Source organism: Bordetella genomosp. 13, assembly GCF_007679965.1.
GTDB lineage: Bacteria > Pseudomonadota > Gammaproteobacteria > Burkholderiales > Burkholderiaceae_B > Bordetella.
The window spans coordinates 560813-791498 of sequence record NZ_VEHL01000001.1 but is presented as its reverse complement, the minus strand read 5'-3'; the positions used below and the strand labels follow the sequence as shown (position 1 = coordinate 791498).

General features: G+C 68.4%; 198 protein-coding genes, 1 tRNA gene, 3 pseudogenes and 2 riboswitches (1 of these 204 only partly in view). Of the genes and pseudogenes, 75 read left to right on the top strand and 127 right to left on the bottom strand.

What is annotated here, in order from left to right; translation table 11 throughout:
* On the bottom strand, positions 1-617 hold the 5' portion of the coding sequence (locus FS845_RS03650) for a fumarylacetoacetate hydrolase family protein (protein ID WP_144630752.1). It extends 250 nt beyond the left edge of the window; the window shows 617 of its 867 coding nt (coding positions 1-617); its start codon is at positions 615-617; the stop codon falls past the left edge of the window.
* Between the two features lie 268 nt (positions 618-885).
* Between FS845_RS03650 and FS845_RS03645 the strand changes: the two genes are divergently transcribed.
* The 3 genes from FS845_RS03645 to pyrF all read left to right on the top strand — a co-directional run bounded on the left by FS845_RS03645 (position 886) and on the right by pyrF (position 3524).
* Positions 886-1284 (top strand): diacylglycerol kinase, encoded by a 399-nt coding sequence (locus FS845_RS03645; RefSeq protein WP_144630751.1) that lies wholly within the window; start codon positions 886-888, stop codon positions 1282-1284.
* A 94-nt stretch (positions 1285-1378) separates the two neighbouring features.
* Entirely contained in the window at positions 1379-2698 is a 1320-nt protein-coding gene (locus FS845_RS03640; RefSeq protein WP_144630750.1) for an NAD(P)/FAD-dependent oxidoreductase, read from the top strand.
* 7 nt (positions 2699-2705) lie between these two features.
* Positions 2706-3524 carry an orotidine-5'-phosphate decarboxylase gene (gene pyrF, locus FS845_RS03635; RefSeq protein ID WP_144630749.1) on the top strand — a complete coding sequence of 273 codons (819 nt, stop codon included), beginning with the start codon at positions 2706-2708 and terminating at the stop codon, positions 3522-3524.
* A 6-nt stretch (positions 3525-3530) separates the two neighbouring features.
* Here the strand turns inward: pyrF and FS845_RS03630 are convergent, their stop codons facing one another.
* The 6 genes from FS845_RS03630 to ribBA all read right to left on the bottom strand — a co-directional run bounded on the left by FS845_RS03630 (position 3531) and on the right by ribBA (position 7883).
* The gene (locus tag FS845_RS03630) at positions 3531-4097 is read right to left on the bottom strand and encodes a CinA family protein (protein ID WP_144630748.1); all 567 of its coding nucleotides are present in this window, start codon (positions 4095-4097) and stop codon (positions 3531-3533) included.
* Positions 4094-4600: a phosphatidylglycerophosphatase A gene (locus FS845_RS03625; RefSeq protein WP_144631262.1), complete on the bottom strand. Its 507-nt coding sequence runs from the start codon at positions 4598-4600 to the stop codon at positions 4094-4096. Before FS845_RS03625 ends, FS845_RS03630 begins: the two co-directional genes overlap by 4 nt.
* Before the next feature lie 82 nt (positions 4601-4682).
* Positions 4683-5657 carry a thiamine-phosphate kinase gene (thiL, locus tag FS845_RS03620; RefSeq protein ID WP_144630747.1) on the bottom strand — a complete coding sequence of 325 codons (975 nt, stop codon included), beginning with the start codon at positions 5655-5657 and terminating at the stop codon, positions 4683-4685.
* A gap of 28 nt (positions 5658-5685) precedes the next feature.
* Positions 5686-6201, bottom strand: coding sequence for a transcription antitermination factor NusB (gene nusB, locus FS845_RS03615; protein WP_144630746.1), 516 nt, complete (start codon positions 6199-6201; stop codon positions 5686-5688).
* Positions 6170-6688 carry a 6,7-dimethyl-8-ribityllumazine synthase gene (ribH, locus tag FS845_RS03610; protein WP_144630745.1) on the bottom strand — a complete coding sequence of 173 codons (519 nt, stop codon included), beginning with the start codon at positions 6686-6688 and terminating at the stop codon, positions 6170-6172. Before ribH ends, nusB begins: the two co-directional genes overlap by 32 nt.
* 10 nt (positions 6689-6698) lie before the next feature.
* Positions 6699-7883 carry a bifunctional 3,4-dihydroxy-2-butanone-4-phosphate synthase/GTP cyclohydrolase II gene (ribBA, locus tag FS845_RS03605; protein ID WP_144630744.1) on the bottom strand — a complete coding sequence of 395 codons (1185 nt, stop codon included), beginning with the start codon at positions 7881-7883 and terminating at the stop codon, positions 6699-6701.
* Between the two features lie 129 nt (positions 7884-8012).
* On the opposite strand from ribBA, the gene FS845_RS03600 reads away from it, so the two are divergent.
* Positions 8013-8837 (top strand): IclR family transcriptional regulator, encoded by an 825-nt coding sequence (locus FS845_RS03600; RefSeq protein ID WP_144630743.1) that lies wholly within the window; start codon positions 8013-8015, stop codon positions 8835-8837.
* A gap of 192 nt (positions 8838-9029) precedes the next feature.
* On the top strand, positions 9030-10769 hold the full coding sequence (locus FS845_RS03595; protein ID WP_144630742.1) for a CYTH and CHAD domain-containing protein: 1740 nt from the start codon (positions 9030-9032) through the stop codon (positions 10767-10769).
* Between the two features lie 162 nt (positions 10770-10931).
* On the opposite strand, the gene ftsY is transcribed toward FS845_RS03595, so the two are convergent.
* Positions 10932-12221, bottom strand: coding sequence for a signal recognition particle-docking protein FtsY (ftsY, locus tag FS845_RS03590; protein ID WP_409929259.1), 1290 nt, complete (start codon positions 12219-12221; stop codon positions 10932-10934).
* 400 nt (positions 12222-12621) lie between these two features.
* Between ftsY and rsmD the strand changes: the two genes are divergently transcribed.
* The 4 genes from rsmD (at position 12622) to FS845_RS03570 (ending at position 15471) form a co-directional block, all read left to right on the top strand.
* Entirely contained in the window at positions 12622-13248 is a 627-nt protein-coding gene (gene rsmD / locus FS845_RS03585; RefSeq protein ID WP_144631260.1) for a 16S rRNA (guanine(966)-N(2))-methyltransferase RsmD, read from the top strand.
* Complete coding sequence (coaD, locus tag FS845_RS03580) at positions 13245-13748, top strand: pantetheine-phosphate adenylyltransferase (RefSeq protein ID WP_144630740.1); 504 nt, start codon at positions 13245-13247, stop codon at positions 13746-13748. The genes rsmD and coaD overlap by 4 nt, the downstream gene beginning before the upstream one ends.
* Positions 13749-13859: 111 nt before the next feature.
* Positions 13860-14111 (top strand): YfhL family 4Fe-4S dicluster ferredoxin, encoded by a 252-nt coding sequence (locus tag FS845_RS03575; protein WP_144630739.1) that lies wholly within the window; start codon positions 13860-13862, stop codon positions 14109-14111.
* A gap of 211 nt (positions 14112-14322) precedes the next feature.
* Positions 14323-15471 carry a benzoate/H(+) symporter BenE family transporter gene (locus FS845_RS03570; protein ID WP_260986171.1) on the top strand — a complete coding sequence of 383 codons (1149 nt, stop codon included), beginning with the start codon at positions 14323-14325 and terminating at the stop codon, positions 15469-15471.
* Positions 15472-15646: 175 nt separating this feature from the next.
* Here FS845_RS03570 and FS845_RS03565 read toward each other — a convergent pair whose 3' ends face one another.
* The 5 genes from FS845_RS03565 to msrB all read right to left on the bottom strand — a co-directional run bounded on the left by FS845_RS03565 (position 15647) and on the right by msrB (position 22220).
* On the bottom strand, positions 15647-16030 hold the full coding sequence (locus tag FS845_RS03565; protein WP_144630737.1) for an MOSC N-terminal beta barrel domain-containing protein: 384 nt from the start codon (positions 16028-16030) through the stop codon (positions 15647-15649).
* Positions 16027-18513 carry an AsmA family protein gene (locus FS845_RS03560; protein WP_144630736.1) on the bottom strand — a complete coding sequence of 829 codons (2487 nt, stop codon included), beginning with the start codon at positions 18511-18513 and terminating at the stop codon, positions 16027-16029. Before FS845_RS03560 ends, FS845_RS03565 begins: the two co-directional genes overlap by 4 nt.
* A 361-nt stretch (positions 18514-18874) precedes the next feature.
* Positions 18875-19624 carry a peptide-methionine (S)-S-oxide reductase MsrA gene (gene msrA / locus FS845_RS03555; protein ID WP_144630735.1) on the bottom strand — a complete coding sequence of 250 codons (750 nt, stop codon included), beginning with the start codon at positions 19622-19624 and terminating at the stop codon, positions 18875-18877.
* Between the two features lie 84 nt (positions 19625-19708).
* Complete coding sequence (locus FS845_RS03550) at positions 19709-21676, bottom strand: cytochrome c biogenesis protein DipZ (RefSeq protein WP_144630734.1); 1968 nt, start codon at positions 21674-21676, stop codon at positions 19709-19711.
* A 31-nt stretch (positions 21677-21707) separates the two neighbouring features.
* The gene (gene msrB / locus FS845_RS03545; protein ID WP_144630733.1) at positions 21708-22220 is read right to left on the bottom strand and encodes a peptide-methionine (R)-S-oxide reductase MsrB; all 513 of its coding nucleotides are present in this window, start codon (positions 22218-22220) and stop codon (positions 21708-21710) included.
* 145 nt (positions 22221-22365) lie between these two features.
* On the opposite strand from msrB, the gene FS845_RS03540 reads away from it, so the two are divergent.
* The 5 genes from FS845_RS03540 (at position 22366) to FS845_RS26775 (ending at position 27381) form a co-directional block, all read left to right on the top strand.
* A complete protein-coding gene (locus tag FS845_RS03540) occupies positions 22366-23082 on the top strand; it encodes a response regulator transcription factor (protein WP_144630732.1) in 717 nt (238 codons plus the stop codon).
* Complete coding sequence (locus FS845_RS03535) at positions 23082-24557, top strand: sensor histidine kinase (protein WP_144630731.1); 1476 nt, start codon at positions 23082-23084, stop codon at positions 24555-24557. Before FS845_RS03540 ends, FS845_RS03535 begins: the two co-directional genes overlap by 1 nt.
* 213 nt (positions 24558-24770) lie before the next feature.
* Positions 24771-25556: a 2-oxo-tetronate isomerase gene (gene otnI, locus FS845_RS03530; RefSeq protein ID WP_144630730.1), complete on the top strand. Its 786-nt coding sequence runs from the start codon at positions 24771-24773 to the stop codon at positions 25554-25556.
* A 126-nt stretch (positions 25557-25682) separates the two neighbouring features.
* Positions 25683-26585: a DUF4261 domain-containing protein gene (locus tag FS845_RS03525; protein WP_144630729.1), complete on the top strand. Its 903-nt coding sequence runs from the start codon at positions 25683-25685 to the stop codon at positions 26583-26585.
* Position 26586: 1 nt separating this feature from the next.
* Complete coding sequence (locus FS845_RS26775) at positions 26587-27381, top strand: hypothetical protein (RefSeq protein WP_144630728.1); 795 nt, start codon at positions 26587-26589, stop codon at positions 27379-27381.
* Between the two features lie 74 nt (positions 27382-27455).
* Here the strand turns inward: FS845_RS26775 and FS845_RS26770 are convergent.
* Positions 27456-27545: pseudogene (locus tag FS845_RS26770) on the bottom strand (hypothetical protein); the annotation flags it as partial.
* A 23-nt stretch (positions 27546-27568) separates the two neighbouring features.
* The gene (locus tag FS845_RS03515) at positions 27569-27691 is read right to left on the bottom strand and encodes a hypothetical protein (protein WP_313960311.1); all 123 of its coding nucleotides are present in this window, start codon (positions 27689-27691) and stop codon (positions 27569-27571) included.
* A gap of 532 nt (positions 27692-28223) precedes the next feature.
* Here FS845_RS03515 and FS845_RS03510 point away from each other — a divergent pair.
* The 9 genes and pseudogenes from FS845_RS03510 to FS845_RS03470 all read left to right on the top strand — a co-directional run bounded on the left by FS845_RS03510 (position 28224) and on the right by FS845_RS03470 (position 43345).
* Positions 28224-29189, top strand: a complete 966-nt coding sequence (locus FS845_RS03510; protein ID WP_260986129.1) for an STY4528 family pathogenicity island replication protein — start codon at positions 28224-28226, stop codon at positions 29187-29189.
* A gap of 675 nt (positions 29190-29864) precedes the next feature.
* Positions 29865-30727, top strand: a pseudogene (locus FS845_RS26895) (integrase domain-containing protein).
* A 144-nt stretch (positions 30728-30871) separates the two neighbouring features.
* Complete coding sequence (mads1, locus tag FS845_RS03500) at positions 30872-31126, top strand: methylation-associated defense system helix-turn-helix domain-containing protein MAD1 (RefSeq protein ID WP_144631258.1); 255 nt, start codon at positions 30872-30874, stop codon at positions 31124-31126.
* Positions 31126-33858 (top strand): DUF499 domain-containing protein, encoded by a 2733-nt coding sequence (locus tag FS845_RS03495; protein ID WP_144630727.1) that lies wholly within the window; start codon positions 31126-31128, stop codon positions 33856-33858. Before mads1 ends, FS845_RS03495 begins: the two co-directional genes overlap by 1 nt.
* Positions 33858-34847 carry a hypothetical protein gene (locus FS845_RS03490; protein WP_144630726.1) on the top strand — a complete coding sequence of 330 codons (990 nt, stop codon included), beginning with the start codon at positions 33858-33860 and terminating at the stop codon, positions 34845-34847. The genes FS845_RS03495 and FS845_RS03490 overlap by 1 nt, the downstream gene beginning before the upstream one ends.
* Positions 34848-34859: 12 nt before the next feature.
* Positions 34860-38069, top strand: coding sequence for a DUF1156 domain-containing protein (locus FS845_RS03485; protein ID WP_144630725.1), 3210 nt, complete (start codon positions 34860-34862; stop codon positions 38067-38069).
* A complete protein-coding gene (locus FS845_RS03480; protein ID WP_144630724.1) occupies positions 38066-38563 on the top strand; it encodes a hypothetical protein in 498 nt (165 codons plus the stop codon). The genes FS845_RS03485 and FS845_RS03480 overlap by 4 nt, the downstream gene beginning before the upstream one ends.
* Before the next feature lie 11 nt (positions 38564-38574).
* Positions 38575-40566, top strand: coding sequence for an ATP-binding protein (locus FS845_RS03475; RefSeq protein ID WP_186332139.1), 1992 nt, complete (start codon positions 38575-38577; stop codon positions 40564-40566).
* On the top strand, positions 40559-43345 hold the full coding sequence (locus FS845_RS03470; RefSeq protein ID WP_186332138.1) for a DEAD/DEAH box helicase: 2787 nt from the start codon (positions 40559-40561) through the stop codon (positions 43343-43345). Before FS845_RS03475 ends, FS845_RS03470 begins: the two co-directional genes overlap by 8 nt.
* Positions 43346-43783: 438 nt before the next feature.
* Here FS845_RS03470 and FS845_RS03465 read toward each other — a convergent pair whose 3' ends face one another.
* Both FS845_RS03465 and ychF read right to left on the bottom strand, forming a co-directional pair.
* The gene (locus tag FS845_RS03465; protein ID WP_144631254.1) at positions 43784-44911 is read right to left on the bottom strand and encodes a tyrosine-type recombinase/integrase; all 1128 of its coding nucleotides are present in this window, start codon (positions 44909-44911) and stop codon (positions 43784-43786) included.
* A 279-nt stretch (positions 44912-45190) separates the two neighbouring features.
* Positions 45191-46282 carry a redox-regulated ATPase YchF gene (gene ychF, locus FS845_RS03460; RefSeq protein WP_144630722.1) on the bottom strand — a complete coding sequence of 364 codons (1092 nt, stop codon included), beginning with the start codon at positions 46280-46282 and terminating at the stop codon, positions 45191-45193.
* A 339-nt stretch (positions 46283-46621) separates the two neighbouring features.
* Here ychF and FS845_RS03455 point away from each other — a divergent pair, with 339 nt between their 5' ends.
* The 4 genes from FS845_RS03455 to FS845_RS03440 all read left to right on the top strand — a co-directional run bounded on the left by FS845_RS03455 (position 46622) and on the right by FS845_RS03440 (position 51329).
* A complete protein-coding gene (locus FS845_RS03455; RefSeq protein WP_144630721.1) occupies positions 46622-47728 on the top strand; it encodes a hypothetical protein in 1107 nt (368 codons plus the stop codon).
* A gap of 66 nt (positions 47729-47794) precedes the next feature.
* On the top strand, positions 47795-49006 hold the full coding sequence (locus FS845_RS03450) for a toxic anion resistance protein (protein WP_260986126.1): 1212 nt from the start codon (positions 47795-47797) through the stop codon (positions 49004-49006).
* A 25-nt stretch (positions 49007-49031) separates the two neighbouring features.
* Positions 49032-50660, top strand: coding sequence for a vWA domain-containing protein (locus FS845_RS03445; RefSeq protein WP_144630720.1), 1629 nt, complete (start codon positions 49032-49034; stop codon positions 50658-50660).
* A 36-nt stretch (positions 50661-50696) separates the two neighbouring features.
* Positions 50697-51329 (top strand): hypothetical protein, encoded by a 633-nt coding sequence (locus FS845_RS03440; RefSeq protein ID WP_144630719.1) that lies wholly within the window; start codon positions 50697-50699, stop codon positions 51327-51329.
* Between the two features lie 58 nt (positions 51330-51387).
* Here the strand turns inward: FS845_RS03440 and FS845_RS03435 are convergent, their stop codons facing one another.
* The 8 genes from FS845_RS03435 to FS845_RS03400 form a co-directional block, all read right to left on the bottom strand.
* Complete coding sequence (locus FS845_RS03435; protein WP_144630718.1) at positions 51388-52161, bottom strand: type II CAAX prenyl endopeptidase Rce1 family protein; 774 nt, start codon at positions 52159-52161, stop codon at positions 51388-51390.
* 2 nt (positions 52162-52163) lie between these two features.
* The gene (gene pth / locus FS845_RS03430) at positions 52164-52751 is read right to left on the bottom strand and encodes an aminoacyl-tRNA hydrolase (protein WP_144630717.1); all 588 of its coding nucleotides are present in this window, start codon (positions 52749-52751) and stop codon (positions 52164-52166) included.
* Between the two features lie 222 nt (positions 52752-52973).
* Complete coding sequence (locus FS845_RS03425) at positions 52974-53597, bottom strand: 50S ribosomal protein L25/general stress protein Ctc (protein ID WP_144630716.1); 624 nt, start codon at positions 53595-53597, stop codon at positions 52974-52976.
* Positions 53598-53744: 147 nt separating this feature from the next.
* Positions 53745-54695, bottom strand: a complete 951-nt coding sequence (locus FS845_RS03420; protein WP_066128841.1) for a ribose-phosphate pyrophosphokinase — start codon at positions 54693-54695, stop codon at positions 53745-53747.
* 131 nt (positions 54696-54826) lie between these two features.
* Positions 54827-54903 (bottom strand) — tRNA-Gln (locus tag FS845_RS03415).
* 1 nt (position 54904) lies between these two features.
* A complete protein-coding gene (gene ispE, locus FS845_RS03410; protein ID WP_144630715.1) occupies positions 54905-55831 on the bottom strand; it encodes a 4-(cytidine 5'-diphospho)-2-C-methyl-D-erythritol kinase in 927 nt (308 codons plus the stop codon).
* Positions 55832-55918: 87 nt separating this feature from the next.
* Positions 55919-56509 (bottom strand): lipoprotein insertase outer membrane protein LolB, encoded by a 591-nt coding sequence (lolB, locus tag FS845_RS03405; RefSeq protein WP_186332170.1) that lies wholly within the window; start codon positions 56507-56509, stop codon positions 55919-55921.
* 2 nt (positions 56510-56511) lie between these two features.
* Positions 56512-58368: a tetratricopeptide repeat protein gene (locus tag FS845_RS03400; protein WP_144630713.1), complete on the bottom strand. Its 1857-nt coding sequence runs from the start codon at positions 58366-58368 to the stop codon at positions 56512-56514.
* Between the two features lie 30 nt (positions 58369-58398).
* Between FS845_RS03400 and mutM the strand changes: the two genes are divergently transcribed.
* The 4 genes from mutM to FS845_RS03380 all read left to right on the top strand — a co-directional run bounded on the left by mutM (position 58399) and on the right by FS845_RS03380 (position 62357).
* Positions 58399-59226 (top strand): bifunctional DNA-formamidopyrimidine glycosylase/DNA-(apurinic or apyrimidinic site) lyase, encoded by an 828-nt coding sequence (gene mutM, locus FS845_RS03395; RefSeq protein WP_144630712.1) that lies wholly within the window; start codon positions 58399-58401, stop codon positions 59224-59226.
* Between the two features lie 92 nt (positions 59227-59318).
* Complete coding sequence (locus FS845_RS03390; protein WP_144630711.1) at positions 59319-60272, top strand: MBL fold metallo-hydrolase; 954 nt, start codon at positions 59319-59321, stop codon at positions 60270-60272.
* Positions 60273-60473: 201 nt separating this feature from the next.
* Positions 60474-62141 (top strand): FAD-dependent oxidoreductase, encoded by a 1668-nt coding sequence (locus FS845_RS03385; protein WP_144630710.1) that lies wholly within the window; start codon positions 60474-60476, stop codon positions 62139-62141.
* Between the two features lie 21 nt (positions 62142-62162).
* The gene (locus FS845_RS03380; protein WP_144630709.1) at positions 62163-62357 is read left to right on the top strand and encodes a DUF2783 domain-containing protein; all 195 of its coding nucleotides are present in this window, start codon (positions 62163-62165) and stop codon (positions 62355-62357) included.
* Positions 62358-62671: 314 nt separating this feature from the next.
* Here FS845_RS03380 and FS845_RS03370 read toward each other — a convergent pair whose 3' ends face one another.
* A complete protein-coding gene (locus FS845_RS03370; RefSeq protein ID WP_144630707.1) occupies positions 62672-63565 on the bottom strand; it encodes a LysR family transcriptional regulator in 894 nt (297 codons plus the stop codon).
* 189 nt (positions 63566-63754) lie between these two features.
* Between FS845_RS03370 and FS845_RS03365 the strand changes: the two genes are divergently transcribed.
* Together FS845_RS03365 and FS845_RS03360 are read left to right on the top strand one after the other, a co-directional pair.
* Positions 63755-64750 (top strand): Bug family tripartite tricarboxylate transporter substrate binding protein, encoded by a 996-nt coding sequence (locus tag FS845_RS03365; RefSeq protein WP_144630706.1) that lies wholly within the window; start codon positions 63755-63757, stop codon positions 64748-64750.
* Positions 64751-64760: 10 nt separating this feature from the next.
* Positions 64761-65993: an FAD-dependent monooxygenase gene (locus FS845_RS03360; RefSeq protein WP_260986125.1), complete on the top strand. Its 1233-nt coding sequence runs from the start codon at positions 64761-64763 to the stop codon at positions 65991-65993.
* On the opposite strand, the gene FS845_RS03355 is transcribed toward FS845_RS03360, so the two are convergent.
* Positions 65966-66922, bottom strand: coding sequence for a LysR family transcriptional regulator (locus FS845_RS03355; RefSeq protein ID WP_144630705.1), 957 nt, complete (start codon positions 66920-66922; stop codon positions 65966-65968). The two genes, FS845_RS03360 and FS845_RS03355, sit on opposite strands and share 28 nt — an antisense overlap.
* Positions 66923-67066: 144 nt before the next feature.
* Between FS845_RS03355 and hmgA the strand changes: the two genes are divergently transcribed.
* The 3 genes from hmgA to FS845_RS03340 all read left to right on the top strand — a co-directional run bounded on the left by hmgA (position 67067) and on the right by FS845_RS03340 (position 70747).
* Positions 67067-68365: a homogentisate 1,2-dioxygenase gene (gene hmgA / locus FS845_RS03350; protein ID WP_144630704.1), complete on the top strand. Its 1299-nt coding sequence runs from the start codon at positions 67067-67069 to the stop codon at positions 68363-68365.
* A 43-nt stretch (positions 68366-68408) separates the two neighbouring features.
* On the top strand, positions 68409-69722 hold the full coding sequence (fahA, locus tag FS845_RS03345) for a fumarylacetoacetase (protein ID WP_144630703.1): 1314 nt from the start codon (positions 68409-68411) through the stop codon (positions 69720-69722).
* Between the two features lie 128 nt (positions 69723-69850).
* Positions 69851-70747, top strand: a complete 897-nt coding sequence (locus tag FS845_RS03340) for an NAD(P)-dependent oxidoreductase (RefSeq protein WP_144630702.1) — start codon at positions 69851-69853, stop codon at positions 70745-70747.
* A 24-nt stretch (positions 70748-70771) separates the two neighbouring features.
* On the opposite strand, the gene FS845_RS03335 is transcribed toward FS845_RS03340, so the two are convergent.
* The 6 genes from FS845_RS03335 to FS845_RS03310 are packed head-to-tail and all read right to left on the bottom strand — an operon-like array spanning position 70772 to position 77745.
* Positions 70772-71476, bottom strand: a complete 705-nt coding sequence (locus FS845_RS03335; RefSeq protein ID WP_144630701.1) for a nitroreductase — start codon at positions 71474-71476, stop codon at positions 70772-70774.
* Positions 71461-72261: an enoyl-CoA hydratase-related protein gene (locus tag FS845_RS03330; RefSeq protein WP_144630700.1), complete on the bottom strand. Its 801-nt coding sequence runs from the start codon at positions 72259-72261 to the stop codon at positions 71461-71463. Before FS845_RS03330 ends, FS845_RS03335 begins: the two co-directional genes overlap by 16 nt.
* Positions 72262-72273: 12 nt before the next feature.
* Positions 72274-73278, bottom strand: coding sequence for a Bug family tripartite tricarboxylate transporter substrate binding protein (locus tag FS845_RS03325; protein WP_260986124.1), 1005 nt, complete (start codon positions 73276-73278; stop codon positions 72274-72276).
* Positions 73279-73338: 60 nt separating this feature from the next.
* Complete coding sequence (locus FS845_RS03320; RefSeq protein WP_144630699.1) at positions 73339-74505, bottom strand: acyl-CoA dehydrogenase family protein; 1167 nt, start codon at positions 74503-74505, stop codon at positions 73339-73341.
* Complete coding sequence (locus tag FS845_RS03315; protein ID WP_144630698.1) at positions 74495-75886, bottom strand: CaiB/BaiF CoA transferase family protein; 1392 nt, start codon at positions 75884-75886, stop codon at positions 74495-74497. The genes FS845_RS03320 and FS845_RS03315 overlap by 11 nt, the downstream gene beginning before the upstream one ends.
* Positions 75883-77745, bottom strand: a complete 1863-nt coding sequence (locus FS845_RS03310) for an acyclic terpene utilization AtuA family protein (RefSeq protein WP_144630697.1) — start codon at positions 77743-77745, stop codon at positions 75883-75885. Before FS845_RS03310 ends, FS845_RS03315 begins: the two co-directional genes overlap by 4 nt.
* 218 nt (positions 77746-77963) lie before the next feature.
* Between FS845_RS03310 and FS845_RS03305 the strand changes: the two genes are divergently transcribed.
* The gene (locus tag FS845_RS03305) at positions 77964-78725 is read left to right on the top strand and encodes an IclR family transcriptional regulator (protein WP_186332137.1); all 762 of its coding nucleotides are present in this window, start codon (positions 77964-77966) and stop codon (positions 78723-78725) included.
* A 31-nt stretch (positions 78726-78756) separates the two neighbouring features.
* On the opposite strand, the gene FS845_RS03300 is transcribed toward FS845_RS03305, so the two are convergent.
* Together FS845_RS03300 and FS845_RS03295 are read right to left on the bottom strand one after the other, a co-directional pair.
* A complete protein-coding gene (locus tag FS845_RS03300) occupies positions 78757-80661 on the bottom strand; it encodes an LTA synthase family protein (RefSeq protein ID WP_144630695.1) in 1905 nt (634 codons plus the stop codon).
* 315 nt (positions 80662-80976) lie between these two features.
* A complete protein-coding gene (locus tag FS845_RS03295) occupies positions 80977-81708 on the bottom strand; it encodes a FadR/GntR family transcriptional regulator (protein ID WP_144630694.1) in 732 nt (243 codons plus the stop codon).
* Positions 81709-81845: 137 nt separating this feature from the next.
* Between FS845_RS03295 and FS845_RS03290 the strand changes: the two genes are divergently transcribed.
* The gene (locus tag FS845_RS03290; protein ID WP_260986123.1) at positions 81846-82748 is read left to right on the top strand and encodes an SMP-30/gluconolactonase/LRE family protein; all 903 of its coding nucleotides are present in this window, start codon (positions 81846-81848) and stop codon (positions 82746-82748) included.
* A gap of 40 nt (positions 82749-82788) precedes the next feature.
* Here the strand turns inward: FS845_RS03290 and FS845_RS03285 are convergent, their stop codons facing one another.
* The 3 genes from FS845_RS03285 to FS845_RS03275 are packed head-to-tail and all read right to left on the bottom strand — an operon-like array spanning position 82789 to position 86331.
* Positions 82789-84141: a sensor histidine kinase gene (locus FS845_RS03285; RefSeq protein WP_144630693.1), complete on the bottom strand. Its 1353-nt coding sequence runs from the start codon at positions 84139-84141 to the stop codon at positions 82789-82791.
* A gap of 58 nt (positions 84142-84199) precedes the next feature.
* Complete coding sequence (locus FS845_RS03280; RefSeq protein WP_144630692.1) at positions 84200-84907, bottom strand: response regulator transcription factor; 708 nt, start codon at positions 84905-84907, stop codon at positions 84200-84202.
* A gap of 8 nt (positions 84908-84915) precedes the next feature.
* The gene (locus tag FS845_RS03275; protein ID WP_144630691.1) at positions 84916-86331 is read right to left on the bottom strand and encodes an FAD-binding oxidoreductase; all 1416 of its coding nucleotides are present in this window, start codon (positions 86329-86331) and stop codon (positions 84916-84918) included.
* A gap of 251 nt (positions 86332-86582) precedes the next feature.
* On the opposite strand from FS845_RS03275, the gene FS845_RS03270 reads away from it, so the two are divergent.
* Entirely contained in the window at positions 86583-87968 is a 1386-nt protein-coding gene (locus tag FS845_RS03270) for a phosphomannomutase/phosphoglucomutase (RefSeq protein ID WP_144630690.1), read from the top strand.
* A gap of 19 nt (positions 87969-87987) precedes the next feature.
* Positions 87988-89559 carry a glucose-6-phosphate isomerase gene (gene pgi / locus FS845_RS03265; protein WP_144630689.1) on the top strand — a complete coding sequence of 524 codons (1572 nt, stop codon included), beginning with the start codon at positions 87988-87990 and terminating at the stop codon, positions 89557-89559.
* A 45-nt stretch (positions 89560-89604) separates the two neighbouring features.
* Here pgi and FS845_RS03260 read toward each other — a convergent pair whose 3' ends face one another.
* The 11 genes from FS845_RS03260 to coq7 all read right to left on the bottom strand — a co-directional run bounded on the left by FS845_RS03260 (position 89605) and on the right by coq7 (position 103320).
* Positions 89605-90033 (bottom strand): ABZJ_00895 family protein, encoded by a 429-nt coding sequence (locus tag FS845_RS03260; protein ID WP_144630688.1) that lies wholly within the window; start codon positions 90031-90033, stop codon positions 89605-89607.
* Between the two features lie 89 nt (positions 90034-90122).
* Positions 90123-91337 (bottom strand): glycosyltransferase family 4 protein, encoded by a 1215-nt coding sequence (locus tag FS845_RS03255; RefSeq protein WP_144630687.1) that lies wholly within the window; start codon positions 91335-91337, stop codon positions 90123-90125.
* Positions 91334-92497, bottom strand: coding sequence for a glycosyltransferase family 4 protein (locus tag FS845_RS03250; RefSeq protein ID WP_144630686.1), 1164 nt, complete (start codon positions 92495-92497; stop codon positions 91334-91336). Before FS845_RS03250 ends, FS845_RS03255 begins: the two co-directional genes overlap by 4 nt.
* Positions 92494-93648 (bottom strand): glycosyltransferase family 4 protein, encoded by a 1155-nt coding sequence (locus FS845_RS03245; RefSeq protein WP_144630685.1) that lies wholly within the window; start codon positions 93646-93648, stop codon positions 92494-92496. Before FS845_RS03245 ends, FS845_RS03250 begins: the two co-directional genes overlap by 4 nt.
* A complete protein-coding gene (gene asnB, locus FS845_RS03240) occupies positions 93645-95591 on the bottom strand; it encodes an asparagine synthase (glutamine-hydrolyzing) (protein WP_144630684.1) in 1947 nt (648 codons plus the stop codon). The genes FS845_RS03245 and asnB overlap by 4 nt, the downstream gene beginning before the upstream one ends.
* Before the next feature lie 19 nt (positions 95592-95610).
* On the bottom strand, positions 95611-96768 hold the full coding sequence (locus FS845_RS03235; RefSeq protein ID WP_144630683.1) for a glycosyltransferase family 4 protein: 1158 nt from the start codon (positions 96766-96768) through the stop codon (positions 95611-95613).
* Between the two features lie 2 nt (positions 96769-96770).
* Positions 96771-98198 (bottom strand): murein biosynthesis integral membrane protein MurJ, encoded by a 1428-nt coding sequence (gene murJ / locus FS845_RS03230; RefSeq protein ID WP_144630682.1) that lies wholly within the window; start codon positions 98196-98198, stop codon positions 96771-96773.
* Between the two features lie 144 nt (positions 98199-98342).
* Positions 98343-99368 (bottom strand): SDR family oxidoreductase, encoded by a 1026-nt coding sequence (locus FS845_RS03225; RefSeq protein WP_144630681.1) that lies wholly within the window; start codon positions 99366-99368, stop codon positions 98343-98345.
* Between the two features lie 18 nt (positions 99369-99386).
* Positions 99387-100664, bottom strand: coding sequence for a Vi polysaccharide biosynthesis UDP-N-acetylglucosamine C-6 dehydrogenase TviB (gene tviB, locus FS845_RS03220; protein WP_144630680.1), 1278 nt, complete (start codon positions 100662-100664; stop codon positions 99387-99389).
* A gap of 154 nt (positions 100665-100818) precedes the next feature.
* Positions 100819-101922 (bottom strand): MraY family glycosyltransferase, encoded by a 1104-nt coding sequence (locus FS845_RS03215; RefSeq protein WP_144630679.1) that lies wholly within the window; start codon positions 101920-101922, stop codon positions 100819-100821.
* 726 nt (positions 101923-102648) lie between these two features.
* Positions 102649-103320, bottom strand: a complete 672-nt coding sequence (coq7, locus tag FS845_RS03210) for a 2-polyprenyl-3-methyl-6-methoxy-1,4-benzoquinone monooxygenase (RefSeq protein ID WP_144630678.1) — start codon at positions 103318-103320, stop codon at positions 102649-102651.
* A gap of 187 nt (positions 103321-103507) precedes the next feature.
* Between coq7 and FS845_RS03205 the strand changes: the two genes are divergently transcribed.
* From FS845_RS03205 to FS845_RS03160, 11 genes and pseudogenes are all read left to right on the top strand, one after another.
* Entirely contained in the window at positions 103508-103936 is a 429-nt protein-coding gene (locus FS845_RS03205) for an OsmC family protein (protein WP_144630677.1), read from the top strand.
* Between the two features lie 42 nt (positions 103937-103978).
* Positions 103979-104965, top strand: coding sequence for a thymidylate synthase (locus tag FS845_RS03200; protein ID WP_144630676.1), 987 nt, complete (start codon positions 103979-103981; stop codon positions 104963-104965).
* Positions 104966-105005: 40 nt separating this feature from the next.
* Positions 105006-105497 carry a dihydrofolate reductase gene (locus FS845_RS03195; protein WP_144630675.1) on the top strand — a complete coding sequence of 164 codons (492 nt, stop codon included), beginning with the start codon at positions 105006-105008 and terminating at the stop codon, positions 105495-105497.
* Between the two features lie 227 nt (positions 105498-105724).
* Complete coding sequence (locus FS845_RS03190; RefSeq protein ID WP_186332136.1) at positions 105725-107050, top strand: aspartate aminotransferase family protein; 1326 nt, start codon at positions 105725-105727, stop codon at positions 107048-107050.
* A 19-nt stretch (positions 107051-107069) separates the two neighbouring features.
* Positions 107070-108617 carry a CoA-acylating methylmalonate-semialdehyde dehydrogenase gene (gene mmsA / locus FS845_RS03185; RefSeq protein ID WP_144630674.1) on the top strand — a complete coding sequence of 516 codons (1548 nt, stop codon included), beginning with the start codon at positions 107070-107072 and terminating at the stop codon, positions 108615-108617.
* On the top strand, positions 108611-110179 hold the full coding sequence (locus FS845_RS03180; protein WP_144630673.1) for an ABC transporter substrate-binding protein: 1569 nt from the start codon (positions 108611-108613) through the stop codon (positions 110177-110179). Before mmsA ends, FS845_RS03180 begins: the two co-directional genes overlap by 7 nt.
* A gap of 21 nt (positions 110180-110200) precedes the next feature.
* Entirely contained in the window at positions 110201-111142 is a 942-nt protein-coding gene (locus FS845_RS03175; RefSeq protein ID WP_144630672.1) for an ABC transporter permease, read from the top strand.
* A gap of 2 nt (positions 111143-111144) precedes the next feature.
* A pseudogene (locus FS845_RS26755) lies at positions 111145-112011 on the top strand (ABC transporter permease); the annotation flags it as partial.
* 210 nt (positions 112012-112221) lie between these two features.
* Positions 112222-113820, top strand: a complete 1599-nt coding sequence (locus FS845_RS26750; RefSeq protein WP_409929258.1) for a dipeptide ABC transporter ATP-binding protein — start codon at positions 112222-112224, stop codon at positions 113818-113820.
* Between the two features lie 87 nt (positions 113821-113907).
* Positions 113908-115383 (top strand): M81 family metallopeptidase, encoded by a 1476-nt coding sequence (locus FS845_RS03165; RefSeq protein WP_144630670.1) that lies wholly within the window; start codon positions 113908-113910, stop codon positions 115381-115383.
* Positions 115384-115551: 168 nt separating this feature from the next.
* Positions 115552-117504, top strand: a complete 1953-nt coding sequence (locus FS845_RS03160) for a DUF945 family protein (RefSeq protein WP_186332135.1) — start codon at positions 115552-115554, stop codon at positions 117502-117504.
* Positions 117505-117635: 131 nt separating this feature from the next.
* Here FS845_RS03160 and gcvP read toward each other — a convergent pair whose 3' ends face one another.
* The 6 genes from gcvP to FS845_RS03130 all read right to left on the bottom strand — a co-directional run bounded on the left by gcvP (position 117636) and on the right by FS845_RS03130 (position 126207).
* Positions 117636-120512: an aminomethyl-transferring glycine dehydrogenase gene (gcvP, locus tag FS845_RS03155; RefSeq protein WP_144630668.1), complete on the bottom strand. Its 2877-nt coding sequence runs from the start codon at positions 120510-120512 to the stop codon at positions 117636-117638.
* Positions 120513-120599: 87 nt separating this feature from the next.
* Positions 120600-120974 (bottom strand): glycine cleavage system protein GcvH, encoded by a 375-nt coding sequence (gene gcvH, locus FS845_RS03150; protein WP_144630667.1) that lies wholly within the window; start codon positions 120972-120974, stop codon positions 120600-120602.
* A gap of 77 nt (positions 120975-121051) precedes the next feature.
* Positions 121052-122224 carry a glycine cleavage system aminomethyltransferase GcvT gene (gene gcvT / locus FS845_RS03145; protein ID WP_144630666.1) on the bottom strand — a complete coding sequence of 391 codons (1173 nt, stop codon included), beginning with the start codon at positions 122222-122224 and terminating at the stop codon, positions 121052-121054.
* An 84-nt stretch (positions 122225-122308) separates the two neighbouring features.
* Positions 122309-122433, bottom strand: a riboswitch (glycine riboswitch).
* Between the two features lie 26 nt (positions 122434-122459).
* A riboswitch (glycine riboswitch) is annotated at positions 122460-122548 on the bottom strand.
* A gap of 85 nt (positions 122549-122633) precedes the next feature.
* Complete coding sequence (locus FS845_RS03140) at positions 122634-123527, bottom strand: ZIP family metal transporter (protein WP_144630665.1); 894 nt, start codon at positions 123525-123527, stop codon at positions 122634-122636.
* Positions 123528-123865: 338 nt separating this feature from the next.
* Positions 123866-125029, bottom strand: a complete 1164-nt coding sequence (locus tag FS845_RS03135; RefSeq protein ID WP_144630664.1) for a mandelate racemase/muconate lactonizing enzyme family protein — start codon at positions 125027-125029, stop codon at positions 123866-123868.
* 68 nt (positions 125030-125097) lie between these two features.
* Positions 125098-126207 carry a Bug family tripartite tricarboxylate transporter substrate binding protein gene (locus tag FS845_RS03130; protein WP_144630663.1) on the bottom strand — a complete coding sequence of 370 codons (1110 nt, stop codon included), beginning with the start codon at positions 126205-126207 and terminating at the stop codon, positions 125098-125100.
* A gap of 143 nt (positions 126208-126350) precedes the next feature.
* Here FS845_RS03130 and FS845_RS03125 point away from each other — a divergent pair, with 143 nt between their 5' ends.
* A complete protein-coding gene (locus FS845_RS03125; RefSeq protein ID WP_144631239.1) occupies positions 126351-127295 on the top strand; it encodes a LysR family transcriptional regulator in 945 nt (314 codons plus the stop codon).
* Between the two features lie 159 nt (positions 127296-127454).
* Here FS845_RS03125 and FS845_RS03120 read toward each other — a convergent pair whose 3' ends face one another.
* From FS845_RS03120 to FS845_RS03110, 3 genes are all read right to left on the bottom strand, one after another.
* Positions 127455-128069 (bottom strand): superoxide dismutase, encoded by a 615-nt coding sequence (locus FS845_RS03120; RefSeq protein WP_144630662.1) that lies wholly within the window; start codon positions 128067-128069, stop codon positions 127455-127457.
* Positions 128070-128238: 169 nt separating this feature from the next.
* Positions 128239-129438 (bottom strand): NAD(P)/FAD-dependent oxidoreductase, encoded by a 1200-nt coding sequence (locus tag FS845_RS03115; protein ID WP_144630661.1) that lies wholly within the window; start codon positions 129436-129438, stop codon positions 128239-128241.
* Positions 129439-129571: 133 nt separating this feature from the next.
* Positions 129572-130645: a helix-turn-helix domain-containing protein gene (locus FS845_RS03110; RefSeq protein WP_144630660.1), complete on the bottom strand. Its 1074-nt coding sequence runs from the start codon at positions 130643-130645 to the stop codon at positions 129572-129574.
* Here FS845_RS03110 and FS845_RS03105 point away from each other — a divergent pair.
* Both FS845_RS03105 and bla read left to right on the top strand, forming a co-directional pair.
* Positions 130644-131558, top strand: coding sequence for a DMT family transporter (locus tag FS845_RS03105; RefSeq protein ID WP_144630659.1), 915 nt, complete (start codon positions 130644-130646; stop codon positions 131556-131558). The two genes, FS845_RS03110 and FS845_RS03105, sit on opposite strands and share 2 nt — an antisense overlap.
* A 276-nt stretch (positions 131559-131834) precedes the next feature.
* Complete coding sequence (bla, locus tag FS845_RS03100) at positions 131835-132731, top strand: class A beta-lactamase (protein ID WP_222129950.1); 897 nt, start codon at positions 131835-131837, stop codon at positions 132729-132731.
* Between the two features lie 154 nt (positions 132732-132885).
* On the opposite strand, the gene FS845_RS03095 is transcribed toward bla, so the two are convergent.
* Positions 132886-135147: an arginine/lysine/ornithine decarboxylase gene (locus FS845_RS03095; protein WP_144630657.1), complete on the bottom strand. Its 2262-nt coding sequence runs from the start codon at positions 135145-135147 to the stop codon at positions 132886-132888.
* 187 nt (positions 135148-135334) lie between these two features.
* Positions 135335-135793, bottom strand: coding sequence for a hypothetical protein (locus tag FS845_RS03090; protein WP_144630656.1), 459 nt, complete (start codon positions 135791-135793; stop codon positions 135335-135337).
* 241 nt (positions 135794-136034) lie between these two features.
* Between FS845_RS03090 and FS845_RS03085 the strand changes: the two genes are divergently transcribed.
* The 3 genes from FS845_RS03085 to FS845_RS03075 are packed head-to-tail and all read left to right on the top strand — an operon-like array spanning position 136035 to position 137354.
* Positions 136035-136445, top strand: a complete 411-nt coding sequence (locus FS845_RS03085) for a VOC family protein (RefSeq protein ID WP_144630655.1) — start codon at positions 136035-136037, stop codon at positions 136443-136445.
* Between the two features lie 22 nt (positions 136446-136467).
* Complete coding sequence (locus FS845_RS03080; RefSeq protein ID WP_144630653.1) at positions 136468-136893, top strand: VOC family protein; 426 nt, start codon at positions 136468-136470, stop codon at positions 136891-136893.
* Positions 136894-136895: 2 nt separating this feature from the next.
* Positions 136896-137354 carry a GNAT family N-acetyltransferase gene (locus FS845_RS03075; protein ID WP_144630652.1) on the top strand — a complete coding sequence of 153 codons (459 nt, stop codon included), beginning with the start codon at positions 136896-136898 and terminating at the stop codon, positions 137352-137354.
* Between the two features lie 105 nt (positions 137355-137459).
* On the opposite strand, the gene FS845_RS03070 is transcribed toward FS845_RS03075, so the two are convergent.
* The 3 genes from FS845_RS03070 to FS845_RS03060 all read right to left on the bottom strand — a co-directional run bounded on the left by FS845_RS03070 (position 137460) and on the right by FS845_RS03060 (position 140218).
* Positions 137460-138140: an SDR family NAD(P)-dependent oxidoreductase gene (locus tag FS845_RS03070; RefSeq protein ID WP_144631237.1), complete on the bottom strand. Its 681-nt coding sequence runs from the start codon at positions 138138-138140 to the stop codon at positions 137460-137462.
* Positions 138141-138228: 88 nt separating this feature from the next.
* The gene (locus tag FS845_RS03065; protein ID WP_144630651.1) at positions 138229-139191 is read right to left on the bottom strand and encodes a tripartite tricarboxylate transporter substrate binding protein; all 963 of its coding nucleotides are present in this window, start codon (positions 139189-139191) and stop codon (positions 138229-138231) included.
* Positions 139192-139279: 88 nt separating this feature from the next.
* The gene (locus FS845_RS03060; protein WP_144630650.1) at positions 139280-140218 is read right to left on the bottom strand and encodes a dihydrodipicolinate synthase family protein; all 939 of its coding nucleotides are present in this window, start codon (positions 140216-140218) and stop codon (positions 139280-139282) included.
* Positions 140219-140325: 107 nt separating this feature from the next.
* Here FS845_RS03060 and FS845_RS03055 point away from each other — a divergent pair, with 107 nt between their 5' ends.
* Positions 140326-141261, top strand: coding sequence for a LysR family transcriptional regulator (locus tag FS845_RS03055; protein WP_144630649.1), 936 nt, complete (start codon positions 140326-140328; stop codon positions 141259-141261).
* A 40-nt stretch (positions 141262-141301) separates the two neighbouring features.
* Here FS845_RS03055 and dcd read toward each other — a convergent pair whose 3' ends face one another.
* Genes dcd through apbC form a run of 4 tightly spaced genes read right to left on the bottom strand, consistent with a single transcriptional unit; the run spans position 141302 to position 149002 of the window.
* A complete protein-coding gene (dcd, locus tag FS845_RS03050; RefSeq protein ID WP_144630648.1) occupies positions 141302-141865 on the bottom strand; it encodes a dCTP deaminase in 564 nt (187 codons plus the stop codon).
* Between the two features lie 58 nt (positions 141866-141923).
* Entirely contained in the window at positions 141924-146024 is a 4101-nt protein-coding gene (locus tag FS845_RS03045) for a translocation/assembly module TamB domain-containing protein (protein ID WP_409929246.1), read from the bottom strand.
* Positions 146021-147877 carry an autotransporter assembly complex protein TamA gene (locus FS845_RS03040; RefSeq protein ID WP_260986121.1) on the bottom strand — a complete coding sequence of 619 codons (1857 nt, stop codon included), beginning with the start codon at positions 147875-147877 and terminating at the stop codon, positions 146021-146023. Before FS845_RS03040 ends, FS845_RS03045 begins: the two co-directional genes overlap by 4 nt.
* Positions 147878-147913: 36 nt before the next feature.
* Positions 147914-149002 (bottom strand): iron-sulfur cluster carrier protein ApbC, encoded by a 1089-nt coding sequence (gene apbC, locus FS845_RS03035; RefSeq protein ID WP_144630646.1) that lies wholly within the window; start codon positions 149000-149002, stop codon positions 147914-147916.
* 101 nt (positions 149003-149103) lie between these two features.
* Between apbC and FS845_RS03030 the strand changes: the two genes are divergently transcribed.
* Both FS845_RS03030 and metG read left to right on the top strand, forming a co-directional pair.
* Positions 149104-149376 (top strand): hypothetical protein, encoded by a 273-nt coding sequence (locus tag FS845_RS03030; protein ID WP_144630645.1) that lies wholly within the window; start codon positions 149104-149106, stop codon positions 149374-149376.
* Between the two features lie 90 nt (positions 149377-149466).
* A complete protein-coding gene (gene metG / locus FS845_RS03025) occupies positions 149467-151560 on the top strand; it encodes a methionine--tRNA ligase (RefSeq protein WP_144630644.1) in 2094 nt (697 codons plus the stop codon).
* Positions 151561-151605: 45 nt separating this feature from the next.
* Here metG and FS845_RS03020 read toward each other — a convergent pair whose 3' ends face one another.
* From FS845_RS03020 to FS845_RS03000, 5 genes are all read right to left on the bottom strand, one after another.
* Positions 151606-152379: a sulfurtransferase gene (locus FS845_RS03020; protein WP_260986120.1), complete on the bottom strand. Its 774-nt coding sequence runs from the start codon at positions 152377-152379 to the stop codon at positions 151606-151608.
* An 11-nt stretch (positions 152380-152390) separates the two neighbouring features.
* The gene (locus FS845_RS03015) at positions 152391-152915 is read right to left on the bottom strand and encodes an META domain-containing protein (protein WP_144630643.1); all 525 of its coding nucleotides are present in this window, start codon (positions 152913-152915) and stop codon (positions 152391-152393) included.
* 220 nt (positions 152916-153135) lie between these two features.
* Positions 153136-153699 carry an META domain-containing protein gene (locus FS845_RS03010; RefSeq protein WP_144630642.1) on the bottom strand — a complete coding sequence of 188 codons (564 nt, stop codon included), beginning with the start codon at positions 153697-153699 and terminating at the stop codon, positions 153136-153138.
* A 41-nt stretch (positions 153700-153740) separates the two neighbouring features.
* On the bottom strand, positions 153741-155321 hold the full coding sequence (locus FS845_RS03005; protein WP_144630641.1) for a sensor domain-containing diguanylate cyclase: 1581 nt from the start codon (positions 155319-155321) through the stop codon (positions 153741-153743).
* Between the two features lie 42 nt (positions 155322-155363).
* On the bottom strand, positions 155364-157532 hold the full coding sequence (locus FS845_RS03000; RefSeq protein ID WP_144630640.1) for an ATP-binding protein: 2169 nt from the start codon (positions 157530-157532) through the stop codon (positions 155364-155366).
* 178 nt (positions 157533-157710) lie between these two features.
* Here FS845_RS03000 and FS845_RS02995 point away from each other — a divergent pair, with 178 nt between their 5' ends.
* From FS845_RS02995 to FS845_RS02990, 3 genes are all read left to right on the top strand, one after another.
* Positions 157711-158298, top strand: coding sequence for an excisionase family DNA-binding protein (locus tag FS845_RS02995; protein WP_144630639.1), 588 nt, complete (start codon positions 157711-157713; stop codon positions 158296-158298).
* A 169-nt stretch (positions 158299-158467) separates the two neighbouring features.
* Positions 158468-159010 (top strand): hypothetical protein, encoded by a 543-nt coding sequence (locus FS845_RS26420; RefSeq protein WP_186332134.1) that lies wholly within the window; start codon positions 158468-158470, stop codon positions 159008-159010.
* A complete protein-coding gene (locus FS845_RS02990; protein WP_186332133.1) occupies positions 159007-159870 on the top strand; it encodes a Kiwa anti-phage protein KwaB-like domain-containing protein in 864 nt (287 codons plus the stop codon). The genes FS845_RS26420 and FS845_RS02990 overlap by 4 nt, the downstream gene beginning before the upstream one ends.
* Before the next feature lie 120 nt (positions 159871-159990).
* Here the strand turns inward: FS845_RS02990 and FS845_RS02985 are convergent, their stop codons facing one another.
* The 6 genes from FS845_RS02985 to tssJ all read right to left on the bottom strand — a co-directional run bounded on the left by FS845_RS02985 (position 159991) and on the right by tssJ (position 169682).
* A complete protein-coding gene (locus FS845_RS02985) occupies positions 159991-162042 on the bottom strand; it encodes a hypothetical protein (protein WP_144630637.1) in 2052 nt (683 codons plus the stop codon).
* Between the two features lie 22 nt (positions 162043-162064).
* The gene (gene tagF / locus FS845_RS02980; protein ID WP_260986119.1) at positions 162065-162823 is read right to left on the bottom strand and encodes a type VI secretion system-associated protein TagF; all 759 of its coding nucleotides are present in this window, start codon (positions 162821-162823) and stop codon (positions 162065-162067) included.
* 14 nt (positions 162824-162837) lie between these two features.
* Complete coding sequence (gene tssM, locus FS845_RS02975) at positions 162838-166449, bottom strand: type VI secretion system membrane subunit TssM (protein WP_144630636.1); 3612 nt, start codon at positions 166447-166449, stop codon at positions 162838-162840.
* On the bottom strand, positions 166446-167729 hold the full coding sequence (locus tag FS845_RS02970; protein ID WP_144630635.1) for a DotU family type VI secretion system protein: 1284 nt from the start codon (positions 167727-167729) through the stop codon (positions 166446-166448). Before FS845_RS02970 ends, tssM begins: the two co-directional genes overlap by 4 nt.
* Before the next feature lie 15 nt (positions 167730-167744).
* Positions 167745-169079 carry a type VI secretion system baseplate subunit TssK gene (gene tssK, locus FS845_RS02965; protein ID WP_144630634.1) on the bottom strand — a complete coding sequence of 445 codons (1335 nt, stop codon included), beginning with the start codon at positions 169077-169079 and terminating at the stop codon, positions 167745-167747.
* An 87-nt stretch (positions 169080-169166) separates the two neighbouring features.
* Positions 169167-169682 (bottom strand): type VI secretion system lipoprotein TssJ, encoded by a 516-nt coding sequence (gene tssJ / locus FS845_RS02960; RefSeq protein ID WP_186332169.1) that lies wholly within the window; start codon positions 169680-169682, stop codon positions 169167-169169.
* 293 nt (positions 169683-169975) lie between these two features.
* Between tssJ and FS845_RS02955 the strand changes: the two genes are divergently transcribed.
* Both FS845_RS02955 and FS845_RS02950 read left to right on the top strand, forming a co-directional pair.
* Positions 169976-170377 (top strand): TssQ family T6SS-associated lipoprotein, encoded by a 402-nt coding sequence (locus FS845_RS02955; protein WP_144630632.1) that lies wholly within the window; start codon positions 169976-169978, stop codon positions 170375-170377.
* 66 nt (positions 170378-170443) lie between these two features.
* Positions 170444-171787: an FHA domain-containing protein gene (locus FS845_RS02950; protein ID WP_144630631.1), complete on the top strand. Its 1344-nt coding sequence runs from the start codon at positions 170444-170446 to the stop codon at positions 171785-171787.
* Between the two features lie 111 nt (positions 171788-171898).
* On the opposite strand, the gene tssH is transcribed toward FS845_RS02950, so the two are convergent.
* From tssH to rocF, 13 genes are all read right to left on the bottom strand, one after another.
* On the bottom strand, positions 171899-174622 hold the full coding sequence (tssH, locus tag FS845_RS02945) for a type VI secretion system ATPase TssH (protein WP_144630630.1): 2724 nt from the start codon (positions 174620-174622) through the stop codon (positions 171899-171901).
* A 75-nt stretch (positions 174623-174697) separates the two neighbouring features.
* Positions 174698-175099 carry a DUF2195 family protein gene (locus tag FS845_RS02940; RefSeq protein WP_260986118.1) on the bottom strand — a complete coding sequence of 134 codons (402 nt, stop codon included), beginning with the start codon at positions 175097-175099 and terminating at the stop codon, positions 174698-174700.
* 1 nt (position 175100) lies between these two features.
* Entirely contained in the window at positions 175101-175625 is a 525-nt protein-coding gene (locus FS845_RS02935) for a tlde1 domain-containing protein (RefSeq protein ID WP_144630629.1), read from the bottom strand.
* Positions 175622-176722 carry a type VI secretion system baseplate subunit TssG gene (gene tssG / locus FS845_RS02930; protein WP_186332168.1) on the bottom strand — a complete coding sequence of 367 codons (1101 nt, stop codon included), beginning with the start codon at positions 176720-176722 and terminating at the stop codon, positions 175622-175624. The genes FS845_RS02935 and tssG overlap by 4 nt, the downstream gene beginning before the upstream one ends.
* 77 nt (positions 176723-176799) lie before the next feature.
* A complete protein-coding gene (locus FS845_RS02925) occupies positions 176800-177453 on the bottom strand; it encodes a DUF3540 domain-containing protein (protein WP_144630628.1) in 654 nt (217 codons plus the stop codon).
* Positions 177454-177481: 28 nt separating this feature from the next.
* Positions 177482-179395: a type VI secretion system baseplate subunit TssF gene (gene tssF / locus FS845_RS02920; RefSeq protein WP_144630627.1), complete on the bottom strand. Its 1914-nt coding sequence runs from the start codon at positions 179393-179395 to the stop codon at positions 177482-177484.
* Positions 179395-179955, bottom strand: a complete 561-nt coding sequence (tssE, locus tag FS845_RS02915) for a type VI secretion system baseplate subunit TssE (protein WP_144630626.1) — start codon at positions 179953-179955, stop codon at positions 179395-179397. Before tssE ends, tssF begins: the two co-directional genes overlap by 1 nt.
* On the bottom strand, positions 179955-180779 hold the full coding sequence (locus FS845_RS02910) for a type VI secretion system accessory protein TagJ (RefSeq protein ID WP_144630625.1): 825 nt from the start codon (positions 180777-180779) through the stop codon (positions 179955-179957). Before FS845_RS02910 ends, tssE begins: the two co-directional genes overlap by 1 nt.
* Positions 180780-180915: 136 nt before the next feature.
* Positions 180916-181383, bottom strand: coding sequence for an Hcp family type VI secretion system effector (locus tag FS845_RS02905; RefSeq protein WP_144630624.1), 468 nt, complete (start codon positions 181381-181383; stop codon positions 180916-180918).
* Positions 181384-181463: 80 nt separating this feature from the next.
* Entirely contained in the window at positions 181464-182969 is a 1506-nt protein-coding gene (gene tssC, locus FS845_RS02900) for a type VI secretion system contractile sheath large subunit (protein WP_144630623.1), read from the bottom strand.
* 23 nt (positions 182970-182992) lie between these two features.
* On the bottom strand, positions 182993-183553 hold the full coding sequence (tssB, locus tag FS845_RS02895) for a type VI secretion system contractile sheath small subunit (protein ID WP_144630622.1): 561 nt from the start codon (positions 183551-183553) through the stop codon (positions 182993-182995).
* A gap of 39 nt (positions 183554-183592) precedes the next feature.
* Positions 183593-184672, bottom strand: a complete 1080-nt coding sequence (tssA, locus tag FS845_RS02890; protein WP_144630621.1) for a type VI secretion system protein TssA — start codon at positions 184670-184672, stop codon at positions 183593-183595.
* A gap of 259 nt (positions 184673-184931) precedes the next feature.
* The gene (gene rocF, locus FS845_RS02885) at positions 184932-185864 is read right to left on the bottom strand and encodes an arginase (RefSeq protein WP_409929245.1); all 933 of its coding nucleotides are present in this window, start codon (positions 185862-185864) and stop codon (positions 184932-184934) included.
* A gap of 317 nt (positions 185865-186181) precedes the next feature.
* On the opposite strand from rocF, the gene FS845_RS02880 reads away from it, so the two are divergent.
* From FS845_RS02880 to FS845_RS02870, 3 genes are all read left to right on the top strand, one after another.
* Positions 186182-186484: a DUF4148 domain-containing protein gene (locus FS845_RS02880; protein WP_144630619.1), complete on the top strand. Its 303-nt coding sequence runs from the start codon at positions 186182-186184 to the stop codon at positions 186482-186484.
* 82 nt (positions 186485-186566) lie between these two features.
* Positions 186567-186887, top strand: a complete 321-nt coding sequence (locus tag FS845_RS02875) for a DUF4148 domain-containing protein (protein WP_144630618.1) — start codon at positions 186567-186569, stop codon at positions 186885-186887.
* 167 nt (positions 186888-187054) lie between these two features.
* Positions 187055-187618 carry a TetR/AcrR family transcriptional regulator gene (locus FS845_RS02870; RefSeq protein WP_144630617.1) on the top strand — a complete coding sequence of 188 codons (564 nt, stop codon included), beginning with the start codon at positions 187055-187057 and terminating at the stop codon, positions 187616-187618.
* Positions 187619-187679: 61 nt separating this feature from the next.
* Here FS845_RS02870 and FS845_RS02865 read toward each other — a convergent pair whose 3' ends face one another.
* The gene (locus FS845_RS02865) at positions 187680-188297 is read right to left on the bottom strand and encodes a TetR/AcrR family transcriptional regulator (RefSeq protein ID WP_144630616.1); all 618 of its coding nucleotides are present in this window, start codon (positions 188295-188297) and stop codon (positions 187680-187682) included.
* Between the two features lie 260 nt (positions 188298-188557).
* On the opposite strand from FS845_RS02865, the gene FS845_RS02860 reads away from it, so the two are divergent.
* Complete coding sequence (locus FS845_RS02860; protein WP_409929257.1) at positions 188558-190645, top strand: TonB-dependent receptor family protein; 2088 nt, start codon at positions 188558-188560, stop codon at positions 190643-190645.
* 15 nt (positions 190646-190660) lie between these two features.
* Here FS845_RS02860 and FS845_RS02855 read toward each other — a convergent pair whose 3' ends face one another.
* The 15 genes from FS845_RS02855 to FS845_RS02790 all read right to left on the bottom strand — a co-directional run bounded on the left by FS845_RS02855 (position 190661) and on the right by FS845_RS02790 (position 204995).
* Positions 190661-191281 (bottom strand): suppressor of fused domain protein, encoded by a 621-nt coding sequence (locus tag FS845_RS02855; RefSeq protein ID WP_260986116.1) that lies wholly within the window; start codon positions 191279-191281, stop codon positions 190661-190663.
* A 115-nt stretch (positions 191282-191396) separates the two neighbouring features.
* Positions 191397-191987: a hypothetical protein gene (locus tag FS845_RS02850; protein WP_144630614.1), complete on the bottom strand. Its 591-nt coding sequence runs from the start codon at positions 191985-191987 to the stop codon at positions 191397-191399.
* A gap of 99 nt (positions 191988-192086) precedes the next feature.
* Positions 192087-192485 (bottom strand): hypothetical protein, encoded by a 399-nt coding sequence (locus tag FS845_RS02845; protein ID WP_144630613.1) that lies wholly within the window; start codon positions 192483-192485, stop codon positions 192087-192089.
* Between the two features lie 53 nt (positions 192486-192538).
* Positions 192539-193054 carry a hypothetical protein gene (locus tag FS845_RS02840; RefSeq protein WP_144630612.1) on the bottom strand — a complete coding sequence of 172 codons (516 nt, stop codon included), beginning with the start codon at positions 193052-193054 and terminating at the stop codon, positions 192539-192541.
* Positions 193055-193057: 3 nt separating this feature from the next.
* Positions 193058-193222: a hypothetical protein gene (locus FS845_RS26415; protein ID WP_186332132.1), complete on the bottom strand. Its 165-nt coding sequence runs from the start codon at positions 193220-193222 to the stop codon at positions 193058-193060.
* 117 nt (positions 193223-193339) lie between these two features.
* Complete coding sequence (locus FS845_RS02835; protein WP_144630611.1) at positions 193340-193741, bottom strand: SMI1/KNR4 family protein; 402 nt, start codon at positions 193739-193741, stop codon at positions 193340-193342.
* A gap of 83 nt (positions 193742-193824) precedes the next feature.
* Positions 193825-194136, bottom strand: coding sequence for a hypothetical protein (locus FS845_RS02830; protein ID WP_144630610.1), 312 nt, complete (start codon positions 194134-194136; stop codon positions 193825-193827).
* Positions 194137-194188: 52 nt separating this feature from the next.
* Entirely contained in the window at positions 194189-194536 is a 348-nt protein-coding gene (locus FS845_RS02825) for a hypothetical protein (RefSeq protein WP_144630609.1), read from the bottom strand.
* Positions 194537-194594: 58 nt separating this feature from the next.
* Positions 194595-195047, bottom strand: coding sequence for an SMI1/KNR4 family protein (locus FS845_RS02820; RefSeq protein ID WP_144630608.1), 453 nt, complete (start codon positions 195045-195047; stop codon positions 194595-194597).
* Positions 195038-195223, bottom strand: a complete 186-nt coding sequence (locus FS845_RS26935; protein ID WP_409929244.1) for an HNH/ENDO VII family nuclease — start codon at positions 195221-195223, stop codon at positions 195038-195040. Before FS845_RS26935 ends, FS845_RS02820 begins: the two co-directional genes overlap by 10 nt.
* A gap of 229 nt (positions 195224-195452) precedes the next feature.
* Positions 195453-195989 carry a hypothetical protein gene (locus tag FS845_RS02810; protein WP_144630607.1) on the bottom strand — a complete coding sequence of 179 codons (537 nt, stop codon included), beginning with the start codon at positions 195987-195989 and terminating at the stop codon, positions 195453-195455.
* A gap of 2 nt (positions 195990-195991) precedes the next feature.
* On the bottom strand, positions 195992-200818 hold the full coding sequence (locus tag FS845_RS02805) for an RHS repeat-associated core domain-containing protein (RefSeq protein ID WP_144630606.1): 4827 nt from the start codon (positions 200816-200818) through the stop codon (positions 195992-195994).
* Positions 200815-201996: a DUF2169 domain-containing protein gene (locus tag FS845_RS02800; RefSeq protein ID WP_144630605.1), complete on the bottom strand. Its 1182-nt coding sequence runs from the start codon at positions 201994-201996 to the stop codon at positions 200815-200817. Before FS845_RS02800 ends, FS845_RS02805 begins: the two co-directional genes overlap by 4 nt.
* 3 nt (positions 201997-201999) lie before the next feature.
* A complete protein-coding gene (locus FS845_RS02795) occupies positions 202000-204288 on the bottom strand; it encodes a type VI secretion system Vgr family protein (protein WP_144630604.1) in 2289 nt (762 codons plus the stop codon).
* 371 nt (positions 204289-204659) lie between these two features.
* Positions 204660-204995, bottom strand: coding sequence for an STAS domain-containing protein (locus tag FS845_RS02790; RefSeq protein WP_144630603.1), 336 nt, complete (start codon positions 204993-204995; stop codon positions 204660-204662).
* A gap of 187 nt (positions 204996-205182) precedes the next feature.
* Here FS845_RS02790 and FS845_RS02785 point away from each other — a divergent pair, with 187 nt between their 5' ends.
* Together FS845_RS02785 and alr are read left to right on the top strand one after the other, a co-directional pair.
* The gene (locus FS845_RS02785) at positions 205183-205611 is read left to right on the top strand and encodes an ATP-binding protein (protein ID WP_144630602.1); all 429 of its coding nucleotides are present in this window, start codon (positions 205183-205185) and stop codon (positions 205609-205611) included.
* Positions 205612-205801: 190 nt separating this feature from the next.
* Positions 205802-206935, top strand: coding sequence for an alanine racemase (gene alr / locus FS845_RS02780; protein WP_144630601.1), 1134 nt, complete (start codon positions 205802-205804; stop codon positions 206933-206935).
* An 87-nt stretch (positions 206936-207022) separates the two neighbouring features.
* On the opposite strand, the gene FS845_RS02775 is transcribed toward alr, so the two are convergent.
* Positions 207023-209521, bottom strand: coding sequence for an MFS transporter (locus FS845_RS02775; protein ID WP_186332131.1), 2499 nt, complete (start codon positions 209519-209521; stop codon positions 207023-207025).
* Positions 209522-209662: 141 nt separating this feature from the next.
* Here FS845_RS02775 and FS845_RS02770 point away from each other — a divergent pair, with 141 nt between their 5' ends.
* Both FS845_RS02770 and FS845_RS02765 read left to right on the top strand, forming a co-directional pair.
* The gene (locus tag FS845_RS02770; RefSeq protein ID WP_144630600.1) at positions 209663-211666 is read left to right on the top strand and encodes a SpoIIE family protein phosphatase; all 2004 of its coding nucleotides are present in this window, start codon (positions 209663-209665) and stop codon (positions 211664-211666) included.
* Entirely contained in the window at positions 211663-212853 is a 1191-nt protein-coding gene (locus tag FS845_RS02765; RefSeq protein WP_144630599.1) for an ABC transporter substrate-binding protein, read from the top strand. The genes FS845_RS02770 and FS845_RS02765 overlap by 4 nt, the downstream gene beginning before the upstream one ends.
* Before the next feature lie 61 nt (positions 212854-212914).
* Here the strand turns inward: FS845_RS02765 and FS845_RS02760 are convergent, their stop codons facing one another.
* The gene (locus FS845_RS02760; protein WP_144631219.1) at positions 212915-214357 is read right to left on the bottom strand and encodes a glutamate-cysteine ligase family protein; all 1443 of its coding nucleotides are present in this window, start codon (positions 214355-214357) and stop codon (positions 212915-212917) included.
* A 209-nt stretch (positions 214358-214566) separates the two neighbouring features.
* On the opposite strand from FS845_RS02760, the gene FS845_RS02755 reads away from it, so the two are divergent.
* Both FS845_RS02755 and FS845_RS02750 read left to right on the top strand, forming a co-directional pair.
* Entirely contained in the window at positions 214567-215148 is a 582-nt protein-coding gene (locus tag FS845_RS02755) for a hypothetical protein (protein WP_144630598.1), read from the top strand.
* 150 nt (positions 215149-215298) lie between these two features.
* Positions 215299-215901: an RNA polymerase sigma factor gene (locus FS845_RS02750; protein ID WP_144630597.1), complete on the top strand. Its 603-nt coding sequence runs from the start codon at positions 215299-215301 to the stop codon at positions 215899-215901.
* Between the two features lie 17 nt (positions 215902-215918).
* Here the strand turns inward: FS845_RS02750 and sctC are convergent, their stop codons facing one another.
* The 18 genes from sctC to sctB form a co-directional block, all read right to left on the bottom strand.
* Positions 215919-217877, bottom strand: coding sequence for a type III secretion system outer membrane ring subunit SctC (sctC, locus tag FS845_RS02745; protein ID WP_144630596.1), 1959 nt, complete (start codon positions 217875-217877; stop codon positions 215919-215921).
* A gap of 27 nt (positions 217878-217904) precedes the next feature.
* Complete coding sequence (locus FS845_RS02740) at positions 217905-218303, bottom strand: CesT family type III secretion system chaperone (RefSeq protein WP_144630595.1); 399 nt, start codon at positions 218301-218303, stop codon at positions 217905-217907.
* A 5-nt stretch (positions 218304-218308) separates the two neighbouring features.
* Entirely contained in the window at positions 218309-219358 is a 1050-nt protein-coding gene (gene sctU / locus FS845_RS02735; RefSeq protein ID WP_186332130.1) for a type III secretion system export apparatus subunit SctU, read from the bottom strand.
* Positions 219355-220155, bottom strand: a complete 801-nt coding sequence (gene sctT, locus FS845_RS02730; RefSeq protein WP_144630593.1) for a type III secretion system export apparatus subunit SctT — start codon at positions 220153-220155, stop codon at positions 219355-219357. The genes sctU and sctT overlap by 4 nt, the downstream gene beginning before the upstream one ends.
* A gap of 17 nt (positions 220156-220172) precedes the next feature.
* Positions 220173-220439, bottom strand: coding sequence for a type III secretion system export apparatus subunit SctS (gene sctS, locus FS845_RS02725; RefSeq protein ID WP_144630592.1), 267 nt, complete (start codon positions 220437-220439; stop codon positions 220173-220175).
* A gap of 10 nt (positions 220440-220449) precedes the next feature.
* Complete coding sequence (sctR, locus tag FS845_RS02720) at positions 220450-221130, bottom strand: type III secretion system export apparatus subunit SctR (RefSeq protein ID WP_144630591.1); 681 nt, start codon at positions 221128-221130, stop codon at positions 220450-220452.
* Positions 221131-221164: 34 nt separating this feature from the next.
* Positions 221165-222247 (bottom strand): type III secretion system cytoplasmic ring protein SctQ, encoded by a 1083-nt coding sequence (gene sctQ, locus FS845_RS02715; protein ID WP_260986115.1) that lies wholly within the window; start codon positions 222245-222247, stop codon positions 221165-221167.
* Positions 222248-222272: 25 nt separating this feature from the next.
* Entirely contained in the window at positions 222273-222908 is a 636-nt protein-coding gene (locus tag FS845_RS02710; RefSeq protein WP_144630589.1) for a hypothetical protein, read from the bottom strand.
* 55 nt (positions 222909-222963) lie between these two features.
* Positions 222964-223470 carry a type III secretion system stalk subunit SctO gene (sctO, locus tag FS845_RS02705; RefSeq protein WP_144630588.1) on the bottom strand — a complete coding sequence of 169 codons (507 nt, stop codon included), beginning with the start codon at positions 223468-223470 and terminating at the stop codon, positions 222964-222966.
* Positions 223471-223567: 97 nt separating this feature from the next.
* Complete coding sequence (gene sctN, locus FS845_RS02700) at positions 223568-224899, bottom strand: type III secretion system ATPase SctN (RefSeq protein ID WP_144630587.1); 1332 nt, start codon at positions 224897-224899, stop codon at positions 223568-223570.
* Between the two features lie 17 nt (positions 224900-224916).
* The gene (locus tag FS845_RS02695) at positions 224917-225555 is read right to left on the bottom strand and encodes an HrpE/YscL family type III secretion apparatus protein (RefSeq protein WP_144630586.1); all 639 of its coding nucleotides are present in this window, start codon (positions 225553-225555) and stop codon (positions 224917-224919) included.
* Positions 225525-226172, bottom strand: a complete 648-nt coding sequence (locus FS845_RS02690) for a SctK family type III secretion system sorting platform protein (RefSeq protein WP_144630585.1) — start codon at positions 226170-226172, stop codon at positions 225525-225527. The genes FS845_RS02695 and FS845_RS02690 overlap by 31 nt, the downstream gene beginning before the upstream one ends.
* Positions 226169-227029 carry a type III secretion system inner membrane ring lipoprotein SctJ gene (gene sctJ / locus FS845_RS02685; protein WP_144630584.1) on the bottom strand — a complete coding sequence of 287 codons (861 nt, stop codon included), beginning with the start codon at positions 227027-227029 and terminating at the stop codon, positions 226169-226171. The genes FS845_RS02690 and sctJ overlap by 4 nt, the downstream gene beginning before the upstream one ends.
* Positions 227029-227451, bottom strand: a complete 423-nt coding sequence (gene sctI, locus FS845_RS02680; RefSeq protein ID WP_144630583.1) for a type III secretion system inner rod subunit SctI — start codon at positions 227449-227451, stop codon at positions 227029-227031. Before sctI ends, sctJ begins: the two co-directional genes overlap by 1 nt.
* A gap of 61 nt (positions 227452-227512) precedes the next feature.
* The gene (locus tag FS845_RS02675; protein WP_260986114.1) at positions 227513-227875 is read right to left on the bottom strand and encodes a hypothetical protein; all 363 of its coding nucleotides are present in this window, start codon (positions 227873-227875) and stop codon (positions 227513-227515) included.
* A gap of 78 nt (positions 227876-227953) precedes the next feature.
* Positions 227954-228430 (bottom strand): SycD/LcrH family type III secretion system chaperone, encoded by a 477-nt coding sequence (locus FS845_RS02670; RefSeq protein WP_260986113.1) that lies wholly within the window; start codon positions 228428-228430, stop codon positions 227954-227956.
* Between the two features lie 23 nt (positions 228431-228453).
* A complete protein-coding gene (sctE, locus tag FS845_RS02665) occupies positions 228454-229668 on the bottom strand; it encodes a type III secretion system translocon subunit SctE (RefSeq protein ID WP_144630582.1) in 1215 nt (404 codons plus the stop codon).
* A 20-nt stretch (positions 229669-229688) separates the two neighbouring features.
* Positions 229689-230630 carry a type III secretion system translocon subunit SctB gene (gene sctB, locus FS845_RS02660; RefSeq protein ID WP_144630581.1) on the bottom strand — a complete coding sequence of 314 codons (942 nt, stop codon included), beginning with the start codon at positions 230628-230630 and terminating at the stop codon, positions 229689-229691.
* Between the last annotated feature and the right edge of the window lie 56 nt (positions 230631-230686).

The following is a 230686-nucleotide window of genomic DNA, read 5'->3' as shown; positions in this document are numbered from 1 at the left end:
TGGCCGTTGACGTCCAGCCACAGATCCAGGTCTTGCGGATCGGGCACCTCGTCGGCCGTCACCAGCCACGGGCCCACGGGGCCGAAGGTGTCGCAGCCCTTGCCCTTGTCCCAGGTGCCGCCTCGCTCGATCTGGTATTCGCGTTCGGACACGTCGTTGACCACGCAGTAGCCGGCCACGTGCGACAGCGCGTCGGCCTCGGACACGTAGCGCGCCTTGGTGCCGATGACCACGCCCAGTTCCACTTCCCAATCGCCTTTCAGCGAGTCCTGGGGCAGCACGACCGGGTCGTTGCAGCCCACCACGCACGACTGGGGCTTCATGAAGATGATGGGCTCGGTGGGCAGGGGCAGGTTGGCTTCGGCGGCGTGGTCGGCGTAGTTCAGGCCGATGCAGATGAACTTGCCCATGCCGCTCCAGGGCGGCGCCAGGCGGCCGGGCTGCGGCACCAGCGGCAGCTTGGACGCGTCCAGCTCGCGCAGTTGCTGCAGGGCCCGCGGTTCGAGGGTCTGGGCAGAGATGTCCGGCAGCACGTCCGACAGGTCGCGCACGCGGCCCTGGGCGTCGATCAGGGCGGGCTTCTCCGCGCCCTTGGCGCCATGGCGCAGCAGTTTCATGGTGGCAATTCCTTCAATGGGATCGTTGCGTGCGGGGGCTGCCCCGCAATCGGGGCCGTCGTCCATCTCAAAGATACACGGAGAACGCGCCTGTGGATAACCACGAACCCGGGCTCCCTGCCGGCCGTGCACTGCGGGGATTGCGCCTTCCGTGGGCCGGCCGCGACACCTAGGGTAAGTCCGGCGCGGGTTTGCCCCTGACGCCATCCGGTTTACACGCATATCTGGTAAAAACCGGGCTCGGCCGCACTTTTCCCCCCGGAGCGTCATGTCGCCCAACACCCCGCAGCAATCGCCTTACAAAAGCACCGGCGGCCTGCGCCGCATCATCAATGCGCTGCGCTACTCATTCCAGGGCCTGAAGGCCGCGATCAAGTACGAGGCCGCGTTCCGCCAGGAACTGGCCCTGGCCATCCTGCTGGTGCCCGCGGCCTTCTTCCTGGGCCGCACGACGGACGAGGTCTTCATCCTGATCGCCGCCGTCATCCTGGTGCTGGTGGTCGAGCTGTTGAACTCCGCCGTCGAGGCGCTGGCCGACGCGCTGTCGGTCGAGACGCACCCGCTGCTGGGCCGCGCCAAGGACCTGGGCAGCGCCGCGGTGATGCTGATGCTGTTCTTCACGGTGGCCGTCTGGGTCGCCGTGGCCGTCAGCCGGTTTCTGATGTAGCCGCGCACGCGGGCCGTCCTGGGGCGATAACGTCCCTTCGGGTGCGGCAAGCGGTCATCTACCCGGACGCCGGGCCGGCCTCTATACTGGCCTCATGGCGCACATCTCTACATCCGAACCCTCCCGGCGTATCGTGATCGTCGGCGGCGGAGCGGGCGGCCTGGAACTGGCGGCCCAGCTGGGCCGCATCCATGGCCGCGATCGCATCACCCTGGTCGACAGCCGCCCCTTCCACATCTGGAAGCCTTCGCTGCACGAAGCAGCGGCCGGTACGCTCGACATCCACCAGGAAGGCCTGTCCTACCTGATGCTGGCGCATCTGTGCGGTTTCGCGTTCGCGCAAGGCGAACTGCTGGAAGTGGACCGCGAACGCCGCATGATCCGCATCGGCGCCGTGAACGACGCCGACGGCCAGGCCGTGCTGCCCGAACGCGACATGCACTACGACACGCTGGTGCTGGCCATCGGCAGCATCTCGCACTTCTTCGGCACGCCCGGCGCGGCCGAGCACGCCGTCACGCTGGACACCACGGAGGGCGCCGAACAGTTCCGCCTGACCATGCTCAAGGCCATGGCGCAGGTCGACCAGGCCAAGGTGCGCGACCCGGCCGCGCGGCTGGACCTGGTCATCGTGGGCGGCGGGGCCACGGGCGTCGAACTGGCGGTCGAGCTGATCGAGGCCGGCCACGTGGTCAGCGCCTACGGCCTGCCCAATTTCCGCGCCGACCGCGACCTGGCGATCACGCTGGTCGAGGGCGCGCCGCGCATCCTCTCCGCCCTGCCCGAGAAGCTGTCGCGCGCCGCGCATGCGCGCCTGATCGAGCTGGGCGTGCGCGTGGAGACGGGCTGCCGGGTATCGCAGGTGACGGAGAACTCCGTGCGCACCGAGGATGGCCGCGAGTTCGCCGCCAACCTGTGCATGTGGGCCGCCGGCATCAAGGGCCCGGCCGTGCTGGCCTCGCTGGACCTGCCGCTGAACCGCATGGGCCAGCTGCAATTGAACGAGCGCCTGGAGAGCCCCGATCCGCACATCCTGGCGCTGGGCGACTGCAGCGCGGTGCCCTGGACCGAGGGCCGCAACGTGCCGGCGCGCGCGCAGGCCGCGCACCAGCAGGCCGACTACCTGACGCAGAAGATCACCGCCCGCATCCGCGACAATCCCGAGCCCACCGAGCCCTACCACTACAAGGACCATGGCTCGCTGGTGTCGCTGGGCCAGGACGCCGGCGTGGGCAGCCTGATGGGCAAGCTGGCCGGACGCGGCCTGTTCGTAAGCGGTACACTGGCGCGCCTGATGTACATGAGCCTGCACCTGATGCACCACCGCGCGGTGCTGGGCATCTCGCGCACCGCCTCGCTGGCGCTTGCGCGCCTGTTGATGCGGCGCACCCGCCCCCGCGTCAAACTGCACTGACCCCGCCATGACCTTCCTGAACCGACTCGAAAACGCCTGGGCCGCCAGCGGCTCGCTGCTGCAGGTGGGCCTGGACCCCGATCCGCAGCGCTTTCCGCGCGAACTGCAGGGCCAGCCCGACGCGATCTTCCAGTTCTGCCGCGCCATCGTCGACGCCACGGCCGAATTCGCGTGCAGCTTCAAGCCGCAGATCGCCTACTTCGCCGCGCATCGCGCCGAGGACCAGCTCGAGGCGCTGTGCCGCCACATCCGCGAGAACCATCCCGACCGGCCCATCGTGCTGGACGCCAAGCGCGGCGACATCGGCTCCACCGCCGAGAACTATGCGCGCGAAGCCTTCGAGCGCTACCAGGCCGACGCGCTGACGGTCAGCCCGTACATGGGCCTGGACTCCATCGAGCCGTATCTGGCCTGGAGCGACCGCGGCGTGATCGTGCTGTGCCGCACGTCCAACCCCGGCGGGTCCGACCTGCAGTTCCTGAAGATGGAAGACGGCCAGCCGCTGTACCTGCACGTGGCCGGCCTGGTGGCCGACAAGTGGAACAGCGCCGGCCAGTGCGGCCTGGTGGTGGGCGCAACTTTTCCGAATGAACTGGCCGCGGTGCGCGAACGCATCGGCGACGCGGTGCCGCTGCTGGTGCCGGGCATCGGCGCGCAAGGCGGCGATGTCACGGCCACCGTGCGCGCGGGTACCAACCAGGCGGGCGCGGGCATGATGATCAACTCGTCGCGCGCCATCCTGTATGCCAGCGGCGGCGACGATTGGCGCGACGCGGCGGCCACCGCCGCGCGTGGATTGCGCGACGAGATCAACGCGGTGCGTTGATTCTCCTCAGTATCGGTTGACCGACGCCCCCACCATCTCGAGCAAGCCCCGCAGCGCGAACTCGACCGCGCCCTGGCGCACCTGGTCGCGCTCGCCTGGAAATACGTGGGTGGCCGAGCGCGTGGCGATGCCCTCGCCCGCCCGGATGGCGAATCCGAAGCACACCATGCCCACGGGCTTGCCGGCCGTGGCGCCGTCCGGTCCAGCGATGCCGGTGGTGGACACGGCCACGTAGGTATCGGGCGACGCGAGCAGCACGCCGCTGGCCATTTCCTGGGCGGTGGGCTCGCTGACGGCGCCGTGGTGGTCGAGCGTGTCGGGCGACACGCCCAGTTCGCTCATCTTTGCGGTGTTGCTGTAGGTGACGTAGCCGCGCTCGAACCACTGGCTGGAACCCGGAATGGCGGTGATCGCCCCCGCCAGCAGGCCGCCGGTGCAGGACTCGGCCGTGCCCATCATCCATTCCTTGTCCATCAACGCCTGGCCCACCATCTCGGCCAGGCCGCGTATCGTGGCTTCGGTCAGCAAAGCCGGCGCCAAGCCCACCCCGTGTTGCATATCGTGCGCGTTCATCCTATGACTCCTGTGCGTACGGCAATCGCCATGACCAACAAAGTGTAGGCCGCTGCAAGAATGTCGTCCCACATCACGCCGAAACCGCCTTTCAGGTGCGCGTCGAAATAACGGATCGGCGGCGGCTTGACGGTATCGAAGATGCGGAACAGCACGAACGCCAGCGCCTGCGCGGTCAGCGTCTGGGGTGTCAGCCACAGCACCAGCCAGAACGCCACCATCTCGTCCCAGACCATGCCCACGTGATCGTCCACGCCCAGCTCGCGTCCCACGCGGGAGCAGGCCCAGCAGCCGTACGCGAAGGCCAGAGCAAGGAATATGCCCAAGGCCAGATCGGGCACCATCGGCGCCGTGGCGGCCCAGATGGGCCAGGCCAGCAGCGTGCCCCAGGTGCCCGAGCCGGGCCGCAGCAGGCCGCTGCCGAAACCGAACACCAACAGGCGGCCCGGATCGCCGCGCACCCAGCGCCAACTGGGAAACGCGACGCGCGCACGGGCGCGCATGGAACGGTCGGGATCGTGTGCGGGATCGGTCATGAGGCGCGGCGCCAGGAGGGATTGCGGAATACGGCGGCCGCGCGACGCATCAGGGCTGCGCGGACGTGGGGAAGTGGTCGAAGCCGACGGGCAGGTCGGCCATGGGCTGGCCCGCGGCGTCCAGTACCGCCAGGCCCGGCGCGGCGCACACGCGGCCCACGCGCGTGACGCGCACGCCGGCCTGCCCGGCGGCTTGCAGGACGCGGTCGCGGTCCGACGCGGCCGCCGTAAAGCACAGTTCGTAGACGTCGCCGCCGCCCAGCACGGCGCGGCGGCGCACCGCCTCGTCCAGGCCGTCGAGCGACGCGGCCACGGGCAGGTCCGCATAGCGCAGTTCGGCGCCGGCGCGGCTGGCGGCCAGGATGTGGCCCAGGTCTTGCAGCAGGCCGTCGGAGATGTCGATGGCCGCGTGCGCCAGGCCCGCCAACGCCAGCCCCAGGCCGACGCGCGGCTGGGGCCATTCGAGCGCGCGGCGCGTGGCGGCCAGGCGCGCGGGCTCGGCGGGCAACTGGCCATCGAGCAGGCGATAGGCCACGTCGGCCGCGCCCAATTCACCGGAGACCCAGATGTCGTCGTCGGGCTGGGCGGCATCGCGCCGCAAGGCCTGGCTGGCCTGCACGGCGCCGAACACGGTGACGCTGATGGCCAGGCCGAGGCGGCTGCCCGTGGTGTCGCCGCCGATGAGCGGGCATTGCCAGGCATCGCCCAACGCGTGCCAGCCTTGCGAGAACGGCGCCAGCCACGCGTCGTCGGCGCGCGGCATGGCCAGGCCCAGCACGCAGCCCAGCGGGCGCGCGCCCATGGCAGCAAGGTCGGACAGGTTGACGGCCAGCGACTTGTGGCCCAGCGCGGCGGGATCGACGTCGGGATAGAAATGACGCCCCTCGACCAGCAGGTCGGTGCTGGTGGCCACGTGGTGGCCCGCCGGCACGGGAAACAGGGCGCAATCGTCGCCCACGCCAAGCAGGCCGGGCGATACCGGCCTGCGGAAGTAGCGTGCGATGAGTTCGAACTCGGACGGCATGGCGTCGTGGGAAGCGGCCGTCCGGGGGTCAGCCGCCGCGGCGCTGCTGCGCGGCCTGGACCTCGACCGAGCGCACGTCGGCCGCGAGCTTGTCGAGCACGCCGTTGACGAACTTGAAGCCGTCGGTGCCGCCGAACGACTTGGCCAGTTCGACCGCCTCGTTGATGGCGACCTTGTACGGCACCTCGACGTGATGCACCAGCTCGTAGCTGCCGATCAGCAGGATGCCGTGCTCGACGGGCGACAGCTCGGCCAGCGGGCGGTCGACGTAGGGCGTGAAGCGCTCGCGCAGGCCGGGCGCCTCGCGCAGCACGCCGTGCAGCAAGGTCTTGAACCACTGCGCGTCGGCTTCGGAGAAATCCTCGGCATCGCGCAGGTGGGCATCGATCTCGCCCGCATCCTGCGTGCCCTCGCCGCCGCGCAGCAGCCAGGCGTAGACGCCCTGCAGCGCGAATTCGCGCGCACGGCGGCGCGCACTGCGCGCGTTGGCGCGGGCCTGGACGGCGCCGCTATCAGCGTCCGTCGTCGTCTTCTTCGTCGTCAAAATCTTCGTCCTCGTCGTCGTCTTCCTCGGGCTCCAGCGCGGCCACCAGATTGGCCATTTCCACGGCCACCTGGGCGCAGTCGCGGCCCTTGCCGGCGGCACGCGCCTGGGCCTGCTCGTCGGTGTCGACCGTGAGCACGCCATTGGCGACCGGGATGCCGGTCTCCAGGGAGATACGGGAAATTGCGGTGGCCATCTCGTTGCTGACCACTTCAAAGTGATAGGTTTCGCCGCGGATGACCGCGCCCAGGGCGATCAGCGCGTCGAATTCGAAACTCTCGGCCATGTGGGACAGGGCGACGCCGAGTTCCAGCGCGCCGGGCACGGTGGCGACCATGACGTCGCGTTCGTCCACGCCGAGATTGGCCAGCTCTTCCAGGCAGGCCTGCAGCTCGGCCTGGCCGATCTCTTCGTTGAAACGGGCACGCACGATGCCGATGTGCAGCCCTTCGCCGTTCAGGTCGGGGGTGAGGATGTAGGGATTCATGAATCTGCCTTTAGGGGGTGGCGGGAGAATCAGGGGGAGCGCAATCGTAACCCGTAATGGTCAGGGCAAATCCTGCCATGCTGGGCATCTTGCGCGGCTTGGCCAGCAGCTTCATCTGGCCCACGTGCAGGTCGCGCAGGATCTGCGCGCCGATGCCGTAAGTGCGCAGGCCGAAGCGGTCGGCATTCTGCGCGGCGCCGGCCTGGGCCGCGGCCGGTTCCGTCCAGCCCTCGACCTGGCCGAAGATGTGCTCGACGGACGACTGGCAGTTCATCAGCACCAGCACGCCGGCGGGCGACGCGGCGATGGCACGCAGCGCCTGGCCGACCGACCAGCTGTGCGGGCTGGAACCGGTGTCCAGCACGTCCAGCAGCGAGGCCGGCTCGTGCACGCGCACCAGGGTCTCGCGTTCGGGGTCGATCGTGCCGTGCACCAGCGCGATGTGCGGCGAACCGGTGGCGTCGTCGCGATAGACGATGCTCTGGAACTCGCCCCACGGCGTGCGCATGCGGCGCTCGCCCACGCGCTGGATGATGGATTCGTGTTCGCTGCGGTACTGGATGAGGTCGGCGATGGTGCCGATCTTCAGGCCGTGCTCGCGCGCGAACGTGACCAGGTCGGGCAGGCGCGCCATGGTGCCGTCGGGCTTGAGGATCTCGCAGATGACGGCGGCGGGCGTCAGGCCGGCCATGTCGGTCAGGTCGCAGCCTGCTTCGGTATGACCGGCGCGCACCAGCACGCCGCCGGGCACCGCGCGCACCGGGAAGATGTGGCCGGGCTGCACCAGGTCGGACGGCTTGGCGTCGCGCGCCACCGCAACCTGGATGGTGCGGGCGCGGTCGGCGGCCGAGATGCCGGTCTCGACGCCTTCGGCGGCTTCGATGGACTGCGTGAAGTTGGTCCCGTAGCGCGTGCCGTTGCGGCTGGCCATCAGCGGCAGGTCGAGCTGGCGGCAGCGCTCTTCGGTCAGTGTCAGGCAGACCAGGCCGCGGCCGTGGGTGACCATGAAGTTGATGGCCTCGGGCGTGACGAATTCGGCGGCCATGACCAGGTCGCCTTCGTTCTCGCGGTCTTCTTCGTCGACCAGGATGACGATGCGGCCGGCGCGCAGCTCGGCGATGATCTCGGGCACCGGGGCGATGTCGAAGGCCTCCGGCTCGGTGCCGGACGCGACAGGGGAAATCTGGGCGGACATTGGGATGGGCAGCCGTGGCTGCAGGCGGGGAAAGTGGGGATTTTACCGCCCCTGGCGCGGCAATGCCGGCGTACACTGCGCGCTGAGCCCGCCCCCGGATTTTTACAGAACAGAGGATCCCGCGACCCCATGCCCGCGACCAAGACGGCCAGCCCCTCGGCGCCCACCAACGACGGCCGCCGCAGCATCCAGTCGGTCGAGGTCGGCTTCCCGTTGCTGGCCGCGCTGGTGGACGCCGCGCGCCCACTGACGCTGCGGGACCTGGCCACCGCCGCCGGCATGACGTCGGCCAAGGCGCACCCCTACCTGGTCAGCTTCACCCGCGTGGGCCTGGTGCAGCAGGACGCGGCCACCGGCCAGTACGAGCTGGGACCCTTCGCCCTGCAGATGGGGCTGGTCAGCCTGCAGCGGCTGGACCCGGTGCGCGTGGCGCTGCCCGAACTGGCCCTGCTGCAATCCGAGATCGGCCACACGGTGGGCGTGGCGGTGCTGGGCTCGCACGGCCCCACCATGATCCACATCACCGAGGCCAGCTATCCGGTGCACGTGAACATGCGCAAGGGCACGGTGATGTCCATGCTGCACACGGCCACCGGCCTGGTGTTCGCGGCATGGCTGCCGCCCAAGGTGGCCGAGCACTACATCGCGCGCGAGGAAGGCGACGCCGCCGTGGTCGCCACGCTGGCCGGGGCGCGCAAGACCGGCCCGGTAGCGCACCTGGACACCCTGCTGGCCGACGTGCGCGTGCACGGCATGGCCCGAGCGCTGGGCAACCCGCTGCCCGGCGTGGACGCGCTGTCGGTGCCGGTTTTCGACCATACCGGCGCCATCGTGCTGGCCTTGACGGCATTGGGCCCCAACGGGCTGTTCGACACCGCCTGGGACGGCGCCATCGCCAAACCGCTGCAGGCCCGCGCGCAGGAGATCTCGCGCAAGCTGGGCTATCGCGCCTGACGCATTTCAACTGAAACGGCGCGTATCTTTCACGAAACCGCAGCATTCGCAGGCTTACTATCGATTGCTGCAACGCAACGTGCTTATGCGTCCACGCACTGCGATCGGCCTGATGACCGAAAGATGACTCGTCATCAAAAGTCCCGCATCGATCCACTAAGATAGCCGCCTTTCCGTTCTCGCCGCAGGGTCATGTCAGAACAAGAATTGAAGTTGCACGTTCCGCCGACCGTCGGCTCCGCCATCGAGCAAGAGTTGCGCAAGCGCGCCGCCACACGCGTGCGCCTGCATGCCCTCTATTTCGACACTCCCGACCGTGAGCTGGCCCGCGCCCGCGTCGCCCTGCGGCTGCGCCGCGAAGGCAGCGACTGGGTGCAGACGCTGAAGATGCCGGGCGGGGACGCGATCACGCGCATGGAACTGAACCATCCGCGCCCGGGCCCCGTGCTGGACCTGTCCGTCTATGCCGGCACGCCGGCCGAGGACGCCCTGGCGAGCCTGCGCGGCGAACTGGGCCTGCGTTACGAGACCGACGTGCAACGCGTACTGTGCAAGGTGCGCAGCCGCTTCGGTTCGGTGGAAATCGCCTACGACACCGGCATCCTGCGCGCCGGCGACCTGGAACTGCCGATTTCCGAGGTCGAGTTCGAACTGATGTCCGGCCGCGTCGCCGCGATCTTCGCCGTGGCGCGCACCTGGCAGCAACGCCATGGCCTCATCCTGGACACGCGCAGCAAGTCGCATCGCGGCGACGCGCTGGCCGCGCTGGCCGTGCGCCTGGCCGACAAGCCGGAAGACGGAACCGAGGCCACCGCCGAAGCGCGCCGCAAGCTCATCGCCGGCTTCTGGGGCACGCGCGGCGCCAGCAACGTCAAGCTGGCCGAGGACATGGACGCGCCCCGCGCGCTTGGCGCCATTGCCGCCGAGTGCCTGGAACAGGTCATCCACAACGCCGCGATGCTGGCCGAAGTGGACACCGCCGGCATCTACAAGGCCGGCCATTCCGAGCACGTGCACCAGTTGCGCGTCGGCATCCGCCGCCTGCGTTCCGCCTGGCGCCTGTTCGACGGCTGGACCGCGCCCGTGCCCGAGGCATTGTTGGACGGCGTGCGCACGCACTTCGCGGCGTTCGGCGCCAATCGCGACCAGGACGTGCTGGACGAGACCGTCGCGCCGATGCTGCAACGCGCAGGCATGCCGGTGATTCCGCACAAGCCCGCCGCGCCCGACGAGGACTCGTACGCCATCGCGTCCGGCCGCGCCTTCCAAGGCTGGCTGCTGGACATGCTGGAATGGAGCCTGGACATCCGCCCCGCTCCCCTGCCCGCGGTGCCCGCCACGCCGCTGGTGCAGTCCGCGCTGGCCACGACGCTGCCCGACGCGGCCGCTGCCGCGCAGTCGGCAGACAACGGCGCGACGGACGGAACGACCGCGCAGGGCATCGACTCGGCCGCGGCCGGCACGCAACCCGCCGACGAACCGTCCGCCCCCATCATTCCCACCATCATCCCGCTGCGCCAGCCCGAACCGCCGCAGGCCCCGCCCGCGCTGCGCACGCTGCTGTCCGACCGCCTGCATCGTTGGCACAAGAAGGTGGTGAACGAAGGCAAGCGCTTCACCGAGCTGGAGATCGAGGCGCGCCACGACCTGCGCAAGCGCGCCAAGCGGCTGCGCTACGGCCTGTCGTTCGCCGAATCGCTGCTGCCGGCTGCCCGCCTGCAGGGTTATCGCAAGCTGCTCGCGCAGGTGCAGGATCTGCTTGGCGAATTCAACGACCTGGCCGTCGCGCGCGAGCATTACGAGAACTGTGTGAACGAGCATCCGCAGGCCTGGTTCGCGCTGGGCTGGATCGGCGCGCGCCTGGACGCGCTGGCCAAGGAAGCGCAGGACGCGTTCGACCAGCTGGCGCACGCCAAGGCATTCTGGAAGTGAGACCGCCGCCGCATTTTTGGCAGCGGGACGGCTTGTTTTTCAGCCGCTAAAAAAGCGAAGGCGCCAAGTGATTGGCGCTTTCGTTTTTCGTGGGGTCATCATTCGAGGCCTCGAGTGCCGGGCCTGACCCGCGAGCACGCTGCCCGGCGCATCACGGCTCGGTCAATCGGCCAGCAGCGCCCCCGCGAACTCTTCGGCCACGAAGGGCTGCAGGTCTTCCATGCCTTCGCCCACGCCGATCCAGTACACCGGGATCGGCCGCACGCCCTGGCTGCCCGCGGCCACGGCGGCCAGCGTGCCGCCCTTGGCCGTGCCGTCCAGCTTGGTGACGACCAGGCCCGTGAGATTGACGGCGGCATCGAAGGTGCGGATCTGCGCCAGCGCATTCTGGCCGGTGTTGCCGTCGACCACCAGCAGCACTTCGTGCGGCGCGCTGGCGTCGGCCTTGCCGATGACGCGGCGGATCTTCTTCAGTTCTTCCATCAGGTGCAGCTGCGTGGGCAGGCGGCCGGCGGTGTCCACCATGACCACGCCCACGCCGCGCGCGCGGCCCGCGTTGACGGCATCGAACGCCACCGCGGCCGGGTCGCCGCCATCCTGCGCGATGACCTGCACGTTGTTGCGGCTGCCCCACTCCACCAGTTGCTCGCGCGCGGCGGCGCGGAAGGTGTCGCCAGCGGCCAGCAGCACGCTGGCGCCCTGGCGCTGGAAGGTGTGCGCCAGCTTGCCGATGGAGGTGGTCTTGCCGGCGCCGTTCACGCCCGCGATCATCACCACCAGCGGCTTGGCATGGTCGAGATCGAAGCGGCGCTCCAGCGGGCGCAGGTGATCGGCCAGCAGCTCGCGCAGCGCGGCCTTGACCTGCGCCGGGTCTTCGATGCGCTGCTTCTTCACGCGCGCGCGCAGCGCCGTGATCAGGATGTCGGTGGCCTCGATGCCCGCGTCGGCCATGATGAGGGCCGATTCCAGATCGTCGAACAGGTTCTCGTCGACCTTCACGCCTATGAACAGGCCGCCCAGGCTCTGGCCGGTACGCGACAGGCCCTGCTTCAGTCGGCTGAGCCAGGACGCCTTGCGCGCGGGCGGCTCGGGCGCGGGGGCCGGGGGCGGCACGACGGGGACCACGGCCGGCGCGGCCACGGGCGCGGCCGGCACGGCGGGTACGGGCTGCGCGGGCTTTACGGTCGGCGCGGGAGAGGCGGCAAAGCCCGGTGATACGGCGGGGGCGTCGGTTGCTGTGGTTGCGGTTGCTGGGGCTGTCGCGGTTGCCGCAGTCGCTGCAGTTGCTACAGGCGCCGATACCGGTGCGGGGGGAACGGCCGGTGCGGGCGATGTGGCAAAAGCCGACGGCGCAGGCGAAACGGCCTGCGGCGACGATGCGGCGGATACAGGCGACGCGGCGGGTCCACGCGTCAACGATATGCCCGTGGCAGGCCGCGCGGCTGCGGGGATCGGCCGCTCGGGCACGGGCGCGGCGGCGGGCGCAATCGCCTCGGCGGGCACGGCCAGATCGGCGGCGGCCGGGGCGGCGGGCGTCTGAGGACGCGCCGCGGGCTCAGGGGATGCGGACGTGGCTTCGGGCGCCAGGACCGGCGCAGGCGACGACGCCGGTGCGGACGCAGGCACGGGCGCGGAAACTGGCGTGGGCGGTACGGCCGGCGCAGGCATGGAGGCCGGTGCGGGCGCTGCGGCCGCTGCAGGCGCAGAGGCCGGCGCGGGCGCTGCGGCCGGAACAGGCGCGGACGCGGCGCGGTCTTCGGCCGGCGCGGGGACCTCCGGCGGCTGCGGCGCAGGCGTCGCGGGCGGTTTTTTCTTGAAGAAGCGGAACATGGGCGGAAGTATATTCGCATCTATGGGTACCTCTTCCATCCGTATCGTCGCCGGCCAGTACCGGCGCACCCCGATTGCCGTGCCCGATGTCGCCGGCTTGCGACCCACGCCCGACCGGGTGCGGGAGACCCTGTTCAACTGGCTGACCCATCTGTGGGGCGGCGAATTCGGCGACAAGCGCGTGCTGGACCTGTTCGCAGGCAGCGGCGCGCTGGGCTTCGAGTCCGCGTCGCGCGGCGTGGCGCAGGTGCAGATGGTCGAGCGCGACCGCGGCGCCGTGTCCGCGCTACGGACGCTGCGCGACAAGCTGCGCGCCGATTGCGTCCGCATCCACGCGGGGGACGCGCTGGAGGTGCTGCAACGCATGGACGCCTCGCGCTTCGACCTGGTCCTGCTGGATCCGCCCTTCAACCAGGGCTGGCTGCCGCGCCTGTGGCCGCTCTTGCCCGCCATCCTGGCCGAGGACGGCCTGGTGTACGTCGAATCCGAAACCCCTTGCGAGCCGCCTGCCGGTTTCGACCTGCTGCGCGAGGGCAAGGCAGGCGCGGTGCACTATCGCCTGATGCAGTTTGCTGCATTGCGGAAAACGATCAATAATCCGGGTTCGGAGGATGGTGCAAGCCACAAACAACATACGGAGCCCGCATGATCACAGCTGTCTACCCCGGCACATTCGACCCGCTGACGCGCGGCCACGAAGATCTGGTGCGTCGAGCCGCCGCGCTCTTCGACAACGTCGTGGTCGGCGTGGCGCACAGCCGCAACAAGAAGCCGTTCTTCACCATCGACGAACGCGTGGACATCGCCCGCGAGGTGCTGGGCCACTATCCCAACGTGAAGGTGCTCAGTTTCGGCGGCCTGCTGAAAGATTTCGTGCGCGAGCAGAACGCCACGGTCATCGTGCGCGGCCTGCGCGCCGTGTCCGATTTCGAATACGAATTCCAGATGGCCGGCATGAACCGCCACCTGCTGCCCGACGTCGAGACGCTGTTCATGACCCCGTCCGACCAGTACCAGTTCATCTCGGGCACCATCGTGCGCGAGATCGCCCAGCTGGGCGGCGACGTCAGCAAGTTCGTGTTCCCGTCGGTCGAGCGCTGGCTGCAGGAAAAGGCCCGCGAACGGCGCGAGCAGTCCTGGCCGGGCTGACTTGAAGCCAGCGCCGGCCGGCATCTGACCTAGACCTCGCCTTGGGCGTGGTCTATCCGACCGGACTCGGGGGCGGCGCTACAATGGCCCATTGCCCTGCTTCAAGCCCCCATGGCCCTCCTCATCACCGACGAATGCATCAATTGCGACGTTTGCGAGCCCCAGTGCCCGAACGACGCGATTTCCATGGGTGACGAGTTCTACGTCATCGATCCCGACCGCTGCACCGAATGCGTGGGCCACCACGAAGAGCCGCAGTGCAAGGTGGTCTGCCCGGTGGAGTGCATCGAACTGCATCCCCAATGGCAAGAAGGCCAGGAAGCACTGATGGCGAAGTACCGTCGCCTGACCGGCCGGGCATGAGCTCGCCAAGCCGCCTCAAGGGCGAATGCCGAAGTGCGGAGCGCGAAGGTAGTTCCATAAGCCCGCCGGGCCGCCTCAACGCGGACACCGGAGTGCGGCGCACGAAGGTATCTCCATGAGCCCGGACGGCCAGGCCTATCGCGATACCGCCAAGGCGCCGGCCACCCTCGACGCGCCTGAACCGCTTTCCCCTCGATCCCGCGACCTGTCGCTGTCGGCCATCGTGGCCGGCCTGGTGGCCGTGCTGGTCAGCTTCGGCGGCACCGCGGTGCTGATGGTGCAGGCCGGCCATGCCGCAGGCCTGGACGCCGCTCACATCGGCTCGTGGCTGGGCTCCATCTGCCTGGCCCTGGGACTGGGTGGCGCGGCCATCAGCCTGCGTAGCCGCGTGCCGGTGGTCATGGCCTGGTCCACCCCCGGCGCGGCGCTGCTGATCACCAGCCTGGTGGGCGTGCCCTTCGACCAGGCCGTCGGCGCCTTCGTGCTGGCCGCCGCGCTGACGCTGCTGTGCGGCGTGTTCGGCTGGATCGATCCCATCGTGCGCCGCATTCCCGCCGAGATCGCCGGGGCCATGCTGGCCGGCGTGCTGCTGAACTTCGGCATGGGCATCTTCCGCGGCATCGGCGCGCAGCCGGCGCTGGTGCTGGCCATGTGCATCGCCTACCTGCTGGGCAGACGCTGGGCGCCGCGCTACGCCGTGCTGGCGGTGCTGGCCGTGGGCCTCATCCTGGGGGCGCTCACGGGCCTGGTGCGCCTGGACGGCGTGGACTGGCGCCTGACCGAATTCGTATGGACCACGCCGGCCTTCACGCTGCAGGCGGCCATCAGCCTGGGCGTGCCCCTGTTCGTGGTGGCGATGGCCTCGCAGAACCTGCCCGGCCTGGCCATCCTGCAGGCCGCGGGCTACCGCCCCCCGGCCTCGCGGCTGGTGGCGGCCACGGGGCTGCTGGGCCTGCTGTCGGCGCCCTTCGGCGCGCACAGCGTCACGCTGGGCGCCATCATCGCCGCCATCTGCGCGGGCCCGGAGGCGCATGCCGATCCGGCCCGGCGCTACGTGGCGGCCGCCACCTACGGCCTCACGTACGTGCTGCTCAGCGTGGTGGCGGGCGCCGTGGCGGTGTTCTTCCAGGCCATGCCGCCCGCGCTGATCGCGGCGCTGGCCGGCCTGGCGCTGCTGGGCCCCATCATGGGTGGCATGGCCTCGGCCATGGCCAACGCACAGCGCCGCGAGGCCGCGCTGGTCACGCTGCTGGCCACGGCATCGGGCGCCAGTTTCTGGGGGATCGGGTCGGCGTTCTGGGGATTGGTCGCGGGCTTGGCCACGCATGCCGCGCTGGAGTTCCGGCGCAAGCCGGCCTGACCGCCCCGGCGACCCGAATCGGCGTCGGCAACGCAGGCCCGGAATCGGCGAACGCCGCATCGGCGCCGCGCCGCAGGACGCACCACCACATCCCGCCGCGTACCGCGGGGCCTCGGACATCGGCACAGGCCGGTGGACCGGGCAGACCGACCGGCCGGCTACCGCAGCCGCGCCATCAGTCCCAGTTCACCTCGGCCACGTCCGGATGCACCTTCATCACCCGGCACGGGAAGCCGACCACGTTGGAGATCCACGCGGCGGCCAGTTCGCCTTCGTCGATGACGTCGACTTCCTGCCCGCCCAGCCGGATCTGGTAGCGCACGCTGTCGTCGTCCTCGATCACGTCCAGCGGAATATCGAGCCGCAACATGCCTGGCGCCTTCAGCACCAGGTAGCCCAGGCGCAGCTCGACCGCGACGTCGGCCAGGCGCGGGCACAATGCGCGGTTCATCCACTGTCCGGCGTCGTTGACCACCAGCCAGCGCCGCTGGTAAGCCGCGGCATCGGACTGGCCGGTGTGGCCACATTCGGCCAATGGTTGGAAGACGGCGTCGTTCATTTTCCGATCAGACCCTTCAATGCCTTGTTCACGGCATCGGCCGGGGTACCCTGGCCGCCCAGCGCGTCCTTCAGGCGCTGCGCCACGCCCTGCTTGAGCAGGTCCGCGGCGATGCTCTGCCACATCAGCGTGTAGACCGGCTTGTCGAACGGCCCGGTGATGTGCACCGGCACCGAGACGCCCTTCAGGAAGTCCAGTTGCTTGCCTTCCTCGGTCGGATTGGCGTTGACGCGCGCGCGCGCCACGAAATCCAGGGTGCTGCGTGGGAAGTCGATGTTGGCCGGATCGCCCTGCGTGATGCGCACCAGGGGCGAGTTCAGGTCCAGGCGGGTGGCCTTGGCCACACCCTTGGCCAGGGCCAGGTCGGCGTCCAGCGTGGTGAAGTCGGTCTGGCGCGAGGCATCGGATTCCAGCGGCGCATTCTGGATCTCGCCCTCGAACAGGCTGCGGGCCTCGCGCAGCACCTGGGCCACGTTGATGCCCTTGATGGCGCCGTCGCGCAGGCGCACCTGCGCCGTGCCGCCCAGATTGTTGACCAGGGCATAGGTGTTGGCGCCGGCGGTCTTCAGGTCTAGCGTGACGCCGCCCTTGCCGCTGAGCGCATCGCGGCCGGCCACGTCGACCAGCAGCGGCTGCACCGACACGTCGGCCAGCGTGACCTTGGCGCTCATCTGGTTGCCGTTGGCCGCGTCCACCGTCATCCGGCCACCCAGCTTGCCGTCATACAGCGCGGCCACCATGGAGGTGATGTCGAGCTTGCCCTTGTTCAATTCGAGCGCGACGGCCACGTCGGACGCCTTGACCTTGCGCACCACCAGCTGGCCGACCTTGATCGTGCCGACGGCCGACGGACCGACCAGCGCGGACAGGTCGACGCTGCCGTCGTCGGCGGGCTTGGCCGCGGGGCCCGGGGCGGGCGGCTTGGAGGCCTCCTGCTTGCCGTCGCCGGCCGGCGCCGCGGGCTTGGGCGGCGGGGCCGGGGGCACCAGCTTGTCCAGGTCCAGCGTGTCCACCGCCAGCGCGAATTTCACGTTGGGCAGCTGCGTCAGGTGGGTGACGTCGGCGCTCAGGTCGAACTTGCCGCCTTCCAGCACCGCGTTGATGCGGGCGCCGGCCTGGTCCTTGGACAGGTCCGCCGACAGGCTGCCGATGACCGGAATCTGCAGGCTGCCCTTGGGCAGGCCCGGGTCGGTGATGTTGACCTCGCCCTTGACGGCCGACAGCGCGCCCGAGCGCTGCAGCAGGTTCAGCGACACCGGCGAGGTGAACGCCGCCTTGACCACGCGGTCGGCCTGTTTGAGCGTGCCGTCGATCTTGGCCTGGTCGATGTCCAGCTCGCGGGCATTGCCGCTGATGCCGGTCAGGCCGAAGCTGGTGTCCAGCGCCTGCGTACGCACGCGGCCGGTCAGGCCCTGGCCGGTGGCGGCGTCAGGCTTGATGTTCAGTGTGGGGGCATCCAGCGCCAGCTCCAGCGGACCGCCGTCGCGCGTGCCCTTCACGCGCAGGGCCATGCGCTCCAGCAGCAGCTGGCTCTTGTTGGGATCGGCGGCCAGCTTGGGCACCGCCACGCTGGCCTCGACGCCGGTCATGGCCATCGAGGGTTCGGTGATGTCGCCCGCGAAGACGACCTCCAGCCCCGAGACGTCCAGCGCCGAGGCGCGCCGGTCGACGGCCATGTTGCCGCGCACCGCCAGGTTCTTGGCCTGCGCGCCGGGCAGGATGCCGTTCATGCGCACGTCCAGCCGTTGCGCGGCAAGGCGGCCGCCGGCCGGGTCCAGCGTGATCTGCGCCTGGCCGGTCAGGCCGGCGTCCACGCGCGGATTGCCGCCTTCGACCCGGGCCGACATCGACACGTCGAAGGGCTGGTTGAAGGTCATGCGGCCTGTGGTGGCGTTGAGCTGGGTGACCGCGACGGCCATGCCGGTGATGGCATCCTGCAATTGCAGCTCGCCCGATTGCAGGTCCAGGCCCGCGATGTCGATCTGCATGCTGCTGGGCGCGACGGGCGCGCCGCTGACCAGCGCCTGCGCGGCGCCGCCGATGACGCCGGCCGCGGCCTGGCCCGCGTTGGCGGGCACGGCGTCGTTGCGCATCAGGTCGGAGAAGTTGAGATTGCCCTGCTTGTCGCGCACCACGCGCGCCTTGAAGCCGTTGATGGTGACGTGATCGACCACGAAGCTGTTGGACAACAGCGGCCATACCGCCACCGCCAGGCGCATGCTGTCGATGGATGCGAAGGTGTCGTCGCTGTTGGGTTCGGACAGCGACACGCCCTGCACCGCCAGCCCGATGCGCGGGAACAGCGACAGCTCGATGTCGCCATCGATGGCCAGGCTGCGGTGATAGCGCTCCTGGACCAGCTCTTCAAGCTTGTACTTGTAGGCGTTCGGGTCGAACGTCAGCAGGAAGATGGCCAGGCCGACCACCGCCACGACGACGACGACGACCAGGCCGATCAGGATGCGTTTCAACCACGTCTTCATTGATGCACCGTCACTACCTCGGCTGCGAGAGTTACTGCGTGTACAGGGGCGGCCACCAGCGGGCGCGCAACGATCGGCCGCACCGCGCGTACGCCATTGGAAGGAGTCCGCCGCGGCCAAGCCTGCGGCAGCCCTGAGCCATCAAAGGGCAGACCTTCGAAACAATGGGAAGTTCGTCTCGCGCGAGAACAGCCTGTGAAGCCCTATCGTAACAAATCAACCGGGCGCGGTTCTGTAGCAATAGGTGTTGTCGCCGCACGGGTCATGACAGCGGCACCGGCCTTGCGTGGCCAGTGCCTCCATCCCGCATGGCTGCGGCCCGCGCGGTGACGGTCGACGCGGGCCGGATGCGGCAGCCTGGTCAGCGCGCGGACGCCTGGCGCACCAGCACGGGCTTGTCCTGGTAGCGCGTGGGGAACAGGCGCTTCAACTCGCCGATCTTGGGCAGGTCGTTGATGACGATGTAGGGATTGGAGGGATGTTCGGTCAGGAAGTCCTGGTGGTAGTCCTCGGCCGGGTAGAAATGGGCGTGGTCTTCGATGCGCGTGACGATGGGGCGGGCAAAGGAATGCGCGCCGTCCAGTTGGGCGATGTAGGCCTGCGCGACCTGCTTCTGCTGGGCATCGGCGGGAAAGATGGCGGAACGGTACTGCGTGCCGACGTCCGGCCCCTGGCGGTTCCGTTCGGTCGGATTGTGCGCCACCGAGAAGAAGATCTGCAGCAGCGCGCCGTACGACACCTGCGAGGGATCGTAGGTGACCTGCACCGCCTCGGCGTGCCCGGTGGTGCCGGAGCCGACCATCTCGTACTGCGCCGTGTCGGCCGCGCCGCCGGCGTAGCCCGACAGCACGCGCGTCACGCCCTGCACGTGCTGGAACACGCCCTGCACGCCCCAGAAGCAGCCCCCTGCGAAGACCGCGGTCTCGGTGCGCGCCGTGCCGGCGGGCAGGTCCTGCGCGGGCGCGGCGATGGCCACGGCGGGCTCGCCCATGCCGAAGGACCAAGCCGGGCCCTGCCAGGCGAAGAGGCCCGCGGCCAGTGCAGCGCCGCCCGCCAGCGCGGACAGCAGCGCGCGGCGGCGCGGACGGGAAGAGGAATGCTGTGTCGTCATGGTGCAAGACTCCTGCGAGAGCGCGATGAAGAAAGAATACGTCGTGTACGGCATCCGGGGCGCCTGCCCCGGGTGTCCCGGATCTCAACCAAACGTGAAGGCATAGGCCGACACGTCCGGGTCGAGGAATTCGATGCTGAAGGTGCGGTCGGCGATGGCGCCGGGCTGGCGCACCAGCTGGTACAGTCGCTGCTCGGTCACCGTGCCCGTGCCGTCGGCCGCCACGTCGGCGCCGTGCGCGTCGCGCGGCGCCTGGCCATCCACCGTGACCCTGAAGCGCACCGGCTTGCCGTCCGGGCCGGGCCCCAGCACCAGGTGCAGGTCGCGGGCGTGGAAGCGATACACGATGCGCCCGGACGGCCCCTCCAGCCGGGCCTGCTCGGCGCCGATGATCCAGCGGCCGTCCAGGCCCCAGGCGTTGAGGCCCGGCTGCGCGGGCGCCGTGTAGCGGCCGGCCTGGTCGCGCACGGCCTCGCCCGAGGCGAAGTTCTCCGCCCGGTCGTAGCCCAGATAGGTCTCGGGCGACTGCACCTGGTTCATGTCGGCGGCCATCTGGTCCGCCTGCGCCTGTGCCGACACCATCGAAGCATCGCCCGCCACCTGCGCGCCGGCTTCGCGCAGCAGGTCCTGGATGACGCGTTCCGATTGCTCGTAATCGCCCTCGCCGAAATGATGGTGGCGGACGCGGCCCTGCGCGTCGATGAAGTAATGCGCCGGCCAGTACTGGTTGTCGAAGGCGCGCCAGATCGCGTAGTTGTTGTCGACGGCCACGGGATAGTCGAGCTGGTAGCGCTTGACGGCCTTGGCCACGTTGCCGACGTCGCGTTCGAAGGCGAACTCGGGCGCGTGCACGCCGATTACCACCAGGCCCTGGTCGCGGTACTTGTCCGCCCAGGCCTTCACATAGGGCAGCGCGCGCAGGCAGTTGATGCAGGAATAGGTCCAGAAATCGATCAGCACGACCTTGCCGCGCAGGGCTTCGGCGGTCAGGGGCGGCGAGTTCAGCCATTGCACGGCGCCGTCCAGCGGAGGCAGCGTGCCTTCGATGGGCAACGACGAGGTGAAACCGGTGCCAGCCGCGCGCATCGCGCCGCCGGCGGCCATCATGGCGGGGCCGGTGGCCTGCATGGCCATGGCGGGAGCGCCTTGCTGGCGCATGGCGGGTCGGGCTTGCATGGCCGCGGGGTTGGAGCTCTCCATGGCCGCGCCGTTCACATCCTGCATGCCCATGCTGTTGGAGCCTTGCATCGCCATGCTGCCGCCCTGCGCCGATCCCACCTTCGCGCCTGCCGGCCCGCCGCGCGAGCCGCCCAGGGTGTCCACCAGGCGCTGCTCCAGCCCGCCCGTGGATGCCGTCGACACCTGCGCCAGCACGCCGGTATCCAGGCCCAGGGCGATCGCGCCCACGCCGGCCAGCATCGCCACGCCCATGCCGCGGCGTAACCACTCGCCCGCGCCCAGCGAGCGCTTCATCGCGGCATAGACCTTGCCGCCGACCAGCAGGGCCACGGCCAGCGACGTGGCGGCCCCGGCCGCATAGGCCAGCAGCAACAGCGACGTGCCCAGGCTGGCGCCCTGCAGCGCCGCGCCCGTCAGCACCAGGCCCAGGATCGGGCCGGCGCACGGCGCCCACAGCAGCCCCGTGGCGATGCCCAGCAGGAAGGACGCGCCCGGCTTGGGGCCGCCCGACTGGGCGGCCCCCGGCTGCGGGCCACCGGCCTGCGCTCTTTCGGTCAGCCGGTTGCCCGCGGACACCAGCGGGTGCGCCAGGCGTTCGGCCAGGCGCGGCCACAGCAGCGCCACGGCGAACAGCGCCACCAGGGCCAAGGCCAGCCAGCGCCCGTACTGGTTGGCGGCGACCACCCAGCCGCCGCCCACCGCGGCCAGCGACGCCACCAGCGCGAAGGTCAGCACCATGCCGGCGAGCAGCGGCAGCGCGCCGCGCGTGAACGACTGGCCGGCGCTGGAAAACACGAAGGGCAGCACCGGCAGGATGCACGGGCTGAGGATGGTCAGGACACCGCCGAGATAGGCGAGCACGAGCAGCAGCATGAGGATCAATCCTGGAAAAGGCTCGTCGGCCTTAGGCCGGTTGCGCGGCGAAGGTCATGGCCACGCCGTTCATGCAGTAGCGCTGGCCCGTGGGCGCGGGGCCGTCGTCGAACACGTGGCCGAGATGGCCGCCGCAACGCCGGCAGTGCACGGCCACGCGCAGCATGCCGAACGTCCGGTCGCGCGTCGTGCCGACGGCATCGGCCAGCGGCTCCCAGAAGCTGGGCCAGCCGGTATGGCTTTCGAACTTGGTCTTCGACGAGAACAGCGGCAGGGCGCAGCCCGCGCAGGCGAAGGTGCCGGCGCGATGCTCGTCGTTCAGCGGACTGCTGTACGGGCGTTCCGTGCCCTCCTGGCGCAGCACGCCGTACTGCGCGGGCGTCAGGCGGCTGCGCCATTCCTCGTCGGTGTGCGTCACTTCGAAGGCACCTTGCCCCGCCTCGGCCGGCGCGGCGACGGCCCGCGTGTCGAACAGCCGGGGCAGCACGCCGGCCGCCAGCGCGGCCACGCCGCCCGCATACAGGAATTGTCGTCTGGTCGCCATGGAGTCCTCCGAAAGCGGGGTTCGATGGACGCAGCGTAGTTCCGCCGTCCTCCCGGAGTCCTCACGTAAACTTAAACAAATCGTGATCACTTCGCGGCCGGATTGCGCCCACAATGGCACGCTCCGTTTTATCTATTCCCCGCCGATGGACCAACCCAGACGCGTCCTCGTGGTCGAGGACGACAGCCACATCGCCGACCTGCTCGCGCTGAACCTGCGCGACGAAGGCTTCGACGTGACGCACGCCGCCACCGGCGACGAGGGCATGCGCCAGCTCGAACAAGGCAGCTGGGACGCGCTCATCCTCGACCTGATGCTGCCCGGCATCGATGGCCTGGAGATCTGCCGCCGCGCCCGGGCCATGACGCGCTACACGCCCATCATCATCCTCAGCGCGCGCGCCAGCGAGGTGCACCGCATCCTGGGCCTGGAGCTGGGCGCGGACGACTACCTGGCCAAGCCGTTCTCGGTGCTGGAACTGGTGGCGCGCGTGAAGGCGCTGCTGCGGCGCGTGGACGCGCTGGCCCGCAACGCCCGCATGGACGCGGGCAGCCTCTCGTCGGGCGGCCTGTTCATCGATCCGCTGGCGCGCGAGGCCACGCTGGACGGCAAGGCCCTGGACCTGACGCCGCGCGAATTCGACCTGCTGTATTTCTTCGCGCGCCAGCCCGGCAAGGTGTTCTCGCGCATGGACCTGCTGAACGCCGTGTGGGGCTATCGCCACGAGGGCTACGAGCACACCGTCAACACCCACATCAACCGCCTGCGCACCAAGATCGAGGCCGATCCCGCGCAGCCCGAGCGCATCCTCACAGTATGGGGACGCGGCTACAAGTTCGCCGCCGCGGAGGGCCAAGGTTGATGCGGCTCTGGCGACGCCTGACGCTCAGCCAGCGCCTGTCGCTGGTGTTCGCCGTGCTGCTGCTGATCTGCAGCAGCACGTCCGCATGGATGCAGATCCGCTCCAGCCGCATGCACGAACTCGAGGTGGTGCAGGGCCTGTCGCGCGACCTGGCCGAGCACATCGCACGCAACGGGCAGCTGATGGACGCCCGCGGCTTCAAACCCGAGGCGGTGCGCACGCTGTTCGACCAGTTGATGGGCGTGAATCCCAGCGTCGAGGTCTACCTGCTGGACAAGGAGGGCCGCATCACGGGCCACGCGGCGCCTGCAGACCGCCTGAAGCGCGAGCGCATCGACCTGGCGCCGGTGCGCACCCTGCTGGGCGGCGCGCGCTTGCCCGTGCTGGGCGACGATCCGCGCAGCGCCGATGCGCGCAAGGTCTTCAGCGCCGCGCCGCTGCGCATGGGGGACCGCGACGTGGGCTACGTCTACGTCGTGCTGCTGGGCGAGGCGCACGACCGCCTGGCCGCGCGCGACGCCACCAGCACCGCGCTGGACATCGGCCTCTGGTCCATCGGCCTGATGGCACTGCTGTGCCTGGTAGCGGGCCTGACGGCCTTCGCGCTGATCACGCGGCCGCTGCGCCGCCTGACCGACACCGTGCGCCGCTTCGACGTCAATGGCTCTCCCGCCTCGCTGCCCCCGCCCGACGCGGCCACCGCCACGGCCGGCGACGAGATCGCCGTGCTGGACGGCGCCTTCCGCCAGATGGCCGCGCGCCTGGGCGAGCAATGGCGCACGCTGACGCGCCAGGACCAGGAGCGGCGCGAGCTGATCGCCAACATCTCGCACGACCTGCGCACGCCGCTGGCCTCGTTGCACGGTTATCTGGAAACGCTGTCGCTGAAGGACGAATCGCTGCAACCGGCCGAGCGGCGACGCTACCTGGGCATCGCGCTGGACCAGAGCCGCAAGGTCGGCGCGCTGTCGCAATCGCTGTTCGAGCTGGCGCGGCTGGAGTACGGCTTCGTGCAGCCCGAGACCGAGCCCTTCGCGCTGGCCGACCTGGTGCAGGACGTATTCCAGAAATTCGAGCTGGCGGCCGAAGCGCGCCAGGTGGCCCTGCGCGCCCGCTTCGACGCGCCGCCTCCGCCCGTGCGCGCCGACCTGGGCCTGATCGAGCGCGTGCTGAGCAACCTGCTGGACAACGCGCTGCGCCACGTGCCCGCGGCCGGCGACATCGAGATCGCCATGACGCCGCGGCCGGACGCGGTGGAGATCACCGTCAGCGACAGCGGCCCGGGCATTGCCGCGGAACTGCGCGAGGCCCTGTTCCAAAGGCCGTTCGACGTGGGTGGCGCGCGGCGCGGCGGGGGATTGGGGCTGCGCATCGTGTACCGGATACTGCAGCTGCATGGACTGGAGATCGTGCTGCTGGATCTGCCTGGGCGCGGGGCGGCGTTTCGGTTTTCGTTGCCGGTGGCGGGGCGTTGACCGGTGGATCGGCGCGCCGGCCGTGTGCGAAACATGGCCGTATCGCTGCGCCGTTCCACTGACGGGCCCCCGGCGACCGCCCCGATGCCACGGCTTCGACGAATCGCGCCAGCCTGACTACACTGCTGCAACCCGCCACGCGCGACGTGGCCCGGCTTCGATCATGCCGTGGACCTGTCGCCCCAATGGCCGCTTCTTTCCGGATGCCGTCCCATGTCATTGCGATTCGCCGCGAACCTCAGTTTTCTCTACCAGGACCTGCCCTTCCTGGACCGCATCGACGCCGCCGCGCGCGATGGTTTCAAGGCCGTGGAGTACGTCTCGCCGCTGGACTTCCCCGCCGAAGAAATCCGCCGGCGCCTGGACGACCACGGCATGCGGCAGGTGCTGTTCAACACTGCCGTGGGCGACTGGGCGGCGCGCGAACGCGGCATCGGCGCCCTGCCCGGCCGCCAGGCCGATTTTCGCGATGCCGTCGGCCGCGCGCTGGATTACACGGACGTGCTGGGCAACCGGCTGCTGCACGTGATGGCGGGCCTCGTGCCCGCGGGCGCCGACCGCGCGGCCTATGCCGCGGCCTTCCAGGAGAACCTGGCCTGGGCCGCGCAGCAGGCCGCCGCGCAGGGCGTGACCCTGCTGCTGGAACCCATCAACCAGCGCGACATGCCGGGCTACTTCCTGAGCTACCAGCGCGATGCGCTGGACCTGATCGATGCCATCGGCGCGCCCAACCTGGGGCTGCAGTTCGACTGCTATCACTGCCAGGTCATGGAAGGCGACGTCGTCACCCGCCTGCGCGCGACGCAGGATCGCATCGGCCACATCCAGATCGCCAGCGCGCCGGGCCGGCACGAACCCGATGGCGAGGAGCTGAACTATCCGTTCGTGTTCGAGACCTTGCGGCAGATCGGCTACGACGGCTGGATCGGCTGCGAGTACAAGCCGCGCGCGGGCACGTCGGAAGGGTTGGGGTGGCTGCGGGACGCCCTGCGAACGTGAACGCGGCAGGCCGGAGCCGGCCGGCAACAGTCCAGCTAGCCGATTGAATCAAGTCTTGCACAATGAAACACCGGCCTGCTCAGACGCTGGCAAAAATACGCCTCCCACGAAACAAGAGGATTTGCCATGAGCATCGGCAGCGTCTGGTCGCGATTCTTCGGCCGCAATGATGAGCCCGTCGACACCATCGCCCTGATGGCCAACGACGACATCGAGAACCCGCCGTCCTTGTCGGTGCTCTTCCCGGGCCCCGTGAAGATCGACGCGACGGCGCTCGGCCAGCGCCTGCGCAAGTACCATCCGTCGATGCGCTCGGCGCGCGCCGACCTGGCTGCGGACGCGCCGCAGGTCTTCGGCCTGGTCGGTTGGGGCAAGCACGTGGTGCAGTTGGTGAGCTTCGATGCGCCCTATCCGTCCGAATCGCTGGAGCGCTGCGTGGCGCCTGCGCACTACTCGCAAGAGATCAAGCAGCAGGTGCGGCAGCACCAGAGCAACGTCATCCTGTACTACGCGGGCTTCGACGAAGACCCGCTGGAGCGCTACGTGGCCCTGGCCGCCGTGGCCGGATGCCTGGCCGATGAAGCCGGCGGCGTGGCGGTACTGAACGAGCATGCCCATACGTCGCTGCCGTCGGGCATCTTCTCGGCCGAAGAACTCGGCGAGGAAAGCCTGGAAGTGCTGCGCACCCTGCCGCTGACCATGCTGTACTGCGGCTTCGTCAAGTACGACGTCGAAGGCACGCAGGGCGTATGGATGCGCACCTACGGCGCCGACGTATTCGGCCTGCCCGACTTCGCCGTGCTGGCCGAGGGCCATCACCAGGGCCAGCAGTACTCGGGCATGTTCGACAACATCCTCAACTACCTGCGCGAAAGCGGCGCCGAGATGGGCGCGGGCCACACCATGCAGATCGGCGAGACGAGCTACATGCGGCTGCGCGATCCGAAGCCGGAGGAATACTTCCTGGACGGGCCCGGCAAGGTGTACGTGGCGGAAATCATCGGGGCGGACGAGATCAATCAAGGCTGACATGTCGACCCTCGACCCGAAAGCCATCCGCAAACTGCTGGACGACCAGGACTGGGACGAGCCCGCCAGCCCCGAACTGCTGGCCACCGGCCTGGCTACGGAAACCAGGACCCTGACGCACGACGAGGCGCTGCAATGGCTGCTGACCGAGCGCGACAAGGCCGACAAATCCCAAGTCGTCGCCAATTTCCTGGTGGGCGTGGAGCGCAACCATGCCTACTTGCGCGCCGCGCTGTCCGCCTATGCATGCACCACGCACATGCCGCCGCACCCATTCACCGAGGTCCATCCCCAGCAGTACAGCTGCAACGTGTGCGCGTTCAGCCGCACTAACGAGGTGTCATTCATCGGCCTGAATGCGTTCCGCTTCGGCTGCGGTGCGGTCATGAGCGGCGACGTCGCGCAGAGCGCGTTCCTGCTGCAGGAACACAATGCGTCGACCAAGCTGCGGCCGGGCAGCCTGGACTTGATGTTGAAGATCCTGGACCTGATACGCAACGTGCCTGCCGAGACCAAGCCCAAGGACCTGCTAAAGCGGCTGCGCAAGCTGCCCGGGGTGAAGATGGACGAGGAGGAAGGCCGCTTCTTCCTCGGCCTGCTGGGCCACTGCGGCATCCTGCAGACGGCCAAGCATCCGGCGCCGTTCTACGAGTACATCAACCTGGGATTGGCGCCGGGCAGTTCGCGCTCGTCGGATTGGGAGTATCCGGTGGATTTCTGGCGCGGTTCGGATGGGGTCGATGCGGACGCGATGGCGTATTGGTTTGGGGAGTATCCGGACTTGCTGGCGGCGTAACCTGCGACCGGGATTGGCTTGGCAAGATCAGGCCAAAGCGTCGGGGTTGGGTTCGTACGAGGGCCTTCGATCTGTTTGTCCAGCTCGTCGCGGTCGGTCACCACCAGCACCCGCGCATGCGGATCATGCTCCGGCAACCACTTGGCCAGCAACACCCTCAGGATGCTCTTGCCGCTGGGTTATCGCATCATTCCTCGGAGCCATCATCCATAGGCTTGCCCAGCTCCCGCTCGATCTGTTCGATTGTCGGCAGGCCGGTTTGCAGCTCTTGCGGCAGGGATTCCACCAGTTTGTATTCGGCAATGCCCATGGGCTGCGACCTGTCACCCAGAGCGTATATCGCGAGCAGAATTACCCCATGACTTCCATATTGATTACCTACTTCCAGCCCCCGGATTAGTAGCATTGTCGAGATAGAAATCTCGGACACACTTAGCGATTCGTGCGATCTTGATGTCCTATGGGCGCTAGCCTTGTAGCAGGCCAACTGGAAGTAAAAAGCCCCGACAACCTTCTTAGCTTGTCGGGGCTTACGCCATGCCTATCCGCGTCGGTCAGACGTTGATCACACGGTTAAACGTTGATCGGTCGGCAAAGGCCTGTGAACGCTAGGTTTCGCGGGGAAATCGGGCCACGGGCTTTGCGGGAATCGCTGGAAGTACCCCCAGTTGTACCCCCATAGGGGTATCGGGATGATAAATCAGTCTGGATGCCGGTGCCAGCGCTGCACCTGCCGGATAAAACGGGTATGGCGCAGACCGCATTGTTGGATGACGCATGGAACGGTACGCGATGAGATGCAGGGGAACGGGCCGCTGTGGCCCATACCTTGGAGAGCGCTCATGGCAGACCACCACACCCACCACAACCCGCCTGGGCAAGACGCCCTGTTCGCCACGCCGGCATCGCTCATGCTCGACGCCCGCCTCACGCCACTGGAGCGCAATGGCTGGCAGGTGCTGCGCATGCTGCGCTCTGCCGAGGGCATCAGTCCGCTTGCAAACCTGGGGCAGTTGCGCCGCTATCTCACCTCTACCCCGCTGGGGCAGCGAGCCGGGTACGAGACGGCCCGGCGCGTTCTCGTCGTGCTTCGGCTGACGGGGTGGATCAGTCTGGTGGGCCAGCAACGCGATCCCCTTACCGGCCATGTGCTCAGCGAGCTGTATCAGGTTCACGAAAGCACCCTGGACTTCCAACAAGCCTGCGCGCTCGATGCCAGCCTGCCCGCGCTTCTACAATCTTCCATCGGCCACGAAAACAACCAGGTGGATCGGGTGGCCGTCCACATTCAGGCAACGCTGGCGCAAGCGCCGGAAGCTGCTTCCATTGCGGCCCACGATCAGTTCCGCGATGACGATGATTTACCCCCTACTCCGCCGTCGCAGGCGGGCGAGGCAGCCGACCCACTGCCATTGTCTGGCGATTCCGCTGGCAGCACGCTTGTTCCGCAACAGACCGAACACGCTCGCCACATGACGGCTGAGCAGGGCAGTACGTATAAGACGTATATGTATAAAAAAGAACGTACATACCGCGCGCGCGAAGGCGACGGCGATCCGGCATCACAGTCGGTGAGCTTGCCGCCGTGCCTGAGCAATGCCCAGGCAGACCAGCAAAAGGACGTGCAGGCCGCCTTGCGGGGGCTGCCGCCGCAGCATCGCCAGGAAGTACTCGACGAGTTGCAGGCACGCAGCCAGAGTGGCACCGTGCGCAATGTCGTGGCCTACTTCTTCGCCTTGGTGAAGCGCGTCTTTGCGGGCGAGTTCCGCTTGTGGGCAGGTCGTAAGGAGATGTCTGCAAGATCATGAACACCTCGACGAATGCTGGGGACATCGCAGCGCAGGCAATGCAGGCCAGGGGATGGCAGCCGCATCCTGCTTAGTAAATGCTGCCGCGAAACGGGGCGTCACTGCACGCCGCAGTGACGGCCCCGCACACTCTAGCAACAATGCGAGCGAACGCTAGATCCTATTGTGTGCGGCATACATGATGATGGCCGCCCTACAATGACCGAACAGTTGCCAAGACCGATGGGCTTCGTACATCGGCAACCCCAACAGCGCAGGTTTCTCTAAGCGCTGGCCCGTCAAGGCGGAACCACCCCAGGTATGCCCAGGCTCCGACCGCATACTGGCCCTACCCAGGGTTGAGCCTTCTTCGTCTGTTTGAACTCATCCCTACCGCGCCGCCTGGCTCACTGTCCTTTGCGGCAATTGCCTGTGCGCAATGCACAGGGCTCCCGCTGCTTTTCTCATCCCACTCAGTTCATAGGAGGACTCGTCCACGTTCGCATCACTTTCGTCTTGTAGTTCCTCCGTCCAGGCTTCCAGCAGGGAGCAGGACGGACGCCTCATTCGAGGCTCTGGTGTCTCCTGAACACCATGCCCTTGCCCTCACGGGATCTCGCCTTGGCGAGCTGGCACCAACACTAACCATTGAGTTTCAGGACTACGCGGTACTGGGCTTTGCTTGGAGGCCAGACGATGGACGACTTGACCTACACCCTGCGACAGCTATGTCAGCGCAACCGCGACGGCAGTTACACCACACAGGCCGACCGGATGCGTTCGCTGTCGCTGGCCGCGCGGCAACTGCGGGAGGCCGGTTTCCGGAAAATGAAAGCCTCGTCGCTCAAGGGAAAGCACGTCCAGGCGCTGCTAGAACGCTGGCAGGGAGAATGCTTGTCGTCCGGCACTATCAAGAATCGGCTTTCTCACCTGCGCTGGTGGGCCGAGAAGATCAGCAAGTCTGGCATCTTGCCGGCGAACAACATGCAGCTTGGCGTGGCCGAGCGCCGCTATGTGACCAACGTCAGCAAGGCCCGTGAGCTGGGATCCGCACTTGATCAGATCACCGATGTCCATTGCGCATGAGCCTGCAACTGCAGGCCGCGTTTGGCCTGCGCCGAGAAGAATCCATCAAGTTCCAGCCCAGTTATGCGGATCGGGGTGACCACATTGCCCTCAAAGGATCGTGGACGAAGGGCGGGCGTGAGCGCATGGTGCCCATCACCACGACAGAGCAACGCGACGCGCTCCACGCAGCACACCACTTGGCGGGCACAGGATCACTGATCCCGGCAGACAAGACCTACATCCAGCAGCGGCACGTCTACGATGGGCAATGCAAGGCGGCGGGTCTGAGTCATATGCATGGCCTTCGCCATCAGTACGCGCAAAGCCGTTATGAGGCTCTGATGGGGTGGCCTCCACCAGCAGCGGGTGGACCACCCGTCAGGACGCTGAACGATACACAACGAACCCAGGATACCGCAGCACGGCAGGTAATCAGCCGTGAATTGGGCCACGAACGCCTGCAGATTACGGCCGTCTACCTCGGAAGATAGTCGCTGGTTTATTTCCGTTGAGGAACGGTCATAAACATTCTTGTTAGCCAGCCTTCCTAAAAAACACATGCAATACGCAATCCTCGTTCGAACTGGAAAATTTTGTACTATCCTTCCGTTGTTTGACCTCGAATGGCCACCACCATGCCCACACACAGTAGCGAAGGCGAAATTCTTACCGTCAAGCAGGTCGCTGACTACCTGAAGGTCACTGAGCGGACGATCTACAGGCTGGCCGGGGCCAAGAAGATCCCAGCCTTCAAAGTTGGCGGGACGTGGCGGTTCTCGCGTGTAGACATTGACAACTGGATCAAGCAGCAGTCGGTGGAAGGGCTCGACGCCGCGCGCGGGGGTGACGACACGGCCAATGGCCAAACGAACGATGGAGTGCGGAAGTAATGCTGGGCCTGACACTACGAGAAGAGTTCCGGGGCAAGCGCCTCAAGGGCACGGCCATTGAGCTGTCCAACGACCAGCACACGGGCGCAACCCAGATCGCAGCCCAGCAGTTTCTGGAGATCACCTATCCGACGCACGATTTGCTGAAAGGCATCGAGGCCGTCGGCCCCAGCCAAGGTCGCCCCGTGGTTGTGATCGGCGAACGGGGCCTCGGCAAGTCGCACTTGATGGCCGCGCTCTACCACGCGGTGACTGACCCCGCCTCGACCAGCTCATGGCTCAACGCATGGTCCACCACGCTGGCCGATGCCAACATCGGCAAGATCGCCCTGCGCGACGGGATGCACGTCATCGGCGAGAGCCTGCATCGCCACCGCTACAAATTCCTGTGGGATGTGCTGTTCGAGAACCACCCTCACGGCACCTACATCAAAGGCAAATGGGAAGGTCAAGGCACATCCAAGACGGAAATCCCGTCCGACAAGCTCATAATTGAACTGCTGGAAAACAAGCCGACGATGTTGCTGCTGGATGAGTTCCAGACTTGGTACGACGGCCTGACCAACACCAAGCAGTACCCGTGGAAGAACTGGGCGTTCAACTTCATCCAGATTCTTTCGGAGATCGCCAAGGAGCGGCCCGACCTGCTGGTGCTGGTGATCTCGGTGCGCAACGGCGGCAGCGACGCCTATCAGCAGGTGCATCGCGTTAACCCGGTCGCCATCGACTTCAAGGCAGGTGGCAGCGCCGAGCGCATCCAGCAGGATCGTCGCCGAATGCTGCTGCACCGTCTGTTCGACAACCGCTTACAGATCGCCAGCGGCACCATCGAATCGCTGGTCGCGCAACACGTCGCCGAATCCTTCCGGCTGCTCGATGTGCCTTCCGCCGAACAGGAGCGCAAGCGCCGTGAATTCACCGAATCGTGGCCCTACGCGCCGCACCTGCTGCGCCTGCTCGAAGAACAGGTGCTCATCGCCACCGACGCGCAGGAAACGCGCGACCTGATCCGCATCCTCGCCAACCTCTACAAGAGCCGTGGCGAGGCCGTACCGGTGCTCACTGCCGCAGACTTCCGGCTGGACGATGACACCTCAGGTATCGGCGCGCTGCTCGAAGCGGTCGCCAACCAGCACCACCGCACGCTGCGCGAAAAGGCACAACAGAACATCATCTCGGTGCAGGAGGCTCGGCATGACCACGCCAGCATCGCGCCACACCTGCAAGAAATCATCAGCGCGCTGTGGCTGCGCTCGATTGCCGTCGGCAACCTCGCCGGAGCAGAACCTGCCACGCTGCAACTGGACATCACCCGTGACAAGCCGGTGGATGACAACGCCTTCCAGGTCGAGCTGGCCACCATCGTCGAGAACAGCTTCAACATCCATCAGGATGGCACCAAACTGCTGTTCCGCGAGGAGGAGAACCCGCGCGCCAAGCTCATGGCCTACGCCCGCAACGACAAACTGTTCGCCGACAGCGGGGATCAGGCACAGCTCGCCAAGCAGGTGCGCTACGTCATCGGCGGCAGCGACGAAGTTGTCAAAACCTTCCGCGTGATCGCCCTGCCGAAGTCGTGGGTCAACGATCCGTGGACGGCACTCGACGAAGCCGAGCAACCCGACAAGTGGGATGACCGCCTGCCCATCCTCGTGCTGCCCGAGGAGGCCGACAAGCTCGACGCCACGCTGGGCCGCTGGCTCAAAGACCAGTTGCAGAAGCGTCGCAACACCGTGCGCTTCCTGCTGCCGCGTGCGGGCAGCACCAACTCCTTCATGGATCGTGACTTGCTCATCCTCGCCCGCGCCGAAATGAAGGCCCAGGAATGGGGCGGGCAGAACCCCGAATACAAGAGGCTGCACAAGGAGTTCGAGAACACCCTGCGCGACAACCTCAAGAAGCGCTTCGACCGCTTTGCCGTGCTGCAACGCTGGAACTTCGCCGACCCCGCGCAATGCAAGTTCAGCGTCGAACGTCTCGACAAGCAGGGTTCGCAAATTCCCGAAGCCATCGAGGAGGCGTTGACCGGCGACCTGTTCGTGCCGGAGGATTTCGAGGATCTAGTGTTCGAATACGCCAGCAACAACGAATCGGTCGGCAAGCTGCTGCGTGAATTGCAAGAGCCACGCCCTTCCGGGCAGGACTGCATCCCGTGGCTGGGCGAAACGGCGATGAAGGAACGCTTGCTACGCTTGTGTGCCAAGGGCAAGGTCGCTATCAACGTGCGCGGCATGGAGTATCTGCAAACGAACCCGGGCGAGGACGAGAACGCCGCGTGGCGGCGCCTGCGCCCCAAGCTTTCGCTCACGGGCCGCCACCTCGACGACGTGTTCGTGATGCTGCCCTCGGCCGTGCCCGCAACGGGTGGCACCACGCCACCCGCGCCGCCGCCGGCTGACGCATATCCGACCGGTAGCGCTGCCCCCGCGCCAGGCGTGTCCGAACCCACACCGGGTGGTTCGCCCGCTCCCACGCCTGGCGGCATCTTCGGTGGCGATGGCACCACCACCAAGCCGCGCACGCCGCTGTCGAACCCGGCCACATCGCCGCTCAACCTGATCGGCAAGATCGAAGGCTGGGGCATTGGCCCCGCCACCAAGGTCGCGGAGGTATCCATCAAGGTGTCCACCGCCCAAGGCCCACAGATCACGGGCGCGCAGCTCAAGGAACTGCTCAAAAAGCTGCCTGAAGGCATGAGCTTCGAGCTGAACCTTGAGAAGGAGGACGACTGATGACACTGACCGCCAGCGCCTTGCAGGCCCTGACCCAAGGCTCCGACGCCGATGCTTGGCGCGTCATCGTTGAGCAAGCCGTCGAAATAGCTCGTAAACCACTGGCCGCAGGCAATGCGCCCAGCGAGGTCGTCCGGCGTGACCGCGAGATCAGCGCACTGGATTTATTCCTCTCCTCCAGCGGCTGGGATTTGTGGCAAGCCTTCGGTGACAGCGTCGAACGCACCTCGGATCGCTTGGTGCGCTGGTGGGCCGAGCCCTTCAGCGCCAAGGCGGTGTTGATCCTCGACGGCCTGTCTTTGCGCGAATTGCCGTGGCTGTTGCAGGGCGCTAAGGAACATGGCTTCACCACGCACGAGGTCGCCGCCTGCGCATCCGAACTGCCCGGCGAAACTGATGAGTTTGCCCGCGCGCTCGGCTTCAGTAGCCGCAGCAGGCTTCAGAACAACGGTGGCGGCCTCGCGCATAAACTGCAAGCCGCCAACACCGAAACCGTGGACTTGCCGTGGAAGGACTGCCAAGCCCTGATCGGCAGCGCGCCGAACCAGATCTTCTGGCACCACTGGCCCGACGCCAAGCTGCACGACATCGCGGGCCAAGGCCAAGGGCTGGAACCGCTGACAAAGGACGTTGCCGAGCAACTGAGCAGCGACGACTTCTGGAGTTTCGTCGAACGTCTCGCCACCAGGCGGCGGTTGGTCATCACCTCTGACCACGGCTACGCGGCCACCGGCTACTTTCCCGATGCGGATGGCGAGGTGGGCCAGTTCCTGAAGCAGGCGTTCGGAAGCTCGCGCAGCAAGATGGGCACAGGCGATACCGGCCCCTTCGTGCCGCCCGTGGCATTGCAGATCAACAGCCCCCACGGCGCGCACCTGTTGGCCTTGGGCCGCAGGAAGTGGCGCAGCCAAGGCGGCTATCCAACGCTCACTCATGGCGGCTTGTCGCTGCTGGAAGTGCTGTCGCCTTTCGTCGAGCTGACCAAGTAAGGATTGTGGCTGATGGCCGCCAAGAAAGAACTACTCGCACAAGAAGTCGCCAAGGCCGTGGGCGCGGGCAAGGCCGTCGCGCTGGAAACGGTGGACTTCAACGACCCCAACCGCCCCAAGACCTGTCTGGAGGTGGATTTCCCCATCCTGCCGGTCAATCAGGTGGCGATCATTGAAGGCAATGCGGGCAAGCCCATCTACCAGATGTCCAAATGGTGGGCGCGGCGGCGTTCCAGCGTGTTCCGCTCGATGCTGATCGCGGCGGCGACCAAAGCGCCGGACGACCCTTCGCACGCGGCCAAGTTGGTGTGGGACAACTACTACGCCAACCATCAGAAGAAAGGCGCATTCAAGCACCTGAAGGTGGCGGACATCTTCATGGGCGGCGGCACCACGTTGGTGGAAGGCTCGCGCCTCGGCATGCAGATGATCGGCAACGACCTCAACCCGGTCGCATGGTTCGTGGTCAGGCAGGAACTCGCCAATGTCGATCTGGAGGAAGTGAAGAAGCTCCTTGCTGACATCGAAGCCGAGGTCAAGCCGCAGATCATGCCGTACTACTACTGCGACGGCCCGCAGGGCGAAAAAGGCAAGTGGACGCATCTGCCTACGAACAAGGCGATGCCCGCCGACTTCGATCCGCTCGCCATCCCGCGCGACGAGCGCAAGGACTACCGCTACGAAGGCCCGGAGATCATCTACACCTTCTGGGCCAAGCACGGCCCTTGTCAGGTGACAGGCTGCGGTCATCGCACGCCGATCATGACCAGCCCGGTGATGGCGGTGAAGACGCTGACGGTGAAATCGTGGCAGCACACCTGCGGCAAGTGCGGCGAGGCGTTCGATGTGGAGGAAGAAGCCGCGCGCATGGCACCCGATGCGCCGTTCTACGTTGCGCCCACCGAACCGCCGTATTCCGTGCTCGACCGCAAGAAGGGCGTGATCTGCCCGCACTGCGGCTACACGGCGATGGCTAATCTCGGCAAGGGCAAAAACAAAAAGGTGGAACTGAGCCTGCTGGTGCATCCGCAATGGTTGGCGGGCGAAGCCAAGCAGGACGCGAACGGCCAGCCCTACGGCGGTTCGGCGCAGGACGACGTGGCGGCGACCACGCGATGGGACGCGGCACGCGCTGCGAATATTCGCTTGTTGGAAGTGCGCGGCGTGTTGCCGGATGAAGTGACCGACCCGGAAATGGGCGTCACATTTGCGCCGGAGAAAGGCACCGTTCCAAAGCCTGCAAACTTCGCGTGCGCGGCTTGTGGCACTGTGCAGCCTATCGTCGCCGCCATTGAAGCAACTAAGAAGACGGCACCATCAAACATTTACGCAGTCCAGGGTTATGCACCCAAGCGCGATGCCGAAGGAAAACCCTATGGAGGCCGCTTCTTTTCTGCTGCCGATAGTGCCTTCGCTAAGCAGTACGACACAGCTCTCAAGGAATGGGAGGAGCGTAAGGACTCCGATTTGAAGGACTACTGGCCTCGTAGCGCAATTCCGTTTGGACACATGACGCACCAGCGCCAACCGCTTCCGCAGCACGGCTATTTGAACTGGTCAGATATGTTCAACGCACGCCAGATGCTGGTGCATGCCCAGTTGCTCAAGGCAATCGTGAATGTAGGCGCTTATGACTGGGCCACTAGGGAATATGTTCTCGGAGCATTCCAGAACCACCTACGAAATCAGAACATGTTTTCGTTCTGGCACATCAAACTGGACAAGTTGGCTCCTGCCCTTTCAAACAACAACTTTCATCCGAAGAGCAACGTCATTGAAGTTGGCGTCTTCCCTCCGATGGGCTATGGCCCGTGGTTGTCAACTATCGAAGTATTGAGAAAAGGCGCGGAGTGGAGTGCAGAGCCTTGGGAGGCTGTCAACGCAGAGAGTCTGCGACGAACGTATCCCGCTCTGGGGGGGCAAATTACAGGAAAGAGCGAGAAGGTCCGCACGGGAGACCCTGTATTGGGAGCGGATGTGCTTTGTGCATCATCGACAGACCTTCACAGTCTCGGCGATGAAACCGTTGACCTGGTGATTACTGACCCTCCGTTTGGTGACCTGCTGCACTACTCAGAGCTGGCGGATTTCTTCTACGTTTGGCTGCGCCTCGCGCTGAAGGACAAGTACCCCGACTACTTCCGCGCCGATTACACGCCCAAGTCGCTGGAGGCGGTTGCCAACCGCGCACGTGAACCGGAAGACCCGGATAGCTTCTACCAGCGCCTGCTCACGCAGTGCTGGCGCGAAGCGCATCGCGTGCTCAAACCCAGCGGCATTCTGGCCTTCACTTTCCACCACAGCGAAGATGAGCCGTGGGTGGCGGTGCTGGAGTCGCTGTTCGACGCGGGCTACTACCTTGAAGCGACGTATCCCATCCGCTCCGACGAAACCAAGGGCGAAGGCGAGTTCGGTTCAAAGACCATCGAGTACGACATCATCCACGTCTGCCGCAAACGCACCGAAGAACCCAAGCCGGTGAGCTGGGGCCGCATGCGCCGCGAGGTGATGGCCGACGTTCGCCAGTTGCAGGCGACGTTGGAAAACCACGCCAAGGAAGGCTTGCCCGCCGCTGACATTCAGGTCATCCGGCGCGGCAAGGCGCTGGAATACTTCTCGCGCCACTACGGCAAGGTGTATGTGGATGAAGGCCGTACCATCTCAGTCCGCGAAGCCCTGATCGGTATCAATCAGTTGATCGACGAGGATGCCAACAAGAGTGCGGAACCGCCGCCGGTCAACGCCGAACCCATGACGCGCCAATTCCTGCGCACGTTCGGCGCGGCCACTGAGCTGAAGCGCGACCAGTTGCAGAAGTTCCTGCGCGGCAGCATCACCACGCCGGATGACTTCGTGCAGCGCGGCTGGTGCAGCGAGGTGAAGAAAGTCTTCACACGCACTGCGCCGCTGGACTTCGCCCGTGAATGGCAAGGCAGGCACAAGCGCAAGCTCACCTCCGATTTCGATCAAGCGCTGGTGCTGATCGGGGCTTGCGTGGATGGCAGTGGTATTAATGCTTCGGACACGCTAAAGAATGAAAACTTCAAGCCACATGTCGCGCTCAAGCCGCTGCTGGAGTGGCTGCAAAAGAACGGCCCGGATCAAACCACCCGCAACGCAGCCTCGCGCGCGGTGACGATTTTCACTACTTGGCAAGCCAGCCAAGCTCCGAGGCCCCAACAGGCTTCGCTGTTCGATGACGATTGGGAGTACGGGCAATGAGACAACTGCGCGACTCGGTCTGGCAGGTGCGCGGCACCAGTTGGGTATGGGACGAAGAGGCCCGCAACCAGATCTGCGTGGCCAGCGAGGTGTGGAGCCTGCGCCAGTTTTTGCGCGCCACAGGGCAATGGCCCGACGACCTGCCGAGCAATGGAGGCAGAACGCTGGTGGTCGCCGGACTGGATGGCAGCCTCGATCTACTGACGCCAACGGATGCCGAAACGTGGCTGGCTGACACCATCAAGCCTGCCGTGCTGTCGTTTCAGGACGAATGGGGAAGCGATGGCGCGTTGGTGTTCTGGCTGCCCGGTGGCCACAACCGCATCAGGGCGAATGCCGCCACCGATGAGGTGAGCTGGCTATGCCACACGCCCCACGGGCACCAGATCGACCTTGGACGCATTCTGTGGGGCCAAGCCAATGAGTACCCGCAGGAAATTCTGCTGCGCGACGGAGGCAGGCCTGCGGGTCTTTTCCATCTACGAATTACATGAAGGATGACGCTATGTCTTCCATACTCCCCATCAACGTCGATGATTTATTGCGCCTGCAAGGCGTCGAATCCGCTCGCGTTGAGTTCAAGGCATCCTGGGACGAAAGGACCACAGGCTCCCAAGTCATTCGGACGATCTGTGCATTTGCCAACGATTTTCAGAATTTGAACGGTGGTTACATCGTCATTGGTGTTGCTGAACAGGCTGGCGCGGCAATTTTGCCGGCCGAAGGTCTTTCAGAAAAAGAAATTGAAGATGCTCAGAAATGGATACGAGGGCGCTGCAACGTCATTGATCCTGTATATCAACCGGTCCTCTCGCCAGAAACTCATGGAGGGCAGCGGATTTTGGCGATTTGGGCACCCGGCAGCCAAGCACGACCACATCAAGCGCCGGAGTCTGTCGAGAAAGGTGCATCCAGAAAGTTCTACATCCGTCTGGGATCGGAAACAGTAGATGCGGAAAGGCAACCGGAACTGAAAATCCAGCTCATGCAGTTGACGGCGCGAGTGCCTTTCGATGACCGGCGTGCGTTGCAAGCTAGCGTGCTTGATATTCGTGAAACCAAGGTGCGCGAGTTTTTGAATGACATCGGTAGCGGTTTGGTGGATGAACCCGATACTAAGGCGCTTTACCGAGCGCTGCGCATTGCAGACCCGGTGAATGGGCACGATGCCCCGCGCAATGTCGGGCTGCTATTTTTCAGCCAGAATCCTGAACAGTGGTTTCCTGGTGCGCGGATAGAGGTCGTGCAGTTCGCAGGGGATTCCAGTGGCAACGTGCTGGAAGAAAAAGTATTCAACAAGCGCCCCGTGCAGGAGCAGCTTCGGGAATGCCTTGCCTATCTGGAGGGACTGTCTGTTCGTATGATCCAGAAGCTGCCTGGGCGAACCCAGGCGGGTCATTGGGTTAGTTACCCCTCATTGGCCTTGCGCGAAGCCCTGGTGAATGCAGTCTATCACCGTTCGTATGAGGGCGTCCAAGAGCCGGTGAAGGTCTACCTTTACCCCGACCGGATGGAGATTATCAGCTATCCGGGGCCAGTGCCGGGTGTCGAGATCAAGCATCTGGATGGCTCTGCGCCTTTACCGCCTGTGCCCGCCCGCAATCGCCGCATTGGAGAGCTTTTGAAAGAGCTTAGGCTGGCCGAGGGGCGCGGAACGGGTATTCCCAAGGTCAGAAGAACGATGGAACAGAACGGCTCTCCACCGCCGCGATTCGACTTTGATGAGGCGAGAAGTTATTTCCGCGTCACGCTGCCCGTGCATCCAGAGTATCAAGCGATTCTGGCGCTCCAAGATGTTGCTCATCTGCGGGCGACTGGTGATGCGCAGGGGGCGTTATTGCGCCTGCAAGATGCCTACAAGGCCAATCCCTCCACGCTTGGCGTGGCTGCGGAATTGGCGAAGGAACTGGTGTCCAAGGGAGATATTCATGGAGCAGAAACGATCTATCAGCAGTTTAAAACGAGTAATCCAACAGCAAACGGCGCATCGTTGATAACACTCATTGCCTCCGCTTGGCTCGATGCAGGGAAACAGAAGGAAGCCGTTGCCTGGCTGAATCGTTTGCCAGAACTGGATGCCGTAGCAGATGCCTTTGATGCAGCAATACAAGAGAAGCGTGCCGGACGTTTAAAGAAGGCGCATCGCTATTTTCAGTTGGCGGGAAATGCTGTTCTTCAAGATGCCAAAGCATTGCACGAGTTCGCCCAAGTAAAAATGAAACTTGCAGGAGAGGCACGGCCAGGGCAACGATCCCAAAGCAGCGCTGCCTATAAGAGGCTGCTGGATGAAGCTCGTGAAATGCTGCAGCGCGTGGTGCAGATGGATGCACCGCGCGCGCGCCATGCTTGGGCTTGGTATGACTTGGGACGGGTACTGCGTTGGAACAAAGCAGCTTTGCCGGAAGTTCGCCGCGCTTTCGAGAAAGCTGTCGAGAACGACCCTCATGAGGACAGATTCTCGCGTGCGTTGAAAGAGCTGGATGATCGCAATGGCTGAGATTGAAGCCGAAAGCGCCTTCCGTTCTGGCGAGCGCATCACCCACCACGAGTACGGCCAAGGCGTTGTGCTCGACTCGGCGCGTGATGGCTATTTGCGTGCGTTCTTCGGCGTCGGCGAACGACGCGTGCCGGTGGCGTCGCTACGGCGCGAACTCACGCGCACCGAGCGCATTCTGCGTGCTGTGAATGGCGGCACGGAGCGGTCGCGCAAGGCATGGTTGTCCTACGAGGCGCACGCGCTACCTGTGATGGAAAGCGCCTCGGCGCTGACCTCGGCCAAGATCGACCTGCTGCCGCATCAGGTGGTGCTGACGCACCGCATCGCCACCGCCTCACCCCGGCGCTACCTGATCGCCGACGAGGTGGGCCTTGGCAAAACCATCGAAACCGCGCTGATCCTGCGCGAGCTGGCTAGCCGAGGCGAATTGACCCGCGCGCTGATGGTGGTGCCTGCTGGCCTTGTGAACAACTGGCACCGGGAATTGAACGAGGTGTTCAACCTCGACTTCGAGGTATTTGGCTCCGAGGGCGACATCACCGATCGCAAAACCAATGCCTTCGCCAAGCACGACCGGCTGATCGCCAGCATCGACACCCTGAAGCGTCCAGTGCGCATCAAGCGCCTGCTGGATGCGCCGCACTGGGATCTGGTGGTGTTTGACGAAGCGCATCACCTGACCGCCTACCGCACCGGCGGCAAGGTGCGCAAGACAGAAAACTACAAGCTGGCCGAGGCGCTGAAGGATCATTCCCGCGACCTCGTGCTGCTGTCGGCCACGCCGCATCAGGGCAATCACTTCCAGTTCTGGATGCTGGTGCAATTGCTGAACCCAACGCTGTTCCGCAGCCCCGAGGAGATGCTGGAAGAACGGCACCGGCTTAACACGGTGATGTTCCGCCGCACCAAGGCCGATGCCTGCCAGCCGGATGGCTCGCCGCTGTTCGCACGCCGCTGGGTTCACACCGAATCCTTCGTGATGAACCAAGCCGAGCGGCTGTTTTACGAGAAGCTGCGCGAGTACCTGGAGGATGGCTTCGACCTTGCGCGCCGTCAAGGCAACCAAGGGCGGGCGCTGGGCTTCCTGATGGCGATCTTCCAGAAGATCGCAGCGTCGAGCTTCGCCGCCGTACGCCGCACGCTCAAGCGCCGCCTGCTGATGCTGACGCTGCACGAAGCCTTCCTCCGCGACAAGGAACTAGACATCGAGGGCCGTGAACGCCTGACCGAGGAGGCGCGGGAGCTGATCCACGAGGAATTTGGCCTGGCCCGAGACAGCGTCGGGCGCAGCGAGGTGGATCGTGTGCTGGCCGACCTGAAGTATCGGTTGGTGAAGAAGCTGGACGAAGAGGCGCTGGAGATGGCCTCCGATCCCTACGGCAGCGAGTATTCGGCCACACACGCGGAAGAAGCCGCGTCGGCGGTGGTGAACCTGCATCTACCCGAGGAACGCCTGCGCATTGGCGACTTGTTGCGCCTGTTTCCGGCGGAGCGCGAAACCAAGATGCAGAAGTTGCTCGACGGTTTGGGCACGCTGTGGCGGCAGAACCCCAACGAGAAGATCGTGATCTTCGCCACCTACCTCGGCACGGTGGACATGATCGCCCGCGAGATAGAGCAGACCTTCCCCGGCCAGGGCGTTGCCGTGCTGCGCGGTGGAGACCACGGCGCGAAGGTGGCGGCGGACCGGCGCTTCCGCCTGAAGGATGGCCCGCGCGTACTGGTCTGCACGGCGGCCGGGCGCGAAGGTATCAACCTGCAGTTCGCGCGCGTTTTGTTCAACTTCGACCTGCCATGGAACCCGATGGACATGGAGCAGCGCATCGGGCGCATCCATCGCTACGGTCAGCGCGACACCGCGCAGGTCTATAACCTCGTGCTGTCGGACACCATCGAGGGCCGCATTTTCCTGCTGCTCGACGAGAAGCTGACCGAGATCGCGCGCACGGTCGGCAAGGTGGATGACCAGGGCAACGTGGCCGAAGACCTGCGCGCGCAAATTCTTGGGCAGTTGTCGGAACGGTTGAACTACGACCGCCTCTATCAGGAGGCTCTGTCCGACCCGGAACTGAAGCGCACGCAGGTGGAGCTGGAGGCGGCGCTGTCGAACTCCCGCGAGGCGCGGCAGGTGGTGTTCGACCTGTTCCAAGACCTCGACGGCTTCAGCCTCGACGACTACAAGCCCTTCTCGGATGTGTCGTCCAGTCTGGATCGACTGGTGCGCTTTCTCTCGGCGGCGGTCGCGGATCGCCAGCAGAAACTGGTCAAGGTGGACGATGCGACCTGCGACCTCGTCACGGAGGAAGGCACGTGTCAAGCCCGCTTCACCTTGAGCCGCGAAGCCGCGACCAACCAGGACAATCTGCAACTGATGGGTCTGGATCATCCGTTGGTACAGGAGGAGCTGGGGCGCTGGCGCAGCGTGCCACCGGAAGAAGTCGGCATTGCCGCATCGGGCGACGTGGACGAGCCGGTTCTGCTGTCGCTGTGGATGGTTGAAACATCCGCTGGCAAAGGAGAACGCCGCGTCGTGGTGCAGCCCATTGCCGTCAAGCAGGACGGCACGCGCATTCCGGCAGTCGAGCGCCTGTGCGAAAAATACCTGCAAGCACCGCCAGCCACACCGACATTCCAACCAGAACAGCGGATTGATCTATTCGCCAGAGCAGTTGAGCCGACCTTGCAGCGTGAGCTGAAGCACAAGGGAGCCGCAAATGGCGACGGCAGCTACTCGGCGGAACTGATCGGCTACGTCGAAATCATCGGTCGGGAGACGTGATCCTCGAAATCTGTCGGACTTGGGGCCACTGCGGCCATTTTGCAGCCGCCGACTCCCAGGTCCGACAGCCTCCTAGACAAATACTCCATCGAGCAGCGCGCGACGCAGATTTTCGATGCACATATCCATGTGACTTCCCTAATTTTCGGAAACCTTTGGTTTCATTCAGTCCGCTGAGCAGCTAGCGATGCGGGCTCAGCCGCTCGAAGCGTTTTTGTACCCACTGCCATTCCTGTTGGCTTCCTGCTTTGCCAATCGCAAAAAGGGGTATTAAATGCGTATTTACCCCATTTATTCCCATTGTTTGCCTTATTCTCAGCTCCCAGCCTTCGACAAAGGCAAACGGCAAAGGAACGGCATTCAAGGGACAACGGCCTTATCCAGAAAAGGAAAAGGCCGCCCTGTCCATTCGTTCTGCAACACCCGGCCAAAGCATCCCTATGCCGCGACGCTGACCTCCGCCGCCCCCAGATAGTCCGCCCAGTCCTGCAACAACGTCCTTCTCTGATCCAGCAGCAGCGCCTTGTTGTACGTCGCCCGCACCTTGTTGCTTTCCACGTGGGCAAGTTGCCGTTCAATCGCATCAGGCCGGTATCCGTTCTCATTGGCCCAGGTTGAAAAGGTCGTCCGCCAACAATGCGGCGTCGTACCCCGGCCCAGGTTCATGTCGCGCATCGCGTAAGTCAGCCGGTTAGGCGTAGTAAAGCCCTTGCCGCTCCGGTGCGGGAACAGATAGCGGCCACCGCCCGTGATGCACTGCAAATCCTTCAGCACGGCAATGGCCTGTGCAGACAACGGGCTGACATGGTCACGCCGGGCTTTCATCTTCGCCGCAGGCCGACGCCACAATGCATCCTCAAAGTCGAACTCGTCCCACTCGGCATCCGCCGCCTCCCCTGGACGGCAGGCGGTCAGCGCAATCAGCCGCAAGCACATCGAGGTTTCCGGATAACCCCGGTAGCCGCGCAACTCCTGATAGAACCTCTGGATTTGCTCTCGCGTCATCGCCGCTTTGCTCTCGCTGAACGGCACGCGCAGTAGCCCACGAAGACTGGGAATCGGATTGGCCTCGACCAGCCCCCGCAACACCGCGAACTCAAAGATCGCCGACAGATCGCCTTTGACGTGAATCGCCGCCCAGGCTCCGTGGGACTTGCATTCCTCCAGCAGCGGGCGAATCTGCTTGACGCCAATGTCGCTCATCGGCGTCCCATCGAACTTCGGCGACAGGTACTTCCCGATGCGGGATTCTTTCGTCCGGTAGGAACTGAGCGCAAAGACTGGCTTGATCTCGGCCAGGTACGCCTGCGCCACCTTGGCGAACGAGCTTTCTTTTGCGCGCTTGCGTTCCTCCAGCGCTTCGAGGTTGCGCTGCTTGACCTGCTGCCGCTCATGGGCAGGATGGATGCCTTGCTTGACCAATGCGCGCGCCTTCTCGCGGGCCGCGCGCGCCTCCGCAAGGCTTACTTGAGGAAAGCCGCCGATGGCAAAGAGGTTCTCCTTGCCTTGCAGGCGGTACTTCCACCGCCAGAGCTTGCCGCCGGTGGGCTTGACCAGCAGGAACAAGCCCCCCCGTCTGAAAGTTTCCAATCTCGATCAGTCGATTTGGCCGACCTGACCTTGAGGTCGGTGAGTAGGTTTTCGGGCATCGTTGGACTTCACTGCGGGGAAAAGTACCCCCACGGTTGAACACGAGTACCCCCAACGCTACCCCCGAATTTTTCAGACCTCGATGAACAATAGGAACGCTCAGTAGACCGTATTGTTTATGCAACCCGTTGACTTACAAAGGGCCAATCTGTCCACCAAGCGCTACTGAGCGCCACCGAGATACGGCAAAAATCGTCAGACGTTGAACAAAAAGTTCATCACGTCCCCATCCTGCACCACATACTCCTTCCCTTCCGCGCGCATCTTCCCGGCTTCCTTCGCACCCTGCTCGCCCTTGTAGGCGATGTAGTCGTCATACGCGATCGTCTGCGCGCGAATGAACCCACGCTCGAAGTCGGTGTGGATCACGCCGGCCGCCTGCGGCCCGGTCGCACCAATGCGAATCGTCCACGCCCGCACTTCCTTCACGCCCGCCGTGAAGTACGTCTGCAGGCCCAGCAGCTTGAACGCAGCACGGATCAAGCGATTCAACCCCGGCTCTTCCATGCCCATGTCGGCCAGGAACACTTCCCGGTCTTCGTCCGGCAAATCGGCGATCTCGGCCTCGATGGCGGCGCAGATGGCCACCACCGGCGCGTTGCGCTTGTTGGCGAACTCGACCAGGCGGTCCAGCAGCGGGTTGTCGGTGAAGCCGGTGTCGCTGACGTTGCCCACGTACATGGCGGGCTTGGCGGTGATGAAGCACAGCGGCGCGATCAGCGCACGCTCTTCGTCGGACAGGTCGACCGAACGCACCGGCTTGGCCTCGTTCAGCACGGCTACGCACTTCTCCAGCACGGCCACCAGGCGCTGCGCTTCCTTGTCGCCGGAACGCGCGGTCTTGGTGTTGCGCTGCAGGGCCTTCTCGGCGGTCTGCAGGTCGGCCAGCGCCAGCTCGGTCTCGATGACCTCGATGTCGGCGATGGGGTCGACCTTGTTGGCCACGTGGATCACGTTGGGATCCTCGAAGCAGCGCACCACGTTGACGATGGCGTCGGTCTCGCGGATGTGCGAGAGGAACTGGTTGCCCAGGCCTTCGCCCTGGCTGGCGCCGGCCACCAGGCCGGCGATGTCCACGAACTCGACGGTGGCCGGCAGGATGCGCTCGGGCTTGACGATCTCGGCCAGCTTCTGCAGACGCGAATCCGGCACTTCGACCACGCCCACGTTGGGTTCGATGGTGCAGAACGGGTAGTTCTCGGCGGCGATGCCCGCCTTGGTCAGCGCGTTGAAGAGGGTCGATTTACCCACGTTGGGCAGGCCGACGATGCCGCATTGCAGAGCCATGGAAATCCTATAAATATCAATGCACTACCGGCACTAAACAAAACATGGCCGAGGGTGCCCGATCCGCATGCCGGGATCGCGTGAGCCGTGGACGCGGGGCGCACCAACATGGGAATCGTCTGACGATCCAACCAGGCGCGGCGGGTCCGGGAAAGCGCGAATTTTAACCGGTCCGCGCCACTCGCCCGGCAAGGCGCCGCAAAGCTTCATAAATATGACATTTCATGCACTTATCTTCTGGTAACGGGCTTTGACCTGGCCGCGCTGCCTACATACGATTCTTGCGCGGACGGCGGGGGTACGTCCCCTAAAGCCCCCTCAAACAAGAGACCAGAGCTTATGCAACTACGCAAGATCCTGGCGCCGATTCTGGCAGTGGCCCTGCTGGTCGGCATCGGCGGCGCCATCTACGTATCCTCCACCCGCAAGCTCGAGAATGACGCCGCGCAGGCCGCCGCGAAAGCGGTCGTCCAGGTCCGCGGCATGATCGGGTCCGAGAAGGAAACCTACTTCCTGGACCCGCGCGTGCAGGCGCGCCTGAAGCAGCTGGGCTTCACCGTCACGGTGGACAAGGTCGGCTCGCGCGAGATCAGCGCGCGCAAGCTGGACGGCTACGACTTCGGCTTTCCCGCCGGCGCGCCCGCGGCCATCACGCTGCAGAAGGCCGCCAACGCGCGCCAGGTCTACCAGCCCTTCTTCACGCCCATGGCCATCGCCTCGTGGAAGACGCTGGTGCCGGTGCTGGAGCACGCCGGCCTGGTGCGCACCGAGAACGGCACGCACTACATCATCGACATGGACCGCCTGATGCGCCTGATCGCGCAGGGCAAGCGCTGGAACGATCTGCCGGACAACACGGTGTTCAACACCAGCAAGTCCATCCTGGTCAGCTCCACCGACGTGCGCAAGTCCAACAGCGGGGCCATGTACCTGGCGCTGGCCAGCTATGTGCTGAACGACAGCAACATCGTGAACACGCAGGCCGACGCCGACCGGCTGCTGCCCGCGCTGTCGGGCCTGTTCCTACGGCAGGGCCTGCAGGAATCCAGCTCGGCCGGTCCCTTCGAGGACTACACCACCATGGGCATCGGCAAGGCGCCGATGGTGATGATCTACGAGAGCCAATTCCTCGAATACCAGTCCAAGCGCGCCACGCCCAACACGGACATGGTGCTGCTCTACCCGCGTCCCACGCTGTACACCAAGCACACGCTGGTGCCCTTCACCGAGGCGGGCCAGCGGCTGGGCGAGGCATTGGCGCAAGACCCCGAACTGCAGGCGCTGGCCGTGCAGTTCGGCTACCGCACCGCGGACAACGGCAAGTTCACCTCGTTCCTCGCCGACAGGAAGCTCAGCGCGCCCGACGTGCTGGTCGACGTCGTGGACCCGCCCAGCTACGAGACGCTGGAGTACCTGATCCAAGGCATCGAACGGCAATTCAACTAGGCACGCGCCCGGCCTGTCTCTGCACGAGCAACACGGATCCCGCATCCGACATCGGACATGAAGAACATGGAACAGCAACCCCAAACCCTGACGCCTCCCGACCTGGTGCTGACCCCGCCCGAGGTGGTCCAGCCCGTCGAACAGAAGAAGGCCACCGACATGGTGGCGCTGCCCGACGAGACCGCCTCCGCCATCGACAAGCAGGTCGCTTCCGTGGTGGACACGCTGTTCATGGACGACGTGCACAGCGACACGTTCAAGAGCCGCGTCGACGCGCTCTTCCACCTGGGCCGCAACGAGATTTCCAACGCCGCCGAGCTGATGACGGGCCGCTTCATGGAGCGCAACTTCGTGGGCATCGAGGACTCGGCGGCCTTCAAGGCGATCCAGTCGATGCGCACGCAGCTGGACGAGCTGAACCCCGGCCGCGAAGGCGACCTGCTGTCGCCGAAGAAGCTGTTGGGCCTGATCCCGTTCGGCAACAAGCTGCAGGACTACTTCCGCAAGTTCCAGGACGCCGGCGACCATCTGAAGGCCATCATGGCCGATCTGCACCGCGCCCGCGACGACATGCAGCGCGACTCGGCCGAGATCGACGTCACCATGGCCAAGCTGTGGGACGCCATGCAGAAGCTCAAGGGCGCCATCACCTTCGCCGAGAGGCTCGATGCGCAGGTGTCCAGCCGCGTGGACGCCCTGAAGGCCACCGATCCGGACCGCGCCCGCGCGCTGGAGCAGGAGGTGCTGTTCTACGTGCGCCAGAACTACCAGGACATGCAGACGCAGATGGCCGTCAACGTGAACGGCTACCTGTCGATGACGGTGCTGAAGAAGACCGCGCGCGAGATGGTCAACGGCTGCAACCGCGTGGCCACCACGGGCATGTCGGCCCTGGCCACCGCGCAGACCGTGGCGCGCGCCACGGGCAACCAGATCCAGGTAATGGAGATGCTGCAGGGCGTGTCCAACACCATCGGCGACCTCGTCACCGAGACCTCGCGCCAGCTGGGCCAGCACGTGCAGCGCACGGGCGAGTTCTCGGCCGACCCGCTGATCGGCGTACAGCGCATCCAGGAGATGATGGACAACACCTTCAAGGCGATGGACGCGATGGACACGTTCCGCTCGCAGGCCATCGACACGATGGGCAAGAACAACGCGCTGATGAAGGCGCAGATCGCGCGCAGCGAGCAGTACCTGGACCGTTCGCGCCAACAGGCCGCCTCCGAGGCCGTGCGGCAGGCGCCCGCGCTGCCCGACGGGCCGGTGCAGGTCTGAGAATCCCTTCCACGCGAAACCGACCATGCTCAGAAAAATGCTTACCCGCCTGGCGCTGATCGCCGGGCTGGGACTCGCGCTGGCCGCCTGCGACAAGGCCGCACCGCCCTCTTCGGCCGATGCCGGCCGCGCCAGCGCCTCGGGCGGCTCCTCCGAGGCCGTCACGCTGACCGTGCTGGCCGGCTCGGAACTGAAGGACATCGAGCCGATGCTGGACGACGTCCGGCGCGAGACCGGCGTGCAGCTGAAGATGAAGTACGTCGGCACGCTGGACGGCGTGGAGCGCCTGCAGTCGGGCGAGGCCACCGACCTGGCCTGGTTCGCCAGCAACCGCTACGCCATGCTGGTGCCCGACGCTAAAAAGCGCATCGTCGCCTCGGAACGCACCATGCTGACGCCGGTGGTGCTGGGCCTGAAGTCGGGCAAGGCGAAGGCGCTGGGCTGGGACGACGGCAGCGGCAGCTACACGGGCGCCACGTGGAAGGACATCTCGCAGGCCGCCGAAGCCGGCAAGTTCACCTTCGGCATGACCAGCCCGGCGTCGTCCAACACGGGTTTCTCGGCCCTGCTGGGCCTGGCCGCCGCGCTGTCGGGCAAAGGCGACGCGCTGGAGGTGGCCGACATCGACAGCAAGTCGCTGGGCGCGTTCTTCAAGGCCCAGAAGATGACGGCGGGCAGCTCGGGCTGGCTGGCCGATGCCTTCCTGAAGAACCAGGACCAGGTGGACGGCATCATCAACTATTCGTCGGTGCTGCTGACGCTGAACCGCGACCCGGCGCTGCGCGAGAGGCTGACGCTGATCTATCCCAAGGACGGCCTGACCACGTCGGACTATCCCGTCATGCTGGTCAACGCGGACAAGCGCGCGGCCTACGACAAGCTGGTGGCCTACCTGCGCGGCGCGCCCTTCCAGAAGGCCATGGCGCAACGCACGCTGCGCCAGGCGATCAATCCCGAGGTGGCGCAGCCGAATCCGGCGGCCGCCATCGGCGAACTGGCCTTTCCGGCGAAGCAGGAGGTGGTCGACGCCATCCTGCTGACCTTCGACAACCAGCTGCGCACGCCGCCCGACAGCACGTTCGTGCTGGACACCAGCGGTTCGATGGATGGCGACAACCTGGACCAGCTCAAGAGCACCATGCTGGGCCTGTCCGGCGCGGACGCCAGCATCAGCGGCCGCTTCGCGCGCTTTCGCAACCGCGAGCAGATCCACATCAAGCCCTTCAACGACATGATCGGCGCCACCGAGTCGTTCGACATGGGCGGCAGCGAGGCGCAGTCGAAGAAGACGCTGCAGGCCATCTCGTCGTACGTGCGCCGGCTGTACGCCACCGGCGGCACGGCCATCTACGACGCCACGCGCGCGGCCTACGAAGAGGCGCTGGAGCGCCGCGAGCAACATCCCGACCGCTTCTACAGCATCGTGGTGATGACCGACGGCGCCAACATGTCCGGCATGTCGCTGCGCTCGTTCCTGCGCTGGTACGATGCCCTGCCCGCGCAGAAGAAGGGCATCCGCGTCTTCACCATCTATTTCGCCGGCGGCGAATCGGCGGAGATGACGCAGCTAGCCGAAGCCACCGGCGGACGCGCGTTCGACGGCAACAAGGGCGGCCTGCAAGCCATCTTCAAGGAAGTGCGGGGATACCAGTAAGGTGTATTTCGACGGATCGACAGCCGGAAAAGCGAGATGGCAGGAATGTCCCTGAAGACCCGCGTGCTGCTTGCCTTCTACAGCACGCGCAACGTCGTGGGGTGCGCGCTGGCCCTGGTCGGGCTGGCGCTGTTCTTCGGCGGCATCATCGAAGACTGGTGGCTACCCATCGTGCTGGGCCTGTATGCGGCCGGCTGGCTGATCGCCCCGGGCCGCGGCGCGGCCATCGAGGCCGACATCAAGGAAGCCGCCAGCAAGGAGGCGCTGATCGAGGCCATGGAATCGCTGTTCCAGCGCTCGCGCAAGAAGCTGCCCAAAGAGGCCGTGGTCAAGCTGGAACACATCCTGCGGATGGTGCGCGAGCTGGCGCCCAAGCTGTTCAGCGGCGAGGTGCCGCTGACGCAGGCCCTGTCGCTGTCCGGCACGATCACGCGCGACCTGCCGGAAACCATCAACCACTACCTGAAGTTGCCGCCCTTCTTCGCGGCGATGACGGTGGTGCACGACGGCAAGACGCCCAAGCAGCTGTTCTTCCACCAGCTGGAACTGCTGGACGGGCAACTGGTGAAGATCGCCGAAAGCATCTATCGCCAGGATGCCGACGCGGTGGTCGCCAACGGCAAATTCCTGGAAGAAAAATTCAAGCCGATGGCGTATACGGATTTCTAGAGCGCGGCGGCGGCGCGGCGGCGGCGCGGCGCCTGTGGCCGCCGACGCACGCCGGCCGTCACTTCGCCGCCGGCAGGTCCACCGGCAACGTCCCCACCAGCGACGTCAGCACCAGGATGACCAGCACCGGTCCGCCGTTGAACACGCCGTGCAGCAGCATGGTCGCGCCGAACCCGCGGCGGGTGCGCATCCAGCCCAGCACCATGCCGGTGGCCCATTGCGGCAGCACCAGCAGCGGCATCAGGTACAGCGGCATGCCCTGCAGCGTGAAGTTGTTCAGGTGCACGGCCGCGAAGGTCAGCGACACCAGGTGGAACACCAGGCCGTAGCGGCGCACGTAGTCGCGGCGCCAGCCCAACTTTTTGCCTTGCATGGTGACGCGACCGTAGCGCAGCGGCAGGCTGACGGCCAGTATCACGCAGGCCAGCCAGGCGGCCGTCCAACCCTGCGGGCCGAACAGCAGTGGCACCAGCATCAACGGACACAGCCACAGGGCCTGCAAGGGACGCCGCAGCCCGTAGCGGAACAGCAGTTCCTCGACGATGGGCGCCCACAGGATGGCGGTCAGCCAGGGGATGTTCTGCGGGTTGAGCCGGTGCACCGCCCCGCCCGAGCCCGCCGCCATCACGGCGATGGGTCCCAGTGCGAACAGGTTGATGGCCCACAGCACGCCCGCCCAGGCCATCAGGCGGCCAAAGGTGATGTTGGGCATCCAGTCGCCCGCCAACCCGCCATGCACCGCGCGCCGCACCGGCAGGCGGCGCAGCGTGGGCCGCATCAGGAATCGCCAGAAGTCGGCGAATTCTTCGCTGAACCGCAGGTGGCTGGCCATGGTCAGGCGTTGTGCAATTGGCGCGTGGCCTTGGGAAAATCGCCGTCCAGCATCGCGGGAACCGCGACACGGCAGCGGTCCAGCACGGTCTCGATGGGAGGCATTTCCTCGCGGCGCGGCGGATGCAGCACGAAATCGGCCACCTGCTGCGCCAGGTTGAGCGTGCGCGGATGGCCGATGCCGATGCGGATGCGCCAGAAGTTGGGGCTGCCCAGCGCGGCCTGGATGTCCTTCAGGCCGTTGTGGCCGGCGTGGCCACCCCCCTGCTTCAGCTTGACCTGCCCGGGCAGCAGGTCCAGCTCGTCGTGCAGCACCAGTACCTGCTCGGGCGCCAGCTTGTAGAAGCGCGCCAGCGCGCCCACGGCCTGGCCGGAGCGGTTCATGTAGGTGGCGGGCTTGAGCAGCAGGACGTTCTCGCCGTCCTTGCGCGTCTTGGCGACGTCGCCGAAGAACGCTTTCTCGTACGAGAACGAGGTGCGCAGGTCGCCCGCCAACTGGTCGGCAAGCCAGAAGCCGGCGTTGTGGCGGGTGGTCTCGTACTCGGGGCCGGGATTTCCCAGTCCCACGATCAGGCGGATGGGCTCAGTCATGATGGCAAGAAAAGCGTAGGATCAGCGCGACATTGTGCCTGAAGGCGGCGGCCCGGCGCGGCGCTTGTCGGGTGCCGCCGTTCGGGGCGCGAGGTGCGCGCGTGGAAAACTGCGCACGGGGTCGGGCGCGCGGCAACGGACGGGCAATAAAAAAACTCCGCGGTGCGGCGCACACGCGGAGTTCTTCGCAGAGGGCGCCGGAATGATCCGGCGCAAGTCTCATCAGGCGGCAGGCGTTTCTTCGCCGGCTTCGGCTTCCGGCTCGTCGCCAGCCGAACCGCCACCCTTGACCAGGGCCGAGGCCAGGACCGGGTTGGCATCGCCGCCGTGGGCGACGTAGGTCACGCCCTTGGGCAGCTTGACGTCGGCCAGGTGGATCGAGGCGCCGGCCAGCAGGTTGGCCAGGTCGACTTCGATGAACTGGGGCAGAGCGGCCGGCAGGCAGGTCACTTCCAGTTCGGTCACCACGTGGGTAATGACGGCGCTGTTGATCTTCACGGCGGGCGAGATCTCGGCGTTCAGGAAGTGCAGCGGCACCTTGGTGTGCAGGGCTTGCTTAGCATCGACGCGCTGGAAGTCGATGTGCATGACTTGCTGCTTGTAGGGGTGCCATTGCACGGCACGCAGCAGGACTTGCTCGGCCTTGCCGCCGTCCACTTCCATCTGCAGGATGGAAGCGTGGAACTCTTCCTTGCGCAGGGCGTGGTAGATGTCGTTGTGGTCGACTTCGATGTTCAGCGGGGCGGCCGTACCACCATAAACGATGGCAGGAACGCGACCCGCGTGGCGCAGGCGGCGGCTCGCACTCGAACCCTGGACGCTACGCGTAGTGGCAGTGAATTTCATGGAAAAACTCCGGAACGATGAATACGGCGCGGTGTTGCGTGACTGCGTGCGCCGGTGGAAATTTGCCAGGCGCGACATGCGCCTGGCATTGTTGCGAGCCGCCGCGACCAGCGGCACGCAAGACATTCGGGGTACTGGCTGCCGAGCTCAGTCGGCGAACAGCGAGCTGACCGATTCCGCGTTGGAAATGCGCAGGATGGTCTCGCCCAGCAGCGCCGCGCAGGACAGCTGGCGGATCTTGCCGCAGGACTGGCCTTGCTCGGACAGCGGGATGGTGTCGGTGACGACCAGTTCGTCCAGCTCGGAGGCTTCGATGCGCTCGATGGCGCCACCGGACAGCACCGGGTGGGTACAGTAGGCGTAGACGGCGCCGGCGCCGCGTTCCTTCAGGGCCTGGGCGGCCTTGCACAGCGTGCCGGCGGTGTCGACCATGTCGTCCATGATGATGCAGGTGCGGCCGTCGACCTCACCGATGATGTTCATCACTTCGGACACGTTGGCGCGCGGACGGCGCTTGTCGATGATGGCCAGGTCGGCTTCCAGCTGCTTGGCCAGCGCACGGGCGCGGACCACGCCGCCGATGTCGGGCGACACCACCACCAGGTTCTGGAAATTGCGGCGCCAGATGTCGCCCAGCAGGATCGGACCGGCGTAGATGTTGTCGACCGGGATGTCGAAGAAGCCCTGGATCTGGTCGGCGTGCAGGTCCATGGTGAGGACGCGGTCGACGCCGGCGACCTGCAGCATGTTGGCGACGATCTTGGCCGAGATGGCCACGCGCGCCGAGCGCGGACGGCGATCCTGGCGAGCATAGCCGAAGTACGGCATGGCGGCGGTGATGCGGCCAGCCGAGGCACGGCGCAGGGCATCGACCATCACCATGATTTCCATCAGGTTGTCGTTGGTCGGCGCGCACGTGGGCTGCAGCACGAAGACGTCCTTGCCGCGCACGTTCTCGTTGATCTCGACCATCACTTCACCATCCGAGAAGCGGCCGACGGTCATCTTGCCGAGGGACATGTCGAGATGGTTGACTACGTCCACGGCCAGCCGGGTGTTGGCCGTGCCCGTGAAAATCATGAAGCTGTCGTTTGCCATGACCATGATGCGGAATGCTTGTGTTTGTTTCGGGACGCGGACGATCGCGCGTGCGCAAAACGGATAAAACAAAAAAGCCGCTGAACCGTAGGTCGGAGCCCGAGTTCAACAGCTTTTTTATGTAATTTGGTTGGCTGGGGAGGAAGGATTCGAACCTTCGCATGCCGGAATCAAAATCCGGTGCCTTAACCAGCTTGGCGACTCCCCAACTATCTTGCAATCCAGTCCCGCAACGGATGTTCGACTAGACCGGCCGAGGCCTTGATCAACCGAAACTCCGGATGCGCTGGGCCGGTTGTTTTGCCAGCGACGCGCATTGTAGCGGTAATTTCCTTCTCTGCCAAAACGGCCTGTTGCAGCTGCGAAAACTCGGCATAGAGACAGGCGCCCGACCCTGACATGCGCACGTTGGCACACACCCGATCCTGCAACTGCACCTTCAACCGACCTTTCAACCAGTCGACACTTTCTTCGATTCGAGGATAGCGTCGAAAGACCGCGGGTTCCAGATCGTTCCTGCCGAAGGCAGAAGTTGGATCAAGAAGGAAGTCCGCCATTCTGATCGAACTTGAATCGCGTGTCAAATCGGGGGCGCGAAAAATATCGACCGTGGGCACGCTGGCGTCGGGTTGGGCCAACAGATACGCGGCCGGCGGCAGCGCCACGGCGCTGAGATCCTCGCCCACGCCCTGCGCGAAAGCGGACTGGCCGAACACGAACACGGGCACGTCGGCGCCCAGCGGCAAGGCCAGCGCCATCAGTTCGGCGCGCGACAGGCCGGTGTTCCAGAGGCGGTTCAGCGCGATCAGCGTGGTGGCGGCATCGCTGGAGCCGCCTCCCAGGCCGCCGCCCTGCGGGATGCGCTTCTGCAGGCCGATCTGCGCCCCCGCGCGCGTGCCGGTGGCCTGCTGCAGGGCTCGCGCGGCGCGCACGATCAGGTCTTGCTCCGGGGCTACGCCGGGCAGGTCGTAGGCGCGGGTGATCTGGCCATCGGCACGCAGGTCGAAATGCAGGGTGTCGCACAGATCGACGAAGCGGAACACCGTCTGCAGCAGGTGATAGCCGTCGGCGCGACGGCCGACGACGTGCAGGAACAGGTTGAGCTTGGCCGGCGCGGGAACGTCGTAGAGGGTCACGGGATGCGGGCCCGGGGCGGGGCCAGGTTAACGGATCGGATGCGCAACGGGCCGCCCGCGCGGGCGCGCAGGGCGCCCCGCGCGGCCTCAGGGCTGGTCGACCACCAGCCGCACGACGATGCGGCGCGTGTCTTCCAGGCGCTCGAGCACCAGCAGCTGCGGGCCTTGCGCGTCGTAGCGCGACAGGCGGGCCTGCCAGCCGCGCTGCGTGAAGGACGTGGGACGGCCCTGCGCGTCGCTTTCCAGCGCCTGCGGCGCGGGCTCGCCTGGTTGGCCGCGCAGCCAGTCGCGCAGGCCGCTGACCGGCACGGGACTGCCCAGCGCGTCTTCGGCCAGCGAATCGGGATCGGCCGCCTGCAGGCGCGTGCCGTTGGACCGCGTGAGCGTCGCGGCGCCAGGCTGGCCTTCCACGCGAGCCTCGGTGGAACCCAGCGGCGTGGTCAGGTCCAGCTGATAGCGGCTGCCGTCGTCGCGCCAGATGAAGCCACCTTGCACCGCCTGCTGCGTGCCGTCGGAGGTTTCCGTGGCCGTGATGGCGAAGCGCCCTGCGCGCGCGAACGCGTCCGCGGCGGGCTGGCCGGTGGGCTCGGGCACGGTGGCGCAGGCCGCAAGCGCCAGCAGCGCCACGCCGCCCGCCAGGCGCCGCCACGCGCGCCCGGCGATGACTGCCGCCGCCAGCCTCAAGGATGGACTCCCAGGCGCTTCAGGGTATCGAGCACCGTGGTGTTCTTGGCGTCCTTGCGATAGGCCGCGCGCAGCAGCTCGGTGGCGCGGTCCTGCTTGCCCTGCGCCCACAGCACCTCGGCCAGGTGCGCGGCGATGTCGGCCTCGGGGCGCGCGGCGTAGGCGCGCGACAGGTACTTCACGGCCTCGTCGGACTTGCCCTGGCGGAATTTGAGCCAGCCCATGCTGTCCAGGATGAATGGATCCTCGGGGGACAGCGACAGCGCCTTCTCTATGAGTTCCTGCGCCTCGGGCAGGCGCTGGTTGCGGTCGGCCAGCGTATAGCCCAGCGCGTTGTAGGCGTGGGCATGCTCGGGATCGAGTTCGATGACCTCGCGCAGCAGGCGCTCGAGTTCGTCGACGCGGCCCTGGCGCTCGTTCAGCATGGCCAGTTCGTACTTGATCTCGACCGTGTCGGGCAGCTCCTTGTCGGCCGCCTGCAGCGCCGCGATGGCCTGTTCGGGACGGTCGGCGTCGCGCAGGATCTGCGCGCGGGCCAGCACGCCCTGCATGCGTTCTTCGTCGTCCTGAGGATCGGCGGCGTCGATCATCGCCAGCGCGTCGTCGACGCGGCCCTGCTTGGCGCGCAGCGCGGCCTGGCGCATGTGCGCGGCATAACGCATGGTGGGATCGTCGATGCCGGACAGTTCGTTGATGGCGTCGTCGTAGCGGCCCTGGTCCTCGGCGATGCGCGACAGCAGCACGTGCGCGTCGGTGGCCGCCGCGCCGGCATCGGTGGCGCCGGGCGCGGTGGCCTGTTGGCGCTGGTCCTGCACCTCGAGGTATTGCTGCAGCAGCGTGCGGGCCTGGTCGAGGTGGCCGGCGCGATAGGACAGCTGCGCCTGCATGAACAGCAGGTCGAAGTCTTCCGGCGAGCGGCGCGACATGGTCTGCAGCTCGGCCAGCGCGGCGTCGTATTCGCCGCGGTCGGCCAGCAGGCCGGCCAGCAGCAGGCGCAGCTTGCGGGCGTCGGGATTGCGCTGGATGAAGGCCCGCGCGTCGGCCTCGGCACGCACCGGATCGGCCTTGGCGCCGTATTCCAGCACGCGCTGCGCCGCGGGTTCGGATTTGGGATCGGCAGCCAGCGCGGCGCGCGCCTCGGTGGCGGCGCGGACGTCGTCGCCGGCGGCGTGCGCCACGTCGGCCAGCGCCAGGTGCGCGGTGGGCAGCTTGCGGACCTTTTCGCTGAATGCGTCGTCCAGGATGCGCAGCGCCAGGCGGCGGTCGGTCAGGCGGCCCAGGATGCCCATTGCCTGGGCGATGGCGGCGGTCTTGTCGCTGGCATTGTCGATGCGCTGGCGCAGCGCCTGCGACAGGCCCTGCGTCTGGCCATTGGCGGCCGCCAGCGCGAGCTCGGTCGAGGTGGCCTCGGTATCGTACGGCGCCAGGCGCGACCAGGTGCGGGCCGCTTCCAGCGCGCCCGGCAGGTTGCCGCCGGCCAGCTGGAATTCGAGCGCGCGGTGCGCGATGCGCGGATCGCCCGTCTCGCGCGAGAGGTTCACCAGCGTGGTGGCCGCGGTGCCGAACAGGCCGCGCTGCGCGGCGATTTCGGAGGCCATCAGGCGATAGAGGATGTCCCCCGTGAGCGACACGTAGGGCAACTGGCCCGGCCGCAGGCGGATGACCTCGGTTTCGGGGCCGCGGGGCGGCAACAGCCTGGGTCCGGCGGCGTCCCGGGGACGCACCTCGGCGGCCTGGGCCGGCATGCCTGCCTGCAACCCCGCCAGCGCCAATGCCAGCGCGGCGAATCCGACTTTGATTGGTTTATGCGACAACTTCACGCAGCCTGTCCGGTTGATGGCACAATCGCCCATTACGTTTGCTTGATCTTACCTCACTGGCTCATGCCGGAACTGCCCGAAGTCGAAACCACGCGCCGAGGCATCGACGCCGTCATGACGGGCCAGACGCTGCGCCGCCTGGTCGTGCGCGAACCGCGCATGCGCTGGCCCATCCCCGCCGACCTTCCCGATCTCGTTGCCGGCCGCCCGGTGCTCGAATGCGCGCGCCGCGGCAAGTACCTGCTGCTGCGCTTCGACCATGGCACGCAGATCGTGCACCTGGGCATGTCGGGCTCGCTGCGCCGTGTGCCCGACGGCGAGCCGCCGCGCAAGCACGACCACGTGGAATGGATCTTCGACCACGCCGTGCTGCGGCTGCACGACCCGCGCCGTTTCGGCGCGGTGCTGTGGCATCCCCAGGCCGACGGCCCCATCGAGACCCACCCCCTACTGGCCAACCTGGGCATCGAGCCCTTCGATCCGCGCTTCGACGGGCGCTGGCTGCACGACCAGTTCCGCGGCCGCGGCGTCGCCGTCAAGCAGGCCCTGCTGGCGGGCTCCGCGGTGGTGGGCGTGGGCAACATCTACGCCTCCGAGAGCCTTTTCCGTGCGGGCATTGACCCGCGCACGCCGGCCCAGCGCGTCTCGCGTCCGCGCTGCGAACGCCTGGCGCAGGCGATCCGGGCCACGTTGGCCGACGCCCTGGCCTCGGGCGGCAGCACGTTGCGGGACTACGTGGGCGCGGGCGGCGAACCGGGCAGCTACTTCACCATCCATGCGGCGGTCTACGAACGCGGCGGCCTGCCGTGCCGGGTGTGCGGCACGCCCATCCGCCGCCTGGTGCAGGGCCAGCGCGCCACTTACTTCTGCCCGGTGTGCCAGCGACGCTGATTCGTCAATAGCAAACGTATTGCACAAAAACGAATGCCAAGCTATATTGGCCTCCATCCGCACGTCTATAACTACAGTGGAAGGAGTCAATCATGAGCAAGCAATTCGCGTCGCACGGCGACCTGGAAGACAAGGTCGCTTCGTTCGAGAAGCTGTCGGACAATGCCTATGCCTACACGGCCGAGGGCGATCCCAACACCGGCGTCATCGTCGGCGACGAGGCCGTCATGGTGGTCGACACGCAGGCCACGCCGGCCATGGCGCAGGACGTCATCCGCCGCATCCGCGAAGTCACCGACAAGCCCGTCAAGTACATCCTGCTGTCCCACTACCACGCCGTGCGTGTGTTCGGCGCGTCGGCCTACGGCGCCCAGGAGATCCTGGCCAGCCGCGACACCCGCGACCTGATCGAAGAGCGCGGCGAGCAGGACAAGGCCAGCGAAATCGGCCGTTTCCCCCGCCTGTTCCGCAACGTCGAGACCGTTCCGCCCGGCCTGGTGTGGCCCACCATGACCTTCAAGGGCGAGATGACGGTGAACCTGGGCAACCTGGAAGTGAAGCTGCTGCAAGTCGGCCGCGGCCACACCAAGGGCGACACCATCGCCTGGCTGCCCGAGCAGAAGATCCTGTTCGCGGGCGACCTGGTCGAATACCAGTCCACGCCCTACTGCGGCGATGCGTACTTCCGCCAGTGGCCCGTCACGCTGGACGCGCTGGCCGCCTTCGGCGCCGATAAGATGGTGCCGGGCCGCGGTCCTGCGCTGAAGAGCGCCGAAGAAGTGCGCCAGGGCCTGGCCGGCACGCGTGCCTTCCTGACCGACCTGTATGCCATCGTCAACCGCGGCGTGGCCGACGGCCAGGACCTGAAGACCATCTATCGCCAGGCCTACGATTTCATGAAGCCGCGCTACAGCGAATGGGTGATCTTCGATCACTGCATGCCGTTCAACGTCTCGCGCGCCTACGACGAAGCCACTGGCCACGACGACCCGCGCATCTGGACGGACAAGCGCGACGTCGAGATGTGGAAGCAGTTGGAAGGCTGATTTCCCGGCCCGGCGCGGGTCATCGCACCACGGCTTTGCAGCCCATGCCGATGCGGCGATCCGCCGCGCCGCGCATGAACGCGTGAGCGCATGAGCGCCCGCGTGCCGCCCGCGGCGCGCCGCGGGCGGCGTTCCGGTCGCCAGGCCCGCGCCGGCCATGAGAATCGAACAAGAAACCGCCACCGAGCGGGAGAGAGACACGTGGAAGACATCGATTACCAGGCGATGGAGTTCGCCTATGCGCGCTGTCCGGACCAGGACGGCGGCGCCTTGGCCGCGCATCCCGCGGTGGTGGTGGGCGCGGGCCCGGTCGGCCTGAGCACCGCGCTGGACCTGGCCCGCCAGGGCGTGCGCGTGCTGGTGCTGGACGACGACTGCCGGCTGTCGACGGGTTCGCGCGCCATCTGTTTCTCCAAGCGCACGCTGGAGATCTGGGATCGCCTGGGCACCGGCCAGCGCATGGTCGACAAGGGCGTGTCGTGGAACGTGGGCAAGGTGTTCTTCCGCGACCAGCAGGTGTGGAAGTTCGACCTGCTGCCCGAGGCCGGCCACCAGCGCCCGGCCTTCATCAACCTGCAGCAGTACTACGCCGAGGGCTATCTGCTGGAGCGCGCGCGGGCCGAGCCGCTGATCGAGCTGCGCTGGAAGAACAAGGTGACCGCGGTGGCGCAGGACGACGCGGGCGTGGACCTTACGGTAGAAACGCCCGACGGCCCCTACACGCTGCGCGCGCAATGGCTGGTGGCCTGCGATGGCTCGCGCTCGCCGGTGCGCCGGCAGCTGGGCCTGGAAAGCCGTGGCCGCATCTTCCGCGACCGCTTCCTGATCGCCGACGTGAAGATGACGGCCGACTTCCCCGCCGAACGCTGGTTCTGGTTCGACCCGCCTTTCCATCCCGAGCAGTCGGTGCTGCTGCACATGCAGCCGGACAACGTCTGGCGCATCGACTTCCAGCTGGGCTGGAACGCCGACCCCGTCGAGGCCGTGAAGCCCGAGAACGTGCTGCCGCGCATCCGTGCGCTGCTGGGCCAGGACGCGCAGTTCGAACTGGAATGGGTCAGCGTGTACACCTTCGCATGCGAACGCATGGACCGGTTCCGCCATGGGCGCGTGCTGTTCGCGGGCGATTCGGCGCATCGCGTGTCGCCCTTCGGCGCGCGCGGCGCCAACAGCGGCGTGCAGGACGCCGAGAACCTGGCCTGGAAGCTGAAGCTGGTGCTGGCCGGGCATGCGCCCGCCTCGCTGCTGGACAGCTACTGCCAGGAACGCGAGTACGCGGCGGACGAGAACATCCGCAACTCGTCGCGTTCCACTGATTTCATCACGCCCAAGAGCGAGGCCAGCCGCGTGCTGCGCAACGCCGTGCTGAACCTGGCCAAGGAGCATCCCTTCGCCCGCACGCTGGTCAACAGCGGGCGGCTGTCGGTGCCGGCCACCTATGCCGATTCGCCGTTGAACACGCCGGATACGGTGGACTTCGCCGGCCGCATGCGGCCCGGCGCGGTGGCCGCCGACGCGCCCGTGCGCCATGCCGGCCAGGACGGCTGGTGGCTGCCGCACCTGGGCAACGATTTCGTGCTGGCGCTGTTCTGCGGCGACAGTGGGCCGGACGACGCGACGCGTGCCGCGCTGGACGGACTGGCGCATGCCCCCGTGCCGGTGCGCACGGTGTTGATCGGCTCGAATGCGGACGACGCCGTGCAGGATGCGCAGGGCGTACTGGCGCAGCGCTACGACGCCCAGCCGGGCACCTGCTACCTGATCCGTCCGGACCAGCACGTGGCCGCCCGCTGGCGCGCCTTCGATCCCGCCGTGGTGAGCGACGCCCTGCGGCGCGCCACCGGCATCCCGGCCGGCAAGGCCCACTGACCGCCGCACGGAGCGCATCGCATGCCCCTGATCATCGAACCCAACCTGCCCGCGCCGGACGACTTCTATGAAGTGCTGATCGACGCGCACCGCGACCTGTCGCCCGCGCAAAGCCAGGAAATGAACGCGGCGCTGGTGCTGCTGCTGGCCAATCACATCGGTGATACGGCCGTCGTGACGGAAGCGCTGGAACGGGCGCGCGCGTCGGTGCTGTAGGCGGTGGGAAGAACACCTTACTGATCTACTCGCGGTACATCAGCCGGCATTTGACCGGCTACGTCACGCAACGGAAATTCGGCGAATCGCCCCGCAAGGGCCAGGCAATTCGCTGGCCATTCCTGCAAGGCATTTCTACGTATCAGTCCGGCGATCCAGCGGCTTTTCGACATGCCGCTGGCTCTTGCAGCACCCTCGACCAAGGTACGTGTCGCATCGTCGAGATAAAGCGAAATTCGGGGCATGGGTTTTGCTTTCCAATCGCATATTTGGAACTATATGTGCGACTGGCCCACCGGCGCTAATCGTGCGGGCTAACGGTCATCCCTCATATACCCCACCGCCACCGCCCTGAACTCCTCACGGAACTGAACGATCTGCGCGGGCTCGGGCCGGCCGGCCCGCGTGATGCAGTAGTAGTCCAGCGGGGCCAGCGGCTCGATGGGCACGAGCCGCACGCGCCAGCGGCTGCCCGCCACGGCCGCGAACGAGGGCACCACGGCTTCGCCCAGGCCGGCTTCCACCATGGCGAGCACCGTCTCCAGGTGCGTCACCATCCGCCGCGATCCGGCGTCGGACAGCCCGACGTGGCGATCCACCATTTTCTGGATGGCGTTCTCGGCGGGCAGCGAGATCAGGCGGGCGGGATCGATGTCGCGCCAGCGCGCCCGCTCCCTGCCCTTGCCCTGGCCCTGCGCCACGGCCAGCATCAGCCGGGAAGGGAACACCGAGGTGCGGCGTATACCCGACACGCGCGAGAAAAAGGCGCCGAACCCGGCGTCCAGTTCGCCGCGCTCGACGCACTGCTGGATGACGTTGCGGTCGACGTCGGCGACGTCGACGCGGGTGTCCGGCACGCGCAGCTGGAAGCGGCGCAGGACTTCCGGCATGACGCTGGAGGCGATCAGCGGGGTCACCCCGACCTTGATGCGGTCGGCCGGCGCCGACAGCGTGCCCAGTTCGCCCAGCGTGCGGCCCAGCTCATGCACCGCGCGCTCGGCCACGGGCAGCAGCCGCTGGCCTGCCTCCGTCAGCCGGACGGCGCGCGTGGTGCGCTCGAACAGCCGGCAGTCAGCCTGCTCTTCAAGCTCGCGGATCATCGCGCTGAGCCCGGCCTGGGTGATGTGCATGTGTTCGGCCGCGCGCGTGAAACTGCCCTGGCCGGCCACGGCAAGAAAGGCGCGCAACTGGCGGAAGGAGAAATTCATGGCGTGCCCTGGCATTCCGGATGCCGCCGATATTAACAACGATCTCTTATCAATCCATCAAATACTGTGCTTTCACTTGTTCATCGGGTTTTGGTGAAATGCACGGACGCCCTCGTGCGCATACCAATTCCAAACACACTGACACATCGCCACGGCGTTTGCGCGCCGACGGCGCAGGAGACCACCGCGATGCCTCATTCCCCGTCCCCCCTACGTTCGCGCCTGCGGTTCGCCGCCGGCATGCTGCTGGCCGGCGCCATGCTGGGCGTCAGCGCCGTGGCCGGCGCGCAGGGCTTCCCGACGCGCCCGATCACGCTGGTGGTGCCGTTCCCGCCGGGCGGCCCCACTGACAGCAGCGCCCGTTTGTTCGGCAAGGTCATGGCCGACAAGCTGGGCCAGCCCGTGGTGGTGGAAAACCGCGCCGGCGCGGGCGGCAGCGTGGGCACGGCCTACGTGTCGCGCGCCCAGCCCGACGGCTACACCCTGCTGTGGGGCGGCACCAGCAGCATCGTCGTGGCGCCCGCGCTGTACACCAACCTGCAGTACGACCCGATCAAGTCGTTCACCCCCATCGGCATGGCGGTGCGCGGTCCGCTGATCCTGGTCAGCCGTCCCGAACTGCCCGCCAAGACCCTGGACGCGCTGCTGACCCAGGCGCGCGGCAAGGAAATGACCGTGGCCAGCGCTGGCACCGGCTCGATCGGCCACCTGACCGCCGAACTGCTCAAGAGCACGACCGGCACCCAGCTGCTGCACATCCCGTACCGGGGCGGCGCGCCGGCCCTGGCGGACGTGATGGGTGGCCAAGTGGAACTGCTGTTCGACACCGTGACGCTGCTGTACCCGCAGATCACGGCCGGCAAGCTGCGCGCCTACGCCGTCACCGGCAGCGCGCGCTACCCCCGCCTGCCCGATGTGCCCACGGTGGCCGAGGTCACCGGCAAGCCTTTCGAGGCCTATTCGTGGTTCGGCCTGATGGCGCCCGCCGGCACGCCCGACGAGGCGGTGAAGAAGCTGACCGATGCCCTGGCGGCCGGCGCCCGCGATGGCGGCGTCACCCGGGAAATGGAAACCCTGGGCCTGGAGCCCGTGGGCGGCACCGCGCAGGCCTTCGCGCAGTCCATCCGCACCGACCTGGACAAGTGGACGCAGGTCGTTCGCCAGGCCAACGTCAAACCCGAGTAAGCAACACGTGATGATGAAAGACCCCGCTTCCTCCGCTGGCACGAACCGCTCCAGCAGACCTTCCATCCTGATCGCCGGAGCCGGCCTGGGCGGCCTGACCGCCGCCCTGGCGCTGCTGCGGCGCGGCTATCCGGTTCGCGTGCTGGAACAGGCCGCCGAACTGCGCGAGATCGGCGCCGGCATCCAGCTCAGCGCCAACGCCAACCGCGCGCTTTATCAGCTGGGACTGGGCGATGCCCTGGCGGAGGTGGCGGGCAGCACGTCGGGCAAGCGCATCCGCCTGTGGAGCACCGGCCAGACCTGGCCGCTGTTCGACCTGGGCGGCGAGTCGGTGCAGCGCTACGGCTATCCGTACCACACCATCTACCGCGCCGACCTGCACCGCGTGCTGGCCGACGCGGTGCTGGCGCTGGATCCGCAAGCCATCGTGCTGGGCACGCGCGTGACCTCGCTGGAACAGGATGCCGACGGCGTGACGGTGCGCCTGGCCGACGGCACGCCCTACTGCGCGGACCTGATGATCGGCGCGGACGGCGTGCACTCGTGCGTGCGCAACGCGCTGTTCGGTTCGGACCACGCCACCTTCTCCGGCACGGTGGCCTGGCGGGGCGTCATCCCCGCCGCCAAGCTGCCGGCGCACCTGCGCGAACCCTATGCCGTGAACTGGGTGGGGCCCGGCGCGCACGTCATCCACTACCCGCTGCGACGCGGCGAGCTGGTCAATTTCGTGGGCATCCTGGAACGCGACGACTGGCAGGTCGAATCGTGGACCGAGCGCGGCACCGTGGCCGAATGCCAGGCCGATTTCGCCGGCTGGAACGAGGACGTGCAGACGCTGATCCAGGCGCTGGACGAGCCCTACAAATGGGCCCTGATGCTGCGCGAACCGCTGCCGCAATGGACCGTGGGCCGCGTCACGCTGCTGGGCGACGCCTGCCATCCCACGCTGCCCATGCTGGCGTCGGGCGCGGCCATGGCCATCGAGGACGGCTACGTGCTGGCGCGCGCGCTTGACGAAGTGGCCGATCCGCTGGAGGCCCTGCAGCGCTACGAGGCGGCCCGCAAGGAGCGCACTGCCCGCGTGGTGCGCGGCTCGGCCGAGAACGCCAAGCGCTTCCACAACCCCGCCCTGGCCCATGCCGAAGGCGCGGCGCAGTACGTGGAGCGCGAATGGAGCGAATCGCGCGTGCGCGAACGCTACGAGTGGCTGTTCACCTACAACGTGGACGAAGCGCCCATCTGACGGCGCGCCGCCGGGCCGGCCGGCTCGGCGTACAGATCCACGATCAGCCCGCGCAGCCACAGGCTGCCGCCGTCGCGCTGGAAGCGCCGCTGCCAGTACAGATTGGTCTGCAGCGGCGGCACGCGCAGCGGCGGCGCCAGCATGCGCAGGCCGAAGCGCGGCGCGGCGCTGGCCGCCAGCTTGGCGGGCACGGTGGCCAGCAGGTCTGTGGCGGCCAGGATGTACGGCACCGCCGAGAAATGCGGGACGCTGAAATGTCCCTGCAGCGCGATGCCGGCCGCCTCCAGCGCCTGGTTCACCTGCCCGTAAGGCGCCGCGCGCGACACCGCCAGGTGGCTTTGCGCGCGGAACGCCTTCAGGCTCATGCCCTCGTGCGCATGCGGATGGCCGTCGCGGAACAACGTCATGTAGCCCTGCCGGAACAGCATGCGTTGCACCACGTCGCCGCCCAGGTCGTCGAACGCCCCCACCGCCAGGTCGATGCGGCCGGCCTCCAGTTCGCGCTGCAGCTCGGCGCCGCCCGCGCGTACGGAATCGATGCGTACGCCCGGCGCGCGCTGCGCGCAGGTTTCCATCAGGCGCGGCATGAAATGGATCTCGCCCACATCGGACATCGCGATGCGGAAGCGCCGCACGCTGGCCGAGGGGTCGAACACCTCGTCCGCCTCCAGCATGCGCGTCAGCAGGCCCAGCGCCTCGCCCACGGGGCCGGCCAGCCGCTCGGCCAATGGCGTGGGCAGCATGCCCTGGCCGGTACGCACGAACAGGTCGTCGCCCAGCGATTCGCGCAGGCGGCGCAGCGCATTGCTGACGGCGGGCTGCGTGAGGTCGAGCCGGCGCGCCACGGCGGACAGATTGCGCAGTTCGAGCAGGTGCTGGAACACCACCAGCAGGTTCAGGTCCAGGCGGCGCAGGTCGGCGACGGGCATGGCGTCCACTATTCACAAAATTTATAGCCTGTATTTTTGCATTCCCGTAGCCATATGTCATGGGATTGCCGACAATGGCTGCATAACCATCCCTGCAAAAGGCCGGGCGCCGCGCGCGATCCGCCCTCCCCCGGAGGCAAGACCATGTCCCTGCAATACCAGTCCGGCTTCGGCAACGACTGCGCCACGGAAGCGCTGCCCGGCGCCCTGCCCGAAGGCCGCAATTCGCCGCAGCAGTGTCCGTACGGCCTGTACGCCGAGCAGCTGTCGGGCACGGCCTTCACCGCGCCGCGCGCCGAGAACCGCCGCTCGTGGCTCTACCGCATCCGGCCCGGCGTGACGCACCTGCCGTTCACGCCGTTCGAACACGTCATGCACTGGGTCAGCGACTTCGGCAAGGCGCCGGTGCCGCCCAACCAGATGCGCTGGGGCGCGCTGCCCGAACCCGAAGGCCCCACCGACTTCATCGAAGGCATGCACACCTGGGGCGGCAACGGCTCGCCCGACGAGCAGGGCGGCGTGGGCATCCAGCTGTATGCCGCCAACCGCTCGATGCAGGGCCGCTTCTTCTACGACGCCGACGGCGAGCTGCTGATCGTGCCGCAGCAGGGCCGCCTGCGCCTGGCCACCGAGCTGGGCCTGATCGAGCTGGAGCCGCAGGAAATCGCCGTGATCCCGCGCGGCATACGGTTTCGCGTCGAACTTCCCGACGGCACCGCCCGCGGCTACGTGCTGGAGAACTTCGGCGCCCCGCTGCGCCTGCCCGAGCTGGGCCCGATCGGATCCAACTGCCTGGCCAACGCGCGCGACTTCCTCACGCCGCATGCCTGGTACGAAGACGTGGAAGGCGACTTCGAACTGGTCGCCAAGTTCTCGGGCGGCTTCTGGCGCGCCGCCATCGACCATTCGCCGCTGGACGTGGTGGCCTGGCACGGCACGCATGCGCCGTACAAGTACGACCTGCGCCGCTTCAACGCCGTGGGCTCGATCAGTTTCGACCATCCCGATCCCTCGATCTTCACGGTGCTGACCTCGCCGTCCGACACCCCGGGCACGGCCAACATGGACTTCGCCATCTTCCCGCCGCGCGTGCTGGCGATGGAGAACACGTTCCGTCCGCCCTGGTTCCACCGCAACGTGGCCAGCGAATTCATGGGCCTGATCCACGGCGTGTACGACGCCAAGGCCGAGGGCTTCGTGCCCGGCGGCGCCAGCCTGCACAACTGCATGAGCGGCCACGGCCCCGACGCCGAGACCTTCGAGAAGGCCAGCCACGCGGACACCAGCAAGCCGCATTACATCCGCGATACGATGGCCTTCATGTTCGAGACGCGCCGGGTGATCCGCCCCACCGCGCACGCGCTGGCCGCGCCGCAACTGCAGCACGAGTACTACCGTTGCTGGCAGGACCTGGCCAAGCATTTCAATCCCGCGCAGCGCTGAAGCCAGCGCCGCCGCACACGCCTGACGACGAGACAACGCATCCATGAGCCAGTTGAACGAAACCCACGACCCCGCGCACAAGAGCTGGGTCGCCAGCGCCAACCAGCCCGACAGCGGCTTCCCGCTGCAGAACCTGCCGTATGCGGCCTTCCGCCGCCGCGGCGCGCAGGAAGCGACGCGCCCCGGCGTGGCCATCGGCGACCAGATTCTGGACCTGGCCGCGCTGGCCGCGCTGCGCCCGTTCGACGGCACCGCGGCCGCTGCCCTGGCCGCCTGCACCGGCGAACGCCTGAACGCGCTGATGGCCCTGGACCGCGCCCACTGGAGCGCGCTGCGCCTGGCCCTGTCGCGCGCGCTGCGCGAGGGCTCGCCGCTGCAGGGCAGGATCGAACCGCTGCTGGTGCCGCAGGACCAGGCCGAGTACGTCACGCCGGCCCACATCGGCGACTACACCGACTTCTACATCTCGGTGCACCACGCCACCGCCGTCGGCCGCCAGTTCCGCCCCGACAATCCCCTGCTGCCCAACTACAAGTGGGTGCCCATCGGCTATCACGGCCGAGCCTCCAGCATTGGCGTGGCGCAGCAGTTCCCGCGTCCGGTCGGCCAGCAGCGCCCCGCCGCCGAAGGCGAGGCGCCGCAGTTCGGCCCGTGCAAGCGGCTGGACTACGAGCTGGAGCTGGGCGTGTTCATCGGCCAGGGCAATGCGCAGGGCGAGCGCGTGGCGCTGGCCGACGCCGACGACCACGTGTTCGGCCTGTGCATCCTGAACGACTGGTCCGCACGCGACATCCAGGGCTGGGAATACCAGCCGCTGGGACCCTTCCTGTCCAAGAACTTCGCGTCGACGATCTCGCCATGGGTGGTCACGATGGAAGCGCTCGAGCCCTTCCGCACGGCCTGGAAGCGCGCCGAAAGCGAGCCGCAGCCGCTGCCCTACCTCGACTCGCCGCAGGTGCGCGCCGAAGGCGCCTACGACCTGAAGATGGAAGTGCTGATGACCACCGAGCAGTCGCGCGCGCAGAAGCAGCCGGCCGCCAGGCTGTCGGGCAGCAACTTCCGCGACGCGTACTGGAACATCGCGCAGCTGGTCACGCACCACACCGTCAACGGCTGCAACCTGCAGCCGGGCGACATGCTGGGCACGGGCACGCTGTCGGGACCTAGGCCCGACGAGGCCGGTTCGATGCTGGAACTGAGCGACGGCGGCAAGACCCCGCTGTCGCTGCCCTGGGGCGAGCAGCGCACCTTCCTGCAGGATGGCGACCAGATCATCATCCGCGCGGAATGCGTCAAGCCGGGCTATCCGCGCATCGGCTTCGGCGAATGCGTGGGCACGGTGCTGCCGGCGCGCTGACCGGCCCGTGCCGCGGGCTGCCGCAGCGCGGCGGCCCTGCCCGAATCGCGCCCTGCACCGCAGGGCGTTTTTCATGGCGCCCAGGTCCTGATTTATGCTTCCTCGATCCACCACGAGAGGAGACAAACATGACTGCCACGAGCAAGACCCGGATCGGCATGATAGGCGTGGGCCTGATGGGCCACGGCATCGCCATCAACATCGTGCGCCGCGGCGGCTATCCGCTGACGCTGCTGCGCCACGCCGGCAACCAGCCGGTGGACGACCTGCTGGCCGAGGGCGCACGGCAGGTCGACAGCGCGGCCGAGGTCGCGCGCCGGTCCGACGTCGTCATTCTTTGCGTGACGGGCACGCCGCAGGTCGAGGACGTGCTGTTTCAGGCCGATGGGGTGCTCTCAGGCCTGCAGCCGGGCGCCGTCGTCATCGATTGCTCCACCGCCATCCCAGCCTCCACCCTGAAGGTGGCCGACGCCGTGCACAAGGCCGGCGGGCTGTTCCTGGACGCGCCCATGACGCGCACGCCGAAGGAAGCCGCCGAGGGCCGGCTGAACCTCATCGTGGGCGGCGATCGCGAACTGTTCGAACGCTGCAGGCCCATCCTGCAGAGCTATGCGGAAAACATCGTGCACGCCGGCCCCATCGGCGCGGGCCATCGCCTGAAGCTGCTGCACAACTACGTGTCGCTGGGCTTCTCGGCGGTGCTGGCCGAGGCGGCGGCGTGCGCCGAGCGCGCGCAGGTCGACCCGGCGGTGCTGATCGAGATCCTGGCCAAGGGCGGCGGCGACGGCGTGGTGCTGGGACGCATGCGGCCCTACATCGAATCGGGCGATTCCTCGGGCTTTCGCTTCACGATCTCGAATGCGCTGAAGGACATGGGCTACTACACCCGGATGGCGCAGGACACCGGCGCGCCGCACGAGGCGGCCGACGCCATCCGCCGCACCTACGAATCCGCCAGCAAGGCCGGCATCGACCAGGCGCCGGTGCCCGAGATCATCGAGTTCCTGGCGGGCAAGCGGACGTGAACCCGCACCCTTGGCGGGGCCGCGTCAGGCCGCATCGCCATGGAAGACGGCGAACTCGGACAGCGGCGCCCTCGCGGTGCGGATCCGGTTGATCGGATGATCGACGTCGGCATAGCCCAGCGCCATGCCGGCAAATACCATCCAGTCGGGCGGCAGGTCCAGCAGGCGGCGCAGCGTGTCTGGCCATTGCGCCCAGACTTCCTGTGGACAGGTCGCCAGTCCGCGCTCGGTGGCCAGCAGCATCAGCGTCTGCATGTACATGCCCACGTCCGACCACTGCGGCGCGCCGAAATGCCTCGGCACGCAGAAGAACAGGCCGCACGGCGCGCCGAAGAAGCGCGCGTTGTCTTCCAGCATGCCGCGCAGCGTGGCGGGGTCGCGGTCCCGCGCGCCGAGCGCCGCATAGCGCTGCGCGCCCGCCTCGCGGCGCCGGGCGCGGTAGGGTTCGGCCAGGCCTGCCGGATAGACGGCGTATTCGGCAGGCTCCACGCCGGGTTCGGCCAGCCGCAGCGTCATCGCGCCGGTGAATGCCCGCAAAGCGGCGCCCGTCAGGACGTGCACGCGCCACGGCTGCAGATTGCCTCCGGACGGCGCGCGCGCGGCGAGTTCCAGAAGCTCGCGCAGCAAAGCCGGTTCGACGGCGCGGGCCAGGTAGCGCCGCGCGGCGGCGCGACGCCGCACCGCCTGCGTCACGGACAGCCCGCCTGGCTGCCCTAGCGTCCCGTCCATGCGGCCGCCCGCTTGTCCTGGAACGCTGCCAGGCCCTCGCGGGCGTCCTGCGTGCTGGCCATCGCGGTCACCATCACCTGCGCATACTCCCATCCCTCGTTCAGGCTCATGTCCCGCATGGCATGGAACGCCTGCTTGCCCAGGCGGATGGCGGTGGGCGACTTGTCCACGATGCGGTCCAGCAGCCATTGCATCCGCTCGTCCAGCTCGGCGCGCGGCACGGCGTAGTTCACGATGCCGAGTTCCAGCGCCTGCCCGGCGGTGTACGGCTCGCCGGTGATGCACATCTCCAGCAGCTTGCGCTGCGGCACCACGCGCAGCATGTCGGGCAGGATCATCATGGGGACCAGGCCGATCTTGGTTTCGGGCGTGCCGAACAGGGCGTCGTCCGCGGCCACCGCCATGTCGCAGGCGCACAGCAGCCCGAATCCGCCCGCCATCACGTGCCCGTTGACGCGCGCGACGATGGGCAGGCGGCATTGCTGGAAGATGCGGAACAGCGCCACCAGGTAATGGCGGGGCTGCGCGTAGTCGACCTCGAACGCGAAGCCCTCGGTGTGCCGCGCCAGATCGGCGCCGGCGCAGAAGGCGCGGTCGCCGGCGCCGGTCAGCACGATGGCCCGGCACTCGGGATGCGCCTCGGCCGCGCGGATCGCATCGCCCAGGCGCCGCACCACGCCCGCATTCAGCGCGTTGCGGCGCTCGGGCCGGTTGATGGTGATCCATTGCACGGCCCCGCGCATCTGCACCAGCAGGTCGTCCTCGTCGCGTCGTTGCTCAGACATGTCGTCTTCTCCTCAATCGATCTTGGCGCCGGAGAAGGCCACCACTTCGCCCCACTTCTTGATCTCGGCGGCCATGTACGTGGCGAACTCCTGCGGCGTTCCGCCCAGCGGCTTGTACCCCATGTCCACCAGCTTCGCCTTGAAGGCCGGCGTGGCCAGCGCCTGGTTCACCGCTTCGTTGACCTTGCGCACGATCTCGGCCGGCGTGCCCTTGGGCGCCAGCAGGCCCATCCACGTGGCGGAGGCGAGTTCGGGATAGCCCAGTTCCTTGGTCGTGGGCACGCCCGGCAGCACGCTGGACCGCGCGTCGTCCATGACCGCCAGCGCGCGGACGCGGCCGTCCTGCACCAGCGGCGCGATGGCCGTGGAGCCCGGGAAGGCGACCTGCAGGCGGTTGCCGATCAGGTCGGAGAACACTCCCGACGGCGCCGTGTACGGCACGTGCACCATCGCCACGTCGAAACGCTTCTTGAACATCTCGCCGGACAGATGCCAGGAACTGCCGCTGCCGGTCGAGCCGAAGTTCAGCGTGTTCGGATGCTGCTTCGCGTACTCGCGCAGCGCATTGACATCCTTGGGCGGCAATTGCGCGTTCACGGCGATGACGTTGGGGATGGAGCCCACCAGCACGATGGGTTCGAAGTCCTTCTGCGGATCGAAGGGCTTGGAGTGGTACAGCGTGACCGCCGAGACCAGCGTGCCCGTCCACGAGAACAGCAGCGTGTCGCCGTCGGGCGCCGCCTTGGCGGCCAGGGAGGCGCCGACGTTGCCGTTAGCCCCGGGCCGGTTCTCGACCACGAAGTTGGCGCCCAGGCGCTTGCCGAGTTCTTCGGCCAGCAGGCGCGCCAGGGGATCCGAGCTTCCGCCAGGGCCGGCGGGAATGATGATGCGCACCGGCCGCGACGAAGGCCACTGCGCCGCGGCGGCCGCCGCGGCGTACGCGGATGCGGCCAGCGCAAGCAGCAGGATCCCGGCGCTGCGCAGCGTCCGGGCGGACAGTCTGTGAAAGGCATGCATGGTTGTCTCCTCCGACCTGATCTTTTGTGTGTTTTCAGGATTCGGGATGCGCCAGGTCGTTCAGTATGACTTGGGCTGCCCGAGCACTCGTTCCGCGATGTACGACATGATCATCTCGCGGCTGACGGGCGCGATGCGGGCGATCATGATTTCCCGCAGATAGCGCTCGACGTGATACTCCTTCGCGTAGCCGAAGCCGCCGTGCGTCAGGATGGCCCGCTCGCACGCATGGAATCCCGCCTCGGCCCCCAGGTACTTGGCGGCGTTCGCCTCGGCGCCGCACTCCTTGCCGGCGTCGTAGCGGTGCGCCGCCTTCAACATCATCAGGTTGGCGGCCTCGAGCTCCATCCAGTTCACGGCCAGCGGATGCTGGATGGACTGGTTCTTGCCGATCGGCCTGTCGAACACGACGCGCTCGCGGGCGTACTCGGACGCCCGCTCGAGCGCGGCGCGCCCGATGCCGACCGCCTCGGCGGCAAGCAGGATGCGCTCCGGATTCATGCCGTGCAGGATGTACTTGAAGCCTTCGCCCTCCTGGCCGATGCGATCCTCTTCGGGAATCTCCAGGCCGTCGATGAACAGCTCGTTCGAGTCCACCGCCTTGCGTCCCATCTTCTCGATCAGCCGCACGTCCACCCGGCTGCGGTCGAGGTCGGTGTAGAACAGCGTCAGGCCGTGGCTGTGGCGCTCGCATTCTTCCAAGGGCGTGGTGCGCGCCAGCAGCAGGATCTTCTGCGCCACCTGCGCCGTCGAGATCCAGACCTTCTGGCCATGCACGACGTAGCGGCCGCCTTCCTTGCGGGCGAAGGTCTTGAGCTGCGTGGTATTCAGGCCGGTATTGGGCTCGGTGACGCCGAAGCACGCCTTGACCTCGCCGCGGATCATGGGCGGCAGGATGCGCTGCTTCTGCTCCTCGGTGCCGAACACCACCACGGGCATCAGTCCGAACAGATTGATGTGGAACGAGGCGCAGCCCGACATGCAGGCGCCCGTCTGGGCGACCGCCTGCGTCATCAGCGCCGCCTCGGTGACGCCGAGCCCCGATCCCCCGTACTCCTGCGGAATGGCGATGCCCAGCCAGCCGGCCTGGGCCATCGCCTGGTAGAAATCGTCGGGAAAGCCGCCCTGCGCGTCGCGCTGCAGCCAGTAATGGTCGTCGAAGCGCGAGCACGTGCGGCGCACGGCCTCGATGATGGCCTGCTGGTCGTCGGTCAGTTCAAAGTCCACCTTGGGTCTCCGTGGGTTGCGTGTCGACGGTGTCCCGCAGGACGCCGTCGGCCACCAGGCGATCGATGGCCGCCTCGTCGAATCCGGCTTCGCGCAGAACCTCGCGGCCATGCTGCCCATGCTCGGGCGCGGGCCGGGTGCTGCCGGGCTGCGTGCGCGACCAGCGGCTGCCATGGCGCATGGTGCGCAGCGTGCCCAGCGTGGGATGCCGTTCGGTGCCGAAGAAGCCCGTCGCGGCCAGGTGCGGGTCTTCGAAGATGCTTTGCAGGTCGTGCACCGGCATGGCCGGGATGTCCGCCTGTTCGAACAGCGCCAGCCATTCCTCGGTGCCGCGTTCGGCCAGGACGGCCTCGAGCTCGGCGTACAGGGCATCGACGTGCTCGGTGCGGGTGGCCAGGCTCGCCAGCCGCGGATCGGCCGCCATGTCGGCCTCGCGGCCCAGCATGCGGTAGAAGGCGCGCCAGTGCTTGTCGGTGTAGACCAGCGCGCAGACATAGCCGTCGCGCGTGCGGTACGGACGCCGGCTGCGCGACAGCAGCCGCGAGTAGCCGCCCTGGTCCAGGGCCGGCTCGTACGACAGCCCGGACAGGTGGTCGGACAGCACGAATCCCACCATCGTCTCGAACATCGGCACGTCGATGCGCTGGCCCAGGCCGCTGCGCTGCCGTTCGATCACCGCGGCGAGGATGGCGCTGACGGCGCTGAGCCCAGTGATACGGTCCACCATCGCCAGCGGCACATACCGGGGCGCGCCATCCTGGGCCCGCGCCGTGATGGCCGCAAGCGTCGAGGCGCCCTGTATCAGGTCGTCGTAGGCAGGCTTGGCGGCATAGGGCCCGTCTTGCGCATAGCCGAACACCCCAGCGTAGATGATGCGCGGGTTGACCTCGCGCAGCGTCTCGTAATCGAGGCCCAGCCGCGCCATGGCCTGCGGCCGGATGTTGTAGACCAGCGCGTCGCTGTCGCGCGCCAGGCGCAGCAGCGCCTCGCGGCCCGCGGGCTGCTTCACGTCCAGCGCCACGCTGCGCTTGCTGCGGTTGGTGTTGACGAAGACGGGCCCCATGCCCGCGCGCGGCGCGGGCCCGATCAGGCGCACGATATCGCCGTCGGGCGATTCGATCTTGACCACGTCCGCGCCCATGTCGCCCAGCAGCTGCGTGGCGTAGGGCCCCATCAGGACGGAGGTCATGTCGAGGATGCGCAGGCCTTCCAGCGGGCGGACCGGCGGGCGGGCCTGGTCCCCTGCGTGCTGCGCACTCACTGGTGTACCTTCGTGCTGCGCACTCCGGTATTCGCCCTTGAGGCGGCTCGGCGGGCTCACTGGTGTACCTTCGTGCTGCGCACTCCGGTATTCGCCCTTGAGGCGGCTCGGCGGGCTCATGCCAGCACCTCCTCTTCCGGCACCAGGCCGCTGGCCAGCCATGCCGCGGGTATGCGCATGGGGAAGTCGAGCAGGATCTCCGCGTGAGCCTTGCCCTGCGGGTCGTAGCGCAGCGAAGCCACGCCGCCGCCGCCCAGGGCGCGATGCAGCAGGTAGTTGAACCCGGCCAGTCCCGGCCATTCGTGGCGCGTCACCTCGCCGCCCACCAGGTGGGCCATGTAGTCGCGCACCTGCCGCTCGGTCAGTTGTTGGCGGATCAGATCCAGGAACTCGGGCTTGCGCGCCAGCACGGCGATGTTCGAGATGTCGCCCTTGTCGCCGCTGCGCGCATGCGCCAGGCTGGCCAGGGGCACCATGCGGGTGTCGCCGCCCTCCTGCGGCCCGCCGGCCGCCGCGCTTGCCGCGTCGGCCCGCGTGGCCGACGCGGGGTCGGCTGCGCCATCCGGCACCGCGCCCGCCGCGGCCTGGCCTGTGCCCGGCGCGGCAAGCAGCCGCACCTCGGTTCCCACGACCAGGCTGACGGGCACCGCGTCCAGGGGAACCAGGAAAGAGAACAGCCGCACGACGGGTTGGACCTTGGGCCGCCCGCCGAACACGCCAGCCACGCCCTGCACGGTGCTGGTCGACGTGGGAAAGATCTCTCGCGCGAACACGTCGAGAGCCGCGGCGGTGGCATGCCGGGCCGCCACCTTGAGCACGACCTCGCGGGTGTGCGCGGTGCGCGCATGCGGTCCATAGCCGTCCTCGGCCCCGAGCACTTCGACGGACGTCTCGCTGAAAGGCGCCATGCCCTGCCGCGCCAGCACGGCGGTGGCGCGGCCCAGGATGGCGCGCGCCACCGCGCGCGCCTTGTCCACGGCGTCGCGGCCGCGCACCAGCACCGTGGCCAGGCAGCGGAATCCATCGGCATGGGTCGCGCTGACCTTGTACGTGCCGGACGCGGGACGGCCCCGCGCCCCGCGCACCAGGACCTGGTCCGGGCCTGCCGGGTCGACCCGCACCTCGGACCAGTCGCAACACACGTCCGGCAGGCGGTAGCAACGCGGATCGCCGGTCTCATAGGTGATCTGCTCGGCCACCGATTGGCACGTGACGGCGCCGCCCGTGCCGGGCGGCTTGGTCACCACGAAACTGCCGTCCGCATGGCAGAGGGCCACCGGAAATCCGATGTCGGCCCAGCCCTCTTGCGTGCTGCGCCAGTCGGTGGCGAAGCCGCCCGTGCACTGGGGGCCGCATTCCAGCACGTGGCCGGCCAGCGAGCCCGCGGACAACAGGTCGGCGCGATCACGGGTCCAGCCGAATTCGTGGATCAACGGCCCCAGCGCCAGCGCGCTGTCGACGCAGCGGCCGGTGATGACGATGTCGGCGCCCTCGTCCAGCGCGGCCGCGATGGGAAAGGCGCCGAGGTAGGCGTTGGCGGACAGCAGGGCGTCGGGCAGCGCCTGGCCGCTGAACATCTCGCGCAGTCCCTGCGCGCGCCACTGTGCGGTCTGCGGCAGCACGTCGTCGCCCTGCACGGCAACGACTTTCAGCGCGACGCCCTGGCGCGCCAGTTCCTGCTCGACGGCCTGCTTGCAGGCCAGCGGATTCACGCCGCCGGCGTTGACCACCACCTTGATGCGCCGCTCGGCCAACGCACGGGCGTGCACGGCGATGACCTGCGTGACGAAGTCGGTGGCGTAGCCCGCGGCCGGGTCCCGCGCCTTCATCTTCGCCAGGATGGACATCGTCACCTCGGCCAGGTAGTCGAGGATCAGATAGTCGATTTCGCCATAGGCGACGAGCTGCCGCGCGCCTTCGGGGGTGTCGCCCCAGAAGCCCGCGCCGCAGCCGATGCGCACAACGCTGTTGCTGGACATGTCTACCTCCGTCTGCGTTGCATGGCCGCCGCGTAGCGGCGGTCCGTTCAACGTGTGTTCTTATATCGGAATATGTATTTTTATATAGGAATTCTAGGCGCGCGTGCTAAATTCCGTCAACCCTGTGTTTCACGCATCCCTCACTCGCAATGCCATCGATAGAGCGCCCTGCCGGCGACGACGAACGCGTACCGCCGCCCCGCGCCCCGCTGCGCGTCATGCAGATCGTTAACGAGCTGGCGATCAGCGCCGACGGCCTGTCGCTGGTGCAGTTGAGCGAACGCCTGCAGTTGCCCAAGACCAGCCTGTTCAGCCTGCTGCGCTCGCTGGAGGCCGGCGGCTACGTCGAATCGGCCAATGGCCATCACCGCCTGGGACCGGCGTCCTACGAGATGGCCGCGATCATCCAGGAGCGCAACGGCTTTCCGGCCAACGTGCGCTCTCTGCTCGAGCAACTGCACGGCGCCAGCGAGGAGACGGTCATGCTGGCGGTGCCGCAAAGGGACGGCGCCGAACTGGTGTACGTGGCGGTCATCGAATCGGACAGCTGGCTGCGGTTTCGCGCCAGCGTCGGCGCGCGCAGGCCGCTGCATGCGGCGTCCACGGGGCTGGTGATGCTGGCGTTCTCGACGCCCGCGCAGCAGCAGGCCTATGCGGCCAGGGCCGCGATGGAACCGGTGACCGCGAACTCGCTTACCAGCCGCAAGGCCTTGCTGGACGAGTTGAAGAAGACCCGAGCGCAAGGGTATGTGATGCGGGTCAGCGGCTCCGTGGAAGGCGCCACCGGATTGGGCGCGCCCGTGTTCGGCCGCGACGGCGCGCTGGTGGCCGCCGTCGGCCTGGCGGGCCTGACCGTGCGCCTGGAACGCAACGCGGAACGCCTGCTGTCGCTGATCCTGCAGGCCGGCGAGCAGATGTCGCGCAAGCTGGGCTACGGCGGCGACTACCCGCCCGCCGCGGGGCACGACAAGCCCGCCTGACGCGGCTCGCGCCCTTGCGCGAAAGCCCCGCCTACTTCACGCCTTCCGGCAGCTTGTAGCGCCCTTCCCGATACGCCCAGCTGGGCCACAGCGCATGCGCCAGGGCCTCGTCGGCCAGCGTGGGATCGACGGCGGCGTCGTCCAGGCCGTCCTCCTGGTCGTACGGCCGCCGCGTGTAGCGGTGCTGGTGCGGCGGCTTGCGCGGTTCGATCACCACCAACTGGTCGCCCTTCAGGTAGCCGTAGTTGTCGCCGAACTGCATGATGGCGCGGTTGGGATCGCGCTGCGTCAGGTCGGCGCCCAGCATGGGATTGACGTTGTCCACGCCCATCAGCGACAGCAGCGTGGGCGGCATGTCGATCTGGCTGACGATGCGCTCGTCGCGGCGCGGCGCGACGCTGCCGCCCAGGATCAGCGCGGGAATCTGGAAGTGGCGCACCGGCACCAGGCTGGCGCCCCAGGTGCGGGCGTCGTGGTCGGCGATCACCAGGAAGACGGTGTTGTCCCAGTACGGCGCGTGGCGGGCCTTGTCGAAGAACTGGCCGATGGCCCAGTCCGCGTAGCGCACGGTGTTGTCCACCGAGGCCGGTTCGCCCACGGGCGCGATGCGTCCCGCGGGATACTCCCACGGCGAATGGTTGCTGACCGAGAACGCCAGCGTGTAGGTGGGCTTGTCGCCGTCCATGCGCAGGCGCTTGTCCAGCTCGTTGAACATGTCCTCGTCCGAGGCGCCCCACGAACCGACGAAGGCCGGATTGGCGAACGACGCGCGGTCGACCACTTCGTTGAAGCCGTTGCCCAGGAAGAAGCCGCGCATGTTGTCGAAATGCGCCTCGCCGCCGTAGATGAAGCGGGAGTGGTAGCCGTGCCGCCCCAGCAGTTCGGCCATCGTGAAGAAGCCGGTCTGCGAACGCGGCAGCTTCAGCACGGCCTCGGCCACGGTGGGAAGGAAGCCGGCCGTCACGGCCTCCAGACCGCGCACCGAGCGCGTGCCCGTGGCGTAGGCGCGGCCGAACATCCAGCCCTCTTGCGCCAGGCGGTCGATGTTGGGCGTCAGGCCGCGGCCGCCCAGGCTGCCCACGTACTGCGCGCCCAGGCTTTCCTGCAGGATGATCACCACGTTCAGCGGCTTGTCGCGGCGCACGGTGGCCTGCTGACGGTGCAGGCTGGGATAGCGCGGGTCCAGCGGCGGGTCGGCGAAGCCGGCCGCGGCGCGCACGATGCGGTTGACCTCGTCGTCATCCATCCTGGGATAGACCGCCGCCGACGAGCGCTCGTCGCGCATGCGGTAGGCCGCGTCGAACACGCTGTACAGCGAGTTCAGCGCCAGCGTGTTCACCATGGCGTCGCTGCTGTAGGCCACGGTGGACGGATTGATGGGACGGTGCTGCAGCGTGCCGCGCACGCACAGCACGACCACGGCAAGAATGGCCAGGGTAGACAGCGGCCGCTTCCACCATTTCATGGCGGGGTCTTTCAGCCCCGTGGGAAACAGGCGGGTCGACAGCCAGGCAGCCAGCGCCAGCACGAGGAACGCCGCCAGCAGCACGCCCTTGTACCCTTCCCACAGCATCGCGCCGACTTCGCGCGGATGCACCAGGTATTCGAAGTACAGGCGATTGGGCCGCGTGTCGTATTCGGAGATGAACTGCGGGGTGGAGACCTCCAGCAGCACGATCAGCATCCACCAGGCGCGGAACCACCATGCCGTCAGCCGCGCGCCCCAGGGGCGATGGCCGCTCCAGGACGACAGCACGGCGGGCAGGCCCACGGCCATGGCCGTCAGGCACAGGTCGATGCGCAGGCCGCCCAGCATCAGGGGGCCCAGGCCGCCGGCCGCCTGCACGCGGTCCCACATCCAGACCGCCAGCGCCAGTCGGCTCGCGGTCAGCAGCAGCAGGACCGCAACGACGAAACGCAGGCTCAGGCGGCGCATGCGGCACCCCCGTGAAAATCATCCTGCCCGATTGCCCCTAGCCCTGTCGCGCGATCCGCGCGCGATTGCCCCGCACTGTCGACCATCCGGCCCTTCCCTGACGCAAAGCTGGAAAGGCTAAGCAACGGGGCGTCGAATTTTCGTCAAATTTCTGCCGATCCACCCAAATTTGTAACTATTCGGGTGTAGCGCGGATATCGGCGGTCGACCACGATGCCACGCGGAAGAGGCGAAGCGCCGAGCCTATCGTACGACGTCAGATGTCCAAGCGACCACAGGCGCGCCATAACCGGCGCCAGCGCGGCGTGCCGAGCCTCAGCGCTCGTCGCCCGCGCGGCGCAGCCGCTCGCGGCTGTTGCTCAGGTGCGTGCGCATGGCCGCGCGGGCGCCCTCGGCGTCCTGGCGGCTGATGGCTTCGTAGATGTCCTCGTGCTCGAGGTTGACGCGCGCCAGGTATTGCTCGCGGTTCTCTTGCGCGAAGCGCGCCGAATTGATGCGGGTGCGCGGGATGATGGCCGAGCCCAGGTGCGACATCAGGTCGGCGAAATAGCGGTTCTCGGTAGACTGCGCGATGAGCAGGTGGAACCGGAAATCGGGCGTGATGGCGTCGGTGCCGGCCTGCAGGGCCGTGCGGAATTCGTCGAGCGCGCGCCGCATGTCGGCCAGTTGCTCGGCGCTGCGGCGCTGCGCGGCCAGGCCCGCGGCCTCGCTTTCCAGGCAGATGCGCAGTTCGAGCAGCACCAGCACGTCGCGCACGGTGGCGATGTCGGCGGGGTCGACACGGAAATCGGCGCCGCCGCTGGGTTCCAGCGCATACGAGCCGACGCCGTGGTGCGTCTCGACCAGGCCGCTGGCCTGCAGGCGCGACAGGGCCTCGCGCACCACCGTGCGGCTGACGCCGAATTGGCGCATGATCTCGGATTCGGTGGGCAGTTTCTGGCCCGGCGGAATCTGGCCGCCGCGGATGCGTTCGGAGAAGTCCTCGACCAGGCCCTGGGCGAGATTGCGTGGACGACGCGGCGCAACGGCGGCAGGATCGGAAGTCATTCGAGGGTATCCCGGACGCAAGAAGCGCTTGAGGGGTAGAATTTTGCGGTCATTATACTGTTCGGGGGTTGTACGACGACACACCCCGGACTGATATTTACCCTGAGCTCGGCATCCCTCGTCCCGACGGAGTTCCCATGCGCTCTTCTCCTCCCGCCGGCCTCCACGTCGAGCGTATCGGCGCCATGCGATGCGGCGTCGGCGAAAGCCCGATCTGGCATCCCGAAGAACAGGCGATGTACTGGACCGACATCCCCGGCCGCACACTATGGCGCTGGCGGCCCGTCGATGCCCAGATCGCTCAATGGTCGCTGCCCGAGCAGGCGGGCTGCATCGCCATGCGGCCGGGCGGCTGGCTGCTGGCCATGGAAGACGGCATTCATGAACTGCCGCATCTGACGGCCGGACAGGCGGCTCCCCTGCCGCGCCGCGTCGCCACGATCCGGCATGCGGCGCCCGCGATGCGATTCAACGATGGTCGCTGCGACCGCCAGGGCCGCTTCTGGGCCGGAACGATGGTGCCCGACACGCCGCAGGCGCAGCCGCACGGTCGGCTGTACCGTTATGCCGACGGCCGGCTGGACACGCCCGTGGACCATGGCCTGATGGTGTCCAACGGCATGGCCTTCAGCCCCGGCGGCACGACCATGTACCTGTCCGACTCGCATGGGTCGCGCCAGATGGTATGGGCCTTCGACTATGACCCGGATACGGGGCTGCCAAGCCGCCGCCGCGTGTTCATTGCATCCCTGCCCGCCGGGCGGCCGGACGGCGCGGCCGTGGATGCCGATGGGTGCTATTGGATCTGCGGCAACGAGGCCGGCAAGGTGTACCGCTATACGCCGGACGGCCGCCTGGACCGCACGCTGTCGGTGCCGGTTCCGCGCGTTGCCATGTGCGCCTTCGGAGACAGCGACCTCTCCACGCTGTTCGTCACCAGCATCCGCGCGCCGGGCGCCGCCGACGACGCACCGGACGGCGCGGTCTACGCACTGCGGCCGGGCGTGCGCGGCCTGCCTGAAACCCCTTACGCAGGGTAGGCGGCACGCTGTTGCATCTTGGGAAGACGGCGCCGTCTTGCTACGAGAACCGCACCGTGAAGCACGTGCCGCGGTCGGGGCCGTCCACGGCGGACACCACGTCCAGCTTCCAGCCCTGCATGTCGCAGACCCGCTTGGCGATGGCCAGGCCCAGGCCGCGCGGCATCTCGTCGCCGGACGCGCCGGCCGCGTCGCGCAGCCGGCTGCTGTAGTAGCGCAGGAACACCAGCGGCAGCTCGGCGGACGGGATGCCACGGCCGTTGTCGCGCAGCGTCATGGTGCCTGGTTCGGCCATCGCCGCGCGCAGCGTGGCGGGCGCGGCATGCTCGATGGCGTTGCGCACCAGGTTGCGCAGCACGATCAGCAGCGCGTAGCGGTCCAGGGTGTACGTGGCGCCGGGCGCGATGTCGTTGTACATCGACAGGCCGGCGGCCGCGGCGGCGTCTTCCATGCCGCGCCAGGCGTCGTCCATGCACGAGGCCAGGTTGACCTCTTCCGCGCGGCCGGGCTTGTCGCTTGCCAGCGCGCGTGCGCTCTGCAGCGTGGCCACGATCACGTCGACGTTCTCCATGATGCGCTTGAGGCGCGTGCGCGGATCGTCGCGCAGGTCCTGCGTCAGCAGCACCATTTCGCTGTCGGAGCGGATGGCGGCCAGCGGCGTGCGCACCTCGTGGCTCAGGTTGGACGAAAACTCGCGTTCGCGCGCGATGTAGCGTTCGACCTGGCTCTGCACCCGGTTGAAGGCTTCCATCAGCTGTCCCGGCTCGTCGGTGCGGGCAGCCACGGGCAATTCGGATTCGGCCGGCGCCCATGCGCTCAGCCGGCGCGTGACCTCCAGCAGCGGCCCCACGGCCACGCCGGCCACGCGGCGCGACATGGCATAGGCCGCCACGATGCAGATCGCGCCCACGCCCAGCACGAACAGGCCGAAGTCGCGCACGCGCCCTTCGTTGTCGGTGGCGTCGTACACCACGTACAGCCGGCCCAGGGAGGTGTCGCTGACAGTGACGTGCCAGGTCTCGGGACCCGGCTCGATCAGGTGCAGGCCCGCGTCCAGGGGCCGCAGGGTTTCCGGGAAATCTTCGTCCGCCTCGACCTGCTGCTGCCCGGGACGGCGCAGCCAGGCGCGCATTGCGGCGCCCAGCTCGGTGGGCTGGTAACTGGGCACGTCCTCGTCGTTGGCCGCGATGTGCTGCAGCAGGCGCTGGGTCTCGTTGTTGAGGATGTCGTTGACCAGATCGTCTTCCATCTGGTCGAACGTGAGGTATGAGAGCAGGGCCAGGGCGGTCACGAAGACGGCCACCGTGCCCGTCAGCGCCCACACCACGCGCTGCGTCAGGGATGCGCGGCTCACCAGCGTACCTTCGCGCTTGAGGCGGCTCGGCGGGGTCATTCTGATATACCTCCGCGCTGCGCGCTCCGGTATTCGCCCTTGAGGCGGCTCGGCGGGCTCATGAATCCCGGGGCTCCTCGGTGAGGCGCCAGCCGGTGCCGTGCACGGTCTCGATGCCGTCGAAGCCGGCCTCGGCCAGCGCTCGGCGCAGCAGGTGCATCTGGCTGCGCAGCGCATAGGTGGACGGCGGCTCGTCGCCCCACAGCGCGTCTTCCAGTTCGGTGCGCTGGACCACGCGGCCAGGATCGCGCAGCAGGATCTCGACGATGGCCACCGATTTGCGCGCCAGGTGCACCGGCTTGCCGTGCACGCTGACCACGCGCGTGCGGCCGTCCATCTGCAGCGGGCCGAACTTGCGCACCGCGTTGACCACGCCGCCGCGCGAGCGCTGGATCAGCGCCAGCAGGCGCGCCTCGACCTCGGCCAGCGCGAACGGCTTGGTCAGGTAGTCGTCCACGCCGTGGGCGAAGCCGGCCAGCTTGTCGTCCAGCGTGTCGCGCGCGGTCAGCATCAGCACGGGCACGTCCAGGCGATGCTCGTTGCGCAGCGCATGCAGCACGGCATAGCCGTCCATGGCGGGCAGGCCCACGTCCAGCACCACGGCGTCGAACGGCTGGCGCGTCAGCATGGCCAGCGCGGTGCGGCCGTCGTACGCGGCGTCGCTGACGAAGCCGCGCACCTCCAGGTACGAGAACAGGTTGCCGGCGATGGTGAGATCGTCCTCGACGATCAGCACGCGGTAGCTGCGATTCTGCGGATCGGCCATGGCGGCTCCTAGGATTGCAGGACCTTGCCGGGATTGAACAGGCCATGGGGATCGAGCGCCTGCTTGATGCGCTTCATCAGGGCCAGTTCCACCGCGCTCTTGTAGCGCGGCAACTCGTCGCGCTTGAGCTGCCCCACGCCGTGCTCGGCGCTGATCGAGCCCTGGTGCGCCATCACGCTGGCATGCACCACGTCGTAGATGCGGGGCTGCAGGGCCAGCAGCTCGGCCTCGGTCTGGCCCGGGGCGCGCGCCACGTTGTAGTGCAGGTTGCCGTCGCCCAGGTGGCCGAAGATCACGTTGCGCACCTGGGGGAACTCGGCCTGCAGCAGCGAGTTGGTGGTGGCCACGAAGCCCGCGATGGCCGAGATCGGGATCGACACGTCGTGCTTCACGGCCTTGCCCAGCTCGGCCTCGGCCAGCGGAATGCTCTCGCGCAGGTGCCACAGGGCCTGGCTTTGCGTCAGGTTGGCGGCGATGGCCGCGTCGGTGACCAGTCCGTCCTCGATGGCGGCCGACAGCACGGCCTCGAAGCGTTCGCGCGCGTGGGTCTCGCTTTCGCTGTCGGACAGCTCCAGCAGCGCGAACCACGGCGATTGCGCGGACGCGCCCTCGAACGGCAGGCGCTGCTGGGGAAACAGCCTGACCACGCCCTGCAGGCAATCGCCCGCCATCAGTTCGAAGCCGGTCAGCGAGGCGCCGAAGCCGGCGCGGGCGCGCGACAGCAGCTCGACGGCCTCGGCCACGCCCGCCAGCGTCAACAGCGCGGTGCAGGTGGCGACCGGCCGCGGATACAGCTTGAGGGTGGCGGCGGTGATGATGCCCAGCGTGCCCTCGCTGCCCACGTACAGGTCGCGCAGGTCGTAACCGGTGTTGTCCTTGCGCAGGCCGCGCAGACCATTCCAGATCTCGCCCTCGGCGGTGACCACCTCCAGGCCCAGCGCCAGTTCGCGGGCATTGCCATAGCGCAGCACCTGGGTGCCGCCGGCGTTGGTGGCGAGATTGCCGCCGATGGTGCAGCTGCCCTGCGCGGCCAGGCTGAGCGGGAACAGGCGGCCGGCGCCTTCGGCGGCCTGCTGCACGGCCTGCAGCACGCAGCCGGCCTCGACCGTGATGGTGTCGTTGTCGGTGTCGATGGCCCGCACGCGGTTCAGGCGCGTCGTAGATAGCACCACCGCGCGGCCCGAACCGTCTGGCGTGGCGCCGCCGCACAGGCCGGTATTGCCGCCCTGAGGCACCACCGGCACCCCGTGCCGGGCGCAGGCCCGCACGACCTCGGCCACGGCCTCGGTGCTGCCCGGCCGCACCACGGCCAGCGCGGCGCCCTGGTAGCGGCGCCGCCAGTCCAGCACGTAGGGAGCCGCGTCCTCGCCTTGCAGCACGTGGTCCGGGCCCAGCAGGGTTTGCAGTTCGGATAGCAGCGTCATGGCGGGCACACTCGCAACGGACCCACGGGCCCGGGAATACGGAAATGCGGGCTATTGTAGGTTACGCCGTTTGGTGGAAGATGCCGGGCGGACGGCCCGCCGCCCAGGGAAAAACCTGCGGCCCGGGATACGACTGCAACGCCTGGTAATTTTCGCGCCCTATCCTTCGCTGCCGAATCGTAGATAATCGGTTTTGTAACGGCACCCCACGAGGGTCCGATCCGACTCTTACCCATTGCACGAGGCTTTCCGTGACCGATCAGGCGCAGTTTCCCGCTTCCGTCTTCAAGGCGTACGACATCCGGGGCACCGTTCCCGACCAGATCGATCCGGCATTCGCCCGCGGCCTGGGGCTTGCCCTGGCCGCGCGCGCGCGCCACGCTGGCATCGCCGCGGTGGTGGTCGGCCGGGACGGCCGGCTCAGCAGCCCGTCGCTGTCCGACGCGCTGGTGGACGGCCTGTGCGCCGGCGGCGTCGACACGCTGGACATCGGCCAGGTCCCGACCCCGCTGGTGTACTACGCGGCCTATACGCAGGGCACGGGCACCGGCGTGGCCATCACCGGCAGCCACAACCCGCCCAAGTACAACGGCTTCAAGATGATGCTGGGCGGCAAGGCCCTGTACGGCGACGAAGTGCAGGGCCTGCGCGCCGAGATGCAGCAGGCGCAGCCGGCGGCCCAGCGCGGCGCGCACCGCAAGCTGGACCTGATCCCCGAGTACGTGCAGCGCGTGGTGTCCGACGTCAAGCTGGCGCGCCCCATGAAGATCGCGGTGGACTGCGGCAACGGCGTGGCCGGCGCGGTGGCGCCCCAGCTGCTGCGCCAGCTGGGCTGCGACATCGACGAGCTGTACTGCGAGGTCGACGGCAACTTCCCCAACCATCATCCGGACCCCGCCGATCCGCACAACCTCGAGGCGCTGATCAAGCACGTGGCCGAGAGCGACTGCGAGATCGGCCTGGCCTTCGACGGCGACGGCGACCGCCTCGGCGTGGTCACCAAGTCCGGCCAGATCATCTGGCCCGACCGCCAACTGATCCTGCTGGCGCGCGACGTGCTCACGCGCGTGCCGGGCGGCACGATCATCTACGACGTGAAGTGCAGCCGACACGTTGGCCTGGCCGTCGAGGCCGCCGGCGGCGTGCCGCTCATGTGGCAGACCGGCCACTCGCTGGTCAAGGCCAAGCTGGCCGAGACGGGCGCACCGCTGGCCGGAGAGATGAGCGGCCACATCTTCTTCAAGGAACGCTGGTACGGCTTCGATGACGGCCTGTACACCGCGGCACGCCTGCTGGAGATCGTGTCGCGCAACGCCGATCCCTCGCAGGAACTGGAAGCGCTGCCGCAGGCCCTATCGACGCCCGAACTGAAGATCGAGATGGAGGAAGGCCAGCCGCACGCGCTGATCCGCCAGTTGCAATCGCAAGGCAGCTTCGACGGCACCACGCGCGTGGTCACCATCGACGGCGTGCGCGCCGAGTATCCGGACGGCTTCGGCCTGGCGCGCGCCTCGAACACCACGCCGGTGGTCGTGCTGCGCTTCGAGGCCGACGACCAGGCCGCGCTCAACCGCATCCAGGACAACTTCCGCCGCGAACTGCTCAAGCTCGCGCCGCAGGCCCGTCTCCCCTTCTGACGCCAACTGCTACGCCACGATGTCCACTTCACTGTCCTCGAGCCCGGCCTGGCTGGATTTCGTCCAGGCCGTACGCAGCGCGCCGCTTGACGGACGCCACTTGCGCATCCTGCCCGCCGGCGGCCTGCAGGTCGACCTGACGGCCCAACCGCACTCCCCCGCGCTGGACCAGGCCGGCGCCGCGCTGCTGTCGCAACAAGGCTTCGACGCCGCCCGCACGGGGCTGTTTTCCGGCGCCCACGTCAACTGGACCGAGGACCGCCCCGCCTGGCATACCGCCCTGCGCGCCACCGATCCCCCGGCCGCGGTGGCCGACACCGTGCTGGCTGAACGCCGGCACCTGCGCGAGTTCGTCGCCCAGGCCGACGCGGACCAGGCCTGGCGCCACGTCCTGCACCTGGGCATCGGCGGCAGCGACTGGGGCCCGCGCCTGGCCATCCAGGCGTTGCGCCACGCCGGCCTGAAACGCGACGTGCGCTTCGCGTCCAACGTCGACGCGCATGACGTCTGCTCGACCCTGGCCACGCTGGATCCGCGGCAGACGCTGATCATCATCGCTTCGAAATCCTTCACCACCACCGAACCCCTGGCCAACCTGGCGGTGGCGCTGGACTGGCTGCGCCAGGCCGGCGTGGCCGAGCCCATGAAGCAGGTCGTGGCGATCACCGCCAACGTCGAAGCCGCGCGTGGCGCAGGCATCCTCGACGGCCACATCTTCCCATTCTGGGAATGGGTGGGTGGCCGCTATTCGCTGTGGTCGTCCATCAGCCTGCCGGTGGCGCTGGGCCTGGGCTGCGACGCGGTCGAGCAGCTGCTGGCCGGCGCCGAGGCCATGGACCAGCACTTCCTGACCGCGCCGCCGGCCGAAAACGCGCCGGTGCAGATGGCGCTGGCGGGCCTGGCCAACCGCAACGTGCTGCACTATGGCTCGCTGGCCATCCTGCCGTATGACTCGCGGCTCGCGCACCTGGTGCCGTGGGCGCAGCAGCTGGAGATGGAATCGCTGGGCAAGGCCGTCACCGCCGACGGCTCGCCGGTCGGCGTCGACACCGGCCCGGTCGTGTGGGGCATGACGGGCACCGACTGCCAGCACACGTTCTTCCAGTGGCTGCACCAGGACGCCAAGGGCGCGCCGGTGGATTTCGTGGTGTGCCAGCAGGCCGACCACGAGCACGCGCAGAACCACCGCATCCTGATGGCGAACTGCCTGGCGCAGCGCGCGGCCATGCTCAGCGGCAAGCCGCTGGACGAGGCCCTGCGGGAAACCCAGGCGGCGGCCGGCGATCCGGCCCAGGCCGCCACCCTGGCCCGCCATCGCGTGCATCCCGGCGGCCGGCCGTCCACCCTGATCGTGCTGCCGCGGCTTACGGCACATGCGCTGGGCGCGCTGCTGGCGCTGTACGAGCACAAGGTGTTCACGCAGGGCGTGCTGTGGGGCATCAACCCCTTCGACCAATGGGGCGTCGAGTTCGGCAAGAAACTGGCGCAGCGCATCGTGCGCGAGCTGGACGTCGAAGGGGGCGGCGCGGAAGGCTGGGACGACGTATCCACGCAGCACTGGATCCGCTCGTTGGCGCAGTCGCCGCAGTAGGCACGCGCCTCCGGCGCACGCAGGCGGCCTGCCCCGAGCCCGGGCTCAGGGGGCGGTGCCGCCGATCCTGGCCTGTTCCTTCGCGTGCTGCCTGCCGATGAACCACACGAAGAACAGGATCACCAACACGTCGATCAGCGTGAAGAAGCCGATCACGGCGACGAAGGCGCCGACGTGCAGCGAGCCATCGCCGCCCAGACCCGCCTGCTGGAACGCCAGCAGCGTCGCGCCCAGCTGAAGCACTAGGTCGATCAGCACCATGCCGCCGATGGCCTGCAGCTTTTCCCGGCTGTTGAAATAGCGCCCGTTGTGCTTGGCGAAGCTCTGGCACACGGCCATGGTGGCCGTCAGCAGGGCGACGATGCGCACGGGTGTGGTGCTGGCGATGTGCAGCAGCAACAGCACCACGGTGAGGCCGACCAGCAGCCCGACGTAGATCAGCGCGAAACGCAGAAGCAGCTTGGGTATGGACATGCTGGTCGAGCCCATGGAATGAATGCATTGAACCGCATTGGACGGCCTGGCCGGAGCCAGGGCTGGCATCTGCCATTGGCAGGCAAGCGTCAGCCCCCGTTGCCAGCGCCGCCAGGTCCCGCCCGCTGCCGCTGGCGCGCGCCGCTGGCGCCTTTCACCAGCGCATCGTACACCTCGAGATGGCGCCGGTTCACGTCCTGGACGTCGAACTCCTGCTCGGCCAGTTCGCGCGCGGCGCGGCCCATGGCCAGCCGCAGCGCGTCGTCGGCCGCCAGCCTGGCGATGGCATCGGCCAGCGCGCCGGCATCCTTGGCCGGCACCAGCAGGCCCGTGCGGTCGGGCGTGATCGCGTCCCGGCATCCCGGCACGTCGGTGGTCACCACCGCGCGTCCGCAGGCCGCGGCTTCGAGCAAGGACTTGGGCAGGCCTTCGCGATACGACGGCAGCACCGCGATGTGGCTGGCCGCCAGCAGGCCGGCCACGTCGGCGCGCTCGCCCAGCACTTCGACGGCGCCGTCCTCGCGCCAGCGCGCCACGTCGGCCTCGGTGGCCGATGCCGGGTTGCCCGGATCGATGCCGCCCGCCAGCTGCATGCGCACCTCCAGGCCCTGCGCGCGCAGCCGGCGCGCGGCCTCGACGAACTCGCCCACGCCCTTGTCGCGCAGCAGCCGCGCCACCATCAGCGCAACCACGGGCTTGGGCGGCTCGGGCTCGGCCGGCCATTCGCGCAGGTCGACGCCGGATCCGCGGATCATCACCACCTGGCCCTCGCGCACCGCGCCCAGGCGGCGCAGCGTGTCGCGGTCGGCGGCGTTCTGGAAGATCACCCGGCTGTTGCGATGGCCCAGCGCCAGGCGGTACATCACGCCGACCACGCTGCGCACCAGGCGCGCCTTCGGTCCGGCGGACAGGAAGATGAAGCCCAGCCCCGAGATGGCGGCCACCATGCCGGGCACGCCGGCCAGCCGGGCCGCGATGCCGCCATACAGCACGGGCTTGATGGTGACCAGGTGCACCACGTCGGGCCGCACGCGCCGGAACAGTCGGAACATCGCCAGCATGGAGCCCAGCTCCTGCAGGGGCTGCTTGCCGCTGCGCGTCAACGGGATGACGTGGTGCGTCATGCCGCGCGCCACGATGTCGGCCACGGCGGGACCGTCCATGGTGGCCACGTGCACGTCCCAGCCGGCGGCCTGCGCCGCCAGCGCGGGCCACAGGCGGTGCGACATGAAGAAGGCCGGATTGTTGACCACGAACAGCAGGCGCCGCCGCGAGGCATCCGGATGCGGGCTGGGCGGGTTCATCGTCCTTCTCCTTCTGAAATGCGGCGCCACACCTCGACGTAGGCATCGACCATGCGCTGCAGGTCGAACATCTCGAGCACGCGCTGGCGTCCGGCCAGCCCGACGGCGTCCCGGCCGCGCACGGCAAGCTGGTCCAGCACCGCCTCGATGGCGTCGGCCAGCGCCGCCGGCTGCTCGGGCGGGGCGACAGGCCCCCCATCGCCCAGGATAAAGGCGGCATCGCCCACGTCGGTCACCACGCAGGGCGTGCCGCAGGCCATGGCCTCGGCCACCACGTTGGGAAAGCCTTCGGCGCAGCTGGACAGCACGTGCATGTCCAGCGCGTTCATCACGGCGGGCACGTCGTCGCTGGGGCCGGCCAGCAGCACGCGGCCGCGCAGGCCTTCGGCGTCGATCAAGTCGGCCAGTTCGGCATTGCTGGTGGCCATGCCGCGCCCGATCAGCACGCATTGCAGGCCGTGGTCGCGGCCTTCGCGCACCAGGCGGCCGATGGCCTGCAGCAGGTTGCGATGGTCCTTCAACGGATCCCAACGCGCCACGCAGCCGGCCAGCGGCACCTCGGGCGCCACCCGCCACAGCGCGCGCATGCGCTCGCGCGCCTCGGCATCCGGCGTGAAGCGCGCCAGGTCGTAGCCATTGGAGATCACCACCATGCGGTCGGCGCGGTAACCCAGCTCGCGGTGGCGCTCGGCGGCATCCTGCGCGGCGCATACGATGGCCCTGGGCACGCGGCCAGACAGCAGCGCGCACAGCTTCAGCACCAGCCGGGCCGAGCCGCTGCTGCGTTCGAGATGCGCGCCGGAGTTACGCACGCCCCAGGCCACCGCACGGATGCCGGCCACGCGCGCCACCACGCCACCGATCAGGTCGGCGTGATACATCCAGGTCTGCACGACCTGCGGCTGGATCCGCTTCATCAGCGCATGCAGGGCGCGCAGGCCGGCCAAGGTGACGCGGCTGCGCGGCATGTCCAGGGTATGCACCTCGATGCCCGCCGTGCGCAGGCGCGCGCCGTAGATGCCCTCGTCGGTCAGCGACACCACGATGTGCCGCACCGGCTGCACGGGATGCACCGCGAGACGGAACAGCACGGCCTCGGCGCCGCCCTGCCCCAGGCCGGTGATGACGTGCAGGATGGTGGGGCGGCCGGCAATGGTCATAGTCTGCCCTCCTGCCGCCGCGCGCCTCCCTCGTTCACGGAAGGTTTTCGCACGTCGGCGAACAGGCGGTCCCATTGCGCCAGCACGGCCGGCAAGGCGTAGCGGCCGCGCACCGACTGCGCGGCGCGCGTGCCCAGCTCGACGCGCAGGGCGGGATCGTTCATCAGCGAACGGACCGCATCGCGCAGGCCGGCCCGGTCGCCCAGGGGCACCAGCAGTGCGTCCTGGCCATCGCGGCTGATCTCGCGCGGACCGCTGGGGCAGTCGTAGGTGACGCAGGGCATGCCCAGCGCCATGGCTTCCAGCAGCACGTTGGGAAAGCCTTCCACCGAAGAGCTCATCACGAACGCGTGCGCCAGGCCCAGTTCTTCCCAAGGCGTCTCGGTGCGTCCCGGCATGAAGACCCGATCCTGCAGCCCGGCCGCCCGCACCTGCGCCTGCAGGGCCTCGCGCTGCGGGCCATCGCCCCACAGCCACAGGTCCCAGTCGGGATGCGTGGGCGCCAGCTCGGCGAACGCGGCGATCAGCTGGTCGAACTGCTTCTCGGGCACCATGCGCCCCATGCCGGCCAGGCGCTTGCGGCCGGCGGCCTGGTCCACCGGCACCAGCGGCGCGGCCGCGAGATCGGAAGGCAGCGGATTGGGGATGACGCTCAGGCGGCGGATGCCCGGCACCAGCCGCGCGAAAGGCTCGACGGTGGACTGCGCCTGCACCGTGACCATGTCGGCGCGCGGATACAGCATGCGGCGCAGCGCCGACAAACCGGGGCCCGCCGCGGCGGCCACGACGGGATTGGTGCGCTCGCACACGATGACCGGCACGTCCTGGCCGCGCGTGGCCAGGATGGCCGCGATGTTGACGTTGGTGAGGAAGGACACGACCACGTCCGGCGCGAACTCGCGGATCATGCCTCGCAGGGCCGCCAGGCGCCGCACCGCGGCCAGCGGGCCGCCGTCGCGCGTGCCCGCGCGGTCGGCCAGCCAGTGCAGCTGCACGTCGTCGGACAAGGGATAGAAGCAGGTGCCCTTGGAGGAATACGTGGGCACCAGGATGGCCGTGTCCCCGCGCGCCGCCCATGCGTTGACCAGGGTGGCCGCCACCCGCTCGGCGCCGCCGGCATGCATTGAACTGACCAGCAGCATGATCCTCATCGGGCCAGGGTCTCCTTGAGCTTGTCGGTGGCGGTGGAGGCGCCTTCGCGCCGGTGGCTGTCCAGCCAGGCCTGCATCATCAGCACGCCCCACAGGTGGCTGCTCCAGTTGCGGTGGCCGGACTTGTGTTCGCGCCATTTGCGCAGGATGGGTTCGGGCTCGAACCAGCCGTCCTGCCCCAGGCGCACGGGGTCGAGCAGGGCCTCGGCCCAGTCGCGCAGCGGACCGCGCAGCCACGACGCCAGCGGCACGGCGAAACCGCGCTTGGGCCGGTCGACCAGCGCCTGCGGCACGTGGCGGTACAACAGTTGGCGCAGCGCCCATTTGCCGGTGGCGCCGCGCACCTTGTACTGGAATGGCAGGCGCCACGCGAATTCGTAGACGCGGTGGTCCAGCAACGGCACGCGCGTTTCCAGGCTGACGGCCATGGCCGCGCGATCCACCTTGACCAGGATGTCGTCGGGCAGATAGGTCTGCGTGTCCAGCTTCATCATGGCCTCGAACACCGAGCCTTCCATGGGCTGCTGGAACAGCGAGGGAATCTCGTGGCCGCCCTTGACCACCTGGGCCGGATCGGGCCAGTACGACACGAACTGGCGGTAGAACTCGGCCTGGTAGTCGACGCTGAGCAGTTCGCCCAGCTTGCCGACCTTGCCGCGCCACGCGCCGCGCCCGGGCAGTTTCGTGGACGCGCGCAGCATGCCGCCGGCGGCATGGCGCAGCGGGCCGGGCAGGCGCTGGAATTTCGCGTACAGGTCGCGCACACGGAAATAACGCGAGTAGCCGCCGAACAGCTCGTCGCCGCCATCGCCGGACAGCGCCACCGTGACGTGCTTGCGCGCCATCTGCGTGACCAGGAAGGTGGGCAGCTGCGACGAGTCGGCGAAGGGTTCGTCGTACATGTCCGGCAGGCGCGGCACCACGGCCAGCGCGTCGTCGGGCGTGACGTACAGTTCGGTGTGCTCGGTGCCCAGGTACGCGGCCACGGCCTTGGCGTGCTCGGCCTCGTCGTAGGCCTTGTCGTGGAACCCGATGGAGAACGTGCGCACCGGCTGGGAGCTGCTGGCCTGCATCAGCGCCACGATGGTGGACGAGTCGATGCCGCCCGACAGGAAGGCGCCCAGGCTGACGTCGGACAGCATCTGCCCGCGCACGGCCTGGCCCAGCACCTGTTCCAGCGCGTCGACGGCCTGCGCGTCGGTGTCGAACGACAACGGATCGGCCAGGCCCCGGTCGGCCGCCTCGCGGGCCGACCAGTAGACGCGCGGCTCGGGCAGTTCGCGGCGGCCGGCCATGCCCTCATCGACTTCCAGCCACGTGCCCGGCGGCAGCTTGGCGATGCCCTGGTAGATGGACTGCGGCGCCGGGATGTAGTTGTGCCGCATGAACGAGGCCAGCGCATTGCGGTTCAGCTCGGCGCCGAACCCGGGGATGGGCGTGAGCGCCTTGAGCTCGGACGCGAACACGAGGTTGCCGCCCGAATAGCCGTAGTACAGCGGCTTCTCGCCCATGCGGTCGCGCGCCAGCGTCAGCTTGCGCGACTGGCGGTCCCACAGGGCGATGGCGTACATGCCCACGGCGTCCCGCAGGGTGGCTTCGACGCCCAGCGCGGCGAAACAGGCCAGCACGGTCTCGGTGTCGGAGTGGCCGCGCCAGTCGGGCGCGCGCCCGGCCTGCTCCAGGCTCAGGCGCATGTCGAGGTGGTTATAGATCTCGCCGTTGAGGATCAGCACGTATCGGCCGCACGCCGACACCATGGGCTGGTGCCCGGCCTCGGTCAGGTCCAGGATGGCCAGGCGCACGTGCGCCAGCGCCAGGCCGGCCGAGGCGTCTTCCCAATAGCCATTGCTGTCCGGGCCGCGGTGGCGGATGCGGCGGCAGCTTTCCGCCAGCACATCGCGCTTGTCGGCCAGGGGGCCCCAGATTCCCGCTATTCCGCACATGGTCTTGAACTCGCTTTTTTCATTGTGATGAGGCGCGCGGCGGCTTCCCGGTCGCCAGCGCATCGTCGAAAACCCGCCGCCACATGGCCAGCACGCGCTCGGCCGAAAAACGCTCGCGGGCGTCCACGGCCTGCACGGCCAGCGCCTGCCGCCGCGCCTCGTTGCCCATCAGGGCATCGAGCGCCTGCGCCAGCGCCGCGGTATTGCCGTTGGGCCGCACGAGCACGCCGTCGATGCCCTCGCGCACGATCTCGCGCGGGCCCGTGTCGCAGTCGAAGCTGACCGCGGCCAGGCCGCTGGCCAGCGCCTCGATCAGCGTATTCGACAACCCTTCGAAACGCGAACTGAGCACGTAGAGATCGGACTGCGCGTACCAATCGCCCACGTTGCCCGCGCGGCCCGGCATGGCCACGCGCGTACCCAGCCCGGCGGCGTCGATCTGCCGTTGCAGCGCCTGCCGCTGCTCGCCCTCGCCCAGCAGGACCAGGTCCCACGCGGGATGGCGCGGCGCCACCTGGGCATAGGCCTGCACCAGCAGGTCGAAGCCCTTGTCGGCATGCAGGCGGCCCACGGCCAGCAGGCGTCGCCGCCCGTCGGGCCGCGCCGCATCGAGGCGCGGCTCGCCCTGCGGCAGCGGCCAGCGCACGGCGTTGGGAATGACGGCCAAGCGCGAGCCTGGCACGTGCCGCTCGATCCATTGGGCCGTGCCGTCGGTCAGCGCGACCACCCGCGCCGCGCGCGGATAGGTGTAGCGGCGCAGGCGCTGCCACAGGCCGGACATGGCCTGCGACGGCGGATGCGCATGCTCGGTGGCGATGACGCGGCACGGCAGGCCGCGCGCGGCCAGCACGGCCAGCACGGACGCCGTGGTCATCATGCCCAGCACGATGTCGGGCGCGAACTCGCGCAGCACGGCGCGCAGGGCGCGCACGCGCCGCACGTTGGCCCACAGGCCGCGCAGACCGGCCGTGCCCAGCACGCGCCGCTGCACGCGCGCATCCAGCGCATACACGTCGCCCTCGCTGCCGGTCTGCGTGACCAGCATCACGTCGAGGCCCGCCTGTGCCCAGCCCGCGCTGAGATCGGCTGCCACGCGCTCGGCGCCGCCGCCCTGCAGCGAATGGATGAAGACCAGCACGCGCAAGGGGCGGCCGGCGGTCGCGGCTGTCGGTTTCATGGTCATGCCGTTCCCTTCGATTGCACGGGCGCGGCGGTGTCGGACACCAGCTCGTCCTCGTCCACCTTGCCGCCCTTGCCCGCGGGCGGCGTGGCCGGCGGCTGGCGCAGCGCCACGAAGGTGTAGCAGGCATAGGACAGCAGGTACATCAGACTGGTGGCCAGCATGATGCCCTCGGGCCCCATGCGCGGCGCCAGGTACAGCGTCATGCCGGCCTTCAGCGCGAAATTGGCCACGGCGATGGCCGCCATGATGCGATAGCGGCCCTGGCTGGCCAGCAGCTGCACCAGGATCAGGACGCCGAAATAGAACGGCAGCTGCAGCAGGCCCCAGCGCAGCACGCTGGCCACCGCGGCGGTGTTCTGAGCGGTAAAGGCGCCGCGTTCGAACAGCAGCGCCACGCCCCAGGGCGCCAGCAGCCAGCCTACGACCACGGCGCCCACGCCGGCGCCCACCATCAGCACCGACCACTTCAGCGCCATGGCGCGCGCGCGCACGGTGTCGCCGCGGCTCTGCACGTCGGCCAGCACCGGCAGCGCCGCGCGGCCCACCGAGGCCGCTCCCACGCCCAGCACCAGCGACAGCAGCCGCGTGGCATAGCCCAGCGTGGCGTTGGCGTTGCTGCCCAGGTTGGCGGCGGCATACTGGTCGATGGGACCGACGAAGCTCATGGCCACCTGGCCTATGGTCATCACGCCCAGCGCGGTCAAGAGGCCATGCCAATGCGGCGACGACAGCGACATGCGCGGCACGCCCCACAGCCCGCCGTCCGCGCGCGCGGCCAGCCAGGCCAGCCAGGCCACCTGGATGACGTAGCCGACCAGCGTGCCCCACAGCAGCGGCCCCACATTGTCGGAAGTGGTTGCCGCCAGCATCACCCACGCCAGCGTGGCCACGGCCGGCACGCTGTCCAGCAGCGTGTTCACGTGGCGCTCGTGCGCGCGCAGGCGCGCCGCGCTGATGCCGGCGATCAGCAGCAGCGCCGATACCGGCACGAAGGCGTACAGCAGTTCGTGCGTCATGCCCTCGACCGTGGGCGACAGGCCAGGGCCCAGCCACCGCAGCACCCAGGGCCAGGCCACGGCCGTCAGCACCGCCAGCGCGATGCCGACCAGCAGCGTGATGCCCTGCAACTCCTGGACGAAGCGGTCGCGCTCGTGTGGCGGCGTGCGCCGCAGCTTCACCAGCACGGGGATCAGCACGACCGACAGCGAGCCCACCAGGGTGACCGGCAGCCAGTTGGCCATGGTGAGGGTGAACTGGTAGGCGTCGACGGCGTCGCTGATGCCGTAGCGGTACGCCACGGCCATTTCCTTCAGCGCGCCGGCGGCCTTGCCCAGGATCAGGAAGACCGCCACCCGGAACGCACCCCTGAAGATGCGCTGATGGTCCGGGTGGACATTCTGGAAGCGGCGGATGATCGCTTTCAAATCGAGCCGTTCACGGTGCTGCACGCCCCCGCAGGCGCATGAAAGAACCCGACCCGAGCCAGGGCACCGCGGATCCGGCTTTGCCGGTCCGCCAGTGCCGCCCCCTGGGGGGCGCGCGACAGCGCGTAGGGGGGGGCCTTCATCCTAGCGCAGGAACTGCGTGTACCAGGGCATGGCGGTCTCGAGGCCGCGCAGGATGTCGTAGGCCGGCTGGTAGCCCAGCAGCTTGCCGGCCTTGCCGATGTCGGCCTGCGAATGCCGCACGTCACCCGCCCGGAAGTCGGCGTACTGCGCCGATTTCTCGTAGCGCACGCCCTGCTGGGCCAGCGTCTGCTTCAGGAAGTCGAACAGCTGGTTCAGCGTGGTGCGGCCGCTGTAGGCCACGTTGTACACCTGGTTCACGCCTTCCGGCTGCGCCAGCGAGGCCAGCAGGTTGGCCTGCACCGCGTTCTCGACGAAGCAGAAGTCGCGGCTGGTCTCGCCGTCGCCGTTGATGACGACGTCTTCGTTGCGGATCATCGCGGCGGTCCACTTGGGGATCACCGCGGCATAGGCCCCGTTGGGATCCTGCCGCTTGCCGAACACGTTGAAGTAGCGCAGGCCGATGCTGCCGAAACCGTACGAACGCGCGAACACGTCGGCGTACAGCTCGTTGACGTACTTGGTGACGGCGTACGGCGACAGCGGCTTGCCGATGCGGTCCTCCATCTTCGGCAGGTCGGGATGATCGCCGTAGGTGGAGCTGGACGCGGCGTACACGAAGGACTGCGCCTTCGCGTCGCGCGCGGCCACCAGCATGTTCAGGAAACCCGAGATGTTCACCGCGTTGGTGGTGACCGGGTCCTTCAGCGAACGCGGCACGGAGCCCAGCGCCGCCTGGTGCAGCACGTGCTGCACGCCCTGCGCCGCCTTCTGGCAGGTCTCCGGGTCGCGGATGTCGCCCTCGATGAGGGTGAAGCGCGCCCACTGCTGGGGCGACACGCTGCGCTGCACTTCGTCGAGATTGTGGCGATGGCCGGTGGCGAAGTTGTCGAGGCCGACGACTTCCTGGTCCAGCGCCAGCAGCGTCTCCAGCAGGTTGGAGCCGATGAAGCCCGCGCAGCCGGTTACCAGCCACTTGCGGGGCTGTTGGCGCAGTTGCGCGAGGATCTCTTCGTACCGCTTGCTCATTCGCTCTCCTTGTTATCTTTACAGGCGCAGGTCGGAGTCCTGCGTCGGCAGCACGTACTTCAGGTCGTACAGCACGTGCGCGGACTTGCCCAGCTTGCGGATCGCCTGCGCGCCCATCTCGACGAACTGATGGTGCGACACGGCCAGGATGATGGCATCGTAGGTGCCTTCCTTGGGCTGCGCGATCGGCGTGAAGCCGTACTCGTGCTGCGCCTCGTCGGCATCGACCCACGGATCGTACACGTCGACCGCGACGTCATAGTCGCCCAGTTCCTTCACGATGTCGACCACGCGGGTGTTGCGCAGGTCGGGGCAGTTTTCCTTGAAGGTCAGGCCCATCACCAGCACGCGCGCGCCCTGCACGTGGATGCGCTTCTTGGTCATGCACTTGACCAGCTGCGACACCACGTAGCCGCCCATCGAGTCGTTCAGGCGGCGGCCGGCCAGGATGATCTCCGGGTGGTAGCCGATGGACTGCGCCTTGTGCGTCAGGTAGTACGGGTCCACGCCGATGCAGTGGCCGCCCACCAGGCCCGGACGGAACGGCAGGAAGTTCCACTTGGTGCCGGCAGCCTGCAGCACGGCTTCGGTGTCGATGCCCATCTTGTTGAAGATCAGGGCCAGTTCGTTGATCAGGGCGATGTTGACGTCGCGCTGCGTGTTCTCGATGACCTTGGCGGCCTCGGCCACGCGGATGCTGGACGCCTTGTGCGTGCCGGCGGTGATGATCTCGCCGTATAGCGTGTCGACCAGGTCCGCCACTTCCGGCGTCGAGCCCGAGGTGACCTTCTTGATGGTGCTGACGCGGTGCGCCTTGTCGCCCGGGTTGATGCGCTCGGGGCTGTAGCCGGCGTAGAAGTCCTCGTTGAACTTCAGGCCCGACACGCGTTCGAGCACGGGCACGCAGTCTTCCTCGGTGGCGCCGGGGTAGACGGTGGATTCGTAGATGACGATGTCGCCGCGCTTGAGCACCGCGCCGATGGTTTCGCTGGCCTTGATCAGGGGCGTCAGGTCGGGGCTCTTGTACTCGTCGATGGGCGTGGGCACCGTGACGATGTACACGTTGGCGGCCTTCAGGTCTTCGCGCTGGGCGGTGTACGACAGATGCCTGGCCTCTGCCAGCTCCTGGTCGTCGACCTCCAGCGTGTGGTCGTGGCCGGCCTTCAGCGCGTCGATGCGGCGGGTGTTGATGTCGAAGCCGATCACGGAGCGCTTCTTGCCGAACTCGACGGCCAGCGGCAAACCGACGTAGCCGAGACCGACGATGGCCAGTTTCACATCCTGGATACGCAACATAACTCTTCCTCTTCTGGGTAAATCAGAACCGGATCACGGTTCATAGGAAAGCGTGGGGCCGAGTACCGCGCACGGCGGACCCGCGGGCGGGAAGGTGCCGCCGCGCTGCGGCCGGCAACCGGCCACGTTGACCCCACGTAAGGAAACCACTGCCTCAGGGCGTGCGCAGCACCGACGGCAGCAACAGCCAGCCCGGACGGCGCCAGGACACCAGGCGCATATACAGCCAGGTGTAGACGCTGGCGAACACGACCAGGCTGCCGCACAGGAACCAGGCGTTGTCCCACCAGATGGTGGCGGGCACCAGGCCGATCAGGGCCAGCACCCACATGTACGGGGATGCCATGGCATTGCACAGCGCGGGCACCGCATGGCGGCGGCCCCGGCTGAACGTGACGCGCACCAGGCGGCGGAACACCAGCTGGTGCAAGTGCAGCGCATCCGGCTGGTCGACCGGCACGCCGCGCTTGAAGCGGCGCCGCCAGATCGAGAAGCCAGTCTCGAAGACGGGATAGAACAGGACGGCCAGCGCGTAGAACGGCGACACCGACGGATTGCGCACGACCAGCAGCACGGCCAGTTCAGCCAGCATGAAGCCCAGGAAGTACGCCCCGCCATCGCCCAGGAAGACGCGGCCGAACGGGAAGTTCCATACCAGGAAGCCCAGCGTGGCCGAGGCCAGCGCGGCGGAAATCATGAAGATCGGGGCGTCGCCGACTTGCAGGGCCACCAGGCTGATGGACACCGCCATCAGCGTGGCCACCATGCCGGCCAGGCCGTTCATGCCGTCGACGATGTTCAGGGCGTGCGTGCAGCCGCCCACGGCGAACATGGTGAACAAGAGGGAAACGGGCCAGAACGACAGCACCCAGTCGGCCCAGTAGATGCCGACCTTGCTGACACCGCCCATGAGCCACCAGGCGATGGCGGCCGAGCCGAACGCGGCCAGCAGGCGGCGGCTGGCGCCGATGTCCTTGGTGATGTCTTCGAGCAGGCCGGCCACGAATACGGGCAACGCCGATACGAACAAAGCGGGCCACAGCCAGGTCAGCGTCATGTTGCTGGGGCCGAGCACCAGCAGGCCCGCCAGCGAGCCGGCCAATACGGCCAGCCCGCCGACGCGCGGCGTGGCGCGTGCATGCGAGGCCTGCGGCTTATTGAAGTCGCTGTCGCCCGTGAAAGCGCCGTGCCAGCGCTCGGACGCCACGATGAGTCCCCCCACCATGAACGCGACCACGCAGATATACAGCCAGGTCACTGATTCACCTTTCTCTGGTCTAGCGAGACAGGGCTGCCATTATGGACGGCAGGTGTAACGCGGGTATATGGCGCCACCATAGAAGTGCAAGTCCAGGGTAAACAACGTAACAGAGGCCAAAAGTGCGACCTTTGCCGCAACCCTGAAACATGGGACCGGGCGCCGCGGACGCGGCGGGACCGCGATTGGGCGCATTGTAACGTCGGGGAAAACCAGCAGGGGCAACCCGCAACCCCTGCAATTGGGGACGGATTAAAGAAAGATAAAAAAAAGCCCGAGATCGTGAGATCTCGGGCTAAATCCACCAAAGGAGGAGGGTGGAGGAGACAACCGTGGCATGTCGGGGTTGGGCATTTGCCAGAACCGCTGCAACCGGGGTTTTGCACCGCGCCGTTTGCGTTTCGACATCCGATGTACGAATCTTACCTAATCGATTTGTGCGATGCAAGAATTTTTTTGAGAGCTGCGGCAGAAATGCCGCACGTTGCGAAAACGCATCAGGATTGGACGAAATTTCCGTCCACTGCGACATCCCCTCCTGGGAAATATCCAAATTCCTGTCGGATCGTCCGGCAAATGCCTGGGCTTACCCTTACACGCAAACCCTAGGCACGGCGCGCAATCTCGCGTGCTAGCCCAAAAGCGGCACAGGTGGGGTGGCCCCTTTTTTTGCGCATCGCACCATTCCCTGCCGCCATCAGGGTCTTCATACCCCCATCAAGGTCTTCACACCCAATAGGCGGTGCCGGTCATCACCTTGGACATGGCGCGCATGGCGCCCCGCACCGGGGCGGACAGCGGCACGCCCCCGGCCCGCTCGGCGCTGGCGCGGTGCGCGGCTTCCTCGTCGCGCATCTGGCGCACGATCTGGCGCGAGCGCTGGTCCTGCTCGGGCAGCGTGCGCAGGTGTCTGTCCAGGTGTTCCTCGACCTGGCGCTCGGTCTCGGCCATGAAGCCCAGGTTGCGCGGCGCCCCGGCGGCGCTGGCCAGCACGCCCAGGGCGAACGAGCCGGCGTACCACAGCGGATTCAGCAGGCTGGGCCGGCTGTTCAGTTCCCGCAGGCGGCGATCGCACCAGACCAGGTGGTCGACCTCTTCGGCTGCGGCCGAATGCATCAGGTTGCGCGCCGCCTCGTCGCGGCACGCCACGGCCTGGCCGCGGTACAGCGCCTGCGCGCAGACCTCGCCCACGTGGTTGACCCGCATCAGGCCGGCCGCATGGCGGCGCTGCCGCTCGTCCAGGGTGTCGGCCGTCTCGGGCACGTCGGCGGGATAGGGCCGGCTGGCGGTGGCCGCGCCGGACAGCACGCGCAGTGCGCGGTCGGCCTCGCCCAGCAATGCATCCAGCCGCCCGGCGCGGCGCACGAAAGACGGGGCGGGAACGAAAGGCGCTGGCATAAGGACTCCTTGTACGGTGGCCTGCCCCTGACGGCGGGCAGGACTCTGGTCCCCGGATTGTAAGGGGGCGGTATCATCGGTTTTTGATCTGGATCCAGCCCCGCAACGGGCGTGCCCGGCACGGCCCGGGCGGATACCGGCCTCTCTCTTACATACGCGGCGCAGCGCGCGCCGCCAAGGAACGAAGATGGAATGCACGATCGATTGGGGCGGCCCCTCCGGCATGCTGTTCACGGCCAGCACGGGCAGCGGCCACGTGGCCGTGATGGACGGCGCAGTGGACGGCGGCGGCCACAACCTGGCGCCCCGCCCCATGGAAATGCTGCTGGCCGGCACCGGCGCCTGCACGGCCTACGACGTGGTGCTGATCCTCAAGCGCGGCCGCCACGCCGTCACCGGCTGCAGCGTCAGGCTCGAGGCCGACCGCGCCGAGACCGACCCCAAGGTCTTCACCCGCATCAACTTCGCGTTCACCGTCACCGGGCGCGACCTGCCGCGCGCCGCAGTGGAACGCGCCGTGCAGCTGTCGCACGAGAAGTACTGCTCGGCATCGGCCATGCTGGCCAAGACGGCCGAACTGGGCTTCACCGTCGAGATCGTCGACAGCCAGGCCTGAATATCGCAACACCCGTGCGGCGCACGGCATGAAAGGAACACCATGAAGCAATACCTTGCCCTCGTCCAGGACGTCTTCGACAACGGCACCTGGCAGGAGAACCGCACCGGCATCCGCACGCTCAGCATGCCCGGCGCGATGATGAAGTTCGACCTTCAGCAGGGGTTCCCGGCCGTCACCACCAAGAAACTGGCGTTCAAGTCGGCCATCGGCGAACTGGTGGGCTTCATGCGCGCCAGCCGCAACGCCGCCGAGTTCAACGCGCTGGGCTGCAAGGTCTGGGACCAGAACGCCAACGAGAACGCGGCGTGGCTGGCCAATCCGTACCGGCTGGGCGAAGGCGACCTGGGTCCGGTCTACGGCGTGCAATGGCGCAATTGGCCCGCCTACAAGACCATCTCGCTGGGCCAGCCGCACGGCGAAGCCCAGATCGCCGACGCCCTGGCGCGCGGATACCGCCGCGTCGCGGTGCTGGACGAGGATTCCCGTGAAGCGGCCAGCGTGCTGCTGTACAAGCCCATCGACCAACTGCGCACCTGCCTGGACACCATCATCAGCGACCCGGGCAGCCGCCGCATCCTCTTCCACGGCTGGAACTGGGCGCAACTCGAGGAAATGGCGCTGCCGCCCTGCCACCTGCTCTATCAGTTCCTGGTGAACCCGGCCAAGCGCGAGATCTCGCTGTGCCTGTACATCCGCTCCAACGACCTGGGCCTGGGCACGCCCTTCAACCTGACCGAGGGCGCGGCGCTGCTGCACCTGGTCGGCCGGCTGACGGGCTACACGCCGCGCTGGTTCACGTATTTCATCGGCGACGCGCACATCTACGAAAATCACGTCGACATGCTGCGGGAGCAACTGCGCCGCGAACCCTACGAGGCCCCCAGGCTGGTGCTGTCCGACCGCATTCCCGACTACGCGCAGACCGGCAATTACGAACCCGAGTGGCTCGAACGCATAGAACCGTCGGACTTCCAGCTCGAGGGCTACCGCCACCATCCGCCGCTGACGGCCCCGATGGCCGTCTGAGTCCACGTCTCTTCCATTCCCTGTACGCGCCCCGCTGCCCATGCCGTCCCGTCTTTCCCTCATCGTGGCCTACGCCGACAACCGTGTGATCGGCCGCGACAACGCCCTGCCCTGGAAGCTGCCGGGCGACCTGGCGCACTTCAAGCGCAGCACGCTGGGCCATCCCATCGTCATGGGCCGCAATACCTGGGAATCCCTGGGGCGTCCCCTGCCGGGCCGCACCAACGTCGTCATCACGCGCAATCCAAACTATGCGGCGCAGGGCGCGGTGGTCGTGCCCACGCTGGATGCCGCGCTGGCGGCCTGCCCCGCGGGCGATGAGATCTTCGTGATCGGCGGCGCGCAGATCTACGCGCTGGCGCTGCCGCGCGCCGACCGCATCATCGCCACCGAAGTGCATGCGCGGGTCGAGGGCGATGCCTGGTTTCCAGAACCGCCGGCGGGCCAGTGGCGCGAGGCCGAGCGCCTGCCGCAGCCGGCCGAGAACGGCTACGCGTACGACTTCGTGACGTACGAGCGCGCGCCGGCCTAGACGCGTTCCGGCCGCACGGGCCGCCCCCTTGCCCCGCGCGGCTCGATGCGCGGCGGCCGGCCAGGCCCTCGCCCGGTACGGCCGCCGGCAATGAGGGCCTGCGCGCGGCGGAATCGATTTATAGTCGCAGACGGACCGGACCCGATACGCATCGAGCAACGCCAGCCAGGCGCAGCGCGCACGGCGGCGCCGGCCTGCCGTTCCTTCCCCTTTCAACGGAGTCCGCCATGAACGCCCCCGCCGGCCTGCCCGACCTGTCCCATCTGTGGATGCCCTTCACCGCCAACAAACAGTTCAAGGCCAAGCCCCGGCTGCTGGCCTCGGCCGAAGGCATGTACTACACGTCGGCGGACGGCCGCCGCATCCTGGACGGCACGGCGGGCCTGTGGTGCGTCAACGCCGGGCATGCCCGCGCCGAGATCGTGCAGGCCATCGCGCGCCAGGCGGCGTCGCTGGACTACGCGCCCGGCTTCCAGCTGGCGCACCCGCAGTCCTTCGAGGCGGCCAGCGCCGTCGCCGGCCTGATGCCCGAGGGACTGGACCGCATCTTCTTCACCAACTCGGGCTCCGAATCCGTCGACACGGCGCTGAAGATCGCGCTGGCCTATCACCGCGCGCGCGGCCAGGGCCAGCGCACCCGGCTGATCGGCCGCGAACGCGGCTATCACGGCGTGGGGTTCGGCGGCATCTCGGTGGGCGGCATCTCGCCCAACCGCAAGACCTTCTCGGGCGCGCTGCTGCCCGCGGTGGACCACCTGCCGCATACGCACAACCTGCAGCAGAACGCCTGGTCCAAGGGCCAGCCGGCCTGGGGTGCGCACCTGGCCGAGGACCTGGAGCGCCTGATCGCGCTGCATGACGCCTCGACCATCGCTGCCGTCATCGTCGAGCCGATGGCGGGCTCCACCGGCGTGCTGGTGCCGCCCAAGGGCTATCTGGAAAAGCTGCGCGAGATCACCGCGAAGCACGGCATCCTGCTGATCTTCGACGAGGTCATCACCGCCTATGGCCGCCTGGGCGCGGCCACGGCCAGCGAATTCTTCGGCGTCACGCCCGACCTGATCGCCATGGCCAAGGGCGTCAGCAACGCCGCGGTGCCGGCCGGCGCGGTCGCGGTGCGCCGCGACGTGCACGACGCCATCGTCAACGGCGTCGAAGGCGGCATCGAATTCTTCCACGGCTACACCTATTCGGCGCATCCGCTGGCCACCGCGGCCATCCTGGCCACGCTGGACATCTACCGCCGCGACGGCCTGTTCGAACGCGCGCGCGCACTGTCGCCCGCCTTCGAGGCGGCCGCGCACGCGCTGAAGGGCGCGCCGCACGTGATCGACGTGCGCAACCTGGGCATGGTGGCCGGCATCGAGCTCGCGCCGCGCGACGGCGCCCCGGGCGCACGCGCGGCCGAGGCCTTCCAGATGTGCTTCGACCAGGGCCTGCTGGTGCGCTACACCGGCGACATCCTGGCGATCTCGCCTCCGCTGATCATCGACGAAACGCAGATCGGCGAGATCTTCGACCGCATCGCCAAGGTGCTGAAGGACATCGCCTGACGACGCACGGCGCAGCCGCATGAAGCAACTGGACCACTACATCAACGGCCTGGCCTGCGAAGGCCGCAGCGGCCGCTACGCGGAGGGTTTCGATCCCGCCCTGGGCACGGTCACGCACTCGGTGCCGCTGGCCTCGCCCGCCGAGGTCGACGCGGCGGTGGCCGCGGCGCGCATGGCGTTTCCCGCGTGGGCGGGCACGCCCGCGCAAGCGCGCGCGCGCGTGCTGGACGAGTTCAGGGCGCTGTTGCGGCGGCACCAGGACGAACTGGCCGAGACCATCGTGCGCGAGCAAGGCAAGGCGCACGCCGAGGCACTGGACGAAGTCGCGCGCGGCATCGAGGCGGTGGAGCACGCCTGCGGCACCGCGCTGCGCCTGGACGGCGGGCGCATTGCCCGAGGCGACGATGGCGTCGAGAGCTGGCGCGCGCGTTCGCCGCTGGGCGTGGTGCTGGGCATCACGCCGTCCAGCCTGCCGCTGCTGGCCCCTTGCGCGATGTTCGCCCTGGCGCTGGCCTGCGGCAACACCGTCGTGCTCAAGCCCTCGCAGCGCACGCCCTCGGCTCCGTTGCGGCTGGCTAGGCTGCTGCGGCAGGCCGGCCTGCCGGACGGCGCCTTCAACGTGCTGTATGGCGACAAGCAGGCCGCGGATGCATTGATCGCCCACCGCGGCATCGCGGCGGTGGCCTTCCGGGGCACGGCGCCGGCGGCGCAGGACGTCCTCGCGGAAGGCACGCGGCACGGCAAGCGCGTGCAGGCGCTGGGCAGCGCGAAGCATCATCTCGTGGTCCTGCCCGATGCCGACCTGGACCTGGCGGCCGATGCCCTGATGGACGCGGCCTTCGGGGCCGCCAGCCTGCGCGGCTTGGCCACCGCGGCGGCCGTGGCGGTGGGCGATGCCGGCGATGCGCTGGCGCAACGCCTGGCGCCGCGCGTGCGTGCGCTGGCCGCCGCGCCAGCCGCCGATCTGCCCGCCAACGACGGCGCGCGGCTGGGGCCGCTGGCGACGGCGCAGCATCGCCTGAAAGTGGTCCGCTACATCGAAGACGGCGAGGCCTCGGGCGCCACCTTGCTGGTGGACGGGCGCGGCCTGTCCGTGCCTGGCCGCGAACGCGGGTTCTTCCTGGGAGGCACGCTGTTCGACCACGTGACGCCGCGCATGAACATCTACCGCGAAGAGATCTACGGACCGGTGCTGAGCATCCTGCGCGTGCCCGACCTGGCGGCGGCCATCGCGCTGGTCAACGGCCACGCGTCGGCCGGCGCCGCGTCGTGCTTCACCGCCGACGCGCAGGCGGCGCACGTCTTCGGCCAGGCGGTGCGGGCGGGCACCGTGGGCATCAACCTGGCCGTGCCGGCGGCGCAGACCTGGCAGGCGTTCGGCGGATGGCGGGGCGCGACGCTGGGCGGCGCCCGCTCGCACGGCGACGACGGCATGCGGTTTCTCACGCAGGACAAGAACATCATGCAGCGCTGGCCGGGCGACGCTGCACCGGACAACGAATCGCGGGGCGATGCTTCGCCGCACGGCGCCTCGGCCGCCCACGACACAGGGAACGCACCATGCTGAAACACCTGCGTACGCTCGCGCTGGCAGGCGCCGCGCTGCTGGCCGCCACGGGGGCCGCGCACGCCGAGTCGGTCATCAAGGCCGTGATGAACTCGCCGCTGCGCCTGACCGATCCGCACGCCACCACGGCCTACATCACGACGTGGCACGGCTACATGATCTACGACACGCTGCTGGCCACGGACGCGGACAACCGGATCCAGCCGCAGATGCTGCAGAAATGGGAGGTCTCGGAAGACCGCAAGACCTACACCATGACGCTGCGCCCCGGCCTGAAGTGGCACGACGGCACGCCCGTCACGGCCGAGGACTGCGTCGCGTCCATCAAGCGCTGGGCGTCCGGCGACGGCATGGGCCGCACGCTGCTGAAGTTCACGGACCGCATCGAGGCGGTGGACGACAGGACGTTGCGCATCGTCATGAAGGAACCCACCGACCTGGCGTTGCGCGCCCTGTCCAAGCCCACCGGCACGGCCGCCTTCATGATGCCAAAACGCATCGCGGAAACCCCGCTGGGCAAGCCCATCACCGACATGACGGGCTCGGGTCCCTTCAAGGTGGCCGAGTTCAATCCCGGCGTGCGCACCGTGTACGTGAAGAATGCCGACTACGTGCCGCGCCAGGAACCGCCCAGCGGCATGGCCGGCGGCAAGGTGGTCAGGGTGGACAAGGTCGAGTGGGACGTGATGCCCGATGCGCTGACGGCGGCCAACGCGCTGCTGGGCGGCGAGATCGATTTCGTCGAGCAGTTCCCGTACGACCTGCTGCCCATGGTCGAGGGCAATCCGGACCTGAAGGAAGAGACGGTCAGCCCGGTCAGCTATTACGTGATGTACCGCTTCAACTTCAAGCAGCCGCCGTTCGACGACAAGAGAATTCGCCAGGCCGCCATGTACGCCATCGGCCAGGACGACGTGATGAAGGCGCTGGTGGGCAATTCCAAGTATTGGCGCACCTGCGCGTCGCTGTGGGGCTGCGGCATGCCCTATGAAAGCGATGCCGGCGGCGACGTGGTGGTGCGCGCGAATCCCGAGAAGGCCCGCGCCCTGCTGAAGGAAGCCGGCTACGACAACACGCCGGTGCTGATGATGCAGGCCACCGACCTGGGCACGCTCAGCCCGCAGCCGGTGGTGATGGCCCAGCAGCTGCGCGCGGCGGGCTTCAACGTCACCCTGGCCGCGATGGACTGGCAGACCGTGGCCACGCGCCGGGCCTCCAAAGCCCCCGCGGCGCAGGGCGGCTGGAGCATCCACAACACCAATTGGTACGCCACCGACATCATGGACCCGGTGCGCTCGGCGCCGGCCGCGGCCAATGGCGACAACGCGTGGTTCGGCTGGCCCGACCTGCCGCGGGTCGAGGAGCTGCGTACCCGCTTCGCGCTGAGCGTCGATCCGGCCGAGCAGAAGCGCATCGCCGACGAGCTGCAGCGCATCGGCATCGACGAGGGCCTGTACGTGCCGCTGGGACAGATGGCCGTTCCCACGGTGTATTCGACCAAGCTCAGTGGCCTGGTGCGCGCGCCGGCCTTCGTCTTCTGGAACGTCGGCAAGGCGCCCTGACGCGCCCTGCCCCGCCCCGCCATGCCGCTGTTCATCCTGCGCCGGCTGCTGGCCACCCTGCCCGTGCTGGCGCTGGTGGCCGTGGTGGTGTTCGCCATCCTGCGCCTGGCGCCCGGCGATCCCGCGGTGGTCATGGCGGGCGACGCCGCCACGCCCGAACGCGTGGCGCAGATCCGCCAGGCGATGGGGCTGGACCGGCCGCTGGTCGAACAATTCTTCCTGTGGGGCGGCAACCTGCTGCAAGGCGACGTCGGCGCGTCGCTGATGTCGGGCGCGCCGGTCTCGCAGCTGATAGGCCGCAGGCTCGAGCCCACGCTGGGCCTGGCGGCGCTGACGCTGGTCTTCACGCTGGCCGTGGCGATTCCGCTGGGCGTGCTGGCCGCGTGGCGGCAAGGCCGGCTGCTGGACCGAGTCGTCATGGGCGTGTCGGTGCTGGGCTTCTCGGTGCCCGTGTTCGTCACCGGCTATGCGCTGATCTGGCTGTTCGCCATCAAGCTGGCCTGGCTGCCCATCCAGGGCTATGCGCCGCTGTCCGGCGGGCTGTGGCCCTGGCTGCAGCGCCTGATCCTGCCGGCGCTGGCGCTGTCCACGGTATATGTGGCGCTGATCGCGCGCATCACGCGCATCAGCCTCATCGAGGTCCTGGGCGAGGACTACATCCGCACCGCGCGCGCTAAGGGCCGCGGCGAGACCGGCGTGCTGCTGGGCCATGCGCTGCGCAACGCGGCCGTGCCCATCGCCACGGTGGTGGGCCTGGGCGTGGCGCTGCTGATCAGCGGCGTGGTGGTCACCGAATCGGTCTTCAACATTCCCGGGCTGGGGCGCCTGGTGGTCGAGGCCGTGCTGGCGCGCGACTATCCCGTCATCCAGGGGCTGACGCTGTTCTTCGCGGCGCTGTACGTGCTGGTCAACCTCGTGGTCGATTGCGCCTACGCGGCGTTCGATCCGCGCATCCGGTACTGACGATGGCCCCACCCGACGACTCCACCGCCGCCGTGCTGCCGCTGCACATGTCTCCCGAGGCCGGCGCATGGCAACGCGTGCGTCGCGAACTGTGCAGCGTGCCGGTGTTGCTGGCGCTGGCCGTGCTGGCGTCGATGGCGTCGATGGCGCTGTTCGCGCCGTGGCTGGGCACCGTCGATCCCACCGCCATCGCGCCGGGCTCGCGCCTGAAACCGCCGTTCGGCGATTTCCTGTTCGGCACCGACGCCTTCGGCCGCGACGTGTGGTCGCGTGTGGCCTACGGCGCGCGCGTGTCGCTGGCCGCCGGCCTGGGCGCGGCGCTGGGCAGCACGGCCGTCGGCCTGGTCTTCGGCGTGCTGGCCGGCTGGTTCCGCTGGCTGGACGGCCCCATCATGCGCCTGATGGACGCGCTGATGGCCATTCCCGGCATCCTGCTGGCCATCGCGCTGGTGTCGGTATCCGGCGCCAGCCTGGGCACGGTGCTGTTCGCGATCACCCTGCCCGAGATTCCGCGCGTCGTGCGCCTGGTGCGCGGCCAGATCCTGAGCGTGCGCGGCGAGCCCTACGTGGAAGCCGCGCTGGCGCTGGGCACGCCGCTGCCGCAGCTGGCGTGGCGGCATCTGCTGCCCGGCACGGTGGCGCCGCTGACGGTGCAGGCCACGTACGTGTTCGCCTCGGCCATGCTGACGGAGGCCATTCTGGGCTTCCTGGGCGCGGGCGTGCCGCCGGAGATCGCATCGTGGGGCAACATCATGTCCGAAGGGCGCGTGTTCTTCCGCCTTCTGCCGGGACTGATCCTGTTTCCCGGCCTGTTCCTGTCCCTGACGGTGCTCAGCATCAACGTCCTGGGCGATGCGCTGCGCGACGCCTTCGACCCGCGCGGCACGGCGGGGCACGGCATGCGCGGCCACGTGGGCGCACCGCGGCCGGCCCGCGGCGACGGCGCCGCCGACCCGCGCGCTCCGGTGCTGTCCTTGCGGGGGCTGACGGTGCAGGCGGCCGGCATCGACGGCATGGGCACGCGTGCTGCCTCCGGCGACGCGGCGCGCGGGGCGGGCAGTGGGTCGGCGGACAGCGGCATGGCCGCCCTTGGCAACATCGCCCCGCACGTCGTCCGCAGCTTGAGTCTGGACGTGCACGCGGGCGAGACCGTCTGCGTGGTCGGCGAATCCGGCTCGGGCAAGTCCGTCACCGCGCTGGCCGTGATGGGGCTGCTGACCAGGGGCGCACTGGCGGCGACCGGCGGCGCCATCCTCCTGGAAGGCGAAAACCTGCTGTCGGCCCGCCCGCGGCGCCTGCGCCAGTTGCGCGCCGCCCGCATGGCCATGGTGTTCCAGGAGCCCATGACCGCGCTGAATCCCGTGCACCGCGTCGGCCGCCAGGTCGACGAAGTGCTGCGCCTGCATCGCCGCATGCCGCGTGCGCAGCGGCGCGCACGCGTGCTGGAGATGTTCCGCGCGGTGCACCTGCCCGATCCCGAGCGCGTCTACGATGCCTATCCGCACGAGCTGTCGGGCGGCCAGCGCCAGCGCATCGTCATCGCGATGGCGCTGATCCTGGAACCCGCCCTGCTGATCGCCGACGAGCCCACCACCGCGCTGGACGTGACCACGCAGCGGCAGATCCTGGCGCTGATCCGCGAGCTGCAGCGCAGGCACGGCACGGCGGTGCTGTTCATCACGCACGACTTCGGCGTGGTGGCCGAGATCGCCGACCGCATCGTCGTGATGAACCGCGGCGGGCTGATCGAGACGGGCTCGCGCGACGACATCCTGGCGCGTCCGTCCCATCACTACACGCGCCGGCTGCTGTCCTCCGTACCCGGCCTGGCGCCCGCGCCGCGCGCCCCACTGCAGGAAGGCGATGCCCTGCTGCGGGTGCGCGGCCTGGGCCGCACCTACCGCACGCAGCGCCTGCTGTCGCCTGGCCGGCGCGGCGTGGTCGCGGCCGAGGGCGTCGACCTGACGCTGCGCCACGGCGAGATCCTCGGGCTGGTGGGCGAGTCCGGCTCGGGCAAGTCCACCGTGGCGCGCTGCATCGCCCGCCTCATCGAACCCACGCAGGGCAGCCTGCTGATGGACGGCGTCGACCTGGCCCGCCTGTCCGGCGCGGCGCTGCGGCCCATGCGCAAGCGCGTGCAGATCGTGTTCCAGGATCCGTACCGTTCGCTCAACCCGCGCCGCACGGTGGGCGACTCGCTGATCGAAGGCCTGCTGAATTTCGGCATGCCCCGCGGGCAGGCCCAGTCGCGCGCGGCGGACATGCTGGGCGTGGTGGGGATGGGCCCGGACGCCATGCGCCGCTATCCGCACCAGTTCTCCGGCGGCCAGCGGCAGCGCCTGTGCATCGCGCGCGCGCTGGTGATGGAACCGCAGGTGCTGGTGGCCGACGAGGCCGTGTCCGCGCTGGACGTCTCGGTGCAGGCGCAGGTTCTGGATCTGCTGGAAGCGGTCCGCCAGCGCACCGGCATCAGCGTATTGTTCATCACGCACGACCTGCGCGTGGCGGCGCAGGTGTGCGACACCATCGCGGTGATGCTGCATGGCCGCGTCGTCGAGACCGGTCCGGCCGGCACGGTGCTGGTGTCCCCCCGCCACGAATACACCCGCGCCCTGCTGGACGCCGCGCCAGGGCGCGATTGGGATTTCCGCAATTTCCGGCCGCTGCGCGCCGGCTGAGGACCTCTGCATCGTCCTCGGCCGGCGGCGCCGCGCCTCGCGGACGGGCCCCTGCCCGTCCGCACGTCATTCGACAGGGAGCATGCGATGCGTTGGCTGTTGGCAATGATCAAGCACGAGACGAACACGTTCTCGCCCGTGCCCACGCCGCTGGACCGGTTCTTCCGCGGCAATCCCGAGATTCTGTCCGGCGAGCGCGCCATCCGCGCCTACGAGGGCACCGACAGCGGGCTGGGCGGCTACATCGAGATCGCCCGCCGCGAAGGCGCCGAGATCGTGGTGCCGGTGGCGGCCGAATCCTGGCCCAGCGCGCCCACCGACCGCGGCACGTACGAACGCCTGTGCGGCCTGGTGCTGGACGAAGTGCGGCGCGGCGGCTTCGACGCCATTCTGCTGGACCTGCACGGCGCCATGGTGGCCGACGGCGTCGAGGACGCCGAAGGCACGCTGCTGGCCCGGCTGCGCGACATCGATCCGGACACGCCGGTGGGCGTGACGCTGGACATGCACGCCAACATGTACGACGAGATCGTGCGCCACGCCACGGTCATCACGGGCTTCCACACCTATCCGCACGTGGACATCCGCGAGGCCGCGGTGCGCGCGGCTGATGCCATTGCCCGCACGCTGCGGGGCGAGATCCGCCCGGTGATGGCCTGGGGCAACAAGCCCATGCTGCCGCACATCATGCGCCAGGGCACGCACGCCGATCCGAACCGGTCGCTGCAGGAACGCTGCAGGCAGTTGGAAGCCCAGGGCGTGATCGCCGCCTCGGTGTTCGTCGGCTTTCCCCATGCGGACATCCGCGAGGCCGGGCTGAGCGCCGTGGTCTGTACGGACGCCAACCTGGCCGAGGCCGAGCGCCATCGCGACGAACTGCTGGACACCGCGTGGCGGCACCGGGAAGACTGGGTGTTCCATTCCGAGCCGCTGGCCCCGGCCATCGCGCGCGCCAGGACGCTGGCCGAAGGCCCGGTGATCCTGCTGGACCACTACGACAACACAGGCTCGGGCGGCACCATGGACACCACGGCGGTGCTGGAGGAGATCCTGCGGCAGGAACTGGAGAACGTGGCGTTCTACGCCATCTGCGATCCCCAGGCCGCGCTGCTGGCGGCCGGCGCCGGCGTCAGCCGCTCGATCACCCTGGAGCTGGGCGGCAAGGTGCCCATGCCCGCGCTGCGGCAGCAGAGCCGTCCGCTGACCGTGTCCGGCCGCGTCAAGCTGGTGTTCGACGGCGTGTATCTCAATCGCGGCCCGATGTACCGGGGCGTGCGCAACGACACCGGCCTGACGGTGGTGCTGGATACCGGCCGCGTCGAGATCGTGATCGTGTCGCGCCACCAGGAGCCCTTCGACGTGAACTGCCTGCTGTCGGCCGGCATCGATCCGCTGCAGAAGCGCTACGTGGCATTGAAGAGCCGCGTGCACTGGCGCGCCGGCTTCGCCGACATGGCCACGGAAGTCATCGAATGCACCGGCATGGGCGTGACCACCTCGGACTACGGACAGGTGCAATACCGGCACGTGCGCCGCCCGATCTACCCCCTGGACCCCCTATAGGACGGGCCGCTTGCATTTTGACAATGCTGGTAACGGCGGGGCGATATTCGGCCAAGGGCCCGCCGGTATACTCGCCGCGGGCTCCAAGGCCGCAGGCGGCGCCGGGCGACTCGCCGTCCGCGCCGCCTCATCCGATAACAGAATGGGCGTAAAAAAATGAAGAAAGGTGTGGCGATCGTCGCCGGCGTGATCGTGGTGGGTGGAGTCGCCTGGCTGGGCGCCACCTGGTACACCGGCAAGCGGATCGAGGCCGAGGCGCCCGCCCGCTTGAAGGAAGTCAACGACCAGATGGCGCAGGCGCTGCCGGCCAGCTACAAGGTCGAACTGCGCCAGGTCAGCTACGAGCGGGGCTTCTTCTCCACCAAGGCACGCTACGGCCTGGTGATGTCGGGTCCCACGGCGGCGGGCGAGAAGCCGTTCGCCATCGAGCCGGGCATGCTCGAGTTCGACGCGCTCGTGCAGCATGGCCCCTTCCCCGGCGGCGCGCTGGCACAAGGCCACCTGATGCCCAACGCCGCCTTCGTCCATGCCGAGCTGGCCCAGACCGAACCCCTGAAGCAGCTGTACGCGCTGACCAACGGCAAGACGCCGCTGTGGAGCGACACGGTCGTCCACTACAACGGCGACAGCACCGGCACGGGCGGCCTGGCCGCCATGAAGGCGACCCAGGACGGCTTCACGGTCGAGTTCAGCGGCGCCGCCATGGAGGCCTCGTACAAGCGCGAGAACCAGGCGATCAAGGGCACCTTCAAGTCCGACTCGCTGGTGGCCTCGAACCCGAAGGACGAGCAGGTCGACAAGGTCACCATCAGCGGCGTGGCCATGGACCTGAACACCCACATGGGCAAGTTCGGCCTGTCCGTCGGCGACACCAACATGAAGGTCAAGCGGGTCGAACTGCAGGGCAAGGCCTATCCGATGAGCCTGGACGACCTCGGCTATACGCTGAAGATGGGCGAGGACGACAAGCTGCTGAACGGCGAGGTGACCTACAGCATCGGCAAGTTCAGCCTGGGGACCACCGACATGGGCGGCGGCCAGGCCGTGGTCAAGCTGACCAACCTGGAAGGCAAGGCCGCGCAGAAGCTGGCCAAGACCTACAGCGACCTGGTCAACGCGCTGATGGCCGAGTCCACCGGCGCCCAGGCCGCCCCCAACGCATCCGAAGACCTGATGAAGCGCGTGGCCGCCGACGTGCGCGACCTGCTGGCCGCCAGCCCGACGCTGTCGATCGACCCCATCCAGTGGAAGACCGACAAGGGCGAGGCCCGCGTCACGTACTCGCTGGTGCTGCAGCCGCTGAAGGACACCGACGCGCCGGTGCAGGACATGGTGCGCCAGGCGATCAAGTCGATGCAGGCGCATGCCGTGGTCAACAAGCCGATGGCGCAGGACCTGCTGGCCCGCACGCTCGTGGCCACCCAGGGCGCGACGCCCGAGGACGCCGCCAGCCGCGCCAACGACGAGATCCAGTCGTCGATCGGCATGGCGCAGATGATGAACATCGTGCGCGCCGACGGCGACAACATCGTGGCCGACTTCGTCTATGACGGCACCAAGGCCACGCTGAACGGCCAGGAGATCCCGCTGGACGCCCTGCTGGCCGACGCCGTCGGCGCCGCCGACGACATCCAGGAGCCCGAGATGCCCGACGGCCTGGACACGGACAAGCCGCCCGTCGCGGAAGGCGCGATGCTGCACACGCTGGACCCGGCCACGCTGGGTTCGCTGGTGGAAGCCGCCGGCTATGAATTCGAGACGCGCACCGGCGAATACGGCGAGCCGGAACTGGGCGTCGCCCCCGGTTCCAGCGGCGCGCGCGAGCTGGTCGTGCGCTTCAGCGAATGCGACCCCGACGAGGCCTGCGAGAACGTGATGCTGCAGGCGGTGTACGAGGCCGTCACGCCGCCCCCGTACAAGGCCATCAACAGCTGGAACGAAGGCAACCGCTGGGCACGCGTGTACGTCGACAGCGACAACCGGCCCACGCTGGAGATGGACATCAACGCCTACGGCGGCATCGGCCGCGACGGCGTGGAAGCCTTCGTGCAGACCTTCTTCGACACCGTGCCGCAGCTGGGCGAGGCCATGCGCACGGCCGCCAAGAGCAAGGGCAAGTAGAAGCCGAACGGCCTGTCCGCGTCGCGGGCGGGCCGGTCCCTTTCATCGGCGCGGCACGCGCCGTGCACCATGAAAAAAACGCCGTCTGCGAAGACGGCGTTCCTGTTTGCGGCCCTGCTATCGCCGGTCCGTCAGTTCGCGTACGCCTCGATGGGCAGGCACGAGCACATCAGGTTGCGATCGCCATAGGCGTTGTCCACGCGCGCCACCGGCGGCCAGTACTTGCCGTCGCGCAGCGACGCCAGCGGATAGGCGGCCTGCTGGCGCGGATAGTCGTGGTGCCATTCCTCCGCCAGCAGCATCTGCGCGGTGTGCGGCGCGTTCTTCAGCACGTTGTCCTCGCGGTCGCGTTCGCCGCGCTCGATCTGGGCGATCTCTCCGCGGATGGCGATCATCGCGTCGACGAAGCGGTCCAGCTCGGCGATGCCTTCGGACTCGGTGGGCTCGACCATCAGCGTGCCCGCCACCGGGAAGCTCATGGTGGGCGCGTGGAAGCCGTAGTCCATCAGGCGCTTGGCGATGTCCTCGGCCGACACGCCGCTGGTGTCCTTCAGCGGGCGCACGTCCAGGATGCACTCGTGCGCCACGCGGCCGTTGCGGCCCGCGTACAGCACCTCGTAGTGGCCGCGCAGCCGCGTGGCCACGTAGTTGGCGTTGAGGATGGCGACTTCGGTGGCGCGCTTCAGGCCGTCCGCGCCCATCAGGGCGATGTACACGTACGGAATCGGCAGGATGCCGGCCGAGCCGAAGGGCGCGGCCGACACCGGGCCGACGTGGGCGTCGGCCGCCAGGCGGCCCTGCTCGTTCAGCACGCCCGGCAGGTACGGCGCCAGGTGCGCGCGCACCGCGACCGGGCCGACGCCCGGGCCACCGCCGCCGTGCGGGATGCAGAAGGTCTTGTGCAGGTTCAGGTGCGACACGTCCGAGCCGAACTTGCCCGGCTTGGCCACGCCCACCATGGCGTTCATGTTGGCGCCGTCCAGGTAGACCTGGCCGCCGGCCGCGTGCACGATGTCGCAGATCTCGGTGACGGCCTCTTCGAACACGCCGTGCGTGGACGGATAGGTGATCATCAGCGCGGACAGCTTGTCGCCCACCTGGGCCACCTTGGCGCGCAGGTCGTCGATGTCGACGTTGCCGTTGGCATCGGACGCCACCACCACGACTTCCATGCCGGCCAGCTGGGCCGACGCGGGGTTGGTGCCATGCGCCGACGCGGGGATCAGGCACACGTTGCGCTGCGCCTGGCCATTCGCCTGGTGATAGCCACGGATGGCCAACAGGCCCGCGTACTCGCCCTGCGCGCCCGAATTGGGCTGCAGGCTGATGTTGTCGTAGCCGGTGATCTCGCACAGCGCGGCGGACAGGCGCACGATCAGGTCGTGATAGCCCTCGGCCTGCGCGGGCGGCGCGTAGGGGTGCAGCTGCGCGAACTCGGGCCACGTGATGGGGATCATCTCGGCCGTGGCGTTCAGCTTCATGGTGCACGAGCCCAGCGGGATCATCGTGCGGTCCAGCGCCAGGTCCTTGTCGGCCAGCTTGCGCAGGTAGCGCAGCATGTCGGTCTCGGACCGCACGCTGGAGAAGATGGGGTGCGACAGGATCGGACCCTGGCGGCGCAGTCCCTCGGGGATGCCGTCGGCGGCCTGGGCGTCGAGCGCTTCAATGTCCAACGCGACGTCGTCGTGCTCCAGGCCCGCGGCGAAGACGTTGACCAGCGCCTGCAGGTCGGCGGCGCTGACGGTCTCGTCCAGCGACACGGCCAGGCGCGCGCCGTCGACGCGGCGCAGGTTGATGTGCTCGCACGTGGCGGCCGTGACGATGGCCGGCGTGGCGGGGCCGGTTTCCAGCAGCAGCGTGTCAAAGAAGGTGTCGTTGGACACCTTGATGCCCAGCTTGACCAGTTCGCCGCGCAGGATGGCGGTGTAGCGCTGCACGCGGTTGGCGATGCGGGCGATGCCGGCCGGGCCGTGCCACACGGCGTACATGCCGGCCATCACGGCCAGAAGCACCTGCGCGGTGCAGATGTTGGAGGTGGCCTTCTCGCGGCGGATGTGCTGTTCGCGCGTCTGCAGCGCCAGGCGCAGCGCGGGATTGCCCTGCGCGTCCTTCGACACGCCGACCAGGCGGCCGGCCATGTTGCGCTTGAAGGCGTCCTTGCAGGCCATGAAGCCGGCATGCGGGCCGCCGAAGCCGAACGGCACGCCGAAGCGCTGCGCCGAACCCACGGCGATGTCCGCGCCCCATTGGCCGGGCGCGGCCAGCAGCGCCAGCGCCAGCAGGTCGGTGGCGCATGCCACCACGCCGCCCCGGGCGTGCACCTGTTCGGCCAGCGCGCGGTAGTCCGCCACCGAGCCCAGGCTGTTCGGGTACTGCAGCAGCACGCCGTAGCACTCGGGCAGGCCTTGCGACTCGTCGCCCACCGCCACCTCGATGTCCAGGCCGATGGCGCGCGTGCGCACCACCTCGATGGTCTGCGGATGGCAGTGCTGCGAGACGAAGAACACGTTGCTCCTGGACTTCGCGCCGCGGCGCGCCAGTGTCATGGCTTCGGCGGCGGCGGTGCCCTCGTCCAGCAGCGAGGCGTTGGAGATGTCCAGCCCGGTCAGGTCGGCGACCATGGTCTGATAGTTCAGCAGGGCCTCGAGGCGGCCCTGCGAGATCTCTGGCTGGTACGGCGTGTAGGCCGTGTACCAGGCGGGGTTCTCGAGGATGTTGCGCAGCACGACGTTGGGCGTGTGCGTGCCGTAGTAGCCCTGGCCGATGTAGTTGCGGTAGACCTTGTTGCGGCCGGCGATCTGCTTGAGCTCGGCCAGCACGTCGGTCTCGTCGCGCGAGGCCGGCAGGTCCAGCGGCTGCTTGCTGAGGATGCGCGGCGGCACCACCTCGGCGATCAGGTCGTCCAGGCTGTTGCTGCCGACCACGGCAAGCATCTTGGCCTGGTCGTCATCGGACGGGCCGATGTGGCGGGGAATGAAATCGGTATGGGTATCCAGGGCGCGCGACATGAAGCAATCTCGAGGAACGTGGCGCGCCGCGGCCGCGGCGCGCCGGATGGGCCGCGCGGCGCCTGGGGCGCCCGCGCGGCCGCGGGGTCAGCCGTTGGCGGCTTCGTAGCCGGCGGCGTCCAGCAGGCCGTCGACGTCGGCGGCGTTGGCGGGCTTGATCTTGAAGATCCAGGTGTCGAACGCGGCTTCGTTGATCAGCGCCGGGTTGGCGTCCAGCGCTTCGTTGAAGGCGACGATCTCGCCGTTGACCGGCGCGTAGATGTCGGAGGCGGCCTTGACCGACTCGACCACGCCGGCGGTTTCGCCGGCCTTGAGCGTGGCGCCGACGTTCACGTCGCCCACGAAGACCAGGTCGCCCAGCTGGTCCTGGGCGTTGTCGGTGATGCCGACGGCGAACACGTCGCCTTCGGCTTTGACCCATTCGTGGGACGCGGTGTACTTGCGATCGGTAGGCAGACTCATGAGGACTCCTGGCAGGGTGCTGCGATATACGGAAAGGGATTGCGCGCCTTCCGGCCGCGGGGCCGGAAGCTACGAGTTTACGAGTGTTCGACGGCGCGGCCGTTACGCACGAAAGGCAGCTTGCAGACCTGCGCCGGCACCCACTTGCCGCGGATTTCGACCTCGGCGCCGTCGCCCGGCTGCACGCCGGCCGGCAGGCGGGCAAAGCCCACGGACACGCCCAGCGTGGGCGACATGGTGCCGCTGGTGACCTCGCCCACGCCCTGCGCGGTACGCACGGCCATGTGGGCGCGCATCACGCCGCGCTCCTGCAGCTTCAGGCCCAGAAAGGCGGCGGGGGTGGCGAACTGCTCGATGGCGTCGCGGCCGATGAAGCGGCGGCCGGCGTCCTTCAGGGACACCGTCCAGGTCAGGCCGGCCTGGTTGGGGTGAACCAGTTCGTCCATGTCCTGGCCGTACAGGTTCATGCCGGCTTCCAGGCGCAGCGTGTCGCGAGCCCCCAGGCCGCAGGGCTGTACGCCCTGCGCGATCAGGTCGCGCCACAGCGCGGCCACTTCCGTGGCCGGCAGCACGATCTCGAAGCCGTCCTCGCCGGTGTAGCCGGTGCGGGCCACCAGCGTGTCGCCCAGCAAGGCCGCGGAGAACGGGCCCAGCGGCTCGGAGACGGCCTGCCAGGCCGGACGGGCAGCCCACACCTTGGCGCGGGCCTCGGGGCCCTGCACGGCTACCATGGCCAGGTCGCGCCGCGCGGCAATGGCGACGTCGAAGCTGCCCGCCGCGGCCACGCGGCGCATCCAGGCCAGGTCCTTGTCGGCGGTGCCGGCGTTGACCACCACGCGCCATTTGTCGGCAGGGGAAGACCCCCACGCAGCGCCTTCCGCTTGCTGCCCCCAAAGGGGGCTTTTTTCGGCTTGGGACGGCCCGGCGCCGAAAAAGTAGACGATGAGGTCGTCGATGACCCCGCCCTGCGGATTCAGCATGCAACTGTACAGGGCCTTGCCCGGCACGGTCAGCTTGGCCACGTCGTTGGCGATCAGGCGCTGCAGGAACGCGCGGGCATCGGGGCCGGTGACGTCCACGTTCAGCATGTGCGACACGTCGAACATGCCCGCGGCACGGCGCACGGCATGGTGTTCCTCGAGCTGCGACCCGTAGGACAGCGGCATTTCCCAGCCGCCGAAATCGACCATGCGGGCGTTGGCGGCCAGGTGTTCGTCGAACAGCGGTGTGCGTTGCAGGGGTGCGGACATGCGGAAAGGCTCCAGCGGCAGCAGCGCCGCGAGGGTTGCGCGATGCCGATGCGGAAGCGGAAAGCCCCGGCGATCGGCCGACTCTTCCGCCCCTCTGTCCTTTTGCCTGAGAGTTGCCCCGCGCAATGGCGGGTTTGCACCTTCGGCGCCTGGGTCGGCCTGCCGCGCGCTTGGGCGGGCAGGCACCAGGTCTCTCCAGAGTGCTGTTTCATCCGGCGCGCAGCGCGCGGCGGACGATGCGGTCGCGGTATGGGTTACCTGAGCGATTCCGGGCGAATTGCGCCTTCGGCGGCCGAATGAACGGCTCTCTCCCGCGACCAGCGTGACAGCGCGGCAAGCATACTCCGAAAGCCCGGTACCGCAAAGTGGGGACGCTGCTGGAGCACGACGTTCCAGACGTCCCGCGGTCCTACCCCAGCACCGTATCCAGCATCATCATCAGCACGAACCCCACCATCAGCCCGGCGGTCGCCGGGATCTCATGCCCCTTGCGATGCGACTCGGGAATGATCTCGTGGCTGATCACGAACAGCATGGCACCCGCCGCGAAACCCAGGCCCCACGGCAGCATGGGGGCCGACCAGCCCACCACGGCGGCGCCCACCACCGCGCCCAGGGGTTCGACCAGGCCGGACAGCATGCCGATGGCCACGGCCATGGCGCGGCCATAGCCCGCCGCCATCAACGCCACCGCCACCACCAGCCCTTCGGGCACGTCCTGTATGGCGATGCCGGTGGCCAGCGCCGTGCCCCGCACGGCGTCGTTGCCCACGAAGCCCACGCCGATGGCCAGGCCCTCGGGCAGATTGTGCAGGATGATGGCGAAGACGAAGAGCCAGGTGCGGCGTAGTTTCTGCGCGTCGGCGCCTTCCTTGCCCTTGATGAAATGCTCGTGCGGCAACACGCGGTCCATCAGCATCAGCGCCGCGCCGCCCAGCAGGATGGCCGCGCCGACGATGCCGGACGCCGTCCAGGCGCCATAGCCCAGGGCCTCGCCGGCCGCCACGCCCGGCCCGACCAGCGAGAACGCGCAGGCCGCCAGCATGACGCCGGCGCCGAAGCCGAACATGATGTCCTGGACCTTCTCGGACAGCGTCTGCGAGAACACCACGGGCAGCGTGCCCAGCGCCGTGGCGGCCGCTGCGACCAGGCCACCCGCCAGCGCGTCGGACACCGCCGGCGTACGCACGGCCAGGAAGGCCCACAACTGGTACATGGCCAGGCAGGAAACCAGGACGATCATGGTCCAGATACTGACGCTGGTGGCGGCGGGACGTACGCGATGGCGGCTGTGGGTGTTCACGGAGATTCCTGCGGCACTGCCTCGTTCCAAGGTATACCCGGCTCTCCGGACTTTCAAGAGAGACGGCCGGCGGGACGGGCCTCGTTGCGGTCCGGCGGGCCGGTCGGCCAGCTTGGAAAGCAACAGGACGGCGCGCCCCGTTGTTAATGATATTTATTTTCATTATTAAGCACAACACGGCGCCCCAAATGAAAAACGGGGCGCTCCGAAGAACACCCCGCATGACTCATGCCTGAGACCGGCCACCCCGCCGCAAGCCGCCCGCGGGCGGTCGAGCCGCAACGGCCATCAGTGAAAAAGCGCGCGCCGTCGTCCCGCACGACGCCGCGCTGGCGGCCTCATTGATCGACCACGAACCCGTCCAGGTGCGGCCGCATCGAGATGGGTTTGGACAGCGGAGGACGGATCTTTTGCGCATCCGGCAGCAGCGCCATGCCCAGGCCCGGACGGCTGGGGATGTCCACGAAGCCCTGATGCGGCCGGGGCACCTCGTCAACCACGTCGCTGCCCAGGTGGATGGGGCTGGATTCGAAGATGCCGGCCTCGAAGCCCGTGGCGTATTCCTGGATCGCGAAGTTGGGCACCGCCGCGGCCACCTGCAGGCACGCCGCCAGGCCGATGGGCGACAGCGGGTTGTGCGGCACGATCTGCACGTGATGCGCCTCGGCCATCGCCGCCACCTTGCGCGCGCCCGTGATGCCGCCGCACAGGCACAGGTCGACCCGCGCGAACTCCACCGCGTTGCGCGCCAGCAGCGCCTGGAACTCGTAGATGGTGGCGAAGCGCTCGCCGGTGGCGATGGGCACGTTGATCTTCTCGGCCACCCGAGCCATCGCATCCGGGCCCTCGGGCCGGATGGGATCCTCGACGAACATGGGATGCGTGTGCTCGATGGCGTTGGTGAACGTGATGGCCTCGGGCGGCGTCAGGCGGCGATGCAGCTCGATCAGCAGGTCCACGCGGTCGCCCACCACCTCGCGCATGCGGTGCACGTTGTCGATGGCGTCGCGCATCTTCTTGATGTGGGTCTTGAACCAGACCTGGTCGTTGCCTTCGTCCAGGAACGGGTTCAGGTGCCCGAAGGCGTTGAAGCCCGCCTCCATCTTGGCCTGGCACTCGACCAGGATCTTCTCGATGGAGCTTTCGTAGACGTGGCCGTAGATGCGCGCCTTCCTGCGCACCGCGCCGCCCAGCAGCTCGTAGATCGGCACGCCCAGCGCCTGCCCCTTGATGTCCCACAGCGCGATGTCGATGGCCGAGATGGCGGCGTTGATCGCCAGGCCCTGGAAATAGCTGAAGCGGTGCATCACGTTCCAGTGATGCTCGATGTCGAAGGCGGGCTTGCCTTCCAGGTATTCGGCGAACCGCTCGATGGCCGCGCCCGCGGCCTGCAGGTGGCCCCAGGTGCCCGCCTCGCCGATTCCCACCAGGCCGGAATCGGTCTCGACCCGGGCATACATGAACTGGCCCACGTGCAGCGGGACGATACGCTTGATCTTCATTGCTTTCCTCTGTTGCGGCCATGGATATGGCGTTTGCGAAGGCGCGTTGGCGAACGCGCCGCCCTGCTTTATTGCTTCGCGCCCTGTCCGGCGGCGTTGGCCTGCAGCATCGCGCTCCAGCGCCGGGTCTCCTGCGCCACGCGGTCGCGCGCCGCGCCCGACGTGCCGCCCAGCGGCACCGCGCCGGCCGTCTCCAGGTTGGCGAGGAAGTCGGCGTCCTTCAGCGCCTGGTTCACGCCCTGCGCGATGGCGTCCAGCACGGGGGCAGGCGTGTCCTGCGGCGCGGCCAGGCCGAACCAGTTGCTGATCTCGAAGCCCGGCAGCCCGGCCTCCCTGGCCGTGGGCACCTTGGGCAGGGCCTTGATGCGGTCAGTACGCGCCACTGCCAGCGCGCGCAGGCGGCCTTCGCTGACGAAGGGCGCCACCGTGGGCGCTGCCGTGATCAGCATCTGGATCTGGCCGCCCAGCAGGTCCTGCAGCGCCGGGCCCGAGCCGCGATACGGCACGTGCAGGATGTCGGCGCCCGTCAACTGCTTGAACAGTTCGCCCGCCAGGTGCGGCCCGCTGCCCACGCCGCCCGAGCCGTAGGTGATCTTGCCGGGGTTGGCGCGCGCGTATTCCACGAACTCGGCCAGGTTTTTTGCCGGCACGCTGCTGTTGATCACCAGCACGAACGGCGTCTCGGCCACCAGCACGGCGGGCTGCAGCGACTTGACGGGATCGAAGCTCAGGTTCGGCACCAGCTCCGACACCACGGTCGACGTGATCTCGTTCATGAACAGCGTGTGGCCATCGGGCTTGGCGCGCACCACCGACGACATCGCGATGGTGCCGCTTGCGCCGGGACGGTTCTCGACGATGAACGTGCCCTTCATCGATGCGGTCAGCTTGGTGCTCAGCAGCCGCGCCACCGCATCGGTGGCGCCGCCCGGCGAGTACGGCACGACGATGGATACGGGCCGGTCGCCCGGAAAGGCGGATTGGGCGTGGGCGGCGGGCGCGAGCAGCGCGGCGCCCAGCGCGGCGATGCCCAGCAGGGTGGCGCGCGATGCAGCGACGCCCGGCGTGGCGACGCCCGGCGTAGCGACGCCCGGCGTAACGACGCCCGGCGTAGCGACGCCCGGCGCGATGGTGCCAAGCAGGCCGCGGCAGTGCCGCAGCAGGCGATGCAATGACATGGTGTCTCCTCGTTCGTTTTATGTGTGTCCGGCCTCGACAGGCCGGCGGCCGTGCATTCCGCGGTGGGAATGAGGCACTCTAAGCCCGCTAGAATGGCAACGAACGAGTCCGAAGTTATTCCATCATTTCGATCCGGTTAATGATGAACACGCCACTGGCCCCCTCCGAAATGGCGTTCTTCAGCCTGCTGGCGCGCTGCACCAGCCTGGCCGCGGCGGCGCGCGAGATGGGCGTCAGCCCACCGGCCGTCACCAAGCGGCTGGCGCAGCTGGAGGCGCGGCTGGGCGTGCAGCTGCTGACGCGCACCACGCGCCGCATGCACCTGACCGAGGAGGGCGAGATCTACCTGATGCACGCGCGGCGCATCCTGGCCGACATCGAGGACATGGAACGCCATGTCTCGCGCGCGCGCCAGCAGCCCACCGGATTGCTGCGCGTGAACGCCACGCTGGGCTTCGGGCGCAATCACGTGGCGCCGCTGCTGTCGCGCTTTCGCCAGCGCTATCCCGACGTGGACGTGCAGCTGCAATTGACGGTGGCCCCGCCCCCGCTGACCGACGATGCCTTCGACATCTGCGTGCGCTTCGGCGAGCCGCCCGAGGCGCGCGTCATCGCCCGGCCCATCGCGGCCAACCGCCGCCTGCTGTGCGCGGCACCCGCCTATCTCGAACGGCATGGCGAGCCCCTGCAGCCCGAAGACCTGGCGCGGCATGCCTGCATCGACATCCGCCACGGCAGCGAGACGCACGGGGTGTGGCGCCTGCGCTCGGGCAAGCGCGAGCACGCCATCAAGGTCGGCGTGCACATGAGCACCAACGACGGGGAAATCGCGGTGGATTGGGCGCTGGATGGCCACGGCATCATCCTGCGCGCCGAATGGGACATCGCAGATCACCTGGCCGCGGGACGGCTGCGCCAGGTGCTGGGACGCTATCAGACGCCTCCGGCGGACATCTATGCGGTGTACTCGCCGCAGCACCAGTACGCGGGACGGGTCATCGCGTTCGTGGACTTCCTGCGCGAGGCCTTCGCGGGCACGCGCCAGGCGCTGGACGGGCGGCAGCCCGCAATGCCCGCGCGCGAATAGCGCGAATGGCCAATGGCGGCGGGGACCGGACGCCGCCCTGCCGCTGCGGACACGGGCGGAACGCAAACCGCCCGGCCTTGTCGGGCCGCCTGGCGAACCGTCACGGGAAGGCCTGGCGGATCCGCGGACGCCGCCGGGGCCGCCGCCCAGGTCAACGGATCACGCCAGCGCGGCCTCGTAGCGGCGCGCCACTTCGTTCCAGTCCACCACGTTGTAGAACGCGCCGATGTATTCGGGACGGCGGTTCTGGTACTTCAGGTAGTAGGCGTGCTCCCACACGTCCAGGCCCAGGATGGGCGTGTTGCCGTTCATCAGCGGGCTGTCCTGGTTGGCGGAGCTTTCCACCACCAGCTTGCCTTGCGGGGTCACGCTCAGCCAGGCCCAGCCGCTGCCGAAACGGGACAGGGCGGCCTTGGTGAACGCGTCGCGAAAGGATTCCAGGCCGCCCAGCTCGGCGTCGATGGCCGCGGCCAGCTTGCCGCTGGGCGCACCGCCGCCCTCGGGCGACATCACCGTCCAGAACAGGCTGTGGTTGGCATGGCCGCCGCCGTTGTTGCGCACGGCGCCGCGCACGGCCTCGGGCAGTTTCTCGATATCGGCGACCAGGTCTTCCACCGGACGGTCGGCCGGAATGCCGGCGCCTTCCAGCGCCGCGTTCAGGTTGTTGATGTAGGTCTGATGATGGCGCGTGTAGTGGATTTCCATCGTCAGCGCGTCGATGTGGGGCTCGAGCGCATCGTAGGCATAAGGCAGGGACGGCAGGGTATAGGCCATGGGAGACTCCGGTTGCGGTTGCGGCCCTCCGGCGGAGGGGGACTCCTTCCGGCCACGGCAACGCCCTGGCCGTCGTATTGAACATTAATGATAGTAATTTCTATTCAATACAACAACGGTGCGCGCGGCGGGGGCAACAGGGGCCGTGCCCGCCGTCAGGCCGGGGCCGCTACAGCGCCCGTCCGCAGGCCACGGCGGAAGCCCAGGCCCACTGGAAGTTGTAGCCGCCCAGCCAGCCGGTCACGTCGACGGTCTCGCCGATGAAGTACAGCCCAGGCACGGCGCGCGCCTGCATGGACTTCTGGTCCAGCCCGCGCGTGTCCACGCCGCCGCGCATCACCTCGGCCTTCTTGTAGCCGGCGGTGCCCGTGGGCACCAGCTGCCACTGGTTGATGCGCGTCCCCAGTTCGCGCAGCGCACGGTCGGGCAGGTCGGCCACCCGGCTGGCCGACAGGTCCTGCGTGCCCGGGCCGCTGGCCTGCAGCCAGCGGTCGGCCAGGCGCTTGGGCCACATGCCCCCCAGCACGGTATGCAGCTGCTGGCGGTTGCCGGCCTTCGCGGCCAGCAGTTCCTCGGCCATGTCGCGGCCGGGCGCCAGGTCCAGCGAGATGGGCTCGCCGGGCTTCCAGTAGCTGGATATCTGCAGGATGGCGGGCCCCGACAGGCCGCGATGGGTGAACAGCAGGTCTTCCAGGAACTCGCCGCGCGCCTTGCCCTGCCCGGTTTCCAGTCCGACCTCCAGCGCCACGCCGGACAGCTCGGCGAACGGCTTCCACGCCACGGGGTCGAAGGTCAGCGGCACCAGCGCCGGGCGCGGCTCGACCACCTTCAGCCCGAACTGGCGCGCGATCTTCAGGCCGAAATCGGTGGCGCCCAGCTGAGGAATGGCCATGCCGCCCGTGGCCACCACCAGCTTGGCCGCGCGCACCTCGCCCTGGCTGGTGCGCAGCACGTAGGCCTCGTTCTCGCGGCCGATCTCGTGCACGCTGCACGGCATGCGCCACGCCACCCCGCCCTGCTGGCATTCGGCGCGCAGCATGTCGATGATGGATTCGCTGGAGTCGTCGCAGAACAGCTGGCCGCGATGCTTTTCGTGCCAGGCAATGCGGTGCGCGCGCACCAGGTCCAGGAATTCGCGCGGCGTGTAGCCGGCCAGCGCCGAGCGGCAGAAATGCGGGTTCTCGGACAGGAAGTGGGCGGGCCCCGCGCCGATGTTGGTGAAGTTGCAGCGGCCGCCGCCCGAGATGCGGATCTTCTCCGCCAGCTTGTCGGCATGGTCGATCAGCACCACGCGCAGGCCGCGCTGGCCCGCCACCGCGGCGCACATCATGCCGGCAGCGCCGGCGCCCAGGATTGCTACGTCGTACATGGTTGGATCTGGGGCCTGTTCGGGTCGAAAGGCCTCGCACTGGCCGGGTTCGGCCGGCAGTGTAGTGCAAACAGGCCCGAGGCCCGCCGACGCAGTAAGGCCGTGCACACCGCCGCGACCAGGGACGGTCCGATCACGGCGGCGCGCGCCGCAGCGCCATCCGATAGGCGTTCGGCGTGGCGCCGACGCTGGCGCGGAAGCGGTGGCTGAAATGGCTGACGTTGGCATAGCCGCACTGCGCGGCCACGTCGGCCAGCGGCAGCGCCGTGGCGGACAGCAGCGCCCGGGCGCGGTCCACGCGCGCCTGCGCGATCCAGGCGTGCGGCGGCAGGCCGAACGACACATGGAACATGCGCGCCAAGTGGAATTCCGACAGCGCGGCCACCTCGGCCAGGTCGCCCACGGTCAGCGGCTGGGTCAGGTGGGCGTCGATGTAGTCGCGCAGTCGGCGCCGCACCGCCACCGACAGCCCGCCCTTGGGCGCGACTGCGCCGCGGGTCACGCTCTGGCCGCGCAGCAGGCGGCTGAGCACCTCGTGGGCCGTCTGGTTGGCGCGCAGGCGGCCATCGGGATCGTCCCACGAGAAACAGGCCAGCGAGCGGCACAGCTCGGCCAACTGCCCGTCCTCGAAGTACGTGCGGTCGGCCAGCGTCAGCTCGCGCGGCTCGCGGTCCAGCTCGACCACCGCCCGCCGCGTGAAGTGGCCGGGCAGGAAATACAGGTGCATGAAGTGCATGTAGCCGCGCACCCACCAGCGCGACTCGTGCTCGCCCGGCAGCGCGCACAGCTTGCTGGGCGCGCCGAACTGGCCCGGCAGGCGCTGGCGTTCCGTGCGATAGCCGCCGTCCAGATAGCACGACAGCGTGTGATGCCCGGGCTTCACGTAGACGGTTTCGGTTTCTTCGGTCTGGCGGGTCCAGATGGCCACGGCCAGCTGGTCGCCCAGCCAGGCGAAGCGCTCCAGCCTGGCGTCGGCCGACGCCAGGGTATGGCAGACCGATTGCAGGCCGAAGGGCGGCGGATCCGCGGGCACGGCGATGGAGGCTGGATTCACGGGACTCGGGAAGAGACGGGCGATGCGCACAGTATAGGGACGCCGCGCCCCCGCATGCGGGCCGACCGCGACAAAAGCGCAAGCCTGGACAATGGCGCACGGACGGCGCGCGGCAGGATCCCGGCTTCCACCCTCCCTTGCATGGCCCGCCATGAACCTTGCGCTGTACCTGCTGACCGTCCTGATCTGGGGCACCACCTGGATCGCCATCAAGTGGCAGATCGGCGCGGTGCCCCCGCCGGTGTCCATCGCCTGGCGCTTCGCCATCGCGGCGCTGGTCCTGTTCGCCCTGCTGCGGCTGCTGCGCCGGCCGATGTTGCCGCCCCGCGACGCATGGCGCTTCCTGGTCGCGCAGGGATTGGCACTGTTCTGCCTGAATTTCCTGTGCTTCTATTACTCGGAGCACTACGTGGCCAGTGGCCTGGTCGCCGTGGTGTTCTCGCTGGCGCCGCTGCTGAACGCCGTCAACGGCCGCATCTTCATGGGCAGGCCGCTGCAGCCGCAGGTCATCGCCGGCGCGCTGCTGGGCCTGGCAGGCATCGGCGCGCTATCCATCCAGCAGATGTCGGGCCACCTGGACGACGCGGACACGTGGCTGGGAATGGGCCTGGCAGTGCTGGGCACGCTGTGCTTTTCCACCGGCAACCTGCTGTCCACGCGCATGTCGGCCATGGGGCTGAACCCGCTGACGGCCAATGCGTGGGCCATGCTGATCGGCGCATCGGTGCTGACGCTGGGCAGCCTGGCGGCGGGCCTGCCGATGGGGCTGGACGCGGACGCCCGCTACCTGGGCGCCCTGCTCTATCTGGCCATACCGGGCTCGGTGATCGGCTTCACGGCCTACCTGACGCTGGTCGCGCGCATCGGGCCGGAGCGCGCCGCGTACTGCACGGTGCTGTTTCCGTTCGTGGCGCTGGCGGCCTCGACACTGTTCGAAGGCTACGTGTGGTCGCCGCTGGCGGTGGTGGGCCTGGCTCTGGTGGTGGCGGGCAATCTGGTGGTGTTCGGGGCGGCGGGCAAGGTGATGCGCGTCATGTTCCCGCCGCGCGGCTTATCCAGGCGCTGAAGGCCTGCATTCACTTTGCCAGGAATTTCTTGACTGCTCAGGGGACGATAGCTAGCATCTGCGTCCCGATCGTTCACTTTACGTCTTTTTTTCGTGACGATCGGCTTAGGGCCCCCGCTACGTCGGGGGCTTTTCCATTTGAGGGCGACATGGATTGTCTGGCCATTTTCGTTGATGCCGGATATCTGCTTTCTCAAGCAGCCAGTTGGGCGCATCGTGTGGCCTGATGCTCCAGAGCATCAACGAAACGTATATCGCGTTCACGAGGAGGATGCCTTGATTACGAGACGGAACGTCGCCACCGCCACGTTGCTGGCAGGCCTGCTGCCGGGTTGGGCGTGGAGCCAGATAAACAAGAAAAACCGTTGGCCGCTGGCTCGGCTTGCCGACCTGGGCCAGGTGCTGGCCGACCTTGAGAAACAGAGCCAGGGGCGGCTGGGCGTCGCGCTGACCGACACGGCCACCGGACAGGTCGCCAGCCATCGCGGCGACGAGCGCTTCATGATGCTCAGCTCGTTCAAGACGCTGTCGGCAGCATACATCCTGGCGCGCGCGGACCGCGGCGAGGAACAGCTGGCACGGCGCATCCCCATCGCCCAATCCGATCTGCTCGACCACGCCCCGGTGACGAAACAGCACGTCGGCGCGCGCGGCATGACGCTGGCCGAACTGTGCCATGCCACGATCACCACCAGCGACAACACGGCCGCGAACCTGATGCACCGCAGTTACGGCGGGCCGCAGGCGCTGACCCGCTTCGTGCGCAGCCTGGGCGATCCCATCACCCGCCATGACCGCTACGAGCCCGAGCTGAACGTGCCCCACGTATCGGAGCCGCTCGATACCACCAGTCCGCACGCGATGAACCGGACACTGGGCGCCCTGCTGTTCGGCCAGGCGCTGAAGCCGGAATCGCGCCGGATGCTGCAGTCGTGGCTGGTGGCCAACCAGACGGGCGGCACGCGGCTGCGGGCGGGATTGCCCTCCGATTGGACCGTGGGCGAGAAGACCGGCACCTACTCCAAGGTGGGCGCCAACGACGCCGGCTTCGCGCGGGCGCCCGGCGGCGCGCCCATCGTCGTGTCGGTCTATCTCGAGACCACCGCCATCGATATGCCGGAACGGGACCGCATCATCGCCGAGGTGGGCAGACTGGTCGCGGCATTGTCCTAGCCGGCCGTCGGCACCGCGCCATGATGCCGGCGCGCCCTGCGGCAAGGCATCCCCAGGACGGGACGACACGGCGCGACGCCTCTCGCGCCCCAAAAGAACGAGGTCCCCGATCGGGGGCCTCGCGTCGTCCGTCACGGCATGGCCGCGCCGCGGATCAGTCTTCCTTCAGGCAGTCCACGTAGTAGCGCTTGCTGCCGTCGGGCGCCGCCTCGTCGGCCAGGCCGTGGATGTAGGTCTCGAAGCCGGGGAAGCGCGAGTTGAACTCGCGGGCGAACTGCAGGTACTGGACGATGGTGCGGTTGAAGCGCTCGCCCGGGATCAGCAGCGGGATGCCCGGCGGGTACGGCGTCAGCAGCACGCCGGTGACGCGGCCTTCGAGTTCGTCGATGGCCACGCGCTCGACCTCGCGGTGCGCCATGCGCGCGAAGGCATCCGACGGCTTCAGCGCCGGCACCATGTCGCTCAGGTACATCTCGGTGGTCAGGCGCGCCACGTCGCGTTCGCGATAGGCTTCGTGGATCTGCTGGCACAGGTCGCGCAGGCCCATGCGCTCGTAGCGGCGATGGTCGCGGCAGAACTCGGGCAGGATGCGCCACAGCGGCTGGTTGCGGTCGTAGTCGTCCTTGAACTGCTGCAGCGCGGTCAGCAGCGTGTTCCAGCGGCCCTTGGTGATGCCGATGGTGAACAGGATGAAGAACGAGTAGAGGCCCGTCTTCTCGACCACCACGCCGTGCTCGGTCAAATACTTGGACACCAGCGCGGCCGGAATGCCGGTCTCGCCGAAGCTGCCCGACATGTCCAGGCCCGGGGTGATGACCGTGGCCTTGATCGGGTCCAGCATGTTGAAGCCTTCGGCCATTTCGCCGAAGCCGTGCCAGTGGTCGTTGGCTTCCAGGAACCAGTCGTCGCGATTGCCGATGCCTTCGGACGGCAGGCGGTTCGGGCCCCACACCTTGAACCACCAGTCGTTCTTGCCGAATTCGGATTCCACCTTGCGCATGGCGCGGCGGAAGTCCATGGCTTCGCGGATGCTTTCCTCGACCAGCGCGGTGCCGCCCGGAGGCTCCATCATGGCCGCGGCCACGTCGCACGACGCGATGATCGCGTACTGCGGCGACGTCGAGGTGTGCATCAGGTACGCCTCGTTGAAGATGTTGCGGTCGAGCTTGCGGGTCTCGGACTCCTGCACGATGATCTGCGAGGCCTGCGAAATGCCGGCCAGCAGCTTGTGCGTGGAGTGCGTGGCGAACACCATGCCTTCCTTGCGGCGCGGCCGGTTCTCGCCGATGGCGTGCATGTCCTGGTAGTACTCGTGGAACGATGCGTGCGGCAGCCAGGCCTCGTCGAAGTGCAGCGTGTCGACGTAGTCGCCCAGCTGTTCCTTGATCATCTCGACGTTGTAGATCACGCCGTCGTAGGTGCTCTGCGTCAGCGTCAGGATGCGCGGGTTCTTGTTCACCGCTTCGCGCGCGAAGGGGTTGGCCTCGATCTTCTTGCGGATGTTCTCGGGATCGAACTCTTCCAGCGGGATGGGGCCGATGATGCCCAGGTGGTTGCGGGTGGGCCGCAGGAACACCGGAATGGCGCCCGTCATCGTGATGGCATGCAGGATGGACTTGTGGCAGTTGCGGTCGACCACCACCACGTCGCCCGCGGCCACGTTGGCGTGCCACACGACCTTGTTGGACGTGGACGTGCCGTTGGTGACGAAGAAGCAGTGGTCGGCGTGGAAGATGCGCGCGGCGTTCAGCTCGGACTCGGCCACCGGGCCGGTGTGGTCCAGCAGTTGGCCCAGTTCGTCCACGGCGTTGCACACGTCGGCGCGCAGCATGTTCTCGCCGAAGAACTGGTGGAACATCTGGCCCACGGGGCTCTTCAGGAACGCGACGCCGCCCGAGTGGCCGGGACAGTGCCACGAGTACGAGCCTTCCTGGGCGTATTCGACCAGCTCGCGGAAGAACGGCGGCGCCAGGCCGTCGACGTAGCTGCGGGCCTCGCGGATGATGTGGCGCGCCACGAACTCGGGGGTGTCCTCGAACATGTGGATGAAGCCGTGCAGCTCGCGCAGGATGTCGTTCGGGATGTGCTCCGACGTGCGCGTCTCGCCGTACAGGTAGATCGGGATGTCGGCGTTGCGAAAGCGCAGTTCGCCGATGAACGAGCGCAGGTTCTTGATGGCGCTGGCCACGTCCTCGGGCGAGGAGTCGTCGAATTCCTCATCGTCGATCGACAGGATGAACGCGCTGGCGCGGCTTTGCTGCTGGGCGAACGAACTGAGGTCGCCATAGCTGGTCACGCCGAGCACCTCGACGCCCTCGGCCTCGATGGCCGCCGCCAGTGCGCGAATACCGAGACCCGAGGCGTTCTCGGAACGGTAGTCTTCGTCGATGATGAAAATGGGAAATCGGAATTTCATGCGGGCGCTCCAGGGCAAGGCGTGACGCGAGGGAGGATGGGCCGGCGGCCCGCCGTGCGTAGGCGCGGCAGGCTTGGGTCAAAACGGACGCGAGTGTACTGCGAGATGGGGACGTCCTGTTGACAGGCGAAGGCCGGCGCAGCGACAGGCGCCCGGTCCGGCCAGGACGGCGTGAACGACGCTACGGTCAACGCACCAGCTCGGGGCGGTCGGCCTGGACGGCGTCGACGTAGCGGGCGTAGAGATCCGACAGCGGTTCCGGCTGCTCGCCGGTCAGGTTGCGCTCGACGCGCGAGATGGCGCACAGGCAGATCTCGCACTCGGGATCGCCGGTGACCAGCACGACGGGATCGTCGTCGTCGCACACTTCGTAGATGCCGCCCTGGTGGCGCCGCGCGACTTCGTACAGATAGGCGGCCATGCCGACCCGCTGCAAGGGCGACAGCGTCAGCGCGCCGTCGCGGACCCGGCTGGCCGCGGCATCGAGGCAGCCGACGCTGCCGGGGCTGAAGTCACACGCCGCGCGTTCGGCAGGCTCGAGGGCCTGCAGGAAGTCGTCTGCCGCGGCGCTGACTTTCTGGACGAATTCATCCTGCACCTGCGGGTCGACGTATCGGACTTGGGTCTTGTTGAGGAAACCGAACATCGTTGGCTCCTGCGCGGAACACCACGCGACTCGACGTTTCCCATTATAAGTGCCGGGTAGATGAAGCACACCCCGCAAAGGCCGCAGCGGCCGCGGCCTTGCACGCCGCGCGCCCCTGGGGCCATACTGGGGACGCCCCAGGGGTCGGCCGTGCCTACAAAAAGAAAAACACGCGCGCACCCCGTTGCATGGCGTTGTGCATGAGCAACGCCATACCCATGTGCCTGGATCCGAGGACCGGATGGATATCCTGATCAACGTCGACGTGGATGATCTGCCCCGCGGTGAACGCTTCTATTGCGACGCGTTCGGCCTGGCGCCGCAGCGCCGGTTCGGTGCGGGCGGGGTCGAACTGACGGGCGCGAACGCACGGCTGTACCTGCTGCAGAAGCCCACCGGTACGCGTGCCTGCCGCACGACAGGGCAGACCCGCGACTACGCACGCCACTGGACGCCGGTGCACCTGGATTTCGTGGTGGACGATGTCGATGCCGCAGTGGCGCGCGCCGTGCGTGCCGGCGCCACGCTGGAAGACCCGCCCGCCACGCACGACTGGGGCCGCATCGCCCACCTGTGCGACCCGTTCGGGCACGGCCTGTGCATCCTGCAATTCAGCGCGCGCGGCTATGACGCCGTCGCCACCCCCGCTTGAAGTCCAAGGAAGGAGTAACGCCATGAGCACCATCGTCGCCAGTCCCGCCCGCATCGTCCCGTGCCTGCGCTACCGCAATGCCAGCGCCGCCATCGAATGGCTGGAGCAGGCCTTCGGCTTCTCGGCGCACCTGGTGGTGCCCGGCCCCGCCGACACCATCCTGCATGCGCAACTGGTGCTGGGCAACGGCATGATCATGCTGGGCTCGGTGCTGGACAGCGAATTCGCGCAGCACATGGCGCAACCGGACGAGATCGGCAACCGCGAGACGCAAAGCGCCTACGTCATCGTGGACGATGCCGACGAACTCTATGCGCGCGCCAAGGGCGCGGGCGCGACCATCCTGGTGGAGATCGCCGATGCGGACTACGGCGGGCGCGGCTTCACGTGCAGCGACCCCGAGGGACACGTGTGGAGCTTCGGCACCTACGATCCATGGCAGTCATAGGCATGGATCCATTCGCTTGCGCCGCGGGCACGGCGCAGTTCCAGCCCGTCATCGATGCGGATTTCGACGCCCTGGCCGACCTGCGATCGCTGGCCATGCGGCCCAGCCTGGAACGCCTGGGCCGCTACGATCCCGAGCGCTCGCGCCAGCGGCTGCGCGCGTCGTTCGTGGCCGCGCGCACGCGCTGGATCTGCCTGGACGGCGTGCGCGTGGGGTTCTACGTGCTGACGGACGAGGACGGCGCGCTGCGCCTGAACCACCTGTACCTGCATCCCGATGCGCAGGGCAAGGGCCTGGGCCGCGCGGTGGTGGACATGGCCATCGCGCAGGCCCGCGAAACGGGACAGGTCCTGCGCGTGACCGCGCTGCGCGACAGCGAATCCAATGCGTTCTACGTGCGCTGCGGTTTCGTGCGCACAGGCGAAGAACCGTGGGACATCCACTACGAATATCGCCGCTGACTCGGCGGCCTGTGGATAACGGGAAAGTCGACGGCGCTGATGGACACGCCGCCACGGGGCACGGTCCATGATTCGTGCGCACGTCTGGGCGCGCCTGTGGAAAACTCAATTCGGCAGCGAGGCCCCGCCGCAGATCGCCAGGTCCTGTCCGGTGATCGCGGCCGCCGCATCCGACAGCAGGAACGCCACTGTTGCCGCGATCTCGCCGGGCTGGATCAGGCGCCCGATGGGCGGCAGCCTGGGCGCGCTGGCCGCCCGCGCCGGATCGGCCAGCATGCCGGTCTGCGTGGCGGCGGGCGACACCACGTTGACCGTGACGCCGCTGGCCGCCAGTTCGGCGGCCCAGCTGCGCGCCAGCGCCACCAGCGCCGCCTTCGAGGCCGCGTAGAGACTGCGCCCCGGCATGCCCTGCGCCACGCGGCTGCCCACCAGCACCATCCGGCCTCGACCGCCGGCGGACAGGGCCGGCAGCAGCCCCTGCGCCAGCCGCACGGCGGCGTCCACGTGCAGGGCCCACATGCGCATGCCGTCGGCCGGGTCCAGGTCCTGCAGCGTGCCCACCCGCAGCACGCCGGCCGAATGCACCAGCGCGCGAGCTTCCCGCAGGCCCTGCAGCGCCTGCGCGGTGGAGGCGGCGTCGCACAGGTCCACGGCGATGTGGCGGTAGGAGGGATGCGTCAGCATGGACGCACCCAGGTCCAGCCCTGCCACCCGCCAGCCGTCGGCCAGCAGGCGTTGCGCGATGGCCAGGCCGATGCCGCCGGCCGCGCCGGTGACCACCGCCAGTCCAAGGCCGGCGGGATTGCGATCGGCTGGGCCGCAAACGGCTGGGCCGCAAACGGCCGGGCCGCGATCGCCCCCCGCATCCCCCGGATCATTCAACACGGATGCCCTCCTCGTCGATCAGACGCTTGGCCGCCGCCATGTCCTCACGCTGGAAGCGTGCGAAGTCTTCCACGCTGCCCGGCGTGATCAGCAGGCCCAGCTTGGTGTACTTGGACTGGATGTCGCCGCCCAGCGCCTTGTTGACCTCGGTGTTGAGCTTGTGCACGACGTCGTCCGGCGTGCCCGCGGGCGCCCAGACGCCGTACCAGCTGAAGTATTGATAGCCCGGCAGTGTCTCGCTGACGGTGGGCACGTCGGGCAGGCTGGCCAGCCGCTTGTCCGAGGTGACCGCCAGGATGCGCAGCATGCCGCTGCGGTAGTACTCCATCGCGCCCAGCACCGGGTCGATGAAGCCGTCGATGCGCCCGCCGATCAGGTCCTGGAAGGCCGGCGCCGTGCCTTTGTACGGCACCACCATGTAGTCCAGGCCGCCCTGGCGCTTGAGCAGCGCGGTGGACAAGTGGCCCGCGGAGCCGATCGAGCCGACCGCGAAGGTCAGCTTGCCCGGATTGGCCTTCGCGTACTTCAGCAGCGCCGGCAGGTCGGCCACGGGCAGGTCCTTGCGCACCGACACCGACAGCGGCGCCTTGGCCGCCATGGCCACCGGCACGAAGTCCTTTTCCACCTTGAACGGCACCGACGTCATGGTCATGGGCGCGGTCACGAAGGTCGAGGCGCTGAACAGCAGCGTATAGCCGTCCGCCTTCGAGCGCGCCACCACGTCCGCGCCGATGGTGCCGTTGCCGCCGGCGCGATTCTCCACCACCACGTTCTGGCCGGTCTGGTCGCTCAATTGCTTGGCCAGGTCGCGGCCCAGCGCATCCAGCGTGCCGCCCGGCGGAAAGGGAATCACCATCCGGATCGGGCGCTCGGGATAGCCCGCCGCATGGACAGTCCCCGCGCCCATCAGCGGCAGCGCGCACAACGCGTACGACAGCAATGTCTTCAGCATGATTTGTCTCCTTGTCTGTTCTGGATCGGTCCGGCGTGTCACGCCACGCCGGCCGTCGTTCGCCGCACTCGTACCACCGCTTGCAGGCCTAGCGCGCGAGCATGCCCGCCTGCTTCAACGCGGCCCGCAGGGCCTGCACTTCATGCTCGTCGGGCGACTCGGTGGGCGGCCGCACCGTGGCGTCGTCCAGCACGCCGGCCAGGTACATGCCCATCTTCATGCGCGCATGCGCTTCGCCGGTGGGCTCGCCGCCGCCGTACACCGCGTCCTTCAGCGGGGTAATGACGGCCTGCACCGCCTGCGCGCGGCGCAGGTCGCCTGCCTTGACCGCTTCCCACAGGTCGATGATCAGTTGCGGGATGAAGGTGGCGAAGCCCACCAGCGCGCCGTCCACGCCCTGCACCATCGAGGCCAGCAGGTACTCGTCGTGGCAGGTCAGGATGGCCTTGTCGGGATTCGCCTCACGGATCGCCTGGATGTCGCGGGCGTACTTGTTCATGTCGCGCTGGCCCACCTTGAAGGCCTGCAGGTAGGGCAGCCGCGCCAGGTCGGCCAGCAGCTGCGAGGAATAGGCCGCGCGCGTCCAGGCGGGATACACGTGGCAGACCAGGTCCAGGTCGGGCGCGGCCTGGTGGATGGCCTCGAAGTACTGCAGCGCATGGCCCGAGGTAAAGCCGAAGCGCAGCCAGTGGTGCGGCGGCATCACGTCCAGCGCGGCCGCGCCGGCCTCGCGGGCCATGCGCGCCTGTTCGGCGGCTTCCGCGATGCCTTCGCACACCAGCGACGAGATCACCGGCAGGCGGCCCCGCAGTTCGTCGGCCACGATGCGCGTCACCTGGGCACGTTCGGCGGGGGTCAGCGAGAACACCTCGCCCGTGTGGCCGTTGGTCATCACCGCCACGATGCCCTCGTGGCCCGCCAGCCAGGACGCCAGCTTGCGCAGCGCGGGTTCGTCGATGCGGTGGTCGGGCGTGAAGGGGCACGAAATGGCGGGGATGATGCCGCGATAGTTTGCGATGGAAGCCATGCTTGTCTCCGGGTATGAGGTCGATCTGCGGACTATGATTGCGGAGGACGCCGCAGACCGTCCAATACTCCAATCGCATAGAACTATCTCCGCAACGGAGCACGAGCATGGGCCCTGGAAATCGTCCGCTGGACATGGAGTGGCTGGAGGATTTCTGCGCGCTGGCGGAAACCGGCAGTTTCTCGCGCGCCGCCGAGGCGCGCGCCATCGCGCAGCCGGCCTTCAGCCGGCACATCCGGGCGCTGGAGGAATGGGTGGGGGTCGACCTGTTCGACCGCAGCGCGCATCCCACCGAGCTGACCGCCGCCGGGCGCAAGTTCCGTCCCCTGTTGCAGCAGGTGCTGGCCGACCTGGAGGCCGCCCGCATCAAGGCGCGCGCCGCCCAGGCGCAGTCCGAGGCCAGCCTGCGCTTCGCGGCCACGCACTTCCTGTCGCTGACGTTCTTTCCGCGCTGGCTGGTCAGCCTGGAGGCCCTGTTCGCCATCGGCCCCATCCAGACCATGTCCGACAGCTTCCAGTCCTGCGCCGACCTGATGGCGCAGCGCCGCGTGCAATTCCTGCTGTGCCACCGGCACGCGGGCGTGCCCAACCGCATGGACGAACTGGCCTATCCCGTGGCGCGGCTGGACAGCGACGTGCTGATGCCGGTGAGCGCGCCCGCCGGCGACGGCTCGGGCAAGGCGCAGTACACCGTGGACCACGACGCCCCCGTGCCGCTGCTGTCGTACGGACCCGCGTCGGGCCTGGGCCGCATCGTGGAACATCACCTGAAGCAGGCCGGCAAGACCTCGGACCGGTTTCGCGAAACCTTCGTCGCGCACCACGCCGCCCTGCTGCGCTCGATGGCGCTGCAGGGGCGCGGCATCGCATGGCTGCCGGGCGAGCTGGTGAAAGAGGATCTGGCGCAGCAGCGCCTGTGCCGGGCCGGCGGTCCGCAATGGGACATCCCGGTGGACATCTGCCTGTACCGGCAGCCCAGCGAGCTGGCGCCGGTAGCCGAGAAGCTGTGGGCGGCGGTGGCGGGCAAGGCGCCCGCGGCCTGAAGCCGCCGCCAGGCCGGCGCACGGCGCCGGCCGCGGGCGATTACGTGCGCGGCAGCGTGACGCCGCGCTGGCCCTGGTACTTGCCGCCGCGGTCGCGGTACGAGGTCTCGCAGACCTCGTCGCTTTCCAGGAACAGCATCTGGGCGCAACCCTCGCCGGCGTAGATCTTGGCCGGCAACGGCGTGGTGTTGGAGAACTCCAGCGTGACGTGGCCTTCCCATTCGGGTTCCAGCGGGGTCACGTTGACGATGATGCCGCAGCGCGCGTAGGTGCTCTTGCCCAGGCAGATCGTCAGCACGCTGCGCGGAATGCGGAAGTATTCCACCGTGCGCGCCAGCGCGAACGAGTTGGGCGGGATGATGCAGACGTCGCCCTTGAAGTCGACGAACGACTTCTCGTCGAACGCCTTGGGGTCGACGATGGTGGAGTTGATGTTGGTGAAGATCTTGAATTCGTCGGCGCAGCGCACGTCGTAGCCATAGCTGCTGGTGCCGTAGCTGACGATGCGCTCGCCGTTGGCCGTGCGGACCTGGCCGGCCTCGAAGGGCTCGATCATGCCGGCTTCGGCGGCACGGCGGATCCAGCGGTCGCTTTTGATGCTCATGGTGAAAATCCCGGAAGAATGGGGCCTATTTTATCCGCTCGCGCCGAACCGCCCGGACTCAATCGTCCCACAGCACCCGGTACACCAGCGCCAGCCCGTTGACGCCGCCGCCCTTCAGGTCCAGAGACAACCCGCGCGCCAGCCGGTAACTGACCCGCCCGACGGTCTCGCTGCCCGCCAGGGCCTGCTCGACGCTCAGGGTGATGCCATTGGAGAACCGCTTGCTGCCCACGATGAACTGGGTGGCCAGTTCGCTGTCGCTGTCGCGGTTCACGTCGCCCGCCACCGTACGGTCGGGCAGCAGGCTGCCCGAGCTGCCCAGCGAACCGGTGCGCACGCTGACGTCGTCCAGCCCGAACTGCTTGTAGAACGGCTCGCCGCCGCCCAGCAGCGCGGTGCCGATCGACAACAGCAGCGCCGTGTCGTTGCCGCCCTCGTCGGGGCCACGGCCCAGCACCAGCCACGACAGCTTCTCGACGTCGCTGACATCGGGATAGGACACCAGGTCGATGCGCGGCCGCTGCGCCGTGCCGGAGACCTTCACGCCCGCCTCGACCTGCTCGCCGGTGCGCAGCGCCTCGATGTCCAGCAACGGGTTTTCCAGGCGGCCCTGGAACGTCAGCACGCCGCGGCTCAGGCGCAGTTTCTGCCCGTAGGCCTCGATGCCGCCGCCGCGCGTGCGCAGCGCGCCCATGCCGGTCAGGCGGCCGTCGTTCATCTGCACGCGGATGCTGCCCAGCAGGCCCGCGTCCAGGCCCATGCCGGTGATGTAGAAGCGCGGCCCCATGTCGAATTTCACGTCCATGCCGATCTGCATGGGGCTGCTGGCGGCTTTCTGCTCCTCGCCTGCCCGGACCACGCGCACGTCGTCGTCCAGCGTGGGCACGCCCTGCAGGATCTCCAGGCTGACCCAGCCGGCATCGGCCGTCAGGTCGCCCGTCAGCGTCAGACGCGGCAGCGCGGCGTCCAGGGTCATCGTGCCGGACACCATGCCGTAGCGGTCCGAGCGCTGCAGCACGGGGAAGCGATGCAGCTTGACGTCGACCTTGCCCTGCGACTGGCTCAGCAGCCACTGTCCGCTGGCGTCGATATAGCCGTCTTTCGCATCCGGATTGCTCGACACCCATTCGCGCGTGCGCCACTCGGCCGGCATCACGCGCAGCGAGGCGGGAAAGCGCAGCGAATCCAGGATGACGCGATCGCCGTCCAGGCGCGCGTTCAGCGTGCCGTCGATCAGGCGCACGCCGTCGTCCACCCGAACCACGCGCAGTTTCTGGCCGCGCACCGTGCCCGTGGCGGCCCAGCCGCCGGCCAGCGTGCCCTGGGCCTGCAGGTTGGCATCGATCTCGCCGCCGACCTCCAGCGCGTCGCCCGTGAACAGGCTGACCCAGGCCAGGTCGTCGATGTCGGCGTCCAGGCTGGCGCGGATCGGCTGGCGCTGGTCCAGGCCCAGGCCGGCCAGCACCGCATTGGCCTGGCCGCGGATGGTGCCCATTTTCTCGGTGCGCACGTCCAGCGTGGCATTCAGGCGGCTGGCGGCGCCGCCCGTGGGCGTCGCGGTCAGATCCAGCGCCAACTGGCGCAGGCCTAGCGGGATCGGCGGATCGCCGGGGATGCGCAGGTCGCCGTCGCGGCGCGCGATGTGCACCTTCCCGCCCAATGCGCCGGCAAAGCGCAGGTCCCAGGTGGCGTCCAGCGCGATGCGGCGCGGCCCCTGCGCGGCGGCGTTGACGCGGTTGGCCTCGCGGCGGGCCTCGGCGTCCAGCGCGCCCGGGTCGAGCGCGCGGCTCAGCTGCCGGACCATCTCCGCGGTGATGACCAGATTGTCGACCTGGCCGGTGGTCTCCCAGCGGTTGGCGCCGGCACGCGAGCCGCCATGGGCCAGCACGATGCGCTGCTTGTCCGGAAAGGTGACGGCCAGCACGGTGGCTCCCACCTGCGTCTGCCAGGCCGGCGCGGCGGCGCCGGGCAGGTAGGCGAACGTCATGGGTTTCTCGATGGCGGCGGCGAAGCCGGCGCTGGACGCATCCAGGCGCGCCAGCGTGCCGCGATAGCCGATGAGCGTTGCGCCGCCCTGCGCCGTCGCCGGTCCCGGGCCCCAGCCGCCGTCCAGCGCCAGCCTGGCCTGGGCCGGCGCGCGGCCCAGCAGGCCGGCGCGGCTGTTGGCCGGCGTGTAGGCGGCGTCCAGCGTGGCGCGATGGCGCGCGACGGTACCGTCCACCTTGGCCTGCAGCTTCGCGCCGCCCGGCAGGTCGGGCCAGAACGCCGCCAGGCTGGGCGCCGCGGCGTCCAGCGTCAGCGCGCCATCCTCGGCGCCCATGCTGCCCTTGGCCTGCACGCGATTGGGGCCCAGGCGCAGGTCGACGTCGACGCCGTCGATGCGCCAGCCGGCGGGCAGGCCGGGAGGCTGGGATGCGGCGGCGGACGGTCCCGCGTCGCCGGAAGGCGGCGGATTGCCGGCCGGACCGGGCGAACCGTACGCCGGTTTCGACGCGGGACTCGCCCCGCTGGAAGCGCCCCGAGCAGCGGCCTGCGGCGTGCCGGACGAGGCCGCGCCGGCGGATGATGTCGCCGGGGAAGACGCCGCGTCGCCGCCCGGCGTGGCCTGTGGCATCGTTGCGCCTGGCATGTTCTGCGCGGCCTGCGCCCCCGTCGCGCCCGGCGCAGTTGGCGCCGAGCCCTGCGCCAACTGCGCGGCCATGACCTGTTGGGCCTGCGCATCGACCGCCAGGTGTCCGCTAGCCTTGCCCGACAGCGGCTGGCCGTTCCAGCGGCTGCCCTCTTCGATGTTCAATTCCACATCGGCGCGGCGCACGATCTTCATGTCGGCCACTTCGGCGTCCACGGCGGCGCGCGCGCTGAGCAGCGCGCCCGGCATGCCGGGGCCCAGCAGTCCGCCCAGATCCAGTTTTTCGGCCTGCAGGTGCGCCAGCAGGCGCTGCACGCCAGGCTGGCCGGCCACGGACTGCCAGTCGAGCGTGGCGGCCAGCGTGGGCTTGCCGTCGCGCTGCACGTCGATGGTGGCGTTGCGCACCGGGAAGGCATCGGCGGGCGCCAGCAGCGCCTGGGCGAGCATGGTCAGGCGGCCGCCGCGGGCTTGCAGCACGGCATGGATCTGCTCCAGCGAACCGGAGGCCTCGGCCTGAAGCTGCACCGGGCAGGCGGTGTAGACGGGCCGGGGCGCGGCGGGCTGGCCGGCTTGTGCCGGTATCGCGGCGCTCGATGAAGCGCCGGCCTGCGCCGGATCCGCCTTGGAGATTTCAATCTGACTGCCGGACCCATCGGCCTGGCCCATGCTGGCCGCGGCTGGCGAGGACGCGTTCCTGGCGCCGTCCTTCGACGCCGCCGCCTTGCCGCGCGCATCCTTGGCCGCGGCCTTCGATGCCGATGCGGTCTTGCCGCCCTTGCCCTTCGCGGCGGCCGGCTTCTTCGTCTCATCGGGCGCCCCGCCCATGCCGCTGCGCGTCCACATCGCGTCCACGCACAACGGCGAATCCGGTCCCGCGCCGCGCGCGTCCACATTCAATTGCGCGGTGAACGGCCACGGCGCGGCCAGCCTGGGCAGGTCCGCCGTGCCGTGCACGTCGGCCTGGGCCAGTTCATGCCCCACGCGCAGGCTGGCGATCCGCAGCCGTGCGCCCTCGGCGCCTGCGTTCAGGCTGGCATTCAGGTTGTCCAGCGACACGGGCAGCGCCTGGCCGTCCTGCGTCAACGAGAACGCCCCCAGCGCCAGGCGGTCCACCGTCAGTTCGCCGGGCAGTGCCAGCTGCGTGAAGGGCTCGCCGGGCGGCTCGTCCGCCGCCGGCGGCTGCGTGGTCAACGCCACGCGCGCTGTGGCGGCGGACAGCTCGCGCACGTGCAGCGTGCGCTGCCACAGCGCGGGCCAGTCGATGTCCACGCGCAGGGTGTCCAGCTCGACCTCGGTGCCGGGCAAGGCCACGCGCAGATGCCCGATGCGCAGGTCGTCCAGCACGCTGCCCTCGATGCCCGCCACCTCGCCGTCAAGCTGTTCGATGGCGGTGGACAGCAGCAGGCGCGTGCCGCTGGGCGTGCCCAGCAGCCACAGCGAGAAGCCCAGCGCCACCACCAGCAACATCAGCATGCCCGGCAGCACCCACACCAGGCAAAGGCGCAGGAAGGCGTACAGCCGTCGTTTCAAAACGCGATCCCCAGCGAGAAATGCAGGCGCAGGTCACGCTCGCGCTGGCCGTACGCCACGTCCAGGAACAGCGGTCCGGCGGGGGTCCGCACGCGCGCGCCCACGCCGTAGCCCAACGCGATGTCCATGTCGCCAAACGACTGCGCGGCATCGCCCGCGTCGATGAACACGCCCATGCCGAAGCGTTCGTCGAAGTAGTGGTCGTACTCGATGCTGGCCACCGCCAGCGTGGCCGCGCCGACGACGGCGCCATCGCGGCGTTCGCCGATGCTCTGGTAGCGGTAGCCACGGATCGAGCGCGCGCCGCCCGCACGGAAGCCGAAATCGTCCGGCACGCGCACGTCGGCGTTGGACCAGATCCTGCCCATCTCGCCGCGCAGCGTCAGCACGTCGCGCTCGCCCACCGGCCACCACTTCTGGCCGCGCACGCGCAGGCGCGTGTAGGGCTCGCCGGAATTGAGCACCACGCCCACGCCGCCGCCCACCGCGATCAGGTTGCCCTCGCGCGGATCGTATTTGCTGTCGACGTCGCGCCGCAGCCACTCGGCCGTCAGCGTGGCGGTCGGCAGGTCGTACTTGTCCCCGTCGTCGATCTGGATGTGGTCCTGCGCCAGCAGCGCGCCCCAGCGCGTCTCGTATTCGACGCGGCTGTCGCCCGCGCCCTTGCGCTCCTGCAGGCGCGTGGCGCCCAGCGCGAAGCGCGTGACCTGCAGGCCTTCGATGTCGGATCGGTCGGCCAGCACGCCGATGGAATCCTTGCGGCCGCGCGAATCCGGCGGCAGCAGGAAGTCCGCATAGGCCCGCTGGCGCAGGCGGTCCACGCTGGCGCCGGTTTCCATGGTCAGCGGATGGCCGAATACGACGTTCTGCCGATAGGTACCTTCCACGCGCACGCCGGCCTCGTCGTCCACGCCGATGGAGGCGGCCGCGCGCTTGGCCGGCGCCTCGACCACGCGCACCTGCACGGGCAGCGTGACCTCGCCGTCGGAATCGGGACGCCTGCCGCCTTGCGTGGGCGGCGTCGGTCCGCCCGCCACGGCGGGATCGCCGGCCGGCGCCGCGGCCGCGGCCTTGGTATCGGCCGGACGGCGCAGCTCTTCGGGCGTGGCGTCCAGCGCCACGGTGTCGAGCGACACGAAGGCGCCGCGGAAGAACGCGGTGGACTGCAACTCCTGTTGCCACTGGTCCAGCTGCTCCTGGCGGTACGGCTGGCCTTGCGGGTAATCGACGTAGCGGCCGATCAGCCGCTCGGGCACGCGCTCCAGGCCCTCGATCTTCAGCGCGCCCATGCGCACCAGCGGGCCGCTGTCGATGGAGACCTTCAGGTGCACGCGCGCGGTCTCGGCGTCGACCTCGGCCGACGAATCCGTCAGGCGCGCCAGCAGGAAATCGCGATCCATCACCGATTGCAGCAGGTCGGACTTGGCCTTGTTCCAGTCGGCGTTGATGAAGGGCTTGCCCTGCTGCAGGGTCCAGCCCTTGCGCCAGCCGGCGATACGCTCGGCGTATTCGGGGCGCGTGACGCGGCCGGTGAACTGAAGGTCGACCGTATCGATCGCGGCGCGCGGGCCGGGCTCGATGACGATGTCCCAGGTATCGCCCGCCACGTCGGTGCCGGGCGCCAGCGTGACCTTGGCCGTGAAATACCCCTGCGTGGCCAGCGCGGCCAGCGTGGCGTCGCGCGCGCGGCGGCGCAGCCGGCTGGCCTCGCCGCCATCCTGGTCGGCGGCCAGCCGCTTGATGGCGTCGACGGCGGTGGTAATGCTTTGCAGCGCGGCGGGCGGCACCCCGCCCGGATCGATGACGACTTCAGGCACCGCCGCGTGCGCGGCGCCCGCGGCAAATGCCAACATACCCAGCGCAAGCGAGCGTACAGCCTCGCGCATGCGTCAGGATGGTTGCTGCACGACGATGGAGGGAAATTTGCCCGCCATGTCGCGCGGCAACGCCGCCACGCCGGCGGCCAGTTTGCGCGCGATGCCGCGGTACAGGCCCGCTGCTTCGCTGGTTGGATCGGCCGCCACGGTCGGATTGCCCGCGTCGGTCTGTTCCCGGATGCCGAGGGTCAGCGGCAGGCTGCCCAGCCACGGCACGTCGTACTGGTCCGCCATGCGGCGTCCGCCGCCCTCGCCGAAGATGTGTTCGGTGTGGCCGCATTGCGAGCACACGTGCATGGCCATGTTCTCGACCACGCCCAGCACCGGCACCTCGACCTTCTGGAACATGCGCAGGCCGCGGCGCGCATCCAGCAGCGCGATGTCCTGGGGGGTGGTGACGATGACCGCGCCCACCACCGGCACCTTCTGCGACAGCGTGAGGGCCACGTCGCCTGTGCCGGGAGGCATGTCGACGATCAGGTAGTCGAGGTTGTCCCAGTTGGTCTGGCGCAGCAGCTGTTCCAGCGCCTGCGTGACCATGGGGCCGCGCCAGATGGCCGGCGAATCGGCGTCGATGAGAAAACCGATGGAATTGGCCTGCAGGCCGTGGCCATGCAGCGGATTCATCGACTTGTTGTCGGGACTTTCTGGACGGCCGGTGATGCCCAGCATGGTGGGCACGCTGGGGCCATAGATGTCGGCGTCCAGCACGCCCACGCGCGCCCCGTCGGCGGCCAGCGCCAGGGCCAGGTTGACGGCCGTGGTGCTCTTGCCCACGCCGCCCTTGCCCGAGGCGACTGCGATGATGTTGCGCACGCCCGGCAGCGGCTTCAGGCCCTTCTGCACGGCATGCGTGGCGACGTTCCAGGTGACGTCGACCTGGGCCTGCGCGAATCCGGCGCTGGCCAGCGCGGCCTGCGCCGCCTGACGCACTTCGCCCGCGATGGGCCCGGCGGGGTAGCCCAACTCGACCTTGGCGGCGACGCCGCCTTCCAGGCGGATGTCACGATCTTTTACAAAAGCGCTGAGGTCCTTGCCGGTGATGGGATCGTGCGCCGCGCGCAGGGCGCCGCGTATCTGCTCTATCGTCGCTATACTCATAAGACCAGGGTTCCATGGGCAGCGCGGGAATCCGCCCCGCCGTTGCCCCCAAGGATAGCGGATATGCGGGAACCTTCCGCTGTGTTTTACATCCTATCTACATGAACGATATTCTCTCCCGCTTCGTCCGCGCCGCCCTCTTCGCCGTCCTCGGTCTCATCGGCATGGCCATGGCGCTGGTCTTCATGATCTCCACCGCCGTGGCGGTGGGCATCCTGTACGTCGTGGCCAAGGTGCGCGGCAAGCCCTTCGGCGCCCGCGCCTACTGGAGCCAGCGGCGCGCGGCGCCCGGCCCCTTCCCCGGCGGCCCGGCGCCTTTCGCGCAACCCGCCGGCGGCGACATCATCGACGTCGAGGCCCGCGAAATCCGCTGAGCGGCCCGGCCCGTGCGTGCCCCGCGGATGCTTTCCGCGGGAAAGACCTAAAATAGCCGGCCCCGACTCTCCGTCATACGCCGACCCGCCATGTCACGCACGCTTTTCGTCACCACCGCCCTGCCCTACGCCAACGGTTCGTTCCACATCGGCCACATCATGGAATACATCCAGGCCGACATCTGGGTGCGGGCGATGCGCATGGCGGGCCATACGGTGCACTTCGTGGGCGCCGACGATGCGCACGGCGCGCCGATCATGCTGAAGGCGGAGAAGGAAGGCATCACGCCGCAGCAGCTGGTGGCGCGCTACGCCGCCGAGCGGCCCACCTACCTCAACGGTTTCCACGTCCGTTTCGACCACTGGCACTCCACCGACACGCCCGAGAACGTGGCGCTGTCGCAGGGCATCTACATCGCGCTGCGCGACCAGGGGTTCATCGAGACACGCACCATCGAGCAGTTCTACGACCCGGTCAAGGGCATGTTCCTGGCCGACCGGTACATCAAGGGCGAGTGCCCCAAGTGCCATTCCAAGGACCAGTACGGCGACTCGTGCGAGGTCTGTGGCTCCGCCTACGCGCCCACCGACCTCATCAACCCGTACTCGTCGCTGACCGGCGCCACGCCGGTGATGAAGTCGTCGGACCACTTCTTCTTCAAGCTGTCGGACCCGCGCTGCGTGGAATTCCTGCGCGACTGGACGGCCGGCGCCAACGCTGCCGGCACGCCGCGCCTGCAGTCCGAGATGCTGGCCAAGACGCGCGAATGGCTGGGCGCCGACGACGGCGAGGCCAAGCTGGGCGACTGGGACATCTCGCGCGACGCGCCCTACTTCGGCATTGAAATCCCCGACGCGCCGGGCAAGTACTTCTACGTGTGGCTGGACGCCCCGGTGGGCTACCTGGCCTCGCTGCAGTCGTACTGCCAGGCCAAGGGCCTGGACTTCGACGCGCTGCTGGATCCGGCCGGCTCCACCGAGCAGGTGCACTTCATCGGCAAGGACATCATCTACTTCCACGCGCTGTTCTGGCCCGCCATGCTGAAGTTCGCCGGCCGCAAGACGCCGGACGCGATCAACGTGCACGGCTTCATCACCGTCAGCGGCGAGAAGATGTCCAAGAGCCGCGGCACCGGAATCTCGCCGCTGCGCTACCTGGAACTGGGCATGAACGCCGAGTGGCTGCGCTACTACATGGCCGCCAAGCTGAACGCCCGCGTCGAGGACATGGACTTCAATCCCGAAGACTTCGTGGCGCGCGTCAACAGCGACCTGGTGGGCAAGTACGTCAACATCGCCAGCCGAGCGGCCAACTTCATCACCAAGCATTTCGACGGCGCGCTGGCCTATGCCGGCGACACCGCCGCGCTGTCGGCCGAGTTCGCCGCGCAGGCCGAGTCCATCCGCGCCGCCTTCGAGGCGCGCGAATACAACCGTGCCATCCGCGAGATCATGGCGCACGCCGACCGCATCAACCAGGCGTTCGACAGCGCGCAGCCCTGGGTGCTGGCCAAGGACTGGGCCAATGCCGACGACGCCCGCAAGCTGGCGCTGCAGGACATCTGCTCGCGCGCGCTGGCCGGCTTCAAGGCCCTGTCGGTCATGCTGGCGCCGGTGCTGCCCGCCCTGTCCGACCGCGTCGCGCGCGAACTGTTCGGCGGCACTGACAGCTTCACGTGGGCCGATGCCGGCCAGCTGCCGCAGCGCGTGGCGCCGTTCCAGCACCTGATGCAGCGGGTCGATCCGAAGCTGCTGGACGCCCTGTTCGAACCGCCGGCCGAGGCCGCCGCGCCCGAGGCGCCCGCCGAGCCGGCCGCCGTGCCCGGCGGTGAACCGCTGGCCGACACCATCACCATCGACGACTTCGCCAAGATCGACCTGCGCATCGCCAGGATCGTGAACTGCGAGGAAGTCGAAGGCTCGACCAAGCTGCTGCGCCTGACCCTGGACGTGGGCGAAGGCCGCCACCGCAACGTGTTCTCGGGTATCAAGTCGGCCTACCAGCCCACCGACCTGATCGGCAAGCTGACCGTCATGGTCGCAAACCTGGCGCCGCGCAAGATGAAGTTCGGCGTCTCCGAAGGCATGGTCCTGGCGGGCAGCCACGCCGACGAGAAGGCCAACCCCGGCATCTACGTGCTGGAGCCGTGGCCCGGTGCGCAGCCCGGCATGCGCGTCCGCTGAGAGCGCCCCGCCAAGCCGCGCAGGGAGGGGGTGCCCGCGCGGCGCTCAGGCCTGCGGCGCCAGCGCCGGATCCAGCGCCACGCGTTCGTCGAACACGAAGCAGTGGCCCTTGAAGCCCACCCCGCCGGTCTGTTCGAAGTACTTCAGGATGCCGCCTTCCAGCTGCAGCACGTGCGGCACGCCGGCCTCGGCCATGTAGATGGCGGCCTTCTCGCAGCGGATGCCGCCCGTGCAGAAGCTGACCACGGTCTTGTCGCGCAGTTGGTCCATGTGCGCCTGCACCGCCGCGGGAAACTGCGTGAAGCGGTCGATGCGCCAATCCACCGCGCCCTCGAACGTGCCCACGTCCACCTCGAAGGCATTGCGCGTGTCCAGCAGCAGCAGTTCGCGGCCCGCATCGTCGCGGCCCTGCGCCAGCCAGCGGGCCAGCGTGGGACCGTCCACGCCGGGCGCGCGGCCGGCCTCGGGCCGGATGGCGGGATGGTCCATGCGGATGATCTCGCGCTTGATCTTCACCAGCATCTTGCCGAAGGGCACGTCGCCGGACCAACTGAACTTCGCTTCCAGGTCGGCGAAGCGCGCGTCCGCGCGCAGCCAGGCGAGGAAGCCCTGGATGCCTTCGTCCGTGCCCGCCAGGAACAGGTTGATGCCCTCGGGCGCAAGCAGGACGGTGCCCTTCAGGCCGGCATCGCCGGCGCGCTGCAGCATCTGGCCGCGCAGGGCCGGCAGGTCGTCCAGCGTCACGAATTTGTAGGCCGCGATGTTGGCCACGCGGCCCGCCGGGTCCTGCAGGTCCGCTTCCTTCACGGTCTTTTCCACGCCCGCTGCTTTCACATCCGTCCGCCCGCGACGGGATCCGCGCGGCGGCCGAAATCGAGCACCTCGCCCGTGTCCAGCACCAGCGTCAGCCGGTTGGGCTGCACGTCGCTGTCCAGGCGGCTGGCGGTGATGCGGGTCAGCGCGGCCAGGTAATCCTGCTCGAGGCGGGCGCGCTCGGCGTCCGGGCAGGCCATGCGCGAATTGACCGGCGCGTCGGTCACCACCAGCAGGCCGTTGGCCAGGACGTACTGGCCGGAATAGGTGTTGCAGCCCGAGAAGCCCGACAGGCGCGGCTGGCCCTGCTCGCGGATGAAGCTGATCGTGATGGGCTGCTGGTTGGACCCGGCATGCGGCACGGGCCGCAGCGGGGCGCCGGGACGCGTCCAGCGCGCCAGTTCCCAGGTGGTCTGGACCAGCACGTCGTGCTGGCTGGCCGCCGCATAGGTGGCGGCTCGGCCGGCGGGCGGCTGGGAAGCGCAGGCCGCCAATGCCAGGGGCAGGACGAGCGGCAGCAGGCGTGCGAGGGGTGGGCGCATGGCGGTCTCCGGAAAACCTGCGCCGGCCAGACGGCGGCCGGCGCAGCATGCATTGTAGGCGGGCGGCCGCCCTCGTCGCGCGGCAGGCGGCGCCCAAGCCGCAGGCGGGGAAGACCGGAGCACGCGGAGACTGATGGCAAGAGCCGCGGCAAGGCCGCCCTAGCATGCCCCGGCTCGCACCGGCCCGGCCGCGCATGGCAGTCGGATCGGGACGAAAGCCTTACGGCGTGGGCGGATCCGCGCGGCGCACGAAATCGAGCACTTCGCCGCTTTGCAGGTTGAACGCCAGGCGGCGCGGCGCGCCGCCGCTGTCCAGCGTGAACGTCTTCACCTGCGACAGGGCGCGCAGATAGGCTGTCTCGAAGGCGGCCAGTTCCGGCTGCGCGCAGGCCATGCGCGTGGCGCCGGGCGTCTGGATGGCCAGCGTGCCGCCTTGCAGCAGATACGCGCCGCTGTAGCGGTTGCAGCCCGAGAAGCCCACCACGCGGTACTGGCGGCCCTGAGCCAGGAAGGTCAGGTGCACGGGCTCGCCGGCGGCGCCGCGCGGCGGGACGGCGCGCGTCTGCCCGTCGGGCTGCGCCCAGCGCACCAATTCCCAGGAGGTTTGCGCCAGAGAATCGGCGCTGGTGGCGGCATTGGCCGCGCCGGGCCCCTGCGCGCGGGCCTGCACCTGCGGTTCGGTGGACGCCTGGCCGGGCTTGCCGGCGCAGGCGGACAGCAGCATGGCGGCGCCGCAGGCCAGCAGCGCGGGCGCGGCGGCGCGGGTATACGTGGCGATGGACATGGGCAAGGCTCCTGTTGCGACAGCAGCCTCAACTGTAAACCCTAGGGATTACCGGGCGTTGTCGCGGCAAGACCGGATGTATCCGCCTCTTCCGCAGGCGGTTCGGCGCGCACCTGGTTGCGGCCGCCGGACTTGGCCGCGTAAAGGGCCTGGTCGGCACGCGCCACCAGGTCTTCCGGCCCCACGCCGGACGCGGGCCGCATCGCCGTCACGCCCACGCTGACCGTGACGGTGCCGCCGCCGTTGCGGATGCGCAATTGCTCGACGGCCTGCCGGATGTCCTCGGCGATGCGGCACGCGGGGCGCAGGCCGGTGTCGGGCAGCAGCACCACGAATTCCTCGCCGCCATACCGGGCGACCACGTCGGTCGGGCGACGCGCCGACTTGCGCGCCATCTGGCCCAGCCGGCGCAGCAGGTCGTCGCCGGCCGGATGCCCGTACAGGTCGTTGAAGTTCTTGAAGTTGTCGGCATCGATGAACAGCAGCGACAGCGGGCGATCCAGCAATGCGGCCTCGTCCCAGGCCTTGCGCAGCGCGGCGTCGAAGGCGCGGCGGTTCGACAGGCCGGTCAGCCCGTCGGTCTGCGCCAGCGCGGTCAGCTGCGCGGTTTCCGAACGTCCCTGGCGCAGCACGCCACGGAAGAACATCATCAGCATCAGCACGGCGGCGCAGAACGCCACGGTGGACGGGCCGGTGAACCAGGCGCGATGCCGCCAGGGCAGCATCATGTCGTCCACGGGCGACGAGATGCTGACGATCAGCGGCAGGTCGGCCACGCGCACGTAGCTGTAGTAGCGCTCGACGCCGTCGCTGGCATCCACGAAGCCGCCATGGACGGACGCCTGATAACGCGCCATCAGCGCGGGGGTCACGGTGCTGGCCTGCTGCCCGCAGGGCTCGCCGCAGCGTTGGCGCAGCACCAGGCCATCGTCGCGCAGCAGCGAAATGGTGTCGTTCGGCCCCAGCGCGATCTGGCCGAAGCGCTCGTCGAAATAAGCCAGCCGCAAGGCGCCCATGACCACGCCGGCGAACGAGCCGTCGGCATTCTGCAGGCGCCGGCTGATGGCGATGCTGGGGTCTTCCTTGCGCAGGCGGCTGCGGTACGGATTGCTGATGTACAGCTCGACGTCGGCGCGCTCCTGGTGCACGCGGAAATAATCGCGGTCCGAGAAATTGCCCTTGCGTGCCTGGGGCGAACGCGAGTCGCGCATGATGTTGCCTCGCGTGTCCAGCACCAGGATCGAGCCCAGGTAATCGGCCATGGCGGCGCGGTCGAACAGCAGCCGGTGCGCCATGTCGGGACTGAGCTTGCCCAGCCCCGGCTGCGCCAGGCCCTCGATCACGCCCAGCAGCGACAGGTCGTACACGCGGATGGTGCGCGAGATGTCGGCCTCGAGGATCATCGCCAGGTTGTTGGTGGCGGTGGCCACGCGCTCCCAGGTGGCGCTGCGGTCATAGTGCAGGAAGGCGGCCGTGGCCGAGATGGCCACCAGCAGGATCAGGCCCGTGGCCACGTTCAGGATGCGCTGCATCGTGCGCACGCCCAGCGCGGAATGCACGCCCGAACGGAACAGCCGGCGCGCGGACGAGCCGCCGCCATATCGCATCGATGCCATCGCCATGGACCGCTCCTTGCCTTTCTTTCTTGTCAGCCCGCTGCGTGCCTATCCCAGCGCGGGCATCGAGACGATCACCGTCGTCCCGACACCCAGCCGCGACTCCAGCCGGACCGTGCCAGCGTGCAGCTGGACGATTTCCTTGACCATTGCCAAACCCAATCCCGTGCCCGGGATCGCGCCGTTCTTGTCGACGCGGTAGAACTTGTCGAAGACCCGCGCCTGGTCTTCCTTTCCGATGCCGATACCCTGGTCGGACACCCGGATCTCGGCAATGCCGTCCGCCGCGCGCACGCCCACCGTGATCGGCGTGCCGGCAGCCGAATACTTCACGCAGTTCTCCAGCAGATTGCGCACCACCGATTCGATCCGCTGGAAGTCGCCGCGGATGCGCACGCTCGCATCGCCGCCTTCGCGCAGCAGCCGCTCGCGCAGGCCGGGCAGGCGGTCCGCGGCGCTGTCCACGGCATCCGCGAGGCGGAACTCGGTCATGTTGAAATCCTTGTCGGCGCGCGCCTCGATGCGCGCCAGGTCCAGCAGGTCGGCCACCAGCGTGGACAGCGACTGCGCCTGGTTGCGGATCATCACGTACAGCGACTGCTTGCGCGCCTCGGGCACGCGGTCGGCGGCCAGCAGCTCGGACAGGCCCAGGATGCCCGCGGTGGGCGTGCGCAGCTCGTGCGCGGCCGTGGACACGAACTCGCTTTTCATGCGGTCGACCTGGGTCTGCGCGGTGATGTCGCGCACCAGCGCCACCATGCCCGCGTACGGCGCCTGCAGGGCCTCGATGCGGAATTCGAACACCGAGATGCGCGGCGTGCTGAGCGTGTACACGCGGCGCCGGCTGGCGCCCGGTTCGGCGCCCGCCAGCGCCGCGGCCAGGTCGCGCTGCTTGGCGTCGCGATCTTCCGAGAGGTCGTTGGCGAAAAACAGTTCGGCCAGGCGCTCGGGCGTCCATTGCGCGCGCTCGGCATCGCCCTCGCCCAGCAGCAGGCCCAGGCGCGGATTCACGCTGTCGACCACGCCGTCCGAGAACGCGATGGCGGCGTCCGGAATGGCCTTGAACAGGGCCTGCAGCCTGGCGGCCTTCTCGGCCTGCTGCTCCGTCGCGCCGCGCTCGCGCAGCGCGGAGTCGGCCAGCCGGCGCCACAGCGCGACACGCCGCAGCTCGGACGTCACGATCAGCGCGGTCATGAACAGGCCGGCCAGGATCAGCAGATCGCGGCGGCGGCGGAAGGCCTCGAGATACTCGTCCGTCGCGTAGCCCACCACGACCACCAGCGGGTACGGCGACAGCACCTGGTAGCTGGACAGGCGCTCGACCCCGTCGATGGGACTGGTGGCGCGGAACGTGCCCTGCGACGCATTGGCCACGGCGGCGCGCAGCAGGCTGCCGGCGGCCAGGGCTTCGCCCTGCGCCTCGGCTGACAGCGTGCGGCGCGTGCGCACGACGTAGTCGTCGGTGCCGAAGATCGTGACCATGCCTTGCGGCCCGATGCGCAGCAGCCGGTACAGGCCGGCGAAATAGACCGGGTCCAGCGTCATGGACACCACGCCGACCAGGACGCCGTTCGCATCCGTCACGGCGCGCGACAGCTGGATGGCGGGCGCGGTGCCGGCGGGCTCGGCATCGGGCTTGCCGACGTACAGGCCGTGCGTGCGGCGCGCGGCATCGAGCTGCGCGCGCACGGCGTCGCGGCCCGCCATGCTGGTGCCCACCTGCCCGGCCTGCGTCGAGGCGCGCACTTCGCCCTGCGCATCGGTGATGGCGATGCGCTGCACCACCTCCGGCGCGATCAGGCCCTGCTCGGTCAGCGCGGCCAGGTCCATGGCCGGGCCCTGGCGGCGCACCTCGCGCGCCAGCAGCGCGGACAGCCGGTCGGCCTCGCCCAGCACCTGGCGCGAATGCGCCGCCAGCGTCTCCGTCAGGGTGGTCGCCGCGGCGCGCGCCGCCTGCAACTCGGTGCCCCGGTCCCACGAGATCCACATGGCCAGGCAGGACCACATCGCCGCGATCAGCAGCAGGCCGGGCAGGTAGTCCGGCAACCTGCGCATGGCCATGCGCGTCAGCAGATCCAAATTCCACTCCTTCAGCGGACCGCGCCAGCCGGACGCGCGCACCCCGGCCTGGCGGGCGTGAGCCAGGCTGGCGTGCGGCGCGTGGCCACGTCGATCTTTCAGTTCCAGGAGCTTCATGGTGTTCGTGAAAGTGCGCAAGGGGCGATGTCCTCTGCGCCCACACGCTGTTTCATATTTGCGAATAAATTCTGCAAAAGACGAAAAAATGATAATATGCGCAAATCCTGTACGCAACAGAATTAGCGTAGTCTTCCGTTCCGAAGGCGCTTGGGGTTGCCTTTTCCCGACGCGCACACCCTTAAGGCGGTATCTGTCCGTGAACGAACCGGAATTCCTCACCACCAAAGCCGCCGCGGAGCTCATCGGCGTATCCGTGCGCACGGTCCAGCTGTGGGTCGAAGCCGGCCTGCTGCAGGCCTGGAAAACCGAAGGCGGACACCGGCGCATCGTGCGCACCTCGGTGGACGACCTGCTGCGCCGCCGGGCCGAAGAAGCCGGCCAGCCCGCCCCCGGCGACGGCGGCCCGCTGCGCGTGGTGGTGGTCGAGGACGACGTGCACCTGCAGACCATGTACGAGCTGACGCTGAACAGCCTGCCCTTCCCGCTGGAGCTTAAGATGGCCGGCGACGGGTTCAGCGGCCTGGTGCGCATCGGCCAGTTCCGCCCGCACGTCATCATCGCGGACCTGAACCTGCCCGGCTTGGACGGCTTTCGCATGATCCGCGCGCTGAAGGAAGCGCCCGAGTCGCGCGACGCCGCGCTCTACGTCATCTCGGCGCTGACCCCCGAGGACATCCTCGACCGCGGCGGCCTGCCCGACGGCGTGTCGTCGCTTTCCAAGCCGGTGCCCATGAGCACGCTGGAAGCGCTGATGCAGCAGGCGCACGAGCGGCTGAACGCCTGACGCGCCATTGCGGGCGGGCGGCGCACGCGCCAGCGCTGCGGCGGTCGGCCGCGCGGCGTTGCCAGCGCTCGCGACATGCCGGGCCAACCGCGGCGCGGTAGCATACGGAGTCCCCATTTCCCTGGACGACCCATGCCGCGCGCTTTCCCTCCGCCCGACGGACGGCACCATGCTCAATAGGCTCGTCCGCATTCTGCTGGCGCTGACCGCGGTCGCGCCGCTGTCCATCCCCCTGGCTTATCTGTACGCGCGCCAGCAGCAGTTCCTGTGGGCCGCGCTGGCGCTTGCCGGCTGCCTGGCGCTGGGCGGCCTGGCATGGTCCATCATCGCGCTGGCCAGCAGGCGGCTGGAGCCGCTGCCCATCACCATCGTCAAGGCCAAGAGCGCCGACAAAGAGGTGCTGGCGTTCTTCATCGCCTATGCCCTGCCGCTGATCTTCCGCACCCCGCCCGGCACGGCGCCCAGCCTGGATGGCTGGCTGTTCGCCATGCTGCTGCTGGTGTTCGTTCTGTGGAGCACGCACACGCTGCAGGTCAATCCCGTGCTGGGCCTGCTGGGCTTCCACTTCTACGAGGCCGACGCGCAGGGCGGCATCACGTACCTGCTGATCACGCGGCGGGAGATCACCAACCTGAAGTCCATCGGCCACGTCGTCCAGATCGGCGAATACGGCGTGCTCGAAGCCCGCCGCCCGCCCGGAGCCTCTCCATGAGCCTTTTCGCACTGACCAGCCTGCCCGGGTCGCGCATTCTGCGACTGGTGTTGACGGCGGCCCTGCAGGAAGACATACGCAGGCTGTTCACCGAACAGCTCGCGGCTTTCGAGACGGGCATCGTGGACACGATCCCCTTCGACGGCCGCTACGCGCCGGACGAGGGCGAGCTGCTGTCCATCGACGGCTTTCACGAGGCGGCCGCGCTGCGCGACGCGGTGGCCCATCCGGTGTCGGTCGAGGCCTACGACCCGGCCCGGCACGCGCTGGACGGCGTGCGCGCCCTGTTCAGCGGGGTGGGCGCACGCGGCGCCGAGCGCGTGCTGATCCAGCGTTTCGAGCGCCGCCGGCTGATCTCCAACCGCGGCCTGGCCATTCTCTATTCGGGCAATACGTTCCGCAGGATGGAGCAGGACGGCCTGACGCTGGACACCAAGCTGCTGGCGGTGCTGGACGGCGACACGCTGCGCTTCCAGAGCTTCCATTTCCTGCGGCAGGTGTTCGACCTCAGCGCGCAGTTCAACGAAGCCACCAACGAAGACGTGCAGCGCTTCGCCACGCACGCGAAGATCGCCGTCGAGGATCCGGACGCCTTCCTGGAAGGGGCCGGCACGCTGGTGCGCAAGAAGATCGCCCTGATCCTGCAATCGGGCCTGCTCGAGAACTACAGCACGCAGCAGATCGCCGCGGCGGCGCAGGAGTTCGACCTGACGGTGCAAGTGGATGCGAAAAAGCGCATCGTGCTGCCCGACAACAAGACGGCCTTGCGCCGCCTGCTGCACTTCCTGGACGAGGATTACTACACCTCGCCCATCAGCCGCACGCGCTACGTGTCGAACTCCAAGCGCGTGGCGGACTGAGGGCCACGGGCGCCGGGGACGGCCCGCATAGAAAGGCCGATGCCTCACGCGTCGATCGGTGCGACGAACATCGCATGTTCGGCACGCGGCGGACGATCGATTCGTCCGCCGCTTTTCCAGTCACTCGAACCTGTGCGACACCGAGGCGCTGCGGCCATCGGTCAGGTCCACAGACACCGAATAATCCGACGACGCGGGGTTGCGCACCGTGATGGTGTGCCTGCCGGCCGGCAGCGACAGCGAGCGCAGCGGCGGGCTGACGCCGCGCGAGCGGCCATCCACCAGCACCTCGCCCCACGGCGCGATGTTCAGGTTGACGGTGCCGGTGGCGGGCTTGGGCGGCGTATCGGCCGCCGCGGCCGCCAACGCGTCCGTGGTGGCCGTGGCCACGCCGGACGGATCGGTCGCGCTGCCGTTGGCCGTGCCGGTGGTCGGCTGCACCGTGCCCGGCACACCGCTGGCCGCCGACGGGACGGTGCCCGGTTGGGTCGCGCCGCTGCTGGGCGAGGACAGGGTGCCGTCGACGACGGAAGCGCCGGGAGTGGGGGCTCCCGGAGTGGAGACTCCCGGGTTGATGGCGGCGGTCGCGCCGCTGCCGGAAGAACCCGGCTGCGCCGTCATCGGCGGAACGCCGCCCGTGGCACCGGGCGTGGCCGTCGATGACGGCGGCGGCACCCGGCTGCCCTGCGGCAAGGCAGTCGACCCGTTGGCCGCGTAGGGATCGGCGGGCGTGCCGCCCGTGGGCGCCTGGCCGCCGGCCGACGGCGCCGTCGAGCCGGCCGCGCCGGCCTGGGGCGCAGCGCCGCTGGGCGTGGGTTGCGAAGAGCGCGGTTGCGGAGGCTGCGGCGGCGTGCTGTCGGTCAGCGAGCGCGGGGGATTGCCGGTCTGGACCGGCGCGGAGCTGCCGCCGCCTACACCGGCCCGCAGCGGCGTTTCGCTGCCCTGCATGCGCATCCAGAAGAACACGGCGCAGCCGATGACGACCAGCACCACCAGCACCATCACCCACGACACCCGCGACGGCGGCGACGAGCGCTGGGCCAGCTTGGCCGACTGCGTCCCGCGTGCATCGTGCACATCCTCGGCCTGCGTACGAGGCGCGGCCTCGGCCGCGACGGCAGCGGCCGCCACCGGGGCCGGCTCGGGGATGGGTTCGGGGATCGGCTCGGGAATCGGTTCCGGGATGGGCTCCGGGAACGGCTCGGGCGCGGCGGCCGGCGCCCGGACCGGCGCAGCCGGGATAGGGGCGGGAGCCACGGCCGGGATAGGCGCGGGAGCAACGGGTATCGGCGCGGGCGCGATCACTTCGACCGGCGCCGCGGACACCGGTGCCACGGCCGGAGACGGCGGCACGGGCACGGGCGGCATCGGCACCGGGGCGGGTGGCACGGGCGCCGCGGCGAGCGGCGCGGGCACGGGAGCGGCCGCCGGCGCCGCGACGGGCGCGGCCATCGGCGCGATCGGTGCGGCCGGCACGGGCGTGGCGACCGTGGCAGGAGCCACCGGTGCAACCGGTGCGGCCATCGGCGGCGGCGCCACCGGCGGCATGGCCGGCTCGGCCACGGCGGTCGGCAACGGCGCCACGGGCACGGCCGGCGTGGCTTGCGCACCCAGGCGCTGCAGCAGCGTATCCAGCGTGCCCGGCCGCACGCGGTGATCCATTGCCAGGCCTGCGTCGATGGCCTGCGCGAAGCCCGCCGCGGCGGGGTCCGGCATACGCCGCGCCAGCGGCACGTAGTCGTCGCGCACGCAGCGCTGCAGGGCTGGCGGCGGCGGCTCGCCTGTCGCCAGCGCGTAGCCCAACGCGCTCAGCGCATAGATGTCGGTCCAGGGCCCGCAGGGATGCTGCGGATCGTCCGTGTACTGCTCGAACGCGGCGTAGCCAGGCGCGCGTGCGACGGATTCGGCATTGGCGGCGGGCGTCGCCGGACCGGCCAGCAGATGCGCGCGGCCATCGGCGTCCACGCCCACGGCGTCCAGCGCGATGCCGCCATGCACGCGCCAGCCGGCATGCAGCGGCGACAGCTCGGCGATCAGGTCGGCCAGCACGCGGCCGACGCGTTCGGCCGGCATGCCGCCGCGCGCGAACTCGGGCAGGCTGCGGAGGGGCTGCGGCGCGTTGGCCGCCGTATCGAAGTCGCGCCCGTGGGCGCCGGCTTGGGAAGGATGCATAAGGGCTCCGGGCAAAGGGGCCTCACAGGCGCCACGTCGAGGGCGACGAGAACAGGCGCAGGAACAGGGTGGCATTCAATGCGCCGCCGTGCACGTAGGTCTGCAGGGCCGCGCCATCGGCTTGATTGGTCCACCAGTAGCTGGTGTGCGAACTGGGATTGAAGCAGAAAGGCAGGTCCGGCCAGGCGGCCAGCGCGCGCGTGTCGTAGGCCGGCGCCGCAGGCGCCGCCGGCGCGGCGCTCGGCACACCTGCATTCAGGATGTCCAGGATGTCGCTGCCGGCAGACGAGGCGGCGGAGACCGGCGCGGCGGACGCGGCGGCCAGCTTGCGGGCGGGAATCTCCACGCCCAGCAGCGTGCGGTCCAGATGATCGGCGCTGCAGCCGTTGCGCGTGGCGCTCAGCAAGCCCGCGCCCAGCTGGCGATAGTAGTCGCCGCCCTCTTCCAGATAGGCGGGCTGGAAGGCGTCGGCGGGCAACGCGTACATCGCGCACAACGGATACGAACGGCCCACGCGGTCGCGGCTCGGGGCGATGCTGCCCAACAGCACCGCGCCCGCGCCCGGCCCGGCGGGAATCGCGAAATTCCAGATGGGCGCGGTGAGGTAGGCCCGCTCGGCGCCGTCGTCGATGGAATTGCGCAGCGCGGCCAGGCCGTACTGCAGCCACTTGTCCCACCACGCGATCAGGCCCCGCGGCAGCCGCCGGTGCACGAAATCGCCCGCCGCCGGCATCTTGCCGTACCAGCCCACGCTGTCTCCGTTCTCTCCGTTGCCGCGCATGGTCCGGGCCCCCGTCACGAACGGCCGGGGCACGAGAACCCCTGCATTTCGGGAAGGTGGAAAGGACTCTTCACGCTGCCAGCGCGGATTTCCAGGACGATCTTGCGCCCTCCGATGTTGAAAGTGGCCATGGTGATCTCCGGTGAAGGACCGCGCTGCAGGGATGCCTTGTCCAGCATCCGGTTCAGCGCCCAGGGGCCGCTGCTGACCAGCCCCGCGGTGCCGACTTGCGGCGCCAGTTCGATACGAACCTGATTGGTGCCGCGCGGACCCGGCCACTGCACCGTGGTGGCCACTTGCGGGCCATGGGTGTAGCGGACAGTCTGTCCGTCGACGTCCATCAGGAACTGCGTGATGGCGGGATCCATCTCGACCGGACGGATCGAGACCCGATAGGACGGCGTCGGGCTGCCCGCCATGAAATACGCGTCGCGGATGGCCGCGCCGCGCTGGAAAGAATCCAGCAGCGCCGAGTTCTTGCCGGGCGTGCCATCGATGCCCGGCTTGAAGCGCCAGCGCGAACCCGACACGTCGATCTCGCTGATCAGGTTCTTCTGGAAGAATTCGTCCATCATGCCATTAGGGGCGAACAGGCGCGCCATGTCGTTGGGCGCCACGTCCTTGTCGGAGTTCGACGAGAACGGGTAGCGGCCCGCGATGGCCTGGCGGCAGAACAGCCCGATGGTGGCGTACGAATTCTCGCCCAGGCGCTCGCGCGTCACGCCCGACACCTCGTTGGACGCTCCCGTCGACAGGTCGTCCAGCACCCCGCGCAAGGGCCCCGGCATGCGGCCGGCCTCGGCGCGCATCTTGGTGACCACGTCGGACGCGGGCGCCGGGCTGGCGCTGCGCAGCGCGGCATCGGCGGCCGTCAGGTACGTGTACAGCTCGTTGAGCAGGCTGGTGGTGGCCGCGATGGGCGCCTGCTGGCCCTGCCCTTCGCTGCGGGCCAGGCGGCGCCACGGCTCGAAGTGCTCGTCCACGATGCGTTCCAGCTTGCCTTCGGTGGCGTCGGCGCGGGTGGCGGCATTGGGGCCTGTGGGGCCGAACATCTGCTCCAGGGCATCGCGCGTGCTGCTGACCCGTTCGCGCGCGGCATCGGCCAGCGTGCGCTCGTTGTTGGTGTCGCGCAGCAGCGTGGTCTCGCGCGCCACGCCGTTCACCAGCTGCACCAGCGGCGAGTCCGGCGCGGACAGCGTGCGGGCCAGCTGGATGCTCTGCATCAGCGAGCTGCGCGGCGCCAGCGTCAGGTCGTTCAGGTAGCCGTCCCACTGCGCCACGTAGTCGTTCAGGTACAGGCGCTTGATGTCGACGATCAGCTGTTGCTGCGAGGCCTGGTCCAGCAGGCCCGGCGGCGGAATGTCCAGCACCCAGGCGTCGTCCTTGCGCAGCAGCTCGGCCACGCGCGTCACGCGCGGATTGAACACGTCCCAGTAGCCGCGATAGGTGAACAGCGATGCGATGCCCTGGTTCAGCGGCTTGCCGCTCTTGCGCGTGAACACCGCGTTGGCCTGCGGTCCGCCCAGCGTGACGGCGGTGGTGTCCGGCGCGGTCTCGCCGCCGGCCAGCATGCGGCGCAAGCGGCTGTAGGCGCGCTGCGCCAGCGTGTAGCGCGCCAGCTGTTCGCGCGCCTGCTTGACCAGTTCCTCGTCGCGCGGGAACGGCGAGGACAGCACGCGGCCCTGTACCAGGTTGCGCAGGTGCAGCGACAGCAGGTCGTATTGGCGGCGCGTGTAGCCCTCGGGCAGCGTGTGCTGCATGTCGGACAGCAGCCAGGCGTGCATGAACTCGGCATCGTAGTGGTCGGCCTCGTACAGCATCAGGTAGGCGCGCAGCGCCTCGTAGCTGTATTCCAGGTCGTCCGCCTTGGCCGAGCGCAGCGCGGCCTCGATGCGGCGCGCCACCTGCGGCAGCAGCACCGTGTCCAGCGCGTCGCGATAAACACCCTGCACCGCCGAATTCATCTTCTCGCCCTGGTACAGGCCGAAGCGGTAGCTCCAGGGCGGCGAGTCGATCTCGAAGTTGGCATGGCGCGGCAGATACCACAGGCTGTCCAGGAACGGCATCAGTCCCAGCACGTCCCCCGCCTTGGTGATCTTGATCTCGCGGCCCAGCTTCTCCACCGTCGGCACGCGGCGGTCGACCTCGTCCAGGTAGCGCGAGTTGTTGCCGTAGCTGATCAGCCATCCGGCCGTCAGTCCCACGAAGGCCAGCGCGATGGCAGCATAGCCGGCCCAGTGCAGGCGGCGGTAGCGGCGCTCCCAGCGCAGGTTCCGGCCCGCCAGGCCAGCCTCGCGGAAGATCACGTTCTGCAGCAGGTCCTTCAGGAAGAAGCTGCGGCCCTCTTCGGAGTCGGGCGTGGCCGGCGCCAGTCCGCCCTCGATGCGCAGGTAGCGCTTCAGGTGGCCCGTGACCTGGTCGAAGGTCTCGCCGCCCTGCGTGCCGCTGGTGAAGTACACCCCGCGCGGCATCAGGCGCGCCTCGAAGCGCGAAGTGGCGAACACATCGCTCAGGAAATGGCCCAGCACCGATTGCAGGCCGGCGAACTGCTGTGGCAGCAGATAGGCCAGCGCGCGGCGCGACTCTTCCGTCTCGGCCGCCAGCACTTCGGGCAAGGCGTCGTCCAGGCGCCGCTGCAGCAGGCGGTATTCGGCGTGGAAGGCCTCGTACAGGTCGAAGTCCTGTTCCTGGCTGCGCGCGTAGGGCAGCGTGAAGCCCCACACCTGCTCCAGGTCTTCGCGGCTGAACGACGCGAAGTACTGCTCGAAGCCCTGCAGCAGATCGACCTTGGTGACCAGCACGTAGACCGGGAAGTTGATGCCCAGCTGCTCGCGCAGCTCCTGCAGGCGGCGGCGCAGCACGGCGGCATGCTGCGCGCGTTCGGCCTCGGAGGCGGCCAGCAGGTCTTCGATGCTGATGGTCAGCATCGCGCCGTTGATGGGCTGCCTGCCGCGGAAGCGCGACAGCAGGCCCAGGAAGCCCTTCCACTCTTCCTCGTCGCCGGTGGGATCGCTTTCGTGGGTGGTGTAGCGGCCGGCCGTATCCAGCAGCACCGCGTCGTCGGTGAACCACCAGTCGCAGTTGCGCGTGCCTCCCACGCCGCGCAGCGCGGCCTTGCCGAAGCGGTCGGCCAGCGGGAAGTTCAGGCCCGAGTTGACCAGCGCGGTGGTCTTGCCCGAGCCAGGCGCGCCGATGATCACGTACCAGGGCAGCTGGTACAGGTACTGGCGCGAATAGCGGTCGAACGAAAAGCGGCGCTTCTGTCCGTCGAAACGGGTCTTGCGCAGCAGCTCGACGGCTTCGTCGAAACGGCTTTCCAGCTCGCGGATGTCGGATTGCGGGGCCTCGGCCTCCGTCTCGTCCTTCTTTTTCGACGGGCGGCGCAGCTGGCCCAGCAGTTGCGCGTTCAGGCGTCCCTCGCGCCACTTGCGCCACAGCAGGCGCAGCAGCCAGATGGCGAACAGGATGACGATGACGATGATGCGCGCCGTCTCGCTTTCCAGCGGGCGCTGCGCGCCGATGGCCAGCAGCGGGCCGGCGATCCACACCAGCAGCGCCAGCGCCACGATGCCGAAGAAATTCCACAAGCCACGGCTGAAGAGCCAGCCGAAGATGCGATACATCATTGTCGGGCTCCTTCCGGAGTAGCTTCATGCGGCACGGGCGGCACCATCAGCGTGATCTCCACGCGACGGTTGGCCGAACGGCCGGCCGCCGTGTCGTTGGGCGCGATGGGGTCGGCATCGCCACGGCCCTCGGCACGCACGCGTCCCGCCTGGCCCAGGCGTTCTTCCAGGATGTCCTTGACCACGTCCGCGCGCGCCTGCGAGAGGTGCCAGTTGGACGGATAGCGCGCCGTGCGGATGGGCACGTTGTCGCTGTAGCCGCGGATCAGGATGTTGCCCTGCGTCTGGCGCAGCGCGTCGGCCACGCGCGACAGCACGGGAACGTAGCGGTCGCGCACCACGGCCGCGCCGGATTCGAACAGGCCATCGCCGCGCAGCACGATCACGCTGCGGTCGACCTCGTCGCGCACCGCCACCAGCTGTTCGCGGATCTCGGGTTCGAGGAACACGGCCAGGCGCGGCGACGGCGCCGGACGGCGCACCGCGGGCGGCGCGATCTGCATGGTGGGCGGCTTGAGCTGCCCGATCGCGGCGAACACCACGTCGGACCGGCCGCCCAGGCTCCAGTTCAGGCCCCAGAACACCAGCAGCGCCAGCACCGCGGCCAGCGCGCCGAACACCCACAGCGGCACCGGCAGGCGGCGCAGCGCCTGCTGCGCCGGCGCATCGCGCCAGTGCGGCGACAGCGCGCGGGCGTATTCGCCACGCGCGCTGCGCAGGATGCGCAACAGCCGCTGGCGCAGCGTCTCCAGCTGCGTGCGGCCGTTGTCCACCACGCGGTAGCGGCCCTCGAAGCCCAGCAGCAGGCAGTAGTACAGCAGCTCCAGCAGGTCCAGGTGATGGCCCGGGTTCTGCGACAGCTTGGCCAGTAGCTGGAAAAACTTCTCGCCGCCCCAGGTCTCGTTGTGGAACGTCACCAGCAGGCTGTGCGCCGACCACACGCCGCCGCCGCCCCAGGGCGTCAGCGCGGCCGCTTCGTCCAGGGCCGTGCACAGGCAGTAGCGCGCGCCCAGGATGGTCTCGTTGGGGATGCCCGCCTGTTGCGCGCGCAGTTCGAACTGGCGCACTTCGTCGACCAGGTGCTCGCGCAGCATCGCGGGCGAGGGGTGCGAATGGGTCGCGCGGATCTGCGGGATCAGGTCCAGCAGGGGATTGGCCGCCGCCACCAGCGGATTCGATCCGCTGATGACGTATTCGTGCGGACGCAGCCGGCTGGCCGCGCCGCCGGGCGCGGCGCCTTCGTCCAGCAGGCCGGGAAAGGGAGGATCGGATGCGTGCATGCGTGGAATCTCCTGCTAGTCGCGGACCGCCCAGAACTCCATTGCCAGGCCGGGGAACTCGCCCGCCAGATGCAGGGCCATCGCGCCGGTGCGTTCGAGCTGCTTCCAGAAGTCGCCGTTCTTGTCGAGCTCGAAGTACACGTAGCCCGCGCTGTATGGAATCTGCCGCGGCGCCACCGGCAGGGCGCGGACGGTGACGCCCGGCAGTTGCAGGTGGACCAGGTCGCGGATGCGGTCCACCGGGCCGATCTTGACCTGCGAGGGGAAGCGCGAGCGCATGGTCTCGGCCGGCATGTCGGCGTGCACGGCCAGCACGAAGCCCGCGGTGCGCAGCAGCTCGGCATCGGAGATCTGCGCGGTGCGCACGCCCTGGCCGCGGTCGTGCAGCGGAATCTGGATGGCGTGTTGCTCCAGCACGGCGGACAGCGAGCGGCGCAGCTCGGCCATCAGCGGCTCGAAAGTGGATTGCAGGTCGTCGTGCTCGTAGGCCGGCAGCACCTCGGGACGGCGCTGCGCGCTGGTGTAGGTGGCCAGGTCGCTGGCCAGCATCAGCCAGTCGTGGAACAGCCGCTCGGGGTGCATGTTGGGCACCTGGCGGGCGTGCCACAACGCGCCCACGTAGCGGTTGACGGTTTCGAGCAGCATGAAGTCGGCCACTTCGGACACGCCGCCGCGGCCGGGCTGCGTCAGGCGCTGCGCCAGCACTTCGCTGCGCGCGTCCAGCAGGCCGTAGAGTTCGTTGGTGAACGTGCGCAGGGCGGGCTGCAGCGCGGATTCCAGCCAGGGCGGGATGTAGCGGTCGTCCAGCAGCACGCGGTTGTCGGCGCGGCGCTCGATGACGCGGGCCACGCCCACGCCGATCCACTCGTCGCCCAGGTCCGTCTCCAGCATCAGGCGCAGGCGCAGGCGGCCCATCTGCACCAGCGCGGCCTCCATGCCCACGGCGCCGGAGTCCTCGATCTCGCCCTCGTGCACCTCGAAGCGCGCCAAGCTGTCCTGGCCTTCCTCGTAGATGACCTCGACGGCGCCCGGACGGCGGCGCGGCAGCGCCAGCATCACGCGCACATCGCGCGCGTCGGGGTCGACCTCCAGCGCGGCGGGCGCGTCCTTGGCGCGCTCGAACTCGAACGGCGTGCCGTCGGGCAGCACCCCTGCCGCCTGCATCAGCGCGACCTTGCCCAGCGCCAGCGCGTCGCGGTCGATCTCCAGGCTCGAGAAGCCCCAGAAAAAACCCTGCAAGGCCTGCGTACGCCGGCGCAGCAGCGCCTCGATGTGGCGTTCGAACTGCTGGAAATGCTGCGGCCGCAGGAACATGCCCTCCGACCAGACGACTTTGTTGTCCAGTGCCATATTCGTTTTATGTGATTGACAGAGACCCGGGTCGGCTCAGACCGGGTCGGCGGGTTGCGCTACGCGGCGCCGGGCCGCGGGCCTGCGTCAGAAAGGCCACCAGGAGCTCTCCCGGTCGACGAACTTCAGGCCCTTGCCGTCGACGGAAACGCGCACGGTCTCCTCGTTGGGCGAGAATTGCCAGATCTTGTAGATGTTGGTGTTCTGCGCCTCGGGCAGCGGCACGGTCAGGCGCCACTGGCTGTTTTCCAGGTCGCGGTAGCCGGCCACGATGCCGACCACGCGCGCCTCGACGCTGCCCTGATGCGTCACTTTCTTGGTTTCGCCCGGCTGCAGGATGACCTGGTCGGTCTCCAGCAGGGTCTTGCCCAGCGCCGCCTGCGGGTCGCCCTGCAGCGTGAAGTAGTCGCGCGCCTCGAATTCGCTGGACGAGCGCAGCTCGAATACCGTGACCTGGATCGGCGAGGGCCGGCCATTCTTGTCCAGGTTCACCTTCGGATCGGCGTACAGTTCGATGGCGTACGGCACCGCCCGCTTGCTGGCGGTGGACGAACATCCGACGGTGGCCGCCATAAGGATGACCAGGGGAGCCAGCTTGAGCATTCGCAGCGCCCGTTCCATGAATGATCCTCGTCGCGTCGCCATAGCGCCACCCGCTTCCCTGGTTACGAAAGCCGGTATCTTCAAGGCAGGCATACGGCTTTTTTATGACGAAATGTAGATAGTTACGCCTGTTACGGAGTGGTGAACCTGCTACGCGATTGGTCATATTTGGTTTACCACCCGAATCATTTCCAGGGCAGGCGGCCGCTATCATCGCTGCACGTCCGCGTCTGTAACCGGCCATCCTGGCCGAACGCCGCGGGTTCTCTCACCGTTCGCTCATGACCCTCACTATGAGAATGCAAGTGCGTTCCGGCCTGTTGGCCGCCGTGGTACTGCTGGCGGGCTGCGCCGCCAATAACTCGCCCACCTCCCCGGCTCCGGTCGTCCTCACGCAAGAGGCGCGCGACCAGATGCAGCAGGTGCGCGATGCCTACAACGCTGGCCGCTATGGCGACGTGATCCGCCAGGTGGCGACGTCGGACGTCCTGCATCAATCCACCACCGAGGTCCGCATCGAGGCGCTGAAGCTGCAGTCGTTCAGCTATTGCCTGACCGACTACCGGCAGCTGTGCGAAGACGGATTCCACCGCATTCTGGCCATCGATCCCAGCTTCACGCTGTCGCCCAGCGAGGCGGGCCATCCGCAGTGGGGACCGGTCTTCCGCAAGGCGAAAGGGACGCAGAACGGCTGAGCAGGGCTACCCGGGCGGCGTCCCAGGCGGCGCCGCCGACCGGCCCCGGCAATAAGGAAGACGGCCATGACCCTCACCCTGATCCAACGCAATCCCGATGCCTCGGCCGCCCCACGCCAGGCCGAGTTCCGCGCTCCCGGCGGCACGCTGGGCCGCGATCCCGCCAATCATCTGGTACTGCCGGACGAGTCCGGCAAGCTGTGCCGCGTGCAGGCCGCCCTGCGCGTCGATCCCTACGCCTGCCGCCTGCGCAACCTCAGCTCGATGAGCTTCGTCAGCGTCAACGACGTACCGCTGGCCGCCGGCCAGGAACTGTCCATCGCACCCGGCGACACGCTGCGCATCGGTGCCTACGTGCTGGGCGTGGAAGTGACGCAACCGGCCGTGGCGGCCGCGGCGGGGCCCAGTACGGCGCCGACGCTGGGGCCAGTGGCCGCGGCGGGCTTCGTTGCGGCGCCTCCGGCTGCGCCCACTTCGGTGGCGGCGGCGGCCGTGTCGCCAACACCGGTTTCTCCGGCGGTCGTCTCGACGGCGGGCGTGTCCACGGCGGCCGTCTCCATGGCCGCCCCGGCCGCGGCCCCGCGTGCGCCCGAGCCTCTGTACGCGCCCGAACCCATTCCGGAGCCGCCGCGCGCCCCGGCCGCGGCCCCGCAGCCCGCCGCCGTGGCATCCGAATCGGCCGCACGGGCCCCGGTCGACCGCGACCCGGTCGATCGCGACCCGGTCGACCGCGACCCCATCCCGCCCGCACCGTCCGCGGCGCCTCATCCCATGGCGCCGCCGGACTTCCCCGACCTGTCCGATTTCGACGCCCTGGGCAAGCCGCCCGCCGGCGATCGGGACCCGCTGCTGAGCGCGGCGCCCGCCCCGCTCGCCCCCGAACCCGAACCGCAGCAGCCGCCCGAAGACGTCTTCAGCGGCCTGTTCGGCCCGGGCACGCTGCCGGTGGGCACGGTGTCCGACGTCTCGGCCCATCCGTTCGAGATGGAGTCCGCCCAGAAGCGCAACGCGGCCGATCCGCTGTCGCACCTGCCCCGCGGAGACGCCTCGGTGTCGCGCCCCCAGCGCGATCCCCTGGCGATGTTCGATGCGCCGCATGGCGGCCATGACGTGTTCGCCGACCAGACGCCGTCGACGCTGCCTGCGCACGACCCGCTGACGTCGATGCGTTCCGACCCCGTGCGCGACACGCTGCAGCGTCCGCGCGAGTCCGACGGCCGCATGTCCACGCGCGACAACGCGCCCATGTCGGGCTCGTTCCTGCGCCCAGCCGCGCCGCGCGCGCCCGCCCGGACGGGCAACGAGCGCGGCACCGACCGTAGTCACGGCGACCGTAGTCACGGCGACCGTGTTCACGGCGACCGTGTTCACGGCGACCGCACTCGCGGCGGCCACGACAACGACCATTGACGCACGCGCCGGGCGGCCATCACAGGCCGGCCCGCCGCGACATCTACCGCTGCAAATGACGACGGGCCGGCAATCGCCGGCCCGTCTTGCGTGCGCCCCTGCCCTTCGGGCTCAGGCGTACTCGTAGGCGAACTCGCCGTCCTTGGCCGACAGGCGCAGGCGGGTCCAGCCGTGCCCGTCGCTGCCCAGCGAGGCGCCCAGCAGTTCGCGGCTGATCTTCGGCAGCACGCGGTGCGTCAGGATGGCGTCGACCATGCGGCCGCCCGACTCCACCTCGGTGCAACGTTCCACCACCAGCGCCTCGGCGGACGGGTCCACCTCCAGCGTGATGCCGTGGTTTTCCTGCAGGCGGCTGGCCACGCGGCCGAACTGCAGCGCCACGATGCGCTTGAGCACGTCGTCGGCCAGCGGCAGGTACGGCACCGCCACCAGGCGGCCCAGCAGCGCGGCCGGAAAGACTTCGAGCAGCGGCGCGCGCAGCGCCGTGGCCAGCGCGTCGGGCTCGGGCATCAGCGAGGGATCGGCGCACAGGCGCGCGATCAGGTCCGAGCCCACGTTGGCCGTCAGGATGATGACCGTGTTGCGGAAGTCGATGTAGCGGCCCTCGCCGTCTTCCATCCAGCCCTTGTCGAAGACCTGGAAGAAGATCTCGTGCACGTCGGCATGGGCCTTCTCCACCTCGTCCAGCAGCACCACGCTGTGCGGCCGGCGGCGCACGGCCTCGGTCAGCACGCCGCCCTCGCCGTAGCCCACGTATCCGGGCGGCGCGCCCTTCAGCGTGGAGACGGTGTGCGACTCCTGGAACTCGCTCATGTTGATGGTGATCAGGTTCTGCTCGCCGCCATACAGCGACTCGGCCAGCGCCAGCGCCGTCTCGGTCTTGCCCACGCCGCTGGGGCCGCACAGCAGGAACACGCCCACGGGCTTGCCCGGATCGGTCAGGCGGGCGCGGGCCGTCTGGATGCGCTGCGCGATGGTGTCCAGCGCATGGCGCTGGCCGATCACGCGGCGCTCCAGGGTGTCGGCCAGGTCCAGCACGGCGCGCGCTTCGTCGCGCACCATGCGGCCCACCGGGATGCCGGTCCAGTCGGCCACCACGGCCGCCACGGCGGACGCATCCACCGCGGGATGGATCAGCGGATTCTCGCCCTGGCTGCTGACCAGCTCGGCATTGGCCTGGCGCAGCTCGTCGCGCAGGCCCTGCTCGGCGGCCTCGTCCCGTTCGGCCGGCGCCTGGGCGGCGGCCTCGCTTTCGGCGGACGCAAGGGATTCGCCAGCCTCGGCCTCGGCGGCCGGCGGCGCATCGGCCTGGGGATCCAGCTTCTGGCGAAGGGAGAACACCTGGCGCGCCAATTGCGCCTCGCGGTCCCAGCGCGCGGCCAGCCCGGCTTCTTCCTCACGCACGGCCACCAACTGCGCCTCGATGTCGGAGACGCGATCCGGACCGCCGATGCCCAGGCGCGATTCGCGCTCGGCAATACCCAGTTCGACGTCCAGCGCCTCGATGCGGCGGCGCGCGTCTTCCAGCGCGGCCGGCACGGCCTGCTGGCTGACGGCCACGCGCGCGCACGCCGTATCGAGCAGCGCCACGGCCTTGTCGGGCAGCTGGCGCGCGGGAATGTAGCGATGCGACAGCCGCACCGCGGCCTCGATGGCCTCGTCCAGCAGCAACACGCGGTGGTGCGACTGCAGGGCGGCGGCCAGGCCGCGCAGCATCAGCACCGCGCGCGCCTCGTCGGGCTCGTGGATCTGGATCACCTGGAAACGCCGGGTCAGCGCGGGATCCTTCTCGATGTACTTCTTGTATTCCGACCAAGTGGTGGCGCCGATAGTGCGCAACTGGCCGCGCGCCAGCGCCGGCTTCAGCAGGTTGGCGGCGTCGCCCGTGCCCTGCGCGCCGCCCGCGCCGATCAGCGTGTGGATCTCGTCGATGAACAGCACGATGGGCTTCTCGCTGGACTGCACCTCGTCGATCACCTGGCGCAGGCGCTGCTCGAACTCGCCCTTCACGCCGGCGCCGGCCTGCAGCAGGCCGATGTCCAGCAGGTACAGCGACACGTCGCGCAGCGGTCCCGGCACGTCGCCGGCCGCCAGGCGCAGCGCCAGGCCCTCGACCACGGCGGTCTTGCCCACGCCAGCCTCGCCGGCCAGCAACGGGTTGTTCTGGCGGCGGCGCATCAGTACGTCCACCATCTGGCGGATCTCTTCGTCGCGGCCCGACACCGGATCGAGCTTGCCGGCGCGCGCCTGCGCGGTCAGGTCCACCGCGAAGCGGGCCAGCGCGGAACCGCCCTCGCCCGCCGGGCCGCCGGCGGCGGCGGGGGACCCGCCGTCGGCCAGGGGCGGCGCCTCGGCGTCCTCGGGCGAGCCCTGCACCAGCTCGGCGAAGCGTTCCATCAACACGTCGGGCACGATGCGCTTGAACTGCCCCGACATGCCCGCCAGGACGTTGCGCAGGCTGTAGGTGCGCGCCAGCGCCAGCAGCAGATGGCCGCTGCGGATGCGCGAGGCGCCGTAGCGCAGCGAGGCGAGCACCCACGCCCGCTCGACGGCGCTATCGACGTGTTCGGACAGGTCGGACACCGAACCGGCGCCGCGCGGCAACTGGTCCAGCGCCGTGGCCAGGTCCTGTTGCAGGCGGCCGAAGTCGATCTCGAAGGCGCGCGCGATGCGATGCAGATCGCTGTCCTGCATCTGCGCCAGCGTGTGGACCCAATGCACCAGTTCCACGTAGGGATTGCCGCGCAGCTTGCAGAACGCCGTGGCGCTTTCCAGCGTCTTGTACAGCAGCGGGTCGAGTTTGCCGAACAGGTCGGCACGGCCGATATCGGACATGATGCTCCGTCGAAGGTAGGGGTTATGGCACTGCTTTAGTTGTTCACCGCATCAGTCTTCTTGCACTGCACTTGCTCAATCGGCCGGCGCGCAGCTCAGCGTCACCTCCATCGCGCGGTCGCCGACGACCTGGGGATCGCTGGCAAGGACCAGCGTGCGCTCGCCCGATTTCATGATCGGAAACACGCCCGACTGGGTGAAGCTCTGCGTGCCGCCGTCCAGCTTGACGGTGGCGCGGTACGAGGCCAGGGCCGACTTGCAGCCGCACTGACCGATCGACTTGCCAACCTGCAGCGTCAGTTGCTGCAGCACCAGGTTGTGCTCGGCGCTGCGCACGCCGGGCGCAACCTGCACGCATTCGGCCAGGGCGTTCTTGATGTTCACCGGCCCAGCGGCCTGGCTGGCGGCCGGCGCCAGCGCAAGCAGCGCCGGCAGGCTGGCCGCGGCCAGGCGGACCATCGCGCGTCTGACCGCCATCTCAGCCCCCGACCTTGGTGCCGCCATTGGTGCCGCGGTTGGCCACGTAGTCGACCTTCAGCAGCACGGTGTTGCGGCCGCTGGATTTCGCGAAGCCCAGCAGCAGCGGGAAGATGCGTTGCTCGACCTCGATGCAGCCATGGCTGAAGCCCTTGATCGAGTCGTGCAGGTAGAAGCCGCCGCGCTTGACCGAGCAGCGGTTGGCGGTCGCCGTGTCGGCCGCTTCCATGCGGGCGCGGTAGGTGCCCCAGTTGGCCCAGTACTCTTCGCAGCTGCCGGCGGCCTGGCCACGCGGAATCTGCTGGATCCCCCAGGACGGTGCCAGGTTGCACATCTCGCGGCCATCGTCGCGGGCCGTGCCCTGGTTGGCCAGGAACACCTTGTACAGGCCCGGCGGCACAGGACCGGCGTCCGGCGTGCACGATTCGGTCGGCGTCTGGAAACCAGGCATGCCGCTGGTCGCGCGGAACTTGCCATGGCCGCCCCAGGTCAGCACCTGGCCGTCGTACGTCATGTCAGGGATCATGCTGTCAGCTCCTCTTGCTCGGGTTGCTCTTGCTCGGGTTGTCTGACGCGCGCGCCCCGCTGGCGCTCGCGGCTTTCGTAATCCAGCAGCAGTTCTCCGGCGTCGCCCTGCTGCTCCTGCCGGTTGCCCAGCCAGGATGCCAATCCCAGCGGCGCTGCCTCGCCCAGCCGCACGCCGCGCACCTCGTCGCGGCGCATGATGGGCCGGAAATCCCAGGCGAACTCCACACCCACGTAATGCCGCACCCAGTGCGTGACCTGGCTGGCACGCGTGCCGCCCGGCAGGAACGATACATAGTCGTCGCGGCTCAGCGGCCCCACTTCCAGGCGGAACTTGTGCTGCGCGTCGCGCACGGCCACGCCCAGCAGCGTGTCCCGGCCCAGGCCCGCGCGCCCGCCCAGCCCCAGCCGCTGGCGCGGTTCCAGGCGGATCCATTGCGGCACGTGCTCGCGCACCTTCACGGGCAGCGAGAAGAAGGTCTCCAGGATGTGGCGCAGTCCCTCGGGATTGCGCGTCTGGCGCAGCAGGTGGCCCGCCATGTAGTACTTGGCGTGGTCCATCACGCTGTCGCGGCGCCGCATGGACGGCACGCCCATGTGCATCAGGCTGGCCACGTAACGCGTGAAGCGCTCCTCGCGCCGGTCCAGGCTGACGGTGCTCTGCGCATCGGCCCAGGCGCGGTAGAACAGCAGGATCAGGCGATGATGGAACAGGTCGGCGAAGGCGCTGAGCGTGGGATCGCCGTGGTGGAACATGCGTTCGCGCGCATGTTCCGTCAAGTGCAGCGGCAGCGGGCCGTTGGGGCCGAACAGGCCGAAACTGTAGATGGACAGTTCGGGCGGGCCGTTCTCCGTCGCCAGCCTGGCCGAGGCCAGCGTGGCTGGCGCGAAGGCCATCGACGGCTCCTGCCGCAGGCGCACGGGCTCGTTGCGCGGCGAGGCGTCCCGGCCCAGCGGCGAACGCGCGCCCGCGCGGGCATCGATCCAGCGCAGCACGTGGAACAGGTCGTGCGCGTATGGCGCTCGTTCCAGGTCTTCCCAGAAGCCCTCGGGCAGGTTGCCGCCCCCGCGCACGCCCGCGCCGGGTCCGGCAGGCATCGGCATGGCCGGCGCCGGGTCGGCCCAATCGGAATCGGCCGCGGGCGAGGAATCAACCATGGTCGACGCCGACATGCCTACCCCATGTGGACTTGCTTGGCATCGACCTTGACCAGCGCATCGGCGGTCACCACGGTATAGGGCGCATGCACGCGCGCGCTCTGCTCGGCCTGGTAGTCCATCGTGCCCACGCGCACGTGCTCGACCTCGCTGGCGCTGCGAAAAGCCAGGCGGGACAGGTGCGACAAGCGGTCCACCACGGCCTCGTAGACCTTGCCCACCAGGCGCATGGTGCCCACGGCCCCGTGCACCTCGCCCGCCAGGTAGTTCATGCGCGCGGCGGTGCAGCCCGCTTCCCTGGCCTGCACCTGCAGCGTCTCGGTCTCGACCCGCACGCCCGCGCGGCCGGCGATGCGCACGTCGCCCGCGGCCTGCAGCGCCACGTCGCCGGTGCGCGAACGCAGCACCATGCGCCCTTCCATTTCCACCGTGCCGCTGGCGGGATCGGCCTGCTCGATCACGGCGATCAGGTAGACGCGCGATGCATCGGGGCCGCTGATCATCACCGTGTCGCCCACCTCGGGCGCCAGCAGGCAGCTGGCGGCGCGGCGCGCCAGCCATTCGCGGCCATCGCAGCGCACGGCGTAGTCGCCGTTCTCGCCACGGCGCACCAGGGTGCCGATCAGGTGGACCGGATCGTATTGGGGATAACTGCGCTGGGCGGCTTGCATGATGGGTCTTCCTTGAAAGTCGTTTTTGCTACACGGCGGGCCGGCTGCCCATGCGGGGCTGCCATCGGGCCAGTTCGCCGCGCTGCAGCGTCGACAGGACCAGCTCCGACATCATGTTGATGGACACGTGACGGGCGAAGAATTGCTCGAGCACCGCGCCGAACAGGTACGGGCTGATGCCCGAGAAGGCGGCTTCGTCGACCTGCAGGTCGATGCGCACGCCGCGCCCGTAGAGCATGGGCCCGGGCAGCGGCAGGCGGTGATGCACCGGCGAGGCCTGCACGTGGCGCACCCCCGAGATGTGCTTGCGCACCACCGGGTCGGCCAGGTTGCCGTACAGGTTCAGCAGTTCGCGCAGGGTCTGCGCGCCCTGGTCCGAATCCAGGTCGGTCAGGCTGAGATAGTGCAGGCCCAGGTGGCTGATCAGCTGCCACGACGCGGCGTTGTCCGCCAGCGCCGTCGACGGCCGGGTCGGGCCGTGCAGCACCTTCACGGCCTTCACGGGCGCGGACACGCGCAGCGTGAAATCCGATTCGCCGCCCAACGGCAGCAGCATCGGCAGGTCGCGGTTGGTGCAAAGCGTCTCCAGCGTCAGGTGCCGCAGCGCGCCGGAGAACGGCGCCTCCTGTCGGTCGACCAGCGACAGGAACACTTCGCTGCCGGTATAGCTGGTGCGCGTGCCGTGGCGCCGCGCCGAGTCCGACGACAGCCGCGGCTCGCGCCGCATCGAGTAGTACGCGCCGTAGTCGTCGGTGTCGGCGCCGAACGAACCGTAGAACGGCCGGAACTCCTGTTCGGGCCGCTGCGCGGAGACGTGCCCCAGCACCTTCGTCACGCTGTAGACCTCGAAGTCCATCGGACGCGTGCGGTCCACCACCACGTGGTACTCGTAGGTGCGCGGCGTCACGGCCACGCGGTCGGCCCGGCGCGGGAACAGGTTGATCACTGGCGAGCAGTGCAGCGCCAGATTCTCGGCGCTGATCGTGCCTTCCAGTTCAGGCGCGGCCGCCGACAGCAGCAGTGTCAGGTCGAAGCTGCGCGTCTCGGGCCTGCCCGCGCCCTTGGCGCCGGCCGCGCGCGCCGTGCGCAGGCCGCGCTTCAGGCCGTTCAGGCTGAAGAACAGATAGCGGCGCGGGCAGGCGAAGTATTCCTGCAGCAGGCGGTATCCCTGGAACACGCGCGTCTCGGTCGGCAGCAGCGCCTGGTCGTCCGCGAAGCCTTCGTGGCGCAGCGTGTCCGCAGGCAGGCGGTTGATCCACGCCGTCGGGCGCGCGCTGTCGTGCGCCAGCACGGCCACCGTGTGGCCCATCACCAGCTCCATCAGGCGCTGCATGGGCACGTCCTGGCCGTTCAGGTAGAACACCAGCTGGTCCAGGTCCAGTTCTTCCAGCGTCACGCCGCCGCACACCTCGATGCGGATGCGCAGCGCGCTGACCACGCCGGCGTTGCGTCCGCCCAGGCCCATGCGCGACAGCGGCAGGTCGGGCGGCGGCCCGGTGAACTCGGCCTCGGTCACGCGCAGCGGCCACAGCCGCACTTCGTGCCCGGTCATGAATTCGCAAGGCGTCTGTTCGTTGCGCGCCAGGCGGCCGCGCAGCATCGTGCCGCGCGGCAATGTGAAGCCGCCCGACAGCGAGCCTTCGTTCATGCTGGGCGAGAACTGCACCACGGCCATCGAAGGCGTGGGCGCCAGGTAATGCGGGTGCACCACTTCCAGCAGCCGCTGCGTGAAGCGCGGGAACTCGGCATCCATCTTCAGGTGGATGCGCGCCGCCAGGAAGCTGAAGCCCTCCAGCATGCGCTCGACGTAGGGGTCGGCGACCTCGGTGCCGTGCATGCCCAGGCGGCCCGCCACCTTGGGAAACTGCTTGGCGAACTCCGCGCCCATCTCGCGCATGTAGACGAGTTCGCGGTTGTAGTACTCGAGCAGACGCGCATCCATCAGGCGATACCTCCGACGTCGCGCAGATCCATGTGTCCGCTCTCCAGGTCGATGTCGGTGCGGAACAGGAATTCCATGGGGTACGGCACGCACCAGAGCATGCCGCGGATTTCGAGCGTGAGCACGTTGTGGTGCTCCAGCGTGCCGGTGTCGCTGATGCAGCGCACTTCGACCGACGATTCCAGGATGCGCGGCTCGAAGGTGGCGATGGCGTCGCGGATCGACGTCTCGACGTCGACCCAGTCGATGTCCGACATGCGGCGGCCGGCCATGGCGCGCACGCCGAAGTTCAGGCAGGAGCGCGGTACGCTGTCGTAGGCCGACAGGTCCTGTGTGGTTTCCAGGTTGACGGTGTTCAGCAGCCAGCGCAGGTCGCGCAGCACGGCATTGCGCAGCTCGTTGTGCGTCAGCATCGACGCCTCGGCCGCTTCTCCGCGGCGCTGCGGCTCGTTGTCCATCAGGCGATCCAGCAGCGAAGGCTGCAGGCGGTCGCGCGCGACGCGGCCGTCACGCGTCAGCGGCGGGCGTTCCGGCGGGCCACCGGCGTTGCGGTGGCCCATCAGGCGGCCTCTTGCCGCAGGCCGCGCACGTCCAGCAGCGCGAATTCGCCCGCGTCGGTGATCCACATCTTCTGGCCGGCGCCGGCATAGGTGCCGTCGGCCAGTTCGCGCCACTGCGTCACGCGGCCCAGGCGCAGGTGTTCCTCCTGGTCGGCCATGCGTTCGCCGGGGGCCGCGGGATAGCGCGCCGGGATCAGGCCCGGCAGCGTGCGGCCATCGGCCAGCAGGATCTCGGCACGGGCCCAGACCACGTCGCACAGGCCCTCGGGCGCCAGCAGCGCGATCTCGCTGATGTCCTCGAAGGGCACCCAGCCGTACTGGCCGGCGGTGATCAGTTCGCAGACCGGGCCCAGGCGGCTGTCGCCGTCGCCGATCCACGCATACGGTTCGGGAGCCGCCTCGTCGGCGGCGCCGGTCAGCGCGCCCGCGCTGACCTGTGCGGCCTCGAGCGCCTGCGCACGCAGCCCGGCGGCCTTTTCGGGCTCGGCGGCGTCGGCGTGCAGCGCCTGGACCATCAGGTCGCACCACTCCGGGTGCGACGCGAAGAAAACCGGGGCGCCGTTACCGGCCAGCACCTGCTCGCGCTGCTTTTCGCCCTCGATGGCCTGCGTGTACATCATGGCCATGGGGCGGGACTGCATGCTGAACTGCGAGCACAGCCGCAGTTGGTCGGCGGCGCGCTTCCAGTCGCCCTGCACGGCGGCCAGCTGGAACAGCTGGGCGCGCAGATCGGCGTCGTCGGGAGCGCGGCGGATGCGCGACTCGATGGCCTCGAGGTGCTGCGACAGGCTGCCGTCACGCAAGGACAAGACGGAGTTCTGCATGGATGACATCCCGGTTCGAAGAAGAATTCTTTGAAAACGCCGTTTGAAACGAAATGGCGGGGTCGCGAGGGCCTGCCAGGCCCGATCGCGCCCCGCGTTTGCTACGCTGGAAAGCGGGCTATACGCCGGAGGCGGATCAGCCGACTTCCTTGTTCTGCTTGATGTCCCAGGCGACCAGGCTTTCGGCGCCCTTGCCGCCCGAAGCAGTCTGCTCCCAGTATTGCTGGCGCACGCGCGCAGCCTGGAAAGCGTAGTTCACCAGCACGGCTTCGGAGCCGTTGTCGGCGGCAACCTGCACCGACGTCACCAGCACTTCTTCCAGGGTGACCTTGCTGTACTCGACTTGCTGGCCGCCGGCCTTGCAGATCGACAGTTCGATCTTGCTCAGGTGCTTGCCGCTGGCGCAATGCTTCATGACAGCGGGGGCAGCCTTGTCGATGCGGGCAACCACGTGCAGGTCGTTGAAGCTGGCCTTGCCAGCGCCTTGGCCGCCGCCGGTAGCCAGCGTGGCCGGCTGGGTGGCGCCCCACGAGAAGGACACGATATCGGTCCATTCCTTGTGGTTGGCGTCCTTGGATTCGCCATTGGCGCCTTCGATCTTCATGAACATGTCAACAGCCACTTACTTTCTCCCTTAAAGTCGCATTGAATGCCAGGCGGAATGCCTGGCCCGTGAATGTGCCCTCAACCCTCGTTCTGTTTGAGCGAAGGCAGTTTGGACACCAGTCGCAGCGATACCGTCAGCCCTTCGAGCTGATAGTGCGGCCGCAGGAAAAACTTCGCGGAGTAGTACCCAGGGTTGTCCTCGATCTCCAGGACCTGCACCTCGGCGGCGGCCAGCGGCTTGCGCGCCTTGGTTTCCTGCGAGGAATTGGCCGGATCGCCATCCACGTAATTCATGATCCAGTCGTTCAGCCAGCGTTCCATTTCATCGCGCTCGCGGAACGAACCGATCTTGTCTCGCACGATGCACTTGAGGTAGTGCGCGAAACGGCAGCAGGCGAACAGATACGGCAGACGCGCGGCCAGCTTGGCGTTCGCACTGGCGTCCGCGTCGTGGTACTCCTGCGGCTTTTGCAACGACTGCGCGCCGATGAAGGCCGCGAAGTCGGAGTTCTTGCGATGCACCAATGGCATGAAGCCGTTCTTGGCCAGCTCGGCCTCGCGGCGGTCGCTGATGGCGATTTCGGTGGGGCACTTCATGTCCACGCCGCCGTCGTCGGTCGGGAACGTGTGGCACGGCAGGTTCTCGACCGCGCCGCCCGATTCCACGCCGCGGATCGACGTGCACCAGCCGTACAGCTTGAACGAACGGTTGATGTTGGCCGCCATCGCATAGGCCGAGTTGGCCCAGGTGTAGCGGTCGTGGTTCGCGCCGTCGGTGTCTTCCTCGAAATCGAATTCGTCCACCGGATTCGTGCGCACGCCGTACGGCAGGCGCGCCAGGAAACGCGGCATGGCCAGGCCGATGTAGCGCGCGTCCTCCGACTCGCGCAGGCTGCGCCAGGCGGCGTATTCGGTGTTGGTGAAGATCTTGGTCAGGTCGCGCGGGTTGGCCAGCTCCTGCCACGAATCCATCTGCATCACGTTTGGCGAGGCGCCGGTGATGAAGGGGCAGTGCGCGGCGGCCGAGATGCGCGCCATCTCGCCCAGCAGCTCCACGTCCGGGGGGCTGTGGTCGAAGTGGTAGTCGCCCACCAGGCAGCCGATGGGCTCGCCGCCGAACTGGCCGTACTCTTCCTCGTACACGCGCTTGAAGATCGGACTCTGGTCCCAGCCCACGCCCTTGTAGCGCTTGAGCGTGCGGCCCAGGTCCTTTTTCGACATGCACATGAAGCGGATCTTCAGCAGCTCGTCGGTCTCGGTGTTGGTGACCAGGTAGTGCAGGCCGCGCCACGCACCCTCGAGCTGCTGGAACTCGGCGTTGTGCATGATCAGATTGACCTGCTCGGACATCTTGCGGTCGATCTCGGCGATGATGGCCTGGATCGTGCGATAGGCGTCCGACGACAGGCCCACGCCGCTGTTCTGCAGCGCCTGGTGCGCCAGGGTGCGCACGGCGTGCTCGACGGCCTCGCGGGCCTGCTCGGTCTTGGGCTTGAACTCTTTCTTCAGCAGCGACGAGAGGTCATCGGCTTCGAGCGTCTCGACTGCTTTGTTGGTACTGGCGCGATTGGCCACTGCTGTCATGGCGTTCTCCGTATCCGTCGGGTTCAGTTGGCGTCCTTGGACGCGGTGGCTTCGCCGGATTCGGCGGCGTGCGCAGCGGTGGTATTCGGCGCGGCGGCCAGCGAGTTCAGCAGGGCGGGGTTCTTCAGCACCTTGCCGATCAGTTCCTCGGCGCCGTTCTTGCCGTCCATGTAGGTCAGCAGGTTGGCCAGCTGGGTGCGGGCCTGCAGCAGTTCATCGAGCGGGCCGACCTTGCGCGCCACGTTGGCGGGCGAGAAGTCGTCCAGGCTCTCGAACGTGATGTCGACGTTCAGGCGGCCGTCGCCGGTCAGCGAGTTCTCGACCTGGAAGGCGGCGCGCGGGCGGACCGACTTCATGCGCTCGTCGAAGTTGTCGATGTCGATATCCAGGAACTTGCGCTCGTTCACGTCGGGCTGCGGCGTGTCCGACTTGCCGGCCAGGTCGGCCAGCACGCCCATGACGAACGGCAGCTGGATCTTGCGCTCGGCGCCGTAGATCTCCACGTCGTACTCGATCTGCACGCGCGGGGCACGGTTTCTGGCGATGAATTTCTGTCCGCTGCCTTTCAGAGTGGTATTTGCCATCGTTGTGATCTCCCGAAGAAGTGTTTTTTGCCGGGACGCTTACGAACCGGTGTGGGTACGGTTTTCCGCGTCGCGCGGGATCCAGGCTTCGAACTGATCGAGACCCTGCGGCGCCAGGTTGCGCAGAATCTCGTGGAAACTGAGAGGAATGAGCTGCTGCACGCGGCGGATCAGCACGGGGGCGGGATGGCTGGGCTCGTGCGCCTCGAAATAGGCGCACACCTTGGCCAGCATGGCCGCGGCTTCCTCGCGGCTGGTGATCTGGGCCTCCTGCCAGCGCACGACGTGCTGCACGACCGTGGGGCGCTCGGCGAGCGCCGCGGCCGGCGCGGCGACGACGGCGTCCCCCAGGTCCTGCTCGGTCATCTCGGGCGGCGTCTCGGGCGCCACGCCCGTGCCCGAGTCCATGTCGCTCCAGACGCGCCGCACGGTGTCCAGGCTGCGCAGCACGCCCGAATAATCGGGGCTCCAGGAGCCGCCCAGGCGGCTGGTCGTGTGTTCCTGGATACCGCGCAACGCGGCGGCGGCATCGCTGACGGCCAGCACCGCGGGTTCGGGGCCCAGCCACGCCTGGCGCAGGCTCTCGGTCAGCCGCGGACGGCCGCCGGGGTAATCAGTGTCGGTCTTGCTGCCTTCCAGCAGCGATTCGGCATCGCGCATCGTCAGCTTGCCGTGCACGTCGTCCAGCAGTACCGCCGAACGCACGCTGCGGGCGCAGCCCAGCGGGTCGCCCAGCGACGCCAGCGCGTTCATGCGCGGCATCGGGTCTTCCTCGCCATACACATCCAGCCGCGGATGCACGTCTTCCCAATAGTGTTCCAGCGTGCTGGCCGCGAGGGCCACGCCCTGGGCATAACCGGGCACGCCGCGGATCTCGGTCCATGCCTGGGTCAGGAAGGCGATCACGCGCAGGTCGCGCGTGCGCTCGAGCAACGCCAGGGCCAGCTTCTCGACGTTGCGCCAGTCAGGAGGCTGGGCCGGGATAATCGTCGCGCCGAACTGCTGCTCGCTCTTGCCCACCGTGGCCTGCTGCAACTGAAGGAACTCGGGGTCGTACTCGAGGTCTTCGCCGCAGGGCAGGTTCGGTTCCAGCGTCTTCAGCAAATCGGCGAATTCCATGTTCGTCATCAGGCGCGCAGCGGTAAAAGAACCGGGCTCGCCCGCTGGCGACCCCGTCAGACGTGCGAATTCTATGCACGCCCTTGGAGGCCACCAATGACATCTAACATGTCCTGTCGCTTCTTACCTTTTGATAACACCCCAGCAAAAAATCAAACGTTTCTTTTTATTTACGATGGCACTATTGTCACATTAGTATGTTATAGGCTGTGTCGCGTTTTTCGGTGGCATTCAAGCGGGTTTTCCCTGGACCGCCAGGCTATTTCGGCACCCTCATCAGGGTGGATTTCCCGAACAGGCTTTCCACCAATTCGACTGCTACGGTAGCCGTCTTATTGCGCACGTCCAGGGCCGGGTTCAGTTCGACGACGTCAACCGAAAGCAGCAATCCGGTGTCGGCGATCATCTCCATGCACAGCTGCGCTTCGCGGTATGTCGGCCCCCCAGCAACTGTGGTGCCCACGCCCGGCGCGATTTCCGGATCCAGGAAGTCCACATCGAAACTGACGTGCAGATGCGTGTCCGCATCCAGCCCCGCCAGCGCGGCGTCCATCACCGCGCGCATGCCCACCTCATCCAGATAGCGCATGTCGTAGACCTCCAGCCCGGCCTGGTGCACCAGCGTGCGCTCGCCCTCGTCCACGCTGCGGATGCCGATCTGCCTGATCCAGCCGGGTTCGATGGCCGGCCGCTCTCCCGACAATCCGGTCAGCGCCGGCGGGCCGTTGCCGCACAGGCAGGCCACCGGCATGCCATGCAGATTGCCCGTGGGCGTCAGCAGGTGGGTGTTGAAGTCGGCGTGGGCATCCAGCCACAGCACCCGCAGCTTGCGGCCCACGGCCCGGCAATGCCGCGCCACGGCGCTGATCGAGCCGATGCCCAGGCTGTGGTCGCCGCCCAGCATCATCGGCAGGCAGCCGTCGGCCAGGGCCTGGCCCACGGCATCGCGCACCAGCGTGTTCCAGGCCACCACTTCGTCCAGATGCCGGTAGCCGTCCACGGGAGGCCTCCAGGGATTGGTGGGCCCCTGCAGGTTGCCAGCGTCCTCGACGCGCAGCCCGCGCCGCGCCAGCATGTCCGCGATGCCCGCCACCCGCAGCGCCTCCGGGCCCATGGAGGCGCCCCGCACGCCCGCCCCGATGTCGGTCGGCACGCCGATCAGTCGTACGGCCAGATCTGAAGGAATGTTCACGCGGACCTCCTGCAAGAGCTTGCTGCGGCGCCAGCGCGCCGCCCCGGGAATTAGAGTATCGCGGGGGCAGTCTATTCCCGCCCTCATAGGAGAAAAGGGCGCATGGAAATATCTGCTTGCAATTTAAGAGCGAAATTCCAGGGTTAACCCGAAAATTTCGCTTGCGCACCTATCTAGTAGTAGGTAATATTTGATCCATGGACGACGCAACGACAACGACGCAACGCCCAGACATCCAGACCGGCTTTTTTATTTGACCGCTTACCTACCTATGAATAGATAAGCACCCTGACCAAAGACTTTAAAAGGAAATCATCATGAAGACCATCGCCTCGACCCTGATCCTTGCCGCCAGCCTGATCGGCGCCGCCGCCCACGCCGCTGACAACGTCGAACCCAACGACACCCCGTTCCAGGGCGTCTACGGTCAACAAGAGCACGCCAGCAAGACCCGCGCGCAAGTGCAAGCCGAACTGGCCGCCGCCCGCGCCCAAGGCCAACTGACCTTCGGTGAAGCCGACCAGCCCGCCTACACCGGCGTCACCCCGAACCGTGCGCAAGCGGACATCGCCCCGATCCACGCCGACCGTGCCAACGCCTGGTATCCCGACGGCGCCTGATCTCCGGCCCTAAAAAATTTCGACCTAAACCTACCTACTGCTAGATAACCTTTCCGTACAGACGGAATCCAAGGAGCCAACCATGAAAGCCTTTGCCGCCAGCCTGCTGATCCTGTTCGGTGTGAACGCCTATGCCGCCGACAACGTCGAACCCAACGACACCCCGTTCCAGGGCGTCTACGGGCAACAAGAACAAGGCGCCAAGACGCGCGCCCAGGTGCTCGCCGAACTGGCTGACGCCCGCGCGAACGGACTGACGTTCCAGGCCGAATCCGACGGTCCCGCGTTCGCCGGCCAGGCCGCGTCCAGCACGGTGTCCCGCGCCCAGGTCCGCCAGGAACTGGCCGAGGCCCGCAACGCCGGCCAGGTCAGCTTCGGTGAACTGGATTACCAGGTCAACTGATGACCCGGCACCACGCACCGGACGCCCGACCCTTGTCCACCGGCACGCCCCGCCCGCGACGGCGCGGGGCGGCCGCGGGCAAGCCTGCCGAGCGTCCGTTCCGCTGGCCATTTCCGGCCGCCTCTACAGGAGCCGTCGCACACTGAATCCTCATCCGGAGCTGCATCATGGATACCGAAACCACCCGCAACCAGCTTGTCGCCCACGCCCAGCGCCTGATCCAGGAACGCGGCTACAACGGCTTCAGCTACCGCGACCTCGCTGAGCTGGTGGGCATCAAGACCGCAAGCATCCACTATCACTTCCCCCAGAAGGAAGACCTGCTGCTCGCCGCCGTGGAGGCCTACCATGCGCAATGGCGCACGGCCATACGGACGATCGCGCCGGACCTGCCGGCCGCTGGCAAGCTGCAGCAGTACATCGCCCTGCACACACGAACATTCGGCGGCACCGCCCGCGTCTGCCTGGGCGGCGCCCTGGCGGCCGACCTGGGCTCGCTGCCCGCGCCCGTGCGCCCCGCCCTGCAGGCGTTCTACCGCGCCAATGAAGACTGGCTGGCCGATGTGCTGGCCGAAGGCGCGCGCGACGGCTCGCTGCCGGCGCAGCCCGATTGCAAGGCCGGCGCACGCGCGGTCTTCGCGGCGCTGCAAGGCAGCCTGTGCGCATCGCGCCTGTTTGGCGACAGCGAACGGCTGCGCGACCTCCTGCCGGCGCTGGCGACCGCGGCCTGAACGAAACGTTGGAGTGAAGGATATGTGCCCTGGGATGCCTGCGATGCAGGCCCCCGGGGCATCAGGCCGTCTGGGTTTGGTGCGCGCGTTGCACCGACGCGAACACGTCGTGCACACGGTCGGGCGACTGGAACAGGCGCGAGGCCAGCAGCGCGCCCTGCAGCGCGGAGAACAAGGTGCGAGCGTCGGTCTGAGGATCGCCCGACGACTTCAGCGTGCCGTCGCGCGCGCCCTCGGCAAAGACCTTGGCCAGCCAGTTCTCGTGCTGGCGATAGAAATTCTGCAGCGCGTGGCGCACAGAATCGGGCACCGAGTTGAAGTCGGCGGTCAGCATGCCGCACATGCAGACCTGGTCGCCCGCCTGCCGCGTAAACAGGGCGGCGTACCGCGCCAGGCGCTGCTGGGCCGGCAAGGATTCGTCTACGCCGCGCACCGCCTGCATGGCGCGGCCGGTGTAGTCCTCGACCGCCGCCAGCAGCAGGTCTTCCTTTTGCGGAAAGTGGTAGTGGATGCTGGCCGTCTTCACGCCTACGTGCTCGGCCAGGTCGCGATAGCTGAAACCGTTGTAGCCGCGCTCGCGCATCAAGGTCTGCGCATGGCAGATGAGCTGGTCGCGGGTGCTGCCCGATGCTGCGCCGAGGGACTTGGCGGCGGGTGCGGCTTGGGAGGTTTCGGACATGGCGGCAGGGTCTTGCGGGCGAAATTTGATGCTATCTACTGGTAGGTCGGAAGTCAAGGGAATGTCCAGAAGCCGCTTCGAACCGTAGCCGAGGCGACGCGGCCAGGCTGGTATCCTGCGTAACGGCGCCCGCGAGGCGTCCGCGCGATACCGATTCGTTCTCGCCTGCCCGCGCCAGCCCACCGCCGTTCAGGGCTGCCTCATTCCCTACAGGTTTCCGCATGCGCCCTGCCCTGCCCCGCGCGCTCCGCCCCTTGTCCATGGCGATCGGCCTGGCGCTGACCGGCATGTCCGCATTCGCCACCGCCCAGCAGACGCCCACCACCACGCTGGCGCCCGTGGTGGTCAGCGGCACGCGGGTCGGCACCTCGGTGCTGGACACGCCGGCTTCGGCCGACGTCGTGGAAGGCGCCGCGCTGCGCGCGCGCCAGCCGGGCATCAACCTGTCGGAAGGGCTGGGCGGCGTGCCCGGCCTGCAGATCCAGAACCGCCAGAACTACGCGCAGGACCTGCAGCTGTCGATCCGCGGCTTCGGGGCGCGCTCCACCTTCGGCGTGCGCGGCGTGCGGCTGTACGTGGACGGCGTCCCGGGCACCATGCCCGACGGCCAGGGCCAGACGTCCAACATCGACATCGCGTCCATCGACCGCGTGGAAGTGCTGCGCGGCCCCTATTCCGCGCTGTACGGCAACTCGTCGGGCGGCGTGGTGCAGATATTCACCGAGGACGGGGCGCGGCCGCCCAGCCTGTCGGGCAGCTTTTCGGCGGGCAGCGACCGCACCATCCGCTACGGCGCCAAGGCCAGCGGCGTGACGGGCTCGGGTTCCGCCGTGGGCGAGCTGGACTACGTGGTCAGCGTCAACCGCATGACCACCGACGGCTACCGCGACCACAGCGCCGCGCGCAAGACGCTGGGCAATGCCAAGCTGGGCCTGCAGCTGGACGAGGACAGCCGGCTGACCCTGGTGATGAACAGCGTGAACCTGTCCGCGCAGGACCCGCTGGGCCTGACGCGCGAGCAATTCGAACGCGATCCGCGCGGCGTGGCCGATCCCGCCATTGCCTTCGACACCCGCAAGACGGTGCGGCAGACCCAGGGCGGCCTGGTCTACGACCGCGACCTGGGCGGCGGCGACTCGCTGCGCGCCATGCTGTACTACGGCCAGCGCGATACCGTGCAATACCAATCGATCCCGGTGGCGGTGCAGCAGCCCGCCACGCATGCCGGCGGCGTGATCGACCTGCACCGCGAATACGGCGGCGCCGACCTGCGCTGGACCGGCCGCCGCACCCTGGCAGGCGGCCCGCTGACGCTGGTGGGCGGCCTCTCGTACGACACCATGGAAGAGCGCCGCAAGGGCTACAACAATTACACCAGCCCCACGCAGCTGGGCGTGCGCGGCGCGCTGCGCCGCGACGAGACCAACAACGTCTACAACCTCGATCCCTATGCCCAGGCCTCGTGGCAGTTCCAGCCGCGCTGGACGCTGGATGCCGGCCTGCGCTACAGCACCGTGCGCTTCGATTCCGACGACGACTACATCGTGGCCGGCAACGGCGACGACAGCGGCGGCGCGCGCTACCGCAAGCTGCTGCCGGTGACGGCGCTGCGCTACGCACCCACGCAGGACGCCAGCGTCTACGTGTCGTACGGCCGCGGCTTCGAGACGCCGACCTTCAACGAGCTGTCGTATCGACCCGGCGCGCAGCCGGGCATGAACTTCGGGCTGGCGCCGTCCGTCAGCAACAACGTCGAGGTGGGCGCCAAGCTGCAACTGCCGACCGGCCTGCTGACCGCCGCGGTGTTCCAGACCAGCACCGACGACGAGATCGTGCCGGACACCAGCATCGGCGGGCGCAGCACCTTCCGCAACGCGGGCCGCACGCGCCGCAACGGCGCCGAACTGGAATGGCGCCACGACTTCGCCAGCCATGCGCGCATGCAGCTGGCCTATTCGTGGCTGGACGCGCGCTATCGCGACTCGGTCTCGGACGTCATCCAGGCCGGCAACCGCATTCCCGGCACGGCGCGGCACGCGTTCTACGCGGGGTTGTCATGGCAGCCGCCTGAGGGCTGGCAGGCGGGCGTGGATGCCCGCTACCTGAGCAAAATCTACGCCAACGACGCCAATACCGATGCCGCGCCCAGCTACGTCATCGCGTCGGTCAGCGCGGGCTACGCGTGGCGCGTGGCGGCCTGGCGCATCGACGCCTATGCGCGCGTGGACAATCTGTTCGACCGCCAGTACGCGGGCTCGGTCATCGTGAACGAAGGCAACGGCCGCTACTATGAACCCGCGCCCGGCCGAACGTGGACGGCCGGCGTGGGGGCCTCGTATTCGTTCTGACAGGCTGGCGGTTGACTACCAGAGCGACTTGCGCGTCAGGTCGTAGATGTCGGGGTTGTGTTCCAGCATCTGGTCCTCGAAGGCTTCGCCGCCGTGCTTCTCGACGTAGTCGAGTTCGGCCTGCGAGATCGGGAACACCTGCAGCCAGTTGACCATGAAGTCTTCCAGTTCGATGCGCGGGAACTCGCCGTCGTTCCAGGAGAACGGGGCGCACAGGTACAGGTGCGGCGTGGTGGTCTTCGGATAGTATTCGGACACACAGTCCGGCAGCACGCTGCCCGGGCGCACGGCCTGGCCGCCGCGCATCAGCGCGAAGGCCGCCGTGGCCATCACGTTGGCCCACAGCGCCAGGTCGTCCGGCATGTCGGCGCATAGCTCGATGCGGGTCTTCATGGGCTCGCCGTCGTCGTGCCGCAGCTCGCTGGCGAACAGGCCCAGGGTGCTGAACGAGGTCAGTCCCTCTTCCGGCTGGTCACGCACTTCCAGCAGGTCGATGGACAGGCCGTCGATCTCGTCATGGTGATAGGCGCGCACGACCGGCTTGCCGCCGATGATGGACCACGCGTGGCGGGCCAGCGCCTGATGCTGCGGGGAAGGTGGCGGAGAGGCTTTCGATTCGGGGGCCAAGGCAGTCATCCATTCCAGGGGTCGGGTGGGCCCGCCGGTCCGGTGAACGAGTCGGCGTGAACGGCGGGCCAGCGATGAACCATTGTATGCACCTGCCGTGCGCACTACGACCCGGCCTCGGCCTTCAGCCCTCGACCATCTGCATGAAGACGTCGGCCTGCTCCTGCGGCAGGACCTCGCGGATGCGCGCCTGCAACGCCTGCACGAACCCGGGCCGCAAGGCATAGGTATCGTCGTACACGTCCTGCCCATGCTGGCGCAGGAACAGGTCGCCCCAGGCGTGCAGCGCGGCGGCCAGGTCTTCCATGCGCGCGGCCAGGACCTGGGGCTGCCAGCTGCCCGCCCCGTGCCGCGCGAACATCACCTCGATGTGCGCCAGGGCCAACCGGCCGATGATGGGGTCGCCCAGCGCGTGGCCCAGCACGATCCAGTCGTCCGGCCAGCCTTCCAGCGGCCTGCCGTCGGCATCCATGGCATAGCCGATCTGCGCGGCCTGCAGGGACGTGGGATGGCTGAACAGATAGAGGTCTTCCGCCACCCACGGAATCGACATGTCGGCGTCGCGCAGCGCCTTGCGCCACAGCGTCAGGTCGGGATGGTAGGGCATCCACGCCAGGGCCTCGGCCGAGGGCGCGGGCAGCGTCTCTTCGGCCACGTCGGGCATGCCGCGCAAGTCGGCGAAAAGTTGGTGGATGTCGGTCGTGCGGGGTTCCATGCAGGCGGAGAATACCAAAAACCCCGTATGGGTGCCCGGATGCGTCAGGATGAGGCCTACCGCGCCAGGTGGACGCCTTCCCCAGCGTTTTGCCATGCGTCAGTTACGACGGCTTACGGGCTTCGTGCACCAGAAGATCAGCGCCAGCAGGGCCGCCTGCAGCGGCAGGCGCGCGACCAGCGCCCAGTACGGCACGGACGAAAAATCCGCGGCGTGCTGGAGCATGAAAACGTTTGCCGGCGTCACGGCGATCGTCAGCAGGACCAAGCCCCACCCCGCGGCCCGGCGCGACCGCCGCCACAGCACGCCGAAGGCGCCCAGCAGTTCGAAGACTCCGGTCAGCAGAACGGCCTCGCGCGGCCAGGGCACCCAGGGCGGGACGATGCGCATCTCGATGTCGGTGGCGGCGAAATGGGCGATGCCTCCGATGAAAAACCAGAAGAAGACGAAGGCCAGGGCGAGTTTTCTGCTGGCGCTGGGAGCGGCGTGTTGGTTCAAGGTTATTCCTGCGCATCGTCCAGAAGACCGGCGGGGATGGGCCAGTGACGCTTTCAGAAGAAAACCCTTACGCAAGCATCGATCTGCCCCGTAGGCCTCGCCAGATCCGTGGTCGGCTCGCACACGAACTCGTACCCTGCCCTGACGATTCTTCCTTCCTCCACGCTGCGAAACCCGCGAAAAGTCACGGCATAAATACCGGGAGCCAAGGCCGAGTCGACGCCCGATTCCTCGGGCGGCCAGTTCATCATGCTTTGCAGGTCGAAGAAGGCCGCTCGGGTCTTGACGACCAGGGGGAATACCCCGTTCGTAACGATGACCAGATCCTCCACAGGGCTCGGCTCGCTGGAAAGCCGGCAGATGACCTCATAGACACCGTCGTCGATGGACAGCAACGGCGCCACGGCGCCGTTGTCGACGACGTCGTCTCCGAGATTCGAACTGAAGAATTCGCTCATCAGGTCGCGCGTCTCGCCTGGCGCGGGTGCCCAGCCCAAGACCTCATGCATAACCTCGGGATCCAGAAGCACAATACCGTTGGCCTCCACATCCATTTTTCCAGCGACCATGATTCACCTCTGTTCGTCGCCCCAATGGTCAGCCTCGTTCATTTCATACAGGTCGATAAATGGCTGTGTTCCTCGCTTGCCCGAGAAAGCCACATCGCGGGGAGCCACGCCGATGTCGGGCCTGTTCCCGAAATAGGCTTCGAGCGATTCGCAGATCTCTTCAAGCATGGACTGGCCGATTCCGAACCTTGACGACAGAAGCGCTCGATCCCGCGCTCAGTGCCTGCGTGTAGCGCGATATCAGATCGTGGGCTTGCCTTCGAAAGGCGTCTGTCGTATCCATGGCTACGACGACCGCTCTCCCAGTGTCAGGCCTTCTTTAGCGATCAACAGATCCTCCAGCGAGTGTGCCGACAGCTCCAGGCACTCCGTGCTCATCACGCCCATGCCCACTTCGAAAATGCGACCAGCGTCGTCGATAAGCACGGCCTGGCCGCCGCTGTCGTCGCCAATCATAAAGTACCCCGGCAAGTACGTCGGCACTTCGTAATCGTCGTTTCTTCCGGGCAGCGCCGCTATTTCGTGCAGCGCGAGGCCACCCTGCGAACGCAGGCCATTGCAGATGAGAAGGAAGCCCAGGTAGGCCTTCGGCAATGCGAAGGAGATCCTGGACTGGACCGCTTCGACGTCATGGCGCCGCGCGGGCGGATTCAGCGCGAAACGCGAAGCGAGGCTATCCCTGTCCAACAATGCTCTCCTTGAAGTATCCGCCGGTTGCCAGGTCCAGCCAGTGAATCAGATGTAGCTTCAATCCGCCGGAACCTCCAGCGCTAGCCGATCGCCCATCCCTGCTCGCCGCATAGCTGCCGGGCCCGGCCGAACTCCTCGGCCAGCAGATCGTCGTACTCGGCTTCGCAAGAACGCTGCTCGTCCAGGGCCTGCGCCAGCAACGGCCGCGCCTTCGCGGGGCGCCCCGTCTCGCAGAACAGATCACCCAGGCATACCAGTGCCTGCACCAACGACACCGGGTCGCTTTCCTCCCGTGCCATTTCGATGGTTTTCTTCAACGCGTCCTCGCCACACCCCAGCTTGCCCAGATCGAGCAGGATCAAGGCCTTGCGGAATTGGTCTCCTGCGCTCATCGGTCCACTCCGCCGACGGCGATGGCCACGCGGGCAAAGAGGCGCTGACTGCTCATACCAGATCCAAGAAGTCGTCCTTCTCGGCGTAGTGATTCAAACAATTGATGACTTCCTGCATGGATGCGTCCGGCTTCTGATTGAATGCCAAGTCGACGACGTCCTGAAACTGGTCCGCACTGTAGAAATGGGCGAGGCCGGCAAGCGTCACGATCTCGGGAAGGACCGCGTTGCCCTCCTCGTCCAGATCGCGGGTTTGCCCGGCGAACAACAGCATGCCACTGTATGCCGATTCGGCGCCCGAATGTGCGTAGACTGCGTAAGCGACGTCCCGGTCGGCGCCGGCCCGAACCATGGAGATCAATTCCTCGATGGGATAGAACTTGCCGATCTCCAGTCTCATCCTTCTCTCCGCATATTGTTCTTCGTGCCGGTGAGTCCAACCGACCGGCGCTTGCACATCAGGCGGCCAGGTATACCGCTAGATAGTCTGCCCAGCTCGGTGCCGTCGCGGGGCCATGCTGCTTGCCATCGACGGGACTGACAAGGATGACCGGTGACTCGCCATCGCCATCCGAGCGGCTCGTGTCCAGGCGCAGCCAGAAATCGCCATCCTGAAAATCCAGGGCAATATAGGGCTCCGGCAGGCGATAGTCCTTGCGGGCATACCGGGTAAACGCCACGACATCGCCGTCGTCTCCTACCTCGCCCTCCGCCTGCAATCCGGCGAATGATCGTCCATCGATTTCAATGGCGCCGTACTTCGCCAAAAACTGACGATAGGGCGCCGGGAATTCAGCGCCTGGCAGGGCCTCGGCTTCGATGAGCCTCTGAGTATCCACGCCACCCGAGACAACGACATCCTCGCCGTCGGCGAGATTCTGCGCGATAAGCTGATCAATATCTAACGGCATCTGAAATCCTCCGCTCTCTGTTTCCAATAGTCTCGACGGAATTTGTTGTAACCGTGGTCCAGCACCGGATCGTTCCGGAAGCTCCTGCCGTCTTCGATCAAGCCATGCAACGGCTTGTAGAACTTCTTAGTGGAGTAGTCAAAGCACCAGTATGTCGTACAGATAGATGGGCGCACGAGCAGACACTTCCAACCTCAAACGGAAAATTGCGAAGCATCTGTGCATCCGTCCGGCGAAAAAATCGGCACTTCAATGGATATCTGGTCCCGAGCATTTCCAGACATGTCGAAAACGTATCCCTCTGCCAAGTCGCCATCGGAAATAGTCGCCATCTTCCGCCCCGCAAGGCATTCGGCCAGGGAGGTCCGATACTCCAGGCCCTTCAAGCTCCTGCACCACCAGGCATCAGCCACGCCGTCTGGCCTCTTGGACCTCTTCTGCGGACCAGCTCGACATCCGGCCAACTAGGCTCGCATCGTCCTGCTGCGCCTGTGCCACAGCCTCGTACTCTGCGCCAAAATCGATCTCTTTGACCTGCTCGGGCGTCAGGGTCATCGCGCCGCCACCAACACGGGCAAAGAACGCCTGCGTCGCGATGAACCGCGCCTGTTCGACCTCGCGCTCGACAGGTCCCTCCAGATAGCCGACGCTGCCTTCCGAGAAGAACAGCGACAGCTCGTCGACGGCGTAGAAGAAAAAATTGGAGATGATCTCGGCAGTGTCCGCGTCTTGTTCGTCCACGATGTAATCATCCAGCCCGCCGCTGATCTTGCGGGCGGCAGTCTTCAGTTTCTGGGCCTGATGCAGCGACAGCCAGGCACGATCCACGAAGTCGGTGATCTCAGGATAGGCTCCGCCATCGTAGCCGCGCTTGTGCGTCGCCTCGATCCGGTCCAGCGCTCGCAAGGCTTTCAGCAGGGCCGCTTTTTCATTCGGTTCCATGGCTATCTTCTCAACTTCTTTCTTGGAGACAAGGGATTGGCCCCATGATTGTCGATGCACACCTGGCAAGTAGCGCAGATTGGCCGGCTTGCCGCGATGTCCTTGACCTTCATCTTATTGTCTTCGGCGTACCTGTCGATGATGTTCCGCTCCGCGTGTCCTTCGGCGCCCTTGATGTTGGGCATATCCGCGGGAATGATGCCCTTGTCCGTCAATGCGGCCCGCTGCGCGGGCGTGAACGTTCCTGAGCTGGTGGCCGCGACCGTCACGGTCTTCCCTGCGGAATCCACCAGGGTCGCCACCGCGACCGTGATGCTGTTGAACGATCTTGCACTGCGCTCCGGCTTCAGCACCATACCGTGAATATCATGGGCGGCCTTTTCAAGATCGCTCATGTCGGGCCTAACTGGACAGCGAGGATTCAGGCCGAGGGGATCGACCCAAGCGATGGCGTTGGCTGCATATTGGTACAGGTTCAGCCCGCCAGCAAGGCTGATCGGATCCTGTGACAGAAAGCGTCCCATATGCGGGTCGTAATAGCGGAACCCGTTGTAGTGCAGCCCCGTTTCATCGTCGTAATACTGGCCCTGGAAACGAAGAGGCTGCTCAACCGGCGCCCCCGCCCACTCGCGCTGCTGCTGCATCGTACGCCCATTGGTCAGCTCGATCTCGAGGGCACTGCCCCACGTCTCGTATATCGCGCGCCAGACCAGTTCGCCATTACTGTCGGTCAACTCGCGGGGCGTGCCAATCTGGTCCACGTGATAATGAAACAGGCGACTCTGGACCTGCCCGTCGTCCTCGCGAGACTCGATCTGCGCGACAGGAACGAAAGGCTCCGCGCCGTACAGGTACACCCGAGTCCGGCGCGCCCGGCTTTCGGCCAACAGACTGTCGCCATCCCAGACGAAGCGTGTCATCCCGAAGGCATCCCGCTTGCCCACCCGCCGGCCGAGCCCATCGTAGACATACCGATAGCGCTGCGTGCTGCCTTGCTTCGTGACTTCCGCGGCGATCATTCGGTGCAAAGGGTCGTACTCGAAGCGCATGGATGTATGAGCACCGATCTGCTGCTCCACCAGGTTTCCATGCGCGTCGTACACGTAGCGATGGCCTTCGTAGCACCGCACGCGGTTGTCCCGGATACTGCTCGCCTCGTGCACCGCAACCACCGGCTCGGGGGGCACATCGAATAGGTGCGATCCATTGCCCACGACGGCCGGCCACACCGGTGGCCTGGGGGCAGGCGCGGCAGAAGGGGGAGCCTTCCCCTGCGAAGCGTCAAGGATGTTGGATGCGGGATCGAAGAAAAAACGGGCGTCATTGGCCCGCCGGATCCTGCCGACCGCGTCATAGTCGTACTCCGTCTTGCCGTACCGCGCGTCGTAGGTGGACACCACGTTGCCCGCCAGGTCATAGCGATACACCCGGGCGATGTCGGCCTGGCCGAGGGCCGCGGACTTCATAGCCGCAGAATGGCCTCGCACGACACGGGAACCATCGTCCGGCGAACCAAAGGTTTCAGCGTAGTCCAGGCCCGCGTGCTGGCTCAGCAACCGGCCGCGCGCGTCGTAATTAAAGCGGCTTGCCAGGCGCCCCTGGGTACGCGATACCTCTCGGTGCAACGCGTCATGCTCCATGTCCGTCACGACGTCGCCGTCGATATTGATCTGGTGCAGGTGGCCGCTGCCGTAATACAACCGGTTGACGTCACGCCCGTCGGGCAGCGTCGTCCGAATGCGATTTCCCAGTTCGTCGTAGCCGTGCAAGAGTGCCAGCGGTACGCCGCCCACCGTAGACTTTTCCTCGACCAGCCGGCCGGCCGGATCGTAGCGAAACTCCAGCGTCCCCGATCCATTGGTGCATGACAGAAGTTGCCCGATTGCGTCATAGACATAGCGCGTTCGCACATGATTGCGTGTCTGCGCATGCGTGGCGCACGCCTCGATCACGCGTCCCGCGGCATCGCGCTGATAGCGCGTGCGTATGAGCGGCGCCGTACCGCCGGCCTCGGACAGGCCGGGCTCTTCCAACTCCACGAGATTGCCCGTCGCATCGTAGCGATAATGCATGGCTAGGCCATCAAAGCCTGTCGTGCTCACGACCCGATCGAGTACGTCGTACTCCAGGGAATGCCGAGCCCCGTTCTCGTTGATCAACACGGACATGCGCCGCGCCGCATCGTAGCGATAGTGCAGTACATGGCCCAGCGCATTCACACGAGCGATGGGCTGGCCGTCCGGCGCAAGGTGATAGCGCGTGATGGCATTGTTGGCATCGCTATAAGCGATGAGCCGGCCCAGCCGGTCATAAGCCATGCGCTCAACGGCGCCGTCCGCGTGATGAATGGAAGCCAGGCGCTCACTCGAATTGTAGTGATAGCGCGTCGTCCCTCCCAGAGCATCGGTGATCGAGGAGAGGTTGCCCTGTGCGTCGTAATGAAAGCGAGTCTGCGCACCGGAACAATCGATATGGCTGACCAACTGGCCATCACTGCCGTATGCCAAGTGCTTGCGCCCGCCTCGGGCATCACGCACTTCCACGACTAGGCCACGGCTGTCGCGTCTGTACTCCGTGCGTGCGCCTAACGGATCGATCTCGGCGACCAGACTACCGCGGTCGTCGTATTCGTAGCTATTGGTGTGGCCTTCGGCATTCGTGATGGCGGTCGGCAGCCAGAACAGATCGCGATGGTATTCGACGAAAGTCTGTCCGCCATCCGCCTGCGTCGACAACATCAGCATGCCCTGGCCGTTGCGGACAAAGCGCTGGGTGAGACCTCCCGGTCGCGCCACGCCCAGCACCTTGCCGTCACCATCCAAGTCGAAGCGCGTCTCACCCCCAGCAGGATCCACGAAGGAGACCATCCGCTTGGCATCGTCGTAACGGTATCGGGTGCTGCGGCGCAGATGATCGACCACGCGGGTTTCGCCATCCCTATAAATGAAATGCCATTGGCGGCCCAGGGAATCCCAGTTGCGCACCACCTTGCCGTCAGCCGAATACACGTCGTATTCATAACGGGACTCGATGCCACCGGGCTGGCGGTGCATCACCATGATGTGATTGCGCCATTCGAACTCTCGAACCATATTGCCGGCCCGGTCATGCACCTGAGCCAGGTCTCCTTGCGGCGTGTAGCGATACGAGGCCAGCAGGCGGCGCGTGTCCCGGCCAATGACTTCATAGACCCCGCTGACGCGCGCTCCTGCATTGGTCTGGACGTAGTCCAACTCGATCCTGCGCTGCGCGTCGCTGCTGACGGCGGCCAACTGCCCCGCTTCATTCCAATGGACCAGCAGCATGTTGCTATACCGGTCGCTGATGCTGGTCAGACGCCAGCGCTTCGGTCCGTGAACCGAGAACTTCAGCGACCTGCCGGTCGAATCGGTCAGCAACAGCGTCTCGGCATCCGGTGAGCCGCCGAACAAGGCCTCTTCACCCGCCACCCACTCCAGCTTTCCGGGAATCAGGGCTGGCAGAGGAACCCGCCGGCCCTGCTGGTCGACCAGGGTGTAGCCCGCGGGCTCGTGTTCGATGGCGACGTCATAGGGCAAGGTCCAGCCCTGGCCGAATGCGCCTACCCGCGCAATGTCCGAAAAATAGCAGCGCTGCCAGACGATGGCGGGCAGACCGGGCAGGATGAAGTCCAGATCCAACGAATCCGCCAGATACTTGCACCCGTACATGGGGTTGACCGGATTGCCTTGCCCCCCTTCGCAGAGCACGCGGCATCCTGGATTCTGCGGACGCCCATCGTTACTGCTGCCATCCTTCACATGCGCCCCGCCCTCCGGCTCCGGCCGATGGCGCCGCTGGTGCCGACGCAGCTTCAAGCGCTTGAAGAACGCCGCCAGGCTCTCGCCCTTGCGCATGACGAACGCGCCGGCCTGCTCGGCCATGCGGGCCGCCTGCGTGCCCTTCAGCGCGGCCTGGCCCGCCGCACCAGCGCCGGCCGTGGCGGCCGTCACCGCCACGTTCGCGGCGATCTGGCCCAACAGGTAACCCAGCCCCTCGGCGCCGCCGTTGGGCTTGCTCAGCATCTCCTGCAGCTGGTCCGCCACCGAGCACGCGGTGGCTCCCAGCGCATCCATCAGCGCCTCGGTGATGCCGTCGACGATGTCGTCGATCGTCAGGTCGCCGTTGTACAGCGCCTGGCCGAGATCGTAGGCTTCCTTGGCGCCGCCGGTGAGACTGTTGTAGGCGCCCTTGGCCGACTCCCACGGGTTGGAGACGACGCCCCACGCGCCTTTCAATGCGCCCCACACGCCCTCTGCCATGCCCGCGCCAGCATCCACCGCGCCGCCGCCCATGCCGCTGGCGGTGCTCATCATGAAACTGGTCGGGCTGTTCTGCCACTCCGCCGCGATCTTCTCTTTCAGGTTCGCCAGCTGCAGTTTCAGCTTGGTGAGGCAGACGTCGACCTCGCCGCCGCCCGTGCTGCCGGCGTTCACCACCGCGGTGGTGTTGCCCGCCAATGATCCCGGCGTGGCCGCGTTGATCTGCCCCACGTGCCCGTCGTGCACCTGGTACTCGCCCTGGCTCTTGACGGTGCTGCTGTGTTCCTCGGGATTGAAGGGCCCGCTCTGTCCGCCGCTGCGCACGCCGATGCCGGCGTTGCCCTGGCTCTTGGGCACGTACGAGCCCATGTGGAACACGGGCGTGGCCTGACCATTCGTGGGATTCGGATTGCCCCGCAGGTCGCGGGCCTGGTCGAAGGTGGCGAACGAGATGAACGCGCAGACCGTGTTGCCCACCTTGCACATGTCGGGCTTGTCGGCCACGGCGATGTGGCTGGCCCGCTTTTCCGCGATGAATTCGGTGCTCATGCGCCAGTGCCCTCGCCCTGGTCGCGCGCCAGCGCGGCGCGCCACCGGTCGGCCTGGGTGTCGGCCTCAACGTATGGCTCGGGCTCGCCCTGCGGATACAGCACTTCGGGGATGGCCAGCTCCATGCCGATCCAGTCCGGCCGTTCGACCTCGTCGGCCACGGCCAGGCGCCAGTTCAGGCGCACGGTACGCCGGACCGTATCGATGGCCAGGGTGTCGACGTGCATGTCGGGATAGCGGTTGGCGCCGCCCGAGCGCACCGCGGCGAAGCCCAGCCAGCGCGGCAGCGCGAACTTCACCCGGGGCTCGCCCTCGATCAGGTTGAACAGCTCGACCTCCTGGCCGCGCGCCAGGTACGGGAGCCACTGGTCCGCCGGCGCGGTCTGCCAGTAGGCCGGGTCGAAATCGTCGGGATAGGCCGGACCGTCGCGGCGGATCGCGGCCTCGTCGATGGTGCCCAGGCGCGCGGCGCGCGGCTGCCATTGCATGGGAATGGGACCGAAGCCCGCCACGCGCTGGATGCGGCCGGGTTCGGCCGGGGTCTGGTCGTCGGGGTATTCGATGGACGGCACGGCCAGCGCGCGCACGTCGTCCGGCAGCTTCGCCAGCGCGCCCAGGTAGCCGATGCCCGCGGGGTTTTCCGCGTACGCACTGGTCTGGTCATCGCGGCCAGTGGACACCGTGCCGCCATAGGCATGCTCGTACAGCAGCGGCACGCGGCGGGCGGCCTCGGGCGCGGACAGGCGCCAGTTGCCGCGCCGGTCGCGCTCCCAGTTGCGCGCGCCCGACACCTTCAGCAGCTTGGACCATTCGCCGATGCGCACGCCCACCAGCCAGTTCTGCGCCGCACGTCCGTCGGGCGCGATGGCATCGCCGTCGATCAGCACGTCGGCATGCGGCTTGAACGGCAGCAGCTCGGATTCCACCCGCAGGCTGCTGGCCGCTTCCTGCGCGCGCGCGTCCGAGCCCGGCTTGCCGTTGCCCGGCGCGGCCTGCACGGTGCGGAACTGGTCGGCCATCGCCAGCGGGGGCTGATCCTCGAGCGGTTCCAGCACCCAGCGGCCGGCGCGCTTCTCAAGCGCGTAGGTGGCCTGCAGGATCAGGCAGTGGTGCAGCCGGTTGCCATGGATGTGGTGGCGAAAGCCCAATCCAGGGTACTTCGTCAGGTTCGTGTACATGGGTCAATTGAGATCGATGACCTTGCCGTCCAGGTCGACGATTTCCGACCCCGAAATCTTGATCTTCACGCCGGTGATGGTGATGGTGCCGTCCGACTCCAGCTGGATGCTGGACTTGCCCGTGGAGATCGTGATGGCCTTGCCCGCGCTGATGGACACGCTGGTGCCGGCGTCCATGCTGAACATCTTGCCGACGTTCACCTTCTTCATCATGCCGACGTTCTCGAACATGGTGAAGCCGATGTTGGCGTTCCACGCCGCGCCCACGTTCAGCATGTAGCCCGCGCCGATGGTGGTGACCTCGGCGATGCCCACGTTGTGCATCGAGCCCAGCGCCACGGTCTGCACGCGGTTCGCGCCCACGGTGACGGTCTCGTTCACGCCCACGTTGCGCGTGCGGTTCGAACCCACCTTGTGCTTCTGGTTCACCCCGATCGATACATCCTCGTTCAGGTCCACGCGTTCCTTGCGGTTCTGGTGGATGGTGATGGTCTCGTCCTTGTCCACCGTCTCGGTACGCTGGCCATGCACGGTGATGGTCTCGTTGCGATCCACGGTCTCGGTGCGGTCGCGCTTGACGTTCACGGTCTCGTCGCGGTCGATGGTCTTCTTGCGGTCCTGGCCGACCCAGTGGGTCTCGTCGCGCTCGACCTCGATGTCCTGGTTGCGCTCGGCGTGGATCCACAGCTGCTCGGCGCCCATCTTGTCTTCGAAGCGGATGGCGTTGGCGTTGTTGGGATCGCCCTGCGGCGTGGAGCGCGACATCAGCCCCATCTGCGTGGCATTGCCGGGCAGCTCCCACGGCGGCATGTTCGAGGCGTTGTAGACGCGGCCGGTGATCAGCGGCGCGTCGGGATCGCCGTTCATGAAGTCGACGACCACTTCGTCGCCGATGCGCGGCACCTGGATGCCGCCGAAGCCGGAGCTGGCCCACGGGTTGGACACGCGGATCCAGCACGAGCTGTTCTCGTCGCGCGGCCCGGTGCGGTCCCAGTGGAAATGCACCTTGACGCGGCCGTACTGGTCGGTCCAGATCTCTTCGCCGGCCGGGCCGGTGACCACGGCGGTCTGCGGTCCCAGCGTGCGCGGCTTGCGCGTGACGCGCGGCGGCCGGTAGGCCAGCGTGGCCGGCTGCACGGTCAGGTCGAACTCGCACACGGTGCCCTGCCGCGGGTCGGCGTTGGGCTGCGGCACGGCGCCGTTCAACGAAGCCAGCGACGTGCTCATCACGGCGGGCATGAAGCCCGCGCCCGGCACGCCGCCGGTGTAGTAGCCGCCTTCGCTGACGCGATAGCGCGTACCCACCACGAGGTACTTGCGGTTCTCGCTGTCGCGCGGGCAGTTGCGCAGCGAGAACACGGATGCGGTCTGCAGGCCGCGCACGTTGCTGCGCAGCTCGGACTGCTCGCGCTGCTGGTGCAGCTCTTCCATGCGCACGCGCGCATAGTCCTGGCCGTGATCGGCGTCCTTGTAGTCGCCGGGCCATTGGTAGACCTGGTGCGCGTCCTCGTCGTGCTGCGCGGGCTGACGCTGCGTGGCGGCCAGCGACGCCTTGGGATTCTCGAAGTTGTAGTCGTCGGTGACGTACTCGCCCGACCGCACTTCCTCGGCCACGCGCAGGTCGCTGAGGTACGACTCGTCGGGCATGTTCTGGCGCTCGGCGCCGTAGTACGGCAGCGAGTCGCAGCCGGGCGAGGCCTCGTGCGCCGACATGTCGTCGGCCAGCACCAGCTCGTGCTTGCCGTTGGAATGCTTGAACCAGTAGTAGATGCCTTCGTGCTCGAGCAGGCGGCTGACGAAGTCGAAGTCGCTCTCGCCGTATTGCACGCAGTAGTTCCACGGCCGGTACGACTCGACCAGCTTGCGCTCGATGCTGTGGCCGTAGGGCTTGAGCACTTCCTCGACGATGTCGGGAACGTTCTTCTCCTGGAAGATGCGGAAGTCCTCGCGCCGCGACGCGGACCACAGCCAGGGCCGCACAGTGGCGCGGTACTGGTAGTAGCGCTGCGTGGCGGTCTCCTTGCCCATCAGCGTGAACCGCGTGATCAGGCCGTTGAGATGGCGCGTGCCCGCGCCGGCCTCGTCGGTGTCGATCTCCAGGGTTAGCGACTTCCCCAGGAAACTGCGCAGGTCCAGTCCCATGCCTTCGTACAGGACGTCGACCTGGAATTCGAAGAGCCGCGACAGCTGCTCCTCTCCTTCCATGGCGCGGAAGAGGATGCCGGCGGGCGCGCCGGCGATTTGAACGCGAAGGGTATGAGTGGCGGCCGACGCCGCTGCGGGGATGTCCATGTGCGGGATCTGATTCCAGGAGGAATGGGGCGCCGAAAACGAGCCGCCAGCGTGCGGTGACGATCCTAGAAATCAGATGTGACTGGAGTGCTTCATCCCCATGGCGCGGTAACAGCTTTTCCCCTACGGAGGGCTTACACAATTTGCATGAGCACACAAAATTTCCGCGCATTTCATGTAATAAATACACTACTGAAAATGGCGCCATATCAGCGCGAACATGCGGCGAACGGCGCCCAATTCGTTGCGGATCGGCGGCCCGGCGCGTGTCGAGCAGCGTCTACGCGCAAGACCCGATGAAAAAAACGGCCACGCCGCAATGCCGGCGTGGCCGTTTCGGGAACACTGTGGCGGCGCTTGGCCGCCATGCATCAAGCCAGTTTCTGCAGGGCCTGCTCGCGCGTGTCGGTGACGGTCAGGATGGCCAGGAAGCCGCTGATGTCGAACACTTCGCGCACCTGCGGCTGGATGCTGCACAGCACCAGCGCGCCCGCGCTTTGCTTCAGGCGCTTGGCCAGCACCAGAACCACGCGCAGGCCGGCACTGGAGATGTAGTCGAGGCGGGACAGGTCGAGGACGATCTTCTGAGCGCCCTTCTCGATCTGCGCCACCAGGTCGGCTTCGATGCCGGCGGCGTTGGCGCTGTTGATCTGGCCTTCCGGCGTGACCAGAAGCACCTCTCCGATTTTGTCGGTCGCGAGATTCATGGGTGTGTTCCCAAGTAGGTGGATGGCGGGGATGGACGCGGGAAAACGGGCGTGCCGCGCGCCCGGCGCAACGGCCAGATGATACGCGAGACCGGCCCCGCGCCTATGACGAAAAACTGTTCAGGCGCAAGCCTGCATTCGTGCATACTTGTTACCTGCACTTCGACCCTGCATGCCAAGGCGGTTTATGCCCAATCAGCCCGACACGCTAGCACTGACCCCGGACGCCAACGCGGTGACGCTGGCCGCCCAATGGCTGGAAGGCATCGCCGAGCGGGAGGGCTGGTCGCCCAAGGCCACGTTCGGGCTCACGCTCAGCCTGGACGAAGCGCTGACCAACATCGTCTCGTACGCGTTCAGGCGCGCGCCGGCGGACGGCGCGGCGCCTGCGGTCACGCTGGCCTGCAGGCACGATGGCGGACGCATCCTGCTGGACGTGGCAGACAACGGCGAACCTTACGACCCCACCCAGGCCGAACTGCCCGACCTGGCGGCCTCGCTGGACGACGCCGACATTGGCGGCCACGGCACGCGGCTGATGCGCCACTACCTGCAGGAGCTGGTCTATGCGCGCGACGGCGACTGGAACCGCCTGACCATGGCCGTGCAGGCCTGATTTACTCCACGCGGGACGCCGGGCGATGGAACTTTCCGCCGCCAACTGTCACGTAGTTGCAAATTGGGCGAAATTTGCAATCAATCGACACAGTTACCGGTATGATGGCGACCTCTCTTCCGACCTCCCAAGCCCGCATGCGTCCGCCGCGCAGCTCAGGCCAGCGCGCGCCCGTGCGCCGCGATCCCCGATGAACGCACGCTGGCATCCTCCCCTGGTTGCGGGCGCCCGCGTGCAGGCCAGCGTCGATGCCGACGCCATTGCCCATAACCTGGCGGCGATCCGTGCCCGGGCCAATGCCGTCATGCCCGCCCCGCGCATCTGGGCCACCGCCAAGGCGGATGCCTATGGCCATGGCCTGGCGCTGGTCATGCCCGGCCTGAAGGACGCCGACGGCATCGCGGTGCAGCAGCTGCCCGAGGCCCATGCGTGCCGCGCCGCTGGCTGGCAAGGCCCCATCCTGGTCTACGGCGGCCTGCTGTGCGAGGAAGAGCTGGCGTTGCTCGACCTGTCCGGCCTGCACCTGGTCATCTCGCACGGCGCGCAACTGGACTGGCTGGCGGCCTGCCCGCCGCGGCCCGACGCGCCCGCGATCTGGCTGCGCTACGACGGCGACATCCGGCTGGCCGGCTTCGGCCGCGAGGCCTACGTGCGCGCGTACGAACGCTGCAAGGCCCTGGCGGCGCAGCACCGCGTGGGGGCCATCGGCCATCTCGGCCATTACGCGCGCGCAGAGGACGAGGACGGCGTGGCCGATGCCGACGCCGGTTTCCGGCAGGCCATCGCCGGCCTGCCCGGTCCGGTGTCCACCTGCAATTCGGCCGCGCTGCTGCGCCATCCCGCGCACGTGGCCGCCACCGACTGGATCCGCCCTGGCATCGCGCTGTATGGCGTCAGCCCGCTGGCGGGCGTGGACGGCGCGGGCCTGGGCCTGCGTCCCGCCATGATGCTGACGGCGCGCCTGTTCGCGGTGCAGACCCTGCCCGCCGGCGCCAGCATCGGCTATCGCTCGGCCTTCGTGGCCGCGCACGACATGCGGGTGGGGCTGGTCAGTTGCGGGTATGGCGACGGCTATCCGCGCCATGCCGGCACGGGCACGCCGGTGCTGGCGGGCGGCCGCCTGACCCGGGTGCTGGGCCGCGCGACCATGGACGTGCTGATGATCGACCTGGACGGCCTGGACCATGCCGCGCCGGGCATACCGGTGACGCTGTGGGGCACGCCGGAACTGCCAGTGGAAGCCGTGGCCGCGTCGGCCGGCACCATTGCGGCCGAACTGCTGACGGGGCTGACGGCGCGCGTGCCGATCACGGGCAGGGGCTGAGCCCGGCAGGCCGATAATGAACAAACGCCGCGGCATTGCGCGGCGTTGTTTTCGTATGGCGCCCGCCCGGGCTGCGTCGATTCGGCGCTAACCTGTGACCACCGCCTCCCGCTGCCGCGCCCGCGCGGGCGCGAAGAGCAGGAACAGCAGCGTGGCCACCAGGTAGATGACGCCCGTGATGGCCAGGCCGGCGCCCATGCCGGCCGCGCCGAACATGGCGCCCACCACCAGCGGACCGGCCATCTGGCCCAGCTTGTCGGCGGCGCGCAGCACGCTGGTGGCGCCCGCCGCGCCGTATTGCTGCACGTCGGGCAGGGCCAGCATGTAGGGCGATTGCGAGGCGCCCGAGAAGCAGCTGGCCAGCGCCAGCATCAGCACCGCGCACGAGGCCGCCACCAGGCCGCTGTTGAAGTACAGGCCCAGCATGCCGGCGCTGCCCACGACCCCGCCCACGACGATCCAGTATTTCTTGGCGCTGGTGGACCGATCGACCAGGCGGCCCATGACCGGCCCCAGGTAGATGACGCATACGCCGTAGATCATCAGCACGCGGCCGATGCTGGAGGCGGCCACGCCTTCGGCTTCGAGGTACAGCGGCAGCGCGAAGGACAACAGGCCCACCTGCGCGATGGAAAACGGGATGACGCTGCCCAGCAGCAGCAGGCCGAAGTCGCGCGTGCACAGCAGGCGCAGCGTTTCGGACAGGCGCGCCGCGCCGCGCGGCACGGCGTTGCGCGCGTGGGCCGCGGCATGCGCGGCGGCGCGCCGCATGTAGGGGCGCATCAGCACCAGCACGCCGCCCAGCGGCATCGCCAGCATGACGGCGCCCACGATGAACACCGAGCGGAACCCCACCTGCTCCATCAGCATGGCGCCGACGGCCGCGCCCGACAGATGGCCTGCGAACAGGCCGGCGATCACCCCCGTCATGTTGCGGCCGCGATATTGCGGGGGACTGCTGGTGACGATGAAGCCCTGCAGGCCCATCCACGTCAGGCCATAGCCCAGGCCCACCAGGCCGCGCGCGGCGGCGAACCACGGCAGGCTGGGCGCCACCGAGCAGGCCGCCAGGCCCAGGAACGACACTGCCAGGCCCGCCAGCACCGGCACGTGCCAACCCTTGCGGTCGGTCAGGCCGCCGGCCAGCAGCGCGGTCAGCAGGCCGCAGCCCATTTCCACCGAGATCGGCAGCGCCAGCATCAGGTTGGCGGGCAGGTCGAGGCCGCCCGTGGGCAGGCTGCGCGCGTACAGCGGCAGGAAGCCCAGCGGCAGCGCCCAGGCGAACAGGAAGCCGAACATGACGGGCCGCGCGATGCGGCCCACCTCGGACACGTCGTCGGGCCCGACCGACACGCCCGCCGCGTTGACGCCGCGCGCGGCGAAGGCGCGGTTCATCAGCAGCGACAGCAGCAGCAGCATCTCGATGGCGGCCACCAGGGCCACCGCCACCACGGTGGCGGCGTCGATGACGCGGCTGCGCACGCCGGCGGCGATCACGTCCTCGGACAGATGCATCACCAGGCTGCCGCGTATGGTGGAGCTCTGGAACTTGCCGGACAGCGGCAGCACCAGCGTCAGGTCGTCGGCGGTGTCCGCCGCGGGCGGCAGGCCCTTGACGGGCAGCGCGCCGTTGGCGTCGGCGCGGTTCAGCACGCGGCCGTCCTGCACCAGGTCGATGGTGCTGATGGCGGGGAACGTGCCGGCCAGCCGCGCGAACTGCTTCTCGATGCCACGCATGCGATCCAGCGGGATGCCGTAGCCGATGACGCGGTCGAGGTCGCGCTGCAGGCCCTCGGACAGCGCCAGGATGTTGCCGCGCGCGACTTCGAGCGAGGCGTTGCGGAAGGTGGTGATGGTGTAGCCGGCATAGACGCCCTGCGCCACCATCAACGCCGCCAGCGGCACCAGGAAGCGCGCACGGCCGCCGGTGGCCAGCGTGGTCAGGGGAATGGCGTACTTGAAGGCCGCGGCCAGGCCCAGGCCCACGGCCAGCGTGACCAGCAGCAGCACCTTGATGTTGTCCAGCAGCAACGCGCGGCCCAGGGCCACGTCGCGCGTGACGGACAGCATGACCGAGCCCGCCACGTGGCCCGCGCTGTCGGCCAGCGGCGCGGCCACGGTGACCAGGTCGCCGCTGTGGGCCACCAGCGCCCCGCTGGCACGCCGCGCGACGCCGTCGGGCAACGGCGCGCCGGCCGGGGTGCGCAGCGCGCGCGACAGCAGTTCGGCGGACTCCACGGCCGCGCCGTGGGCGGCCACGGGACGACCGTCGGCAACCACGACCAGGGCGCCCTGCACGTCGCGCGCGGCCGTGGCGCCGTCGCGCAGCAGAGTGGTCAACCCGAAGTACTGGCCCAGGGGCTTGCCCAGGCGCAGGCCGTTCTCGATGTTGCCGGCCACCTGGCGCGCGGCGACTTCGACGCGGTCGGCGGTGGTGTCGGCCACCAGGCGGTTGAGCGCCGACAGGCTCAGCGCGCCGATCAGGGCTTGCGCCAGCAGGAGCACGGCCAGGCACGCCAGTGTGACTTCCAGAACGGGACGGCGCCGCAGGCCTTCCAGCACCATCTGCATCGGTTCTTTACGCATGTTCGGATCTAGACCGCAAGAATTCACACGGAGCGTAGCCGAGATTTTACAATTGATGTAATTTGCTTCCATTTTGCGAATGATTCCGCAGCGCGCCTGCGGCAATCCCGCGACAACCGCGCAACACGCTCCCCCATTTCCATGTTCACGCGCTCCCTACGCGGCAAGATCTTCCTGCTCGTCGTTGCGATCCTGCTGGTGCTGGCGACCTTCGTCATGCTGGTCACCCAGCGCGACGTCACCAATACCGTCGCGGCCGGCGAACAGCATGCCGTGGACAACGTCCTGAACCTGGTGTTGCGCGACACCGACGCGCGCTGGAGCGCGCTGCTGGACGACAAGATCAGCACGGTGCGCACGGGCCGCCGGCAACTGGTGCAGGTGGGCAACACCATCTCCACGGTGCTGGCGGGCTACGCCGACATGGCCGACCGGGGCGTGATGACGCCTGGCGCGGCCAAGGGCATGGCGCGCGCCTGGATCAACCGGCTGAAGCTGGACGACCGGCGCTACGCCTTCGTGTACGACGCCAGTCTCTCGGTGCTGGCGGCCGGCAACGTGGCCATGACCGACCTCGACCTGTCGCCCGCGCGCGACATCAAGGGCCGCGAACTGGCCAAGGCCCTGTACGAGGAAAGCCGCCGCACGGGCTACGGTTTCGCCATCTACCGCTGGCCGTTGCCCGGCGCCACCGGCGAGCCCGAGACCCGCTACGCCTATTTCGGTTATTTCCGGCAATGGGACTGGGTGTTCGCCGTCACCGACAGCGCACAGGACATCATCGAGCAGGTGCAGGGCCGCCGCGCGCAGATGGAGACGGCGATGCGCAGCACGCTGTCGCAACTGACGCTGGCGCACTCCGGCTTCGTGTTCATCGTGGACGACCAGGGCCGCATGGTCGTGCCGCCGCCCGCCCACCAGGCCGGCCTGCTGGACGCGGTGGGCGACACGTCACGCCGGCCGCTGCGCGAGCTGCTGGCGCGATCAAACCCGTCTGCGCCGCAGACCCTGCGCGTCATCAACGGCAAGGCGCCCTGGCAGATCAAGGCGGTGCACAACAAGCCGCTGGGCTGGACGGTGGTGGCGGCGGTGCCCGAAAGCGACCTGACCGCGCCCGCCACGCAGTTGATGAACCGCCTGGCGGTCATCTTCGCCATCACGCTGCTGCTGGCGCTGGTGGCCGCATGGCTCATCGCCACCCGCATGGCGCGGCCGCTGGACACGCTCACGCAGTACGCGCGCCAGCTGCCCGAGCAGGATCTCACCGTGGCCACGCCGGTGCCCGAGCACATCGCGGCGCTGCCGCAGCACCATCGCGACGAGGTCGGCCGCCTGGCCGCATCGTTCCTGTTCATGCAGCGCAAGCTGACCGAGAACGTGCAGCGCCTGATGCACGAGACCTCGACGCGCGAGCGTTTCGAAAGCGAACTGAACATCGCACGCGCCATCCAGCTGGGTCTGCTGCCCGTGCCGCTGGGGTCCGACGTGCGCGCCCACGTCGACCTGCACGCCACCATGCTGCCCGCCAAGCAGGTGGGCGGCGACCTGTACGACTACTTCATGATGCCCGACGGCAGGCTGTGCCTGGCCATCGGCGACGTGTCCGACAAGGGCGTGCCGGCGGCGCTGTTCATGGCCGTCACGCGCACGCTGATCCGCGCCACGGCCGAGGACGAGACCGATCCGGCGCAGATCATGCAGAAGATCAACAACCGGCTGTCCGAGAACAACCCGAACATGATGTTCGTCACGCTGCTGCTGGGCGTGCTCGACCTGGTCACCGGCGAACTGGCATGGGCCAACGCCGGCCACCTCAAGCCCATCGTGATCGCGGCCGACGGCACCCTGCGCACGCTGGAGGGCCGCAGCGGCCCGGCGTGCGGCGTGCAGGAAGACCTGGTCTACCAGCCCCTGCACGCGCATCTCGCGTCCGGCGAGGTGCTGGTCGGCTACACCGACGGCGTCACCGAGGCCATCAACCGCAGCAACGACCAATACGGCGACCCCCGCATGCTCAGCGTGCTGGCGGCGCCCCCCTCCAGCGCCACCGCCATCGGCCAGCGCCTGCTCGAAGACGTGCAGGCATTCGCGGCGGGCGCCGAACAATCCGATGACATCACGCTGATCGTGGTGCGACGCGCATGACCAAACTGCTTCCTACCCTGCTTCTGTCGTTCGCCCTGCTGGCCCCGGCCGCGCGGGCCCAGCAAGACCCGCCCGCGGCCGCCACAGCCCCGACGGCCGATTCCACGGCCGTGTTTCCCACCACGCCGGCGGCCAAGCCGGGCGGCGGCAAGTGGCGCCTGGGCTATCTCGAAAGCGGCGACTACAGCGAGTACCCCCGCACGCTGCGCGTCATCGTGGCCGGCCTGCAGCAGCTGGGCTGGGTCAGCGTGCCCGCCATCCCCAACGGCCTGAACGGCCGCCAGATGTGGAGCTTCCTGGCGCAGAACGCCAAGAGCGACACGCTGCAGTTCGTCGAGGACGCCTGGTGGCAACCCGGCAACTTCGACGCACAGCGCCGTCCCGCGGTACGCCAGGCCATCACCGACCGGCTGTCCAAGCGGCACGACGTCGACCTGATCATCGCGATGGGCACGCTGGCCGGGCAGGACATGGCCATGCTGGGCGCCCCCGTGGCCACGGTGGTGGCCTCGACCAGCGACGCGGTCGGCGCGCGCATCGTCAAGAGCGTGGAAGACAGCGGCCTGGACAACCTGCATGCCCGCGTGCAGCCCGAGCGCTACCAGCGCCAGGTGCGCCTGTTCCACGAGATCGTGCCGTTCAAGACGCTGGGCCTGGTCTACGAGGACAGCCCCGAGGGCCGCACCTACGCGGCCGTGCCGGCGGTCGAGCAGGTGGCGAAGGAACTGGGCTTCCAGGTGAAGTCGTGCGACGCGGCCTCCAACGGCATCCCGGTGGAAGACGCCACGCGCAACGCGGTCGATTGCTACCGCAAGCTCAGCAACCAGGTGGATGCGATGTACGTCACGGTGCACCGCGGCATCACGCCCGAATCGGTGGGCCAGGTGGCCGAGGTGCTGCGCACGGCGCAGGTGCCCAGCTTCGCCATGCTGGGTTCCGAACAGGTTCGCGACGGACTGCTGATGAGCCTGGCGCAGGCTGACTACTCGTACGTGGGCCTGTTCCATGCCGAGACCATCGCCCGCATCTTCAACGGCGCAAAGCCGCGCCAGCTCAGCCAGATCTGGATCGACCCGGCCAAGATCGCGCTGAACCTGGACACCGCGCGCGGCATCGGCTTCGATCCGCCCGTTGACATCCTGCTGGCGGCCGACGAAGTGTACGAAGGCAAGAAGCCGGCGCAGTGACGCGGCGCACGGCGCCGGCCATCAGTGCCGAAGCGGGCATCACGCCCGCCCCACCCTGCCGTCAATCCAGCACTTCGCGCCGCGCGCTCACGCAGGCCAGCTTCTCGGCTCGCCCGCCCGGCGCGGCATTCCACAATTCCAGCAAGCGGTCCGCCCCGGTGCGGCGCGTCTGCAGCACGTAGTCGGCGTAGCCCAGCCAGCGGCGCTCGCCCTCGGGCAGGCCCTGGCGCGCCACGTCCAGCACGTCGCGCGCCAGGGCGTGCACGGCATCGTCGTCCAGCGCATCGCGCATCGCCGCCGCGCGCATGCCGCGCAGGCGCAGCCAGCCCCAGTCGCGCCACAGCCGTTCGGCGGCATCCAGGTTGCGCATCAGGCCCAGTTGCAGCGCGGACGGCGACAGCGGCGCGGTGGCGGCCAGCGCGGCGCCGGCCTCGTCGCGCAACTGCGCATCGGCGAACACGGCGCCGCAGGCGCGGCCTTCGATGTAGCCATCCGCTGCGTGCCGGCCGTGCAGTTCCTCGATGCCGCCGGGCCGCCGCCACGCGGCCAGCAGTTCGTCCAGCGGCGCCGGACTGGCCAGGCGGTAGCGCCAGCGCGCGTCCAGGAAATGCGCGAACTGCGAGTATTCGAAATAACCGCTGTGCGGACGCAGCATCACGAGTTCGCCCGTGTCCGCGCGCCGGCCGGGCCACTGCGCCGACTCTAGGAAGCGCCGCAACGGCGGATCGCCCGCCAGGTACACCGACGCGGCCGACTTGTAGCCCTGGCTGGGCACCATCGACAGCGCCCGGCTGGCCGTGCCGGCGCCGAACATCCACCGAAAGTAGTCGCCCAGATCGTCGAAAGGCCGCTCGGGCAACTGCTGCAGCGCGTGGTCGCCGGCGAAGCGCGCATGGCGGAACATGCGGTCCCACAGCATCAGCCGGTTCTCTTTCAGGCCGGTGACGCGGCCCGCCTGCAGCGGGCTGTTGGCGAAGAGCGCGATGCAGGCGGGGGCCAGCGCCAGCACCGCGTTCAGCGCCCGCGCGGCCTGGTCGATGCCGACCGAGGTGCACGGGCCGTTCTGCGCCTTGGCGTCGATGCCGACCCGATGCAGCCAGCCGCGATAACCGACCAGCTCACGGTAGATCGGGCGGTCGGCGCGCACCGCCGCGTACCAGCCTGGGTCCAGCGCACAGTCGGGGTGCTCCGACACGTTCAGCAGCATGGCGCCTTCCCGCGCCAGCGCCTGGCGCGCGTCGCACAGTTCGCGCGCCACCTTGGCGGCCAGGCGGTCCAGGCCGCCCTCGCCGCCTTGCACGGGCGAGAATGCCGTCTCCAGCAGGTTGTAGCCGTTGTCGACGCCGCTGTCGCCATCCGGGCCCGCCACGCCGCCCGCGCGGCTTCCCAGCGCATAGACCGAGGCGTCCTCGCCACGCGATCGCTTGAGGACAGCCAGCGCCTCGAAGTAGCCGCCGACGGCATGGCTGCGGCCGCTGCCGCGCGCGGCCACGGCCATCTCCATTTCCAGGCCCAGCTTGCGGCCCGCCTCGCTTGCGCTCACGATTGCTTGCTCCTTGGCCGAGACGCGCTTCCGGCCGGATGATCTAATATGCCAAACGATTTTCCGCGGCTGACGAAATCCTGGAACCAATCCGGTTCCGTTGTTACGTACCCGGACAAGCGTCCTACCCGACGCGGATTTCCATCAAGGCCGCAGGACACAACTGCCGCATGACAATCGATTCCGTTTCCCGTCCCGTACCCGGTTTCCCCCAGATCGACGCCTTCACGCAGGCGGCACAGGGGGGCGGCGACGTCTACATCTCCGTAGCGGGCGCGCAATTGCAGGTGCTGGGCACGGGCGCCACGCCAGGCGGCCGCAGCGTGGCCTGGGTGGCGCCGGACACGGACACGGTCTCGATGTTTTCCCAGGCGCTGGCCAACACGTACGGCAACGGCATCGCCAGCGCGGTCTCGCGCGAGCTCGGCCTGGCGGCCAGCCCCGGCAGGCCCCTGGCGGCGCGCACCATCGAACTGGCGGTCGACATGGCGCAGACCTCGCGCCAGGCGCTCGACGGCGTCGACTTCGCCACCCGCCTGGCGTGTTCCGCCAGCACCGGCTCCTCCGTGTTCATGTCGGCCTGCTCCCAGGCCGGCATCAATCCCGCCTCCCTGGACGTCCAGCAGCGCCACACCCTGGACGCCGCGATGCAGCAGCGCTTCGACCAGGCCGCCGCGTCGGGCCACAGCCCCGTCTCGCTGGACACCGCCCGCACCTGGCTGGCCCAGTTGCTGGTCGCCGCGCCCCGCTGAGTCCGCGATTCCGGGGCGCTCCGCCCCCAAATATGACAGGTCACACGCTGTTGGGCGCTTACGTCTACGGTGGTCGTAATCATTGCGAATTACACAATTCATGTAGTACTTTGTAGCCGCTTTGCGCCTAATCCTTACGGTTTGCTCACAATGCCCGACTCCCTGGACCTCGCCGACGCTTCGCAAGAAGCCACACCGCAGCCCGACTGCGGCGGTCCGTCCTGGAGCTCGCAAGACGATCGCCTGCTGCGCGACCTGATCCGCGAACACAGCGGACGGCTGCAGCGCTTCATCATCAAGCACATCGGCAACACCAGCGAGGCCGAAGACCTGGCGCAGCAGGCCTTCGTCGAGGCCGCCCGCTCGTACCAGAGCTTTCGCGGCGAATCGCAGCTGTCCACGTGGCTGTACGGCATCGCGCTGAATCTGGTGCGCAACTACCTGTCGCGCGCGCCCGAGCGCCGCTACGACTTCGTCGGCGAGGACAACCTTGCCACGCACGCGACGTCCGATTCCACGCCGGAACAGGCGCTGGAGCAGGCGCAGACTGTCCGGCTGATGCAGGAAGCGCTGGACGAGCTGCCCGACAGCATGCGGGACATCCTGCTGATGATCGGCCTGGACAACATGTCCTATGAAGAGGCGGCCGCGCTGCTCACCGTGCCCATCGGCACCGTGCGCAGCCGCCTGTCGCGCGCGCGCAGCGCCCTGCGCGACAAGCTTCTGCAGAAAGGCCTGCCGCTCAACGACTGAGCGGCCCGCCGTTTCCATCACGGTTCGCCGCGGCCCGTGCCGGGCACGTCCAGCGTTTCCACGCGCAACACCGAACCGCCGGGCTGCATCGCGGGCTGCGCCTGGCCCGGCCCCAGCGGCACAGACTCGATGTAGCTGCCCGATGGGCGCACCGGCCCCTGCGGCGACCCGACCCGCACGGCCTCGAACTGCACGCGCGTCTGCTGCCCCTGCATCAGGTCCAGGTACTGGCCCGCGGTCAGCTTCTCGCCCGCCTTGGCCCACGTGGCATCCACGGCGCGGCCGGCGCGCGACTGGCCGCGCGGCGCGGACACGATCTCGCCGTTGATGGCCACCACGCGCGGACGCAGCAGGAACAGGCGCTCGCGGCGCTGCACGGTCTTGCTGCGGCTGGAGAACAGCGCGCCCAGTCCCGGGATGTCGCCCAGGAAGGGCACCTTGTCGACCTGCTCGGTGTCCTGCGTGGCGTTGTAGCCGCCCACCAGCAGGGTCTGATCGTCGCCGACCACCGCCAGCGTGCTGATGGTGCTGCGGCGTACCGTCGGCAGGTCGCCCACCGGACGCTCGTCCTGGATGCGGCCGTCCTCGATGTCGACGGTCAGCTCCACCTCGCGGCGCGACTTGCCTTCGATGTAGCGCGGCGTCACGCGCAGCGACGTGCCCACGGTGATGGGCGTGACGGTGGCCACGCGCTCGCCCGTGGTCTGGATGTAGAACGTGTCGGAGATGTCGATCAGCGAACCCATGTTGTCGGCCGTCAGGATCGAGGGCTGCGACAGGACGTTGGCCTGGCCGCGCGTCTGCAGCGCGCGCACGCGCGCCGCCAGCGAGTTGCCGATGCTGATGCCGATGGTGCCTGGGGACAGCGGCGCGCTGGCATCCAGCGGCAGGCCGCCGCTGGTGGACAGGCCCAGGTTGCCGTAGCCGGCCGAGGTGCTGCCTGCGCGCGCGCCCCACTGCACGCCCAGTTCGTTGACCAGGTCGGAGTTGACGTCGACGATCATCGCCTCGATCTCGATCAGCGTGCTGGCCACGTCCAGCTGGTCGATCAGCTGCTTGTAGATGGGAATGCGGTCGGGAATGTCCTGCACGATGATCGCGTTCAGGCGCGGATCGGCCTGCACGGTGGGCTCGCGCAGGCGCAGGCCCGCGCCGCGGCGGCCACGCTGCGCCTCGCCCGCCGAGGCACCCGTGCCGGCCGCCGCGGCGGCGGGACCTCCCACGATGGCGCCGCCCGGGCCTTCCTGCGCGGCCACGCCGGGAAAGGCCGGCGGGTTGTCGCGCAGGGGCGCGGCGATGGCAGACAGCGTCTCGTTGTTGTTGCCGCCTCCATTGCCGAGGATCAGGTTGCGCAGCACGGTGGCCATGCCGGGCGTGATCACCGCCTGGTCGCGGTAGCTGACCGTGCGGTCGTTGACGGTGGCGTGCTTCAGGCGGAACACCGCCACCTGCTGGCCGCCCGCGCCCAGCGGCAGGGCCGCCACGGTACGCTCGATCAGGCTGACGTAGGCCGGCGGACCGGATACCAGCGCAATGCCCTGGTCCGGCAGCTCGCCCCAGCCGAAGCGTGGATCCAGCACCCCCAGCTGCAGCAGCGCATCGCGCAGCGCGCTGATGGAGCTGCCCATGGCGCTGACGGCGCGCGTGCTCATGTCACTGGTGCGGCTGACGAACAGCGTGCCCGAATACACGAACCAGTTGAAGCCGTACACGCCGCCCAGCCGGTCCATGAACTCGGTGGGCGTGCCCGCGTTGAAATTGCCGTTCACCATGCCCGCGACCTCGGGGCCCATCTGCAGCGACAGGCTGAAGCCGCTGGCGAACTGGCGCAGCACGCTCTGCAGGCTCTCGTTCTTGGCGTAATAGCTGTAGGGGGCGTTGGGCCAGTTGGGCGCGGCCTGGGCCGTTCCCATCAACGCCAGCGCCAGGGCGCCCGCCAGGATGATCCGCTTCAACTGAAAATCTCCTCGATGCATTCGGTGTCGGTGGCCGGGCATGCCGGCTCAGGCCGCTCTCTTCACGGCGCCGGTCCAGAACGACAGCGCGTTGGCGAACTGCCCCACTGCCTCGTCCATCTCGACCTCGCTGCTGTCGGGCCGCACCATCTGCTGCAGCCACAGGGCCTCTTCGGCGGGATCGACCACGCAGGCCGAGGCGTGGCCGCTCAGCATGCCGGCCGCCTGCCGTGCCAGGCCGGCCACGAAGTCCTCGCGGGCGATGCCGGCGGGCGGCAGCGCGCACAGCCGTGCGCAGATCGCCAGCCAGCCGTTGCGCGTGCCCTGCAGGTGCACGCGGTATTTGTCGTCGATGGTCAGCGTGGCACGGCCGTCGCTGCGCAGCGCCTCGGGGATGGCGTGGCGCGCCAGGTAGCGCGCGATCAGGGGATGGGACGTGGCTGACATGGGCGTCATTCCTCGGAAGCGGCCAGCTTGCGCACCAGGCGCAGCACCTCGGCCACCGGTTCGATCAGGTCGCTGGGGATGTACTGGTCGGGCTGGGCCGTGGCCATCAGCGCCCGCGCCAGCGGGATGTTCTGCATCACGGGCACGCCGGCCTCGCGCGCGGCCTGCATCATCTGCTCGGCCAGGTAGCCCTCGCCCTTGGCCAGCACGCGGGGCAGCGGCGTCTCGTCGGGCTCGTAGTACAGCGCGACGGCCAGGTGGGTCGGGTTGGTGACCACCACCGAGGCCTTGCGCGCGCCGCTGACGGCGCCGCTCATCACCATCTCCTGGTGCAGGTGCTTGCGCTTGTGCTTGATGTGCGGATCGCCTTCGCTTTCCTTGTATTCCTGCTTGACCTCTTCCTTGCTCATCATCAGGTTCTTGCGATGCTGCATGCGCTGCCACACGAAGTCGGCCAGCGAGATGATGACGTAGGCCACGGCCACGTTGACCAGCAGCGTGCGCAGCATGCCGCCCACGCCGCTTTGCAAGCCGGCCAGCCCGCTGTGCGGCACCGACATCAGCTCGGGCAGCGCGTCGCGCACCACGAAGACCACCAGCGCCGAAAGGAAGCCGATCTTGACGATGGACTTCAGCAACTCGACCAGATTCTTCTTCGAGAACATGTTCTTCAGGTTGCCCATGACGTCGAGCTTCTTGCCCGAAGGCTTGAGCTTCTCGAACGCCAGCACGATGCCCACCTGCAGGAACTCGGCGAACATGCCCACCAACAGCACGATCAGCACGAAAGGCAGCACCAGCGAGATGCCTTCGCGCAGCGAGGCGTCCAGCGCGGTCTTGAGCGCCACGTCGAATGGCATGCCCGTCAGCCCCGCCGGCACCAGCATCAGGCGGCCCAGGGATTCGATGATGTTCTTGGCGTTGCCCAGCATGTAGCCGAACAGGGCGAGCACCAGCAGCGTCTGCGTGAAGTCCTTGCTGTGCGCGACGTCGCCCTTCTGGCGCGAGTCGCGCAGCTTCTTGTGGGTGGGCTGTTCGGTCTTTTCGCCGCTCATGGCGCCCGCCACTGGTTGTCGAGGAACGGCAGGATGCCGGCGATGCCGCGCGTGGCCTCGCCGGCGTAGTCGAACAGCGGGCTCATGTAGAGCACCAGCACCAGGAAGGCCAGCGCGCTCTTGATCGGCATGGCCAGGAAGAACACCTGCAGCTGCGGCGCGAAGCGGCTGACCAGGGCCAGGCCCAGTTCGGCCAGGAACATGGCGACGATGGCCGGCGCGGCGAACAGCAGCACCAGCCGCGCCATGCGGCTGAGCTGGTCGAGCATCAGCGGGACGCTGTCGCGCTGCAGCGCGGGCGTCCAGTGGAAGAGATCCCACAGGCGGAAGCTGTCGTACAGCATCGTCAACATCAGGGAGAAGCCTCCCCCCACCAGGAAAAACACCATGAACGCCTGGTTGAACAGGATGCCCAGCGGCGACGAGTCGTTGCCCGTGCCCGGGTTGATCACGGCCCCCAGGCTGGCCCCGCGCTGGTTGTCCACCACGAAGCCCACGGCCTCGAAGATCCAGAACGGAATGGCCACCAGGAAGCCCAGCACCAGTCCCACGAACACTTCCTTGGCCACCAGCAGCAGCACGTCGATCCAGGTCAGGTCGACCGCGGCATAGCCCGGCGCCAGCGCCGGCACCAGGACCAGGCCCATGGCCGCTCCGACGGCGTAGCGCAGCATCCCGGGCAGCAACTGGCGGTTGAACAGCGGCAGCATGGCGCACAGCGCCAGGATGCGCGGCTGCGTCAGCGCCAGCGTGCTCATGAAAGTGTTCGCTTCCGCGTAGGTAACGCCCGAGATCATTTCGTTCCGCGCGCGCCTCAGTGGATTTTGTAAAAGAGGTCGAAGACCGAGATGGTGTAGTTGTAGAGCTCGCCGCTGATCCACGGCGCCGTCAGCAGCAGCGTGGCGAACACGGCGATCAGCTTCACGGCGAAGGACAGGGTCTGTTCCTGGATCTGCGTCAGCGCCTGGAACAGCGAGAACAGCGTGCCCACGATGGCGGCCACCGCGATGGGCGGCAGGGACAGCCACAGCACCAGGTACAGCGCCTGGGTCATGTAGGAGACGACGTCGACGGTCTGCATCCCGCGTCCCTCAGCCGTAGGACAGCACCAGGCCCTGGATCAGCCGGGTCCAGCCGTCGACCATGACGAACAGGAACAGCTTCAGGGGCAAGGCGATGGTGACCGGCGAGACCATCATCATGCCCATCGCCAGCAGGATGTTGGACACGATCAGGTCGATGACCACGAAGGGCAGGTACAGCAGGAAGCCGATCTGGAAGGCGGCCGACAGCTCGGACACCAGGAAGGCCGGGATCAGCACCAGGAAGTTGTCTTCCGTCAGGTCGCGCGCCTGCTCCTCGCCCCACAGGTGGCGCGCGGTGCGCACGAAGAAATCGCGCTGCTCCGGGCGGCTGTTCTTCACCATGAAGCTGCGCATCGGCTCGGCGCCGCGCGCCACGGCCTCCATGGCGGCGCCCATGCGGTCGGGCGGCGGCACGCCGGGCTGCACCTGCGCGGGCGTCTGCTGGGCAACAGCCTTGAGCTCGCCGCCCACCTGCATCACCACCGGAGCCATCACGTAGACGGACAGGATCAGCGCCAGGCCATACAGCGCCATGTTCGGCGGCACCTGCTGCACGCCCAGGGCATTGCGCACCAGGGACAGCACCACGGCGATCTTCAGGAAAGACGTCGTCATCACGGCGGCCAGCGGCACCAGCGCCAGCATGGCCAGCATGAACGCCAGGCTGATGGGATCGAAGCCGGTCATGGCAGGCTCCGCGCGGCCGGAAGGATGGCGGCCGTCATGCCGACTCCTTGCCCAGCGTGGCGATGGTGACGCCGATGCGGCCGTCGATCTCGACCAGCGTGCCGGTGCCCAGCAGCGCGCCGTTGGCGCGGATCATGACGGGCCCGTCGGCCAGCGGGCGCTGCAGGTCGAAGGTCTCGCCGGGCTGCAGGCGGCGCAGGTCGGCCAGGGTCAGGCTGCGCTCGCCCAGGTCGAAGGTCAGGCGCACGGGAATGGCGTCGACGTCCAGCGGTTCGGCGACGTGCGCAGCGGCGGGCGCAGGGGATTCGGGGGTCTGGGTCATGAGCGAGGTCCAGCCTTCAGTGACGATGTAAGTAGAGTGTTCGGCGCGCACGCGCAGGCCCTGGCCCTGGGGGATGCCCAGCCAGAGTTCGCCCTGCGGGCCGACCAGGTATTCGTCCAGCAGCACCACGTCGCGCGGGCGCAGCGAGCGCAGTTCTGCGGCGGGCAGCGTAGCGGCGCCCAACGTGGCGCGCAGCGTCACCGGCAGCGCGTCGGTGTCCACCCCGTTGCCGGCGGGTGCGGCCTTCGCGATCAGGCTGGCCAGCAGCATCAAGCCCAGGCCATCGGCCTCCAGCACGGCGTGGCGGACCTCGCCGGTGGCGACGGCGCGCAGCGTCAGGGTCCAGACGTGCGGCAGGCGGGCGGCATCGCTGGCTTCAAGGGCCTGCACATGGGCGGGGCCACCCGGCGACACGCGCGTCAACGCCGCGACGACCTCTTCCAGCAGGGTTTCCAGCGCGGCGGCGCGCAGCGCCTCGGGCAGCGGGCCGGGCGCCAGGCCGGGCAGGCGCGCGGCCAGCCAGGCATCCGGCGCATTGCGCGGCAAGGCCAGGCGCAGCGTGGCGCCGGCCCATTCGATGCCGGTGCGCCAGTCGGCGGCCTGGCGCAGCGCATCCACCGCGCCGGCGGTGAAGCCCACGCGCCAGGACGCGGGCGCGGCGTCGGCGGCAGCGCCCTCGGCGGGCAACAGGTCGACGGCGAAGTCCGCGCCGTGGCGCGCGATCAGCGTCAGGGCACGGGCCTCGTTGGCGGACAGGCGCGGCAAGGAGGCGGGGTGGGCCGTTACGGGAAGCATGGGGTCCATCTTCGGGGGAATATCCTCAAGGCGCGGAGTCGGAGGGCGTCGGCGCGGCGACGGACGGCGCGGCGTACGGGTCGCCGGCCTCGGCCTCGAACAGGCAGGGGTCTTCGAGATCGTCGGTGGTCACGCGCACCAGGCAGGGGCGTCGAAGCGATGCGGCCAGCTCGGCCGCCAACGCGGCCGCGTTCACGCAGAGCTTCTCGCGGGAGGCCTCGCTGGCACAGGCGAAGGCGGCCACGACGCGGCCGGCGTCCTCGAATACGGAGACGGTCACGCCAGGCAGCACGTCGTCCGCCAGCGCGATGCGCACTTCGCGGCGGCCGCCGCTGCCGTCGCCCACCAGCAGGCGGTCGGCGGCGCAGGCGAGGTCGCGGGCCAGGCCGGCCAGGGCTACGCTGGACGACGCGGGCGATGCCGCCATGACCGGCGCGGCGCCGAACAGGCCGAACGGCCGCGCGGCGGCGTCGTCGGCCTGCCGCTGCGCGGACGGGCCGGCATCGTCGGCGCCCTCGTCGTCGGGCTGCGCCAGGGCGCGCTCGAAGGCCCTGCGGTCGGCGTCGGACGCCTCGCGGCGCAGGCCGGAGTCGGGCTGGGCCAGGTCGCCAAGGTCTTGCGCCACGGACGTATTCAGGTCGATGCGGCGGTCGATGCTCATCGGCAGGGCCTCCGGCCAGCAGGCGCGTGCCCGCGAGCGGTGGTGCGCAGCAAGATCATGACGGCTCGTACTCCTCGTGCGATTCCCAGTCCTCGCGGTCACGGGCCACCGAAGCGGCCTCTTCCATCTCCAGGTCTTCCTTGCGCTCCAGCTCTTTCAGGTGGGCGTCCAGGTGCATCTGCGCCAGCTCGACGAATTTCTCGGTCATGCGGCTGGCGTCGCGGTGGTCGACCCGGCGCGCGGCCAGCGCCTCGGCCTCGCGCGCCACGTGCTTGCGCGCCTCGGCGACGTGCTCGTGCTGCCGCTGCTCGCCCTGGCGCAGGTCGGCCACGCCGGCCAGCACGTCCTCGATCTCGCGCACCCGCACCGTGCGGCTGCACAGGTCCTGGTACATGTCGCGTTCGCGCTGCCGCGCCCAGCCCAGGTATTGCCTGAGATCGTCCTCGGCCTTCTCCTGCGCGGTCTCGGCCTGCGCATGCAGCTGGCGCTGGCGCGCCACGGCCAGCTCGGCCTGGCCTTCGCGAAACCGCTTGATGGCCAGCAGTTCGTCGAAGACGCTCATCCCGCCCTCCCCGCGCCAAGAAACCGCGCCTTCGCCTGGCCTGGCGTGGCCTGCAGAGGCGCGGCCGGCATGGGCATGGCCGGCATCGGCGCGCGCATCACTTCACCCCCGCGATGGCGGCCATGCGCTCCAGCGCCTGCGGCAGCGTGGTGCGCTCGTCCGTGCGTTGCTTCAGGAAGGTGTTGATGGCGTCGATCTTGTCGATGGCCTCGTCGGTGACCGGGTCGCCGCCGCGCTTGTACTCGCCGATCTTCACCAGCAGCTCGACTTCCTGGTACTTGGCCATCAGCTCGCGGATGCGGCCCGCCAACTTCTTGTGCTCGGGCGTGATCACCGCGTTCATCACGCGGCTGGCCGAGGCCAGCACGTCGATGGCGGGATAGTGGTTGGCCGCGCCCAGGCGGCGCGACAGCACGATGTGGCCGTCCAGGATGGAGCGCGTCTCGTCGGCGATGGGCTCGGTCATGTCGTCGCCCTCGACGAGCACGGTGTACAGCGCGGTGATGGAGCCATGCTGGTTCATGCCCACGCGCTCCATCAGCTTGGGCAGCGTGGCGAACACCGACGGCGGATAGCCGCGGCGCGTCGGCGGCTCGCCCGCGGCCAGCCCGATCTCGCGCTGGGCCCGCGCGAAACGCGTCACCGAGTCCATCAGGAACAGCACGCGCTTGCCCTGGTCGCGGAAGTACTCGGCGATGGCGGTGGCCACGTAGGCGGCCTTGGCGCGCTCCATCGACGACTTGTCGCTGGTGGCGCAGACGATCACGCTCTTGCGCCGGCCCTCGGGGCCCAGTTCGTGCTCCAGGAACTCGCGCACCTCGCGGCCGCGCTCGCCGATCAGGGCCACCACCGTCACGTCCACGTCGGCGCCCTTGACCAGCATGCCCATCAGCGTGGACTTGCCGCCCCCCGCAGCCGCGAAGATGCCCAGGCGCTGGCCCTCGCCGCAGGTCAGCACGCCGTCCAGCGCGCGCACGCCCAGTTCCAGCGGGTCCTTGATGATGCGGCGCGTCAGCGGATCGGGCGCCTCGGCGAACACCGGATAGAACTTGCTGGCCTCCAGCGGGCCCAGCTCGGCCTCGTCCAGGGGTCGGCCCAGGCCGTCCAGCACGCGGCCCAGCAGGCCGTTGCCCACCGGCACCATGTGCGCGCGCCCGGTGGGGATGACCTCGGTGGCCGACGAGATGCCGTACATGTCGCCGATGGGCGTCAGCAGCGCCGCGTCGCGCGCGAAGCCCACCACCTCGCCCTTCATCTCGAAGTCCTCGCCCGGATTGCGCAGGATGCAGACCTCTCCCACCTTCACGGTGGGCACCACGGCCTTGATGATGGTGCCGATGACCTGCGTGACGCGTCCCTTGATGCGCAAGGTCGACGTGTCCTGCAGCGCCATCTCCATCATTTCGGTGATGTAGTCGAATTGCCGCATGGCTGTGTCCGTCCCGCCTACACCCGGCTGCCCAGCGTGCGCTGGAACGCGCCGCGCAGGGCCTCGAGCTGGCCTTCCAGGCTGGCCTCCACCATGCCGATCTCGCTTTCCAGGATGCAGGCGCCGCGCGCCAGCCGGCCGTCGGCCAGGATGTCCAGGTAGCCCACGCCGGGATAGGCGGCCAGCAGGTCGTTGATGCGCTCGCGCACGCCATCGGCCTCATCGGGATGCAGGCGCAACGTCATCTGCTTCTGGTTGCGCACCACGGCCAGCGCGTTGCGCACCACGATCATCACCTTCTCGCGGTCGTCGAAGCCGTCGACGACCTTGCGCACCGCCAGCATCACCAGGTCGACCATCTCGTTCTCGACGCCGGCGAAGTACTCCACCGTGCGGCCGACGGTCTCGATCATCTTCTCGGCCTGGTCCAGCAGCGCCTGCTCGCGGCCGTCGGCATAGCCGCGTTTCTGCTCGGCCTCGAAGGCGGCCTGCGCGCCGGCCAGGATGGCCTGGGCCTGCGCATGGGCGTTGTCCAGCAGCGCCTGCGCATCGGTCAGCGCGGCGTGGTCGTCCGCGCGCAGCACGCGCGCGCCAGGCGCGACGGTGGCGGCCAGGCGGCGCGGGGTCAGGGGATCGCGGGGAAGGAGGAATGCCATGTCGGTTCGGTCAGCTTGAGCACGTCCAGCGCCAGCGCCAGGGACTGGGCGGCGGGCAGGGGCGCGTCGCCGGTGGGCCCGGCGGACAGTTTCAGTTCGGCGCGCAGGGCCAGTTCGGGGCCGCCGCCGCGCAGCGCTTCCAGCAGCGTGGCGCGGCCCAGGCGCTGCACGGCGTCGACCGTGTCATCGGCACTGAACGCGGCGCAGCCGGCGATGCCGGGATGCAGTGCCGGGGCGGCCTGCCGGGCGAAGGCCAGCGCCTCGGCGCCCAGGCCCTCGATGAAGCGGCGCACCTCGGCGCCGGCGATGGCGCGGCGCAGCCGCGGGCCGCACAGCGCCACGCCGAGCCGCTGCGCGCAACGCGCCAGCGGTTCGGGCGGCAGCAGCGCCAGCGCCAGCTCGGGCCGGCGCGCATCCCGCACGGGGCGCTCCAGCAGGTCCAGCCGCCGCAGGATCTGCCTCGACCATTGCCGGTGCCAGGCGGCCGCCAGCGGAGCGGGCAGCGCCACGGCGGGCGGCGCGCCGTGCTCCGCGTGGCGGCTGGGATGCAGCGTGCGGCTGGGCAGCAGATTGAATTCCGCCAGCCTGGCTCCGAACAGGACGCCCGCGTCGGTCATGCCGACTGGCCTTGCGATCCGCCGGGCTCGCGACGGTCCGTGCGGCCGGCGCCGGTGCGGATCGCGAACGGCGAACCGACGCGCCACAGCACCCAGCCCAGGGCGCCGGCCAGCAGCACCACCAGCAGGATCAGCACGCCCAGCAGCACCGCCAGGCCGGTGGCCGAGCCGCTGTCGACCTGCATGCCCAGCACGCTGGCCAGCGCCGGGCCGTTCTGCGCGGCTTGCGTGGACGGTTGCGCGGACACCAATGCGATCGACACGCGGTCTTCGGTCAGGCCCGGAATGGCGTGCGTGACCAGCTTGCGGATCTGCGGCTGCAGGGCGTCCAGGTTGTAGCCGGCCTGGTGCTTGATGAACACGGCCGCGGTGGAAGGCGTGGTGGTCTCGCCGACCCCGCCGCGCTCGGGCAGCACGACGTGCACGCGCGCGGCCAGCACGCCGTCCATCTGCGACAGCGTGTTGGTGAGCTCCTGCGACAGCGCGTAGATGTAGCGGGCGCGCTCTTCCAGCGGCGAAGACACCAGGCCTTCCTTGCGGAAGATCTGGCCCATGCCGTCGAAGCGCTCGCGCGGCAGGCCGCGGGCGCGCAGGATGTCCAGCGCGCGGGCGACCTCCGAGCCGTCCACCGAGATCGACACGCCCTCTTTGGTGGCGGTCTTCTCGGCGCGGATGCCCGAATCCAGCAGCGCCGACAGCAGTTCGTTGGCCTCGCCCTCGGTGGACGCCGAGAACAGCGTGACGCGCGACCCGCAGGCCGCCAGCAGCACGATCACCAGGCCTGCCAGCGCCAGGCGCAGCGCGCGCCAGGACGGCAATGCCATGCCGAAGGAACGGGAAAGCGACAGCGAATGCATTAGGACATCCTGACCAGCGTATCGATATTCTGCGTGGTGCGCGACACCGCCTTGCCCACCAGTTCATACTGCACGGAGACTTGCAGCATCTCGGCCTGCACGCGCAGCATGTCGCCGATGTTGGGCTTCGCGGCCATCTGGTCCAGGCCAGCGGCGATGCCCTGCCAGCGCTGCGAGAACTCGGCCGACGTGCCCTGCAGGCTGGACAGGATCTGCCCGCCCAGCGTGGGCAGGCTGGGCGCCACGCTGTCCGGCGCGAACGCCGCCTGCAGGGCGGCCTGCACCGCAGTGGGTTCGGCGGCCACGTCGGGCGCGCTCATCAGCGCATTGAACCGTTCGGTGGCGGCCGAAGATGGCGCCACCGTGGGCGTGGCCGTGGTCAGCGGCGCCGACAGGGCGGCGGTTAGCGCGGCGATTTCCATGATTTTCTCTATTCCTTCACAGTGATGGCGAGGGCGGCGGGCATTCCAGGGCCTGTCGACACTAGTCCTGTCCCAGCAGGCTGCGGGCAAGCGCCGCGCCCTCGTCCTGGCCGGTAGCGGCTTCCTGCAGGACCCTGCGGCTGTCGGCCGCACGGCCGGCCTGCCGCAGGGCCAGTCCCAGCCAGGCCTGGACCTGGCTGCGCTCGGCGGCGTCGATCGATCCGGCCTGTTCCAGCAGCCGCGCCGCCTCCGCCGCGCGGCCGGCCGCGATGCGCGCCAGCGCCAGCCCGATGTACGGATAGGCGCGGCCGGGCCGCACCAGGCGCAATGCCTCGAAGATCGCGTCGGCACGCGCCACGTCGCCCGCGCGGGCGGCCAGCATGCCCACCTCGGTCAGCAGGCGCGCCTCGTCCGCATCAAGCACAAAAGCCGTCTCCGAAGAGACGGCCGTTTCAGCCCGGGGCCAGGTCCCGAAAAGCTTACCGGTCATGGCATACCGTCATCAGGCGACGGCCTCCCGGTGGGCGAGGTCCAGCAGGGCCTGGGCGCGCGCGCGGGCCTCGGGATACGCGCCGGATTCGTCGATGTAGCGCAGCGCCAGGGACGCCTCTTCGGCGGCTTCGTCGGCCAGGCCCAGCGCCAGCAGGCACTCGGCCACGCCCAGCGACGCCTCCGGCCCCTCGGGGAACAGCGTGCCCACCGCCGAATAGATGCGCACCGCCTCTTCATAGCGGGCGCACATCTGCAGGCACAGCGCCAGGCCCATCATGTAGTGCTTGCGCGTGGGGCCGTAGGTGGACAGGATCGAGAACACCGGCAGGGCCTCGGCATACTTGCCCTGCGTGACCTGCGCATAGGCCAGCGCATAGATCACTTCGAGCTGCTCGGCGGTGAAGCGCTTGCTGGACGGCAGGGCCTGCAGGCCCTGGTAGAGTTTCTCGCCGAATTCGCTGCGCGGGGCAGTAGCGGTCTGGGACATGCGTATCTCCTGTGGCGCCGGCGTCAGACCGCCGCGCGCTTGCCTATGTTGGACGTGACCTGGGCCATGCTGTCGGCGGCGCCGGCGATCATCTTGGTCACGGCCTGCATGCCTTCCTCGATCTGCTGGATGACCTTCTTCAGCTCTTCGCGCCCTTCTTCCATCTGCTTCTGAAGCTTCACCATGGCCGCTTCCAGTTCCTTCTTGTCGGCGATGATGTTCTCGGCGTCGCGCTTGTCGATGGCTTCGGAGATCTTCAGGCCGCCGGTGGCCACCGAGGTGGCGCCCTGCACGATCTGGGCGCCCGCGCCCACCAGCGAACTGGCGATCTTGGTGGCCGCCGTGCCGGCGCTGCTGCCGCCGCTGACCACCGCCATGGCGATGCCCGCGGTGACCGCCGCGGCGATGCCGACCGCCATGCCGATGTAGCCGGCGGTCTGCTCGTCGGCGCCCGACAGCAGCGCGATGTTCTGCGCCATGCCGCCCAGCAGCTGCGGCTCGACCAGCAGCATTACCGGCACGGCAATGGCCAGCACGCCGCCCATGACGCGGCCGATGCGCTCGGCGGTCTCGGGCGGCACGCCGCACGCTTCCAGGAACTTGCCGACCATGGTCTGCACCAGGTTGCCGATGCTGATCTCGGGGCCGCCGCATTCCTGCGAGATCTGGTCGGCCAGCGAGATGGTGGCGCCCACCGCGCCGATCACGGCCATGGCCAGCAGCGGCGCGGCCGCGCCGCCCGAGGCCACCGTGGCCACCGCGGCGATGGCCACCGCCGCGATGGAGGCGATGACGGCAGCGATCTTGCCGATCCAGCCGAAGATCTTGCCCAGCAGGCCCTTGCTGTCGGCCTCCTTGCACTTGTCGATCCAGTCCTTGATCTTGTCGAGCTGGGCCTCGGTGTTCTTCTCGGCCTTGACGCGGGCGCTTTCCAGGCCTTTCTGGGCGGCGGCAAGCTGGGCGTCCTGGCTCTTGCCCTTCAGGCTGCGCAGCAGGTCGACCATGTCGGCCGCGTTGAAGGTGGTGGCGGGCGCGGCCAGGGCCGGCGCGCCGCGCTCGTCGGTCAGGCGCTCGCCGCTGGCGGGCGCCTTGCCGCCCTCGAGCTGGGCGACCATGGTCTGCAGCTCGGCCAGCAGCTTCAGGCCGTCGGCGCGGGCGGCCTGCGGCGGCGCATCGGCCTGCACGCCGCCCGGCAGCGGCGGCAGGACGCCGCCGAAATTCGGTTGGATGGAGCTCATGGCGATTCCTCGATCCGGCGTCAGATGTTGCGGGCGATGCCGCGGTTGGTCTCCATGCGCGACTGGTCGATCGAACTCAGCTTGTCGCGCACGTCGCGGATGACGTCCATCATCTGCTGCATCAGCTCGTTGGCCTTCTGCGAGCTGTCTTCCTGCACCTTGGCCTGCGCCTCCAGCTCGGCGCGCTTGGCGTCATGCTCGGCGGCCTTGCGTTCCTGCGTGGCGTTGACGATGGTGCCGATGCCGCCCAGCACCTGGCCGGACGCCGCGCCGGTGCTGTTGAGCACCTGCGAGCGGTTGGTGTGGGTGCTGGCCTGGCCTTCCAGCGTCTTGGCGTTGGCCGACGAGACGCCCGCATCGGCCATCAGGTCGCGGCGCTCGGCCCGGGTCAGGCCCGCGGCCGCGGCTTCCTTCGTGGTGGCCGCGGCGGCTTCCGAGCTCTTGGCGGCCTGCTGCTGCAGCCCGGCGGCCTTGGCGCCCTGGATGCCCGAGGCGATGCCCGCCCCCATCTGCATCGCGCCCGCGGCGATCTGGAAGGCGCCCTGCACGATGGCGCCGACCATGCGGTCCTGCGCGGCGTTGCGGATTTCCTGAGCCGCGCTCTTGAGCGTGGCCACCTGGGCGGACAGGTCGGCGTCGCGCACCTGGCGGGCGGCGTCGCGCTGCTCCTGCGCGCACTTCTGGAACAAGGCCATCACCGCGTAGATGTCGGTGCCCAGCGCTTCCACGTCCAGCTTGGACAGCGCCTGCGAGGCGTCGCTGCCGCCGGCCTGGTAGTCGGACGTCGGCGACTTCACGCCGCGCGCACCCAGCGCGTCGCGCGTATCGCCGCCGCGCTGCATGCTGGCGTCGAGCATCAGGTAGGCCGCGCCGGCCTTGGCGGTCGACTGGGGCTGATCGACGTCGGTCGTCGGGCCCAGGCCGGCCACGCCGCCCGCGTTCGGATTGAAAGTGATGTTCATGTCGGCTCCTTGTCCTGTCGGCCGGCCCGCGGCATCGCCGCGATCGCCGGCCCCTC

Excerpts from the sequence above, each read along its gene's own strand:
- FS845_RS03440 (WP_144630719.1), top strand. The coding sequence starts at position 50,697 with ATGGCAGGAATGTCCCTGAAGACCCGCGTGCTGCTTGCCTTCTACAGC.
- FS845_RS03595 (WP_144630742.1), top strand. The coding sequence starts at position 9,030 with ATGTCAGAACAAGAATTGAAGTTGCACGTTCCGCCGACCGTCGGCTCC.
- FS845_RS02855 (WP_260986116.1), bottom strand. The coding sequence starts at position 191,281 with ATGACTGCCTTGGCCCCCGAATCGAAAGCCTCTCCGCCACCTTCCCCG.
- sctB (WP_144630581.1), bottom strand. The coding sequence starts at position 230,630 with ATGAACATCACTTTCAATCCGAACGCGGGCGGCGTGGCCGGCCTGGGC.
- FS845_RS03245 (WP_144630685.1), bottom strand. The coding sequence starts at position 93,648 with ATGAGGATCATGCTGCTGGTCAGTTCAATGCATGCCGGCGGCGCCGAG.
- mutM (WP_144630712.1), top strand. The coding sequence starts at position 58,399 with ATGCCGGAACTGCCCGAAGTCGAAACCACGCGCCGAGGCATCGACGCC.
- tssB (WP_144630622.1), bottom strand. The coding sequence starts at position 183,553 with ATGGCAAATACCACTCTGAAAGGCAGCGGACAGAAATTCATCGCCAGA.
- FS845_RS02775 (WP_186332131.1), bottom strand. The coding sequence starts at position 209,521 with ATGCGTAAAGAACCGATGCAGATGGTGCTGGAAGGCCTGCGGCGCCGT.
- mads1 (WP_144631258.1), top strand. The coding sequence starts at position 30,872 with ATGCCCACACACAGTAGCGAAGGCGAAATTCTTACCGTCAAGCAGGTC.
- sctU (WP_186332130.1), bottom strand. The coding sequence starts at position 219,358 with ATGAGCGGCGAAAAGACCGAACAGCCCACCCACAAGAAGCTGCGCGAC.
- tssK (WP_144630634.1), bottom strand. The coding sequence starts at position 169,079 with ATGGCACTGGACAACAAAGTCGTCTGGTCGGAGGGCATGTTCCTGCGG.
- FS845_RS02785 (WP_144630602.1), top strand. The coding sequence starts at position 205,183 with ATGCCCAATCAGCCCGACACGCTAGCACTGACCCCGGACGCCAACGCG.
- hmgA (WP_144630704.1), top strand. The coding sequence starts at position 67,067 with ATGTCCCTGCAATACCAGTCCGGCTTCGGCAACGACTGCGCCACGGAA.
- FS845_RS03565 (WP_144630737.1), bottom strand. The coding sequence starts at position 16,030 with ATGAACGACGCCGTCTTCCAACCATTGGCCGAATGTGGCCACACCGGC.
- FS845_RS03015 (WP_144630643.1), bottom strand. The coding sequence starts at position 152,915 with ATGCGCCCACCCCTCGCACGCCTGCTGCCGCTCGTCCTGCCCCTGGCA.
- FS845_RS02690 (WP_144630585.1), bottom strand. The coding sequence starts at position 226,172 with ATGACCGACGCGGGCGTCCTGTTCGGAGCCAGGCTGGCGGAATTCAAT.
- FS845_RS02760 (WP_144631219.1), bottom strand. The coding sequence starts at position 214,357 with ATGGAGATGGCCGTGGCCGCGCGCGGCAGCGGCCGCAGCCATGCCGTC.
- gcvT (WP_144630666.1), bottom strand. The coding sequence starts at position 122,224 with ATGTCCGCACCCCTGCAACGCACACCGCTGTTCGACGAACACCTGGCC.
- FS845_RS03355 (WP_144630705.1), bottom strand. The coding sequence starts at position 66,922 with ATGCCCGTCGCCGACCTGCGCCGCCTGGACCTGAACCTGCTGGTGGTG.
- tssA (WP_144630621.1), bottom strand. The coding sequence starts at position 184,672 with ATGGAATTCGCCGATTTGCTGAAGACGCTGGAACCGAACCTGCCCTGC.
- FS845_RS02880 (WP_144630619.1), top strand. The coding sequence starts at position 186,182 with ATGAAGACCATCGCCTCGACCCTGATCCTTGCCGCCAGCCTGATCGGC.
- ribBA (WP_144630744.1), bottom strand. The coding sequence starts at position 7,883 with ATGTCCGCCCAGATTTCCCCTGTCGCGTCCGGCACCGAGCCGGAGGCC.
- msrA (WP_144630735.1), bottom strand. The coding sequence starts at position 19,624 with ATGACGACACAGCATTCCTCTTCCCGTCCGCGCCGCCGCGCGCTGCTG.
- FS845_RS03640 (WP_144630750.1), top strand. The coding sequence starts at position 1,379 with ATGGCGCACATCTCTACATCCGAACCCTCCCGGCGTATCGTGATCGTC.
- FS845_RS02805 (WP_144630606.1), bottom strand. The coding sequence starts at position 200,818 with ATGAGCACCGAATTCATCGCGGAAAAGCGGGCCAGCCACATCGCCGTG.
- FS845_RS03310 (WP_144630697.1), bottom strand. The coding sequence starts at position 77,745 with ATGTCCAGCAACAGCGTTGTGCGCATCGGCTGCGGCGCGGGCTTCTGG.
- tssJ (WP_186332169.1), bottom strand. The coding sequence starts at position 169,682 with ATGCTCAAGCTGGCTCCCCTGGTCATCCTTATGGCGGCCACCGTCGGA.
- sctS (WP_144630592.1), bottom strand. The coding sequence starts at position 220,439 with ATGCAGACCGTCGACGTCGTCTCCTACATGACCCAGGCGCTGTACCTG.
- FS845_RS03300 (WP_144630695.1), bottom strand. The coding sequence starts at position 80,661 with ATGCGCCGCCTGAGCCTGCGTTTCGTCGTTGCGGTCCTGCTGCTGCTG.
- sctQ (WP_260986115.1), bottom strand. The coding sequence starts at position 222,247 with ATGCTTCCCGTAACGGCCCACCCCGCCTCCTTGCCGCGCCTGTCCGCC.
- FS845_RS03105 (WP_144630659.1), top strand. The coding sequence starts at position 130,644 with ATGAACCTTGCGCTGTACCTGCTGACCGTCCTGATCTGGGGCACCACC.
- gcvH (WP_144630667.1), bottom strand. The coding sequence starts at position 120,974 with ATGAGTCTGCCTACCGATCGCAAGTACACCGCGTCCCACGAATGGGTC.
- FS845_RS03190 (WP_186332136.1), top strand. The coding sequence starts at position 105,725 with ATGAACGCCCCCGCCGGCCTGCCCGACCTGTCCCATCTGTGGATGCCC.
- FS845_RS02925 (WP_144630628.1), bottom strand. The coding sequence starts at position 177,453 with ATGCAAGCCGCCCAGCGCAGTTATCCCCAATACGATCCGGTCCACCTG.
- FS845_RS03370 (WP_144630707.1), bottom strand. The coding sequence starts at position 63,565 with ATGAATTTCTCCTTCCGCCAGTTGCGCGCCTTTCTTGCCGTGGCCGGC.
- thiL (WP_144630747.1), bottom strand. The coding sequence starts at position 5,657 with ATGCCGTCCGAGTTCGAACTCATCGCACGCTACTTCCGCAGGCCGGTA.
- FS845_RS03135 (WP_144630664.1), bottom strand. The coding sequence starts at position 125,029 with ATGAAGATCAAGCGTATCGTCCCGCTGCACGTGGGCCAGTTCATGTAT.
- FS845_RS03200 (WP_144630676.1), top strand. The coding sequence starts at position 103,979 with ATGAAGCAATACCTTGCCCTCGTCCAGGACGTCTTCGACAACGGCACC.
- FS845_RS03535 (WP_144630731.1), top strand. The coding sequence starts at position 23,082 with ATGCGGCTCTGGCGACGCCTGACGCTCAGCCAGCGCCTGTCGCTGGTG.
- FS845_RS03165 (WP_144630670.1), top strand. The coding sequence starts at position 113,908 with ATGCGTTGGCTGTTGGCAATGATCAAGCACGAGACGAACACGTTCTCG.
- FS845_RS02905 (WP_144630624.1), bottom strand. The coding sequence starts at position 181,383 with ATGAAGATCGAAGGCGCCAATGGCGAATCCAAGGACGCCAACCACAAG.
- FS845_RS02810 (WP_144630607.1), bottom strand. The coding sequence starts at position 195,989 with ATGGAACCGAATGAAAAAGCGGCCCTGCTGAAAGCCTTGCGAGCGCTG.
- FS845_RS26775 (WP_144630728.1), top strand. The coding sequence starts at position 26,587 with ATGTCGACCCTCGACCCGAAAGCCATCCGCAAACTGCTGGACGACCAG.
- FS845_RS03365 (WP_144630706.1), top strand. The coding sequence starts at position 63,755 with ATGCCTCATTCCCCGTCCCCCCTACGTTCGCGCCTGCGGTTCGCCGCC.
- FS845_RS02670 (WP_260986113.1), bottom strand. The coding sequence starts at position 228,430 with ATGTCCCAGACCGCTACTGCCCCGCGCAGCGAATTCGGCGAGAAACTC.
- FS845_RS26420 (WP_186332134.1), top strand. The coding sequence starts at position 158,468 with ATGCTCAATAGGCTCGTCCGCATTCTGCTGGCGCTGACCGCGGTCGCG.
- pth (WP_144630717.1), bottom strand. The coding sequence starts at position 52,751 with ATGACTGAGCCCATCCGCCTGATCGTGGGACTGGGAAATCCCGGCCCC.
- FS845_RS02910 (WP_144630625.1), bottom strand. The coding sequence starts at position 180,779 with ATGCAGAACTCCGTCTTGTCCTTGCGTGACGGCAGCCTGTCGCAGCAC.
- pgi (WP_144630689.1), top strand. The coding sequence starts at position 87,988 with ATGTCCACTTCACTGTCCTCGAGCCCGGCCTGGCTGGATTTCGTCCAG.
- ychF (WP_144630722.1), bottom strand. The coding sequence starts at position 46,282 with ATGGCTCTGCAATGCGGCATCGTCGGCCTGCCCAACGTGGGTAAATCG.
- FS845_RS03005 (WP_144630641.1), bottom strand. The coding sequence starts at position 155,321 with ATGGCGATGGCATCGATGCGATATGGCGGCGGCTCGTCCGCGCGCCGG.
- FS845_RS03010 (WP_144630642.1), bottom strand. The coding sequence starts at position 153,699 with ATGTCCATCGCCACGTATACCCGCGCCGCCGCGCCCGCGCTGCTGGCC.
- FS845_RS03540 (WP_144630732.1), top strand. The coding sequence starts at position 22,366 with ATGGACCAACCCAGACGCGTCCTCGTGGTCGAGGACGACAGCCACATC.
- FS845_RS03110 (WP_144630660.1), bottom strand. The coding sequence starts at position 130,645 with ATGGCGGGCCATGCAAGGGAGGGTGGAAGCCGGGATCCTGCCGCGCGC.
- FS845_RS03255 (WP_144630687.1), bottom strand. The coding sequence starts at position 91,337 with ATGAACCCGCCCAGCCCGCATCCGGATGCCTCGCGGCGGCGCCTGCTG.
- tssE (WP_144630626.1), bottom strand. The coding sequence starts at position 179,955 with ATGGGCCACCGCAACGCCGGTGGCCCGCCGGAACGCCCGCCGCTGACG.
- FS845_RS03055 (WP_144630649.1), top strand. The coding sequence starts at position 140,326 with ATGGGCCCTGGAAATCGTCCGCTGGACATGGAGTGGCTGGAGGATTTC.
- FS845_RS03060 (WP_144630650.1), bottom strand. The coding sequence starts at position 140,218 with ATGGCTTCCATCGCAAACTATCGCGGCATCATCCCCGCCATTTCGTGC.
- FS845_RS03645 (WP_144630751.1), top strand. The coding sequence starts at position 886 with ATGTCGCCCAACACCCCGCAGCAATCGCCTTACAAAAGCACCGGCGGC.
- msrB (WP_144630733.1), bottom strand. The coding sequence starts at position 22,220 with ATGGCGACCAGACGACAATTCCTGTATGCGGGCGGCGTGGCCGCGCTG.
- FS845_RS03065 (WP_144630651.1), bottom strand. The coding sequence starts at position 139,191 with ATGCTGAAGACATTGCTGTCGTACGCGTTGTGCGCGCTGCCGCTGATG.
- FS845_RS03435 (WP_144630718.1), bottom strand. The coding sequence starts at position 52,161 with ATGGCCAGCCACCTGCGGTTCAGCGAAGAATTCGCCGACTTCTGGCGA.
- FS845_RS03480 (WP_144630724.1), top strand. The coding sequence starts at position 38,066 with ATGAGACAACTGCGCGACTCGGTCTGGCAGGTGCGCGGCACCAGTTGG.
- tssF (WP_144630627.1), bottom strand. The coding sequence starts at position 179,395 with ATGGATGCGCGTCTGCTCGAGTACTACAACCGCGAACTCGTCTACATG.
- FS845_RS03455 (WP_144630721.1), top strand. The coding sequence starts at position 46,622 with ATGCAACTACGCAAGATCCTGGCGCCGATTCTGGCAGTGGCCCTGCTG.
- FS845_RS03205 (WP_144630677.1), top strand. The coding sequence starts at position 103,508 with ATGGAATGCACGATCGATTGGGGCGGCCCCTCCGGCATGCTGTTCACG.
- asnB (WP_144630684.1), bottom strand. The coding sequence starts at position 95,591 with ATGTGCGGAATAGCGGGAATCTGGGGCCCCCTGGCCGACAAGCGCGAT.
- FS845_RS03030 (WP_144630645.1), top strand. The coding sequence starts at position 149,104 with ATGAACGATATTCTCTCCCGCTTCGTCCGCGCCGCCCTCTTCGCCGTC.
- gcvP (WP_144630668.1), bottom strand. The coding sequence starts at position 120,512 with ATGTCGCGCGCCCTGGATACCCATACCGATTTCATTCCCCGCCACATC.
- FS845_RS02985 (WP_144630637.1), bottom strand. The coding sequence starts at position 162,042 with ATGCATCCTTCCCAAGCCGGCGCCCACGGGCGCGACTTCGATACGGCG.
- FS845_RS03485 (WP_144630725.1), top strand. The coding sequence starts at position 34,860 with ATGGCCGCCAAGAAAGAACTACTCGCACAAGAAGTCGCCAAGGCCGTG.
- FS845_RS02800 (WP_144630605.1), bottom strand. The coding sequence starts at position 201,996 with ATGTACACGAACCTGACGAAGTACCCTGGATTGGGCTTTCGCCACCAC.
- tagF (WP_260986119.1), bottom strand. The coding sequence starts at position 162,823 with ATGCGCGGCAACGGAGAGAACGGAGACAGCGTGGGCTGGTACGGCAAG.
- sctN (WP_144630587.1), bottom strand. The coding sequence starts at position 224,899 with ATGCGGCAATTCGACTACATCACCGAAATGATGGAGATGGCGCTGCAG.
- FS845_RS02860 (WP_409929257.1), top strand. The coding sequence starts at position 188,558 with ATGGCGATCGGCCTGGCGCTGACCGGCATGTCCGCATTCGCCACCGCC.
- FS845_RS02865 (WP_144630616.1), bottom strand. The coding sequence starts at position 188,297 with ATGTCCGAAACCTCCCAAGCCGCACCCGCCGCCAAGTCCCTCGGCGCA.
- fahA (WP_144630703.1), top strand. The coding sequence starts at position 68,409 with ATGAGCCAGTTGAACGAAACCCACGACCCCGCGCACAAGAGCTGGGTC.
- FS845_RS26415 (WP_186332132.1), bottom strand. The coding sequence starts at position 193,222 with ATGCTTGAAGAGATCTGCGAATCGCTCGAAGCCTATTTCGGGAACAGG.
- FS845_RS03625 (WP_144631262.1), bottom strand. The coding sequence starts at position 4,600 with ATGCGCGCCCGTGCGCGCGTCGCGTTTCCCAGTTGGCGCTGGGTGCGC.
- ribH (WP_144630745.1), bottom strand. The coding sequence starts at position 6,688 with ATGAATCCCTACATCCTCACCCCCGACCTGAACGGCGAAGGGCTGCAC.
- FS845_RS03280 (WP_144630692.1), bottom strand. The coding sequence starts at position 84,907 with ATGGCCGATCCGCAGAATCGCAGCTACCGCGTGCTGATCGTCGAGGAC.
- FS845_RS02825 (WP_144630609.1), bottom strand. The coding sequence starts at position 194,536 with ATGAGACTGGAGATCGGCAAGTTCTATCCCATCGAGGAATTGATCTCC.
- tviB (WP_144630680.1), bottom strand. The coding sequence starts at position 100,664 with ATGTTGCGTATCCAGGATGTGAAACTGGCCATCGTCGGTCTCGGCTAC.
- FS845_RS02755 (WP_144630598.1), top strand. The coding sequence starts at position 214,567 with ATGACAATCGATTCCGTTTCCCGTCCCGTACCCGGTTTCCCCCAGATC.
- FS845_RS02970 (WP_144630635.1), bottom strand. The coding sequence starts at position 167,729 with ATGCACGCATCCGATCCTCCCTTTCCCGGCCTGCTGGACGAAGGCGCC.
- FS845_RS03425 (WP_144630716.1), bottom strand. The coding sequence starts at position 53,597 with ATGAAATTCACTGCCACTACGCGTAGCGTCCAGGGTTCGAGTGCGAGC.
- FS845_RS02875 (WP_144630618.1), top strand. The coding sequence starts at position 186,567 with ATGAAAGCCTTTGCCGCCAGCCTGCTGATCCTGTTCGGTGTGAACGCC.
- rsmD (WP_144631260.1), top strand. The coding sequence starts at position 12,622 with ATGGGTACCTCTTCCATCCGTATCGTCGCCGGCCAGTACCGGCGCACC.
- FS845_RS02870 (WP_144630617.1), top strand. The coding sequence starts at position 187,055 with ATGGATACCGAAACCACCCGCAACCAGCTTGTCGCCCACGCCCAGCGC.
- FS845_RS02990 (WP_186332133.1), top strand. The coding sequence starts at position 159,007 with ATGAGCCTTTTCGCACTGACCAGCCTGCCCGGGTCGCGCATTCTGCGA.
- FS845_RS03225 (WP_144630681.1), bottom strand. The coding sequence starts at position 99,368 with ATGAGCAAGCGGTACGAAGAGATCCTCGCGCAACTGCGCCAACAGCCC.
- FS845_RS03325 (WP_260986124.1), bottom strand. The coding sequence starts at position 73,278 with ATGCATGCCTTTCACAGACTGTCCGCCCGGACGCTGCGCAGCGCCGGG.
- sctR (WP_144630591.1), bottom strand. The coding sequence starts at position 221,130 with ATGACCGGCTTCGATCCCATCAGCCTGGCGTTCATGCTGGCCATGCTG.
- FS845_RS02935 (WP_144630629.1), bottom strand. The coding sequence starts at position 175,625 with ATGATCCCTGACATGACGTACGACGGCCAGGTGCTGACCTGGGGCGGC.
- FS845_RS03510 (WP_260986129.1), top strand. The coding sequence starts at position 28,224 with ATGGCAGACCACCACACCCACCACAACCCGCCTGGGCAAGACGCCCTG.
- FS845_RS26750 (WP_409929258.1), top strand. The coding sequence starts at position 112,222 with ATGGCCGCCCTTGGCAACATCGCCCCGCACGTCGTCCGCAGCTTGAGT.
- FS845_RS03290 (WP_260986123.1), top strand. The coding sequence starts at position 81,846 with ATGCGCTCTTCTCCTCCCGCCGGCCTCCACGTCGAGCGTATCGGCGCC.
- FS845_RS03495 (WP_144630727.1), top strand. The coding sequence starts at position 31,126 with ATGCTGGGCCTGACACTACGAGAAGAGTTCCGGGGCAAGCGCCTCAAG.
- FS845_RS03180 (WP_144630673.1), top strand. The coding sequence starts at position 108,611 with ATGCTGAAACACCTGCGTACGCTCGCGCTGGCAGGCGCCGCGCTGCTG.
- FS845_RS03085 (WP_144630655.1), top strand. The coding sequence starts at position 136,035 with ATGGATATCCTGATCAACGTCGACGTGGATGATCTGCCCCGCGGTGAA.
- FS845_RS03040 (WP_260986121.1), bottom strand. The coding sequence starts at position 147,877 with ATGTTGGCATTTGCCGCGGGCGCCGCGCACGCGGCGGTGCCTGAAGTC.
- FS845_RS03075 (WP_144630652.1), top strand. The coding sequence starts at position 136,896 with ATGGATCCATTCGCTTGCGCCGCGGGCACGGCGCAGTTCCAGCCCGTC.
- coaD (WP_144630740.1), top strand. The coding sequence starts at position 13,245 with ATGATCACAGCTGTCTACCCCGGCACATTCGACCCGCTGACGCGCGGC.
- FS845_RS03315 (WP_144630698.1), bottom strand. The coding sequence starts at position 75,886 with ATGAGCCCGCCGAGCCGCCTCAAGGGCGAATACCGGAGTGCGCAGCAC.
- tssH (WP_144630630.1), bottom strand. The coding sequence starts at position 174,622 with ATGTCCGATATCGGCCGTGCCGACCTGTTCGGCAAACTCGACCCGCTG.
- sctI (WP_144630583.1), bottom strand. The coding sequence starts at position 227,451 with ATGGAAATCGCCGCGCTAACCGCCGCCCTGTCGGCGCCGCTGACCACG.
- FS845_RS02795 (WP_144630604.1), bottom strand. The coding sequence starts at position 204,288 with ATGGACATCCCCGCAGCGGCGTCGGCCGCCACTCATACCCTTCGCGTT.
- tssM (WP_144630636.1), bottom strand. The coding sequence starts at position 166,449 with ATGATGTATCGCATCTTCGGCTGGCTCTTCAGCCGTGGCTTGTGGAAT.
- FS845_RS03515 (WP_313960311.1), bottom strand. The coding sequence starts at position 27,691 with ATGGGCATTGCCGAATACAAACTGGTGGAATCCCTGCCGCAAGAGCTG.
- FS845_RS03600 (WP_144630743.1), top strand. The coding sequence starts at position 8,013 with ATGCCCGCGACCAAGACGGCCAGCCCCTCGGCGCCCACCAACGACGGC.
- FS845_RS03525 (WP_144630729.1), top strand. The coding sequence starts at position 25,683 with ATGAGCATCGGCAGCGTCTGGTCGCGATTCTTCGGCCGCAATGATGAG.
- FS845_RS03260 (WP_144630688.1), bottom strand. The coding sequence starts at position 90,033 with ATGTCCATACCCAAGCTGCTTCTGCGTTTCGCGCTGATCTACGTCGGG.
- otnI (WP_144630730.1), top strand. The coding sequence starts at position 24,771 with ATGTCATTGCGATTCGCCGCGAACCTCAGTTTTCTCTACCAGGACCTG.
- FS845_RS02830 (WP_144630610.1), bottom strand. The coding sequence starts at position 194,136 with ATGAGCGCAGGAGACCAATTCCGCAAGGCCTTGATCCTGCTCGATCTG.
- FS845_RS03400 (WP_144630713.1), bottom strand. The coding sequence starts at position 58,368 with ATGGGCGATTGTGCCATCAACCGGACAGGCTGCGTGAAGTTGTCGCAT.
- sctJ (WP_144630584.1), bottom strand. The coding sequence starts at position 227,029 with ATGCATTCGCTGTCGCTTTCCCGTTCCTTCGGCATGGCATTGCCGTCC.
- FS845_RS03550 (WP_144630734.1), bottom strand. The coding sequence starts at position 21,676 with ATGCTGCTGCTCGTGCTCGCCTATCTCGGCGGTGTCCTGACCATCCTC.
- FS845_RS03575 (WP_144630739.1), top strand. The coding sequence starts at position 13,860 with ATGGCCCTCCTCATCACCGACGAATGCATCAATTGCGACGTTTGCGAG.
- FS845_RS03090 (WP_144630656.1), bottom strand. The coding sequence starts at position 135,793 with ATGTTCGGTTTCCTCAACAAGACCCAAGTCCGATACGTCGACCCGCAG.
- sctT (WP_144630593.1), bottom strand. The coding sequence starts at position 220,155 with ATGATCTCGGGCGTTACCTACGCGGAAGCGAACACTTTCATGAGCACG.
- FS845_RS03360 (WP_260986125.1), top strand. The coding sequence starts at position 64,761 with ATGATGAAAGACCCCGCTTCCTCCGCTGGCACGAACCGCTCCAGCAGA.
- FS845_RS03340 (WP_144630702.1), top strand. The coding sequence starts at position 69,851 with ATGACTGCCACGAGCAAGACCCGGATCGGCATGATAGGCGTGGGCCTG.
- FS845_RS03445 (WP_144630720.1), top strand. The coding sequence starts at position 49,032 with ATGCTCAGAAAAATGCTTACCCGCCTGGCGCTGATCGCCGGGCTGGGA.
- FS845_RS02840 (WP_144630612.1), bottom strand. The coding sequence starts at position 193,054 with ATGGTCGCTGGAAAAATGGATGTGGAGGCCAACGGTATTGTGCTTCTG.
- FS845_RS03330 (WP_144630700.1), bottom strand. The coding sequence starts at position 72,261 with ATGTCTGAGCAACGACGCGACGAGGACGACCTGCTGGTGCAGATGCGC.
- FS845_RS03120 (WP_144630662.1), bottom strand. The coding sequence starts at position 128,069 with ATGGCCTATACCCTGCCGTCCCTGCCTTATGCCTACGATGCGCTCGAG.
- tssC (WP_144630623.1), bottom strand. The coding sequence starts at position 182,969 with ATGACAGCAGTGGCCAATCGCGCCAGTACCAACAAAGCAGTCGAGACG.
- FS845_RS03380 (WP_144630709.1), top strand. The coding sequence starts at position 62,163 with ATGCCCCTGATCATCGAACCCAACCTGCCCGCGCCGGACGACTTCTAT.
- mmsA (WP_144630674.1), top strand. The coding sequence starts at position 107,070 with ATGAAGCAACTGGACCACTACATCAACGGCCTGGCCTGCGAAGGCCGC.
- FS845_RS02710 (WP_144630589.1), bottom strand. The coding sequence starts at position 222,908 with ATGAGCATCGACCGCCGCATCGACCTGAATACGTCCGTGGCGCAAGAC.
- sctO (WP_144630588.1), bottom strand. The coding sequence starts at position 223,470 with ATGAGCGTCTTCGACGAACTGCTGGCCATCAAGCGGTTTCGCGAAGGC.
- sctC (WP_144630596.1), bottom strand. The coding sequence starts at position 217,877 with ATGCATCGAGGAGATTTTCAGTTGAAGCGGATCATCCTGGCGGGCGCC.
- pyrF (WP_144630749.1), top strand. The coding sequence starts at position 2,706 with ATGACCTTCCTGAACCGACTCGAAAACGCCTGGGCCGCCAGCGGCTCG.
- FS845_RS03305 (WP_186332137.1), top strand. The coding sequence starts at position 77,964 with ATGCAGATCGTTAACGAGCTGGCGATCAGCGCCGACGGCCTGTCGCTG.
- FS845_RS02765 (WP_144630599.1), top strand. The coding sequence starts at position 211,663 with ATGACCAAACTGCTTCCTACCCTGCTTCTGTCGTTCGCCCTGCTGGCC.
- FS845_RS02770 (WP_144630600.1), top strand. The coding sequence starts at position 209,663 with ATGTTCACGCGCTCCCTACGCGGCAAGATCTTCCTGCTCGTCGTTGCG.
- FS845_RS03235 (WP_144630683.1), bottom strand. The coding sequence starts at position 96,768 with ATGAAACCGACAGCCGCGACCGCCGGCCGCCCCTTGCGCGTGCTGGTC.
- FS845_RS03560 (WP_144630736.1), bottom strand. The coding sequence starts at position 18,513 with ATGAAGACGTGGTTGAAACGCATCCTGATCGGCCTGGTCGTCGTCGTC.
- FS845_RS03080 (WP_144630653.1), top strand. The coding sequence starts at position 136,468 with ATGAGCACCATCGTCGCCAGTCCCGCCCGCATCGTCCCGTGCCTGCGC.
- coq7 (WP_144630678.1), bottom strand. The coding sequence starts at position 103,320 with ATGCCAGCGCCTTTCGTTCCCGCCCCGTCTTTCGTGCGCCGCGCCGGG.
- metG (WP_144630644.1), top strand. The coding sequence starts at position 149,467 with ATGTCACGCACGCTTTTCGTCACCACCGCCCTGCCCTACGCCAACGGT.
- FS845_RS03250 (WP_144630686.1), bottom strand. The coding sequence starts at position 92,497 with ATGACCATTGCCGGCCGCCCCACCATCCTGCACGTCATCACCGGCCTG.
- FS845_RS03175 (WP_144630672.1), top strand. The coding sequence starts at position 110,201 with ATGCCGCTGTTCATCCTGCGCCGGCTGCTGGCCACCCTGCCCGTGCTG.
- FS845_RS02740 (WP_144630595.1), bottom strand. The coding sequence starts at position 218,303 with ATGTCAGCCACGTCCCATCCCCTGATCGCGCGCTACCTGGCGCGCCAC.
- FS845_RS03630 (WP_144630748.1), bottom strand. The coding sequence starts at position 4,097 with ATGAACGCGCACGATATGCAACACGGGGTGGGCTTGGCGCCGGCTTTG.
- apbC (WP_144630646.1), bottom strand. The coding sequence starts at position 149,002 with ATGAGTATAGCGACGATAGAGCAGATACGCGGCGCCCTGCGCGCGGCG.
- FS845_RS02940 (WP_260986118.1), bottom strand. The coding sequence starts at position 175,099 with ATGGCGGTCAGACGCGCGATGGTCCGCCTGGCCGCGGCCAGCCTGCCG.
- alr (WP_144630601.1), top strand. The coding sequence starts at position 205,802 with ATGAACGCACGCTGGCATCCTCCCCTGGTTGCGGGCGCCCGCGTGCAG.
- FS845_RS03475 (WP_186332139.1), top strand. The coding sequence starts at position 38,575 with ATGTCTTCCATACTCCCCATCAACGTCGATGATTTATTGCGCCTGCAA.
- FS845_RS03275 (WP_144630691.1), bottom strand. The coding sequence starts at position 86,331 with ATGACGCTGCTATCCGAACTGCAAACCCTGCTGGGCCCGGACCACGTG.
- FS845_RS03125 (WP_144631239.1), top strand. The coding sequence starts at position 126,351 with ATGAACACGCCACTGGCCCCCTCCGAAATGGCGTTCTTCAGCCTGCTG.
- FS845_RS03335 (WP_144630701.1), bottom strand. The coding sequence starts at position 71,476 with ATGGACGGGACGCTAGGGCAGCCAGGCGGGCTGTCCGTGACGCAGGCG.
- FS845_RS03450 (WP_260986126.1), top strand. The coding sequence starts at position 47,795 with ATGGAACAGCAACCCCAAACCCTGACGCCTCCCGACCTGGTGCTGACC.
- FS845_RS03130 (WP_144630663.1), bottom strand. The coding sequence starts at position 126,207 with ATGTCATTGCATCGCCTGCTGCGGCACTGCCGCGGCCTGCTTGGCACC.
- sctE (WP_144630582.1), bottom strand. The coding sequence starts at position 229,668 with ATGAGCTCCATCCAACCGAATTTCGGCGGCGTCCTGCCGCCGCTGCCG.
- FS845_RS02850 (WP_144630614.1), bottom strand. The coding sequence starts at position 191,987 with ATGGAACCCCGCACGACCGACATCCACCAACTTTTCGCCGACTTGCGC.
- FS845_RS03490 (WP_144630726.1), top strand. The coding sequence starts at position 33,858 with ATGACACTGACCGCCAGCGCCTTGCAGGCCCTGACCCAAGGCTCCGAC.
- dcd (WP_144630648.1), bottom strand. The coding sequence starts at position 141,865 with ATGAGCATCAAAAGCGACCGCTGGATCCGCCGTGCCGCCGAAGCCGGC.
- FS845_RS02820 (WP_144630608.1), bottom strand. The coding sequence starts at position 195,047 with ATGCCGTTAGATATTGATCAGCTTATCGCGCAGAATCTCGCCGACGGC.
- FS845_RS02790 (WP_144630603.1), bottom strand. The coding sequence starts at position 204,995 with ATGAATCTCGCGACCGACAAAATCGGAGAGGTGCTTCTGGTCACGCCG.
- tssG (WP_186332168.1), bottom strand. The coding sequence starts at position 176,722 with ATGCCTGCCGGACCCGGCGCGGGCGTGCGCGGGGGCGGCAACCTGCCC.
- FS845_RS03470 (WP_186332138.1), top strand. The coding sequence starts at position 40,559 with ATGGCTGAGATTGAAGCCGAAAGCGCCTTCCGTTCTGGCGAGCGCATC.
- FS845_RS03095 (WP_144630657.1), bottom strand. The coding sequence starts at position 135,147 with ATGAAATTCCGATTTCCCATTTTCATCATCGACGAAGACTACCGTTCC.
- FS845_RS03115 (WP_144630661.1), bottom strand. The coding sequence starts at position 129,438 with ATGTACGACGTAGCAATCCTGGGCGCCGGCGCTGCCGGCATGATGTGC.
- FS845_RS03295 (WP_144630694.1), bottom strand. The coding sequence starts at position 81,708 with ATGACTTCCGATCCTGCCGCCGTTGCGCCGCGTCGTCCACGCAATCTC.
- FS845_RS02695 (WP_144630586.1), bottom strand. The coding sequence starts at position 225,555 with ATGGCATTCCTCCTTCCCCGCGATCCCCTGACCCCGCGCCGCCTGGCC.
- FS845_RS03285 (WP_144630693.1), bottom strand. The coding sequence starts at position 84,141 with ATGACCCCGCCGAGCCGCCTCAAGCGCGAAGGTACGCTGGTGAGCCGC.
- FS845_RS02750 (WP_144630597.1), top strand. The coding sequence starts at position 215,299 with ATGCCCGACTCCCTGGACCTCGCCGACGCTTCGCAAGAAGCCACACCG.
- FS845_RS03195 (WP_144630675.1), top strand. The coding sequence starts at position 105,006 with ATGCCGTCCCGTCTTTCCCTCATCGTGGCCTACGCCGACAACCGTGTG.
- FS845_RS03390 (WP_144630711.1), top strand. The coding sequence starts at position 59,319 with ATGAGCAAGCAATTCGCGTCGCACGGCGACCTGGAAGACAAGGTCGCT.
- FS845_RS02950 (WP_144630631.1), top strand. The coding sequence starts at position 170,444 with ATGACCCTCACCCTGATCCAACGCAATCCCGATGCCTCGGCCGCCCCA.
- FS845_RS02955 (WP_144630632.1), top strand. The coding sequence starts at position 169,976 with ATGAGAATGCAAGTGCGTTCCGGCCTGTTGGCCGCCGTGGTACTGCTG.
- FS845_RS03420 (WP_066128841.1), bottom strand. The coding sequence starts at position 54,695 with ATGGCAAACGACAGCTTCATGATTTTCACGGGCACGGCCAACACCCGG.